Genomic DNA, 230,686 nt, shown 5'->3' with positions numbered 1-230,686 from the left:
CAATGGCGACTTCGAAGGCATCGACATCGACATGGCCGCCTCACTGGCCAGGAGCCTGGGCGCCACGGTACAGACCGTGCCGACCAGCTGGCCGACGCTGATGGAAGACTTCACCTCCGGCAAGTGCGACATCGCCATGTCCGGTATCTCGGTCAAGCTGGACCGTCAGGCGCAGGCCTACTTCAGCCAGCCTTACCAGACCGGTGGCAAGACGCCCATCGTGCGCTGCGAGGATGTCGACAAGTACCAGACCGTCGCGCAGATCAATCAGCCCAGCGTGCGCATCACCGTCAACCCGGGCGGCACCAACGAGCGCTTCGCCAATGAATTCCTGAGCGATGCCGCTCGCGTCGCGCACGACGACAACCGCACCATCTTCAACAACATCATCGAAGACCGTGCCGATGTGATGGTCACCGACGCCATCGAGACGCAGCTGCAGGCCAGCCGTCATCCGGAGCTGTGCAGCGTGCACCCGGACTCGCCGTTCACCTTCTCCCAGAAGGGCTATCTGCTGCCGCTGGGTGACAACATCTGGAAGGCCTACGTCGATCAGTGGCTGACCCAGATGCAGGGTACCGGTGAGCAGGCCGCCATCTTCGACAAGTGGATCAACGGCTGAGACGACATTTCGCTCAGGCTCCGTCACACGCACTGCAACGAAGAGCGCTGTATTGAAGAGCGTCGTGTTGAAGAGCACTGCAACGAAGAGCACTGCAACGAAAAGCCCCCGCCGATTGGCGGGGGCTTTTCGTCAAAGGACAACTCAAAAAAGGCTAGCCATCGCTGCCCTTCTCGTAGCGATCCAGCGCTTCGGCGGCCAGGTGCCGCCCCAGCTTGATCAGGCCCGCGGCGCGGTGGAATTCATAGGCGCCACATACCGTCTTGGGAATCTCGACCAGGATATCCGGCGGATAGCCGGCGATCTTGTACTTGGCCAGCGTCGCCTGGGTGATATCGAAGGAGCGCATCATCATGTCCAGCTTGCCCCAGGCAAGCTCCGGCGCGTTTTCATCGACCCGTTCAGGCTCGACGTCGTTCGCAGGCGACGACTGCTTGCCTTGGGTCACGGCACCAGCCTCTGCCTGCGGCTCTGCCAACGCTTCCGTGCCCGGCACTGGCTCGGCATCGCTGCTCTTGAGTGCCTCGAACTTCAAGCGCGAGGCATCGCCCGGTGGCAGCGGGACACCGCCGACCGGACTGGCAAACGCCATGCCTTGCTGGTCCTCCAGCGCCTGCTCCTTCTCGGCAGAGAAGATGCGCTCGGCACCGCGACGCACTCCCCGCAGCCAGTCGCTGAAACCACCGCCGCGCGCTTCCAGGGCAGCTTCGCGCGCCTCTTCCTCGGCGGCATCGGCCGGTGGCAGCATCTGTTCCAACGTCTGGTTACGCGGCGAATGCGCCGTAGCATTGACCGCCAGCACCAGGTCAACGTGGGCGGCGACCAGCGGCGTGATCGGCAAGGGATTCATCAGGCCGCCATCCACCAGCACCTTGCGGTCGCGTTGCACCGGCGTGATCACCCCGGGCACCGCGATGGAGGCCCGGATCGCCTCGAGCAGATTGCCGCTCTGGAACCAGACCTCCTTCTGGGCGATCAGGTCGGTGGCGACGGTGGTGACCGGAATCGGCAGATCCTCGATACGCGTATCACCGATCAGGGCTTCCAGCTCTTCCATGATGCGGCGCGCGCGGATGGCGCCCATCGGGCTCCAGGTGACATCCACCAGCCGCAGCACGTCGAAATAATCCAGCTCACAGACCCAGTCACGATAGGCATCCAGCTTGCCGGCGGCATGGATGCCCCCGACCAGTGCGCCCATCGAGCAGCCCGAAATGGCGCGGATGTCGTAACCGCGCGCCAGCACTTCCTCGATGACGCCGATATGGGCATAGCCTCGAGCCCCGCCACTCCCCAGTGCCAGGGCGATGGTCTTGCGCTTGGCCATGGCATGTCTCCCGCTGCAGATGATGATAGATGAACGGATACGGCACAGGGTGCATCACTCATTGCGAGCTGACCCACTCGACGATGGCATCGGCGACCGCCGCCACATGCGGTGGCTCCAGATGCAGGTGGTGGCCACCCGGCAAGACGCGACGTTCCAGCCGCTTCACGGCATCACGCGCCTGCTGTGCTTCGTGCCTTATGGTCAGAATACCCCGCTCGCCCTCGATCAGCAGTACCGGCTGGGTCAACGCCGCCAATAACGCCAGCACCTGCTCCGGGGTGTAGCGCATCAATGAAGGCCGCAGCAAGCGACGGTCACTTCTCAGTCGCAGGCCACCGTCTTCCAGCACCTCGAGATTGCGCTCGACGATCGGCCGCGCCGTATCGGCATCAATGGGCGTGACACCTCCCGCAACCCGCGCCGCCACGGCGTCCTCGACATGACGATAATGGGCACGTCGCGTAGCGGCGCGTCTGGCCGGCTGCGCATGGCGTGCCAGCAATCCGCGGCGCAGCTGGTCGACCACCTCCGAGGCTGGCGTGGCAAGTGCGCCGATGCCATCGATCAGCACCAGGCGCGCGATATATTCCGGCAGCGCCGCAGCCACCTGCCCCGACACCGCTGCCCCCAGCGAGTGCGCCATCACCGTGACCGGCGCACGCGGCAGCCCCTCGTCATACAGGCCTTCCAGCGCCTCGATCACATCGTGGCAGTAATCCCACACCGCATAATCACCGTGCTCGCCCAGCGGACTCGAGCGCCCGTGACCGACCATGTCGATGGCGATGAGACGAATGCCGAGCCGCTCACACAACAACGGCGCCAGGCGGCTGAAGCTGGCGGCATTGTCGAGCCAGCCATGCAGCGCCAGCCACGTCGGTGCCTGCTCGGCGTGCTCGGCAGGCGCCCACTCCAGGGCCGCCAGCTCTCCGCCCGTACGACGTGGGAAGCGACGCTCACGCAACGTAACGTTGGCGCTCAGGGGAGCTGCAGCGATGTCCCGAACGGTGTGATCAATGCTCATGATTGCCTCTCGGCCAGCAGACCTGGCGGAAGTATATTCGGCGGCGCGAGGTCCGCGATGGCCGCCAGCAGCGCGGCGCGCGTCTCTTGTGGGTGTTCAAAGGGATACATATGTCCTCCCCGGACATGCTCCACCGTCAGCCCGGCGCGGCGCAGGCGTGCCTGACGCGCCGGCGTGAGCAGATCAGACTGGGCGCCGGCCAGAATCCTGACCGGCACCGCCAGTTTCGCCGGTGAGCCTGACAGGTGATCGCTGAGGTGACGGAAGATCTCGACCTCATGACGGGTATCGAAGCTCAACGACAGGCTGCCATCCGCGTGACGATGGGTGGCGTTGTCGATGTAGTCGTCCAGCGCCTCTGGCGTGAAGTTGGCGAACAGCGAGCGACGGCGCAGGTAATCCTGCATGGCCTGACGGGAATCCCAGCGTGCGCGACGCCCACGGGTACGGCCCGCCGGCGTGACACGATCAATGAAGCCGAAGCGTTTGGCGACCTTCATGCCCAGCGCATCGCGGCCCAGCATCAACGGCGGATCGAGCAGCACGAGGCAGTGGAAGCGCTCCGGCTGCTTGAGCGCCGCCATGTAATTGACGATGCCTCCCAGCGAATGGCCGACCCCGATCACCTTGCGCCCGGTGCCGCCCGCCGCGGGCAACGGCCCCAGCGCGGCATCCAGACACGCCAGCCACTCATCACGCAGCGAGATCAGATTGTTGCCGACCGGGTAGGCAGGGTCGTGCGCCAGTCGGTCCACCGGCAGCAGATTGAAGTGCTCGGCCAGCGGCGCCAGCAGGCTCTTGTAGCAGGCACCGGTAAAGCCATTGGCATGCGCGAAGGCCAGTACCGGACGCTCGGTGTCCGCATTCAAGCTGGCCGGGTCAGTGCCGTCCTGTTCGGACAAGGTCTTTTCGCACATGGAAGGTTCGGACAAGGCACGTTCGGACAAGTGCTGCCCGGGCCGGGGTTGCCGTGAGGTGGCATTCATCGCAAGGTCTCCTTACCACGGGCCGCCGTCCCTGACGCGCCCAGACAAACGGTTGTTTAAATATAGTCAACAGCATGCCAGCCCCGCCCCATGGGCGCTACTCCTCCCTTTGGCCCATGGAGCACCTCACTCCTCCTCCATGGCTGCCGGCACCAGCGCACCGACGGTTTTCGTGCTCGGCTCAGCGGCTTCCGCCTCAGGCAGCGCCAAGGCACGACTGACCGCCAGTGCCGCCTGAATCGCGACAGCCGTGAGCTCAATGGGTTCGTCTTGCAACGCCCTCGCGCCCAGTGCCAGCAGATGATCACGCAGCGCGCCATTGACCTGTATCTCGACGGCATTCAAGCGCGCGACCAGTTCAGGTGGCCACCCCTTGCCGGAGAGCGTCAGTCGCGCCCAGGGCTTGCTGCCGGCCGCGATGGCCAGCACCAGCTGGGTGCGATCACTGAGCTGCTCATGCTGACGGTAATAGAGCGAGGGGCGCGACCAGTTGAGGGTCAGCGTCACGGCGGGCTGCCAGCCGTCTGCCTGGGCTGCGCCGCTTTCAGGCGTGGAGGCGCGGGGGCGCAGGTCATTCTGCGTCAGTGGCGACAGCGCAGCGAGAATCTCATGGGCAGCGTCGCTGTCAGGTGCCAGGCCTCGCACCAGCGGCGCTTGCCGTGTTGACGCGCCTCGGACAGAAGACGAAAGCGTAGACGCCGCCAGCGAGATATCCAGGCGACTCAGCGGTTTGTACACCGCGGCGTCACTGCGCAGCTCGGTGACATCCAGCACCTCACTGGGCGCCATGCCGCCGCGCCAATCCGGCAACCCGATATCGCGCGTCAACTCCCAGACCGGCGCGCCATCCGCCCCATTCATGGTGGGGGAGCCTTTGACTTTCGCGTCCGAGGGCGATGGCACCCATCGCACGTAGCGCCCCGCCAACTCAGCACTGCCCGCGCTGTTCACCTGCGTTGCCGCCGCAGGTCTGGCGCCCAGTTGCAGACTCACCTGAGCGCCGTTGCCCTTCACGCTCAGCAGCGGCGACTGCGCGCTGAAGCCCAGCGCTTCAAGTGCCTTGTCCGTGGCCGGCTTGCGCGTGCGCAGTTGTGCTTCGCCCAGCTGACTCACCAGCGCCTCCACCTTGCTCTGGCGGGCAGGCCAGCCAGCCAATGAGGTGATCTGCCAGTCGCCTGCGGGCCCACGCGCCAGGCTCAACCAGTCCTGGCTGGCATCTGTGCCACGCCGAATGCCGATACGCTGCGCCGAGGCGGCCACCTGCGCCAGCAGCGGCAAGGGCTGCAAGACGCCTGACTGGCCCGCGGCGACTGTCGTCAGCGACTCGCTCAGCAGCGCATCACGTTGCCACTGGGCAGGGGCTGCTCCGCCCGTGGCGACGCCTGAGCGCAGCGATTCCAGCAGTGACGGCCCTGCGGTGAGCGCCGTCACCGCGGCCACGGAGACCAACGCCGTCAGTGCCCATCCCGCCCGATTGAAGCGCCCCATCAATCACCTCCCGACTGGGTAGTATCGCTCGGCGTCGCCTTGCCTGAAGCTGCCTTGCCTGAAGCTGCCTTGCCTGCGGCTGACTTGCTAGAGCCTGTCGGCACGTTTGTGACGGCGTCACTCGCAAAGCGGGCGCTGTGCTGTCCATTGCGCTGTGCATTGCGCTGTTCATTTCGTTCTGCGCTGCGCTTCCCGCTGGGTTGCCCGTGGCCCGACAGACGCCCTGTCGACTGATAGCCCGCGCGACGGCTGGCGCGATAGCGGCGCCAGCAGATCAGCTCGCCGAGCAGGCTCAACGCCACCGGCAAGGCCAGCAGCGTCCACAGGCGCAGCTCGCGGCGCAGGGCATCACGCTCGGCATTCGCCTCACGCTGCTGACGTGACAACGCGTCCTCGAAGTCATTCTGCATCGCCGCCAGGGCGTCGCTTTGCTGCGCGGCTTCGGCCTTGCCAGATACCGGCGTCGCGCCGAGCGCACTCAGACGCGTCTGCCAGTCATTGCGCAGCCGGGTCTCCTCGGCGGCCTGACGATCGGCCAGTTGATGCAGGCGCGTCAGCTCGCGCACCTGATGGGCACGCGCACGCAGGGCGACCAGCTCGGGGCTGCCTGCCAGCAGATCCACGGCATTTTCCAGCCAGCGCGCATTGGCATTGAGGGCCTGCTCGCTGCCATCCGCTGCCGTGCGTCGCCACAGACGGTCACTGGCCATATCGACATCGCTGACCACCAGCAACTGGCCACTCTTGGCGCCCGCTGCCGGCCATTGCGCCAGCACGGCCAGCCCACCGGCCGGCGGCGTTTCCCCTGCCAGTCCCGACAGCGGACGCGGGTCCATGCGGCTGGCGTGGACACGTGCCGCCGGAATCAGGCGCGCCTCATCACTGGCACGAATCAGCCACTGCAACGGCGCTTCCTGCGCTCCCGGGCCTTTCGATGATGCGTCTGCTACATCAGACAGCGGCGCCAACCAGCCCGCGCTGGACATCACCAATTGCTCGACATTGAGGTTGAGCGCGGCGTCCGACAGCTGCGCAGCGCTTAACCCGAGCAGTGTCGGGCTCAGCGCACGGGTGCCGTCCAGCAAGCCGATCGGCAAGGCCAGCTGTGCATCCGCCACCACCTCGCCCGCGCGTGATTCAAGCCCGGCGCGCGCCAGCAAGGCCTCGAGCGCCTCGGAAGCCGGCGCCGGCTGGTCGAGCATTTCGGGCAGCGGGTCCACCAGCATCAACACCCGGCCGCCACGCTCGAGATAGGCCGTGATGGCCTCCAGCGTCTTGACCGGCAACAGCCGCGGCGCAATCACCAGCAACGCATCCTGATCGGCGATCGGGCGCGCGGCATCATCACCGGCCGACAGCCAGTCGATGCGCAGGCGTGCATTGAGATGCTCCATCAGGCCCCAGCTGCCCAGCGCTCTGCCCTGCTCCAGACTGGGTTGGCCCATCACCGGCAAACGCGAGACGACACCCAGGCGCGGTGGCTCGGTGCGCGAGACTTCCTGGATCTGGCGTGTCACCTGCGCCTCCAGCCCGCCGATATCCGCCGCCTTGAGCAGCGGGATGGCGCGGCGTTCGGCATAGGGGCCATCCACCACCAGCCCGAACAGCATCTCTTCGCCGCCCGGCAATGACAGTGCGGTCAGGCCCTGCGCTTCGAGATCCGCGAAGTCGGCACTGTCCGGTGCAGGGTCGACACGCTTGAGGCGTATCTGCGGTTCACGCGCGAAGGCGGCCAGACGCGTCTCGATCCGTGTCGCCAGCTCACGCAGCTGCGGCAGATCGGCGGCGAAACGTTCGCTGTAGGCGAAGGTCAGCGTCACCGGTGCCTCGAGGCCACCGAGCACCGCGCGGCTGGCAGGGCTCAGGCTGTGCTGACGCGTGGCGGTCAGATCATGCGCGCGGGTGAGCGGGTTGTGGCCGTCGGCGCTCAGCAATGGCGGCAGGCGCACGCCGGCCAGCAATAGCGCGGTGACCGCAGCCGCCAGTGCCGCCGTGACCAGCCACTGTGGCGCCTGCTTGCGTGCATGGCGTTCCTGACTGAGGCCGCGCGCCTGCAGCACCAGCCCGGCCAGGGTCAGCAGCAGGAAGTAGCTGGCATCGAGCCAGGTCGGCCGGCCTTCACTGAAAGGCGTCAGATGCGCCGGCAAGCTGATCAGATCGAGCAACTGCACCCAGTGCGGTGCCAGATGCTGAGCCAGCTGGCTCGTCACCGCGGGTGTGCCCGGCAGCATCAGCGCCAGGCCCAGCACCAGCGCCCCGAGCCACGCCGACAGCGCAGAAGGCGCGCGCACCGCCAGCGCCTGACCGAGACTGGCCAGCGCCATCACCAGCAGCGCCATGCCCAGATAGCCGCTGAGCATCAGGCCGAGATCCGGCGTGCCGAGCCAATGGACCAACACCACCAGCGGCGCCGTCATCGCAAGCCCCAGCCATCCCAGCACGCTGGCACTGATCAGGCGTGCGCTGGCCAGCCGCCACGACCCCAGCCCGAGGCCGGACAGCCATTCGAGCAGGCCGTTGGCGCGCTCTTCCGGCCAGCCACGCAGGGCCAGCAGTGGCGTCCACAGCACCAGCAGCCAGGGCAACACCTGCCAAAGCGAGCCAAGATCGGCGCGATCACGTGCCAGCAGATCGCCCACCTCGAAGGCCCCCAGCGGCGCCAGCACCGCCATCACCACCAGCAGCGACCAGCTGGCGCCCTGTGTCAGTGCCTGATGCAGGTCACGGCGGACCAGCGCGAGAACGGCCCTCATGACGACACCTCCTGATCTGCGCGCGGTGCCTGCCTGCGCATCGGCAGCGGCGAGGGCTGCTCCGCCATGCGCGTCACCAGCTGGCGGAACGCGACCTCGATATCGCCCCGTTCATGGACACATTCATCGAGGCGGATTTCCATATAGCTGCACCAGCGTGCCAGCGCGGGGCGCGGGTCCTGATGGAGACGCCCGGCCAGGCGCAGCACGGCACCGGTCGAGATCACCAGCGGCGACTTGTCACGCGCCATGGCATCGCCGGGCTTGACGGGCGTGATGGCCGCCACGCCCGGCAGACGCGAGACACTGGCCAGTTCGCGCTCGCTCAAGGCCCGACTCAACGTCACTCGCCATACAGGCAGACTGGAACTCGCGCCATACCCCGCGCCGTAGCGCGAACGACTGCCCCCCAGGATGCCTTCGCTGACGGAGGTCGCGGCCAGCGCCTCCGGCGTGTCATCGAAGCCCAGCTGACCATTGGCCATGACCAGCACGCGATCACAGATGCGAGGCACTTCCTCCAGCAGGTGGGTGGAGACGATGATCAGACGCTCGCGACCCAGCTCACGAATGAAGGCGCGCACGCTGTCCTTCTGCAGCGGGTCCAGCCCATCGGTGGGCTCATCGAGCAGCAGAATGTCCGGATCATGGGTCAACGCCATCGCCAGCGCCACGCGACGCCGATAGCCTTTGGATAACACGGCGCACAATTGATTGGCGAAAGGCGTGATATCCAGGCGATCCATCAATGCCGAAAGGCGATCATTGCGTACCTTGCGCGACAACCCATGCAGACCCGCCACGCACTCGAGACTCTCGCGCACCGTCAGCTGCGGCCACAGGGGTGCGCCCTCCGGCAGATAGCCGATGCGACGCTTGAGGCGGTTGAGCTGGCGCTGACTGGCGCGACCATCGAAGGATTCGCCTTCCAGCTCCAGCTGGCCCTGGGTGGCGGCGAGCGTGCCCGCCAGCATGCGCAGGCTGGTGGTCTTGCCGGCGCCATTGGGCCCCAGCAGACCGATGACCTCACCACGCGAGGCCGTGAAGGTCAGCCCGGTGACGGCCTGTTGCTGACCGAATTGACGCCCGAGCCCGCGACTGACCAACAACGCCGGGGAAGCGGACGGATCGTCAGACGCGCGCTCGGGGGTTGCCGCAGATCGAGCTGCCGCAGAGCGAGTCGCGGCAGAGGATGACGCAGAGGTCGTGTATGGGTCCTGCAAGATACCCGCTCCTTGTACTTTTCTTGATAGGGGCAATGCGTAGCCGGGACTGATGGTTCCGGCAGGTGATCATGAGGCCGGAAGATGACCGTGGCACCGGCAGATAACCGTGACAGATGACAATGCAGCGCACAGGGTAAGCGGACAGCCAGCGCTCGCCAAGCAGGAGGACACGCACAGTCGCCACTCGCGCGGTTATGGCGGCTATTCCACCCTTTGCCGGCCCTCAAGGCCTATCGCGGCGCCGGTCTTCTCGACCACCATCCCCCCCCTGGTTGGCGGCATGCGGTCAACAGAACCTGACATTGGTGCTGTCACCAGAGCTGCACGACTATCCCTAAGTCTAAGGAAAGCCTGATATGCTGGACGGATGACAGTCACGCGCTGTTGGCAGAAGGTCTTGCTGGCCGGCCGTGTGGCTGCCAGAGCCTTCACTCGCTGAGCCAACATTTCACCTTGCTGGACAGGACCCCTCGATGCCCAAGCATGACAAGCAGTCCGCTACTTCCTCGCCGTCTTCCAGGCCGCGCCGCGATACCCGCCTGCGCAACGGGCTGTTCTGGGCCTTGCTGGCAGCGGCCTTGATCACGGGCTTCTGGCTAGCCTGAGCCAGGCCGCCGCGGCAGTTCACGACGGGGCTGATACGACAGCTCGCAACGGGCTGACACGACAGTTCACGATGGGCGATCGCGCGACGCTCGCCAGGCGCTGACCAAAAGCCTCACCAGACAGACCGCAACACTCACAGGACAAGGGCTGAAATGAGCGAGACTACTTCATGAACGACATGCTGGCGCTGTTCGTCGCGACCCTGAACGTCACCGTTCCGGTCTTCGCGATGGTATTTCTGGGCCTGGGCCTCAAACGCCTCGGCTGGATCGATGACACCTTCATCGGCACCGCCTCATCGCTGGTATTCAAGGGCACCATGCCGGCGCTGGTCTTCCTCTCCATCGTGCGCGCGGACCTGGATCACGCCCTGCGCCCGGGCATGCTGACCTACTTCGCGCTGGCGACACTGGGCACCTTCCTGCTGCTGTGGGGCTGGGCGATCCTGCGCGTACCGAGAAAGGAACGCGGCGAGGTGGTACAGGGCTCGTTTCGCGGCAACTGCGCCATCGTCGGGCTGGCACTGGCCGCCAATCTCTATGGCGATCTCGGCCTCTCGATGGGCGGCATCCTGATGGGCGTCGTCATCCTGTCCTACAACATGCTGTCGGTGGTGGTGCTGTCGAGCTATCTCGGCGATGGCCGCACCAGCTGGAGCGGCATCGCGCGTGGCATCATCACCAACCCGTTGATTCTCGGCGTGCTGGCCGCCCTGCCCTTCGCGGCATTCAGCTGGCAGCTGCCCGAGTGGCTGGAGACCTCCGGCGACTACTTCGCGCGCATGACGCTGCCGCTGGCATTGATCTGCATCGGCGGCACCCTGTCGATGCGCTCGCTGCGTGAAGGCCGCAAGCTGGCGCTGAGTGCCAGCCTGATGAAGATGATCAGCGTGCCGCTGCTGGCGATCACCGTCGCGGTGCTGCTGGGCTTCCGCGGTACCGAACTCGGGGTGCTGTTCCTGTTCTTCGCCTCACCGACGGCGGCGGCAAGCTTCGTGATGGTGCGGGCGATGGGCGGCAATGACCGCCTGGCCGCCAACATCATTGCCATCAGCACCCTGATGGCGGGCATCACCATCACGGCAGGCATCTTCGTGCTCAAGCTGAGCGGTCTGGTCTAGCAGCAGCACTCTGATCAGGCAGCAGTCTGGTTGCATGCCAAAGCGAAACGCCCCCGCCAGTGCAGACTGGCGGGGGCGTTTCGCTTTGGCTCAATGGTTGCGGCTCAATGGTTTTGGTTCATGACAGCCGCGCGTGACTTACGCCAGTTCCGCCGGGCTCACGAACTGGTGCAGATCCGCCAGACCGGCGGCCCAGACATCGGCGTCCAGCCAGGCGAGGCTTGCGGTGGCAAAGGCCAGCTGGGTGCTGCCGGGGCCATCGACCAGGGCGCTGGCCAGATTCGAGACCAGCGGATTGTGGCTGATGATCAGCCAGTCGCGCGGCTCGCGCCCTTCAGAAGTGGGCGGCACATGGGTCTGAAGCCAGTCGAGCACCGGCGTCAGCGGGTCGTCCGGGGTGATGATCTCGAGCGTGGTCTGCTGCTCTCCACTCAGCTCCAGCGCCGAGGAGATCTCCTGAGCGGTCTGCTGGGCGCGGGTGAACGGACTGACGACCAGCGTCAGGCGCGCACGACGCTCGGCAGGCAGTTGATGGGCCAACCAGCACCCGATGCGGCGCGCCTCTTCGCGACCATATTCGCTCAATTCGCGGCTGGGGTCCGGCGTGCCGGCCTGGGCCTCACCGTGACGCATGATCAGTACACTCATGACATTCTCCTGAAAAGATGACTGCCGCAGCGCAAGCGCCAAATCACTCGCTCTGTCGCTGCGGCCGATGACCAGGGACTCGCCAACCGGAGCGTTGCACGAGTCAGACAAGGGGATGGCGAAACACACTCCATCACCGCTACCTGCTATGAGTCCTCAGGAGCCGTCGGGTTCCAACTGCCGCGCCTGCTGCACCGACTCACGCGACAGCACGAATTCCACATCGCTGGATTGCTCACCGCCCATCAGCGCGCGGGCCATGTGATGCGGGTCGACATTCTCGAACAGCACCTTGGCCATGCCACTGACCAGCGGCATGTAGATGCCCAGTCGCTCGGATTCATCCTGTACCAATCGCACGGTGTTGACACCCTCGGCGACCTGGCCCAACACCTCGACCGCCTGGTCGAGGGTTCGCCCTTCCCCCAGTGCGTAGCCGACCCGATAGTTGCGCGACAACGGCGAGGAGCAGGTCACGATCAGATCACCTACGCCGGCAAGGCCTAGGAAGGTCATCGGATTGGCGCCCTTGGCCACGGCGAAGCGGCTCATCTCGGCCAGCGCGCGGGTCATCAGCATGGCACGGGTGTTCTCGCCCATGCCAAGGGCCGCGGCCATGCCGGCCGCGATGGCGTAGATGTTCTTCAGCGCCCCGCCCAGCTCGACGCCGTAGCGGTCATTGCTGGCGTAGACACGGAAATAGTCGCAGCCGAAGGCCGTCTGCACGCGAGCGCGGGTGTAGGCGTCGTCGGAGGCGATCACCGTGGCTGTCAGCTGCCGCTGGGCGATCTCGGCCGCCAGATTGGGGCCAGACAGCACGCCGATGTGCGTGAAGCCGGTTTCCTGCTCCAGCACCTCACTCATCAGGGTGAAGCCTTCGCTCTCGATGCCCTTGGTGGTGGCCACCAGTATCTGCCCTTCACGCAGGTGGGCGCGCGCCTGGCGGACCACCGTGCGGAAGGCCTTGGAAGGAATCGCCACGCACACCAGTTCGGCCTCAGCCAGCGCATCGGCCATGTCGGTGGTGGCACGCACCGAGGCATTGATCTCGAAGCCCGGCAGATAGCCAGAGTTGCGGTGCCGGGTGTTGACTTCCTCGGCCTGGCTGGCATCACGCATCCACTGGGTGACGCTGGCACCATTGTCGGCGGCAATCGAGGCGATCGCGGTCCCGAAGCTGCCGCCACCCAGCACGCAGACATTGAGTCCCACCGCCTGAGGGGTCGTTTCGCTTACCTCGCGATCACGAATGGCCCGACGAGGTGAAGGGGTAGTGGCAGACATGCAGACTCCTTGGATGACGATGTGCTCAGTGAATGGCAGGCATTGTACTCATAGTTTGTCAGAGAATGCTGAACAAGAGATGTCTGCGCAGGCTTCGTGGCCAACGTAGGGGGCTGCGCCTGGGTGACACACCTGAGTGGCGTACCTGCCAAGCGCGCCTCGCAAGCAATCGACTGGCATGCACCATCGACTTGCATGAACGATCGTTATGCATGAACTCTCGATACATACAAAAAACCGACAATCCCTGCCCCCTGAGGCGCAGAAATTGCCGGTCTGTTCAGCGCTGGCGGGATGGCGGCAGACTTGCCCCATCACGCCGAGGCATCAGATCACAGCGTCTTGAGGGCCGTGATCATGTCGCCGACCACCTTCTGACCATCGCCATACACCATGCGCGTGTGGTCAAGATAGAAGAGGTGATTCTCGACACCGGAGAAGCCGGAACCCTGACCGCGCTTGATCACCAGCACGTTGCGTGACTGATCGGCGTTGAGGATCGGCATGCCGTACAGCGGGCTTGAGGCGTCGTTCTTGGCGACCGGATTGACCACGTCATTGGCGCCGATGACCAGCGTGACGTCGGTGGTCTCGAAGTCGTTGTTGATCTCGTCCAGGTCCGCAATCATGTCGTAGGGCACGCCGGCTTCCGCCAGCAGCACATTCATGTGGCCCGGCATGCGACCGGCGACCGGGTGGATCGCGAAGCGCACTTCGACGCCACGCTCACCCAGCAGCTCGACCATCTCCCAGACCTTGTGCTGCGCCTGTGCCACCGCCATGCCGTAGCCCGGCACGATGATGACGCGCTCGGCGAAGGCCAGCTGCACGGCGGCGTCCATCGGATCGGAGGCCTTCATGCTGCCCTCGATCTCGCCCTGCTCGACACCGGAGGCGCCGCCGAACTGCTTGAACAGCACGTTGCGGAGCGGACGATTCATGGCCTTGGCCATCAGCTGGGTCAGCAGCGTACCGGCCGCCCCGACGACAGTACCGGCGATGATCATCGCGGCATTGCCGAGCACGAAGCCTTCCATTGCCACCGCAAGGCCGGTCAGCGCATTGAACAGCGAGATGATCACCGGCATGTCGGCGCCACCGATGGGCAGTGCCAGCATCGCGCCGAACAGCAACGCAAGCACGAAGAACACAAGCACCAGCGAGCCGGACGGTTCCACCGCCGCGATCACGACGCCCAGATAGACCGTCAGACCCAGCACGATCATGTTGATCAGCTGCTGACTCGGGAAGTTGAACGCCTTCTTGAGGCGCCCATCCAGCTTGGCCCAGGCCACGATGGAACCGGAGAAGGCCACCGCACCGATCATCGCCCCGAGCACGCCCAGCCACAGCGCCAGCGAGCCGTGCTGCTCGATCAATGCCGGGTTGTCGCTCATGCGCATCAGCTCGACCGCAGCGATCGCCGCTGCCGCACCGCCACCCATGCCGTTGTAGATGGCGATCATCTGCGGCATGTCGGTCATCTCGACCTTGTTGCCGGAGTACCAGGCGATACCGCCACCGATGACGATGGCCAGCAGCATCAGACCATAACGACCATCAATCTGCGGATGCAGGAAGGTGAGCAACGTTGCCACGACCATCGCGATACCGGCCCAATGGATGCCGCTGCGTGCCGTGGAAGGGTGTGACATGCGCTTGAGACCGAGGATGAAGACCACCGCCGCCGCGAAATACCCTGTTTCGACCAGCCAGTTCATCAGCGAGCCTCCTTGTCGTTGATGCCATTGGCAGCGTCTGTGCCCTTGCTGCGATCACTGGTCTTGAACATTTCCAGCATGCGCTCGGTGACCACATAACCGCCGACCGCGTTGCCGGCGCCCAGCAGCACGGCGATGAAGCCGATGAACTGCTGCATGCCGGTCTCGGCCTGACCGAGGGCGATCATCGCCCCGACCAGCACGATGCCGTGGATGAAGTTGGAACCGGACATCAGGGGCGTGTGCAGAATCACCGGCACACGCGAGATGACCTCGTAGCCGACGAAGGCCGCCAGCATCAGGATGTATACGGCAGAAAGTCCTTCGATCATGCGGCGTCCTCCGCGCGAGCGCGTACGTCATCGTGGGTGATGCGGCCGCCATCGGTCAGACGCATCGGGCCGAGCACCGCATCTTCGAAGTCCAGCGTCAGTTCGCCGTCCTTCATGAAGGGGGTCAGCAGGTTGAAGAGGTTCTTGGCGTACATCTCGCTGGCATTGACCGCCAGGCTCGAGGCCATGTCCAGCGGGCCGAGTATCGTGACGCCGGCGTGCTCGACACGCTTGCCTGGCTCGGTCAGTTCACAGTTGCCACCGCCTTCGGCGGCGAGATCGACCAGCACGGCGCCGGGCTTCATGCCCTCGACCATCTCACGGCTGATGATGCGCGGCGACGGACGCCCAGGAATCGCGGCGGTGGAGATCACCACATGCGCATCGCCCATGTGACGTGCCAGCGCATCGGCCTGCTGGGCGCGCTCGTCATCGGTCAGCTCGCGGGCGTAGCCGCCCTCGCCGGAGGCATCGACGCCGGTATCGATCATCTTGGCGCCCAGCGATTCGACCTGCTCACGCGCGGCAGCGCGAATGTCATAGGCCCACACCTGGGCGCCGAGACGCTTGGCAGTCGCGATGGCCTGCAGACCCGCGACGCCGGCACCGACCACCACGACACGCGCCGGACGCACGGTACCGGCAGCAGTCGTGAGCATCGGGAAGAACACCGAGGACTCGTTGGCCGCCAGCAGCGCGGCGTGATAGCCCGCGACACCCGCCTGCGAGGACAGGGCGTCCATGCTCTGGGCCCGCGAGATACGCGGCACGAATTCCATGCACAGGCTGGTCAGTCCCTGACTGGCAAGCTTGCTGATCAGCTGCGGATTCTGGTACGGCGTCATCAATGCCACCACCACCGCACCCTCACGGAACTCGCTGATCTGTGACTCGCTGGGCGTGCGCACGCACAGCACGAGATCCGCCGCGGCACGCGCCGCCGCGATATCGGCCTCGGCAACGACCGCCACCCCGGCCTGGGCGGTGTAGGCCGCATCGTCGAAGTGTGCATGACGTCCGGCACCGCTCTCCACGTGCACGATGGCGTCACTGGTGTCACTGACGCTGCTGTCCAGGTGACGCGCGAGCTTGCCGGCCGTCACCGGGTCCAGCGCGACGCGGCACTCCCCGCGCGCCAGTGTGCTGCTCACGCCCTCGTCGGGTGTCACCAGGTCCGGTGCACGCATCTCGCGCACGACTAGAATATTCAGCATCGCGCACCTCGTTTCACGTCCGTGTTCATGCCTGAGGCTGCCAGCCTTGAAAGGTTCATGGCGTCGTTCCTGTTGAGCGCTGATTCGCGCCATCCTGCCTGCCGGAGGCGCTTTCAGCGACGTTATTGCCTGTCACAGGTGAGACTTGCCTGAACCGCAAGCCGTGACTCACGCATGGCCAGAAGGCCTGACATCACCCGCGACACGATGAGTGTCCAGCATCAGTCTTTTCTTGTCGGTGCATCAGGGTCAAGCGCTGCAGTGCAAAAAAAGCAATAAAATCAAGCATAAAGCTATCGTTATGACAGCCATAACAGCCACCTTATGCTGACAGGCGCCTTGCGGCACTACCAAGTGACTGATTTGCAATGAGTTTACAAAAGGCACCTCACCAAGAATAGCTCAGCTTTGTGTTATGCATCGCATAATCTCGAGCTTATGGCTGCGACAGCGGCTGCCATGAAAAATGGGATACCGCCGCAGCAGCATCCCATTTTCGTGACGATGACTTGAGTGTCAGCGCGTGTTTCCTGCATTGCACCAAGCGGATGCTCGGCCGCGGCTTGCGCTGTCAGCGATGCAGTTCAGGCCCCCTTCAGGAGATCCGCTCAGGAAGAGCAACTCATGCAGATCGGCGCTGCATTTGCCGCCGGTGGCCGTGTCCAGTCATCGACGAGTTCGGCATCGACGCCCTGCGCCTGCCCCAGCTCCTGCGCCGCCTCCAGACTACCCTCCTCGGGGCGGAAGAAGGGTGCCGTCAGACGCTGACGCAAGGCCTTTAGCGTAGCGTCATCACCCTGCTCGACCCGTGCGATCACCTCCAGCAGCAGATGCGTGCGCGGCACATAGAGCGGATTGCAGCCGAGCATGGCCAGACGACGCTGGCGCTCATTCTCGGCAGAGAGCCCAATGACCATGACGCGCGCCTGATAGCGTTCGAGCCACGCCGAGGCTTCATCGCGCGCCTGGGCCGAATTGCCATGCGGCCCACGCTCGCCGGCCAGGCGCACGACCAGCGTTTCCGGCACGGGCTGCGTGACATCCCAATGACTGAGCAGACGGTAGGCATGGGTGTGGTCGACCTTACCGGCCGCCAGCAGCTCTCGCCACTGCTGCACCAGCGTCATGTCCTCATCGCGAGCATCCGGCAACCCGAGACGCGCGCGCATCAGGCGGGCATATTCACGCTGCAACTCGCCCTCATAGGCGCCCAGCGCAGCGGAGAGCGCTTCGACATCGATCAGCGGCGACAGCGCGATCCCCAGACGCTCCAGATTCCATAGCCCGATGCCCGGCTGCTGGGCGAAACCATAGCGCCCGGCCTGATCGGTATGATTCGGTACCAGATTCTCTTCATAGCCATCGAGGAAGGCGTAGGGCCCGTAATCGAAGGTCAGCCCCAGCAGCGACATGTTGTCGGTGTTCATTACCGCATGCACGAAGCCGTAGGCCTGCCAGGCCGCGATCAGTTTTGCGGTGCGAGTGATCACTATCTCGAACATGGCCAGCGCGGCGGCGATACGTGTCGCTTCATCCAGCGGCTCGCGCCCGATCTCGCCCATGTCGGAAGCCTCATCCGGCATCTCGGGCAGGCTCTCGGGGAAGTGCTCCCGCAGGGCGTGATCGATCAGCGTCTTGAGGTCTTCATGCCGGCCGGAGTGGGCCAGCCACTCGAAATGCCCGAAGCGCAGGTGGCTCTCGCAGACGCGCAACACGGTAGCGCCGGGCTCGACGGTCTCGCGCTGGACCCGCTCGCCATTCACCGCCAGCGCCAGCGCGCGGCTGGTAGGAATGCCCAGCGCCGCCATGTACTCGCTGGCCAGGTACTCGCGCACGCTGGAGCGCACCACCGCCTGACCATCACCGAAGCGCGAGTAAGGCGTACGACCGGCGCCCTTGAGATGCAGATCGAAGGTCTTGCCGTAATCAGCCTCAAGTTCGCCGAGCAGAATGCCTCGCCCGTCGCCGAGCTGCGGATTGTAGTGACCGAACTGATGGCCAGTGTATTTCTGGGCCAATGCGTCCATGCCCGGCAACAACTGCTCACCGGCCATCAAGAGTCGCAGCTGCTCGAGCGCCTCCTCGTTGGAGGCGTCGGAGGTCAAGGGCGCCTCCAGCCCCAGCAGACGGGCGCAGTCAGGACTCACATCGGCAAGGCGCGTGCCTTGTCGCGGCTCTGGCGTGACACGCGTGAAGAAGTGCTCAGGCAGGCGGGCATAACGGTTGTTGAAGCGCAGCGCCGCCAGGTCGTGCATGTGCGCGGCGGACGTAGGGGCAAACTCACTCATCAAGAGGCTCCGTCGGGCCGCCGGGGGTCGGCGACTCGCTGGGGGAAGAAGTGGACGCGGCGGCATCACTCGGGGTCAACAGGCTGCGCAGACCGCCGGAGGGTCGCCCGGGCGGCAGCTTGCTGGCCATTTCATACAGCTTGCGCGCCGTCGTATCGGTGCGTGCCTGACGCTTGAGCGCCTGCAGGGCATCGTCGGAGCCCCGGGCATGGCCCAGGTGCTGATCATGGCTGGCAGAGTCGACCGAGGCTTGCGCCTGATCGCGCGTGCCAGCCGAGGGCGACACTGCGGCAGACGTGCTCTCAAGCGATGTCTCATGGCGGCGCAGCAGCAGTCGCTTGCGCGGTGTCAGCGCCAACTCCGACAGACGTGCCTTGCCCCACCACGGGTGGGGTGCATGCACGCCATGCGTGGACTCGCTCAGCCAGGCCTGTGGCAGTGCCTCGAGCAGAGGGAAGCGCTCACTCTCATCCTGAGCCTGCCACCAGTGGCTCAGGCGCTCATTGAGTACCAGCAGCTGGCGTGCCCGCGTGGCGGCGGTGTAGCTGAGATTGGTGACCAGCACCTGATTGGGCAATTGCTGGCGCTCGCTTGGCAATGCCAGATCATCGGCCAGCACCACGCAATCAAATTCGAGACCCTTGGCGCGGAACACCGTCCCCAGCATGACCGTGGGCAGCTCGACCGACTGTCCCCGCGCGTGAGCACTGACGATGGCGGCCTGCAGGTCGCCATCGTGCTTGCGCAACTCCCCGATCCATTGGTCGAGTGGCGCCTGGGCATACCAGGAGGCCAACTCATGCAGACTGCGCGCCTGATGATCATCGAGACGCGCCAGAGCCCCCAGTACCTGCGCCGGAGTCTGACCGAGCCGCGTCAGGGAGGGGGGCAGCAGTCGCCAGCACTCACGCTGACTGGCCCTGTCGCCCTGCTCGGCCAGCTGATGTGCGCGCCAGAGTCGCCAGTGATCCAGCAGCCCCGCCAGAGGATAGCCTTCGATGCCATCCAGCCAGGCCACCGCGATGCCGCGCTGGTGCAGTGCCAGCGCCTCCCCCAACGCCGCCACCGGGCCGGCACTGATCACCGCGTGGCGCTTGCCGGAGTGCAGCAATGCCTCACGCACTGCGGGCAGCGCCAGACGGGTCGCCGGACCGAGGCCGCTCATGGCCTGTTCACGCGCGGTGGGTGAACAGGCCGCCAACCGCGTGCCCAGCGCCGCCAATGCCGGCCCGAAGCGCCAGGCGCCGGGTAGCGAGTAGACGGTGGCATCGGCCAGCAGCGGCGAATCCAGCGAACTCATGCCTTCCACCTGGCGCGACAGGCTCTGATGCGGGTCGCCGATCAGCAGCAGGTCACAGCGCTGGCGACGCAGCATGGCCAACAGCGCTGGCGTGGCGTCCTGCGCCTCATCCAGCATCACCAGGTCGGCCTCCAGCGACTGGCCATGCTGTGACCACAGCTTGAGCAAGGCATTGAACGACAGGCTCTGCTGATGATCGGCGGGGTCCAGCAGGCACTCCCATACCAGCCGCATGCTCTCGACCAGCTGGCGCAGTTCATTGGCGCTCAACCGTTGTGCCACGCCTTCGGGCAGGTGCTCAGGCATCGGCACCGCATCGCTTTCGGCAAAGAAGGTGTTGAGGCCCTGGGCGATCAGGCTGCGCGACTGGCTGGAAAGACTGCCCAGCCAGCTGAGACTCTGCGGCGCCAGACGACGTGTGATGTCGGGCTGCCGCTTGAGCTTGTCGCCGTACTCCTCCATCAAGGCCTGGCGCGCCAGCTGATGCAGCGACAGCGACTGGACATTGGCAGGCAGCTGACTGGCAGTCCGCCCCGCCACCGCCGGGTTGAGCGAGGTATAGATGAGGGTCTCGTCGGCGTAGGTACGCGCCAGCTCGACCATCAGTACGGTCTTGCCGCTGCCGGCGCAGGCACGCACCACCACGCAATCGCTGTGCTCGGCGCTGTTGGCCGGTGTGCGATCGCGCAGGCGCGAGGGAAAGGGATGGGCGAGAATTCGCCGTTGATCATTGCTCAGATGCATGGCGGCATGATCCCCTGTGGCAGCGCGGGGGGCAAGACCTTCGCTGCGCGATCATGACTAGGACAGGGCGCCATTGGCCGCGAGGCGCTCACGCACGGTACGTATCAGGCCACGATTCCAGCGCAACAGATCATGGAGCGTGGTGAAGTAGGCGCTGCCCCGCGTCGAGTAGGTACTCAGCGTGGGGATGAGGTCTTCGGCACGCACCGGCTGGCCCGCGTTGCGCAGACGCCCGCGCAACTCACGCAGCTCGGCATAGCTACGCTGGGAGTTGAGGTTGTCGAAATAGGCGGCGATACCGGCCTCCAGGCTCTCGAAACGCCGATATTCACGTCCCGGCGGCCCGATACCGCAGCCGCGCGAGAAGCAGCGCATGCCGAACAGGTTGTTGGCCTCACGGGCATGGCCCGACGTCCCCCAGCCCGACTCCTCGATGGCCTGCACCAGCACCATATCCAGCGGCAGGGTGTCGATACGCAGCAGCAGGCGCGTCCAGCTGACGCCGATGTCCTCGCGCGTGACATCACAGGGCAGATTGGCCTCATCACATAACCCGTTGAGGCGCTCCTGCTCACGCTCGCTGTAGTCACGCCCTCCGTCACCGGCGCGCTTGCGCATCGCCAGCAACCAGTCGCGCTGCTCGGTGATGCGCTGGTTCTCGGCCACCACCAGCGGAATCATCAGCTCGAAGAATGCGACCTTGCGCTGGTTGCCCGCGGGATAGGGTCGCAGGTCCGGCATCTGATGGGTCTTGTCGCGGGCCAGCAGCTCATCATCCAGCCGCGCCGCCTGCGCCATCGAACCCAGCCCCATCACCAGCAGCAAGGCGGCGCTGACCAGACGAACAGAGCTCGGATGGACAGAGCCCGGATGGACAGAGCCCGGACGAACAGGCCTCAGGCACCACGAACACCGCGGCCAGGCCCACGCCCACGCAGCCAGGCGTGGCTGGCCACGCACTCCGCCCGTCAGCCAATCCGCAGAGAAAGGTAGGTAAGTCATGTGCTGCGCTCATCAAGAGGGATGCAGTAGCAAGACGCGAGATACCATCAGCGTATCTCATGAGGCTGCATGAAACCCTAAAAACGCGTGGGCGAGAAGATGGCGCGGTCGGCCAAGCGAGGAAAGACACGGCAAGCCCTGTCGTCTGTCACCGACAGACCGCCAGACGGTGCCCGCCTTTTCGCGCTACTGACGCGGCGCGCTCTCTGAGCTCCCTGCGCTTCCTCCCCTTTTTCCTTTCCCCTTCCTCCCTTCCTGCCTTGCCGCCTTCCTGACCTGCACACCTTGCACCTCGCACTGGACGCTATCGCTGACGACACACCCAACGCAAAACGCCCCCGCAGCATAAGCTGCGAGGGCGTCGTTGCGGACATGCCTGATCAAGCCAGTGACTCGATCGTTCCGCCGTCTCAGGCGCTGAGCATGCTGTTCAGGCGGCGCACGTAAGCGGCCGGATCTTCCAGCGCACCGCCTTCGGCGATGATGGCCTGATCGAGCAGCACGTGCGCCAGGTCCGTGAAGTAATCGCCTTCACCGCCTTCCAGACGCGTGACCAGGGCGTGCTCCGGGTTCAGCTCGAGAATCGGCTTCACTTCTGGCAGCGGCTGACCAGCGGCTTCCATCATCTTGCGCATCTGGTAGCCCATCTCGTGCTCCGGCAGCACCACGCAGGCCGGGGAATCGGTCAGGCGGTGCGTGATGCGCACTTCCTGAACGTTCTCGGCCAGCGCTTCCTTGACGCGCTTGACCAGATCTTCCTTGGCCTTGGCAGTCTCTTCCTGGGCCTTCTTCTCTTCTTCGTTCTCGACATCGCCAAGATCGAGATCGCCCTTGGCGACATCCGCGAAGGACTTGCCATCGAATTCGGTGAGGTGGCTCATCAGCCACTCATCGATGCGGTCGGTCAGCAGCAGGACTTCGATGCCCTTCTTGCGGAAGATCTCGAGGTGCGGGCTGGACTTGGCGGCATTGAAGCTGTCGGCGACCAGGTAGTAGATCTTGCTCTGGCCTTCCTTCATGCGCTCGACGTACTGGGCCAGTGACTGGTCCTGGGTCGCGCTATCGGTCTCGGTAGTGGAGAAGCGCAGCAGCTCGGCGATCTTCTCGCGGTTGGCGAAGTCTTCCGCCGGGCCTTCCTTGAGCACGGAGCCGAACTGATTCCAGAAGGTCTGGTACTGCTCGGGGTCCTTGGCCAGCTTCTTGAGCATGTCCAGGCCACGCTTGGTCAGCGCGGACTTGAGCTTGTCGACCTGCGGGTCCTGCTGCAGCAGTTCACGCGAGACGTTCAGCGACAGGTCGTTGGTGTCCAGCACACCCTTGATGAAGCGCAGGTACAGCGGCAGGAACTGCTCGGCGTCGTCCATGATGAAGACGCGCTGCACGTAGAGCTTCAGGCCACGCGCGGCATCACGCTGGTAGAGATCGTACGGCGCACGGCCCGGCACGAACAGCAGGCTGGTGTACTCGAGCTTGCCCTCGACCTTGTTGTGACTCCAGCTGAGCGGGTCTGAGAAGTCATGCGAGACGTGCTTGTAGAAGTTCTTGTACTCCTCGTCACTGACCTCGGACTTGGAGCGCACCCACAGCGCAGTGGCGGAGTTGGCGGTTTCCCAGTGGACCTGCTCGTTGCCTTCCTCGTCCTTTTCGACGCGCTTCATGCGCACCGGCAGTTCGATGTGGTCGGAGTACTTGGTGACCAGGTTGCGCAGGCGATAATCGTCGGCGAACTCGACGGCATCTTCCTTGAGGTGCAGCACGATCTCGGTACCGCGCTCGGCACGCTCGATGTCGGCGACGCTGAACTCGCCCTCGCCACGGGACTTCCACTCGACGCCCTGATCAGCGTCCAGGTCGGCGCGACGGGTGCGCACGGTGATCTCGTCGGCGACGATGAAGCCGGAGTAGAAGCCGACCCCGAACTGACCGATCAGACGCGAATCCTTCTGCTGGTCACCCGACAGGTTCTTCATGAACTCGGCGGTACCGGAGCGTGCGATGGTACCCAGGTTGGCGACCACATCGTCACGGCTCATGCCGATGCCGTTGTCACGCAGGGTGATGGTCTTCGCCTCGGCATCGTGCTCGATCTCGATGCGCAGTTCGCTGTCGTTGCCGTAGAGGGCGTCGTTGTCCAGCGCCTGGTAGCGCAGCTTGTCGCAGGCATCCGCCGCGTTGGAGACCAGCTCGCGCAGGAAGATCTCGCGGTTGGAATACAGCGAGTGGATCATGAGGTGAAGCAGCTGCTTCACTTCTGTCTGGAAGCCATGCGTTTCGGTGTGAGTGGCGGTCGTCATCGAAAAGGACCTCTATGTCGTGGATGCCTGAAAAGAAGATTCGCGGTGGCCAGAGCGCCCCCGCAACAATGGAACCGGCTCGCCGACGCCTGCCTTTCTTGGGCGGCAGATCGAAGGAAGCACTCGTGGATCAGATATGGGGCAAGGGTGAGGGATTTCAAGGCACTAGCGACAGATGATTGCGCCATACGCGCCAAGCATGTGCCACAGAAACACCCAAGCGGCCCCCTGGGTAGCAATGAAAGGAGCCAACGGAGGGAGCCAACGAAGCGCTGGCATTCAGGAAGGCGCTCTCAGGTGTGACGTCTGCAGAGCAGATATCGCCTGTCCATCATGGGGAGGCTATTGACTCCAGCACGAAGTGCATGCGCGCGCTGGCGACCGGTTGCTTGCGGGATTTCTGCCAGGCGCTGACGCGCACATTGGTCATGCGCCGACCTTCACGCATCACTTCACAGTCGATGCGCGTCACCTGATCACCGCGCGCCGTGGCCAGATAATCGATGGAGAAATCGATCAACTTGGGCAGGCGCGCTTCACGCCCGCCGCGCCCATGCCGCCTGAGCACCTCAAGCGTGGCGGCGGTTTCCATCGCCGCGGCCAGCACGCCGCCATGCACCGCCGGCAGCATCGGGTTGCCGACATTGTCGGGCATCGCCGCCATGGAATAGCTCAACGCCTGCTCGGGATGCAGCTCGACATCACTGGCCGCGCCCGCCTGCTGCCCGTCAATGGCACACAAGCCAAGCCCGATCGCCTGCGCGTAGGGCAGACTCGCCAGCAGCGCCGCCAGATCGGCGTGAGTGCGCTGTCCTTCGACGAAACGCCGCGCACTGAGCAGGCCGCGCGGGTCCCGGGTATCGCGCGGAGCCTGCGGCTCCGCCCTCTCGCCTGCTGGCTGTGCAGCCTGTGATGGCTGCCCGTGCGGTCCCGACTCGTGCATGGAGGGGTTCGCGGGGGCTTGAGCGTTGGCCGCCGCCAGCAGCGCCTCGGCAAAGCCGCTGGGCGTATTGCGCTCGCCGAGCCTGACGAAGTTGCCGATCGCGCGACACAGGATCTTGCCCGGCTGCTGCCAGATCTGCGCCTCGGTAAACACCATCGATTCCGTGACCCGCAGCACGCGCGCCTCGCCGACCAATGCCAGACCCTCGACGCCGGGTCGGTAGTGATCGAGGCGCAGATCCAGCGTCGGGCAGACTTCCGGTGCCGACAATCCCGTGAGCACGGCGCTGCCACACAGCGTATCGGCGAACATGGTCAGCACACCGCCATGCACCAGCCTGCGATGCGGATCGCCGATCAAGGCCGGCTGCCACGGCAGCTGCATGCGGATGGCCGGCGCGGCGACCTCCTCGACCCTGACATTCAAGCGCGCCGTGTGCGGAATGAAACTCAAGAAACCGGTCAGCGCCCGCGCCCAGCTGGCGTCATCCAACACGCCACCCGCAGCCGGCACGTCAGCGGGATTGACGGCCAGCCCCAGCAGGCTCTGCGGCACTGCATGCATCACATCCACAGCGGCATCGCCATCAACGTGAGGGAGACCAGATAGCCGACGCCCCACAGCAGTGATCGCAGCAAGGCGATATTGGCCAGATAGCAGCCCCAATAGCCCAGACGCACCAGCACGAAGACCACCGCCAGCGTGGTCGCGATGGGCGCGCCCGGCGCGGTGATCACGCTGACCAGCACTCCGGCGGCAAACAGCGGAAAGGCTTCGATGGTGTTCTGGTGTGCGGCGAGCGCCCGGGCCCCGAAGCCGGTCAGCTCACGCTGCTGTGTACGCGGGTCATGGTTGTCATAGCGACCGGTTCGCTGTTGTGCCCAGGCGACCGGCATCTTGGTCAGCACCAGCATCAGTGCCGCAAACAGCAGACAGGCATAGATCAGCATGCAGAGTTTCCTTGAAAGGCGTTGTTCAGGGCTTCGCCACAGCGGCGCGCCTTACCTTGATAAAACGACGCACCACCTGGGATAAAACTGCGCACCGCCCTGTAATGAACGGCAGACCCGACACTGACGGCACCCCATTCAAACTGGTGTTTGTTAGCGTGTCACGAGCATGGCAGGGTCGCCGCGTCCCTGCCATGCGGCCAATGGCCAGTACCTATATCCAGGCTGGCAGATGAATGGCGTTTCCACGCTGGACGCCTTCAGGGAGCCGGCGGATCGGAGGGATCAGGTTCGGGAATCTCGCCACGCCACAGGCGATAGTCGACCAGCGCATCATCAAGCTTGCCGAGCAACCAGGTCACGATCACCAGATCATCGAGAAGCCCCAGCCCCACCAGCAGATCCGGGATCAGATCCAGCGGCGAGACCAGATAGATGAAGGCGCCGGCCGCCAACCCCAGCGCCTTCCACGGCACCGGGCGATAACGTCCGCTCACCACGTCGCGCAGCAAGGGCCCCATGGTGCGCAAGGCGGCGCCTGCCTTGCCCAGCACATGACGGCGGCCAAACAATCGCGTCAACCATAATGCCTTGCCCATAGTGGACTCCTCACGGGTAGCACAAATTTCGTTCACTGAGCTTGCCATCTTCGCGGCAGCACATCCGCGATGTCACTCTCGGATAATTCACCAACAGTATCAGATGGTGCTGTTATTCAGCGCCGACCACTGCCACGATAGCCACTATCGTTACTGAATCGGCAACCCCTGATAGCCAATATCGGGGCACTTGTTCAACATCGGGGCACTGAACCGCCACCACAAGGTCGCAGCCAGTCCACGCCCCTTTACCGACAGTCGCAGGAGTCCCAGGTGACACCAGGCAAGCAAATTCTTCGACCCCGTGGCAGCCGTCGCTTCGCGGCGCTGCGGCACCTCACCGGCCTAGGCCTGCTGTTGGGACTGAGCCTGCCCCTGCAGGCCGCCACCCCCAGTGACCAGAGCTTCCGCGCCGCCTTCGATGATGCACGCGCCAAGCGTTTTGACGAGATTCAGCAGGTCGCCGTCAATGGCCACGTGCTGGAGGGCTACATCGAGTATCACCAGCTCAAGGCCCGCCTGCCGTACGCCACCGCCGCGGAAGTGCTGTCCTTCATCGAGCGTCATGCGGACTCGCCGTTGGCCGAGTGGATGCGGGGCCAGGCGATCTCCGCCTACGGGCGTACCGGCCGTCATGATGCCCTGCTGGAAGTCAGCGACGGTGTCCCCGCAGGTGCGCAGCGCCAGTGCTATTACTACACGGCGCAGCTGAGCAATGATGTCGCGAGCGCATCGCAAGGCGGCCTCAAGCTCTGGCATGTGCCCGGCTCACAGGACTCGGCCTGTGACCCGCTGTTCTCGGCGTTGCGCGAGCGTGGCGTGATCGACGATCAAGCCATCTGGGAGCGCGCCATGCTCGCCTGGGCTGCCGGTCAGGGTGGCATGGTCAGCTACCTCGAGCGCCAGCTGCCCAGCAACTGGCAGCGGGCCATCGCGGCACGCGAGCAGCTTGAGGGCAACTTTGCCGCCATCACGCGCCTGCCGACCAATCTCGGCCACGGCGGTCATGCCTTCGCCGCCTTGAGCGTCGCCGCCATGCATGGTTTCGTGCGTGCCGACACCGAGGCCGCACTGGAAGCCTGGCGCAAGGTGAATCCGCACATGCCGATGAGTGATGAGCAGCGCCACACGGTCGAGCGCGACCTGGCCTGGTATTCACTGGTGCGCGACATCCCCAACAACCGCGGCTGGGTCGATCAGCGCCTGACCATCCTTGATGACGAGGAGCTGTTCGATCTGCGCATGCGCAACGCGGTGCGTGCTGGCGACTGGCCGCAGGTGCGTGAATGGGTGCTGAAGATGCCGGACCGCTTCCGCAATGAAGCCCGCTACCAGTATTGGCTGGGGCGTGCCGATGACAGTCTGGGTCGCCCGCAGGAAGCACGTGCCGCCTGGGCGCGCGCCGCGACCGAGCGCAACTTCTACGGCTTCCTGGCCGCCGACCGTATCGGCCAGGCCTACTCGCTCAATCGTGATGATCAGGACTTCTCCGACGCGGAGCTGGCCGAGGTCGCCGAGACGCCGGCCGTCAAGCGCGTCAGAGCACTGATGAACATCGACGAGATCGGTCTGGCTCGCTCCGAGTGGTTCAATGCCGTCACCCAGGCGGATGACGCCGGGGCTCGCCGTCTTGCAGCCTACGCGCTCCAGCAGCAGTGGTATGACCTGACCGTCTTCGCCACCATCCGTGGCCAGCTGTGGGATGGCCTTTCCTGGCGCTTCCCCCCGGCCTGGCAGCAGGACTTCCAGCGCTTCGGTGCCGATGCCGGCGTCGACCCGTGGATGCTGATGGCACTCGCGCGTCGCGAGAGCGCCTTCAACCCCACCGCCACCTCGCCGGTGGGGGCACGTGGCCTGATGCAGCTGATGCCGGGCACCGCCGCTCAGGTCAGTCGCGGCTTGGGACTGCCCACGCCCAGCAACGCGGCGCTGGGGGACCCGGTCACCAATATCCGCCTTGGCAGCACCTACATCCGCGAGATGCTGGACCGCTACTCCGGCAACCGCCTGGCCGCCGCCGCGGCCTACAACGCCGGGCCGGGACGCGTCGATCGTTGGCTCGCCGACACCCCGGGGGAATACGACCGCTTCGTCGAGCGTATCCCCTTCAAGGAGACCCGCGAATACGTCAAGGCCGTGCTGGCCTACCGCGTAATCTTCGAAAGCCTGGCCAAGGGCACCAGCGAGGGCGTCAAGGTGGTCAGCGACCGCGAAGTCAGCCAGCGTTACACCACCGCCCTGGTGGATCGCCGCTGAGCCGAACCGCAGCATCCCGCAACGAAAACGCCAGCCCCATGGGGCTGGCGTTTTTCATATTCATGGCATCAGGACTCATGACATCAGGACTTGTGGCGTCAGAACTCATCACGCCATCCAGCCATTCCTTCAGTCAGTCATCGCGACCTGGACGAATGGCAGACGAAGGTCCGGACTGGCTCTCGCCCTTGGCTTCTCCCGGTCGCGAGGTAGCCACACCATTGCCGAACGGCGGCTTCTGCTGAGGGGTGTAACGACCCAAGGCCTCGGCATAGCTCAGGGGGCGCCCTTCATCGCTTCCCTTGCCCTTGCCACGCCAGCCCTGACGCTTGCCGGCGGCGCCCCGAGGCCGTGATGCGTCGTCATGGGACTGAGATTCCGCATAGGCCTGAGATGTCGCATGGGAGCGGGCCCCGACATGGTGCTGCCCCCCCTCTTCGCCCTCTGCCTCGCTACTCGGGCTTGCCTGTGACACCACCGGCTCCGATGCCGCTCGAGCGGAATGGGCCAGAGGCTGGGAGCGCGTGACGCGCGGTGTACGCATCAATCGCACCATCAGCCAGACCGCCAGGGCCCAGCAGAGCGTACCCAGCACGCCATAGACGATCATCGCCCAGGCATTGCCGGGGCGGTGGCCTGCATTGATGATGATCACACGCGACAGATCGATGTCAGGCCAGCGCTCGGCCAGCAGTGAGCGCTCATCGCCCGGCAGGTCCGTCTCGGCATGCAAGACGGTGCCGAACAGGCCATCGGGGAATTCGATCAGCGGCGGCACGTTTTCCAGGCTCTGCACGGAGTCGGTTCGCACCAGCACGCCCATGCGCTCGATGCGCGGCCACTCTTCCGAGGGAATGCCATCAATGCCCCCGAAGGCGCGTGACAGACCGGCCAGCTCCAGCAGATAGGGATTCGTGTCAGAGATGACGGGATAGTAAAGCGTCTCGATCCGGCGCCCCCCGTCTGCATCGGCATCGAGGCGAAAGGTCTCGGTATGCTCGCGATAGACTGCCCAGTGATTGCGCAGCGAGACGAACTGATTGACCGGCAGATTGCCCTGCTCCACCGACTCGAGATTCAGCGTTTCGGGACGCGTGGTCACGCGGCCGACCCAGCGCCCCTCATCGACGGCGAACAGCCAGGCCGCTATCCCGGCGACCACCAGCACCACGGCACTCAACCCGCCCAGACGGCGACGAAAGGTATATGAAAGACTCATCCGATTGCGTTCCCTGCCAATGCCAGCCTTGATGGGCCGGTCTTCATGTCATGAATGCAGCACTTTACCGCTGCTGTCGTTGGCTCGGGCAGGCGTCAGCACCGGCCCGGGCATCATTGTCGTTCGAGCCGTGCTGCCAATCGATTGCTCTTGTCACAGTAGCGTTGCCGCAGACGCAAAATCTCCAGTGAATTCGAGGACAGGGCATCCAGCACGTAACGGTTGCAGGCCTGCTCGGCTTCTCGATGCGCCGCTTCGAGCGCCTTGCGCGCCTTGCGCTCTGCCGGTGTCATGCCCGCATAGGGGTCGCGCCGGGGCTTGAAGGTCGCTGCGGCCTTGCAATACATGGTGCGGGTGTCGATATGCGCCGCTCGTCCCCGACGCTGCAAGGCATGGCAGGTCTCGACGAACAGTCGGCTTGCCATGCGCGAGCACTCGCGCTGCTCGACGGCGGTACCGGTCTTTTCCAGATGTGCACAGACCGACTCATCATCGATGCGCCACAGCTGGTGGCGGAAGTCGATGGTGTAGCCGTAGTAAAGCACCCGTACCTGCTGTACGCGGGAATCGTAGACATCACTGACATCCCGAGCCTCAAGGTGCGTGACGACCTTGAGAAAGGCCGCCAGCGTCAATGTCACAGGGTCCATGTGTCATCAAGGATACGAACCGTCATCCCATGCGCTCCGTTGCAATGTCGGGAGTGGCCGCTCATCCCTAGCGACCTAGCGCCAGCCGCGCCCCCAGCAGCACCATGACGGATCCGGTGATGCCCTCCATCCAGCAGGCGACTCGCGGCCTTGCCAGCCAGCGCCCTGCACCGCCGACCATCAGCGCCACGCTGATCTGCCAGAGGTTGGCGATCACGAAGTGGACACCCGCCAGCCACAATGACTTGAGCACGGCCGGGTCGGTCGGCGCGATGAACTGCGGCAGAAAGGCCATGTAGAACACCACCGTCTTGGGGTTGAGCACATTGGACAGGAAGCCCTCTCGCAACGGCTGCCAGCACGATACCTGCTGACGTGTCACCGTGACGTCGACATTCAGCCCGCGTGCGCGCCGCGCACTCTTGAGACTCTTGATGCCCAACCAGATCAGATAGCCCGCTCCGATCAGCTTCAGGGCCGAGAACGCCCATGCCGACTGCAACAGGATCAGCGAGATGCCCGCCGACGACACCAGCGCGTGCACGAAAAGACCGGCACAGATCGCGAGACTGGTGAGCACGCCGTCACGCAGGCCGCCGCGCGAGGTATTGCGAATCACCAGCAGGGTGTCGACCCCGGGCGTGACCGTCAGCAAGGTGATGGCCACCACGAAGGACCAGAAGGCAGCATCGAACTGGATGAAATCAAACATGACGAACGTCCTTGCGACAGACCCGCTTCAGTAGCCGAATTCGTGCCCCCATGGCACTGAACAGGCGACCAGTCTAGGCGAGCACGGCCAGCCTGCAAAGCCATCCACACCAAGATGACAGCCCGGTTTGCCTCTGAGTGGTGCACTTCAGTCTTTTGTCTTACGGCGTTGCGACACAACGGCGCAGGCGCTCTCATGAGCCCGCAGCTGATGGCATGCAGAAGCCATCTCGCGTCATCAAGGATACGAGCCTGGACTCCTAAAATACGCTGCGTCGCTGTTGAGCGACCAACGCAGCCTTCAACCAACCAACCAGAACCCCGTGGCGATATCCAGCAGTAGCACCAGCAAGGCCAGCAGGATGACCAGGCCATCTTCCCCGATGAGCCCCAGCCCCAGCAGCAGCAAGGCTGCCGCCGGCAAGGCCGCGGCGAAGGGCACCAGCTCCAGCGGCACCATGGCCGTGGCCAGCAGGATGGTCAGCATCGCGATACCGCGATAGGCAACGCCGCGCGTCATGAAGCTCAGGCGTGGCTTGAGCAGACGATCGAGGCGTCGCGTCCAGGGCCTTGCCCGCTCGACGCCATGGGTCAGGCGTCGATGCTCGAAACTGAAGCGCGCCAGCCGACGTGGCAACCACGGCATCTTGCGCCCCAGCAACAGTTGACCCGCGATCAGCACGATGAACAGCGCGCAGGTCGTCGGCACGCCGGGGATCGCCCCGGTCGGCAGCAGTACCAGCAAGGCAGGCAATACCAGCAAGGGGCCGAAACCCCGGGAGTTGAAATGCTCCAGAATGTCGCCCAGCGAGATATCCCCTTCGATCTCGCGGTCCAGCTCTTCCAGCAACCCCGTGAGGTTGCCTTCATTGGCGTGCTTGCTCATGCGAGCTCCCTATCGGGAAGATGACGGAGGGTGTGAAAGTCTCGAGCCGTGGCGAGTCAGCTGGTGCCGCCCCGCCACAGTGAATCGTCAGCCGACCAGGCGATCGCCCAGCATGCCGATCATGAACCCCAGCGAGGCGCCCAATGGCGGCGACCAGTGATGCGCCACCCGCGACTGGGGCGCAATATCCTGGAAGACTAGGTAGAGAATGCCGCCGGCGGCGAAAGCCATCAGTCCGCCCAGCACGCCCGGCGCATCCGCAAGCCACAGATGGCCGGCCAATGCCGCCAGCGGGCCCAGCAGTGACAGCAGCACGAAGGCCCCAAGCCCCTGACGCGCCGTCAGCCCGGCCCCTTCCAGCTCACGATAGGCATTGAAGCCTTCCGGCAGGTTCTGGACCGCGATGAACAGTGCCAGCAACATCGCCGCGGCGGGAGAGGCAGAGGCCAATGCGCCCAGCGCGATCGCCTCGGGGATGAAGTCCATCAGCATCGCCAGCAACTGGCCCTTGGCGCCGCCCCCGCGTGCCAGCCAGCGGTCCAGTTGCATGAAGATCAGCGCGCCCAGCAGGAAAAGCCCCAATAGCGTCGCGATGGACAGCGCCTGCATGGCATGCGGTACCAGCACCAGCGACACGGCGGCCAACAGAATGCCGCCACCGAGCGCGGTGATCCCCGCCAGCCAGCTGCGCTTGACGTGACTCTCGTGACTGCGCTCCAGCTGGGCGATCACGCCACCCAGCGGCATGCACAACCCGGCAGCCCAGGCGAGCGCCACCATGGTCCATGGAATCGATGCCATCATGCCGTCGCCGAGGTCGCAGGACTCGGTCGCGCGCCCAGGACACGCATCAACAGGCTGGTGCCGACGCCCCAGGCGCCATTCAGAATCAGACCACCGACAACCATCAGCGGCGCGACCTCAATTCCCTTGAGGGGAAAGACGACCAGCATGGCCACGGCCGTCGGACCGACTGCACCGAAGATGAGGCTGATCAGCCAATGGCTGACGCCCGTCCTGCGGCGCACCAGTGCCCATAGCGGCAGCCCCCACAGCCCGCCCCAGAAGGCCAGCGAGAGCACTGACGGGACGCCCAGCGGCCCGGAAGGCGTCATGTTATAGGGCGCCTTGGGCAGAATATCGGCCAGATAGAAGAGACCGAAGAGGCCCTGATGGAAGATCAGGGTCGCCAGAAAGGCGGCGATGAAGGCTTTCAACCAGATCATGTTCACTTCCTTGTCGTCATGTTGATGGAAACATCCGAGCCCCGACACATTAGAACATGCGGAAACTCGACACTGCCTTTCCTGCTACGTCACTTCCGTCCCACTGGATGCAACGCAGGCGTGATTTCTAGCGCTGGGTGGCTGGCTTCTGCTCGGCATGGCGCAGCGATATCTGTTCGTTGAGTGTCCAGAAGTCATACAGCACCCCAATGAAGAACAGCCCGCCGGTGCACAGGTAGAGCAAGCCGGTCAGCCATTTGCCCATGTACATGCGATGGATGCCGAACACGCCCAGGAAGGTGAGCAGAATCCAGCTCAGCGAGTAATTGATCGAGCCTTCGCGAAAACGGAAGTCCGCCTCGCGGTCCATCGCCGGGATCAGGAACAGGTCGATCAACCAGCCGATGCCCAGCAAACCGAAGGTGAACAGCCAGATGGTGCCGGTGACCGGCTTGCCATAGTAGAAGCGGTGCGCGCCGAGGAAACCGAAGATCCACAGCAGATAGCCCATGGTCTTGGAATGCGTGTCCTGTACAACAGGCGATGTGGTCATCAGGTAAGCCTTAGCCGCGATGCGGCAGATCATGATTGCGAATACAGTCAATGCGGTCTTGACGTCGATGAATCAAGCCTTCTGCCACCAGAGGCCACGCCCGGAAACGACGACGCCATCCGCGCACTGGCACGGATGGCGTCGGAACAACTGTTGTCTATCCAGCAGCACCGGGAGCGCAGACAGCGCTAGATGACGCCCAGCTCGCGCAGACGTTCCTTGAGGTAGGAGTCCGCCGTGTGCTTGTCAGACAGTACCACTTCGGGACGCGGATGCAGGAACAGCGGCAGTGACAGACGTGACTGGCTGGAGCCCTCGCCGGTCGGGTTGATCACGCGGTGCGTGGTCGACGGGAAGTAGCCGCCGCTAGCCTCCTGGAGCATGTCGCCGACATTGATGACCAGCTGACCCGGATCACAGGGCACGTCCATCCACTCGCCATTGACGTCCATTACCTGCAGGCCCGGCTCGTTGGCCGCCGGCAGCACGGTCAGCAGGTTGATGTCTTCATGTGCCGCGGCACGGACGGCGCCCGGCTCTTCACTGCCGGTCATCGGCGGGTAGTGAAGCACACGCAGCAGTGTCTGACCGCTGTCCTTGATCATGTTGGAGAGCGGTTCACGGTAGAGCTCAGCCACTTCAGCAGGTGAATGGACCTCTACCCAGCTCAGAAGCTCTGCCGCGAAGGCTTCGGCCTGGCGATAATACTCCATGGCATTCTCGCGCAGGCTGTCCGGAATCTTGCCCCACGGGTAGATGTGGTAATACTCCTTGAGATCACGCGCCGTATGGCCCTTGGCGGTCTCGGAGACATCTACCGGGAAGAGTCCATCCTGGGTCTTGGGGTCGAAGCGCCAATCAAGCTTGTCGGCGCTCGCGAAGAATTCGGCCCATTCGGCGTAGATCTTCTCGACCAATTCATGAGAGATCGGGTGATTGCGGATGACACCGAAGCCCGTCGTACGCAGGGATTCGACAAATTTTTCGGCGGCATCGGCCGAGCGGTAATCTACGTTCTGGACCTTCATGGCATTTCCATCTATGTTGGCTCTGTGTGAGCATCCTACTTGAGCCGGAAGGAGTCGCCAATACGACAACTTTCTGTTCGAATGGAAGCAAGCACGTGCAGCCCAGGCTGCATGCGTAGGTCAAGCAGGAAAGGATGTCGTCGCAGGACGTAACGCGTCTCTCTGGTGGAATTCCCCCTAGCCGCACCAACGCAATCCGGTCTGATGGGCAGACCACCAACATCATCTCGTAAGCAAGGAAAGAATCATGGCAACTGGCACAGTCAAGTGGTTTAACGACACCAAAGGTTTCGGCTTCATTTCTCCGGACGACGGCGGCGACGACCTGTTCGCGCACTTCTCTGAAATTCAGGCAGAAGGCTTCAAGTCCCTGCAAGACGGTCAGAAGGTTTCCTTCGACGTCACCCAGGGCAAGAAAGGCCTTCAGGCCGCAAACATCAAGCCGGTCTGATCTTCTCGATCAGCTTGGTCAGGCCGCCCTCACCGGCGCCCTGATGATGGCAGCAAGACAGTCATGGAAAAGCCCGCCTTCTGGCGGGCTTTTTTGTGGCCATGCCTTGGCCTGACTCGCGCTTGACGAAGAATCACCGATAAAAGAACGCCGCGCCCCTCCCGGGTCGCGGCGTTCTTTTATCGGCGGCCATGTCAATCGCACTCAGCCAGTGACACGGCTTGCGACAGGCGTCACGCCAGCATGCGCTGGCCAGTGATTACTGCTGCGCTTCGTCGATGGACTCGTTGGCATCCTGCTGCGCCGCGTTGATCTTCTCGTTCGCTTCGGCAGCAGCGTTGTCGCCAGTCTGCTCAGCGGAGTCGGTCAGCTCGGCAGCCTGCTCCTTGGTGGATTCATAGGCGTTCTTGGCAGCATCGGCAGTGGCGTCAGCGGCATCGTTGACACCTTCCTTGGCAGACTCATAGGTCTCGGAAGCAGCGTTCTTGGTTGCTTCAAGGGCACTTTCGCTCTCGGCGGCAGCTTCATCGCCCATGGCATCGGCAGATTCTGCAGCGTCGTCAGCCATGTTGTCGGCCTTGTCAGCAGCGTCATCCATCTCTGCGGCCGCTTCATCAGCTGCCTGGTCCATCTCTGCGGCCGCTTCGTCAGCTGCCTGGTCCATCTCCTCGGCAGCGGCGTCAGTCGCTTGGTCGGCGCTCTGTTCAGCCTTTTCGGCGCTCTGTTCGGCAGAAGTCTCGGCGTTCTGGGCAGCTTGGTCAGTATCGCCGTTATCGCAACCAGCGATGGCCAGAGACAGGCCAGCGGCCAGTGCGGGAATCATCCATTGCTTGAGTTTCATCGTCTTCTCCATGATAGGTGGGGAGTTGCCAGCCCCTGTTTCCTGCAAGTGGCATTGCAACAAAGGTCGTGTAGTCATGCAAGCGAAAGCGTTGCTTGGCGCCTGATATTCAAGACATGGTGCCAGACCGACAGCTTTTCAAGCATTTCGCTCTTTTCACAGCAGAATAGTGTTAACGAACACCATTTTACATCAGCTACCACCAACAACCGCGCCGTGATCACTCGCCGATGTCTTCGTTCCAGACGTCCGGCTGCTCGCGAATGAAGGTCGCCATCAATTCGCGGCAGCGCGCGTTGTCGACGACATCGACCTTGACTCCCAGACCACGCAGGTGGTCTTCCGCGCCCATGAAGGTGTGGTTTTCACCGACCACGACATGCGGGATACCGTAGAGCTGGATGGCACCACTGCACATCGGGCACGGTGACAGCGTGGTGTAGAGCACGGCTTCACGATAGACGCTGGCCGGCAGGCGACCGGCGTTCTCCAATGCATCCATTTCGCCATGCAATACCGTGCTGCCCTTCTGCTGGCGCTGATTGTGGCCACGACCGATGATCTTGCCATCATGGACCAGTACCGAGCCGATCGGCACGCCGCCTGCCGCATAACCCTTTTCCGCCTCTTCAATGGCGGCCTGCAGGAAGCGCTCATGATCGGTAGTCATTGCTGTCATCGTCTTGCTCCAGATGCGGTGAATATTCAGTGGAGCGGCAGCCTACTGCCACTCACTGCTCGGCACAATACACTCAGCCCAGGCCCGCTTCGCCTGTCATCATCTGACGGGCGCGTCTCAGCCCTTCATTGCTGGCGTTGGTGGGCTCGCCGACTTCAGTGGCAAGCTCGCGGAAACTGCCCATGGCACCCAGCAAGGCAGAAGCCTCATAGGGGATGAAGACGCGATCACCTTCCCTCGCCATGTCCGGCAGGACCTGCAGATATTTCTGGCCCAGCATGTAGCCGACCACCAGCTGCGGGTCTTGCGCACCGATGGCATCGCGCAGCTGATAGATGGCCTGACGCTCACCTTCGGCGCGCAGAATCGCGGCCTGCTTGTCACCCTCGGCGCGCAGCACCGAAGACTGCTTCTCGCCCTCGGCGGTCGCGATGGCGGCTTCGCGCTGGCCATTGGCCTCGGTCACCGTGGCGCGACGCTTGCGCTCGGCCGCCATCTGCAGCCGCATCGCATCCTCGACTTCCTCGGGCATGCTGATGTCCTGGATCTCGACGCGCGTCACCTTGACGCCCCACTTGTCACCGACCTCATCCATGGTGATCTGCAAGGCGTCGTTGACCTCCTTGCGACTCTCGAAGAGCTTGTCGAGCTCCATGCGACCGATCTCGGAGCGCAGGCTGGTCTTGGCCAGGACTTCGACAGCCTGGGTAAAGTTCTCGACTTCATAGACGGCGCGCTTGGGATCGACGATCTGGAAGTAGAGTGCCCCGTTGACGGTCACGGTGACGTTGTCCGTCGTCACCACGCTCTGGCCGGGGAAGTCCATTACCGTCTCACGGCGATCGATGCGCGTCTCTTCCACCACCAACGGCAGGTTGTCACCCTTGACCTCACGATAACGACGAATGGTGATGGAGCGCGGTTTGTCGATGAATGGAATCACCAGATTCACGCCGGATTCCAGTGTGCGACTGTAGCTGCCGAGGCGTTCGATGACGACGGCTTCCGACTGCTGGACAATCATCAATCCCTTGGCCAGCAGGATTACCACCAGCGCCAGTATGAAAAGAATGATGATGAGTCCCGGACTGATAATCATATTGCTCAACTCCCTTGAACTGGGCCGTATCCGCAAGCCCTTGTAAGATATCCGATCACGCTTGACCCGCTGCCACCACGACCGCGCCGTCGAGCCGCGATCTCATGGCGTCTTTGTGCAGTTTCCTTCGAGATAGACTACTTCGAGACAGACTACTTCGAGACCGATTCCTTCGAGACAGGTTCGACACAGACGGTGATGCCTTCGACGCTGACGATCCTGACCGTGTCCCCCGCTGCCGGCGGTGTCTCCCCCTCCCAGCGTAGCGGATACTCATTGCCTGACACGCGTACGGCAGGTTTGCCACCGTTGCCGATGATCACCTTGGCCAGCTGCCCAGTCTCCGCGCCGCTGCCCAGGGTGCCGTAGGGCGTCTTGGGCAACAGATAGGGATGGATCTTGCGCACGAACAGCGGCACCAGCACCAGAGCCGTGATCGCGACGCTGATCAACTGGATGTTTAGCCCCGCCCCCAGCCCTGCCGCCAGAGCGCCCCCGAGGGCACTGACACCCAGTGCCAGCAACACGAACTGCGCCCCCAGCAACTCAAGCCCCGCCAGAGCCAACGCGAGGATGACCCAGATATGCCACGCCGCCAAACCGACCATGCAATCACTCCCTGAGGTCCTGACTCCCGCCTTGCGCGGCCGAGAGATTGGAAGAACACGCTGCCACCAACGCAACGAGCGCAGCCTGAGTAAACCTCAGACTGCGCTCGTGTACCAGCCAGCTCTCATGGCTCAGCCAGCTCTCATGGCTCAGCCAGCGCTCAATGGCTCAACTGCGGGCTCATGAGTGTGTCAGCAGGGCGGCGTCCTGCGGGGCGACCAGACGCAGAGCGCCGGGAATCAGCTGGAATTCGCTGTTCTCGATCAGATAGCTCTCGCCATCGAGATTCACCGGTAGCGACCCACCACGATAGTGCAGCGAATCAGTACGCACATACCGCACGAAATGGCCGTTGTCAGGGAGCGACTCCAGCTCCTCGATCACCTCACCCACACGCGCGATGGGGAAGTCGCGAATCACCAGCACATCGAAGCAGCCATCATCGAGCAGCGCCCGAGGCGCCAGCTCCTGACCGCCGCCCGCCTGACGACCATTGCCGATCGCCAGCACGAACAACGCCAGCTCCTCCTCCACCCCGTTGAGGGTCACGCTGCCACGATAGGGACGGAAGTCCCATGCCTTGAGCACGCCCATCAGTGAATAGGCCCCGCCACCGAACAGCTTCTTGAGGCCCCCGGGCGTCGAACGCGTCACCTCGGCACCGAAGCCCGCCGAGGCCATGTTGAGGAAGTAGGCATCATCCAGCTGCACCACATCCACAGCCCGTGCTTCCCCTTCACAGGCCAGCGCCAGCGATTCCGTCACCGGCTCGGGGATGCCGAGCGAGGTCGCCAGATCATTGGCGGTGCCCAACGGCAGGATCGCGACTTCCGGGCGCCTCGCGAGTGGATGCTGCATCAATGCATTGGTGATCAGGTTGAGGGTGCCGTCACCGCCGCCAACGACCAGCCGCGTGACGCCTTCATCGACTGCCTCGCTCACCAGCCTCGCGACGTCATTTCCCTCGAAGGTCAACCGCACTTCAAGCCCTGCCATACGCTCACGCTGAGCGAAGATGGCCTCACGCAGCTCCGGCTGCTGAGCCTTGTCCCCGTTGAGTATCACGCGCACACGCGCCGCTGATTCCATGGTGCCTCCTTGGCGACATGCGGATCGAGCGACAAGCATACTCTGGTCGGGGGCCTTCAATGAACCATCTCGGCCCTGTGACCCGCCGCGATTGTCAGCCAGCAAGTCCTTCATGCCCATCAGCCGCACCGGCCAGTCCTGACGACTAGACGCCCGGCTGACGTCGCGCGCCCAACAGCAACAACGGCAGCACCATCACCACGCTGATGAGCAGCAGGCCCTGCTGAGGGGCGAGCGGCGTATTGAGCAGCGCCGTTGCCACTACTGCCGAACCGCCGAGCTGGATGCTGCCGAGCAGCGCCGCCGCAGTGCCGGCACGCTCAGCGAAGGCCTCCAGCGCCAGGCTTGATGCCGCCCCGAGTGCCAGAGAGAAGCCGACCGACAGCACTGCCACCGGCACCATGAAGGCAGCGGCAGACAGTGGCAGCCAGGCGAAGGCTGCGCCCTGCATCAGGCCGGAGAGCAGGATGATCGCCAGCCCCAGACGCACGGTGGGCTGACGGCCGAGGCGCGTGATCACGCGCGGTGCGAAGAAGAAGGTGATGATATTGATCACGGCATTGCCGCCGAACAGGGCACTGAAGACCAGCTCGGAGTGACCGAGGCGCTCGACCAGCAGTTCGGAGGACGACGACACATACAGCAGGATGGCGCTCATCGCGGCCATCGCGACCAGTGCCTGATACAGGAAGCGCCAGCTGGTCATCACGGGGCGATAGCGCGCCCAGTTGTACAGCGGACGCTCCACGACCGTCGTGGCAGGACGCGTCTCGCCAAAGCTCTTCCACGCCATCAGGCCGACGCATAGCGCGAAGGCGGCCATGAACAGGAAGTTGGAGCGCCAGCCGAACTGCACCGCCAGCAGGCCGCCCAGCACCGGCGCCAGCGCCGGAATGATGCACAGCGCACCATTGAGATAGCTGTACATTCTGGCGCCCTGCTCCGGCGTGTAGCAATCACGCACGGCCGCGAAGGCCACCGTCACCGTGGCGCATGCCCCCAGCCCCTGCAGGATACGCCCGAGATACAGCATGCTGATGTCCTGGGCCAGCACGGCGACCATCGCGCCGACGAGATAGACCGTCGCGCCACCCAAGAGCGCCGGACGCCGTCCGTAGAGGTCCGTCAACGGGCCGACCAGAATCTGCCCGACCCCCACAGCGCCCAGAAACAGCGTCACTGTCATCTGCATCACATCGGTGGGCTGAGCGAATTCACGCGCCATCGCCGGCAATGAGGGCAGATAGATATCGATCGCCAGCGGCGAGAACATCACGCAGCCGACCAGCAACAACAGCAATAGTCGTGCGTTGGGCATGGGCCTTGCGGCAGCAGAGGAGGACACGGACATGGATAATCTCGAGAGTCAGAAGCCAAGGGCGGCCCGACAGAGGGGCCATCAAGAATCCGCAGAGCCTAGCGCCTGCGACTTATGAAGAAAAATGATATTATTTCAGGCCTGATATTCCACTGGAGAAACTCATGAGCGCGACAGCTCCGCAGACACCCGCAAGGCCGGTTGCCGCCCAGTCTTCAGCCGCGTCTTCGCTGTCTGCGTCTTCGGGCTCAGCACCAGCGGCCACGCCCTTCAACACGCGCATCGACCTCAATCTGCTACAGGTGCTGCAGGTATTGCTGGAAGAGTGCAGCGTGACGCGCGCGGCGGGCCGTCTGCACCTCTCGCAGTCTGCCGTCAGCAAGAGTCTGGCACGCCTGCGCGTGATGTTTGATGACGCCCTTTTCATTCGCGAACGCCATGGTCTGCGCCCCACGGCGCGTGCTCTGTCCTTGCGTGGTGAGCTGGCCGAGCTGCTCTCGCGTCTCGAGAATCTGAGCGCCCCTGCCACCTTCACCCCCGCCACCAGCCAGCGACGCTTTCAGCTGGCGGTGCTGGAAAGCGCCTGGGCGACCCTGATGCCATCCTGCACGAGGGCACTGACCGATGCGCTGCCGCATGGCAGCCTCGAGATCAGCCGCTGGCAGGCCGATTGCCTGAGCCTGATGGAAAAGGGCCAGCTGGATATCGGGCTTGCCGGACACGATCATAGTGCCGAGACCCCGGGCGAGCCGCCAGCCCTCCCCGCTGGCTTCCAATCACGCCTGCTGTGGCGCGACGACCATGTGATTCTGGTGCGACGTGATCATCCGCTCACGCGGCGCCAGACACCGATGACGCTGAACGAATTCGCGGCATTGAGTCATGTGCAGGCCACCTGCGAGGGGCGCTCACGCTGGTCGCTGGATGAGCGCCTGGAACAGCACGGCGCACCACGCCGCATCAGCGTGCTGGTGCCGGATTTCCGCGATGCCCTGAGCATCGTCGCGCACAGTGAGCTGGTATTCTGTGCACCCAGAAGCTTTGCCCAGGCCAGCAGCGAGCTGCATGGGCTGGCGATCCTTGAGCTACCGATGCGACTGCCCGCGCTCAGCTACCGCTTGATCTGGCATGCCAGCCACGCGCAGGACCCCGGGCACCGCTGGTTGCGACAGTCCCTGCTGACGCACATCCGCAACGCGCATGGGGAAGACGCCGAGGCCGCTGAGCTCTAGAATGGCCCCATTGTGAATTCGCCACCCGCCCTGCGGCACTGGCGTCGATACCCGCACGTCCCATGAGGTTCTGCCATGCGCTCCATCATCCGCCTGTTCTTCCGCACCCTGCGTCTGGTGCTGGCTCCCTTCATGCTGCTCAGCGAGAAGCTGACCCGCGGCAGCGCGCTCGAGCGCAGCCCCGCCCAGCAGGCCGAGGTGGACGCCGAGACGGCCAAGCTGGCGCTGTATCAATTCTCGACCTGCCCGTTCTGCATCAAGGTGCGCAAGCGCATGCATCAGCTGAACCTGAATGTCGAGCAGCGCGACACCCAGCACAATGCCACTCACCGCCAGGCCCTCGAACAGGGTGGCGGCCGCGTCAAGGTGCCGTGCCTGCTGATCACTCATGACGATGGTCGCGAAGAGTGGATATACGAATCCGACACCATCAATGCCTACCTGCAGGAGCGCTTCGGTAGCGCGGCCTGACAATACACAGGCTGATACGACACAGACCGCAAGAGGCCGCTCTCATGAGCGGCCTCTTGCGGTCTGGTGGGCGCGATCACGCGCTTGGGAGCCCCTCGTTTCGCCTCTCATCAGGCCAGCGCCTGCGAGACGGGTGCCCGCTTGCGACGAGTCGCCTGGCGCATCTGATCCAGCGCCCATACCATCGCCAGCGTCAGCGCGACGGCCCCCAGGGTATGCGCCAGCGCCAGATCCAGCGGCAACCACCACAGCACATTGGCGATTCCCAGGCCTGCCTGCACCAGCCAACACCCCAGCGCCCAGCGCCAGGGGTTGTCGTACGCTGTCGTCCGTCCCGGCAAGTGGCGGCGCTGGCGCCAATACAGCGCCAACAGCACCGCCCCCAGTAGCACGGCCCCGCCACGGTGCGCCATATGGATGGCAGTGCGCGCCTCACCATGTAGCTGCCCATGCAGATAGCTGGGGCCGACATCCTGGGTCAGGTGGAAGCCCTCTCCCCAGTCCATCGCCGGCCAGGCGGCACCATTGCAGGACGGGAAACCTTCACAGGCAAGCCCAGCATAATTGCTCGAGGTCCAGCCTCCCAGGGCCAGCTGCCCCAGCAGCAGAGCCGCAGCCAGAGTAGCCAGCCAGGGCTGACGCCGGATGTGCCTTGCATCAGCGTCCGCATTCTGTTGCTCAGCCGTCACCTTGAGGTGCGCCGCCCGCCGTCTAAGTGATAGCCACAGCAACAGCAATAGGCTCAACACGCTCAGGCCGCCCAGCAGATGCAGCGTCACCACCTGCGGCCACAGCTTCAACGTCACGGTAAAGGCCCCGAACGCGCCCTGAACCAACAACATGCCCAACAACAGCCAGCAGCCGGCCATCGGAAAACGAGTGCTTGCCTGCGTGCCCCAGTGATCAGCAGCCTTTGCCTGACCACTGCCACCCTCGAGGACCTGCGTCTGACGCACCTCGCGACGGCGAATCCGCCAGCCCAGCGCGAGCAATGCGATCGCCGCAAGCCCGAGCAGGCTCGCCGCATAGCGATGGATCATCTCCGCCCACGCCTTGTAGCCTTCGAGCGGATGATGCGGGCTGTGCAGACTCGCGGTCCGGGCATCCGGCACGACCAGAGCGCCATAACAACCCGGCCAATCGGGACACCCCAGTCCGGCGTCCACCAGCCGCGTCCAGGCTCCCAACCCGATCACCAGGATTACCAGGCCCAGCATGCTGGCGACCAGATGCTGACTGCTGCGCCACAGGCGTGCCGTTACCCATCGGCTCGCCGCCTGCCGGACGGCAGGGCCATGCACCAGATCAGATGTCAGCTCAGGCGTCCTCATCAAGAAGGCCTGCGTGGCTGAGGCTTCATCCGCGGTGACATGACGCAGAAATGACGGACGGGGCAGCAACGCCGCCCCTCGTTGGCGAACCCGCGAGGCGGCGCAGGCCCGCGGTGGATGGCGCTTCTGTATGGCGAGGCGAGACATGGCATATCTCCCTGGTGAAGCGAAAGAAGATCACTCCCGGCCTGGCTAGGCCCGACCTGGCGAGGTCTGGCTTAGCGAGGCCCGGCCTAGCGAGGCGCGACCGGATTACGCTTGAGCAGCCGGCGCACATCCTTCATCACGGCCTGCGGGGTGATCTCGGGCCCGTAGGCGACCACGACCTGCCCGTGAGGGTCGATCAGGCGCAACTGGTGCGGCGCAGAAGTGGCATCGTTTGGCGACGGCCAGTGCCCGAGCGCCCGTTGCTCGCCCGGCACCTGGGGATGCACAAAGGCCTTTTCAGCCACCACCAGACGGCCCAGGCGCGGCGCCTCCTTGCCAAGTGCGCGATGCAGGCGCCACCAGCGCTCGGCCTGCGCCGCGGCCAGCTGCGGCTGGTTCGGCTCCGGCCAGCTGAGCCAGAAACGCTGCTCATCCGCGCCTCGGGCGGCCAGCGGCGGCATGCCGGGGGCCTCCTTCGCGCCAACAGCGCTGTCAGTCGCGTTTTCAGTGACGTTGTCAGTGGCGTTTTCTGTCACGAGGTAGTCGAGCGACCAGTCCGTAAGCGGCTTGACCTTTGGCAGCAAGGCACCGTTTGCCACCCGCCCCTCGGGGATCCCGACCTGTGCGCTCAGCATGGCCCACGCCAAGGGCAGCGGGGCGGACAACAGCCCCAGCAAGGCCACGAGTTTCAGACGCTGTCGCATCACGTGTGTCATCGCTCTCCTCCTGACGACGGCTTCCCTGCTTGCCCGGGTGTGCGGACAACAGACTCAAGACACAAGCACCGGGCGCTAGGCCTGGCGCTGACGTAGCGCGGAGTGGCGTTGACGGCGCGCACCCAGAATCATGACCACCGCCGCCCCCAGGCTGAGCCCCAGCCACTGCAGCGCATAGGCGTAATGGCGCTCCGGCGTCATGTTGCTCGGCTGCCACCAGGGCAGGAATCGCCCCTCCCCGCTCGTCTGGTGCAGGACACCCGCAAAGGCCGGTGTGCCCAGCGCCTGCCAGGCGCTCAGATCGACCTGCTGCAGACGCTGCCCCTCGCGGTTGGGGCCGAACAGTGGGCCACCGCTGGTGCCCTGACCGTTCAACCACTGCCAGCGACCACTGATCACCCCGGAGCCTGTCGGGGTCGTGAACTCCGGGTCGCTACGCGGGGCCGGCGATGCCACGAAGCCACGCTCCACCAGCCACCAGCGGCCATCCAGCGTTCGGAAGGGCGTGAGCACCGCCACGCCATGGCGCTTGTCCAGCGTGCGGTTGTCCAGCAGCAGGCTGTGTTCCGCGAGCCACTCGCCGCGCAGCTCGATCAGGCTGGCACTGGCGGGCGGTGCCGTCGGCATCACCAGCTCCGGCGCGCTGGCGGTATCCTCCAGATGCTGGGCACGCGCCTGGCCACGCATCACCTGCCAGCTGCACAGGCACAGGCCGAGCACGATCAGGCATCCCCAGAACAGCCACCAGCCGCGTCCGACCTGGTGCTCCTGCGTCGCCGCCGTTGCAGACGCCTGCGCCGCTGTGGATGACACCTGCGCCGCTGGCGCTGACTTGCGCTTGTCTGCCGGATGAGCTCGACTGTCACAAGCGAGTGGCGCGCCCTGCTCGCCCGCCACTGTCTGCGCCCGGGGAGGTGACATGCTGCTCAAATCGCTGATCGCACTGGTCTTTATCGGCATGCTGGCAAGCCTGGTCGCCGGCGCCGGTTTTCTGCTGCGCGATGGCAGCCGCAGTCGACGCCTGCTGACCTCTCTCAAATGGCGGGTTGGCCTGGCAGTGTGTCTGGTGATTCTGCTGGTCATTGGCTTCTCCACCGGAATGCTGGACTGACATCACGCCGCGTGCTGTCAGAACACATAGACGAACAGGAACAGACCGATCCACACCGCATCGACGAAGTGCCAGTACCAGGCAGCCGCTTCGAAGGCGAAGTGACGTTCACTCGAGAAGTGGCCGCGTATCACGCGCACCAGCATCACGATCAGAATCAGGGTGCCGATGGTGACGTGCAGACCATGAAAACCGGTCAGCAGGAAGAAGGTACCGCCATAGACCCCCGCCTGCAGCGTCAGCCCCAGGTGGTGCCAGGCCTCGTAGTATTCGATGCCCTGCAGGGTCAGAAAGCACAGCCCCAGTACCACGGTGCCCGCCAGCCAGTTGCGCGCGGTGCGCCGAAACTCCATCTTCAGCGCTTCATGCGCCACCGTCAGCGTGACGCTGGAACTGACCAGCAACAGCGTGTTGGCCAGCGGCAGCTGCCAGGGCGACAGCAGTTCTCTGGGCCCGGCGATGCTGGCATCCGGCGGCGTCATCAGGGGCCAGCTGGCAGTGAAGTCCGGCCACAGCAGCGCCGTCACTCCCTTGGCGCCCTCACCATCGAGCCAAGGCAGCGCGAAGGTTCGCAGATAGAACAGCGCCCCGAAGAAGGCCGCGAAGAACATCAATTCCGAGAAGATGAACCAGGCCATGCCCCAGCGGAACGAGCGGTCCATCTGATCATCGTAGAGGCCGCCCATCGACTCGCGCACCACATCCCGGAACCAGCCCGCCATCACCAGCACCACGGCCAGCAGACCGATGCCTGACAACCAGGCGGCGCTGCCGTACACCATCCAGATTCCGGTGCCGATCATCATGCCGCCCACCGCCAGCACGCCGAAGATGGGCCAGGCACTATGGGCCGGGACGTAATAGCTGCCACTGCTCATGTTTCACCTCCTGCAGAATGCTCTGCACCATCGTCCCCCGCGGATGACGGCGTCGTGACCGGATAGAGCGTGTAGGCCAGGGTCAGATCACGAATGCCCTCCGGGAGGTCAGGGTCGACCTGAAAGACCAGCGGCAGCTCGCGCCGCTCGCCTGCTGCCAGCGTCTGCTCCTGGAAGCAGAAGCACATGATCTTGCGCAAATGCAGTGAGCCCTCGGCAGGGCTGACACTGGGAACCGCGCGGCCACGCACCGGATGATCGGCGTGATTGGTGAACACGAAGCGCGCGCTGTACTGGCCACCGGGATGGATGCGGAACTGTTCATCCAGCGCCTCGAGTGTCCACGGCAGACCCTGCCCCTGCTGGGTGATGAAGCGCACCGACACCCAGCGTCTCTCGTCGATCTCCATCGCCACTGCGGCCCTGGCCTGACTGGCGGCCTTGCCATTGAGGCCGGTGAGATTGCAGAAGACGTCATAGAGCGGCACCAGCGCGAAGGCGAAGCCCAGCATCGCGACCAGCGCCAGCAGCGTGCGCCGCACGGTACGTGCCACTGCCTGTTGCTGTGCTGCGTGATCGCGTGAGGGCATGTCACTCTCCTGGCCGCTGTCCATCGCTCAGCGGATGATCTGGCCATCGCGGGTCTGCGGAGGAATCTCGAAGGTATGCAGCGGCGCCGGGCTCGGCACGCTCCATTCCAGGTCCACCGCGCCCTCCCAGGCACACGCCGGCGCCCTGACGCCGCCGCGCGCGCACTTGACGATCACGACCAGGAACAGCAGCTGCGAGATACCGAACAGGAAGGCGCCGATGCTGGACAGCATGTTGAAGTCGGCGAATTGCAGCGCGTAATCCGGAATGCGGCGCGGCATACCGGCCAGCCCCGAGAAGTGCATCGGGAAGAAGGTCAGGTTGACGCCGATGACCGAGAGCCAGAAATGCCACTTGGAGAGCCCCTCGTGGGGATAGAAGCCGGTCCACTTGGGCAGCCAGTAGTAGGCTCCGGCGAGAATCGCGAACAGCGCGCCGGGCACCAGCACATAGTGGAAATGCGCCACCACGAAGTAGGTGTCGTGGTACTGGAAATCCGCCGGGGCGATGGCCAGCATCAGGCCCGAGAAGCCGCCGATGGTGAACTGGACGATGAAGGCGATCGCAAACAGCATCGGGGGCTCGAAGCTTAAGGAGCCGCGGAACATGGTGGCGATCCAGTTGAAGACCTTCACGCCGGTAGGCACCGCGATCAGCATCGTCGTGTACATGAAGAACAGCTCCGCCACCAATGGCAGGCCGACGGCGAACATGTGATGCGCCCAGACCAGGAAGGACATGATCGCGATGGAGCCGGTGGCGTAGACCATCGAGGCGTAACCGAACAGCCGCTTGCGCGAGAAGGTCGGCACGATGGCGGACACGATGCCGAAGGCCGGCAGGATCATGATGTAGACCTCGGGATGCCCGAAGAACCAGAACAGATGCTGGAACAGCACCGGGTCGCCGCCACCGGCGGCATTGAAGTAGCTGGTGCCGAAGTTGATGTCGAACAGCATCATGGTGATGGCGCCCGCCAGCACCGGCATCACCGCGATCAGCAGGAAGGCGGTGATCAGCCAGGTCCAGACGAACAGCGGCATGTCCATCAGGCGCATGCCCGGGGCACGCAGATTGAGGATGGTGGCGATGATGTTGATGGCGCCGAGAATCGAGCTGATGCCGGCGATGTGCAGCGAGAAGATGAAGAAGCTGGTCGAAGGCGGCGCATAGGTGGTGGACAGCGGCGCGTAGAAGGTCCAGCCGAAGTTGGGGCCACCGCCCTCCATCAGCAGGGTGGAGAGCAGCAACAGGAAGGCGACCGGCAACAGCCAGAAGCTGAAGTTGTTGAGGCGCGGCAGCGCCATGTCGGGCGCGCCGATCTGCAGCGGAATCATCCAGTTGGCCAGCCCGGTGAAGGCCGGCATGATGGCGCCGAACACCATGATCAACCCATGCATGGTGGTCATCTGGTTGAAGAACTCCGGCTGCACCATCTGCAGGCCGGGCTGGAACAGCTCGGTGCGGATCACCAGCGCCATGATGCCGCCGATGAACAGCATGCTCAGCGAGAAGATCAGATAGAGGGTGCCGATATCCTTGTGATTGGTGGTCAGCAGCCAGCGCAGCATGCCGCGCGGCGCGCTGCCGTGGCCCTCGCCCACATGAGCGCCGCCTGCGGTGGCCCCCTCGCTCTCGCTGGCCTGAAGTACTGCCTTGCGTGGCTGTTCACTGGCCATGACACACCTCCTGAATGCGTCGCTTGCACGCTATTGAGACAGCTGTTCCTTGATGACGGCTGGCTGCACCAGCTCGCCGGTATCGTTGCCCCAGGCGTTGCGCTCATAGGTGATGACAGCCGCCAGCTCGACCGGGCTCAGCACATCGGCGAAGGCCGCCATGGGCGTGCCCGCCTTGCCGTTGACCACGATATCGATGTGCGCCTGCATGTCCTGGGTGACGATGGCACTGCCTACCAGCGAGGGGAACGCCGGCGGCATGCCCTGGCCGTCCGGCTGATGACAGGAGGCGCAGATGGTGGCGTAGGTCTTCTCGCCCTTCTCCATCAGCTCCTCGAGACTCCAGTCACGACCGGCATCGTTGAGCGCGGCCTCGGCTTCGGCCTTGCGCGCGATCAGCCACTCATCGAACTCGTCCTCCGGCAACGCCTCTACGACCACCGGCATGAAGCCATGGTCCTTGCCGCACAGCTCGGTGCACTGGCCACGATAGGTGCCGGGGGTCTCGATACGCGTCCAGGCCTCATTGATGAAGCCGGGGATGGCGTCTTTCTTGACGCCGAAGTCCGGCACCCACCAGGAGTGGATGACATCGGCAGAGGTGGTCAGGAAGCGCACCTTGCGATTGATGGGCAACACCAGCGGGTTGTCGACTTCCAGCAGGTAATGCTCGCCCTTGGCGGCGGTATTGTTGATCTGCTCGCGTGGGGTCGCGAGGCTTGAGGTGAAGGCGACATCCTCGCCCAGATACTCGTACTGCCAGCGCCACTGATGGCCGGTGATCTTCACGTCCAGCGCCGACTCGGAGGCGTCGTACATGTCCTTGAGCGTGGCGGTGGCAGGCACCGCCATCACCACCAGGATCAACAGCGGAATGGCGGTCCACAGAATCTCGATGCGGGTATTTTCATGAAAGCTTGCCGATACCGCGCCACGTGACTTGCGGTGCTTGATCATCGCGTAGCCCATCACGCCGAACACCGCGATGCCGATGACCACACAGATCCAGAAGATGATCATGTGCAGCGAGTGGATCTCGCGGCTGACCGCGGTGACCCCGACCGGCATGTTGTACTCGACTGCCAGCACCGAAGGGGAAAGGCCTGTCAGTGACAAGGTCGTCAGTGACAGGGTCGTCACTGTACGCCGCAAGCGCAGATGCATTGGCCTGGTGACACGGGAAAGGCATTCCGCGATCCATGACATCGGCGCCTCCTTATCATTGTTATCGAGAGCCTCACCCAGATGACGGCGCTGAGCGGCTCCCCGTGCTCCGACTTGCTTCGAGTATAGAAGAGCTTGGCGGAACACAAGGTCGCGTGGATCAACCCACTGATACTCCTTGGTCGCAAGGCAGAGCAAGGCAAAAACGGCTACCCCGCGCGTGATACCGCCTGAGCACAAGGCAATGGAGCGCTTCTGCGTTCAGTCCACGCAGGAAGTTGGCGATTCAGCAATGTCCTGCCGGTTTGCTGGCGACATGTCGGCGCGCGTCGGGGCGACCAATGGCGAAGTTATATGCGCATTTATCGATGTTAGCGTCACGCCGATCTGCACCAGCGTGTTGAGAGCCCTCCGGCACGTGACCAGACACCTGACATACGCCAGCACGCCCTACTCGATCCATCACTACGCCACTCGGAATCTGCCATGAACGCCATCTGGCTTGCCCTGTTCGGTTGCGTTGCCTTCGCCATCGGCTATCGCTTCTATTCCCGCTTTCTGGCCGATCGCATCTTCCGCCTCGACCCGAATTTTGTGACGCCGGCCCATGCGCTGCGCGATGACACCGACTACCTGCCAACCAATCGCTGGGTACTGTGGGGGCACCATTTCACCTCTGTCGCTGGTGCGGCGCCCATCGTCGGGCCGGCCATCGCGGTCTACTGGGGCTGGCTGCCGGCGGTGCTGTGGGTCGTGCTGGGCAGTCTGTTCGCGGCAGGCGTGCATGATTTCGGCACCTTGACGCTGTCGGCGCGACATCGCGGCCAGTCCGTCGGCACCCTGGCGGACAAGCTGATCGGCAAGCGCGCCAAATTGCTGTTCCTGTTCATCATCCTGATCTTGGTCCTGATGCTGAACGCGGTGTTCGCCTGGGTGATCGCCAACCTGTTCATCAACTTCCCGGCCAGCGTGATGTCGGTGCTGATCCAGATTCCGCTGGCGGTATGGATCGGCCATCGCGTCTATCGTCGCGGCGGCAAGATGCTGATTCCCTCACTGCTCGCGCTGATGGTGATGTATGCCGCCGCGCTGCTGGCGGGTCAGTTCGAGTTCCTGCAGATCGACCTGGCGGGTGCCTTCACCACCATGGCCGGTGGCGAGGATGGCACTCTGCTGTTTGGCCTCTCCCCCATCGCCAGCGCCTTCCTGGTGTGGATCATCGCACTCATGGCCTATGTCTATGTCGCCTCGGTGCTGCCGGTCTGGAAGCTGCTGCAGCCACGCGACACCATCAACTCGCACCAGTTGGTGGTCGGGCTGGTACTGTTGTATCTGGGGCTGGCCGTGGGTGGCCCGCAGCTGACGGCGCCGGCCTTCAACGCCGAGGCCGAGATGTCCTTCTACCCGCTGCTGTTCATCACCATCGCCTGCGGCGCCATCTCGGGTTTCCACGGGCTGGTCGCCTCCGGCACCACCTCCAAGCAGCTGTCCCATGAACCGGATGCGCGCCTGATCGGTTACTCCGGCGCGCTGGGCGAAGGCATGCTGGCGCTGATTTCCATCATCGCGGTGGCGACCCTGTTCGCCACCCAGGCCGATTTCAGCGCGACCTATTCAAGCTTCGCTGCCGCCGGTGCCAACGGCCTCTCCAGCTTCGTGCAGGGCTCCGGTCAGTTGATCTCGCATCTCGGCCTGCCCGCCAATGTCGGCAGTACGCTGGTCGCGGTTATCGTGGTCAGCTTCGCGGCCACGACACTGGACTCCGCCGTACGGCTGATGCGCTACATCATCGCGGAACTGGGCAGCGAATACGGCATGCCGGCACTCAGCCACAAGCATGTCGCCACCAGCATCGCCGTCATCGCCAGTGCCGCGCTGGTCATCCTGCCGCAGGGGCCCAAGGGCTTCGGCTCCGGCGGTTACCTGCTGTGGCCACTGTTCGGCACCAGCAACCAGCTGCTGGCGGGCATCTCGCTGATGCTGGTGTCGGTGTGGCTCAAGCGTCAGGGCCGCCCTGTCATCTATACCCTGGCCCCGATGGTCTTCCTGATGATCATGACGCTGTGGGCGATGGTGCAACAGGTGGTGCTGGATTGGTCGGGCATGGGCAGCAACGACCCACAATGGCTGTTGTTCACCTTCGGCAGCCTTATCATGGTGTTTGCGCTGTGGATTCTGCTCGAGGCCAGCCGCAGCCTGACGTCTCCCGCCCGGGTGAGCGCTCATGAGAGCTGATGACGATACCCTGTTGGCGTCATCACCACGCCTGCCGAGTCTGACAAGGCGCCTGCTGACAGGCGCCATTCAGCTGCGGGATGGCTGGGAGGCCATGCTGCGCGTCAACCAGCAGCGCGATCTGGCGCAGCTTGCCCGTGAGGAGGAAGACATCTTCATGATGATGAGCTTCGCGGAGCTGATGGGCATCCCCAATCCGGCGCCGGCCGTCTCGCTGGAGATGCTGCCACTGATGCTGGAACGCATGCATGACTGGCACTTGCGTCAGGGGCTTGAGCATTCACCGCTGGAGGGCATCAAGTGCTGTTGAGCAGGCTCTGGAAACGCGTGGCATCCCGCACGGCGAAAGATACGGCTGTCTGGGCAGGCACTCAGCCGTCAGCGGCTCGCGAGACTTACGAGACTCACACTCCTCAGCCTGGCCGAGCGCCGGGGCAAGCCGGGAAATCGGAGCCCCCCGAGATCTGGTTCTTCGGTGGCAAGGGCGGTGTCGGCAAGACCAGCTGCGCGGCCGCGCAGGCGCTGGCACTGGCGGAGAAAGGCGAAGCGACCCTACTGATATCGACGGACCCCGCGCACAATCTCGGCGATCTGTTCGGTGCTGTCGGTGGCAAGCCCTGCAACATCGCGCTGCGACTCGACGTGATGGAACTGGACCCCGAGCGGGAATGCGAGCGCTACCTGGAGGCGGTCCGCCAGCGGACCGCCCCCCTGGTGAGTGGCGAGCGCAGTGCCACGGTGATGCGCCAGCTCGAACTGTCACGCCACGCTCCCGGCACCAGTGAAGCGGCACTCTTCGATGCGCTGGTCGGGATCATCCTTGCTCCGCCTACCCCACTGACACCGGACAGCTCATCGTATCGACACATCCTGTTCGATACGGCTCCCAGCGGGCATACCATTCGCCTGCTCAGCCTGCCCGAAGTACTGGGCGGCTGGCTGGAGGGCATGCTGGGTCAGCGCAGGCGTGCCGTCGCCGAACGCAGCCTGTGGCTGGACAGTCAGCAGGCGTCAGAGACGCCAGGCGAAGAAGCGCCGGAAGACCCGATCAGCGAGGCGCTGGAGCAACGCCGTACGCGCTACGCAGCATTGCGTGAGCGCTTGAGCGATACCCGCCGGGCGCGCGTGATTCTGGTCAGCACGCCAGAGAAGCTGCCGTGTCTGGAGACAACTCGAACACGAGAGGCGCTGGAAGCTCATGGCCTGGCCGTCGGCGGCTTGATCATCAATCAGTGCCTGCCGGAACCCGCCGCGCAAGAGGCTGGCAAGACTCTCTCAGCGACCCACGAGCCGCAGGCTGACTGGGTCGCGACCTGGCGAGAACAGCAGCAACGCTGGGCCGCCAGACTGGAGGAGGCCTTCGCTGATCGCCCCTGCCTGCGCCTGCTGCGCCAACCACAGCTGCCGGAGGACCGCGCAAGCCTTGCCCCATTGGTGGTGCAATTCACGGCGTTCCGCCCCTGGTCACCCGTCCCTGCCGCGCCCTCTTGCGGTTGCGCTGCTCGCGCCAGATGACTCGAGAGGCTGCCCTACGCTTCATCCCATAGTGCTTCAGATCCTCAGCGCTTCCGCTCTTTCACCCTCCCGCTCTCCGGGCCTCAAGCTGATCCGCTGATCCGCTGATCCGCCCTGTGCTGGCAACATGCGTTTGCGCACAGGGCCGGGGAGTTCATCATTCAGACACTTCGATCTGATAACTTATTCAGAATTTGCGCATATTGATGCACCATCACTGTCCTAGCCCCACCTGACTTGCGCACGCCCCCTGTGTGAGGCGAGACATGTGCACGCCTGCGGGCATGGCAAGCGAATTGCATCGTCTTGCATCCCCCTCCATGACGTTCAGAATGCAGCTCACATGGCAACAAACTGTTGCAACAGGGTGCGCAATAACTGCACAAAACAACCATACAGTCGCCTCGCCATTCCGATAGAATAGCGGGCTAAATATCTTCCTCTTCATGACATCGTTGCTTTGACGCGCCGCACCTGCGGTGAGTCACAATGTGGCGATAATGGTGCACTTCAGCCCCTGAATTTCGTAAAGGACGCTCCATGGCCCCGACTTCCCCCAGTCAATCCCGCTTGCAGAGACACCCATTGGCTTTCAATGCCCGACGCCTCGGCCTGCTTCCGGCAAGCCTGCTGCTGGTCGGTGCCCTGCTGGCCGGCTGTAGCGGCGACAAGGAGGAGGCTGGCCAAGGCCCCGCCGCAGGCGCCAGCCAGGCCGCTCAGGTCGATGTCGTCACCGTCACTGCCCAGGATGTACCACTCACCACCGAACTTCCGGGCCGCACGCGTGCCTATCAGATCGCGGAAGTGCGTCCGCAGGTCGGCGGCATCATCGAATCGCGCGACTTCACCGAAGGCAGTGACGTCGAGGAAGGTCAGGTGCTCTATCACATCGATTCGCGCACCTATCGCGCCGATGTCGAGAGCGCCAAGGCGAGCCTGGCGCGTGCCGAGGCCAGCCTCAACACCTCGAGCCTCAAGGCCAAGCGCTTCAAGAACCTCGTCGCGCGCAAGATGGTCAGCCAGCAGGATTACGACGATGCCGTGGCCACCGTCGGCGAAGACCGTGCCGATGTCGCCTCGGCCAAGGCCGCGGTATCCAGCGCGCAGATCAACCTGGATTACACCAAGGTCACCTCACCGATCAGTGGTCGTATCGGCAAGTCCAACGTCACCAAGGGCGCGCTGGTCACGGCCAGCCAGGAAACCAGCCTGGCCACCGTCCAGCAGCTGGACCCCATCTATGTCGATCTGACCCAGTCCGCCACCGAAGTGCTGCGTCTCAAGCGTGAGCTGGGCGAGAATCGCGATGCCGCCACCGCTCCGGTCCAGACGGAAGTCGAGCTGGTGATGGAAGACGGCAGCGTCTACGGCGCCAAGGGCAAGCTGCAGTTCGCGGATGTCACTGTCGACCAGGGGACCGGCATGGTCACGCTGCGCGCACTGTTCCCCAACGAAGATGAGCTGCTGCTGCCGGGCATGTTCGTGCGTGCCCGCCTGACCGAAGCTGTCGCCAAGGATGCCATCCTGATTCCGCAGAAGGCCGTGAGCCGTGACAGCACGGGCCAGGCCAGCGTGATGACAGTCAATGCCGAGAACAAGGTCGAGGCCAAGCAGGTCGTGATCGGTCAGGCCATCGACAATCAGTGGCTGGTGACCAGCGGCCTCGACAGCAATGACAAGGTCATCGTCAGCGGTCTGCAGAAGATCAAGCCGGGTGCCACGGTCGAGATCGCCTCGGATGAGACAGGCACTGACCAGAACGCCGCACCTCAGTCGCGGACTGCTGCCAGCAGCGACTCCTCGGAAAGTGAACAGACCAGGACCGGCGATAGCCAGTAAGCCTGCCCCCGCTTTTCGCGCCACTGTCGCCAGCCAGACGAGAGACGCTTCTCGTGTGACTGGCGACCGTCCCGAACGACGTTCCAGGAGCCTCAAACGTCATGGCCAGATTTTTCATCGATCGCCCTATCTTTGCCTGGGTGCTCGCCATCATCGTGATGCTGGGGGGGATCTTCAGTATCCTCAAGCTACCGATCGAGCAGTACCCCTCGCTGGCCCCTACCAGCATCACCATTCAGGCCACCTACTCCGGTGCCTCTGCCCAGACGGTGGAAGACACGGTGACCCAGGTCATCGAGCAGCAGATGAACGGCATCGACAATCTGCTGTACATGAGCTCGACCTCGGACTCCCAGGGCAACGCCAGCATCGAGCTGAGCTTTGACACCGGCACCGACCCCGACATCGCTCAGGTTCAGGTACAGAACAAGCTGCAGCTGGCCACTCCGCGTCTGCCGCAATCCGTACAGAACCAGGGTGTCTCGGTCACCAAGTCCTCCGGCAGCTTCCTGATGGTCGCGGCCTTCGTCTCTGACGACGGCAGCATGACCAAGCAGCAATTGACCGACTATGTCGCCTCCGACATCCAGGATGAGGTCTCGCGTGTCCAGGGCGTCGGCGAAACACAGCTGTTCGGCGCGCCGGGGGCCATGCGAGTCTGGCTCGACCCGCAAAAGCTCAACAACTTCAAGCTGACCACCAGCGACGTCACCACGGCCATCAGCACGCAGAACAACCAGATTGCCTCGGGCCAGCTGGGCAATCTGCCGGCGGAAGAAGGCCAGCAGCTCAACGCCACCATCGTGGCGCAGACCCTGTTTGAAACCCCGGAGCAGTTCGGCAACATCCTGCTCAAGACCCAGGAAGATGGCTCTCAGGTCTATCTGCGTGACGTCGGCCGCGTCGAGAAAGGCGCCGAGACCTACAGCACCGTCAGCCGCTACAACGGCAAGCCTGCTGCAGGCCTGGGGATCAAGCTGGCCTCGGGCGCCAACGCGCTGGACACCGTCCAGGCCGTCAAGGACCGCCTCGATGAACTGTCCGCCTACTTCCCGCCGGGCATGAGCTTCAAGGTCCCGTACGACACCTCGCCCTTCGTCAAGATTTCCATCGAAGAAGTGGTGATGACACTACTGGAAGCCGTGGCACTGGTCTTCCTGGTGATGCTGCTGTTCCTGCAGAACTTCCGAGCCACCCTGATTCCGACCATCGCGGTACCGGTCGTGCTGCTGGGCACCTTCGGGGTGCTGGAAGTGCTGGGCTTCTCCATCAATACCTTGACGATGTTCGCCATGGTGCTCGCCATCGGGCTATTGGTCGACGATGCGATCGTGGTGGTGGAAAACGTTGAACGCGTCATGCACGAAGAGAAGCTCTCGCCACTGGAAGCGACTCGCAAGTCGATGGGCCAGATCACCGGCGCACTGGTGGGTATCGGCCTGGTGCTGTCATCCGTGTTCATTCCGATGGCCTTCTTCCCCGGCACCACCGGTGCGATCTTCCGTCAGTTCTCGGTGACCATCGTCTCGGCGATGACGCTGTCCGTACTGGTGGCATTGATCCTGACGCCGGCCCTGTGCGCTACCCTGCTCAAGCCGACCAAGGAGAAGACCACCGGCTTCTTCGGCCTCTTCAACCGGGTCTTCGATCGCTCCAACGCGCGTTACCAGAAAGGCGTTGGCGGCATGCTCAAGCGCACCGGTCGCTCGATGCTGGTCTATGCATTGATCGTCGTCGGCTGTGGCGTGGTATTCACGCGCATCTCGACCGGCTTCCTGCCGGATGAGGATCAGGGCTATCTGTTCAACCAGGTCATCCTGCCGGTGGGCTCTACTCAGGAGCAGACGCTCGAGACGCTGGAAAAGGTCGAGCATCACTTCCTGGTCGATCAGGAAGATGCGGTTCAGGAAATGTTCGACGTCGCCGGCTTCAGCTTCGCCGGTCGCGGTCAGAACATGGGCCTGGCTTTCATCAACCTGAAGCCGTGGGATGAGCGCGAGCGCGATTCCTTCAGCGTGGTCAGTGAAGCACAGAGCTACTTCAGCACCTTGAAGGAAGCCCTGGTCTTCGCCATCAACCCGCCGCCGATCATGGAGCTGGGCAACGCCAGCGGCTTCGACATGATGCTGGTCGACCGTGGCGGCATCGGCCACAAGGCATTGACCGACGCGCGCAATCAGCTGCTGGGCATGGCGGGCCAGAATCCGGCCGTGACCGGCCTGCGCCCCAATGGCCTGGAAGACAGCCCGCAGTTCACGCTCAACATCGACGAACTCAAGGCGACGGCGATGGGTGTCTCGCTGTCAGAGGTCTACTCGACGCTTTCCACGGCGTGGGGCTCGACCTACGTCAATGACTTCCTCGACAACGGCCGCACCAAGAAGGTCTATGTGCAGGCGGAAGCCAGTGCCCGCATGCAGCCGGAAGACCTCAAGAAGTGGTACGTACGCAACACCTCCGGCGAGATGGTGCCGCTGAGCGCCTTCATCAACGGCGAGTGGACCTACGGGTCGCCGCAGCTGGAACGCTACAACGGCGTCTCCTCGATGGAACTGCTGGGGCAGGCGGCACCGGGTTATTCCACCGGTGAGGCCATGCAGGCCATGGAAGAGATGGTCAGCCAGCTCAACAATGGCGTCGCGCTGGAATGGACCGGCATCTCGCTGCAGGAATCCCAGAGTGGCGGCATGGCACCGTATCTGTATGCCATCTCGCTGGTCTTCGTCTTCCTGTGTCTGGCCGCGCTGTATGAGAGCTGGAGCATTCCGTTCTCCGTCATGCTGGTGGTACCGCTGGGGGTACTGGGTGCCCTGCTCGCCACCTGGATGCGCGGACTCGACAATGACGTCTACTTCCAGGTCGGCCTGGTGACGACCATCGGGCTTTCGGCCAAGAACGCGATCCTGATCGTCGAATTCGCCAAGGACCTTGAAGTGCAGGGTCGCTCGCTGATCGATGCCACCATGGAAGCGGTGCGCATGCGTCTACGCCCGATCCTGATGACCTCGCTGGCCTTCACCCTGGGTGCCGTACCACTGGCCATCTCGACGGGTGCGGGTGCCGCCAGCCGTCACGCCATCGGCAACGGCGTGATCGGCGGGATGATCTCGGCCACGGTGCTGGCGATCTTCCTGGTGCCGGTCTGCTATGTGGTCGTGCGCCGCCTCTTCGGTGAGCCGAAGGACCTCAAGCGAGCCCACGAAGCGGCCCGCCAGGAGGATGACCTTGTCTGATCCCTGATCACGACAGAAGCCTCATTGCTGTCACATTGCGTGACGGCCCTGCACGCCGCCCTCTCCGGGCGGCGTGCCTGTTTATGGCCTGGCAAGAAAGGCGCGCTCACGCGGCAAGCATTGAGTGCCATCAGCCTTTTGCGGCATCATGCTACTCTCGAACACTGTTTGCCTGTGCAGGCCTGGTGCTTTCACAGCTCCTATATCTTCGCAGATCCGCGTGTGCATGAGGCCAGACCAGCTGACGGCGCATTCCCGAGAGCGCTTCCCCAAGAGCGCAGCCGCAGGCGTGTTCGAGCCGCGGCTGACAAAGCCTCTACGCATGGCCCGAACACGCACGGCACAGCTATACACCACCCGATCCCGCTGGAGCGACATGCCTCGTCCCCTTGCTGCCCTGCGCCGCTACACCCGGCGTACCTTTGAAACCCGTGATCCGCCACAGGTGTTCGCGCCTGTCACATCAGGCGTATCACGGCGGCGAATGCGTGCCTGCGAGTGCTGCGACCTCGTCGTGGCATTGCCGGCGCTCAAGGCCGGCGAGCGCGCCCGCTGCCCGCGTTGCGATCATCTGTTCGCCCAGCGCCACGCCCATGCCGTGCAACGCACACTGGCACTGGCGATGGCGTGCCTGGTGATGCTGGTGCTGACGCTGCCCTTCGAGTTCATCGCCTTTGCCACCAGTGGCATCTCGGCAAGTCTAAGCCTGATCGATACACCAGCCGCCCTGACGGCCGAGTCCTATCCTTCTCTGGCCGTGCTGCTGATCCTGACCATCGTGATGTTGCCGGCGCTCTACCTGCTTGGCGTCATCTACACCCATGCGGCCATCGGGCTGAAACTGCCCTTGCCGGGCATTCGCGGCATTGCGCGCACCCTGAGCCACCTGCGCCCGTGGATGATGGCAGATGTGTTTCTGGTCGGCGTGATGGTGAGCCTGGTCAAGATCGCCGGCATGGCCGATATCAGCTTCGGGCCCTCCTTCTGGGCATTCTGCGCCTTCGCCCTGCTGATGACCAAGACGCTGGCCAGCATCGATGGGGACCGCATGTGGTTCGCGCTGGCGGGCGAGCCAGCCGTCCCCAGCGGCACGCTGCCGGGAATCGGTGCCGCCTTGCAGGGACTGGCCAGTTGCCATAGCTGCGGTCTGATCAACGCCTGCGGCGAACGGGAGTCGCACACCCACTGTCGCCGCTGTGGCGACCCTGTCCATCAGCGCAAGACGCAGAGCCTTCAGCGCACCTGGGCGTGGCTGATCGCGGCGGCGATTCTGTACATCCCCGCCAATGTCTTCCCGATCATGACCACGGTCAGCCTCGGGGAAAACGACCCACAGACGATCGCCGGTGGCATCGTGGTGCTCTGGTCACATGGCGACTGGCCCATCGCGATGGTCATCTTCATCGCCAGCATCCTGGTGCCGGCCTCGAAGATGATCGCCATCGCCTGGTTGTGCATCAGCGCCCAGCGCCCCGAGGTGCAACATGCGCGAGCGCGGGTGACCCTGTACCGCATCACCGAATATATCGGGCGCTGGTCGATGGTCGATGTCTTCGTGGTGGCGCTGCTGGCCGCGTTGATCCAGCTGGGTGCGCTGATGTCGGTGCACCCCGGGCCTGCGGCATTGTCCTTTGCCTGCGTGGTGGTGCTGACGATGCTGTCGGCGTTGAGCTTCGACCCGCGCCTTGTCTGGGACACCGAGACGGAGAAGAAAATGATGGCGAACACGCTGTTCGGTGATCTGCCGCTGACACCGCTGACGGGCTCCGCGTCTCTTGCCTCATCCTCGCAGGCCACGCCTCCGTTCACGACGCCATTCACGACCCCGAATGCCTCCCGCAATCCCCCTTCTGCTGCCGACTCACAGGATGACTTATGAGTGATGATTCTCGCGCACGTCGTGAAAGTCGACGCCGCCTTTCTCCGATCTGGATAGTCCCGATCGTGGCTCTTCTGATCGGCGCCTGGATGGTGTGGCACAACTACGCCAGCCGTGGCCCGCTGATCACGATCGAAATGGAGACGGCGGAAGGCATCGAAGCGGGCAAGACACTGATCAAGACCCGCAACGTCGAAGTCGGCAAGGTCGAATCCGTGCGCCTGTCGGACAACCTCGACAAGACCATCGTCACCGCGCGCATGTCCAAGGACAGCGAGCGCATGCTCAATGCCGACTCGCGGCTCTGGGTCGTGAAACCGCGCATCGGTCGCGAGGGGATCAGTGGCCTCAACACCGTGCTGTCAGGTGCCTATATCCAGCTCCAGCCTGGTGACAGTCGTGATGAGGAGGACTACTTCGTGGCGCTGGAGCAACCGCCGGTGACGACGCAGGACGCCAAGGGGCTGCGTATCGACCTCACCAGCAACGATGGCAGCGTGCTCTCGGACGGCGACCCCGTCACCTACGAAGGCTTCGTGGTCGGGCGCGTGGAATCCAGCGAGTTCCGCCCCAGCGAGAAGGAGATGCACTACACCCTCTACATCGACTCGCCTTACAACGAGCTGGTGACCTCCACCACGCGCTTCTGGTCCACCAGCGGGGTCAGCCTGCGCCTGGATTCCCAGGGCTTGCAGGTCGATGTCGGGTCACTGGAAAGCGTACTGAGCGGTGGCGTCGCCTTCGGCATTCCCGAAGACCTGCCGCGTGGCCGCCCTGTGGTGGAGAACACGTCCTTCACGCTGTATTCCGACCAGGAAGAGGCCCGTGAAGGCAGCTTCCATCAGGCCATCGACTACGTGATCATGGTCGACGATACCGTGCGTGGCCTGTCGCGCGGCGCGCCGGTGGAATACCGCGGCGTACGCCTCGGCACCGTGGTCAGCGTGCCCTATCGCCTGACCCACCAGCGCGTGCGGACGCTGTCGAGCTTCGAGATTCCGGTGCTGATTCGCATCGAACCCGAACGCCTTGAGGGGCAAGTGGATGATGAAGGCGTGGTGCAGTGGAAGAAGCGCCTCGAGCGCCTCTTCAAGCGGGGCATGCGCGCGACGCTGAAATCCGGCAACCTGCTGACCGGCGCGCTGTTCGTCGATCTCGACTTCTATGACAGTCCGCCGCCCTACAAGGCCGATACCTTCGATGATATCGAGGTCATGCCGAGTGTCTCCGGCGGTCTAGCTCAGATGGAAGCCAAGCTCAATGCGCTGCTCGACAAGCTCAATGGCCTGGACATCGAGCCGGTTCTGGGCAATCTCAACAAGACCCTGTCGGCCTCAGAGAGCCTGGTGAAGCGTCTCGACAAGACCGCCGGCCATGTCGATGCCCTGTTGGGTTCCGACGAGGTGCAGAAGCTGCCGAGCGATATCAGCACCAGCATCGACAACCTCAATCGCACCCTGGATGGCCTGACGCCGGATTCTTCCGCCTACCGCAAGCTGGAAGGCGATCTCGAACGACTGGACCGTGTGCTCAAGAAGGCAGAACCGCTGCTCGATACGCTGGAGAAGAATCCCTCCAGCCTGATCTTCGACAAGCCGACCACTCGCGATCCGATTCCAAGGGCCCAATGATGACGACAGCCATGAGTCTCTCGACCCGAACGGCAGCCATGCCACAAGCCTGCAGCGCGTCTGCCTCGCCGCGCACTTCAATGTCGCACAAGGGCCGCTTCGGCGGCCTGGTGGCAGGTCTGTTGATGCTCGGCACACTGGCGGGTTGCACGACCGCCGCCACTGGTGGCGCTTACCTGCTGCCACAAACGACCCAAGCGAGTGCCGCCCAGCGCAGTGTTGCCGCAGATGCCCCCCTGCTGGAAGTGATGCCGGTGCAACTGGCCAGCTACCTGGAAGGCGGCAGTCTGGTCTATCAGACAGACGACATCACGCTGGTACAGGCCAGCCAGAACCTGTGGGCCGATGATCTGCAGGACATGCTGACCCGCCAGCTGCTGACGCAGCTCAAGGCCAGCCCCGCCCAGCCGCTGAGCCAGTACCGTATCGCGGATACCAGCCTGAGCGGCCTCAAGGGCGCACGCCTGAGCGTAAGCCTGGATCGCTTCATCGGCCGCCATGATGGCCAGTCCGTCATCACCGGTCGCTGGCGCCTGCGCGGCGTGGATGGCAGCGTACTGGAGGAAGGCGACATCCAGACGCTGACTCCCCTGACGGATGACGGCTATCCAGCGCTGGTCAATAGTCTGGGCGAAGGCTGGCGTGTGACCGGCGAGCAGTTGGCGCGTGAGATCGCCAAGGCACTGCCCGCCACGGCGGATGCCAGCTGACGACCCGACGGTCTAAGAGAAAAGAGCACGGTAAGATACCCAGAAAGCTGGATGTCCAAAAAGAAGCCCCCCGGCGGATTCCGTCGGGGGGCTTCGTGTCTGGGGGCTATCTGGCCTCAGCCTTGCTGGGGCAGCACCAGCTCACCATCACGGATCTCGAAGCGCTTCACGTCCGGCTTGTCCTCGAGACGCACGGTGCGGGTCTCGTCCCCCATGTCGACCTTGACGTCGTAGCCGACCACCTTGTCTGACGCGTCCTGCACCGTTTCGCAGCGCTGCTCGGTCGTGGTGTAGGTATCGCCCTTCTTCATCTGGCTCTGTATCTGGTTGCCGGCATAACCGCCGCCCACGGCACCCGCGGCTGTCAACACCTTCTTGCCATTGCCACCGCCAAACTGATTGCCCACCACACCGCCGACGATCGCGCCGACGGCCGTGCCGACGACATTATGGGTGTCCTTGCTGGGCGCCTGATGCGTCACGGTCTCGTTGTGACAGACCTCGCGCGGAGTGCTCACGGTTTCCGTCACGGCATCCACCGCCACGATATCGGCATATTCAGGGCCTGAGTTGCTGGCCGTATAGCTGCCGATCGCCACTCCACCGCCAATGCCCAGTGCAGCAACGATCGCGCCAATCAGGATGGACTTGTTCATGCGTGTTCTCCTCACCGAATAGTGTTGCAGCCTGGCTCGTCGGCCAGTCAGCCATGCCCCTGGATGACACCTGGGGGGCTTGCCGCTGCGTTCGGAGAGTAATCTAACACTGTTCGATAAACTCGGTAATGTGGCAACTTCACCACCCGGTCGTCGCCATTTCGCAACATCGGACGTGGAAAATCCGGTTTTTACGCTAGATCATGCCTTATATTAGCAATTTCTTGACAAGTAGGCATGCGGCGAGAAAACCCCGCTCACCGCCTTGGCGCTGACTCGGACTATACGAGTCGGACAGAACGAACAGGGCTATGTGAGGGGGACGGAACGAACAGGGCCCAGACCGCAAGTCACTCAGTCCCGCTGATTGGCCGTGATGGACACGGCTTCATCGTTGCAGAACTGCACACGGACATCTTCCCACCAATTCAGCAGACGGCAGGACGTGTCATCGGCGATCGTCTCGCTGATATCACTGGGCTTGCCCAGCAACGAGATGGCCTGAGCCTCGCTCATGCCCTGCACCAGATAGCCATCATCCAGCGCTGAACGGATGCGGTACTGACGCTGACTCTCCTCACGTGCAGCCAGGGCACGCTCCTTCTCACGCGCCAGGCGCTGTGCGGCCGGGTCTTCGCCTGAAGTCTCTTCTACCACGTCAGCGGCGGGCACCACCGTCAGCGAATCATCCAGCGTGACGGGGGCATCGCCCTGCTGACAAGGCTGCTGCTGCCAGGTGGGCACCCCCGCCTGCATACAACGAAAGATGCTGTTGCTGGCCTTGGCGGCAGGCGGCAGAGAGGGCGTCGCCGGGTCGGCAATCACTTGCGCCCGGGGCGCCTGACCGTCACTCGAAGACGCTGCAGCATTCGACGACTCCTCCGCCTGAACCGCCGCAAGCGGCATACCGCTTATCAACGCCGTCACCAGCAGTCCCCGCAAGAGCCGGCGCGACACCCGGCGTGAAACGCTGCCACAGGAATCCATCATCAACTTGTTTCTCCGCTTGGTGAGAGCGTGGATCACTCACGGATATCACGCCCAATGAGGTGAAATGGCAAAGCCATCAGCCTTGCGTCAGCGCTTCCACTGATAGACCTCATCGGCGGCCTGCACATCGTCATGGTGACTGTCATCAGGACGGCTGGAGGTCGAGTCCGCTTCGCCTGCCCCATCGCCCGGAGTGTCCAGTGGCGGCATGTCAGGCATGGCCAGCCTGTCGAGGTTGTGGCCGTGGTCGGGGCGGTAGTCATGATCAGACGACTCGACCTGATCGAGACTGGCTGCGCCGTGATCGGACGCATCCCAGGCGGTGACCACCCGATCGCGCCCTTCGCGCTTGGCGCGGTACATGGCCTGATCGGCACGCTGCAGCAGATCCGGCAACAGTGATTCCGCGCAAGCGGCCGGTCCGCCCTGGGCCACCCCGATACTGATGGTGACCCGCAGCAGCTGGCCGTTGCTCAGCGTGAAGGCACGACTGTTGATCGAGAGCAGCAAGCGTTCGGCTGCGTGCTCGAGCCCTTCTCTGTCCTCCGTCGGACACAGGGCCACGAACTCCTCTCCCCCCTGGCGGCACAACTGATCACTGCCGCGCAGGTGGTGACGCAGCCGTTGCGTCAGCTCTATCAGCACCTCATCACCAATCGCATGCCCTTGGGTATCATTGATGGCCTTGAAGTGATCGACATCGATCATCAGCACTCCCAGACCACCACGACTCAGCAGACGCGGCCCCTCTTCCAGCAAGGCAAAACGAGACAGCGCCCCCGTCAACTGGTCGTGGCGCAAGTCACGGCGGTAGCGCTTCTCGCGCTGCTCAGCTTCCCACCCGATCTGCACGGCCACCACCGCGATGAAGGTGACGGAAATCACCAGATTGACGATGCTGGCCAACGACATGAACTCGTAAGAGACGATATAGACCGGGCTGGTGAGGTATTGGGCACCGATATAGAACAGCAGCAGGACACCACTGAACAATAGCCGTTGAATGCGTGACAGGGACGCGATACAGATGAAGAAGATGGCGACGATATGGAAATACTCGAAGCCTCCCTCGGCGCCGAACTGGTATTCCCACCATGCCGCCTTGGCTGACATCGGCACCACCAGCAACAGCAACGCGGAATTCATGTACCCCTTGCGGTGGAACATGATGGCCAAGACATTGAGCAGGACGCCGATGACATTGATCACCACCGGCTGCGGATAAGGCTGCAGGCCCAGCAGAGCGAAATAGCCCAGCTGGCAGCCGAGCGCACTGATATAGATCCACATGAACAACTGATAAAGCACGAGGTGCCGCTCAGCCAGCCCCGCTGGAGCTGGCCATCGCCACTTCATGTTTACCGTGCGCAATACACCCTGCCGACTTCCCGGTTTGCGACGGCGATCTGCTTTCGCCATGATTCCTTCCTCATTTACGGCACTTCCCGTGTGCCTCCGCTACGCGCTACCTGATGATTTTACCTGCCTATTCTATCTCACGCTGCTGTATGAAACGTGACGGTCACATTCATTGCGCACCCCTCAAGGCATGCAGCGCAGTCAGGCATGTGATCCACGTGTACCAGACGACGTCGCCTGCGAGACTGGCAATCCCATCACGGCGGCGTGGCTCACGTAGCAGGAGCCTGAGCGTGAAGCATCAGCAATCTCGAGGATCAGCAGTCGAAGATTCTCACAATGTGGGCCTTGTGGGTGACTTGCAGAGTAGTTCAGAGAGGATTTAAGCCCTAGATTCAGTCGTGATGATGACCGGACTGGAAAAAGTCCGTGACCAGTGAATGGTACTCTTGAGCATGGCAATGCTGACATCTCGCCGCCAGCCTGCATGACCCGGACCACCTGGCACTCGGGCCCTCCTCGACGTCTGAGACAAGAACCGGGCAGACAATCGCCCGCCTTCGTGACACCATCAGCGCCTGGACATGGCAGTAGCCGTCACCCACTTTTCCCCGCCGTTTTTAGAGAAGAGAGACTGTAATGGACGCGACCACTCTGACACGCGACTTCCACCTGTGGCAGCGTTTCTCCAAGCAAGACCGCCTGGAACGTGAACATCGTGCTGCCCGCCGCAAGATCGCCGAAGCTGGCACCATGGCGACGCGCATGATCAAGGCCTATGAAAGCATGGCCGCCAAGGGCGTTTCCGAGAATGCATGTTATCGCACCATCTACAAGCAACGCGATGCACAGGGTGAGATCATGGTGCGCGAAGGCTGGCTCAAGGTGCGTCGCGTGGTCGCCGAAGGCGGCACCACGCGTCTTCGCGGCACGCTGATGACGACGTTCAGCCTGATGGATGGCGAGCAGGAGCCCGCCGATGCCAGCGTCGAGAAACTCACGCTCGAGGTGTATGACGAAATCGTCGCCGGCACCAAGATGAAGCTGGCCTGCAAGGTGGACCGTTGCGACACCGATGGCCAGACGGACTTCATCACCTTCCTGGATGCCGTACGCGGCGACCTCAAGCAGTGGGTGTAATGCGCCCGGGCGTGTCGCCAGCCCCCTGATGAAGGGATAACTCCCTGAATCGGCTCAATGATGTCCACTCGCCTCGTGCAGTGGGCATCATTGCTGTCAGCGGCAAGGAAACTGCTGGCTCATGCCAGTGCCGGCCTGCCGGGGCCTTTGTTTCCGAAATGGAATCCATCCATTTCCTATCTCGCACAGATAGCATCGAAGATTGACCTGATAGATCAAGATCCGCGTCACTGTTGCGGCAGTAGCAACCTGAGGTTACCCATCGTGCATGAAACTCCTGGCCTTCACCTGACTCACAGTACCCAGAACATGCTCGTCATCTGGTTACAGGAGTCAGTCCATGAATGCCATTGCACCGTCGGCTTACCACACCCTCGACGTCGAAACGCTCTCTCATGTCACCTCCGCTCGTCTGCCCTTGCAGCCGATCGGCGACATCACCATGGATAGCCCAGCCAGTGAGCTGGTGACGGACTTTGCCATCACCGCCGGTCGCAGCATTCAGGGCAGCGCCTCCATCGGCCAGGCACTGGCGACCATGAAGCAGGCGGGGGTACGCCTGCTGCTGGTCCACGATCATGATGGCACCTTCACCGGCGTGGTGACTTCGCGTGAGCTGCAGGGTGGCCGAGTCGTGATGCGCGCCATGACCCGCTTCAATGTCCAGCGCGACGAAGTCACTACCGACATGGTGCAGATACCTCGCGCGGAGCTGCAGGGCATTCCTCTCGCCGTGCTCAAGCGCGCCCGCGTCGGGGACCTGGTCGAGACACTGCGTCAGAGCGGCGAATCCCACCTGCTGGTGACCGAGCAGGGCGACGATGGCAAGCCCAGCGTGCGCGGTCTGGTCGCCGCCTCCCGCGTCGGCAAGGCCCTGGGGCTCGATCTGGAACACCCGCCGGAAGCACGCAATTTCGCTGATATCTGCCGGGCTGTGCTGGGCAAGTACGAGTGACTCGACAAGAGTAGGTAGCGTCCTCAGTCATCTGGCTGATAGAGGCGTCATCAAGCCGCGCCTTGACAAGATGGTTTATCCCCAGACTGGTGCTTGATTCGGGAAAAATACTCACAAACGGCGTATGATGTGACTATCAGCGCGAGATATCACTTGGCAGGCAGCAGGGAAGCGCCTGTCGGTCAGAGAGATGACTCGGGCTCTGACGGATATACTCAGCCAACGGATGGTGTAGACGAGGATTTCAGCCATGCCATTACGCTCACTGCGTGATCATCTTTTCAAGCAGCGCCACGTCGAGGTCCTCGTCATCAAACAGATTGATGGCGAGCTCGTACATGTGTGTGGTGCCGGCATCGTGGAAGGCAACGGCAGCGTCAGTCACAAGCGGCGTGAGCTGCAGCGCGACAACCATGCCTTCCCGGTTCGCATGCATGATGGCAATCAGGTACTTCAGCCGGACGACTTCAATCGTCTGGTGCTGCTGGAGGAAGTGACTCTGCACCCCCTTGGCTGCCAGCCGAAGGAAGCCATCTCGCTGGAGGTGGCCGGCCATCGCTATCGTGTCGCGCATACCCCCATGCGCTGCTGGCATTTCCGCGGCCACCTCGTGCTTGAGCGCACGCCCCAGGGCATGCTGCTGAGCACCGAGGACATGACCCTGATTCGCGCCAAGGCGAGTCGCCAGCCAGTCTCCAATACGGCACGCGCCAATGCCGAGCGCCGGCAGAAGACGCCCGCATGGCGCAATGTCGCCCCCCGCGGTCACGACGTGCATGCCGATGCCGCCACAACGCGTCAACGCGCGGCAGCACGCAGGGGCGATAGCGCGACACGCGAGCTGGAGCTGGAGCCCAAGTACTGAGAACCAAAGTACTGAGAACCAATGCACTGACAAGCGCCGCGTCGAAACCAGAACATTGAGCCAAGACAGATGCATCTAGAAAGATGCATCGAGGTAGAACGCTCGGCAATTGCCGGGCGTTCTGCTGTCCAGGGCCCGGCTCGAGGAAAACCTACTGGAGGAAGACCTGCTGGAGGAACACCGGTTCGAGGCAAGTCGGCTCGCGGCAAGACAGCTTGAGCATATGCCGGTATTCTCACAGACTTGTCCTCTCGTTCAGGTTTCCTCATGCGCCGAATGCCAGCATCCCTTTTCCTGCTCATCCTGATTCTGGTCGCCCTGAACCTGCGTCCGGCGCTGTCATCCCTGGCCCCCCTGCTGGATCGCATCACCCAGGACCTGGGCCTGAGCACGCTGGCAGCGGGCCTTCTCACCACCCTGCCCGTCGTCTGCCTGGGGCTGTTCGCCCCACTGGCACCGCGCCTGGCCCGCCGCCTGGGAGTAGAGCGCACCCTCAGCCTTGCCCTGGTCACTCTCGGCATCGCCCTGTGGATGCGAGCCAGTGACATGGCACTGCTGCTGTATCTCGGCACCCTGTTATGTGGCGGCAGCATCGGCGTCGCCGGCACCCTGCTGCCTGCCATCGTCAAGCGTGAGCATCCTGAGCGAGCCGACCTGTTCACCGGCGTGTACACCATGGCGCTATGCCTTGGTGCTGCGCTGGCCGCAGGACTCAGCGTGCCACTGGCCAATCTTCTCGACAGCTGGCAAGCCTCATTGGCCTGCTGGGCACTGCTTGTGGTGATCGCGCTTCCCGCCTGGCGCCTGAGCATGCCCCATCCGTGGCCAGAGAAGATGACCCGCCATCAGCAGGCCACCCCTCGCCTGTGGCACCTGCCGTTGGCCCGTCAGGTCACCTTCTTCATGGGCTGCCAGTCCTCCCTGGCCTATATCGTCTTTGGCTGGTTACCTTTCCTGCTCCAGCAACGCGGTCTGAGCGATATCGAATCCGGCTGGCTGATGGCCGCCTCGGTGATGGCACAGGTGCTTACCGCCCTGCTGGCCCCCGTGATCGGCCGCATGGGGCGCGACCAGCGCCCCGCCATCCTGCTGCTGCTGTCCTGTACCGCCATCGGCCTGCTGGGACTGATGATCGGGCCGCTGTCACTGCGCTGGCTGTTCGCCGTGCTGCTCGGTTTCGGCCAGGGGGGCAGCTTCTCGATGGCATTGACGCTGCTGGTGCTGCGCACCTCCGATGCACGCCTGGCGGGTGCCCTCTCCGGCATGGCACAAGGCACCGGCTACATGCTGGCGGCCCTCGGGCCACTCGCCGTCGGCATCCTGCTGGAAATCACGGCCGATCTGCGCGTGATCGCGTCGCTGTTCGCGCTGATCCTGCTGAGCGCCGCCATGCTTGGCTTCCAGGTCGGCAGATGCCGCCGTATCTGCCTGCGCGTGGATGGCAGCACTGCAGTGGTCGACGGCTGACATCTTCTCCTCATGGAGTGAAGCAAGCCCCACGAAGGCATCAATATTATCTGTCATGCATATCTGAATGATAGATTTTCTCGATACTACTTGTCGTTGAAATTTATATATTCCGAATGTCTCATTTGGATTCCTCTGGTGTCGCTCTACCCTTTGAGCTCTCTTTGTAAAGCAACGAACATTGCGCCCCGCCATGTTCGAACTGCTCGGCAATGGTCAACCGGCCAGGCAATGTTCGACCCGCTTCGCAACGAGCCCCGCATAACAACAAGCTCACACCCAGAGGCACAGGCTCATGTCCTTCGAAAGGATCCGATTGTCCTCCCCCTGCTCGGGAGACACCTCATGCTGTCATTGATCGGCGTTGCCATCATCGTCATCGGCCTGGCACTGCGCCTCAATGCGCTGCTGGTGGTGCTGGTGGCAGGCTTCTCCTCCGGCCTGGTGGCCGGCATGTCACCGACTGAAATTCTTGCCGCGCTCGGTCAGGCCTTTACCGACAACCGCGCCGTCTCGCTGTTCATCATCACCCTGCCGGTGATCGGGCTGCTCGAGCGCAATGGCCTGCGCGATCAGGCCGAGCATCTGGTCCAGAAACTGCGGGCCGCCAGCGCCGGGCGCATCTCCTTCAGCTACCTGGTGCTGCGCAAGGCGACCAACGCCTTCGGCCTGCAGCTCGGTGGCCACCCGGCGATGATCCGACCGCTGGTCGCCCCGATGTCAGTCGGCGCCGCCGAACGTGATCTCCTCGAAGAGGCTCTGAGCTCGCCACGCTTCAAGGCCCTGAGCCAGCGCATACGCGTTCTGAATGCCGTCAGCGAGAACTTCGGCAACTTCTTCAGTCAGCTGATCTTCGTGGCTTCCGGCGGGTTGTTGCTGATCAAGAGCGTGCTCGACAAGAGCGGCGCCAGCGTCAGCCTGGCCGACATGGCGCTGTATGCCATTCCTACCGCGCTGGTGTCGCTGGTGGTGGTCTTCGTGCTCTGCCGCCGGCTGGACGCGCGCATTCGCCGTGAACATCAACTGCTGCGCGAGGAATACCCTCAGCCCTCCGGCCAGGCCAACGCGACACCGGGCAAGGATACCTTCACCACTTCTGCGACGGAGAGCCACTCATGAACGGTATCGACGCTCTCTACCTGATTACCGGCTTCGCCATCATGGCCTTTGCCGTCCTGACGCTCACCGATCGTGATCATCCGCGCCGACTCGGCACCAGTGCCTTCTGGATGATCTTCGGCATCAGCCTGGCATTTGGCCAGTGGCTACCCGATGTCGTGGTCGGTATTGCCATGCTGGCGCTGGCTCTGCTGGCCGCCACCGGCCAGCTCGGGTTCGGCAACTACGGCCAGTTGAGCGATGAGGCGCGTCAGGCACGCCGCAAGCGTCTCGGGTCACGCCTGTTCATCCCCGCGCTGGTGATTCCGGTCGGTACCTTCCTTTACACCCTCACGACAGGCCAGAGTGCGCTGGTCGGCCTGGGCGTCGCGACGGTACTGGCCTTTGCTGTGGCATTGCTGCTGCTGCGCGAGAGCCCGGCGACCGGCATGCAGGAAGGTCGCCGTCTGGCAGATGCCATCGGCTGGGCCGCCATCCTGCCGCAATTCCTGGCCGCCCTTGGCCTGCTGTTCGATCAGGCCGGCGTCGGCCAGACCATCGCCGGGCTGGTCTCGAGCGTGGTGCCGGACACCAGCCTGATCGCCTGCGTGATTGCCTACTGCGTCGGCATGGCCGTGTTCACCATGCTGATGGGCAACGGCTTCGCGGCCTTTGCGGTCATCACCTCCGGCATCGGCTATCCGCTGGTCATCGCGCTGCATGGCGGCAATCCGGCCATCGTCGGCGTGCTGGGCATGCTGTCCGGCTACTGCGGCACGCTGATGACGCCCATGGCCGCCAACTTCAACATCGTGCCGGCCGCCCTGCTGGAACTGGATAACCGCTACCACATCATTCGCGCACAGATACTGCCTGCGCTGGTCATGCTGGCCGCCAACATCAGCCTGATGCTGCTGCTGGCCTTCTGATCTCCCACTCTTACCCGCGCATCGATCACCGCCAGCAGCGACCCGCGGAGATCGATGCCAGCCAAGGAATTTCATCATGCGTCGTCTGCTACTCTGCGGCTTCGAGCCCTTCGGCACGGATAGCGTCAATCCTGCCCTCAAGATCATCGAGCAACTGGATGGCCAGACACTGGCCATGCACGACCAGCCCGATGAGCGCTTCGAGATCATCACCTGCCGGGTGCCGGTGACACGCTACGCCGCGATTGACAGCGTCATCGAGGCCATCGACCAGCACGCCCCTGACACCGTGATCATGCTCGGCCAGGCCAGTGGTCGCTGCGCCATCACCCCGGAGCGGGTCGCCATCAACCTGGATGACTATCGCATCAAGGACAACGGCGGCCACCAACCGGTGGATGAGCCCATCGAAGCTGGCGGACCGGATGGCTGCTTCACCACCCTGCCGATCAAGGCGATGGTCAACGACCTCCAGGCAGCGGGTCTTCCCGCCAGCGTCTCCTACACGGCAGGCACCTTCGTCTGCAACCATCTGTTCTATGGGGTGCAGCGTCATCTGGCGGATAGCCCCGTCCGCTCCGGCTTCGTGCATATCCCGGCGCTGCCCGAGCAGAGTGTCGATGGCCGCCTGCCGACCATGAGTCTTGAAAGCATGCTCGAAGGCGTACGGGTGATGTGCATCAGCGCCATGTCCCATCAGGAGGATGCGCGCATCGGCGGTGGCAATATCAGCTGAGCCCCCCCCGCACATCGCGGCTGAACGCCCGACTTCGACAGCTCCCCTGCAAGCCGGCATGCGTTACAATGCCGGCTTTCCCATTTCTGGCAGGTGGATACGATGACTCCCGAGACGCACATCCTGGTGCTGTATACCGGCGGCACGCTGGGCATGGTGGAAAGTGAGCAAGGACTGGTACCTGCCGGTGACTTCGATGCACGCCTGCGCGCAGCATTGGAACAACTGCCCCCCAGCCGTCGTGGCCGCCTGCCCGCCTTCACCCTGCGCGAGTTTCCGCAGCTGATCGACTCCTCTTCCGCGACACCGGCGGACTGGCACACCATCGCCAGCCAGATCGCGGATGCCTACGACAGCTTCGATGGCTTCGTCGTGCTGCAGGGCACCGACACTCTGGCCTGGACGGCCTCCAGCCTCGCCTTCCAGCTCAAGGGCACCGCGCGTCCGGTGATCGTCAGTGGTGCACAGTTGCCGCTGGAAGCCGAGCACAGTGACGCGCTGGGCAATGTCGAGCTGGCGCTCACCGCCGCCGCCCAGCCGACCCTCAATGAAGTCGTGGTCGCCTTCGGCGGACAGTTGCTGCGTGGCGTGTGCACCCGCAAGTGGTACACCCAGGACCACCGCGGCTTCACCACGCCCAATGCGCCACTGCTGGGCGAATGGGTCGATGACCGTGTCGTGCTCTACCCCGGCCGCCTGATGGATGACCAAGGCCCCGCCTTCGAGCTGCCCGACTATGCCCGCCTCGGCAAGGACAGCATCATTCGCCTGCCGCTCTACCCCGGCATCAGCGCCGAGAGCGTGCGTGTGCAGTTGATGCGCCCGGAGGCCAAGGGCGCCGTGCTGGAGCTGTGGGGCAGCGGCAATCTGCCGGAAGACAGCGAGCTGTTGGAGGTATTGGCCGATGCACGCGGCGAAGGCAAGTTGCTGGCCGGTATCAGTCAATGTCCGCATGGGCCGGTCACTATCGGTCACTATGCGGCCGGTGCAGGACTGGCCACCGTCGGCGTGCTGTCAGGCGACGACATGACGCTGGAAGCGGCCTTCACCAAACTGCTGCATCTGGTGGCGCTCGATCAGGATGAGGACTGGCAGCGCGAACGCTTCCTGATGCCCCTGGTGGGCGAACGCGCCAGCGGCCTGCTGTGAGTCATGGCAGCCCCGCATGTCGCTGTACTCATGTCACTGACGGCTGAGCTCTGATCACTGATCAGCGCGCAAACCAGCACTCAGCGTTGGCCGAAAGATAACAGAAAGCCCCGTCAGGCATGCCTGACGGGGCTTTCTAGTTTTAGCGATAGGCTCTGGCTAACCCTTCACACCAAGGCGCCAATCGACAGAGCCAGCCGGATCAACCGGTGTTGCGCAGACCGGCGGAGATACCGGCCATGGTCACCATCAGCGCGCGTGACAGCTCGGCAGAGATGGCACCATCGGCGTCACGGTTACGCTGCAGCAGCTCGGCCTGCAGACCATGCAATGGGTCGATATAGGGGTTGCGCACATCGATGGCCTGACGGATCAACGGCATATGCTCAAGCAGAGCCTGCTGATCACGGATCTCCAGCACCACCTTCTCCAGGCGCTCGAGACGATCACGCAATGATTGTCCCAGCTCTTTCAGGGCTGGCTCATCGACCAGTCGCTGCTCGTAGTAGGCCGCCGTCGAGAGATCGGCCTTGGAGAGCAGCATTTCCAGCATGTCGACGTAGGTGGAGAAGAACGGCCAGTCATTCATCATCTCGCGCAGCACTTCCAGGCCGCCCTCTTCCTGCATGCGCGTGGCGAAGGCCTCGCCACTGCCCAGCCAGGCGGGCAGCATCAGACGAATCTGGGTCCAGGCGAAGATCCACGGGATCGCACGCAGCGTCTCGACGCCACCATCCTGACGACGCTTGGCGGGGCGCGAACCCAGCGGCAGGCGTGCCAGTGCGGTTTCCGGCGTTACCGAGCGGAAGTACGGCACGAAGTTCGGGTCTTCACGCACCACGCCCACATAGGCCTTGTGCGCGATACCGGCCAGGCGATCCATCTCGTCGCGCCATTGCTGCTTGGGCGCCGGCGGCGGCAGCATGCTGGCTTCCAGCACCGCGCAGACATAGATCTCCATCGAGCGACTGGCGATGTCCGGCAGGCCGAACTTGAAGCGAATCATCTCACCCTGCTCGGTGACGCGCAGCGAGCCGGTCACCGAGCCCGGCGGCTGGGACAGGATCGCCGCATGCGCCGGGCCGCCGCCACGACCGACCGTACCACCGCGGCCGTGGAACAGGGTCAGTTCGACACCGTGGCGCTTGGTGACTTCCACCAGCGTTTCCTGGGCGCGGTACTGTGCCCAGGCGGCCGCCAGCTGACCGGCGTCCTTGGCGGAGTCGGAGTAACCGATCATCACTTCCTGACGGTCACCGGCCTGCTCGCGATAGATCGGCATGCCCAGCAGCGTGTCGATGACCGGACCGGAGCGGTCCAGATCATCCAGCGTCTCGAACAGCGGCGCGATCGGCAGGCGCACATCACCGCCGATCTCCTTCATCAACAGTGCCACCGCCAGCACATCGGAGGCCTGGCCGGCCATCGAGATGATGTAGGTGCCCAGCGCCTCGCGATGCTCGCGCGCGATGACCTTGAAGGTGTCCAGCACCTCGCGCGTGTCGGTGGAACATTCCCAATGGCGCGGGATCAGCGGGCGACGGCCAGCCAACTCCTTGGTGAGGAAGTCACAGCGCTGCTGCTCGTCCCATTCGAAATAGCTGCCCAGCCCCAGCGTCTGGCTCAGTTCATCGAAGACCTGCGCGTGACGCGTGCTTTCCTGGCGGATATCGAGCTTGGTCAGGGTGACACCGAAACAGGCCACGCGACGCAGGGTGTCGAGCAGTGCACCATTGGCGATGGTGTCCAGCCCCACGTCGCACAGTGAGCGGTAGCAGGCCAGCAGCGGCGTATACAGCTGCTCACGAGTCTCGATGATGTCGACACCTTCGTGGCGCTTGCCGTCCAGGCCCGCCTTGGCCCAGTCACGGGTGCTTTCCATGCGCAGGATCAGGCGGCGCAGGATCTCGCGATAGGGCTCAGCCACATCGCCGGCCTCGGCACGCAGAGCGGCCGTGCACTTCCACATCGACAGCTCCGACTTGAGCTGTTCGAGATCGCGCAGATAGAGGTCCGCTGCCATCCAGCGGCCCAGCAGCAGCACGGTCCGCGTCACGCTGGCGGTGACATTGGGGTTGCCGTCGCGGTCCCCCCCCATCCAGGAGGCGAAGCAGATCGGCGCGGCGTCCAGCGGCAGACGCTCACCGGCGGCGTCCAGCGTCATCTCGTCAAGCTGACGGTGGAAGTCCGGTACCGCTTGCCACAGCGAGTTCTCGATGGTGGCAAAGCCCCACTTGGCCTCATCCACCGGCGTAGGACGCTCGTGGCGAATCTCATCGGTGTGCCAGGCCTGACTGATCAGCTCGGTCAGGCGTGCACGCGCGAGGGTCGCCTGTTCCGGGCGATCACAGGCGCCTTCCATCTGGGTCAGACAGCCCTCGATGGCATCGTATTTCTGGATCAGGGTGCGGCGGATGACTTCCGTCGGGTGCGCCGTCAGCACCAGCTCGACACGCATCGCCGAGAGCTCCTCGACGATCTTCTGCGCGCTGAAGCCCCGCTCGCGAATGCGCGTGATCAGCTCGCCGAGGTCCGGCTGGCTGCCGGGACGATAATCCTCGACGCGCTTGAAGCGGCCACGGTAGTGCTGCTCGGCGATGTTGGAAAGATTCAGAAACTGGTTGAACGCTCGGGTGACGGGCAGCAGATCACCATCCGGCAGATCACGCAGATAGTCGATCAGCTCATGACGGGCGGCCTGATCGCCCTGCTGGCCCTGTTTGGCCAGGGCGCGGATGCGCTCGATGCGTGCGACGAAGTCATCGCCGAGGTCGGCCGCGATGGTCTGGCCGAGGTTGTCACCGAGAATACGCACGTTATCGCGCAACGATTCATGCAAGTCGTGACTCATGAAACCCTCCTTGGGAGTGACGGTGCTGCCGCGGTCATCTTCCCCTGTCGCCAGGGGCACACAGTCAGATAGCTGACATCAGATTCCCTCATTGCGCAAAGACACCTGATGACAACCGGCTGAGGGAAGGCACCGGCCTGGCGCTGGTGAAGACACTGGCGCAAAACGGAAAGACCCGCGGCGCAGCAGACCGGAAAGCAGGACAAGACTCGCGTCCTGATCGCTTCCCCTCAGCATACGACCGCGGGCCTCGGCTCCACAATCCGACTATCGCGTAAACTTACTACATTTTTCCAAATGCCCTTTGCCAAATACGCTGCGACGACGCTCCCTCACCGAACCAGCGGCGTCACCGGGCGCGCGGCTGACAGCGCCCCCTCGCCCTGTCGCGCCTGCTCAGCCGCACGCTCTCGGCGCTTGGCCTCACCCCAATGCGCATCCATCTCGGCGAGCGACGCCTCACCCAGTGTGCGCCCTTGCCCGGCGATCGCGGCTTCCACATGGCGGAAGCGTGATTCGAAGCGCGCATTGGTAGCGCGCAGCATCTGCTCCGGGTCCGCCTTGAGGGTACGCGCGAGATTGACCACCGCGAACAGCAGGTCCCCGACCTCCTCTCGCGCATGGGCCGTATCACCCTCGGCCAGCGCTTCCTCGACTTCGCCGAGCTCCTCACGGATCTTGGCCAGCACGCCACTCGTGTCCGGCCAGTCAAAGCCTGAACGCGCGGCCTTCTTCGAGAGCTTGGCCGCCCGCGTCAGCGCCGGCAGGCCAAGTGGCACGCCATCCAGCACGCTGTCGCCGGCAGTCTGGCTGGCAGGCGCTTCAGCGGACTCCTGCTGCTTGAGCGACTCCCACTGGGCATTGAGCGAGCCTTCATCGACCTCATGAGTGGCGATGCCCTCACGGCGCGACGCGAGGGTGCCACCCGGGAAGACATGAGGATGGCGGTGCAGCATCTTCTCGGTCAGCACATGGATCACGTCGTGGAAATCGAAGCGTTGCTGCTCACTGGCGATCTGGGCGTAGAAGACGCCCTGAAACAGCAGGTCACCCAGTTCAGCCGGCAGCTCCTCGAGCACGCTGGCATCGGCCGCGGCGCGCTCGATGACATCGGCGACCTCATAGGCCTCCTCCAGGGTGTGCGGCACCAGACTCGCGTAATCCTGGCGGCTGTCCCACGGGCAGCCGTACTGCGGGTCACGCAGCACGGCCATCAGGGTCAGCAGGTCATCGAGGGTGTAGCGCGTATCGGCGTGCCTGCCTGCAGCGACATCGACACTGGCATCAAATCGGCGACTCATGCCTTGTCGCCCCCGACCCGCAGCCGCTTGACGTCGATGATGTTGGGCAGCTGCTGGATTCGGGCGAATACGCGCCCCAGCACGTCGAGATTCTCGACTTCCAGCGTGATCTTGAGCGTGGCGATGTTGTCGAGCTGATCGGTGCGCGTGTTCACCGACAGCACATTGACCTTGTCACCGCTCAGCACGTTGGTGACATCACGCAGCAGGCCGGAGCGGTCCCAGGCCTGGATCTCGATATCCACCGGATACTGATTGCGCGAACGCTGGCCCCAGTCGACATCGACGATGCGACGCGGCTCATCCGAGCGCAGCTGGATCAGGTTCGGGCAGTCCTGACGGTGCACGGTCACGCCGCGCCCCTGGGTGATGAAACCGGCGATCTGATCGCCCGGTACCGGGTGACAGCAGTTGGCCATGGTGGTCTTCAGATTGCCGACCCCCAGTACCATGACGGCGTCAGGCTTTTCCTTGCCCTGCGGCTTGCGCTGGCGCAGCAGACGCTCGAGTTGCTCCTGATCATCCGTATCGCCGAACAGCTGCTGGGCCTGATGCAGTACCTGGCCGACGCGCAGATCGCCTGCGCCGATGGCGGCATACATGTCATCACGCGTCGGGTAATTGACGGCGTTGGCCAGCTTGTCACGGTCGAGATTCTCCAGCGCCAGCCGCGAGAATTCCTTCTCGAGCAGCGCCTTGCCCTCATCGACGTTCTGGTCACGTGCCTGCAGCTTGAACCAGGTCTGGATCTTGGCGCGGGCACGCGAGGTGCGCACATAGCCCAGATTCGGGTTGAGCCAGTCACGGCTCGGGCCGCCCTTGGTGGCCGTCAGGATCTCGACCTGCTGGCCGGTCTTGAGCTTGTAGGTCAGCGGCACGATGCGACCGTCGACCTTGGCCCCCCGACAGCGATGGCCGACCTCGGTATGCACGCGGTAGGCGAAGTCGATCGGCGTGGCGATCTTGGGCAGGTCGATGACATGCCCCTCGGGTGTGAAGACGTAGATGCGGTCCGGCGCGACGTCGGAGCTAAGCCCCTGACGGATCGCCTCCTGGCCGCCGTTCTCGCCGACTTCGTCCTGCCATTCGAGCACCTGACGCAACCAGGCGATCTTGTCTTCGTAACTGCGACTCTTGTGACCGACATCGTGGCCCTTGTAACGCCAGTGGGCGCATACGCCCAGCTCCGCCTCCTCGTGCATGTCGAAGGTACGGATCTGGATCTCGATGACCTTGTTGCTCGGCCCCACCACCGCAGTGTGCAGCGACTGGTAGCCATTCTTCTTGGGGTTGGCGATATAGTCGTCAAACTCATGCGGCACGTGGTGCCAGCGCGAGTGGACGATCCCCAGCGCCGTGTAGCAATCGCTGACGGTGCCGACCAGAATCCGCACCGCGCGCACGTCATACACCTGGGAGAAGGCGATGCGCTTGATCTTCATCTTCCGCCAGATGGAGTAGATGTGCTTGGCGCGGCCCGCGACATCGAAGTGCTTGATGCCCTGCTCGCTCATCAGAGTGCGCAACTCGACCAGCAGATCGGCGATGTAGTGCTCACGCTCCAGGCGCTTCTCGGACAGCTGCCTGGCGATGGTCTTGTATTCATCCTCCTCGCGGTAGCGGAAGGACAGGTCCTCCAGCTCCCACTTGAGCTGACCGATGCCCAGACGGTGCGCCAGCGGCCCGTAGATGTCGAAGACTTCGCTGGCCACGCGCATGCGCTTCTCGCGCGGAGCATCCTTGACGTGACGCAGGGCAACGGTACGTTCGGCGATCTTGATCAGCGCGATGCGCACGTCATCGATCATCGACACCAGCATCTTGCGCAGGTTGTCCTGCTGGTCATGCTGCGCCATGCCATGACTCGGCGCCTGCAGCTGACTGATGGCGGCCATGTTGAGCACGCCATCGATCAGGCGGGCCACTTCCTTGCCGAAATGCTTCTCGATGGCCTCAAGCCCCAGATGCCCTTCACGTACCGCGCGATAGAGCACGGCCGCGACCAGCGCCGGTTGGTCAAGCTTGAGTTCCGACAGGATGTCGGCCATCTCGAGACTGAAACGGAAACTGCGCAGCGGCTCGCGCCACGGCTTGTCACCGCGGGCGTCCGCCTCGCGTGCCACCTTGAGCGCCAATTCACAGGCCTGCACCATGACCTCGGCATTCACCGACGGGACTTCCTCGCGCAGTCGCGCGACCCACACCGGGATGTCCACACCACCGCTATCGGTCAGCGGCTGATCTTCGCGCACCTTGACCATGACCCTATGTCCTTGAATATCTTGCTATCTTGATGACAGTGCCCGAGGGCACCGCCTCAGTCTTCCGCCCGTTCCAGCAGCAACATCGATTCCAGATGTGCCGTGTGAACGAACATGTCCGCCATCAGGGCACGCGTGACGCGATAACCGGCGTCCTGCAACAGCCGTGCATCACGCATCAGCGTGGTCGGGTCACAGGCGATGTACAGCACACGCTGCGGCACTCGGCTGACCCTCCCAGCATGCAGATCACGTGCCAGCTCCTCACAGAGAGGCTGAGCGCCATCACGCGGCGGGTCTAGTACCAGAAGGTCGATACCCTCGAGTGATGGCAGGGCCTTGCTCAGGTCCGCTCGACGTGCGCTCACCTGAGCCAGTCCGTTGGCTTCAGCATTGACCCTCAGCTGATCGACCATGCCCTGACTGCCCTCGATGCCTGTCACCTCACTGGCGCCGGCCGCGGCAGCCGCCAGGGTCAGGTTGCCGACACCGGCGTAGAGATCCATCACCTTGAGACCACTGACATCGCCCAGCCATTCGAAGGCGGTGTCGATCAGACGCTGATTGAGCGCCGCGTTGACCTGTACGAAGTCGCCCGGCGAGAAGGCAAGGCGCAGCGTCGTTGCGCCGACACTCAGTGAATACAAGGCATTCGGCGTACCCGACAGCCACTCCAGCACCACCGGATCACGCCCGACCCGCCAACCGACCACCAGGCCGTGCTGCTCGGCGAAGGCCTGCCAGCGCTCGGCATCACGCGGCACCGCCTTGAGCTGGCGCACCACCACGATAACCTGCCCTTCGGCAGCGGTCAGCTCCAGATGGCCCAGACGCTTGGGCGCCTCGAGGCTTTCGATCAGCTCACGCAGCGGCGCGAGCAGGCGGTCCAGCTCCGGTACCAGCACGCTGCAGGAGGTGATGTCGACCAGCTGGTTGCTGCCGCGCCCCCGGAAGCCGAACTGCAATTCGCCGGCATCGGTCACGCGAACGCCGATACGCGCGCGGCGGCGATAACGGCTCTCATCGTTGCCCAGCGGCTGAATCTCGGGCAGCGTCACGCCATTGCGTGTCGCATGTTCGCCCAGCACCTGCACCTTATGGGTGCGTTGGGCATCCAGCGCCATATGCTGCAGGTCACAGCCACCACAGCTGCCGAAATAGGCGCAGGGCGGCGTCACGCGACTGTCAGCCGCGTTGTCACGTGCACGCACATGCGCCTCATTGAAGCGCTTGTGCGTGCGGTGGATGGCCAGCGTCACACGCTCGCCGGGCAGGGCCTGATCGATGAACTGGGTCTTGCCGCTCTCGTCATGGGCAATGCCGCGCCCGTCATGGGCGAGGCGGTCGACCGTCAGCCACTGGCTGTCGGCGTCGCTGGCATTGCGAGTGCCACGACTGGCCACTTCCTTCTCGCGACGGGTCGGCTTGCGCGCCGGTCGCTTCTGTCCGAGCAGCGCCATCAGGAACACTCCCCTGCGACGGCTTCATTGTGGGGCGTGCCCTGCTGAGTCATGTCGTCGTCCTGGGTATAGAGGCCTGTCGAGAGATAGCGGTCTCCCCGGTCACAGACGATGAACACGATGACCGCATTCTCGACCTGCTCGGCAAGCTTGAGCGCGCCTGCCAGCGCACCACCGGAGGAGACACCGGCCAGAATGCCTTCTTCCCGTGCCAGACGACGCATGCAGACTTCGGCTTCGTGCTGACCGATATCCAGCGTGCGGTCGATGCGTGAGGCATCGAAGATCCGCGGCAGATATTCGGCAGGCCAGCGGCGGATACCCGCGATGTTGGCGCCTTCGGCAGGCTGCAGGCCGACGATCTCGATGGCCGGATTCTGCTCCTTCAGATAGCGCGAGGTGCCCATGATGGTGCCGGTGGTACCCATCGAGGACACGAAGTGCGTGATGCGTCCGTGGGTCTGCTGCCAGAGTTCCGGCCCGGTGGTGCGGTAATGCGACAGCGGATTGTCCTGGTTGGCGAACTGATCCAGCGCCTTGCCCTCGCCACGCGCGATCATCCCCTCGGCCAGGTCCCGCGCATGCTCCATGCCATCGGCTTCGATCAGCGTGGCCCCGTAGGCACCCATCGCCTGCTTGCGCTCGCTGGAGGCACTGGCCGGCATCACCAGCACCATGCGGTAGCCCTTGATGGCCGCCGTCATGGCCAGCGCGATGCCGGTATTGCCGGAGGTCGCTTCGATCAGGGTATCGCCGGGCGCGATCTCGCCGCGCGCTTCCGCCTCCTCGAACATGGAAAGCGCCGGACGATCCTTGACCGAGCCGGCGGGGTTGTGACCCTCCAGCTTGGCCAGCAGCACATTGTTGCGGCCCGCGGTGATGCGCGTCAGGCGCACCAGCGGCGTGTTGCCGACGACATCTGCAAGACTGGGATAATCGGACGCGCCAGGGATGGCGTCACCGGGGGTTTCGCTGAGATGAGACATGAGAGGCAGACTCCAGAGACGCCGCGCCCGGACAGCCGAATGACAGCGGTCAGGCGCTGGCATCGGGACCAAGGACGAACGGGGGGCCGCGTCGGGGTGTAGATGATGCGCGCAGTATATCGCTCCCGCCCAGCCCTGTCAGGGCGCTCGCCATCGCTTCGCTCATGAGCGCGAGGTATGCTTGCCGCTGATGCTCGTTCGCCCTTTGACGATGGATTGCCATGCTGCTTCGTACCCGATTCCAGCTTGCCCTCTTGCTGCTGCCCCTCGCCACCAGCCTGATGTTCAGCCTGTATGCGGTGGACCGCGAGATCAGCGGTGAGCGCCTGGCCATGATGGAGCGCCTGCAGGCCAGCATGCAGGCCATCATGCCGGGCATGGCCAACGCCGCCCTCGCCGCTGACGACCAGCGTCTGCATGAGCAGGCCCAGATGCTGATCGACCAGCGCGACGTGCGCGCCCTGACGCTGCGCACCGCCAACGGCGGCGCCCTGTTGCATCTCGGCCCCAGCCAGCGCCCGGAAACCAGCGCGATGGTCGAGAGTCAGACCTACCCCTCGGACCCGGACTCGCTGGTGATGGTGATGCCGGTCATCGACCCGTGGCGCGAGACACAACGCGGCGAGCAGATGTCGTGGCTGGTGCTGGAGGCCTCCGACACCCGCCTGGTGCTGCATCGCTACCAGCTGCTTGTCGGCTACGGGCTGGCCAATCTGGTCTTCGGACTGGCGCTGCTGCTGCTGGCCTTCCATGGCTCGCGCCGCATGCTGCAGCCGCTGCATGAGCTGGGCGAGGCCATGACCTGTCTGGCGCGCGGCGAGACTCACCGCCAGCTGCCGGTGGCAGGCAATGACGACCTCAGCGAGCTGGCCGAGAACTACAATCGCAGCGTCGAGCAGCTCAAGCGTGCCCGCGAGGACATGCAGGACCAGATCGAACAGACCACCCAGGACCTGCACGAATCAATGGAAACCGTCGAGATCAAGAACATCGAGCTCGACATGGCGCGCCGCAAGGCGTTGGAAGCCAACCGCATCAAGTCGGAATTCCTGGCCAACATGAGCCATGAGATCCGCACGCCGCTCAACGGCATCATCGGCTTCAGCAACCTGCTGGGGCGCAGTGATCTGGACAACCGCCAGCGCGACTGGCTGGGCCACATGCAGAATGCCTCCTCGAGCCTGATGTCATTGATCAATGACATTCTCGACTTCTCCAAGATCGAAGCCGGCAAGCTTGAGCTCGAGAAGGTACAGATGGACATCGAGCCGCTGATCGAGGAAGTGCTCGCCATGCACGCCCCGGAGGCCCATCGCAAGCATCTGCATCTGCTCGGGCTTGTCTATGACGACGTGCCGCAGCGCTTCGAGGGCGACCCGCTGCGCATCAAGCAGGTCGTGACGAATCTGGTCGCCAATGCCGTCAAGTTCACCGAGCGCGGCGAAGTCATCGTGCGCGTGATGGTGGACGACCTGTCCGGCAGCAACACCCGCCTCAAGATCGCGGTGGCAGACACCGGCATCGGCATGGATAGCGCCCAGCGCAATCGTCTGTTCCAGGCCTTCTCGCAGGGAGATCCTTCACGGGCACGCCAGTTCGGCGGCACAGGCCTCGGGCTGATGATCTCCAAGCGACTGGTCGAGCAGATGGGCGGCGAGATCCAGGTCGACAGCCTGCCCGGCCACGGCTCCACCTTCCTGTTCAGCGTCCCCGTAGCGGTCAGCAGCATCGAGGAGCGCCCGCGCGAAGTCGTGTTCGATCATCAACGCATCTGTCTGATCGAGCCACACTCGGCCACCCGTCGCGCCCTGAGTTACCTGCTGACCCGCTGGTCACTGACGCTGGTCGGCATCGAAGAGCAGCCGGACCTGGTGGTAGTCGCGCTGGAGAGCCGTGATCTCAAGCGGCTGGATGAATGGAGCGCGCGTCTCAAGCATCTGCCGTGTCGCGTGCTGGGCCTGTTGAATGCCCCTTTGCCCGCCGATGCCGAGAACCTGCAGCAGTACGGTATCGATGAGGTGGTCAGCAAGCCGGTCACACGCCTGCAGATGCGCCACAAGCTGGCCAATCTGCTGCATTCACCTCACCGCGACCCGACTCAGGCGCCGCGCAGCGACACCTTCACCTCCTTCGAGCCGACCACACGCGAGCAGAACTCAAGCACGGCGCAAGCCGCCAAGCCGACCGCCACGCCTGCCAAGACGCCACCGGCCGGCTCGGGGCCTGAGCTCACCGCACAGCCTGCGAGTCAGGGAACGTCCGCACAGCCTCGCAAGTGCGTGATGGTGGTCGATGACAACCCCTCCAACCGACTGTTGGCCGAGGAGCTGTTGACCGACATGGGGCTGGACACCCTGGCGGCCCAGAGTGGCGAAGAGGCGCTGGCCCTGGCTCAGGAGCAGGTCGTGGATGCCGTCCTGATGGATATCCAGATGCCGGGCATGAACGGACTGGAAGCCACCAAGGCACTGCGTCATCAACAGCGCGAGGGCAACCGTCACCTGCCGGTGATCGCCCTCACCGCCCATGCATTGGCACACGAGCGGCGAGAGCTGCTGGCGGAAGGCATGGATGACTACCTGATCAAGCCCATCGACGAGGGCCTGCTGGCCAACCTGCTCAGTCGTCATCTGGGCATTTCGCTGAACCCGCCACCGCAGGCAGCGCGCACGTCCAGCCAATCGCATAGCCCTGCCCGTAGCCAAACGCGCAGCCCTGCTCGCAGTCCGGCGACATCTGCCTTGCCGCCGGGAGTGAAAGACGCTGCCAGCCAGGCCGAGTCCTCGCCGCCGGCAGCGCCGCTGCCCCACTCTGCCGCAAAGCACCAGCTCAGCCTGGAACAGGACGCCGACCTGCCGGTGGTCGACATGGCACTGGGCGTGGAGATGGCCGGTGGCCGCGAGGCCCTGGCACTGGAGATGCTGGGGCTGTTGATCGAGAGTCTGCCGGAGAGCGAGGCCAGGATCCGTCGCGCCTGGCAGGCGCGTGACAACGAGGCGATGATCGATGGCATGCATTATCTCAACGGCGCCTGCCGCTACTGTGGCGTGCCGCGTCTGGCACTGCTGGTGGAAGCGCTGGAGACCCGCATCCGCGTCAGCGGCCTGTCGCGGCTGGAAGAGGATGTCGAGGCCCTGTTCGCGGCCATCGACAGCCTGATCCAGTGGTCACACAGCGATGAAGCCAAGGCCCTGCTCGCCGCGCCGCTTGAGCCGGCTAGCCCCGCGGGTGAGACGCCTGAGACGCCGACAGCGTCTTCTGTCGAGACCTCCCCCTCGTCCTCCTCCGCGCCCTCGAATGCACCCGCTGAGCCATCCGCCACAGGCTCGTCATCGGTAAACAATCCACAGACAAGCAAGCCACAGACAAGCGAGCCCCAGCCCAAAAACCAGCGCTGAAAAACCAGTCCTGCACAGACGACAACGCCACCCGCTGCCGCAAGGCAGGGGTGGCGTTGTCGTTGCGAGCGCCGTATTCAGAATAGGCGATTCAGCGCGAGAGCAATGAGGCTAACGCTCCAAGACCACGAAGGCGATGGCATGATCACGCTCATCACTGATCGACAGGTGCAGATGGCGGATACCCGCCCGCGCGGTCAGGGCTTCCGCCTCGTCAGACAGCTTGAGCGAGGGCTTGCCCAGGGCGTCGTTGACCACCTGAATCTGGGTGAAGCGCATGCCCTGGCGCAGGCCGGTGCCCAGCGCCTTGACGAAGGCTTCCTTGGCCGCGAAACGCTTGGCCAGAAAGGCCGCCGGATGAGAGTGATCGGCAAAGCGCGCCAGCTCCTCTTCCCCCAGCAATCGGCGTGCAAAACGCTCGCCATGGCGTGCCATGCCTGCCTCGAAGCGCTCGATACGCGCGATGTCCGTGCCTATGCCGACGATCATCCGCAGCAGCCTGAGCCCTGCACATGCTCATGGTCATCACCGTGTTCGTGGTCATGGTCATGATCGTGCGCATCCAGCGCGGCCATCAGGCCCGCTTCCTGGCCTGCGATACACAGACGCTTCATCTCGATGACGGCCTCCTTCAGACCGACGAACATGGCGCGCGCGATGATCGCGTGACCGATGTTCAGCTCATTGAGCCCCGAGATACCCGCGATCGCCTCGACGTTGTGATAGTTGAGGCCGTGCCCGGCATTGACCACCAGCCCCAGCTCGTTGGCCAGCTCCGCGGCGGCCGCGATACGCTCGAACTCGACACGCGCCGTCTCGCCCATGGCATCGGCATAGGCACCGGTATGCAGCTCGATGACCGGCGCACCGGCCTCGAAGGCGGCACGGATCTGCTCAGGCTCCGGGTCGATGAACAGCGAGACTTCACAGCCCGCCGCTGCCAGACGCTCGCAAGCGGCGGTGATGCGCGCCAGATCACCGGCGACATCCAGCCCGCCTTCAGTGGTCAGCTCTTCGCGCTTTTCCGGCACCAGACACACATTGGCCGGCTGGACTTCCTCGGCCAGCGCCAGCATCTCTTCGCTGACGGCCATCTCGAGGTTCATGCGCGTGTTGAGCACCTCGGCCAGAATGCGCACGTCGCGCTCCTGGATGTGGCGACGATCTTCACGCAGGTGCACGGTGATGCCGTCGGCACCCGCCTCTTCCGCGACCAGCGCGGCCTGGACCGGGTCCGGATAGCGGGTACCACGCGCCTGACGCAGTGTGGCGATGTGGTCGATGTTGACCCCGAGCAGGATGCGCAGCGGATGCATGATCAGCTCCTAACGATGAACAAGAGAACAGGCATGGCGACGAAGGCCATGCCGAAGACATGTCGCGCAATACTATCATGCGTCACCCCGCAGCCGGACAGTGCCGGCACGCCTGATGGCATCAGTCGGACTCGCGACTCTGACGCCGCCTGGCCGTCAGCTGCATCATCAACTCGCGCGAACGCAGCGGACGATCCCCCAGCAGCGGCGCCAGCGCACGCCGCGCCAGCCACAGGCTCTCGCGGGCGAGTCCTGCGTGGCCCCAGTCTTCGCTGGCCAGCAACTTCAGGGCCCGCCCTTCGATGCCCGCGGCGCCTGGCGGCTGCGCCTGAAAGCGTCGTTCACTGACCACATAGTCATAGCGCACGTCCGGCATCAAGGGGCTGCCATCCAGGGCGCGAAACTGTGGCAGTTGCTCCAGCGCTTCCAGCAGGCTGTATTCCAGTCGCCTGAGCGCGGGCGCGCGCCTGGCGGGCAGAGCCACCTCGTCCAACGTCAACGAGTAGAGCGCGAACAGCTCCGGCACCGGCATTTCCACCGGCAGGGTGCGGGTCAAAAGCTCATTGGCGTAGAACCCGCACAGCAGCCCCTCGCCCGCCAGCAGGCTGGCGCTGCCGCCGGTCTCCATCAGGTTGAGGGTCTTGAGATCACTCTCGCCACGCCAGGTGACATGCAGAGGAGTGAACGGTTGAAGGCGCGCCCGCGCCTTGCTACCCGGACGCTGAACGCCGCGCGCCACCGCGCGCACCCGTCCGTGTTCGAGGGTCAGCAATTCGATGATGGCACTGGTTTCACGGTAAGGCTTGCGATGCAGCAGGAAGGCCGGTTGCGGCGTCATCAGGCAGGCTCACGTCAGACGGTGGCTTGGCAAAAAAAGCTGGCAGAAGGACTGACAGAGAGGCTGGCAAGAAACGAGACCGCCTGGACAGGGCCAGGCGGTGCGCGGCAGAGACCGCGAGGACATCGGATCAGCGGCGAGCGGCACACGGCAGTCGCGAACCTTCTGGATCGCCACCACCCGTACCGCTCGCGCGGCATCGTCAGTCCTTGTCGTGGGTGTAACCCAGACTCTTCAGGGCACGCTCGTCATCCGACCAGCCACGCTTGACCTTGACCCACAGGTTCAGCATGACCTTGGCGTCGAAGGCACGCTCCATCTCGAGGCGCGCTTCACGCCCGATGTTCTTGATGCGCTCACCGTTCTCGCCGATCAGGATCTTCTTCTGGCCCTGACGCTCGACCATCATCAGCGCGCTGATGTGCAGGGTGCCGCGCTGATCGGTCTTGAATTCCTCGATCTCGACGGTCATCTGGTAGGGCAGTTCGTCGCCCAGCTGACGCATCACCTTCTCGCGCACCAGCTCGGAGGCCAGGAAGCGAGAGCTCTTGTTGGTGATCTGGTCGTCCGCGAACATGTGCTCGCCCTGCGGCAGACGCTTCATCACGTTCTCGAGCAGCAGATCGATGTTGGTGCCGTTCTTGGCCGACATCGGAATGATGGCCGCGAAGTCGCGACGTTCCTGCAGGCTCTGCAGCCAGGGCGCGAGGGTGGTCTTGTCCTTGAGCCAATCGATCTTGTTGACCACCAGGATCACCGGCGCCTTCACGTGGGCCAGCTTCTCGAGCACGATCTGGTCTTCTTCCATCCAGCGGGTGCGGTCGACGATGAAGACGACGGCATCGACGTCACGCAGCGCCTGGGTGGCGGCCTGGTTCATGAAGCGATTGATCGCCTTGTTGCGATCGCGCTGCATGATGTGGATTCCCGGGGTGTCGACGAAGACACACTGGGTGCCCTCTTCGGTGTGGATACCCATCACCTGGTGACGCGTGGTCTGCGGGCGACGCGAGGTGATCGAGACCTTCTGGCCCAGGATGTGGTTCATCAGCGTCGACTTGCCGACATTCGGGCGACCGACGATGGCGACGAAGCCACAGCGGGTGTCCGGCAGCGGCTGATCGCTGACACCGGCGGCCGCCAGCATGCCCTCGAGCGCATCCGGCGTGCCGGCGCCGTTATCAGTGGAGTGATCAGGGGCGTCGCCGCTCGGGGTGACGTTGTCTTCTGGGGTATGGCTCATGAGCGGCCTCCGCGGGCAGGTTCGAGCAGTTGCAGCGCGAACTCGGCCGCCTGCTGTTCAGCATGACGACGGCTGGAGCCGACGCCTGTGGTCTTGGTGTCGATCATCTCGACGTGGCAATCGACGCTGAAGGTCTGCGAATGCGCTTCGCCTTCGACGCTGGTCACCTCATAACGCGGCAGTGCCGCCTGACGCGATTGCAGGAATTCCTGCAGACGCGTCTTGGGGTCTTTCTGGGTGTCCTGAAGATTCAGCGCTTCAAGACGGGTGGCGTACCAGCGCAGTACGTGTTCACGCGCCACCTGCATGCCGGCGTCCAGGTAGATGGCACCGATCACGGCTTCCACGGCATCGGCCAGAATGGACTCGCGACGGTGACCGCCGCTTTTCATCTCGCCGGAGCCAAGACGCAGGTTCTCGCCGAGATTGAATTCACGCGCCAGCTCCGCGAGGGTCTGACCCTTGACCAGGCGCGCACGCAGGCGTGACAGCTGGCCTTCGCGGGCCTGGGGGAAGCGCAGGAACAGCGCTTCGGCGATCACGAAGTTGACGATGGAATCGCCAAGGAATTCGAGACGCTCATTGTTCTGGCCACCATAGCTTCGATGGGTCAGAGCCAGTTCCAGCAGGCTCGCATCCTCGAAGGTGTGGCCGATACGCTTTACAAAGGCATTCAGCGGGCTACTCACAGGTCTCCCTACTCTCTTTTTGTCGCTGACGCCCGCGGGCGTCCTGTCGAATGGTGCATCAGTCATGCTGGCTGATGCCTGTCGTCTTCGACATGTCTCGCGATGCCCGAAGCCTACGCGGCTTGAGGAGTTGCCGATTGCCACCATCCCAATCCGATATTCGTCAGCCGCGCTGCCCGCGGGCTTGTGGCCGCGGGTCCGACATGATGAACAGCAGGTTGACATGGCAGGCACGACGCATCGTCCCATGTCGAAAATCCGCACTGATGAGGCCGGCGGACCAATGCGGCCCTGCCAGACACGACCGGGCCGCCTCTCGGCGGCCCGGTCAATGCACTGATCAATGAATCAGGCGTACCGAGGAAAAGTCAGGGAACCCTTCTTTCCAGTGCATCCACACCGCCACCGCCTTGCCGACGATGTTCTCTTCCGGCACGAAGCCCCAGTAGCGGCTGTCGTTGGAGTGATCACGATTGTCACCCATCACGAAGTACATGCCTTCCGGCACCCGGACCTCACGCATCTGCGGACCGGGGTCCTGAGGATTATTGTAGATTTGATGCGCGTGTTTCCCCAGTGTCTCATCCAGCAGGTCTTCACCGGACTGTTCACTGGAGTTGCGCGCATTCAATGTCTTGTCGATGGCCTCACCATTCACGTAGAGCTGCTTGCCCTCATAGCGAATAGTATCGCCCGGCAGGCCGACGACGCGCTTGATGAAGTTGGTGGACGGATCTTCCGGGAAACGGAACACCATCACATCGCCACGCTCCGGCTCGCCGACTTCCAGCACCTTGGTGTCGACCACCGGCAGGCGCAGGCCATAGTCATACTTGTTGACCAGGATGAAGTCGCCGATCTTGAGCGTCGGCAGCATCGAGCCGGACGGGATCTGGAACGGCTCGAACGCGAAGGAGCGCACCACCAGCACCAGCAGCAGCACCGGAAAGAAGGACTTGGCATAGTCCACCGGCCACGGGTCACGAGCCAGCTTCTCACGCGTGCCAGCGTCCAGTTCTCCTTCGACGGAGGCCTCGGCCTTGGCCACACGCGCCTTGCGCGCACTGCGCAGGGCAACCAGGTCTATCAACCACACCACGCCGGCTACCGCTACGGCAATCACCAATACTAGCGAGAAATCCATCGTTGTCCCTGTCTGCCCTGGATCTTGGTGGCAAGCCGCCAGACGGCGGCCTGCCTCAGTCGTTCATCTTGAGCACGGCAAGGAAGGCGTCCTGGGGGATTTCCACCCGGCCGACCTGCTTCATGCGCTTCTTGCCCGCTTTCTGCTTCTCGAGCAGCTTCTTCTTGCGGCTAACGTCGCCGCCGTAACATTTGGCTGTCACGTTCTTGCGCAGCGCCTTGACGGTGGAGCGTGCCACGACCTGCCCACCGACGGCAGCCTGGATCGCCACATCGAACATCTGACGCGGAATCAGCTCTTTCATCTTCTCGACCAGCAGACGGCCGCGACCATGGGCGTGATCACGGTGGATGATCGCCGCCAGTGCATCGACGCGATCGCCGTTGATCAACACGTCCAGACGCACCAGCTTGGCCGCCTCGAAGCGCTCGAAACTGTAATCCAGTGACGCATAGCCCTTGGAAATGGACTTGAGGCGATCGAAGAAGTCCATCACCACTTCTGCCATCGGCAGTTCATAGATCAGCTGGATCTGGCTACCCAGGAACTGCATGTCGAGCTGAACGCCACGACGATTGACGCACTCGGTGATGACGTTGCCGACGTATTCCTGTGGCACGAGGATGGTAGCGCGGCAGATCGGCTCGCGCAGCTCATCGACGTTGGCCATGTCCGGAAGCTTGGAAGGGTTGGACACCGGCAGCACATCGCCGTTGTCCATCAGCACCTCATAGATCACCGTCGGCGCGGTGGTCAGCAGGTCGAGATTGTACTCGCGCTCCAGACGTTCCTGGATGATCTCCATGTGCAGGGTACCGAGGAAACCGACACGGAAACCGAAGCCCAGCGCGTCGGAGTTCTCCGGCTCGTAGTCCAGCGAGGCATCGTTGAGCGCCAGCTTCTGCAGCGCGTCACGGAAGTCCTCGTAGTCATCGGAGCTGATCGGGAACATGCCGGCATAGACCTGCGGCTTGACCTTCTGGAAGCCCGGCAGGCGCTCGACCTTGTCAGCCGTCTTGGTGTGCACGATGGTATCCCCCACCGGCGCGCCCAAGATGTCCTTGATACCGGCGACGATGAAGCCGACCTCGCCGGCGCGCAGCACGCCGGTCTCCTTGCGCTTGGGCGTGAAGATACCGATCGCGCCGGTCTCCCAGTCACGGCCAGTGGACTTCAGACGGATCTTCTCACCCTTCTTCAGGGTGCCATCGAAGATACGTACCAGCGAGACGACGCCGAGGTAGTTGTCGAACCAGGAATCGATGATCAGCGCCTGCAGCGGCGCTTCCGGATCTCCCTTGGGGGGCGGAATGTCACGCACCAGACGCTCGAGCAGCGCCTCCATGCCCATGCCGGACTTGGCGGACACCTGACAGGCATCCGTCGCGTCCAGACCGATGATCTCCTCGATCTCCTGGGAGACCTTCTCCGGGTCCGCCTGCGGCAGATCCATCTTGTTGAGGACCGGCAGCACCTCGAGGCCCTGCTCGATGGCGGTGTAGCAGTTGGCCACCGACTGGGCTTCGACACCCTGGCCGGCATCGACCACCAGCAACGCCCCTTCACAGGCATACAGCGAGCGCGAGACTTCATAGGAGAAGTCGACGTGCCCCGGTGTATCGATGAAGTTCAGCTGATAGGTGTTGCCATCGTCAGCGTGGTAGTCGAGGGTCACCGACTGCGCCTTGATGGTGATGCCGCGCTCACGCTCGATGTCCATCGAGTCAAGCACCTGCTCCTTGAGCTCACGGTCGCTCAAGCCTTCGCACAGCTGGATGATGCGGTCAGCCAGCGTGGACTTGCCGTGGTCGATGTGGGCGATGATTGAGAAGTTGCGGATATGCTTCAAGGACGGCGGCGTTACGCGTTCGGTCATGGATCACTGCTCTGTATTTGTGCCCGTCTCCGTGAAAATCACACGGCCAACACGGGAGACGACGGAAATCGAATTGCACGCATTGTACAGTCCGACCACAAGCGATGATAGAAGGCGTTGCCTTTTGCGCCCGTCCGAGTCCTATCACAGCTCGCCTGAACTCGGGTGAACGCAGGACCGCCCGGTAGCAGACGGGGCGCACAGTCGCCCGTACGCCCCGTCTGCTACCGGAGTGACCGCCTACATGCCGGTGGCGGTCACCTTCTGTTGCCTGCGCGCTCGTCAATCCAGTCCTCGTCACTATTCCCAGACGCTGGCTGGATCACTTGTCGCTGTCGGCACGCATGCGCAGTGCGATGTACAACGGGCGACCATTGCGCACCAGGCGCAGCGAGACCGGACGGTTGGTCGGGAGCTTGGCGACCACATCGCGCAACGCCTGCACGCTGGTCAACGGCTGCTGGTTGAGCTCGACCAGCACATCGCCAGCGCTGATGCCTGCCTCGGCAGCCACGCCCTGCGGGTCGACTTCCATCACGCGCACCCCGTGATCGAGATTGAGCTCGTTCAAGCTGGCCTTGTCGAGCTCTGTCACCGCAACACCCAGCCCCTGCTTGTCATCACTGGCCTTGCCGGCATGCGCCTGCTCACTGCCCGGCCAATGGCCGACCTTGGCAGTCAACGTCTGACTCTTGCCATCGCGCAGGATCGAGAGCTTGAGCGAATCGCCCGGCGAGCTGGCACCGACCATGCGTGGCAGGTAAGCCGAGCTCTCGACCGCCTTGCCATCGACATCGGTGATGATGTCACCACTCTTGAGGCCAGCGGCGGCGGCAGGGCCATCCGGATCAAGATCGGCGATCAGCGCACCACGCGCACGGTCCAGCCCGAAGGATTCGGCCAGATCCTTGGAAACCGGCTGAATGACGACGCCCAGCCAGCCGCGGTCCACGCGCCCATCGGTCTTGAGCTTGTCGGCGACATCCATCGCGACATTGATCGGGATCGCGAAGCTCACGCCCATGAAGCCGCCGGAGCGGGTATAGATCTGGGAATTGATGCCCACCACATCGCCATCGAGATCGAACAGCGGCCCACCGGAGTTGCCCGGGTTGATCGCCACATCCGTCTGGATGAACGGCACATAGGCGTCCGACGGCAGGGTGCGATCGATGGCGCTGACGATGCCGGCGGTGACGGAATGGTCGAAGCCGAACGGTGAGCCGATCGCGGCCACCCATTCACCGACTTCCAGCGCATCGCTGTCGCCCATCGGCAAGGTCGGCAGGTCTTCCGCCTTGACCTTGAGCAGCGCGATATCGGTCTTCTTGTCCTCACCGACCACCTGCGCCTTCAGTTCGCGACGGTCATTGAGGCGCACCATCACCTCATCGGCACCGTCGATGACATGGGCATTGGTCATGATGTAGCCATCATCGGAGATGATGAAGCCAGACCCGAGACTGGAGCGCTTCTCGATACCCCCGCGGCCCGGTCCGGGCAGCTGATCACCGAAGAAGCGCTTGAAGAATTCGGGCATCTCTTCGCCATTGGGCCCTCGGAACACCGGCCCCGAGCTGCGCTGGATCTCGGTGGTGGTCGCGATATTGACCACCGCGGGCGCCGAGTCCTTGACCAGCTGGGTGAAGTCGGGCAATTCACGAGCCTGGACCAGCTGGGAGCCCATCAGGGCAGCCATGGCCAGAGCAGGTACCATCAGGCGGGAAAGGGATTTCATCAGTGCGGCTCCTGGTACGTCCTGTCATCACTTGTTATCAGGCGTGCAATCACGCAACTACTGACGATGGCAGCGTCACATCGCTGGCGGCGTCCTTCTCATTGACGTCGAAGCGTCGTTGAAGTTCAGCGATTGGTGCCGCGCTGGACGCAACCATGCGTCGCCAACATCCGACAGGTGCCGATGCCAGCCCGATGCAGGCTGACGACGCCACCTGCCGACTACGCAAGTCATTCCCCTATCTACCGGGAGAGTCGACTACCGCTATCACTTGAACACGTCATCACTTGAGCACGACGACTACAGCGCCTTGATCGCCATCGCATCCATGCCGAGACGACGCATCAAGCGCGGTCGATAGAGCGCCTGGCGCTCAGGGCGCGCGGCATGCCAGCGCACGGCCATCAGGCCCGCCGCCAACGAGAGCGCGAAGCCCAACGGCACCGCCAGGGTGCCGGCGCCCGCCAGCTGCTCGGCCACGATCCCCCCCAGCATGCCGCTGACCAGCGGCAGGCCATACAGCAGGCCCGCACTGCGCAGAAACGCCGACTCATCGATGCCGATCACCACCCGCTCGCCCACCATCGGCAAGTCTTCGCCTGCCGGCACATGGATCAGCACGCGATGCGGCTTGCGACGGGAAAACTGGCTCAACAGGCCGCTGCCACAGCTACTGCGTGCATTGCAGGCACCACAGGTGGAGCGACGCTGGGTCTCGACCCAGACGCCTTCCTTGCCATGCCCCGTGACCTGCCCCTCTTCCTGCATCATCTTGCTGACTCCTGCAAAAACTCGCCGCGCACTGGCGACACATACGCGTAGAATAGCGTCATTCACGGCGGCGCTTCACGCGCCTCAGGCCCGACAAGCGCCCACGATACCATCAACAGGAACCCACATGAGCGACGCCCCCCCATCCACTTCCCGCCTGGACCCGCTGCACGGCGTCACCCTCAAGGCACTGCTAACCTGGCTGGTGGACCACTACGGCTTCGAGACCCTGGGCGAGCTGATTCCCATCAACTGCTTCCTCAGCGACCCGAGCATCAACTCGAGCCTCAAGTTCCTGCGCCGCACGCCCTGGGCACGCGCCAAGGTCGAGGCGCTCTACATCCAGACGGCAGATCGCTATCTGCATGACTGAGGCCGAGCGTGGTCACACCGGCGAGTGACGGCGCTGGCCGGACGCGACCAGCTCATGTGGGCGCAACTAGGATATACAGACAAGAAAAGAGGGACAGCCATTGGCTGCCCCTCTTTTCTTGTCCATCCCTGCTGCTTTCCTCTGGCTTGGCAATGACGCCAGCGCAAGCCAGTCATCCAGAAAATGTTACTGGGCAACATCCTGCAGGCTGATCCACTCACTGCGCTCCGGCACCGGGCCACGCGAGGAATGCTGGCTCAGGTAGGCCTCGAGCAGACGACGCTGGGCGAGATCCGCCGCGGCGACATTGCTGGACGACATGCCGGAGTCGTAGCTGCCATTCTGCGGCGCCATGAACATCGGGCGCGAGCTGGAGGGCGTCACGCCGACCTGCATCAAGCCGCTGTTGGTGCCGGGCTGTACCCACTGAGACGCCTCGGCATTCACCGACGGCTGGCTGACCTGACGTACGGTACCGCCCTGGATGGCTGAACCGCCCTGATTGGCGGAAGAACCACTGGCAAGCTCTGCACCGCTGTTCACGCCGCCGGGCACCCCATTGTCACCGCCATTGAAGACCTGCACGCCGGTGATCACCATCACCGCCACGCCTGCCGCGATGGCCGCGGAACCGGCAAAGGAGAACAGGCTGCGACGCTCGGCCACGGGCGGTGCGCTCGCAGGAGCCTCGCGAGAGATCAGCTCTACCTCAGCGCTGACCGCCGACGCGATATCCAGAGTGAAGGTGCTTTCCCGCTCACGATGCATGGCACTGCGCGCAAGGTGATAGCGGCGCCAGGTGTCTGCAGCCTCAGGAGACTCATCGAGCCCCTTGAGGACACGACGCAGATCCAGCTCGTCACCCTCCGCATCCATCAGCGCGGACAGCGACTCCTTCACGGATTCGGTGGTCTTCAGATTCATGCGTAAATACCCTCACACTCGTCAGATTGAACGACGACTTCAATCTGCTCTCCTGGCAACAAATGGCGTCATTCACCATGGCGGCTGATGGCCCGAGCAGACCAACGGCAAACAGCGTTACTGCGCCGTGGAAGAGGGGCTTTCGTGCCCTGCCCCTCGCCACTCGCCTTCCAGCGCTCATGTACGCAGTCGCTGAGCTACATGACTACTGAACAATAAGAACACGCGCTGCACGGATTGTTCCGCCATTCATTCAGAAAACATTCACTTTAGATGCAAGATTTCGCCAAGCCACTGAGTTGATTGGATTTAATCAACAAGATTTTTGTGGCTCTTCTCTCACAGGGGCGACGCAGAACAGCGACGTCACTCGACGGCAGACACCGCCGAGGCGGGACTGACCAGCCCCTGAATCGCCTTGTCGACCGCTTCACGTGCCCGGAAGATACGCGAACGTACCGTGCCCACCGGGCACTGCATCACTTCGGCGATATCCTCATAGGACAGACCATCGAATTCGCGCAGCGTGATGGCGGTGCGCAGATCTTCGGGCAGCTTCTCGATGGCCTCGAATACGACCCTCTCCAGCTCATCACGCGCCATGGCAGCTTCCGGCGTCTCGATGTCCGACAGGCGACCGGATTGATCAACCACCTCGGCATCGCCGACATCCATATCGGTGCCGGGCGGACGACGGCCACGCGAGACCAGATGATTCTTGGCCGTATTGATGGCGATCCGGTACATCCAGGTGTAGAAGGCACTCTCGGCCCGGAAGTTGGGCAACGCACGATAGGCCTTGATGAAGGCTTCCTGGGCGACATCCTGAACTTCTGAATGATCGTGTACGTAACGGCTGATCAGGCCGAGAATCTTGTGCTGATATTTCCTGACCAGCAGATCAAAGGCGCGGTTATCCCCTTTCTGGGCGCGCTCGACCAACTGCTGGTCCGTTTCATTGACGCTCATTCACTCGCTCCCTCCGCGGGAGTGGAGGCACCGCTTGCGGACTCCACATCAGGAATCCCCGGGGCATCAGCACCTGACAGGAATTGCGACTCGCGCATGCGTTATCCGGCCCCTTTGATATTCGTTGTGATGGATGCGATGCCTGGCGCGGGGCGAAAAAGCGCCCGGCGGCCCGCTGACGCGACCAAAATCAACGCACAGTGTTCCTGTTTATCATTTGTACGGCAAGACGCCATGCCGTCAAAGACTCAGGTTTTGCGTGTTCACTCCCGTCATGACAGCGTTTGGCGACGCTGACACGTCAAAGCGTAACGATTTCTTTACGATTTACGCTCATCTTGATTCACACGAGCCTCAAGTCAGCGCCAGTCAACTTGACAGTTGATTAAATTTGACCCAAGGACGCTGACAAGCCGGCATGCAGCAGATACCATGGGCGTCATTCAGTACGCACAACACGGATGGCGGGCGCAAAGACGCCCGTCTGACTCTGCCAGCCGCCATGCAGACCGCACACCGCTCAGGACACTGTCATGTCAGAACAACACGTCAACAACCTCAACGTCCTGTCCCAGGACGTGCTGATCACCCCCGAAGCGCTCAAGCAGGACATCCCGCTGACCGCCAAGGCCGAAGAGACCGTCATCGAAGGCCGTCGCACCATTCAGCGCATTCTGGACGGTGAAGACCCGCGCCTGCTGGTCGTGGTCGGCCCCTGCTCCATCCATGACCTGGACGCCGCCCGTGATTACGCGCGCCGCCTGAAGGTGCTGGCCGAAGAAGTGAAGGACAGCCTCTATATCGTGATGCGCGTCTACTTCGAGAAGCCGCGTACCACCGTCGGCTGGAAAGGCCTGATCAACGACCCGCACCTCAATGACACCTTCGAGATCGAGGAAGGCCTGCACATCGCGCGCGGCCTGCTGGTCGAGCTGGCCGAGATGGGCCTGCCGCTGGCCACCGAAGCCCTCGACCCGATCTCTCCGCAGTACCTGCAGGACTGCATCAGCTGGTCCGCCATCGGCGCCCGCACCACCGAATCCCAGACCCACCGCGAGATGGCCTCTGGCCTGTCGTGCCCGGTCGGCTTCAAGAACGGCACCGATGGCTCGCTGGATGTCGCCGTCAATGCCCTGCAGTCCGTGTCCCACGGCCATAACTTCTTGGGCATCAACCAGGCCGGCCAGGTCGCGATCATCCGCACCCGTGGCAACGCCTACGGCCACGTCGTGCTGCGTGGCGGCAACGGCAAGCCGAACTACGACAGCGTCAGCGTCGCGCTGGCCGAGCAGGAACTGGCCAAGGCCGGCGTCACCGCCAACCTGATGGTCGACTGCTCCCACGCCAACTCCAACAAGGACCCGGGCCTGCAGCCGCTGGTGCTGGAGAACGTCACCCAGCAGATCCTCGAGGGCAATCGCTCCATCATGGGCCTGATGGTCGAGTCGCACATCAACTGGGGCGCGCAGAAGATCAATGCCGACCGCAGCAAGATGGAATACGGCGTCTCCATCACCGATGCCTGCATCGACTGGGCGACCACCGAAGACACCTTCAAGACCATGGACGCCAAGCTCAAGGACGCACTGCGCGCTCGCCTCCAGCAGCCTGCCGAAGCCTGAGCCAGAAGCCTGAGCCAGAAACCTGAGGCCACTGACTTCAGACCGGCAGCATTGGGTGTCTAGTCCTGAAAAAGCCCCGCCGATTGGCGGGGCTTTTTCATGGCTACTGCCTGGGCAGCTGACGAATCAGCTCTGAGCGTTCAGCCCTGATCCATCAGTTCTGGCCCATCAATTCTGGCGCACGCCATCGATCTCGCGCACGAAGGGCGGCAGCGCCTCGATCAACTGCTGACCGTAACGCTTGGTGAGGATGCGTCGATCCAGAATCGTGATACGCCCTTCATCGGCTTCCTTGCGGATCAGGCGCCCGCAGGCCTGCACCAGCTTGATGGAGACATCCGGCACCGCGATACGCATGAACGGGTTGCCGCCCCGCGACTCGATCCACTCCGCCAGCGTCGCACCGACCGGGTCATCCGGCACCGCGAACGGCAGCCGCGTGATCACCACGTGGGTCAGATACTTGCCGGGCAGGTCAATACCCTCGGCGAAGCTCGCCAACCCGAAGATGATGCTGCCGCGCCCGCCATCCACCGCCTTGCGGTGCTGACTGAGCAGCTCGTGCTTGGGCAGACGACTCTGCGCCAGTACCCGCTTGCGGGTCTCGCCGTCCAGCGCCTTGTTGACCGCCGCCAGCTGCTTGCGCGAACTGAACAGCACCAGCACCGCCTCGCGTACATCCAGCGCATTGACGAAGTTGACGATCGCCTGCTCGTGCGGGCCGGGCGGCGACGGCTCCACCGCCTCACGCGGAATGGCCAGTACCGCCTTGCCATAATCGAACGGGCTGGGCAGACGCTGATAGCGATAGCGATTGGCCAGGCCTGCGCGCTCCTGCAGGCGCTCGAAACGATTGAGCGCCGTCAGGGTCGCCGACGTCAGCACCGCGCCGAAACAGGCGCCCCACAGATGGCGTGCCAGCGTTTCCGCGGCCGACACCGGGCTTGCCGAGACGGTCATCTCCGGCTCGCCATTGAAGCGCTCGAAGGTCAGCCAGCGCGCATGCGGCGGCCCATCGGCAGGATCACTCAGGCCGATGGCCTCCCACAGCGCATGGGCTTCCAGCGCACGTCCGTGCAGCAGGGCCACCAGCGGCAGCCAGTCCTCGGCATTCTCCTTGGGCAAGCCGGTGGCCTTCTCCGGGTCCAGGCTCTCACGCAGGATGTCGACGATCTGCTCCAGCGCCCGCGACAGCTCCGCGAAGCCCTTGAGCAGGTTGTGGCCCAGCTCCTTGAGCGCCTCCGGTGCCTGACCGCGCTCGAAGCGATGATTGGTGACGTCCTCGCCGGCCCCATTGGGCAGATCCGCCAGCTGATGCCCCAGCCCGAACACCTCGCCCAGACGCGGTTCGATATCCGCCAGCAACTCGGGCATGCGTGCCAGCAGGCGGCCGATGGTCGGCTGACTGCCCAGCGCCGCATTCAGCTCGGTGAGCGACTTCTTGAGGTTGCCCAGCCAGCGCAGCGTCTGATTGATCGGCGTGCGATGATGGAAATGATCCAGCGCCTTGTCGGGCAGATGGTGTGCTTCGTCGAAGACGTAGATGCAGTCGCTGGGCGATGGCAATACCAGGCCGCCGCCCAGCGAGAGGTCCGCCAGCACCAGGTCATGGTTGGCGACGATGATGTCGGCCTGCTCCAGCTGACGACGCGCACGGAAGAAGGCACACGCCGAGAAGTGGCTGCAGCGGCGGTTGGTACACTGACGATGGTCAGTGGTCAGACGCGCCCAGTCGCGGTCCTCGACCTGCAACGGCCAGCTGTCGCGGTCCCCCGCCCACTCGCCGCTGGCATAGTCCTCGGCCATCTTGCCGGCCAGCTCCACGAAGCCGCCGCCATCACTGGCAATCATGTCGCGCTCGAACAGCGCCATGGTCGGGTTGTCCTCGACACCTTCCAGCGCCTGATCCAGCTTCTGCACGCACAGATAACGGCGACGGCCCTTGGCCAGCGCATAGTCGAAGTTCAGCCCCGAATGCTTCTTGAGCGCCGGCAGGTCTTGATGCATGACCTGTTCCTGCAGCGCGATGGTCGCGGTCGAGACCACCAGCCGCTTGCCGCGCGCCTTGGCCACCGGCAGCGCGGAGAGCAGATAGGCCAGCGTCTTGCCGGTACCGGTACCGGCCTCCAGCACGCAGACATGCTCGTTGCCGAGGCGATAGCCTTCCGGATTCTGCTCGATGTTGCCCAGGGTGCGCGCGATCTCGGCGATCATCAGCCGCTGCCCATAGCGCGGCGTCAGCTCAAGACCCTCGAGCAACTTGCGATAGGCGCCCTGAATCTCGCCCTTGAGGCTATCTTCCAGCATTGCGTGTCTCTCTCCTCAACTGGCCATCCCCCCCCCTGCCCCACGACAGCCGGTCACGGTCAACAACAACTGGCGACTGGCCGCTTGCCAGAAGATCACTTGCCGTCAGCTCGCTTCTCGTCAACCCGGTGGGTCATGGAGCGCAAGACGGCGAACAGCCTGAGCTGCCCGCCGTCTTTGCGTGCTACTGCCATCTACCTCGACTGCCGTGCGCGACCGGCCACCTTCTCGCGACCGGCCAGGTGCAAGCAGGTGTTACAGCAGGCCCTGAGGCGGCTGCTGACGCGGAAGCGTTTCCTGCAGGTAGTCCTCGATCTCCGGCAGTGAGAAGACATCTTCCTCACCGACGAAGCTGATCAAGGTCACTTCGCTGAAGCTTGCACGGTGAACGTAGTCTTCCGGCACTTCCGGCAGCGTGAAGTTGATCGCATGGGTCGCGTCTTCGAGTGCGAAGCCACGCCCGGCGACATCGCTGACCACCAGCACCTTGAGCTTGCCGTTGCGGAAGGCCTCATGGGCTTCCAGGCGCTCGGTCTGGGTCTCGGCGCCGGACATCACCGCCGATTCGATACCGGCCTCCTTGAGCGCGGCGTTGATCTTGCGCACCAGCCCACGACTGTTGCCGAAGACCACGGAGCGCTCCATCTCACCCTGATTCACCAGATTGATCAACAGACGCAGCTTGTCATCATCGCTCACGGTGTAGGTCTGCACGGCGTCGTTGTCCGCCGCGATGGCAGCCGTCGCTTCGTGCTCGACCGCGACCTGAGTCGCCTCATGCGTCCACTGCTCGGCCAGCCCCAGCACATCGGAAGACAACTCGGCGGAGAACAGCAGCGTCTGGCGCTCTTCGGGACGTGGCGTGGCGCGGATGATGCGCTTGACGTCAGGAATGAAGCCCATCGACAGCATGCGGTCCGCTTCGTCGACCACCAGCACCTCGGTCTCGGAGAGATCGACATCGCGCTTGGTGTGGAAATCGAGCAGTCGGCCTGGCGTTGCAACCAGCAGGTCGACCTTGCGCTCGAGGCGTTCACGCTGCTTCTGGTAGTCCATGCCACCCACCACGCAGGCCACCGAGATGCGCGCGAATTCGGAGAACGCCTTGGCGTCCTTCTCTATCTGCAGCGCAAGCTCACGGGTCGGCGCGATGATGACGGCACGCGGTGCACCCGGCTTCTGGCCTTCCGGCGCCTTCTCTTCCAGGAAGTAGGCCAGGGTGGCGATCAGGAAGGCGGCGGTCTTGCCGCTGCCAGTCTGGGCACGGCCGACCACGTCACCCCCTAGCAGTGCCTTCTCGAAGGTCTGGGCCTGGATCGGGGTGCAGTATTCAAAACCGGCCTTCTGGATGGCACGCATCAGCGGCAGCGGCAGATCGAAATCATGGAAGCGCCACTGACCGGCGACCGGCGCGACCGGAAACTGATCGAGGTTCCACTTGGACTGGGAGCGACGCGGCTTGCGACGACGACGCTTGGGCTTTCTCGGCTTCTGGTTCGGGTCCTGCGGCTCTTGCTGAGTCTGCTCAGCGGCTGGCTGGGTCTGATCCGTCTCGCTCATGTAATCCGTTCTTTTCAAGGGTTCATATGCGACAGGCGCGGGTCGTTCTCGGAATCTCGCCGTGACAGGCCACACCCGGCTGGTTCGTCATGCCCAGTCGTCTCACCTGGTTCGCCTGACTCGCGCCTGATGCGCGGTAGTCTCGGGCTGCATGCGCCTTTACCGGATTGGGAGCCATTCCCTGCACTTCTGCGGCAACCCCCCTGGGTGTGCGTCTTCGAGGCCACGCAGGCCTCGGGTGCAGAAGGGCACGAATGCTCTCGCCTGTTCTTGACGGATTCACGCATCCAGCACTCCCCTGCCCGAATGTTCGGCAAGGGACTGGAGCGGACGTCTGCCATGAGGGTCTGCTCACGTTGCACCGGTCATGTCATCGCCGGGCTCACGCAACGGACAGGCTCATGGGTCGCCACAAGGACGGCCGATACTGCGTGTCGGTCGAAAGGGCTTCTTCATCGGGCAGGCATCGGGTTGCCGGGCAACCTTGGCCACGCCACGCGACAGTTCGCCGTCGCCCGTCTGTCTTACTGTGTGGGCCGGGGCAGCGTACCTGCCAGAGTCATTCAGGTAACACTCATATATTGCATGTTGCATGTCGCTGGCACGGGCAATGGCAGCAAGACTGGCGCATCCGGCAAGCCGTTGTCTCTGACATGCGTGAGGGGAAGCGCGCCCCGAGGGGCAGGCGACCCGCCATCGTGCATGAGGCACAAGGCGCCGGTTCAAGCGGCCAGCCACGATAACGCCGACATATTGTACCAGCCCGCCGGCGTCTTCGCGCCCCTGCATCATGACGCACTCGATACGAGACAACCTCGTGTGCACGACACGCGATGCTTCTCACCACGACGCCCCTCATGGCACCCGCCCCACGCAGGCTGGTAGAATGACCGTCAACTGATGCGGTTGCCCGCGTGCCGCGGCCTTGCCGTGCGACTCAAGGCTGGCGACTGCCGACACCGAACAGGAAAGCCCGAAGATGACACGTAGAAAGAAGAGCCGTTCCATCGCCGACAAGGTGCAGATTCGTACCGGCCGCCGCAAGGACTTCAAGAAGTGGCGCGCCGAGAACCCGGACCAGGTGCATTCCGGCCCGCGTTACGTGGCCAAGAAGAAGGACCAGCGCAAGTCCCAGGCTGCCGCCAAGCTGGAGCGCATGAACGCCGCGCCGCTGTTGCCGCTGCACCCTGAGACACCGGTAAAGGAAGACAGCTCCTCCAAGGATGATGGTGGAGGCCAAGCGTGATGCGCCTGATTTCCTTCAACATCAACGGCATCCGTGCCCGCCCGCATCAGCTGGAAGCGCTGATAGAAGCGCACCAGCCGGAAGTCATTGGCCTGCAGGAAACCAAGGTGCAGGACAGTGAATTTCCCCACGCGCACATCGAGGCGCTGGGCTATCACGTGGTGTGGCACGGCCAGAAGGGCCACTACGGCGTCGCGATGCTGACACGTCAGGTGCCGAAGAAGGTGCACTACGGCATGCCGGATGACGGCGAGGATGCCCAGAAGCGCATGATCGGCGTCGAGATCGACGGCCCGAACGGCGAGCCGCTGATCGTCTACAACGGCTACTTCCCCCAGGGCGAGAATATCGAGCACCCGGTGAAGTTCCCCTACAAGACGCGCTTCTATCAACAGCTGTTCCGCCTGCTGGAAGAAGACCACCAGCCCGAGCAGCATGTGGTGGTGATGGGCGACTACAACATCTCGGCCACCGACCGCGACATCGGCATCGGCGAGCCCAACCGCAAGCGCTGGCTGCGCGAAGGCAAGACCAGTTTCCAGCCCATCGAGCGCGAGTGGATGGAGCGCCTCTACGCCTGGGGGCTGACCGACAGCTTCCGCCACGTGCACCCGGAAGTCGACGACCAGTTCAGCTGGTTCGACTACCGCTCACGCGGCTTCGAGCGTGAGCCCAGGCGCGGCCTGCGCATCGACCTGATCATGACCAGCCCCGGCCTGACCCCGCTGATCAAGGATTCCGGTATCGACTACGCGCTGCGCGGCATGGAAAAGCCGTCAGATCACGCCCCAGTGTGGACCGATATCGGCTGATACGCTGAGCGACACCAGCGCGAACGCGATCGCCAGACACGCAAACGCCGCCTTTCCCGTCTCAGGACGATCAGGAAAGGCGGCGTTTTCGTTGCAGTGATGCTCAGACAGCGCTGGATCGCCAGCGCCTCACGTCATCAGCGTTGCGCGACGGACTTCAGCCAGGCATCGGCTCCTTCGGCGCCACGCGCCTGAGCCTTCTTGAAGGCTTCACGCGCAGGGTCGAACTGCTCCAGCTGACTGGCGACCACGCCGGAGAGCAGCCAATGACGCGCCGAGTCATCGCCACGCTCACCGGCCGCGGCCAGCGCCTGCTGGGCCGTTTCCCAGCGGCCCCAATCATAGGCAAGCTCGGCATACTGCCGGGCATCCTCGAGTGACTGACTCTGCTGCGAGACGGCTGCCCATGCCTTGAGCGCATGCTCGACATCGCGCGCCGCCGTCCAGGCCTGCGCCAGCTGGCGACGCAGCGCCGGGGTATCGTCAAGCAGCGGCTGCCCCTCGGGTGTCGCGGATTTCGAGAGCCCCGCCTCGATCAGCTCCGCCGCCCGCGCCGGCGCACCGGCCGCAAGCTGGAGGTCGATCCGCTGCTGGTAGGCGTCGCTGCCGCTGACGATCCCCGCCGCCCACGCCGCTTCCCAGGTACTGGCGGCGCGGGTGTTCTGGTTGAGGCGCTGATAGAGCGCCACGGCACGCTGCCAGTCCTGTGGGTCACGTGACTCGCCCAGTCCCTGCTCGACCAGCGCCACCGCCGCGCCATGGCGGCCGGTCTGCTGATAGACACTGACGGCCAGCTTCAGGCGATCACCGCTCGGCGCACTCGCCTTGCTGGCACGCTCAAGCCAGTCCTCGGCGCGCGCCCAGTCACCTCGATTGGCTTCAAGACTGACTGCGAGCCACAGGTCCTCGGCACTTGCCGAGCCGCCGTGCAGATATTCCGCCAGGCGAGCGATACCGCTATCGCGCTCCCCGGCGCGCAGGCGCAGCATCGCTTCACGACGCAGCCACTCGCGAGCCTGGGAGGCATTGACGCCCGGCAGGCGACGCGCCTCGGCATACAGACGCGCCGCCTGGGCCTGATCGCCCTGGCGCGCTCGCGCACTGGCCGCCAATGACAGATACAGCGCACGCACCTCGCCGCGCTGGCGCTTGGCCTCACGTTCGGCGCGCTCGCCAACCGCGTCATAATCGCCTTCATCCAGCCGTGACTGCAGCGTGCGCAACTGCCCCGCCACTTCGGCGGAAACGCGGGTCGCCGCATGGGCCGCACTGATGCCACCGACTTCCATCATCAGCATCAGGCAGGTCGAGACCAGCGTCACGCGGGTGAGTCGGCGCCCGCCGCGTGCCAGCAGCTGGCGCGCCCGCGCCATCAGGCCTCGCGATCGCTCAGCACTGTCGGCGTCCTGCGGCGGTGTGGATTTCGCTACCATGAGTCTTTCCTCTTGCGTTCATCCGCTGCCATGACTCGGCGCATTGCCGATAAGTCCACGGCATCAGAGATGACGACATATGACACACATCAGACACCCGATGAAAGCCCGCGCCATGGGGTCATGGGTTGCCTCAACGCAACTGGAACTCGAGCCGCTGGCGCGCCTGGCGCGCATTGCCCGCGGCCGGGAATTCCCAGCGCGCGATCGCCTTCATCGCCGCCCTGTCAAACACGCCCGACGGCTCGGCACGCACCACCCGCAGCGAGCCGCCATCGACATTGCCGTCCGGGCGAATCACGAACGCCACCTCGACGAAGCCCTCGATGCCGCGGCGACGCGCACGACTCGGATATTCGGGAGCAGTGCGCACGGTGGGTCGCGGTGAACCACCCTGTGCCGCCGGGGCTGCCTTGGGCTTTGATGGCTTCGCCGCGGCCTGTGATGACGTGTCAGACGCCGACTGCGCCGATGAAGAGGCCTCGGCCTGCCTGGCGACCGCCTTGGGTTCTGGCTTGGCCTTGGGTGCTGGCTTGGGCGTCGGTTTCGGCTTGGGGGTCGGTTTGGGCGGACGCTCGACTTCCAGCGGCGGCAGGCTGTCATCCATGGTCAGCTCTGGCGTCGGCGGCAATGGCGTCTTGACCTCGGGAATCGCCACCGGGCTTGTCGCCTTGGGTGCCGGCATCGGCGCTGCCTTGGGTGGCGGTGGTGGCTCGGCCGGCGGCGTGGGCAGACTTTCACTCGCCGCCGGTGCAGGCTCCGGTGCCTCTTCAGGCGCCTGAACGGTGGAGACCGATAGCGGCTCCGGTGGCGGCGTGTCGTTCACCGGCGGCGCGACCAGCAGCGCCAGCGCATAGAACAGCACCAGCGCCAGCAAGGCGCCGCCGACAAGCCCGACGAGTCGATTGGCATACAGGCGTCGCGTCATGTCATTCGCCCTTCGAGGCGGCGACCGCGATGTCCTGCACACCCGCGTTGCGCAGCGCATCCATCGTCTCGACCAGTAGGCCGGTCTGTGAGCGACTATCAGCCTGGATCACCACCGGCTGACCATCGGCAAGATCGGCCACGGCGTCGCCGACACGATGGGCATCCACCGGCTTGCCGTCGACCCACACCGCGCCCTCGGCGGTGATGGCGACCATGACCGCCGCGTCAGGGCGCGCCGTGGCGTTGGAGGCTTCCGGACGCTGGATCTCGACCCCGGACTCCTTGACGAAGCTGGTGGTGACGATGAAGAAGATCAACATGATGAAGACGACATCCAGCATCGGCGTCAGATTGATCTCGCCGCTGTCTTCCGCGGCCTCCATGCGACGTCTACGCATGTGGTGTCTCGCTTGTATCAGAGGAGTAATCAAAGCCGTTCGCAGCGGACATGCCGGAACGTGCATCGTCGACGGCGCGCGCCAGACGGTCGTGCAGGCGCTGGTCTTCACGACGCACCACGCGCTCGAAGCGCGTGACGAACATCAGGCCCACCACCGCGACCGCCATGCCGGCCAGCGTCGGCAGCGTGGCGCGAGCCACACCGTCGGCCATGGCACGCGCCTGGCCGGTGCCGGCGATCGCCAACGAATCAAAGACATGGATCATGCCGGTCACGGTGCCCAACAGGCCGGCCAGCGGGCAGATCAGCACCAGCAGCTTTAGCCACGGCAGCGGCGCGCGCAGACGTGACAGCAGCTCACGGGTCAGCACTTCGCGATGGGTGAGCGCCGACCAGCTGTGGTGCTCGCTGCGCGCCACCCAGTCGTGGATCAACTGCTGACGCGCCGGACGATGCACGAGCCGCCAGTAGAGGCCGCGCTCCAGCGCCAGCCCGAACAGCACCATGGCGATCAGGCAGATCACCACGATCAGCGGGCCACCGCTTTCCACCAGCCGCATCACTGGCGCGAAGCCACCGCTCAGCAGGGAAGAGGCAGCCAACGAATCAGGCATGCTCGGTATCCCGCTGACGCGCCGCCGCGCTGGCAGCCTTGCTCGGAGCGCGCTTCTCGAGGTGGTCGGCCAGACGGGCGCTGGCGCGGCCCTCGAGGCGGCCCATCAGGCCCTTGGACAGGCTGGAAAGCCCTGTCTGGGCAAACAGCAGCGGCACAGCGGTCACCAGACCCAGCACGGTGGTCACCAGCGCCTGGGAGATACCGCCGGCCATCAATTTGGGGTCGCCGGTACCGAAGACGGTGATCGACTGGAAGGTGCCGATCATGCCGGTCACGGTACCCAGCAGACCCAGCAGCGGCGCGATGGCAGCCAGCAGCTTGACCAGCGCCTGCCCACGCTCGAGCCTGGGCTGCTCGGCCAGCAACGCCTCGTCGAGACGGGCTTCGAGCGCTTCCGGCTCGTGATCATGGCGCATGCCTTCAAAGCGATGCAGCACACGGCCCAGCGGGTTGTCGTCACTGAGCTGGCTCAGGTCGGCCTCCTGACGCTTGACCGCCCGACGGGTCAGCGACAGACGCACCAGCTGGATCAACGCGATGATAAGGCCCAGCACACCAAGACCGACGATGACATAACCGACGGCGCCGCCTTGCTTGAGGCGCTCACCGAGACGCGGCGCCCGCGCCAGTGCCTGGGTGACATCGCCACCGGTGGGGTCGAAGCTCAGGCGATCACTGTCGCCGGCATCGAAGGCCGCCAGCTGCTTGCGAATGCGCATCGGCGTGGTACCCGCAAGGCCGAGGGTGTCCAGCGCCGAGGGGCCATCCACGGCCTTGTCTTCCGACAGCGGCGCCAGCAGGTGACGACCACTGAAGGCCATCTGCTCGCCGACGCGCACGATCTCACGCGGCTTGATGCTGCCATCAGGCCCGGCCAGCGGTGCCTGGAAGCGCAGTGCGCGACCGCTTTCGGTGGCGATGCTGCGGATGTCCGCGGTCAGGGCGGCGAGTCGCTCGCGGCCCGGCACCTCGTCGCGCGGTCCCAGGTCCGGCAGACGCGCCTGGCCGCCGACCAGCAGCCAGTTGCCCGCCAGTGCTTCACGCGTCTCACGTGCATGCTTGCGCGCCACCTCGAACACCTGGCCGAGATCGCCCTGCTGGGCCTGGCGCTCTTCGTCCAGACCGCTGAGAGTCGCCTGTTGCTCCTGCGCTTCGGCCTCGAGGGTCGCGCGCGTCTCGCGCAGGCTGTCACGCCGCGCCTCGGCCTCGCTGACCGCCGCTTGCAGCGCCTCGCGATCCGACAACAGGGTATCAAGACGCGCCTGATCGCGGCCTTCGGCCTGACTGGCGGCCTGTTCGAACTGCTCGACGCTCAATGACTGCTCGGCACTGCCGGTCGCCGCCAGCACGGCGGGAGATGACAACGTCAGCAGCCCCAGGGTGGCGGCCGTCAGCAGCAGGCGTGACAGAGACGCACGTGGCGCTTGTGAATTCGTCGCCATCAGCTGGACTCCTGCGCGGTACGGGTAGTGGTAGTGCGTGTGCTGGTGACTGCCGCGGCAACCTGATCGGCGCTCTTGAGCGCGGACTGCGACAGGCGCCCCTTCGGGGCCAACTCGACGTCCTCGACCGGCACCGACAGCGGCAGGGTCACCAGTGACGGTGCCTGCTGGTCACGCGCCATGCTGATGCCCTTGCGCAGCGCCTCCAGGCCGCTGTCATCCAGCACCTGCCAGCTGCCATTTCTGGCCTGCCAGGCGCCACCATGCTGACCGTCCAGCGTCAGGTAATAGAGACCGACGCGGCCGACACGCAGATACTGCACCTCGGTGTCTTCCCCGCCGACAAGCCCTGCGCGCCAGGTATCGAAGCCCTGACCGTAACTCAGCTCCTGCTGCCAGGCGTTGAGCAGCTGATCGAGGCGCTCATCATTGCTCAGGCTGGCATTGGAGAGGTTGTCACGCAGACGCTGGACGCGCGCGAGACGCTCGTCCTTGAGAAACGGCAGATCCTGCTCGATGAAGTCCTCAAGCTCCTCGACCTGCTGACGCAGCAGACCCGGCAGCGACTCGCGCGTGGCCTCGAGATTCTCCAGCGCCCTACGCTGGCGCTCGATTCGCGCCGCGCGGTCAGCATTCAGCGGCGTCAGTTCCGCGGTGTAGCTTTCCAGACGCGCGGCTTCCTGACGCGCTTCGCGCAGGCGCACCAGCAGCGCACGCGTCTCGTCATCGGCGGCGTCGATGCGCGCCTGCAGCTCACGCTGGGTTTCCTGATGAGTGGCGGCACTGTCACGCAGTGTCTCGGCATGCGCCGGCAATGCGGTAGCTGTCAGCGGTGCAAGCAGCACCAGCGCCGGGAGCAGGCCGCCAAGGGCTCGCACGCACGGGAAGGGGAAAGAAGTCGAACGCCGCACGGACATCTCCTGAAGAACTAGGCTTGGTTGCATCCTCGGTCGCCTGCCAGGCCGATAGTGGCTTCCGAGTGGAAATGCAAATCACTGGCATGGACGGTATTACAAACAAGAACAATTATCAATTGATCTTGACTCGCTCTACTCCCTCAGCAGGCCCTGATACCTGCAATGCCGCGTTGCACTTCTCTCTTCAAGCGCACATTCCTGACCTGCCCCGACCCTTGCCCGCAGACACAAAAAAACGCGACCCGCCGAAGCGGGTCGCGTTGGTTGGCCAGGGCACCTTGCGGTGTCTCGGGCTCAGCCTTGCGGGGCGTGGCTCAGAGCTTGCCTTCCAGCTCCGGCAGCACCTCGAACAGATCGCCGACCAGGCCGTAATCCGCGACCTGGAAGATCGGCGCTTCATCGTCCTTGTTGATCGCGACGATGACCTTGGAGTCCTTCATCCCCGCCAGGTGCTGGATCGCCCCGGAGATGCCGACGGCGATGTAGAGATCCGGCGCGACGATCTTGCCGGTCTGGCCGACCTGCATGTCGTTGGGCACGAAGCCGGCATCGACGGCAGCGCGAGAGGCACCGATGGCGGCGCCCAGCTTGTCGGCGATACCGTTGAGCAGCGCGAAGTTCTCACCGTTGCCCATGCCGCGGCCACCGGAGATCACCACCTTGGCGGAGCCAAGCTCAGGGCGCTCGCTTTCGGCCAGGGTTTCCTCGACGAAGCTCGAGACGCCTGCCTCCTCGACCACATCCACGGCCTCGATGGCCGCCTGTCCGTCGAGCGCGACCGGATCGAAGCCGGTGGCACGCACGGTGATGACCTTGAGCACATCGTCGCTCTTGACGGTGGCGATGGCGTTGCCAGCGTAGATCGGGCGCTGGAAGGTATCGGCGCTCTCGACGGCGATGATCTCGGAGATCTGCGCCACGTCCTTCAGTGCCGCGACACGCGGCATGAAGTTCTTGGCGGTGGTGGAGGCGCTGGACAGTACGTGGCTGTAGTCATCAGCCAGCGCCACGACCAGTGCCGACAGATTCTCGGCCAGCTGATGGGCGTAGACGGCATTGTCGGCGACACGGACACGCGCGATACCGGCAAGCCTGGCGGCCTGCTCGGCGACGGCGCCTACGCCCTCACCGGCGACCAGCACGTCGATATCGCCACCGATGGCGGTTGCAGCTGCCACGACACTCGCGGTGCTGCTGGTCAGCTGGCCATCATGATGATCGGCAATGACGAGAATGCTCATGAGATCACCTTTGCTTCATTCTTGAGTTTGTCCACCAGCTCATCGACGGAGCCGACCTTGATGCCGCCCTGACGCTCGGCCGGCGGCGTGACCTTGACCAGCGACACCTTGGAGGCCGTGGAGACACCCAGCTCTTCCGGCGTCTTGACGTCCAGCGGCTTCTTCTTGGCCTTCATGATGTCCGGCAGCTTGGCGTAGCGCGGCTCGTTGAGGCGCAGGTCAGTGGTGACCACCGCCGGCAGGTTCAGCTTGACGGTCTGCAGACCACCATCGATCTCGCGGGTGACGTTGACGCTCTCGCCATCGACCACCACCTCGGAGGCGAAGGTGCCCTGCCCCATGCCGGTGAGTGCCGCCAGCATCTGGCCGGTCTGGTTGTTGTCGGCATCGATGGACTGCTTGCCGAGAATCACCAGCCCGGGCTGTTCCTCCTCGACCACCTTGGCCAGCAGCTTGGCCACGGCCAGCGAGTCGACGGCATCATCGGTCATCACCTGCACGGCGCGATCGGCGCCCAGCGCCAGCGCGGTACGCAGCTGCTCCTGGGCGGCCTTCGGGCCGATGGTGACGGCCACGACTTCGGTCGCCACGCCCTTTTCCTTCAGGCGCACCGCTTCTTCCACGGCGATCTCGCAGAAGGGGTTCATGGCCATCTTGACGTTGGTCAGATCGACGTCAGACTGGTCAGCCTTGACGCGAATCTTGACGTTGTAATCGATGACGCGTTTCACCGCGACGAGTACTTTCATGGTGTCCTCGCTGATTTCTCATGGAGTACCAGTGACCGTGAGGCCGCCAGCACTCGATTCATGCAAGCGTTTGATAGGTGAATATCTTTCACAGATGACCGTGGTGACAAGTGTCTTGCCACGATATCCGCTGGCACCCGAAGGATGAAGTCAGCCAGACCGGCGTGGTTTTCACTGTCCGGGAGCCGCCATTCTCATGCGGGCATCTTGCGCAGAATTGGCTGCCGGGGTCAAACCTGACAATCACTCTCAACACGCCCGGGCGTGAAACCCATCGGGCGATTCCCTGCAACGCCCCCGGTGGCTATTACGTCAGACCCAAGCATAATAAACAAACGGTCGTTTTAAATGCTACTGTTGCGGCATGCTATGCGGCTGCTTCGCGCCAGCGCCTCGTGTCGAGCGGCCAAACGTCCGTGCAGGACATGGCGCGCCAGCGTGAGTCGCCCCCTATTTTCACTCCGGCGAGCCGTGCCCTGACGCACGCCACGTCGGAGGTTCACTGCCCAGCGAACGGCCATGGTCGTTCGTGACACGCCCGCCCCGCCGGATCCGCGGGGCCCTGACGGCGCAAAGATTGAGGAGACGGGTCATGGAACGCGAATTCATGGATTTCGACGTGGTCATCGTCGGTGCCGGCCCTTCCGGCCTGGCGGCGGCCTGCCGACTGATGCAGCAGGCCAACGCGGCCGAGAAGGAGCTGACGGTCTGCGTGGTCGAGAAAGGCTCTGAAGTCGGCGCACACATCCTGTCCGGCGCCGTGCTCGAACCGCGCGCACTGACCGAGCTGTTCCCCGACTGGGCCGAGCGCGGCGCCCCGCTCAAGACGGCCGTCACCCGTGACGAGGTCGTGCTGCTCAAGGATGACCAGAAAGCGCAGGTCATCCCCAATGCACTGGTCCCCAGGACCATGCACAACGACGGCAACTACATCATCAGCGCCGGCAACCTGACGCGCTGGCTGGGCGAGCAGGCCGAGGAGCTGGGCGTCGAGATCTTCCCGGGCTTCGCCGCCCAGGAAGTGCTGCATGGTGAGGATGGCACGGTGCGCGGCATCGTGGTCGGTGACATGGGCGTGGCTGCCGATGGCAGCGAAAAGGATGGCCACATGCCGGGCATGGAGCTGCGCGGCAAGTACACCCTGTTCGCCGAGGGCTGCCGTGGCCACCTGGGCAAGCAGCTGATCTCGCGCTTCTCGCTCGATAGCGAAGCGGATGCCCAGCATTACGGCATCGGCCTGAAGGAGCTGTGGGATGTGCCCGCCGAACAGCATCAGCCGGGGCTGGTGGTGCATGGCAGCGGCTGGCCGCTCAAGGGCAACGCCGAAGGCGGCTTCTTCCTCTATCACACCGATGACCAGCAGGTGGTGGTGGGCCTGATCGTCGATCTCGCCTACGACAATCCGTACCTGTCGCCCTTCGATGAATTCCAGCGCATGAAGCAGCACCCGACCCTGGCCCGCCATCTCGAGGGCGGCAAGCGGGTCTCCTACGGGGCGCGCGCCATCGCCAAGGGCGGCCTCAACTGCCTGCCGAAGATGAGCTTCCCGGGTGGTCTGCTGATCGGCTGTGACGCCGGTACCCTCAACTTCGCCAAGATCAAGGGTCTGCATACCGCGATGAAGTCCGGCATGCTGGCGGCGGAAAGCGTGTTCGACGCCATCAAGGGGGGAGACGAAGGCGGTGAAGACCTGGTCGACTTCGGCAAGCGCTTCAAGGACAGCTGGGCCTATGAGGAGCTGGATGCCTCGCGCAGCTTCGGCCCGGCCATGCACAAGTACGGCACCTTCCTCGGTGGCGCCTACAACTTCCTCGACCAGCTGACGGGTGGCCGCCTGCCGACCCTGCATGACACCACGCCGGACTACGCACGCATGCGCCCGGCGGCTGAGTGCACGAAGATCGAGTACCCCAAGCCGGACGGCAAGCTGTCCTTCGACAAGCTGTCCTCGGTGTTCCTCTCCAACACCAATCACGAGGAAGACCAGCCGTGTCACCTGCGCCTGTCCGACCCGGAACTGCCGGTGCGTGACAACCTGCCGCGCTACGCCGAGCCCGCCCAGCGCTACTGCCCGGCCGGGGTTTACGAGATCATCGAGGAGGCCGGAGAGCCGCAGTTCCAGATCAACTTCCAGAACTGCGTGCACTGCAAGACCTGTGACATCAAGGACCCGGCGCAGAACATCACCTGGGTCGCGCCGGAAGGCGGCGGTGGCCCCAACTACCCCAACATGTAAGCCTCTGCTGCCCACCAGCTGACAACGCCGCCGCGGCCCTGCCGTGGCGGCGTTGTCGTGTCTGGCCCTCAATATCTCCCAGCGCCGCGGGCGCGAACGCCTTTCACTCCTTAAGCGCTTCTTGTGTTATTCCAAAACATTCTCAAAGCGATTGTTGATATAACAGCTTCCCGGTAGCACATTAGCCTCCCTCGAATTCAGACTCATGCCATCGCTTCGGAGCCATCATGTCCGTCACACGCCAGATACTGCTCGCCCTGGGGCTGGGCATTCTCAGCGGCCTTGCCCTGAACGCCGGGGCAGGCGCTCTGCCCGAGGGCAGCGTTGCCTGGCTCGACAGCCACCTGCTGACACCGGTGGGCCAGATCTTCCTGCGCCTGCTGCAATTCGTGGTGGTTCCGATGGTGTTCGGCGCCCTGATCATGAGCCTGACCAACCGCGAAGGCGGCGCCGATGTCGGTCGCCATGCCGGGCGCCTGCTGGGCAGCTATGTGATCACCAGCGCCGTGGCGCTGACGCTGGGCATGCTGGTTGCGCATTGGCTGACGCCGGGCAGCGGCGCCGAGAGTCTGGTGGATTCGGCGCCTGAAGGCCGCAACGCTGACAGCATCGCCCGGTGGCTGGTGGGCCTGGTGCCCAACAACCCCTTCACCGCGCTGGGTGGCGGCGGCCTGCTGCAGGTCATCTTCGCGGCCGCCCTGATCGGGCTGGCAATGCGCGCCCTGCCAGAGGAAAGCGCGCCGCTGCATCGCGTGATCGAGAGCGGTTACACCGTCAGCCTCAAGGTACTGTCCTTCGTGCTCAAGCTGGCGCCGGTGGGGGTCTTCGCACTGATCACCTCGGTGATCGCCACCCAGGGGCTGGACCTGCTGATGCGCCTGGGCATGTACGTGATCGGCCTGATCATCGCGCTTACGCTGATGGCGCTGCTCTATCTGGTGCTGCTGGCCGTCACCGGTGCCCGCCCGTTGGCCTTCGTGCGCCACTTCGGCCAGAGCCTGGGCTTCGCCTTCGGTACCGCAAGCTCCGGCGCGACCCTGCCGCTGGCGCTGGGCAATGCCCGTGATTACGGCATGAATGAATCCCTGGCCAGCTTCGCGCTGCCCTTCGGGACTGCCCTCAAGCGCGATGGTGCCGCCGTGCTGCAGGGCTTCAATGCGCTGTTCGTGGCGCAGCTGTTCGGCATCGATGTCACCACCTCGCTGGTGATCACCGTGTTCACCACCGGCCTGCTGGTCAGCTTCTCGACGGCTGGCGTGCCGGGTGCGGGTCTGGTCGCGATGACCACCGTGCTGGGTGCGGCAGGTCTGCCGCTGGAAGGCGTGGCCGTGGTCGCCGGGGTGGACCGCTTCACCGATGGCCTGCGCACCGCCCTCAACGTGATGGGCAACTGCGCCAACGCCGCCCTGCTGGAGCGCTTCGATTCACGCAAGCCCACCGCCGAGCCCAAGACGCAAGCGTAAGCACGCACGCACGCACGCACGCACGCACGCGAAGAGTCAGACAAAGCGCCCCACGAACGACAACGCCCGCCAGAGAAACCTCTGGCGGGCGTTGTCATGTCTGAGCAGCCCTCATCGCGCTGGCGCTTGCGACTACTTCTCGCTGGCCTCACCGGTGGCAACCGGACGTGCGGGATCACTGGTCCAGTCACTCCAGGAGCCGGCATACAGGCGCGGCAGCGGCAGCCCCGCAATCGCGAAGGCCAGGATGTTCTGACAGGCACTGATGCCGGAACCACAGTAGGCGATCACCCCACTCTCTGCCGGCAACAGGCTGCGCAATTCACGCACCAGGCTCATGCGGTCCTTGAAGCGACCATTGGCCTCGAGATTGCTGGGGGTCGGTCGGCAGAATGCGCCGGGAATGTGGCCTGCCACCGGATCGACCGGCTCCTGCTCACCGCGAAAACGCGCCTCGCCTCGAGCGTCCAGCAAGCTGTCATCCGTGGCGGCCACCTCCTGGGCGCTGACCAGCAGGCTGTCATCAAAGCTCGGCTGCCAGTCGCTCGGTGTGGGGGCCACCGGTTGGGCAGGCGCACGTTTGAGCTCGCCCATGGCCTGATTCCAGGCCTGGATGCCGCCATCCAGCACCCGCACGTCCGGATGCCCTGCCCAGGTCAGCATCCACCACAGCCGCGCCGCCGCCATCTGCCCGCCCATGTCGTCATAGACCACCACCTGTTGCTCGGGCGTGATGCCGAGGCGGCGGAACAGCTCGGCCGTCGCCTGATGTGACGGCAGCGGATGCCGCCCGCCCACGCCGTCCTCGCGCACAGCGGCCGACAGATCGCGGTCCATATCGACATGGATGGCACCCGGCAGATGGCCTTCACGCCACAGACGCTCGCCGGCTTCCCCATCGTCGAGACGCGCACGGCAATCCAGCACCACGGGGGACTTGAGGCCCGCCATCGCCAGCTGGGTCACCAGCTGGCTGGCATCGATCAGGGGCGCCTGGCGCTGGTCCGGCACCAGCAGCGATGAGGCGGAGACGGAGGCTGCCGCCAATGCGGCAGGATCAGGATACTGAGCCATGGGAACTCCTTTTCGGGCAGACGAAGATACGCTGCAGGCATGATGGTGCTCGGCGCAAGGCTTGGCAATCGCGCGGCCTTGTCGCCCGAGTCTCAAGTCCATTGTCACAAGGGTCACAAGGCTGTCAGCGGGGCACGCGTGGCGATCAGGCGGCGCTTGTTGCCATCGTCGAAGCGCACCTCGATCAGCGGATTGGCCTCATTGCCGGAGACCTCTTCGATCACCCCCTCCCCGAAGCTCTCGTGACGCAAGCGCTGACCGACTTCCCAATCACCGACGCGTCGCAGCACCGCCGGCTCGCCGCGTGGAGAGCGATTGCTCTGACGAGCGCCGCGAGCATGGGTGCCGCCCGAGCTGGACTGGCCTTGCGCAGTCGACTTGCTGGTCGACCTGCCCGGGGACCTGGCGACCTTCTTCGGCAGCGCTTCCAGCGTCGGCGGCGTGATGCCGTGACGTGCCAGAGGCAGCCGCGCCAGATAGGCCTCGCCAAGCGCCGGCGCCGCCACACGCAGGCGCTCGTCGCTTCCGGTCGCTGACTCGCGGGCGGCCTCATCACCACCCTCGGCCTGCTGACGGGCGAGCCTGGCGCGCTTGCCGGCACCGTGAATCCAGTCGCCGAGGCGGGTGCAGTCCTCCACACACAGCTCCGCCAGGAAGCGGCTTGGCGTATGCGTGCCACCGTCGCGCCACAGGTACAGCTGCTCGCGGGCACGCGTCACGCCGACGTAGCACAGCCGACGCTCCTCCTCGAGGCGCTCCGGCGACAGCGGGTTGTCGCGCGAGTAGGCCGGGAAGTCTTCCTCGTTCATGCCCCACAGCCCCACCAGCGGCCACTCCAGCCCCTTGGCCCCGTGCACCGTGGTGATCAGCACGCCGTCGGCGGCGTCCTCGACCGGGTTGCGCAAAAGATTGATGAAGGCATCGGGGTCATTGGCAAGCTCCCCTGCCTGCTCGATCAGCACATCCAGCAGGCGCACATCCTCCTCGCCCTTGTCACGCCGGGCCGCGGCGCGGCGCAGCACCTTGTCGGCCTCCAGCTCATCGACCACATGACGCAGCAGCCGCGCGGGCGCCCAGTCACCCAGCGAAGGCAGATCACACAACAGCTTCCAGCGCTTGTGCAGGTTGCGGCGTTGCAGCGGCTTGAGCCCCTCGAGAATAGGGTCTTCCTTGCGTGGCCAGCGCTGGCTATCGGCCAGTTGCTGGCACAGGCGCTCGAGGCGCTCGCGCGCGACGAAGGCGGTGGGCTGGGTGAACAGCAGCAGCAGGTGCGCCGGGTCGCGCAGACGCGTGGCATCACGTGCCAGCTCCAGATAACCCGCCAGCGCCTGCACCAGCGGCAGACGGAACACGAAGCGATCCCCCTGCCCCAGCCGGAAGGGAATGCCGGCCTTGAGCAGCTGCAACTGCACCGGCACCGACAGCGCCCAACTGCGCACCAGCACGGCGGCCTCGGCGCCACTGCGCCCTGACTCTCGCCAGGCCGTGAGCGCCGCGACCAAACTGGCGGCGCCCTGACCTTCGAACAAGCGCGTCGCCGGCGTACCGGGCGCAGCCAGGCACAGCTGGTCCGGGCGGCGCGCATTGGCGGCGATGGCGTGATTGGCCGCCAGCGCCAGACGATGACCGTGACGGAAGGTGTAGCTGAGCGGGAAATCCAGCGGCGCGGCAAAGCTCTCGGCAAAGCGCGTCAGCATGTAGTCAGGCCGCGCGCCACGCCACTCGTAGATGCACTGGTTGGCATCCCCCACGGCCATGACTTCTGCCATGGCGCCGGAGGCTGCGGGCGACGCTTCGCCGGGCGAGGAAGCTTCGTCGGGCGACGCCTCGCCGGACGACGACTTGCTGGACGGTACACCCGCCAGCAGCGCCAGCATGCGCTGCTGCGCCTCATTGATGTCCTGATACTCATCGATGATCACGTGCTGCAGGTGCCCCTGGATGCGCGCGCGGGTCTCGGGCTCCCTCTCCAGCTGACGCAGCGGACGGTAGAGCAGGTCGGCATAGGTCATCTGGCCGTACTGCTCGAGCAGCTGTTCAAGCTGGGTAAAGGACTCGACAAAGTGGCCGGTGTGCTCGCCGAGGTTCATGCGCTCGTACAGCAGCGTCGGCTCGCACATCTCGGCCTTGACCAGATCACAGAACTGGGCGAGCGCTTCGAGGCGCTCGCCTTCCAGCGCTGCCTCACGATCGGCGCGATCGGCATCGCCCAGCGCACGCTGGGCGGCCTGCTTGAGCAGACGCTCCAGCGCCCAGTCCTGCTGGATGAGCTCGCGCGGCTCGAGGCTGCCCCAGCGTACCAGAGTGGTGGTCAGGCGATGGCCGATGGAGTGGAAGGTGCGGATATCGGGCAGCCGTGTGCCCGGCGGGGCCGACTGCGCCAGCTTGGCGACGAAGTCCTCGCGCGCCGAGCGGTTGAACATCAGCACCAGAATCCGCTGCGCCGGAATGCCTTCCGCCAGCAGGCTCAGCACCCGCGCCACCAGCGTCGTGGTCTTGCCGGAGCCCGCCACCGCCGCCACCCGCGCATGCCTCCCACGATGCGCCACCACGGCGCGCTGCTGATCCGTCAGCCGTTGCGTCAGCTGATCGACGGCCAGCGCCAGTGGCGATGCTGCAACGTCTGGCCCGGAGGTTGCGGTGCTGTCGGGCTCGATGGGAGGAAGTGGTGACGACATGAAGACCTGCAATGGCTGACGGCGAGAGAAAAGGGACGAAGCAGAACGTGAGGGGCATACGGAAGAGAGAGCAGAAGGCGGCAGGCTCAAACAAGTTCAGACAAGCTCAGACAGGTTCAGGCCTCGACCTCATCGGCCGCCAGCTGTCCCAGAATCTGGAAGCGCCCGCCGCTCATGAAGCCGAGTGTCAGGCTGCCGTCTTCCTGCTCGTGCGTCTCGGCGCTCTCGAGCAGCCGATAGTAGAGATTGCGGTGCAGGCGCGCGGCAAGGCCGAAGCGCACCGGCACTTCCGGCAACCACAGGCCGTCCGGCGTCTCGCTCAACGTCAGGCAGGCCTCCCCTTCCAGTCGTACGACATCGCCCTGATCGGTGACCAGTTGCCAGACGTCCGGCTGAGGCTCTGTCTGTCCAAGCTCAGTCTGTCCAAGCCCAGTCTGTCCAAGCCCAGTCTGTCCAAGCTCAGTCTGCACAGAATCACTCTCGGCGCGGGAGCAGTCCACCGCCAGGAAGGGGCGGTCCTCGACCTGGATGGTGACCTTCTCCGCCGGCGTGACCAGGCAGTAGCTGCCATCGGGCTCGCGGCGCAGGACACGTGACAGCATGTGCACCAGTCGCGCACGGCCGATGGGCGTGCCCTCGTGCATCCAGCGCCCATCGGCGCAGATGACGAGGTCCATCTCGCCACAATGCGCCGGGTGCCATTGATCCACCGGCGGCAATGCCTTGCCGCTGGTGGCCTTGTCGCCCAGCTGGGTGAGGATGGCGGCTGGATTCATGACATTCCCTCCCTGGTGGTCAGATCATGCGGGATACCACGCTCAATCGATGAGCATACCGCTGCTGGCCAGCGCTTCGCGAACGTTGTCCGGCGCTTCCGGCGCAGCGGCACGGAACAGGCGATAGAAGTTGGCGGTGGTCTGCATCGCCAGCTCATCGACGGTGATGCCGCGCTCGGCGGCGATGCATTCGGCGACCTCGACCACATTGCCCGGCACATTGGAGGTACCACGGTACGGTACCGGCGCCAGATAGGGGCTGTCGGTCTCGATCAGCAGGCGGTCCAGCGGGATGGCGCGCGCCAGCTCGCGGACGTGTTCGGCGTTGCGGAAGGTGACGATACCGGAGATGGAGACCATGAAGCCGTGACCCACCGCGATGCGCGCCATGTCGAGATCTTCGGTGAAGCAGTGCAGCACGCCACCGACAGCGGGGTCCGTGTGCTGCTTGATCAGCGCCAGGGTGTCTTCCCGCGCCTCACGGGTGTGGATGATCACCGGCAGCTCGAGCTCACGCGCGGCGATCAGATGGCGCGTGAAGCGCTCGTACTGCAGCTCGCGGCTGACGCTCTCGTAGTGATAGTCGAGGCCGGTCTCGCCGATGGCCACCGCGCCGAAGCGCTCGGCGCACTTCTTGATGTCCTCGACCGTGGGTTCCGGGTCGACCTGATGCAGCGGATGCACACCGGCGGAAATCACCACATCCTCATGCTGCTGGGCGATGGCCGAGATCTCGGGCACATCGTCGAGCGTGACGGCAATGGCGAGAAACTGGTGCACGTGACGGGCGCGCGCGGCGTCCAGCACAGCCTCGAGGCTGCCGCCGTGCTCTTCCAGTTTCAGACGATCAAGGTGGCAATGCGAATCGACAAACATCCGGGAACTCTCACTACTGATGGCCACGCGAAGCGCGGCGAAAAACGTGCTCGACCGGCGGGCGCCCATGGCACTGCCGGTCGAGATGATGAAGCGACGCTGCGCTCGCGCTACAGCGTATAGGTCGCGTGCCCCTTGCCGAGCATGCCGGCCAGGTGGTTCTCGATATGATCGCGCACCTGGCGGTCCTCTTCACTGAAGTGGATGCCGATCCCGGCAGTGCGCCGGCCACTGACGCCCTGCGGGGAGATCCATACCACGCGCCCGGTGACCGGAATGCGCTCGGATTCCTCAGGCAGGGTCAGCAGCAGATAGACCTCCTGGCCCATGGTGTAGCGCTCGGTGGTCGGCACGAAGATGCCGCCGCGCACGAGGGTCGACATGTAGGCGGCCAGCAGGGTCTTCTGATCACGAATGGTCAGCGAGAGCGCCTTCTGGCCTTGCTGTGGAGCGGTATTCATCCTTCACCTCCGGCCGGTTTCCCGGCACATGCAGTCCCGTGACGAGCGTCAACGCCCACATGAGGGCTCACGCTGCGAATCAATGCGTATTCTTCGGCCATTGCCTGCTGTCATCTGACGCAAGGCGAGCAAGCGGCCTGTCGGCTTCAGTCTAGCCTGCCCGCCTTGCCTCACGCAGCCTCGTGGTTTTCCACGCGGGCCTTTGCTCAGCCCCTTCCTCAGCTCTTCGCTCCGACCTTCACTCGGGCCTTCACACCAGAAGCTCAGACCTTCATTCGGGCCTTTACGCCAGAAAAAGCCAGCTGCGCATTCAGGAGCGCAGCAAGGCGGCCCAACGCACCAGCCAGGCCTCCAGCACCAGCTGAGGGTTGGGGTTGCCGCCCGCAGCCAGCAGGCGGCGCTGCTCGCGCGCGAAATCCAGCAGCTTGAACCAGTCCTGGGTGCGCCCATTCTTGACCGCCTGTCTCAGCAGCGGCTCGAGACTTGGGTCACGCAGGCCGCCGGCATTGCCGGACAGGCCCATACGAATCAGGTCTTCCAGCCAGGCAATACCGTACCACAGCACCTGCGCCAGCGGTTGGCGCTCCAGTCGCCACGCCTCTGCCACCGGTTCGCCACCACGTACCAACGCATCGAACAGTTCGCGCAAGGCCTGACGCAGCTGACGCTGCTCCGCCTCGCCAAGACGCACCGCCAGCTGCGGCAGACCGCCTGCCATGCGCAGCAGGGCCTGAGCATCCTCGCCCAGCTGCTGCGTGAGCCATGGCAGGCTCTCTTCGACCGGCGGTATCACCAGCGGCCATTGCTGACAGCGCGAGCGGATGGTCGGCAGCACCCGTGATGGCATGTCGCTGAGCAGAATGAACAGCGTATTGGCGCCGGGTTCCTCGAGGCTCTTGAGCAGGGCGTTGGCCGAGGCGATGTTCATCGACTCCGCCGGTTGCAGACGAATGACGCGGTAGCCACCCTGCTGGGCCGTCTGGGAGACGAAGCGGTTGACCTCACGGATCGGGTCGATGCGGATCATCTTGCCGAAATCCTGCGGCGCGACCGCCATCAGATCAGGGTGATGCCCGGCCGCCAGCATATGGCAGCCATGACATTCACCGCAGGCCGCTGCGCCGGGCTTGCCCTGGGCGGTACGACACAGCACGCGAGCGATCATCGCATCGGCCAGCTCATGCTTGCCAAGCCCCGACGGCCCGCTGAGCATCACCGCATGCGGCAGGCGACCGTTGTCATGCACCGCGGTGAAGTGTTGCCACAGCGAGTGCTGCCACGGTAGCGGCGAGAAGCTCGAAAGCGTGACACCATTGCTGACGTCTGAAGCACTCATGGCTGCACATCCTTGGGAGTGTCCGCCTGCCAGGCCGCCACGCGAGCCGCCAGCACCGCCGCGATATCGGCCTGCACGGCTTCAAGCGACTGACCGGCATCGATGGTGGCAAAGCGCTCGGGGTCGGCGTCACGACGCATGTGATAGCCGACACGCACCGCCTCGAAGAACTGCTCGGCTTCCTGCTCGATGCGGTCGGCGCCTTCGCCGGTCTCGGCGCGGCGAGCGGCCAGACGGCCACGTGCCGCCTCGACCGGCATGTCCAGCAGCAGGGTCAGGTCCGGCTGCAAGCCTTTCTGCACCAGGGATTCCAACGTCGAGATATCCGCCAGCGGCAGGTTGCGGCCACCGCCCTGGTAGGCAAAGGTCGCGTCGGTGAAACGATCACACACCACCCAGGCTCCGCGCGCCAACGCCGGGCGAATGGTCGCGGCCAGATGCTGGGCACGCGCGGCGAACATCAACAGCAGTTCGGCATCATCACTCAGCGACTCGGCCGGTACCGGGTCCAGCAGCAACTGGCGAATGGCTTCCGCTCGCTCGCTGCCACCCGGCTCACGCGTGCGCACGACCTCGAGGCCATGCGCCTCTAGCTCGGCGACCACGAAGGCGACATTGGTGCTCTTGCCGACGCCTTCACCGCCTTCCAAGGTGATGAAGCGACCTGCAGGCGAAGCCTGGGTGGCCGCCGCGCTGGCGGCGCGGCGAGAAGACGTCGTGCTTGATGCGCTCGGACGTGAAGACATGATGTTTCCTGATTCAGACAGCAGATGACTCGCGACGACAGCCCCGTGCAGCGCATGGCAGACCTGTTCGCCACACGGGTTTCAGCTCATTCGCCACGCATTACCGATTGAGAATATAACGGCGCACGGCATTGTTGTGCTCGCGCAGCGTGCGCGAGAAATGATGCTTGCCCTCACCCTTGGCGACGAAGTAGTAGGTATCGCCCTCCTTGGGATGCACCGCCGCTTCCAGCGCGGCGCGCCCGGGCATCGCGATCGGCGTCGGCGGCAGGCCGGTGATCACGTAGGTATTCCAGGGCGTCGGCTTGCGCAGGTCGGCGCGCGACAGCGAGCCGTCATAGTCCTTGCCCAGGCCATAGATGACGGTCGGGTCGGTCTGCAGGCGCATGCCGCGCTCCATGCGACGCTTGAAGACGCCGGCGATCTCGTCGCGCTCTTCCGGCGCGCCGGTCTCGCGCTCGATCAGTGACGCCATGATCAGCGCCTCGTAGGCGCTAGTGATCGGCAGGTCGTCGTCTCGCCCGGCCCAGACTTCCTCCAGCGTCCTGTTCATGCGGGCATAGGCCTGCTTGTAGAGCGAGAGGTCGCTGACGCCCTTGTGATAGCGGTAGGTGTCCGGGAAGAAGCGCCCTTCCGGCTTCTCGCCCTCTGCACCGACAGCCGCCATCAGCTCTTCATCACTCATGTCGCGAGTCGTGTGCTCAAGCTTGGGCGAGGCATCCATGGCTGTGCGCATCTGGGCGAAGGTCCAACCCTCCGGCACGGTCAAGGTATAGCTGACCACATCGTCACTGGACAGCAGCGCCACCAGCTCACGACCGTTCAAGCCCGGCGTGAGACGGAATTCACCGGCGCGCAGACCATTGACGGCCTCAGGCTCGAGGCGCGACCATACCTTGTACGGCCAGCTCGCTTCGATGATGCCCTGTGACTCGAGCTCGCCCACGACCCTGGTCAGACTGGCGCCCTTGGGCACCTCGAACAGCTGTTCCTTCTCGATCGCCAACGGTGACAGCAACTGCGCCTGCCAATAACGAAAGCCCACCAAACCCGCAGCCACGGCCAGCACTACCAGCATCAGGAGGATCTTGAACACTCGCATAATCAGGTTTCCAGTCTTCATGGCGAAGGCGACGACCGCACAGGCATGCCTGCTGACGCTCGTCGTCTTCCGTCAGTTCGCGGGCTCGCCCAGTAAGCGCGCGACAGTGTGATTCAACTCGTCCAGCGCCGGATGCGCCGCATCCTTCCACTCAGCCAGAATCGCGCCATCGGGCTTGAGCAAGGTGCGCAGCGGCCAGACGCCCTGCACGGAATTCATGACGACGACCTGCTCGGCCCATGCGAGTGACTCAAGCCCCTCACGGACTCGCACGAAAGTCATCTCGGCCTCAAGCGCCGCCAGCAGCGTGCCCTCGACACCGGCACGATCAAGACACGGCGTGAACCAGCGCCCGTCATGACACCAGGCCAGATTCATGCTGGTGGCTTCAACCAGCTCGCCCTGCGCATTGAGCAACAGGCCTTCGCTGATGGCCGTGTCACTCCACTCGCGGCGCGCCAGCACGTTCTCGAGCCGGTTGAGGTGCTTGAGCCCGGCCAGTGCCGGTTGCTCGGCCACACGCAGCTCGCAGACCCGCGCCGTGATACCACGCCGCGCCTGCTGATTGACCGCAAAAGGCGTCGCGCGTGCCCGCAAGCGTGCCTCCGGTGACTCAGGTGCTCTGTAGCCCCGCCCACCGGAGCCGCCGGTGACAATCAGCTTGAGCACTTCCAGCCCCTCGCCCTGACAGACCGCCAGACAGCTCGCCAGCTCAGCTGACGAAGGCGCCGCAATTCCCAGACGCTGACAACCGCGCGTCAGGCGCGCCTCATGCCAGGACCACAGCTGCGGTTGGCCATCACGCACCAGAATCGTCTCGAACACGCCCTCGCCATAGGCGAGGCCGCGGTCATCACTGGGCAGATCGGCAGCTAGCGCCGCAAGGGAGTGCTTGTCGTCAGCGCTTTTTTCATCAGAGGCCCGGTCATCTGAGCTCTCGTTGCCAGAGGCATCAGTCGTCATCGATACAGCCCTCCAGAGAACGGTTGCGGACACGACACGCAAGGCAGAGGTGACGCCCCACAGACAAACGCGCCCCCGGATGGGAGCGCGTCTGAGGAGAGAGAACACGAAAGCGTGTGATCAGTCCTTGAGCTTGCCGAACACCAGCGAGCCGTTGGTGCCACCGAAACCGAACGAGTTGGACAGGGTGTACTCGATCTTCATGTCACGTGCGACGTTCGGCACGTAATCGAGATTGCAGCCCTCGGCCGGGTTGTCCAGGTTGATGGTCGGCGGCGCGATCTGGTCACGCATCGCCAGCACGCAGAACACGGCCTCGACCGCACCGGCAGCACCCAGCAGGTGACCGATCATCGACTTGGTGGAGCTGACCGCCACATCACGTGCCGCATCACCCAGTACCGATTCGACGGCGAGACTTTCTGCCTTGTCGCCGGCATTGGTGGAGGTGCCATGGGCATTGATGTAGTCGATCTGGCTCGGCTCGAGCTTGGCGTCACGGATGGCGTTGCGCATCGACGCGGCCGCACCACGGCCGTCTTCGGGCGGCGCCGTCATGTGGTGAGCGTCATCGGACATGCCGAACCCGAGCACCTCGGCGTAGATGGTCGCACCACGTGCCTTGGCATGCTCGTACTCTTCCAGCACGACGACACCGGCGCCGTCGGACAGCACGAAGCCATCGCGGTCGCGGTCCCACGGACGGCTGGCCGCCTGCGGATCATCGTTGCGGGTCGACAGCGCACGCGCCGCGGAGAAGCCCCCCAGGCCCAGCGGCGTGGTCGCCATCTCGGCACCACCGGCCACCATCACGTCGGCATCACCATAGGCGATGGTGCGTGCGCTGTAACCGATGTTGTGCGTCCCGGTGGTACAGGCGGTGGTGATCGCGATGTTCGGACCACGATAACCGAACTGGATCGCCAGATTGCCGGAGATCATGTTGATGATGGAGCCCGGCACGAAGAACGGCGAGATGCGACGCGCACCGCCCTTCTCCAGCGCCTTGTGGTTGTGCTCGATCATCGGCAGGCCGCCGATACCGGAACCGATGGCGACACCGATACGCTCGGCGTTGTCTTCGGTGCATTCAATGCCGGAGTCGGTGATGGCCTGGTGGGCCGCCGCGATACCGTATTGGATGAAGAGGTCCATCTTGCGGGCCTCTTTCGGGTTCAGGTACTGACTCACATCGAAGTCCTTGATGGAGCCACCGAAACGGGTATTGAAACCGCTGACATCGAAATGCTCGATGGCCGCGATGCCACTCTTGCCCGCCTTGATGTTGCTCCAGCTTTCCTCGACGGTATTCCCGACCGGGGTCACCAGGCCAAGACCTGTTACCACTACCCTTCTGCGAGGCATCGTGTCTCCTCCAAAACTATCGAATTGGCACGCCAGGGCCATGGACGCCCGGACGGTAATTGAGCGCATTATACAGAAACCTGGCCATGCGTGGGCAGTCGGTTTTCAAGCGCTTTTCTGGCCACTTTCACGAAGGAATTCCGACACTTGCCACAAGGGGGCATTTGTCACGAAGCCCACCGCCTACCACCATGCAATTCACGCTCTTTCGGCGCGGTATTGCGCAGCATACCCCTGAACGACAAGAGCCGCACTGAGGAACAGTGCGGCTCTTGAACGTACAGACAATTGCATCACGACCATGAGCAACAGGTTGCTCCGTGATCGCTTCAACACACCTTACTGGTGGTTGACGATGTAATCGATAGCTTCCTGCACGGTGGTGATCTTCTCTGCTTCTTCGTCAGGAATTTCAGTATCGAATTCCTCTTCCAGAGCCATCACCAGCTCGACGGTGTCCAGGGAATCGGCGCCCAGGTCTTCAGTGAAAGAGGAAGAGTTCTGGATTTCTTCTTCTTTGGCGTTCAGGCGCTCAGCCACAACCTTCTTGACGCGTTCTTCAATGGTGCTCATTTAACAATCACTCCTAGTGGTACGGAATCCGCAGCTCGAAAAAGCTGGGCGTAGTTTATAGGCCACCCCAAAAGGACGCAACCACGTCCCTGCGTGGGGTTCAGCGCATGTTCATGCCACCGTTCACCTGCAACGTCTCACCGGTAATGTAGCCTGCTGCATCACTGGTCAGGAAGCCGACTGCCGCAGCAATCTCTTCCGGCTGGCCAAGGCGCGCCAGCGGGATGTTGCCGAGCAACGCTTCGTGCTGCGCCTCCGGCAATGCTTCAGTCATGTCAGTGGCAATGAAGCCCGGCGCCACTGAGTTGACGGTAATATTGCGTGACGCAACTTCGCGCGCCAGCGAGCGGGCAAAGCCTTCCATGCCTGCCTTGGCGGCAGCATAGTTGACCTGACCGAGATTGCCCATGGTCGCGACCACGGACGAGATGTTGACGATGCGGCCGAAGCGCGCCTTGGTCATGCCGCGCAGGCAGCTCTTGCTGACACGGAAGACCGACTTGAGATTGGTGTCGAGCACCGCGTCCCAATCGTCTTCCTTCAAACGCATCAACAGGTTGTCACGCGTGATGCCGGCATTGTTGACCAGAATGGTCGGGGCGCCGAAGCGCTCGCCGATTTCCTTGATCACGGCGTCGACGCTGTCCTGATCGGTGACGTTGAGCAGCATGCCCGCGCCTTCGATACCGTGCGCCTCGAGGTCAGCGCCAATGGCCGCTGCTCCTTTCTCGCTGGTGGCGGTACCGATCACGATACGGCCCTGACGGCCGAGTTCACGGGAGATGGCTTGGCCGATGCCACGACTGGCACCGGTCACCAGTGCGATTCTGCGTTCGCTCGTCATCTTGAGTCCTGAGTTGGCTGATCCAAGTCACATGGCCGGCCTGATGGGCCAGCCACGAGCTTACTGATTCTGTTCGGCAGCGGTCTCGCGGGCAAGTTCCAGCGCCGCTTCCAGGCTATCCGGATCATTCACGGCCAGGCCACGTGCCTGACGCTGAATGCGCTTGCCAAGGCCGGTCAACACCTTGCCCGGGCCGCATTCGATGAAGCTGCGCGCGCCACTGTCGAACATGGCATTGACGCAGTCGGTCCAGCGCACCGGCTGATAGAGCTGCTCGATCAGACGCTGACGCAGTGTCTCGACATCGTCATGCGCCTTGGCATCGACGTTCTGGATGACGGTATAGCGCGGCGCACGGAAATCGATGGCATTCATCGCCTCTGCCAGCTTGTCGGCCGCCGGACGCATCAGATCACAATGCGATGGCACTGACACCGGCAGCGGCATGGCGCGCTTGGCCCCCGCTTCCTGACATGCCGCGATGGCACGCTCGACGGCAGCAGTACCACCGGCGATGACGACCTGTCCCGGCGCATTGTAGTTGACTGCCGCGACCACTTCACCCTGCGCTGCGCTGGCACAGGCGGCTTCGACCTGGGCATTCTCGAGACCGAGAATGGCCGCCATCGCGCCCTGGCCCTGCGGCACGGCAGTCTGCATGGCTTCGCCGCGCAGATTGACCAGCTTGACGCCCTCGGCGAAGCCGATCACGCCAGCGCAGACCATGGCGCTGTATTCACCCAGGGAGTGACCTGCCATGCGCGCCGGGCGCGGGCCTTCCAGCTCCTGCCAGACGCGCCAGATGGCGACACTGGCGGTCAGAAGCGCCGGCTGGGTCAGCTCGGTACGATTGAGCTCCTCCGCCGGGCCTTCCTGTGTCAGGTGCCAGAGATCGCGCCCCAGCGCGTCAGAGGCTTCCTCGAAGGTGGTGCGGACCACGCTATAGCGCTCCGCCAGCTCCCGCAGCATGCCGACCTGCTGGGAGCCCTGTCCCGGGAAGATGAGGGCCAGGGAATCTGTCATTGCTGTCACCATTTCCATCTGTTCAGGTGGGACTGACACGGGTCAAGAAACCCGATTTCCACTGGCTCGCAAGCGAGACGATCACTGCCGTGTCTCACGCTTCTGCCAGGGGAAAGCCTGCTTCCTGTCATTTACATCATGCTGCTGTCCTGCGGAGGGCTTCCTGTGCGGGCTGCCTGCCCCTGATTCCCGTCCGCCTTCACCGCCCGGCCGCGAAGCGCTGGCATTGTCGCACCGTGTGCGCCGAAGCTCGACCCCAACAGGAACAAATCAGACCAATTTACTCATTCAGCGTGAGTATGTGCCTTCCAGGGCCTGCGCCAGGCGGGAGGGCAACTGCTCGCGAGCCTCGCTGGCCGCGCGCGTGACGGCAAAGGCAAAGCCTTCCGCCGCCGCGCCGCCGTGGCTTTTCACCACCACGTTCGCCAGGCCCAGCAGGCTGGCGCCGTTGTAGCGCACCGGGTCAAGCTCACGCGAGAGTCGTGTCAGCGCCGGACGCGCCAGCCAAGCCATCAGGCGCGTGCGCCAGCTGGCCGCCAGGGTCGCCCCCAGCTGTGCCGACAGCATCTGCGCAAGTCCTTCACTGCTCTTGAGCACGACATTGCCGACGAAGCCGTCACAGACCACTACATCCACCTCGCCGGAGAAGAGGTCGCCGCCCTCGACAAAGCCAAGGTAGTCGAAATCCGACTCACTGCCAGCCAGCAGGGCGTGCGCTTCCTGCACCTGCGCAGTCCCCTTGACCGACTCGACTCCCACGTTGAGCAGCCCCACTCGTGGACACTCGACCGCGTCGATGAGGCGACTGCGCATCGCCCCCATGCGGGCGAACGTCAGCAGGTGGTGCGGTGCGACATCGACGTTGGCGCCGAGATCCAGCAGGCTGCAGGCGCGTGGGCCACGCGTGGGCACCGCGGCACAGATGGCAGGTCGCTCCACCCCTTCCACTCTTCCCACTTCACGCATGCCCAGAGCCATCAGGGCGCCGGTATTGCCGGCACTGACACAGGCATCCGCCTGGCCCTTCGCCACCAGGCCCAGGGCCTGAGACATGCTGCTGGGCTCGCGGCTGCGCAAGACGCGGGACGGGCGAGCATCAGACGCGACAATACCGTCGACAGCGAGTGTCTGAAGGCGATCACGAACACGGGAGAGTGAAGCAGGGAGGGAGTCTAACTCGGCATCCAGTAGATGCTGCGGGCCGACCAGGATGGCGCTGAGTTGCGAGTCTCGCAACAGCGCACTGGCCGTGCCCCGTAACGTAGCGCGGGGACCGAAGTCCCCGCCCATCGTATCGATGGCGATACGCACGGCGTTACGCCGCGCGCTGCATCAATGCCTTATGCATCAACGACTTTGCGGCCACGGTAGAAACCGTCGGCAGAGACGTGGTGACGCAGGTGAACTGTACCGGTTTCCTTGTCCTGGGACAGGGTCGGTGCAGTCAGGGCATCGTGGCTACGACGCATGCCACGCTTGGAACGAGTTTTGCGGTTCTGCTGAACTGCCATGGGGATTACTCCAATCTTGTCGACAAATTGAGTTCAGTGCTTGTCCTTCAGGGTGCGAAGCACACTGAATGGATTCACAGCGGGTGCGTCCGAGGCCTCGGGTTCCACACCGCTGGCCAGCTGGTCGCGAGAGACGGCACAATCGGCCTCCTCGTGGTAGACCACCTGCGGCAGGACCAGGAGCACTTCATCCTCGATCACTGTCAGGAGATCCAGCTGTTCGTTTTCCACCACTACCGGCTCGTACTCACCGGGCAGCTGCGCCGCCAGCGCATCACTGGTCACCAGACCCAGCAGAAACTCGCTGGAAAGCGGCTCCGGCTCGGTGGGTCCCAGACAACGTTGGCATAGCAGACTTGCCTCGAAGGCGATGGAGCCTTCGATGAAGCTGCGACGTTGAGTGTCGATATCAAAGGTCATGGAGACGCTGACATCTCCTTCCTGAGCACCGATGGCCTCAACAACACGGGGCATGTTCGCCAGTGGAATCACGCCTTCAAGGCGTTTACCCGCTGACGCCAGCCGGTAGGGCTCGACCTTGGTCGGCAGTCTTGTGGTCAACATAGGCGCGCCATAATAGGGATTCCCCCTCCCGGTGTCAAAATGCATGAGCAACTTGTTGCTTTTGCCAGCCCCCTCACCATCACGCTTTCACGTCGATATGCGGCAACTGACACTGGGCTACACGTCCAGCGCGCGATTGTACGCGCCTGACGCTTCAATGCCGAGAGGATTTACGGCATCCTGCCACCCTTGTTTTTCAAATACTTGCCGCGCGCCGCCCAGCCAATGCTCGCAACGCGCCCCGACGGGAGAGCCATGATGACTCCACTGGTCCTGGCGTCCAGCTCACGCTGGCGTCGTGAACTGCTTGAACGCCTCGGGCTGCCCTTCACCTGGACAGCCCCCAGCATCGATGAGACGCCGCGCCACGGAGAAAGTGCCGAGACACTGGTCCATCGCCTGGCACTCGGCAAGGCCGACGCCGTGGCGGATGCCTACTCCCATCACCTGATCATCGGCAGCGACCAGGTCGCCGTCTTCGAAGGCGAGATACTGGGCAAGCCGGCGGGCCTGTCAGCCGCACGCGCCCAGCTGGCGCGCTTTTCCGGACGTCGCGTGCGCTTCGTGACCGGCCTGGCGCTGATCGACACGCACTCCGCGCGTCACTGGGTCTGTCATGAAGACTACGAAGTCGTCTTCCGCTCCCTGACCAGCGCCGAGATCGAGCGCTACGTCGAGCGCGAACGTCCCCTCGACAGCGCCGGCAGCTTCCGCATGGAAGGCCTGGGCATCACGCTCTTCGAGCGTCTCGAGGGGCGTGACCCCAACAGCCTGATCGGACTGCCGCTGATTCGCCTGTGCGAACTGCTGCGTGAAGCCGGCGTCAACCCTCTGCTGGATGCGCCGCGCCCCTGAGAGACACCGCAGCCCCGACCGACGAGGGCTGCGGCCCTGGCTCGCCTACCAGGGCAGGCGGTAACTGACCGGCGATACCGTCGTCTCGAGCCCCATCGCACTGGCCATCACACCGGCGAAGCGCCGCGTGAAGCGCTCGAAGGGGTCCTGACGCGGCGTGTAATCGTGCAATTCCGCCTCTGGCGTCAGCTCAGTCGCCAGCTCTTCCAGCGTACCGGTACGATCGACCAGCCCCAGCCCCCGGGCCTGCTCGCCGGTCCAGATCAGCCCCGAGAACAGTTCGGGGTCATCCTTGAGGCGCTCACCACGCCCGGCCTTGACCGCTGCGATGAACTGCTGATGCGTCGTGGCCAGCACGCTCTGCCAGAAGGCACGCTGGTCCGGCGAGATTTCCGAGAACGGATCAAGAAACGCCTTGTTGTCTCCCGCCGTGAACACGCGACGCTCGATATCCAGCTTCTCCATCGGCCCCTTGAGCCCGAAGCTTGAGGAAATCACGCCGATCGAGCCCACCAGGCTCGAGGGTGCCGCGATGATCTCGCCGGCGCCGGCCGCCATGTAATAGGCACCACTGGCGCCGAGGTCTTCAATCACCGCGATCACCGGCTTGTCGCCCCGCTCACGCAACCGCATCAGCTCGTCATAGACGCGCTGGGACTGCACCGGACTGCCACCGGGCGAGTTGATGTCGAGCACCACGGCCACGGAGGCCGGTGACTCCCAGGCCGCACGCAGCCCCTTGATGATGCGCTCGGCATTGGCTTCGCCATCCGCTTCGATCACGCCCTTCACGCGCACCACGCCCAGATGCTGCTCGCCGGGCAGCGCCGCTGGCTGGCTGCCGAGCGTGAACAGAGTCACCGAGGTCGCGATCGAGGCGATGAACAGCAAGGCGAACAGGAAGCGGAAGAACAGCTTCCAGCGCCGCGAACGACGCTGCTCGGTGACTACGCCCTGCACCCAGCGGTCCATCATCTCGAGCTGCGCGGTGCGCTCGCGCGCCTGCCAGTCCACCTCTCGCTCGGGGGCGGCAGCCGCGCTCTGTCCACTCATGCCCTGCCCGCTCAAGCCCGCTTCGCTCTCGTCCTTGCCACCCGCGCCTTCACGCCAGGGATCATGCGGCCTGTCACTCATCGATTGCTGCTCCTGTGCTGGGCGATCGCGACCATTACCTGGCCACGTACAGCCAATCCATCAATTCGTCGAAATGCGAGACGATGCGCTGCGGCGCACAGGCCTCAAGACGCGGCACACTGTGTACGCCGTAGTCGACACCGACACTGTGCATGCCAAGGGCACGCGCCATTTCCAGATCATATTCGGTATCGCCGACCATCAGCGCCTCATGCGCCTCAACGTTCAGCTCGGCCAGCAATTCCTCGAGCATGCGGGGATGCGGCTTGGACAGCGTCAGGTCCGCGGTGCGCGAGGCATGGAACCAGTCACCACAGTCATGGGCCGTGAACATGCGGTCCAGCCCGCGGCGGCTCTTGCCCGTCGCGACGGCCAGTAGCTGCTCGGGATGGCGACGCAGACGCTGGATGCCGGCCTCGACACCGGGGAAGAAATCCAGCGGCGTGGTATCGACCGCCACGAAATGCGCCTTGTAAGCCGCCACCAGCGCCTCGCACTGCTCGGCCGTCGCTCCCGGGAACAGGCGTTCCATGGCTTCGGGAAGCCCGAGACCGATGATGTCGCGCGCGGCATGGGCAGACAGCTCACCCATGCCCGTCGCCAATGAGGCCGCCTGCAGGCAGTCGACGATACGCGCCTCGGAATCCATCAGGGTGCCATCCCAATCGAAGATGACCAGGCGATAGCGCGGTTGCAGCAGTCCTGCCGTGAGATCAGTCATGACGAGCTCCCAGCTCTCTGGCAGTGGCAAGAACGCGCTTCATCCGCTTGTCCAGTGGTGCGCGCACGGTGACGGTTCGCCCGTCGATCGGGTCAGGAAAGCTGAGCTGGGCGGCATGCAGGAACAGACGTTCCAGCCCGACCTTCTTCGCCAGGGCATTGCCGCGCTCGGTGCCGTACTTGGTATCACCGAGCAGCGGATGCCCGGCATGCACCGAGTGCACGCGGATCTGGTGGGTACGCCCGGTGATCGGCTCGGCCTCGACCAGCGTCATGCTCGGATAGGCTTCACGCACCGCGTAACGGGTGCTGGCCGTCTTGCCGGACTCATCGACGCGCACCCGACGCTCACCATTGCCGCCGTCATAGCGCTCCAGCGGCGCATTGACGTAATCGCGACGTGAATCCCAGCGCCCCTCGACCAGCGCCAGATACAGCTTGGTCATCTTGTGGGCCTTGAGGTCGGCATTGAGCTGCAACAGCGCAGCCCGCGACTTGGCCAGCAGAATGCAGCCGGAGGTATCACGGTCCAGGCGGTGCACCAGCTCCAGGAACGGCAGGTCGGCGCGAATCTGGCGCATGGCCTCGATAAGGCCGATCTTGACGCCACTGCCGCCGTGCACGGCAAGCCCCGAGGGCTTGTTGATGACCATGAAGTCATCCGTCTCGTGCACGATGCAGCCCGCCAGCACCTCGCGCAGGTTGTCACTGACTTCCTGCACGGCGGCTTCCGGCGAGAGGCGCAGCGGTGGTACCCGCACCAGGTCTCCCGCCTGCAGGCGGTAATCGACCTTGATGCGCTTCTTGTTCACGCGCACTTCACCCTTGCGCACGATGCGATAGATCAACGCCTTGGGTGCGCCCTTGAGGCGGGTTCGCAGAAAGTTGTCGATGCGCTGCCCGGCCAATTCCGGGGCAACCTCGATCCACTGGACTGATTGGCCTTCGGCCATGTCGCACTCCTTTCCGGCCCCGCCTTCGCGCGGCCTGCTCATCTTGTTGCCGTGCGCCTGGGCGCACTCAGACCGGCCATTCTACGGTGTCATGCGACCAATGGGGAATCATCGTGCCACATACCGCTCTCATCCGCGGCTCGCCGGGCCTCGTATCTCGGGCGATGTAGCGAAGCGTTTGATCTGGCAGCTGAATTGCTGGTACATACCTTTACTGGTATATTCGAGCGCAGTGAGATGGGCCTTCTCTATATGCCCGATCATCGTCTCCGCAGCCCTGTCACAGCGGCCGGAAAAACGGCGCACCCGGCACTTCAACAAGGTGCTTCACGCCGGCGGAGAGGGTCAGATGGCCCGCAATGAAGCAACGCGCACCGACATCAGCACCGTGCAGGTCACGCAAGCACCCTGTTGTCATCTACCCTGTCGGTAGCGTGCTGTCCCGCGCATCGCACCTGTCAATCACAGGCAGCGAAGGCAGCCCCAAGGACAGTCATTCGCGGCCAATGGCCGGACCAACAGCTGACGCAAAACATCGATGTCGCTCAGGTCTCACAGGACCTGATGACGATATCAGCGGGCGCGGAACGCATGACGCCGCGCGCCGCAGCGCAATCGCCCTTCGAGCCTTCGTTGCAGACTCCACGAGATGATGTCGCGAGAGCCCGAAAGCCGCCTGCGCAGGCAAGACAGCAAGATGCCCAGTCATTCATGGGCCAACGACACAAGACCGCTCGGGCATGAAGCCCGGGTAATCATTCGATATCCGTGCCGAAGGCCGGCGTCGATGAATCGGCAAATGCCAGGTGTTAGGGAAGAGACCGCAGGGCCGGAGGAGTACAAATCCCCGCAACACGTCCTGCCTCTTCCAAGTACTCAACATGATCATGCCGCATGTGGCCCGTCACGGACTTGCCTGCATGCGAAAAACGCATTCCACGACATGCGCTGAGCACAACACGAAGCGGAAAACGGTTCCTCGTCGCCGACGCACAATGCGGCTGCCCTTCGGCACGCCCAGTCTAGCGAGACGACATGAAACGGATGCTCATCAACGCGACCCAGCCGGAAGAGCTGCGCGTCGCACTGGTCGACGGACAACGCCTTTACGATCTCGACATCGAGTCCGGCGCCCGCGAACAGAAGAAAGCCAATATCTACCGCGGCAAGATCACCCGCATCGAGCCCAGCCTCGAAGCCTGCTTCGTCGACTTCGGCGCCGAACGCCACGGTTTCCTGCCGCTCAAGGAAATCTCCCGCGAGTACTTCTCCAAGGACCCCGGCCAGGGCCGCCCCAACATTCGTGAAGTGCTCAAGGAAGGCCAGGAAGTCATCGTCCAGGTCGACAAGGAAGAACGTGGCAACAAGGGCGCCGCCCTGACCACCTTCATCAGTCTGGCCGGCCGCTTCCTCGTGCTGATGCCCAACAACCCGCGTGCCGGTGGTATCTCCCGCCGCATCGAGGGCGAAGAGCGCGCTCAGCTGAAGGAAGCGATGAACAGCCTGACCCTGCCGGACAAGATGGGCGTCATCGTGCGCACCGCCGGCATCGGCAAGAGCGCCGAAGAACTGCAGTGGGACCTCGACTACCTGGCCCAGGTGTGGGACGCGGTGACCAAGGCCGCCTCCAGTCGCCCTGCCCCCTTCCTGATCTACCGTGAATCCAACGTCATCATCCGTGCCATGCGCGATTACCTGCGCAATGACATCGGTGAGGTGCTGATCGACTCTCCGGAAGTCCAGGAGGAAGCGCTGTCTTTCGTGCGTCAGGTCATGCCGAGCTATCAGCAGAAGATCAAGCTCTACGAAGACGACGTGCCGCTGTTCTCGCGCTTCCAGATCGAATCCCAGATCGAGACCGCCTACCAGCGTGAAGTGAAGCTGCCCTCCGGTGGCGCCATCGTCATCGACCACACCGAAGCCCTCGTTTCCATCGACATCAACTCCGCTCGCGCCACCCGCGGCAGTGATATCGAGGAAACCGCGCTGCAGACCAACCTGGAGGCCTCCGACGAGATCGCCCGCCAGCTGCGTCTGCGCGATATCGGCGGCCTGGTGGTGATCGATTTCATCGACATGACGCCGGCACGAAACCAGCGTGAAGTCGAGAATCGTGTGCGCGACGCACTCAAGATCGACCGCGCTCGTGTCCAGATCGGTCGCATCTCACGTTTCGGCCTGATGGAAATGTCGCGCCAGCGTCTGCGTCCGTCACTGGGCGAGACCAGCGGCGTGGTCTGCCCGCGCTGTGACGGCCAGGGCACCATCCGTGACGTGCGCTCCATGGCGCTCTCCATCATGCGCCTGATCGAAGAAGAGGCCATGAAGGAGCGCAGCTCGCAGATCCGCGCCATCCTGCCGGTGCCGGTCGCGACCTACCTGCTCAACGAGAAGCGCGCCACGCTGTTCGACATCGAACGTCGTCAGGGCGTGAATGTCGTGCTGCTGCCGAACCCGGAGCTCGACACGCCGCACTACGAAGTCGTGCGTCTGCGTGATGACCACGTCGATGAAGACGGTGCCGACAAGTCCAGCTTCGAGCTGTCCGTCGAGACCGAAGTCGGCAAGGAACCGGATCCGAACTTCGACAAGCCGCCAGCACGCACTGAAGCCGCCGTCAAGAGCGTGTCCCACACAACGCCTGCCCCGGTTGCCGCACCGGAAGCGCCTGCCGCAGTGGCCGAGACTGCTGACAGCAGCAATGACAGCGATAGCCGCAACGGCAACGGCAAGAACAACGGCAATCGTCGTCGCAACGGCAACGGCAGCAGCAACGGCAGCAACCGCCAGGAGTCTCGTAACGACACTCGCAGCGAAGGCCGCAACGACAGCCGTCAGAGCTCGCGCAATGACAACCGTCAGGGCAACCGTTCGAGCCAGGGCAATGACACCCGCGCTCAGGCCAGCAAGCAGGAAGTCGTGGCGCAATCTTCAGCCCAGACTCCCGCCAGGACTGCCGCTCCGGCCACCGGTGGCGGCCTGCTGTCGCGCCTGGCCCGAGGCTTCAGCCGCCTGCTGGGCAATGACAGCGACACCGCCGTGCCGGCCAAGTCCAGCGAAGCCCGCAAGGCACTGGAAAAGGCCCGCGAGCGTCGCGAGACCGTCAGTGAAGCCAGCGCTCCGGCAGCGGCTCGCAACGATTCCCGCAATGGCCGTAACGCTGAACGTAGCGATGATCGCAAAAATGATCGTAACAACGACCGCAGCAATGACGGCCGTGGCAACGAGCGTGATGACAACCGCAAGGACTCCCGTCGTCGCAATAACAACGCGTCACGCAACAACGACGCTGACAGCAGCAGCCAGAGCGATGGCCGCAACAACAAGCGCCGCCAGCGCAACGACCGTAACAACCGCCGCAAGTCCAACGAGTCGCGTCAGGATAGCCAGCAGGAAATCGTCACCAACGACAGCAAGCCGCAGGCCGAGCCGGAACAGACGTCGCAGGCTGACAACAGCCCGAAAGCCGAAGCCAGGAGCAGCGACAGCCAGAACGCCAAGGCCGACAACGCCAGCAAGCGCGATTCCGGCAAGCGCAGCGACAAGCCGGCACGTGGTGAAAAGCCGGCCAAGACCGACAAGGCCGAACAGGTCGACAGCAAGCAGGCACGCGAGTCCATCAAGGCAGCCGAACAGGCCGAGCAAGAGGAACAGCAGGTCAGCAGTGAAGGCCAGCAGACACGCAACAACCCGCGTGTGCGCAGCCGCCAGCACGCTCTGAACCCGCAGGCGGTCGAAGAGCAGAAATCGCTCAAGTCCATGACGCTGGCAGGCCCGCAGGCAGCCGCCACTCCGGTAGCCGCTACGGTACCGGCCATTGCCGAGGAAGGTGCCGAAGTCGTCAACGCCACTACCGCTGCTCCGCAGGGCGAAGCCAATGCACCGCAAGGCAAGGAAAGCGCTCCGCAGGCTGACACCAGTGCTCCGCAGGGTAAAGACAGCACCGCGACACAGGACGCACCGACCACCGCCGAGCAGTCTGCCAGCGAAGACCTCACGGCAGTCGCCGCAGCGGAAGTCAGCGAGCCGAGCAACGAGACGCTGAAAGAGACGGTAGCCCCTGAGTCAGCGGCATCCGACGCGCAAGCGTCTGAGCCTGAGCCAGCGGAAGTGGTCGAGCCGGTCGCCGAAGCGCCGATCGAAGCACCTGTCGAAGAGGCGTCCGAAGCGCCTGCCACTGGCGCTCACCAGGCGCAGAAGACTGAGCAGCACGCCGCCCAGCGCACTGAGCAACACGCCGTCCAGCAGCCAAGCGTGCACCAGCCGCAGGCCAGCGCAGCTGACGACGCCGTCGACACGCCGGCCGTCACCGCTGCAGAAGTCGCACCAGAAGCCGCAGCCGATGAGCAGTCGCTGAAGGAAAGCGTGACCAGCGAAGCCGCTATGCCTGAAGCACCAGCCGTCGCCGAACAAAGCGTTCAGGCACCGGCCGCCGAAGCACAAGCTGCCGAGCAGACCGCAGCTCAGGCACCTGTTGCTGAAGCAGAGGAAGCGGTCGCCGCTGAAGCCGACACTGCCAGCCAGCCTGCGCAGCCTGTGGTGGAAGAACCTGCCGTGGAAGCAGCCGCCGCTGAACAGCCTATACAGGAGGCCGCGCGCGAAGAGGCTCCTCAGCAGACTGAGACCAGCGAGGCGAAGGTGACGCAAAACGCTGACGTGGCCAGCCCTGAGATTGAGCCTGCCGTCAGCACTGAGCGCACCGCAGATACTGTCGCTGATGCTACTGAAGGCTCTCAATCAGCTGAAGGCTCTGCAAACGCTGAGGGCTCTCTATCAGCTGACGGCTCTGCAAACGCTGACGGCTCTACTGATGCTGCTGAAGGTGCCGAAAGCGCTGTCAACGTCAGCGCCAGCGTCGAGAACGCCCCGGCCGAGGCAACGTTCGCGACTGCTGAGCGTCACGACAATGTCGCCGTGGCGCAAGCCGTGAGCGACGACACCTCCACGGTGGAAGTCGCTGACAGCGAGCAGAAGCAGGCACCGAGCGAGCAAGGTGAGACGACAGCGGCAGAAGGCGTGCAGCAGGACAGCACGCAGCCAGCCACCGAGACCCGCCGTCGCCGTGGCGAACGCGCCTACAACGATCCGCGCGAAGTGCGTCGTCGTGAGCGTGAAGCTGCCGAGCGTGCTGCTGCACAACAGGCCAGCGCAGAGACTCAGGACACGACCGCTCAGGATGACAGCAACACGTCACACTGAGACCTGAGGCTGGCGCCCTGCCCCTGCCGTCACTCTGCTGCCCCTTTCAGCCACAAGCGCTGAAGGGGGCGCCAGAAAGGCAGCAAGACAGGGTCTAGTACTGAAAACAAGAACGCCCCGCAGGCTTGCCTGCGGGGCGTTCTTGTTTTCGGCGTATAGCGCAGTGTACACGATGCTGGGCCTCAGTCCTCGGGCATCACCCTTCAGGCATCATCCCCAGCTCGCGCGGCTCCTGCTCGAGCCAGACACCGAAGCGGGTGTGGACGGCCTCGCGCACCTCCTGCGCCAGTGCCAGCAGCTCCGTGACGGCCCCCTCGCCGAAGTGCACCAGCACCAGCGCCTGCTGAGCATGCACGCCGACATGGCCTCTGCGCGCGCCCTTGAGACCACATTGATCGATCAGCCAGCCTGCTGCCAGCTTGATGCTGCCATCGGCCTGCGGGTAATGCGGCAAGCTCGGGAAGCGAGACAACAACACCTGGGCCTCAGACTGGGGAAGCTGCGGATTCTTGAAGAAACTGCCGGCATTGCCCAGTTGCGCGGGGTCGGGCAACTTCTCACTGCGCGTGGCAATCACCGCCCGGGCGACCTGCAACGGCGTCACCTCCTCCCCTTGTGGCAGCGCCGCACTGACGCGCTGGGCGAGGTCGCCATAACCGAGCCGGGGCGCCGCCTGGCGCGATACCTTCAACTCCAGACGCGTGATCAGCACGCGATGCTCAAGCGCGCGCTTGAAGATGCTGTCGCGATAACCGAACTCGCATTCCTCACGATTCATCCAGCGGCAACTGCCATCTTCCAGCGACATGACTTCCAGGCGCAGCAAGTGGTCTGCCAGCTCGACGCCATAGGCGCCGATATTCTGGATAGGCGCCGCACCGCAGCAACCGGGAATCAGCGCCAGATTTTCATAGCCCCACCAGCCGGCGGCGGCCAGCTCCATCACCAGGGCATGCCAGCGCTTGCCGGCCTCGACGGAGACCGTGGCCGTCAGGCCATCTTCTGCCGGCGTGATGGTGACCCCGTCAAAGGCCGGACGCATGACATGGGCATCCAGCCACGGCAGCAATACCAGATTGCTGCCGCCGCCGATCACCACCAGACGCTCTCCAGCCTGCCGGGAGGCCAGCACCTGTGCCCTGGCCGCCTCGACGGTGTGTGGCTCGCTCAGGGCGCGGGCGCGCGCCGAGAAGCCCAGCGTATTGCAGCCATCCAGCGCCACACCCTCACGTTGCGAGGTGTCGCCAGCGTTCTGATCACTGGATACCTGAGTCATGAGCGCGCCCGCGCCGTGGTCGCCGCAGGCAGTGCCGCAATGAGTGCCTCACAGGCCACATCGATCAGATCCAGCACACGCTCGAAGGCATCGGAGCCCCCGGTGTAGGGGTCCGGCACCTCACGACTGCCCGCTGCCAGCGCGGGCAGCGGGGTCGGTAGCAGATCCAGCAGGCGACCGATCAGCGCCTGATCACCACTGTTGCTGCGCGCAGCCAAGGCACGGGTATCGGCAAGATTGGCGTCGTCCATCACCAGAATCAGATCGAAGTCGTGAAAGTCCTGCTCGCACAACTGACGAGCACGCAGCGTGCTGATGTCGTGTCCGCGCTTGGCCGCATGCGCGATGGCCCGCGAGTCAGGCTGACCGCCGACATGCCAGTCACTGGTGCCGCAACTGTCCACCGTGACGACCTGATCCAGGCCATGGCGCGTCAACGCCGCACGCAACACGCCTTCGGCACTCGGTGAGCGGCAGATATTGCCCAGGCACACCATCAGGATGCGCTCCAATGGCGCCTGACGCTGGGCCAGTTGCTCAAGAAGCTCGCTCATCAGGCCTCTCCGCTCTCGCTGTCTGCCGCTGCTTGCGCCAGCCAGTCACGCACGCGCTCGAGATCCTCCGGCGTATCGACACCGGCCGGATGCGCCGTGCAGGCAATGGCCACCTGGATGGCATGGCCATGATGCAGCGCACGCAGCTGCTCGAGCTGTTCGAGCTGCTCCAGCGGGGCCGGCAGCCAGTCGACGTAATCGGTCAGGAAGCTGGCACGATAGGCGTAGAGGCCGATATGGCGCAGCCAGGAATCGGTGGCCAGCATGTCCGGTGGCGTGGTGAAGTGCTCGCGGTCCCATGGGATAGGCGCACGCGAGAAGTACAGGGCACGCCCACGCAGGTCACGCACCACCTTGACCACATTGGGATTGAACAGGCTGTCGACGCTGGCGATCGACTCCGCCAGCGTGGCGATCGAGGCACCCGCGTCTTCCTCGAGACGTACCGCCACCTGATCGATCAGCGCCGCCGGCAGCAACGGCTCATCGCCCTGGACGTTGACCACCAGGGTCTCGGGGGCCAGCGCCAGCAGCGTGACCACCTCGGCAAGGCGGTCCGTCCCGCTGGGATGATCGGCACGCGTCATCACCACCTCGGCCCCGAAGCCTTCACAGGCCTCACGGATGCGCTCGTCATCGGTGGCGATCACGACCCGGCTGGCCTGACTGGCGCAGGCATTGCGCCAGACGTGCTCGATCATCGGCTGGCCATGAATGTCCGCCAGGGGCTTGCCCGGCAGGCGTGAGGAGTTGAAGCGCGCCGGAATCACGACCACAAAGCCGGACTCGCCCTCTGAACGGCTGTCGTCTGCCTGCCCCTGCTGCAGAAGGTCACTCATCAGCCGCGGCTCCCCTTGAGCTTCTCATCGGCATCCATCTGGCGCGCTTCTTCTTCCAGCATGACGGGAATGCCGTCGCGTACCGGATAGGCGAGGCCATCGTAGAAGCACTTGAGCTCGGCATTCGCCGCATCATAGGTCAGCTTGGCCTGACACAGCGGGCAAACCAGTAGCGCGAGCAGTTCCTTGTCCATCGAGACATCTCCGGAATAACAGCAGAAAAGAAAGAAAATTCAGCGATCAAGCACTCAGAGCGCCTCAAGGCGTTTGGCGAGCCAGTCCACCAGCGCCTGGTCCGGACGCGCCTCGACATCCAGCGCCCAGCAGCGCTCATTGGCGAAGCTGCGACACTTGACGGCGTCCTTGGCGGTCATCACCACGGGCAGATTGTCGGAAAAACGCAGATCCGTCGGCGTGAAACGATGGTGGTCCGCCAGCGGGCGCGGCAGATGCTCGACACCGAGATTGGTCAGGGTGCGGAAGAAGCGCTGCGGATTGCCGATACCGGCCAACGCATGCACCTGACCGCTGAACGGCAGCTGGTGGGCAGGATAGCGCACGTCGTCGATCAGGTGGCGCCAATGGACCGGCGTCAGCTTCATGCAATGCGATTCCACCGGCAGACGCGAGCAGTCGATGACCCCGTTGGAGATCACCGCATCGACACTGGCGAGACGCGATAATGGCTCACGCAGCGGCCCGGCGGGCAGGCAGCGCTGATTGCCGAAGGCACGCTCACCGTCCACGACCACCAGCTCGATATCGCGCCCCAGCGCATGGTGCTGAAGGCCATCATCGGAGAGCAGGATGTCGCAGCCCGCGGCAATCAGGCGCCGCGCCGCGCTCGGGCGATCCGGGTCGACCGCCACCGGCAGGCCGGTCTGCTGGGCCAGCATCACCGGCTCATCGCCAGCATGCTGAGGGTCGGTATCGGCCTGCACGTAGAGGGGATAGCGCGGCGAATGCCCGCCGTAGCCGCGCGAGATGATGCCCGGGCGCCAGCCCTGCTCGCTCAACCAGCGCCCCAGCCAGGCGACCAGCGGCGACTTGCCGGTGCCACCGACGGTGATGTTGCCGATCACGATCACCGGCACCGGCGCCTTCCAGACCTCACGCTTGCCGGTGAGATAGGCGTTGCGCTTGCGCGCCACCACATTCCTGTAGACATGTTCCAGCGGGCGCAACAGGTGCAGCCAGCCGGCGCCGCGATACCAGGCGTCTACCAGTCGTTCACTCATGCGTCCGCCGTCTCCCGGAACTGGATGCGATGCAGCGCGGCATAAGCACCTTCCTGAGCAATCAATGATTCGTGGGTGCCGTCTTCGATGATCTCTCCATCATCCATCACCAGGATGCGGTCCGCCTTCTCGATGGTGGACAGACGGTGAGCGATCACGAAGGTCGTCCGGCCCTGACACACTTCTTCCAGCGCGCGCTGGATATAGCGTTCGGATTCGGTATCCAGCGCCGAGGTGGCCTCATCCAGCACCAGAATCGGTGAGTCCTTGTAGATGGCACGTGCGATGGCGATACGCTGACGCTGACCACCGGAGAGCATCACGCCATTGTCGCCGACGATGGTGTCGTAGCCTTCACTCATGCGCTCGATGAATTCGTGGGCATAGGCCGCACGCGCCGCCTCTTCCACCCGCGCCTTGTCGACCTCATCGGTGCCATAGGCGATGTTGGCGGTCAGGTCGGCATTGAACAGGGTGACGTTCTGCGAGACCAGCGCGATCTGCTGACGCATCGGACGCAGCTTGTAGTCCTCGATGGCGACATCGTCGATCAGGAGGCGGCCGGTGGTCGGCGCATAGAAGCGCGGCAACAGGCTCATCAATGTCGACTTGCCCGACCCCGAGCGCCCGACGATGGCGACCATCTGTCCCGGCTTCACCTCCAGATCGATGCCCTTGAGCACCTCCGGCTGATGATCTGCATAGCGGAAGTGGACATTGTCGAAGCGTACACGGCCCTCGAGACGCCCCTCGGGCACCAGGGTGCCGTTGTCCGGCTCTGCCGGCGTATCCAGCAGACCGAACAGTTCTTCCGAGGCCGCCATGCCCTTCTGGATCTCGCCGTTGACTTCGGTCAACTGGCGAACCGGCTTGGCCATCATCGAAGCGGCGGTGATGAAGCCGACGAACTCGCCGGCGCTCATGCCGGCCATCAGTTCCGGCGCCATCGCCAGCCATACCAGCGTGGCAAGCGCCACGGCGATCAACAGCTGGATGACCGGCGTGGCGGTGGCCTTGGTCAGCGCTTCTTTCATCTTCTGCTCGCGGTTGTAATCACTGACCGCCGCGAAGCGTGCCTTCTCGTAATCCTCGGCACCGTGGGTACGCACGACACGATGACCGGACAGCGCCTCGGAGGCCACGTGGGTCACCTCGCCCATCGAGCCTTGGATACGCTTGGAGAGCTTGCGAAAGCGCTTGCTGGCATAGCTGACCACCCAGCCGATCAGCGGCGTGACCGCGATGAACACCAGTGTCAGCTTCCAGTTGGTCCAGAACAGATAACCCAGCAGGCCGAGCACGAAGAAGCCTTCGCGCATGATGATGGTCAGCGCCTTGGTGGCCGCGCCGGTGATCTGCTCGACATGATAGGTGACGCGAGTGATGAGATGGCCGGTGGAGTTCTCGTCGAAATAGCGCCCCGGCAGGTGCAGCATGTGGTTGAACACCGTGGTACGCAGGGTGTGCACCACGTTGCGTGCCACATCACTCATGCAGTAGGTGCCCAGGAAGGTGCCGACACCGCGCACGGCGAACATGCCGATCACGAACAGCGGCAGGAACAACCTGAACTGGGCATCAGGATTCTGGATGCCGTCGATCAGACGCTTCATCATCTCGGCCAGCGCCGTACTCGAGGCACCGTAGATGATATAGCCGACGATAGCGGCCAGAAACATCTTCCAGTACGGGCGAACATAGCCGAGCAAGCGGCGGTAATGAATCCAGGTGGAGTCGCGACTCACGGGGTCTCCATAGACTTGGGCGGCGCCCTCATGGGGCATCCGGTGATGATGATTCCGTCCCGATACGCGTACTGATGCGCACACGGGTGATACCCACTTCAGCGGCGGCGTCCAGCGCCGTGACCACCTTGGCGTGGGGCGTGCGGCCATCGGCTTCGAGGATCAACCCGAAGCGATCTGCCTGGTCCTTGTACTGCGCAAGTTGCGCTCCCAGTTCATCCTCGCCGAGGCTTGCCTCGCCGAGCGTAAAATCGCCTGCCGCCCCGATGCTCAGGATCAAGGGCGCCTGCTCTACCGTGCTGGCCTGACTGGACTGCGGCAGGATGAGGTCCAGCGCTCGACGGCTATCGAAGGTGGTCGAGACCATGAAGAAGATCAGCAGCAGGAACACCACGTCGATCAGCGGGGTGAGATTGACCTCCACTGACTCACGCTGGCGACGCGGAAACCTCATGACGGCCTCCCGGCACCTGCCCCCTTGCCATCATCGCCACCATAGGGGTCATCGGCGTCACGACGCATGTAGGCCGGCAGGTCTTCCGGCAGTCGCTCATGGGGCTCCGGCACCTGGCCGGGGCGCTGGCCCGGGCGACGGTCGATGCCGTCATGGCTCTCGGCCAGCCCGAGCTCGCCCTGGTGGTGCGAGATATACTCCACCACCTGCCCTGCCTGCTCCTCCATGTTGACGGTGATGTCCTCGACACAGCGCTGGAAATAGCGATGGAACATCAGTGCCGGAATCGCCACCGTCAAACCGGACGCCGTCGTCACCAGCGCCTGGGATATCCCGCCGGCCAGCTCCTGGGCTCGCTCGGCGCTACCTGCATCGACGATCACGGCAAAGACGTCGATCATGCCGACCACCGTGCCCAAGAGCCCCAAAAGCGGCGTGATGGCGGCGATGGTGCCCAGCGGACTCAGGAAGCGCTCCATGTCATGGATGACGGCCACGGCCGACTCCTGCATGCGCGCGCGGACCTGCTCATTGCCCAGGCGCGCATTGCGCAGCCCCGCCGCCAGCACGTTGCCCAGCGGCGAATGACTCTCCAGCCAATAGACATTGACCTGCCCCTGGCTGATCAGTTCACACACTTGCTGTCCCAGCCCCTTCGGCGCGATGCGTCGACGACGCAGCGTCCACAGGCGCTCGAGGATGATGGCCAGTGCCACGACGGAACATCCGAGGATGGGGAGCATCAAGACTCCCCCTGCGTACAAGGCTTCCAGCATGTGACCTCTCCCTTGGTCTCGATGCCTCTTCGGGCACCATTGTTGTCGTGTCAGATGTCACGCGCCATCCCTGTCGCGCAGGCCGTTTGAAACCGCCATGCATCTGATCATTCAGCGGATTTTACCCCAAGGCACCTCACTCCGATACCGCCAGCCCTGCGCGCTGGTTGCAGCCGCTCCCCCTGCGGCGACCACTCCCAGTACAAGGCGCCATCCAGCCCGACATGCCAGAGGCACTCGACATGACGCGCCAGACGCTCCACCACGTCCGGATGCGGGTGGCCATGCGGATTGTAGCGACCGGCGCTGACAATCGCGTGACGTGCCGCCAGGCTTTCAAGCCAGGCATCACCACTGCTGGTGCGGCTGCCGTGATGTGCGACCACCAGCAACGGCAAGCCGCGCCCGGCCAGGCGCTGGCGCAGCGTCTCCTGCAACTCGCGCTCCTGCTGCTGGCCGATATCGCCGGTCAGCAACGCCAGTGGGCGCGCGCCATGTGCTATCAAGACCACGCAGGAGTGCGCGTTGTCACGTCGAGTCGTCAACCCTGCTGGCGGCCACAGCATCTCGAGACGTACGGGGCGGCCCTGCAGCTGACCGAGGGTGATGCTGCGCCCGGCGACACACTCCCGCATCGCCACCTCATCGAGCCAGCTTACCTGACGCTCCAGTCGCGCCCGCTGCCCGGCCGGCACCCACAGGGCGGCGATCTCCTCGGCAGACAAGGCCTGCAGACCGCCGGCGTGATCGCCATCCCCGTGACTCATGATCACGCCGATGGGTTCTCCCGCCACGAATGGCGCCCCCGGCAAGCGGGCGCCGGTATTGCGCGACGCCGCCCCCAGGTCATAACGCCAGTACTTCGGCATCTGCCGTGACCCACCTGTCGACTCGCTTGCGCTCGGCGCCAGATGACTGCGCAGCGACAGTGCCAGCCCCTGCCCGACATCGTGTACCGTCAGACTGAGCGCGGGCGCCCGGGGCGAGACCGAAGCGGCTTCTGTCGCGCGCGTGACGGTGGCCAACGCAGGCGGTGACCACGGCGAGGCCAGCGCCGCCAGCGTCAGCCCCCAGCAGAGCGCCACGCTGCCACACAGGCGTTTCAGACGGCCATCCAGGCCCGGCACACCCTCCGCCAGCCAGGCACCCAGCAGGGCCATGACCGCGAGCGTCTGAATCAAGGCCGAGGGAGTAGTGTCTGTCTGGCCCGCCGCCATAGGCACCTGTGGCCAGCGCCCTTGCGTCGATGCCAGCGAGGACAATACCTCCATCGTCTGCGCCATGCCCTGCGCCAGCAGCTGCCATAGACGACTGCTGAATACACCGTCGGCGAGCATCGCCGCGAGCCATGACGGGACAAGTCCCGTGAACAGCAACAGCTGCTCGAGCCCCGCAAGCCCCCAGCCCAGCATGCCAATCGGCACGATCAATAGCGTCACCAGGGGCGCCATCACCAGATTCATCGGCAGCGAAAGCCAGGACAACTGGCCGCGTGAAAGCAACAGGGCCGCCCCCATGACCAGCGTCAGCAGCCACTGGCTGCGCAACGTGGCCAGACACCAGCCGCGCAATCCCAGCGGACGCGAGCGGCCCTGCCAGGCCAGCAGCAACACCGCCACGGCGATGAATGACAACCAGGTGCCCGGGCGCCATAGCGCCAGCGGGTCCAGACCCAGCACCAGAATCAGCGCCAGCATCCAGACCTGCCAGACACCCAGGCCGCTGCGACCACTGGCCATCCAGAGCCCGACCGTCACCATCAAGGCGGCACGCAGGGCCGGAGGCGCCAGGCCTGCCAGCAAGGCGAAACTCCAGGCCGCCAGACAGGCAAGCCACCAGGGCGCGACGCTGAATCGCCACCCGCCCGGGCGCCAGAGGCGCAGCACGCCGAAACTCAGCCCCAGCACCAGGCTGGCCATCAGGCCGACATGCAGCCCCGACACCACCACCAGATGCGTCAGTCCCGTGGCGTTCAGCGTGTCCCAGTCGTCATGGGTCAGCGCCGAGACCTTGCCCAGCGTCAATGCCGCCAGCCATCGACAGGGCGAGTCCGGCCAGTCGACCAGCGCCCCGCCTTCGCCGCAGCGCTGCCACAGAGCCTGCTCGGCATGAAGGCGCAGTGCTGCCAGCCCGCCTGGCGGCGCCAGGCGCTGCGCAAGGGACAGTTGGCGCACGTAACCCGTCGCAACGATACCTTCACGCCATAGCCAGGCGACACGGTCAAACTCCGCTGGGCTCGCTGAGCGCCCGAAGGCAGGGTTGCTGGCACCATGAGGCGGCACCAGACGCACGACCATGCGCCAACGCTCACCGGCCTGCCAGGGAGTCGCCAGCGCCTCGCGTGTCGCGACATTGCGGGGCAGCTTGCGTGGCCAGTAACGTCGAAGCTGGACCCGCTGATCCACCAGCCGCTGACAGGCTGCCTGACGCCCGGCATCAGCGGCGGGCTCCCCCGTCGGCTGGAAGAGACCACAGCGCGAGACACGCAACACCAGGCGCACCGAGTCATCAGGCGTCGGCAGTGCGCGATTGACCTGTTCGACCTGGCCTTCCAGCCACAGCTCCTGCCGTGTAAGCGCCTCAGCCATCACCAGCGGCTGCTGATGAAGGCCAATCACCAGTCCGAACCCCAGCGCTGCCGACAGTCGCAGTCTCAAGACTCCGAGCCGAGAGCGGCGTGACTCGGCACCGGGAGCTGGATGCGGAAAAGCACGAGTGAGCGTGGCTGCCAAGGCCCCGGCTACCATCAGCCAGCAGAGCAGCAAGGCGAGCAACAGCAGGTTGTCGCTCAGCGTCATGAAGGCGGCCCAGCCGTGCGCCCCGCCCTCTTGCGCGCCGAACCCTGCCGATGAGCGTGATTGCCAATCCGCGCCCCACTCACCCTGACATGACAGCCAGATCCCCGCCACCAGTCCCGCCAGCTGCTGGGCCAGCGAGGCCGGTGACAGCCACAATCGAGCGGGATGGGACGATTTATTCACGGTGGCGCCTGACATGTTTCTGGCCTCTTGCAAGGTCACCCATGGCTCAGCCCGTCAGGCATGGCGCGGGCTTTGCTGCGCTCAGTGTCGAATCGAGACACGAGGGTTGCAGATCACGAACCGGATAACTGCGCAGTCAGCATGGCAGTCCTGCAGCCATGTATGGATAATGGCCGGCGTTGAATGCCAAATGGCCAAGTCATGCCTCGTCGTCTACTCAAGCGGCTCCTGCCGGAACCGGATGCGCTCAAGCGCAAGAAGTCGCTGCGCTTCATGCATCACCTGATCGCCGATCCCGCACTGTGGGCGTTGTCGCGACGCACCGTGGCCAATGCCTGCATGGTGGGGCTGTTCTGTGCGCTGCTGCCGATTCCCTTCCAGATGGTGGTGGCCGCCTTCGGCGCCTGGGCACTGCGCTGCAATCTCGCGCTGTCGGTGGGGCTGGTATGGGTGACCAACCCGCTGACCATGCCGGTGGTCTACTACGCCACCTACCGCGTGGGCGCCTGGATGCTCGACACGCCCGCACGCGTGATGCCGGAGCAGGTCTCCGCGGCCTGGTTCGCCAACCAGCTGGAAGACATCCTGCCCGCCCTGGCGCTGGGCTCGCTGGTCAGCGCCGTCGTCCTCGCACTGCTGGCCAACATGCTGGTCCGCCTCTTGTGGCGCTATCAGGTAGTCCGCAACTGGCGCAGCCGCCGCAAGGCGCGCCTGGCCGCCAGGCGTTGCAACAAGGAGCAGTCGTCACGCCAGAACGCTGCGCAGGACACGGATAAGCTCTGAACGCTGCCGACAGACACGCATGAAAAACGCCCCGCCATCGAGAGATGGCGGGGCGTTTGGCTTTCTGGCTAGCGTGAATCAGGCAGCGGCTCGATTCAGCCCTCGTGCAGCTTGCCGCCGTCCAGGCGCAGCACACGGTGCTGGTGCGCGGCCAGACCGTTGTCGTGGGTCACGATGATGAAGGCCGCCTGCGCTTCACGCGCGATGTCATCCATCAGCTCGAGAATGCGCGCCGCCGTGGTCTGATCCAGGTTGCCGGTCGGCTCATCCATCAGCACCAGACTCGGATCCGTCACCAGCGCACGCGCGATGGCGACGCGCTGGCGCTCCCCCCCGGACAGCTCGCCCGGCTTGTGATCGGCGCGCGGCGCCATGCCGACCCGCTCCAGCAGCTTGCGCGCCTTGACGGCAGCGTCGGAACGCTTGTGGCCACGGATGATCAACGGCATCGCCACGTTCTCTTCGGCACTGAATTCCGCCAGCAGATGGTGGAACTGATACACGAAGCCGATGTGCTGATTGCGGAAGCTGCCCAGCGCCGACTCGCTGAGTTCGGACAGGCGCTGGCCGGCCACCTTCACGATACCCTGGGTGGGATGGTCCAGTCCACCGAGCAGATTGAGCAGCGTGGTCTTGCCGGAGCCGGAGCTGCCGACCACGGCGACTCGCTCACCGGCATGCACGCGCAGCTCCAGCTCGTCGAGGACCTGCACCTCTCGCGGGCCCTCATCGTAACTGCGGCTCAGGCGCTCACAGATCAGCATCGGCTTGCCGTGGGCCTGACCCGGCGCGTGAGTGTCAGAAGCCGGCGTCGGCATGGCGGTGTCTCCAGCAGCGGAACGGATGGATGCATCAGACGGTGTCGACGGATTACTCATAGCGCAGCACCTCCGCCGGCTGGATGCGCGAGGCGCGCCAGGCCGGATACAGCGTCGACAGGAAGCTCAGCACCAGCGCGGAGCCGATGATGATGCCCATGTCGCTCATCTCGAGGCGCGATGGCAGATAGCTGATGAAGTAGACGTTGGGGTCCAGGAACTGGATACCGAAGGTCGACTGCACCCAGGCGATGATGTCGGAGACGCTCAGCGCCAGCGCCACCCCGGCGATGGCGCCGATGATGATGCCCAACACGCCGATGGTCAGCCCCTGCACGATGAAGATGCCCATGATGGAACCGGGCCTGGCCCCGAGGGTACGCAGGATGGCGATGTCGGCGTGCTTGTCCGTCACCATCATCACCAGTGTCGAGACGATGTTGAAGGCCGCGACGGCGACGATCACCATCAGCAGCAGGCCGATCATGTTCTTCTCCATCTGGATGGCGGCGAACAGGTTGCCGTGGGTACGCTTCCAGTCCATGCCGCGATACTGCGGCCCCAGCTGGCTGACGATGTCACGCGTGACCTGATCGGCGCTGAACAGGTCATCGAGCTTCAGGCGCACCCCCTGGACGTCACCCTCATTGAAGCGTGCCAGCTTGGCCATGTCCGAGATATCGGTGTAGGCAAGGCTGGCATCGACGTCCGCACCGACCTTGAAGATACCGGTCACCGTGAAGCGCTTGAGACGCGGGAAGATGCCTCCCGGCGTGATGGAGGCCTCGGGCACCAAGAGCGTGACGCGGTCCCCCACGCCGACGCCCAGATTGCGCGCCAGCAGCTCGCCCATCACGATGCCCCAGCTGCCGGGCGTGAGATCCGCCAGGCTGCCCTGCACCATGTGCTCGCTGATGATAGAGACCTGGTCCTCCGCGGACGGATCGATACCGGTGACCAACGCGCCCTTGTTGCGGCCGTTGGTGGTGAACATGCCCTGCTGCTCGATATAGGGTGCCGCACCGACGACATGCGGCTTCTCGCGCAGCTTGCCGGCCAGCGTCTCCCAGTCGGTGACGCTTTCACGCGCCTCGACGCGCACATGCGGCACCATGCCCAGCACGCGGGTGCGCAGCTCGTGGTCGAAGCCGTTCATCACCGACAGCACCAGAATCAGCACGGCGACACCCAGCGACAGCCCCAGCATCGAGGTCAAGGAAATGAAGGAAATGAAATGGTTACGGCGCTTGGCGCGGGTATAGCGCAGGCCGATCAGAAAGGGTAGGCGATCCAGCAGCATCGAAGTCGATTCCTTGGGTCAGGGTCGCGGGCCATGATACGCATTCCGCAGGCTCGGCGCATGGAGCCATATTCGAACGCAGTTTGCCAGCCTTCGTTTGTGGCCAACATGAACCGCCAGCATGGCAAGACATGTGTAAGTCAGGCACCACAGGGCTAGCGTCGGCGCATGGCTCTGCTATCATCGCGCGCCGAGTCCGCGGCATTGCGGCTTGCGCCTTTATCGTTACCTCTTCATCAGGGAGATGCCCATGGCCACCCGTCTGCTCGCCGAATGGCACCCGCAGGACGCCATCCAGCTCAGCTGGCCCAGCCCGCACAGTGACTGGAGCGAGATGCTCGAGAGCATCGAAGCCACCTGCGAGGCCATGGTGATCGCCATCAGCCGCTATCAGCACGTACTGATCAGCGTCAGCGATGACGCCACCCGCGAGCGCCTTGCCGCACGCTTCGCCGGTTTCGGCGTGCCCGCCGAGCGCCTGCATCTTTTCGTGGCGCCGCTGGATGACACCTGGACGCGCGACCATGGCCCCATCACCATCGAACGTGATGGCCAGCCGGTGCTGCTCGACTACACCTTCACCGGCTGGGGCGGCAAGTTCGAGGCCGCCCGCGACAATGCCCTGACCCGCGCCCTCGCCGCGCAGGGGGCTTACGCAAGCCCGGTGGAAAGTCGCGACTTCATTCTGGAAGGCGGCGGCATCGAGAGCGACGGTCAGGGCACCCTGCTGACCACCGAGGCCTGCCTGCTCAACGACAACCGCAATGCCGGCCTGAGCCGCGCCCAGGTCGAGGCGCAACTCAAGGCCGATTTCGGGGTCAAACGCGTGCTGTGGCTCGCCAATGGCCATCTGGAAGGCGATGACACCGACAGCCATGTCGACACCCTGGCGCGCTTCTGCGACCCGCGCACCATCGCCTATGTCCGCTGCGATGATCGCGACGACCCGCATTACCCGGCGCTCAAGGCGATGGAAGCCGAGCTTGAAGCACTGCGCGATGCCAACGGCGACCCGTACTTCCTGGTGCCGCTGCCCTGGCCGGATGCCTGCTTCGATCCGGACGACAGCCATCGTCTGCCGGCGACCTACGCCAACTTCCTGATCATCAACGGGGCCGTGCTGGTGCCGACCTACGCCGATCGTCACGACATGATCGCCCTCAAGGCCCTCGCCAGCGTCTTCCCCAAGCGTGACATCATTCCGGTCGATTGCCGCGCCGTGATTCGCCAGCATGGCAGCCTGCACTGCATGACCATGCAACTGCCCAAGGGCACGCTGGCCACCTCGAACACCTCTCAAGGAGCACTGTGATGACTGCTTCCCGCCGTACACTCAAGGTCGGTGTCGTCCAGCAACAGGGCTGGCCCGACAAGGACACAAGCCTGGCGGCCAGCGAAGCCGCCATTCGTCGCCTTGCCGCCGATGGCGCTGAGCTGGTGACGCTGCAGGAGCTGCATGCCAGCCACTACTTCTGCCAGACCGAAGACACCGAGATCTTCGATCTCGCCGAGCCCCTCGACGGCCCGACCACCCAGCGTCTTGCCGGGCTGGCCGCCGAACTCGGCCTGGTGATCGTCGGCTCCATCTTCGAGCGCCGCGCGGCGGGCGTGTATCACAACACCGCCGTGGTGCTCGACAAGGCCGCTGGCCTGGTCGGCACCTTCCGCAAGATGCACATTCCGGATGACCCCGGCTTCTACGAGAAGTTCTACTTCACGCCGGGCGATGCGCCCAGCGCACAGGCCCCGCGCCGCGGCTTCGAGCCCATCGACACCTCGGTCGGCCGTCTGGGCGTGCAGGTCTGCTGGGACCAGTGGTATCCCGAAGGCGCACGCCTGATGGCGCTGGCCGGTGCCGAGATGCTGCTCTACCCCACCGCCATCGGCTGGGACCCGCGCGACGATGAAGCCGAACAGACACGCCAGAAGGATGCCTGGACCCTGATCCAGCGCAGCCACGGCGTCGCCAATGGCGTGCCGGTGATCGTCGCCAACCGCGTCGGTCATGAAGTGGACCCGACGCCCGCCAGCGAAGGCATCCAGTTCTGGGGCGGCAGCTTCATCTGCGGCCCCCAGGGCGAGCTGCTGGCGCATGGCGGCACCGAGCCCGAGGAGCTGCTGGTCGAGCTGGACCTGGCGCGCGGCGAAGACGTGCGCCGCATCTGGCCTTACCTGCGCGATCGTCGCATCGATGCCTATGGTGATCTCACCGAGCGCTATCGCGACCGCTGAGCCCATCGGGCTTTGCCGGCCTGACAACAACGCGCTGTCGAGATCATACAGACCCGCAGAGACAGGAGGGCGCCCAGCGAGGCGCCCTCTTCTGTTTCGATCTGTCGGCGTAGCCGGCCTCTTCCGCCACGCCACCCCGGGTGATTCAGTCTCTCGGAGACCTCTTCTGGTCCCCGCATGCCGCCGTGGCCTGACTTGCCATCCCGGTCACGCTAGGCTAAACAAGATAACGCGATAAAAAATCACGTCTCCCTTGCTGCAATCAGGACGCAGAGCATGCCCGAATACCAGTTGATGGCCAGAATAGAAGCGGCCTTCGATACGCAGATCAGCGCCGCCGATCAGGTCATCACCGCGGTCAGAGAAGAGAATTCGACACTCTGGCGACTGGATGGCGTCAGTGCCGATAGCGAATGGCTCAGCCAGGCGTTGCAGGACGTATGGTATCAGGATGGCCAGGACGGCCGAGTCACCCGCCCTTACCTGGGCGTGGTCGCCGCAGGCCCGACGGTGATCGAGCGCGTCGCGGCACTCAACGCGGCCAAGGAGCAACTGGCGGAGCTCTTCGCCGAGCTGCGCGAGAAATATCCCGACCAACTGGCCGAACTGAAGGCGATACTGCCCTTCCGCCACCCGGGACTGAATCAGCACCTGAGGGGCGATGGCCTGGCGCGACTGCATCTCAAGCAGTGCTGGCGGCGGGTGCCGGTGGCAGAAGCGCCGGTGGCGCGGGTGCGCTTCGCCTGGTACAGCTCCGGACGCTCGATCCAGCGCGTCAGCGTGGCGGAGTGTGAAGCCTTGCTGCTGAAACTGGATACCGAGGCCGAGCACGTACGCCTGCAGCTCAAGCTGCTGGCTGGCCTGCCATCGGATGAAATTCTGGCCCGCATCCAGCCCCAGGCACCGCTGATGCGAGCCAACCTGTTCTATCGTGAGCCGGTGATGCGCGAAGACGGCGAGCTACGTACGCGCCGCGCGCTGAACGTCTCTCTGCCGCTGTTCCTGCCGCATGATGACCTGCGTCTGCCTGCGCTCAATCAGCCAAGCCCGACGCCGCCCACCGAGCGCACACGCGCCCGCCGCGGTGACGTGCGCATCGAGGACACGCCCTTCCTCAAGAGTCTGCGCGTGCATCGCTATCGCTGATCCCTGGAGCAAGAGAGCCGGAGAGCCGGAGAGACAGCCAAGCCATGAAGACGCCCGCTAGAGGTCCAGCGCCGATTCGGGCATCCGCTTGAGGTGCATGCGGCGCGCCAGGCGAATCACCGGCTTGAGCGTCAGCTGCAGCGAGCCGATCACGAACAGCCAGATGCCCAGCGTCATCCATTCTTCCCAGAAGAAACACACGCTGCCGATCGTGAACAGCAGGCCCAGCACCAGCTCATTGATGATGCTGGCCAGCTCATAACGGCGATGGATGATCAACTCCTCATGGCCAAGCCGCAGCGTCAGGTCCGAGGGCGGATCATCCTGCAGTGTCTCGCGTGACTGCGTGCCCGACTGCCGAGTGTCGTGTTGCCGTGAATCATCCTGCATGCGTCATTTCCTCAAGGCTCATCAACAAGGTTTCTCAATTGGGAGCCCGACAACCACAAGGCCCCGACATCAATGATGTCGGGGCCTTGTGGTATGCCTTCAAGTCAGCGGGCGCGAGGCCCGCGCTGCTCAGAACAGACGGTTGAGTCCGTTCATGGCCGCGACCCGGTAGGCTTCCGCCATGGTCGGGTAGTTGAAGGTGGTGTTGACGAAGTACTTGAGCGTATTCGCCTCCCCCTTCTGCTGCATGATGGCCTGACCGATGTGCACGATCTCGGAGGCCTGGTCACCGAAGCAGTGGATGCCGAGAATTTCCAACGTATCGCGATGGAACAGGATCTTGAGCATGCCGACGGTATCGCCGGTGATCTGGGCGCGGGCGGTGTCCTTGAAGAACGCCTGCCCCACTTCGTAGGGGATGCGCGCCTCGGTCAGTTCGGACTCGCCACGCCCCACCGAGCTGATCTCGGGGATGGTGTAGATGCCGGTCGGCACCTCATTGACGAACTTGAACTCTTCCCCCAGCAGGTTGGCCGACGCGAAGCGGCCCTGATCGTAGGCGGCAGATGCCAGGCTCGGCCAGCCGATCACATCGCCCACCGCATAGACGTGGTCCAGCTCGGTGCGGTACTGATCATCGACGGTCAGCTGACCGCGGCCGTTGGCCTGCAGCCCGACATTCTCGAGACCGAGGCTGTCGGTGTTGCCGGTACGACCGTTGGCCCACAGGAAGGCGTCTGCACGCAGCTTCTTGCCGGACTTGAGGTGTACGACCACGCCGGACTCGTCGCCCTCGATGCGATCGTATTCCTCGTTGTGACGCACCAGCACGCCGTTGTTGCGCAGGTGATAGGACAACGCGTCGGAAATCTCGTTATCCAGGAAGGACAGCAGACGATCACGCGTATCGATCAGGTCGACCTTGACGCCAAGGCCGGAGAAGATCGAGGCGTATTCGGAGCCGATGACACCGGCGCCATAGATGATCAGCGTGCGCGGTGTGTGCGACAGGCCCAGGATGGTATCGGAGCAGTAGATGCGCGGGTGGCGGAAGTTGACGTCCGCCGGGCGGTAAGGACGTGAGCCGGTGGCGATCACGACCTTCTCCGCATGCAGCTCCTCGACCCCTTCATGGGCATCGCGCACCACGACGGTGTGCTCGTCCTTGAAGCGGGCGGTACCGAAGAAAACATCGATGCGATTGCGGGCGTAGAAGCGCGTACGCATCTCGACCTGCTGCTCGATGGTGCGGCGTGAACGCTCCAGTACCTTGGGGAAGGAGAACCAGCGCGGCTCGCCGATATCGCGGAACATGCGATTGGTGTTGAACTCGATGATCTGCTTGACCGCGTGGCGCAGCGCCTTGGAAGGGATAGTGCCCTTGTGGGTACAGTTGCCGCCCACGGAAGACTGAGCCTCGATCACGGCGACACGCTTGCCATGCTTGGCCGCGTTGACTGCCGCGCTTTCCCCTGCCGGGCCGGTACCGATCACGACGACATCGTAGTTATAGACTGCCATGAGACTCGCTTTGCTCCTTGATTGTTCGTAGACCGGCCCTGACACGTACGGTCTCACCTCGCGGTGACACTGCCATGTCAGGGCCGGTAGCAGGCCTTGCGGCCGGCGGGCTCTGAGCCATCAGAGCAGAAATCAGCGACGTGCGGCGTCGTAGGCCAGATCGCTGACCGGCTTGCCGCCACTCTCTGCCATCAGACGCTGGCGATCCTGCTCCTTCTCGCATTCCTCGTCCTTGCCGCCACAGATGTCACAGCCATCCTTGAGGCCGAGGTTGTTGAGACCACCGCAGGAGCCGGCGATCGGCTTGCGGCCCATCAGGACACCGACAGCCATCACGCCAATCAGCAGCAACATCGCGGCGAATACCAGTAACCAGATCGTCATGTCATTCCTCCCGGGGCATGGCCCCATTGTGAACCTCTCGAGCGGGTCAGCACAGAGCAGCTTGCACCCTGTCGATCCTGTGGATCGTTCAGGACAGCACCCAGAAGATGCCATGCAATCCGAGCGACCGACCCTGTCGGAGGCGTGTCTCGCCAGATGGCAGATGAGAAAGCCCGACCGGCTGCCTCTCGGCAGACCGGCTCTCGGTACCAGAGTCAGGCACCGGCTTCGTCTGCGGGCTTCGTGTCGCCTGTCGCCGGCGCGTCCTTCAGGTAGGGCGCGAATGCCGGACTCCAGGACTGTTTGAAGCCATCATCCGTTTTGACAATGAAATAGGCGGCAATGTTCTCGCGATCTGCGATCGTCATTGCCTTCTCGGCCCCCAGCACGTTGAGTGCCGTGGCCCAGGCGTCCGCACTCGCGCAATCCGGCGTGATCACGGTGACCGAGGCCAGACTGTGCTGGATCGGTCGCCCGGTACGTGGATCGATCGTGTGCGAGTAACGTACGCCGTCCTGCTCGAAATAGTTGCGGTAATCACCGGAGGTGGCAACCGCAGCGTTGCCGGGATCGATGATCCGCTGCACCGAGCGCTCGAAGGACTTCGGCGCTTCGATGGCGATTCGCCACGGCTTGTGGCCGGGTTTCTCACCCTTGACGCGGATCTCGCCCCCGACTTCGACCAGATAGTTCTCGATGCCATTGGCCTCGAGCACATCGGCGACCCGATCCACTCCATAGCCCTTGGCGATACCCGACAGGTCGGCATACACCGGCTTGCGCTTGATCACCGTATTGCCATCGAGCTCCAGCGCCAGATGATCGACCTTCTCGAGCGCCTGCGCGATCTGTTCATCGCTCGGTGCCTTGTCAAGACGCTCATCCGGACCGAAGCCCCACAGATTGACGGCCGGGCCGACGGTGATATCGAAGGCCCCGTCGGAGCGCTTGCCGATATCCTGCGACTCGGCCAGCACCTGCGCCAGGCCATCCGATAGCGTGACCGGCGTATCCAGCGGCGCCTGATTCAGCTTCGAGAGCTCCGAGGCGTCCTTGTAGGTCGACATCTGCCAGTCGACCTTGTCGAGCGCCTCGAGGCTCGCCTGCTTGAGCGATGCCACCTCATCGGCGTCCAGGTCCGCCGCCACCGTGACATGGAACCCGGTGCCGAAAATGGGGCCGGCGAAGCGATGCAACTCAGGGTTGCTGGAATTTTCACAGCCTGCAACCAGCAGGGCCAGCCCCATGAGGGCCGGCCCTGCCAGTCGTCTTGCGACGCGTGACATCATCGATCAACCACCGAAGTCATCGAGCAGGATGTTCTCCGGCTCTACACCCATGTCGGTGAGCATCTTGACGACGGCGGCGTTCATCATGGGCGGCCCGCACATGTAGTACTCGCAATCCTCAGGCGCCGGATGGTCCTTGAGGTAGTTTTCGTACAGGACGTTGTGGATGAAGCCTGTCGGGCCTTCCCAGTTGTCCTCAGGCTGCGGATCGGACAGCGCCAGGTGCCATTCGAAGTTCTCGTTCTCTTCGGCCAGCTTGTCGTATTCCTCGTTGTAGAACGACTCGCGCATGGAGCGCGCACCGTACCAGAACGACATCTTGCGCTTGGAATTCAGACGCTTGAGCTGATCGAAGATATGGCTACGCATCGGCGCCATGCCGGCACCACCACCGATGAAGACCATCTCGGCGTCGGTGTCCTTGGCGAAGAACTCACCGAACGGCCCCATCACGGTCACCTTGTCACCCGGCTTCAGCGAGAAGACGTAGGTGGACATCAGACCCGGCGGATGCTGGGAATTCGGCGGCGGAGTGGCGATACGGATGTTGAACTTCAGGATGCCGTACTCTTCCGGATAGTTCGCCATGGAGTAAGCGCGGATGACCGGCTCTTCGTTCTTGTGCTGAACGTTGAACAGACCGAACTTCTCCCAGTCACCACGATACTCTTCTTCGATGTCGAAGTCGGAGAACTTGATGTCGTAGGCCGGCGCTTCCAGCTGCACGTAACCACCGGCGCGGAAGTTGACTTCCTCGCCTTCCGGCAGCTGCAGATTCAGCTCCTTGATGAAGGTCGCGACGTTCGGGTTGGCGGTGACGGTGGTCTCCCACTTCTTCACGCCGAAGATCTCTTCCGGCACTTCGATCTTCATGTCCTGCTTGACCGGGACCTGGCACGACAGGCGCCAGCCTTCCTTCTTCTCACCCATGGTGAAGTGGGACTCTTCAGTCGGCAGGATGGAACCGCCGCCTTCCGAGATCCGGCACTTGCACTGAGCACAGGATCCACCACCACCACAGGCGGAGGACAGGAAGATGCCATTGGCGGCCAGGGTCTGCAGCAACTTGCCGCCGGCCTGGGTCGTCAGGGTGTTGGCGGGGTCGTTGTTGATCTCGATCTGGACGTCACCACTCGAGACCAGCTTGCTGCGTGCCGCGAGAATCACGAGCACCAGGCCGATAACGACCACGGTGAACATGACGACGCCGAGCACGATGATGGAGGTATCTACCATTTCGATTTCCTTATGCTCGGTTGCGTTACAGCTGGACGCCGGAGAAGGACATGAAGCCCAGTGACATCAGGCCAACGGTGATGAAGGTGATGCCCAGGCCCTGCAGGCCAGCCGGCACGTCAGAGTACTTGAGCTTCTCGCGAATACCGGCCAGTGCAGCGATGGCCAGTGCCCAACCGAAGCCGGCACCCACGCCATAGATGACGGACTCACCGAAGGTGTAGTCACGCTGTACCATGAACAGGGCCGCACCGAGGATTGCGCAGTTGACCGTGATCAACGGCAGGAACACGCCCAGCGCGTTGTAGAGCGCCGGCACGAACTTGTCGAGGAACATCTCGAGGATCTGGACGATCGCCGCGATGACACCGATGTAGGACAGGTAGCCCAGGAAGGACAGGTCGATGCTCTCCGCCCCTTCCAGACCCGTCCAGGTCAGCGCGCCTTCACGCAGCAGGTAGTTCAGGATCAGGTTGTTGACCGGAACGGTCACCGCCAGCACGACGATGACGGCCACGCCCAGACCGATCGCGGACTGGATCTTCTTGGACACCGCCAGGAAGGTACACATGCCCAAGAAGAAGGCCAGTGCCATGTTCTCGACGAACACGGCCTTGATGAACAGGCTCAGATAGTGTTCGAACATGTTACACAGCCTCCTTGATCTTGGTGTTGGCGGTAATCTTGTACTCCGCCTTCTCGACCTGCTCCGGGTAGATGCTGCGCAGCACCCAGATGAACAGACCGATGACGAAGAACGCGGACGGCGGCAGCAGCATCAGGCCGTTCGGGATGTACCAGCCACCGTCGTTGACGGTCTGCAGGATGGTCACGCCGAACAGGGAGCCGGAACCGAACAGCTCACGCACGAAGCCGACCACCAGCAGGATCACGGTGTAGCCGAGACCGTTGCCGATACCGTCGATGAAGCTCATCGTCGGGCCATTCTGCATGGCGTAGGCTTCAGCGCGACCCATCACGATGCAGTTGGTGATGATCAGGCCGACGAAGACCGACAGCTGCTTGGACGTCTCGAAGGCGAAGGCCTTCAGCGACTGGTCGACCACGATGACCAGCGAGGCAATGATCGTCATCTGCACGATGATACGGATGGACGACGGGATGTGATTGCGGATCAACGAGATGAACATGCTGGAGAACGCTGTCACCAGGCACACCGCGATACCCATGATCAGGGCGGTGTTCATCGAGTTGGTCACCGCCAGCGCGGAGCAGATACCAAGGATCTGCAGCGCGATGGGATTGTTCTTGAAGATCGGCGTCGTCAGGACACCTTTAGGAGTTTCGGCTGCCATCATTACGCTCCTTTGACGTCACGGAACTGGGTCAGGTACTTGGCGAAGCCATTCTCACCCATCCAGAACTGCAACAGGTTGGTCACGCCGTTGCTGGTCAGGGTAGCCCCTGACAACGCATCGACCTGGTACTTGGCATCCGGAGAAGACGGATTCACGCCGCCCTTCTTCAGGTGCACTTCCGGGTCCATGCTGCCTTCGGGATAGATCTTCTTGCCATCCCACTGGGCCTTCCACTTCGGATTGTCGACTTCGCCGCCAAGCCCCGGAGTTTCGCCCTGCTGGTAGAAGGAGAGACCGACCACGGTGTTGCCGTCACCCTTCAGTGCCAGATAGCCGTACATCATTGACCACAGGCCGTTGCCGCGCACCGGAACGATGATCTCGTCCGGCTGCTCGACATCGCCGACCAGATAGACCACGGAGTACTGCTCACGACGCTTGATGCCCGGCAGGTCTTCGTCACCGGACAGGGTGCGTGAGGTGGCCGGGTCCTTGGACATCTTGGCCTGGTCGTACTTCTCCGGGTCGATGTCGTCGACGTATTCACCGGTATCCAGGTCCACCACCTTGGCGGTGACCTTGTCACGGAACTGCTGACCGATGTCCTCACCCGGTTGCAGCAGCTCGGCGACCGCGAGGATGTTGCTCTTGCGGTCCAGCTCGGCATTGGTCATCTGCATCGGGCGCAGCACGACCGCAGCGGTGGAAACCACCACCGAGCAGACGATGCACAGCCCGAGCGCGACGCCGAGGGTTTTCTTGATGGAGTTGTTGCTGGCCATGTCAGACGGTCTCCTCGTTCGCGATGCCGGCAGTCTCGCGCTTGACGCGGCGCTTGATGTTGGCCTGCACGACGAAGTGGTCGATCAGCGGAGCGAACAGGTTGGCGAACAGGATCGCCAGCATGATGCCCTCCGGGAAGGCCGGGTTGGCGACACGGATCAGCACGGTCATCACGCCGATCAGTGCACCGAATACCAGCTTGCCCTTGTTGGTCATGGACGCGGAAACCGGGTCGGTGGCCATGAAGACCATACCGAAGGCGAAGCCGCCGATGACCATGTGCCAGTACCACGGCATCTCGAACATGGCATTGGTGTCGCTGCCGATGGCATTGAACAGCGCCGAGGTCGCGATCATGCCCAGCAGGACGCCCAGCATGATTCGCCACGAGGCGATGCGCGTCCACAGCAGCACTGCAGCACCGAGGAAGATCGCCAGTGTGGAGACCTCACCCACCGAGCCCGGAATGAAGCCGAGGAAGGCGTCGGTCCAGCTCATCTGCTGCATCAGGGCACCCATGCCGTCCTGAGCGGCAGTGGAGAGCGCGGTCGCACCGGTGAAGCCGTCTGCCGGTACCCATACCGCGTCGCCGGAAATGCTGGCCGGGTAGGCGAAGTACAGGAAGGCACGACCGGACAGTGCCGGGTTGAGGAAGTTCTTGCCGGTACCACCGAAGACTTCCTTGCCGATCACCACACCGAAGGTGATACCGAGCGCGACCTGCCACAGCGGAATAGTCGCCGGCAGTGTCAGGGCGAACAGCACCGAGGTGACGAAGAAGCCTTCGTTGACCTCGTGGCCGCGACGCATCGCGAACAGCACTTCCCAGAACCCGCCGACCGCGAAGGTCACCAGATAGATGGGCAGGAAGTAGGTGGCGCCCAGGATGAAGTTGGCCCACACGCTGCCGGCATCGTGGCTGCCCGCCAGCAGCATGACGATGGCTTCACGCCAGCCGCCCAGCGCGCTGTACCCGCCAGCGATGGCCTCGTTGGCCTGCAGACCGGCGTTGTACATGCCGAAGAACATGGCCGGGAAGGTACACATCCAGACCGTGATCATGATGCGCTTCAGGTCGATGCCATCGCGCACGTGGGTGGTGCTGCGCGTGACGCTCGCAGGCGCATAGAAAATGGTGTCCACGGCTTCGTAGAGCGCGTAGAACTTCTCGTACTTGCCACCTTTGTGGAAGTGCGGCTCCAGGTTATCCAGAGTCTGTCGAATGCCCATCATCAGACCTCTTTCTCGATCGTGGTGAGGTTGTCACGCAGGATGGGACCGTACTCGTACTTGCCCGGGCACACGTAGGTGCACAGCGCGAGGTCCTCTTCATCAAGCTCCAGGCAGCCAAGCTGCATGCCGGTCTCGATATCACCCACGATCAGCGAACGCAGCAGCTGCGTCGGCAGAATGTCCAGCGGCATGACCGCCTCGTACGCGCCCACCGGCACCATGGCACGCTCGGAGCCGTTGGTGGAGGTGTTCGGGCGGTAATCGGTCAGACCGGTCAGCTTCGACAGGTAGATACCCAGCACCGAGTGACGCTTGGCGCCCATCGACAGCCAGCCCATGAAGGCACGCTTGTTGCCTTCCTCGAGCAGGCTCACCTGATTGTGGTAGCGGCTGACGAAACGCAGCGCCCCTTCGCAGGTCAGGCCGGAGAACACCGAACCGGAGATGACACGCGTGTCTTCCGGCTGTTCGACTTCGCCCTTGAGCAGCTCTTCGGTGCTGGCGCCCAGACGGGTGCGCAGCAGACGCGGCTTGGTGGCACGCGGGCCACCGACGGCGATGACGCGTGTGGTGTCCAGGCGACCTTCCGCCAGCAGCGTACCGATGGCGACCACATCCTGATAACCGACATGCCAGACCTGACGTTGCAGGCTGACCGGTGCGAGGTGGTGGATGTGCGTGCCCGGCAGGCCTGCCGGGTGCGGGCCCTTGAAGGACTCGCTGACCACACCGGAAACGTCGCCACCCGGAATATCAGCACCCGGTGCCTGGCACAGGAACACCTTGCCTTGGGTCAGACGCGTCAGTGCGACGAGGCCCTGACGGAAAGCGGCTTCCTGGCCCTTGAGCACCACGGCCGGATCCGCGGACAGCGGATGGGTATCGATGGCGGTGACGAAGATGGCTGCCGGCTTGGCATCCAGTGCCGGCACGCGCGAGAACGGGCGGGTACGCAGCGCCGTCCACAGGCCGGACTCGACCAGCTGGTCGACCACGACCTGACGTTCGAGACCTGCAATGGCGGCGTCGCCATGTGCAGTGAATTCCACAGCTTCGCCCTGCGCGTCGATCTCGATGACCACGGACAGAAGCTTGCGCTTCTCGCCACGATTGATCTCGACCACAGTGCCGGCAGCAGGCGCGGTGTAACGGACGCCCGGGGTCTTCTTGTCGGTGAACAGGAGTTGCCCCTGCTTCACCTTGTCCCCTTCGCGGACTTCCATCGTCGGCTTCATGCCGACGTAGTCAACACCCAGGATCGCTACGCGACGAACGGGCTGCGCATCCTCGATACGCTGCTCCGGCGCCCCGGCGATGGGGAGATCCAGGCCACGTTTGACTTCGATCATAGACTCGCCCAATTGTCGGATCTGATGTTGTTCAGGAAAGATCACCCATCGTAGATACGCCTCGAGGCCGATAATTGACCAGGCAACCTCGCGCTTTTCGCGTATCAGGCAATGTGAATGCTTTTCTTATCAGACGGTTGGAGGTGTAGCCCAGAGATTGGACCGGCCCAAAAAAATCCGGCTCATTATAAAGATGCGAGGCCGGAAAGACCATACGACACTAAAGTGGAGCACACGCCAAAAGCGCCAACGCCCCCGCCATCAGTGAGGGCGGGGGCGTTGTAACAGCAGGTATTTATTTCAATTTTCCGTCAGTCACGCCACAGACGCGGCGCATTGACTCAGCGCGTCGGAAAGTAGCTGAAACGCACGTTGGACATGTGCTGCAGAATACGCACCACCTGACAGCTGTAACCGAACTCGTTGTCGTACCACACGTACACGACGGCCTGCTTGTCGGTGACGATGGTCGCCTGGCCGTCGACGATGCCTGAATGGCGGTTGCCGACGAAGTCCGACGACACCACTTCACAGGAATCGACGTAGTCGATCTGCTTCTGCAGCGAGGAATGCAGCGAGGCGGTGCGCAGGAAGCCGTTCATGCGCTCGGCGTCGCTTGCGGTGTTCAGCGTCAGGTTGAGGATCGCCATCGAGACATTGGGCGTCGGCACGCGGATCGCGTTGCCGGTCAACTTGCCGGAAAGTTCCGGCAGCGCCTTGGCGACGGCCTTGGCGGCACCGGTCTCGGTCAACACCATGTTGAGCGCCGCGGCTCGGCCACGACGATCACCACTGTGGAAGTTGTCGATCAGGTTCTGGTCGTTGGTGTAGGAGTGCACCGTCTCGACGTGGCCCTGGCTGACGCCGTACTCGTCGTGCAGCACCTTCAGCACCGGCACGATGGCGTTGGTGGTACAGGAAGCCGCGGAGATGATGCGGTCATCATCGCTGATGTCGGTATGGTTGACGCCGTAGACGATGTTCTTCAGATCGCCCTTGCCCGGTGCCGTCAGCAGCACCTTGGCCACGCCCTTGCACTCCAGGTGCTGCCCCAGGCCAGCTTCATCGCGCCACTTGCCGGTGTTGTCGACCACGATGGCGTTGTCGATGCCGTGCGCGGTGTAATCGATCTCGGTGGGCGAATTGGCGTAGATGATCTTGATGTAGTTGCCGTTGACGATCAGCGCCGAGTTTTCCTCATCGACGGTGATGCTGCCCTCGAAAGGACCGTGCACCGAGTCGCGACGCAGCAGGCTGGCCCGCTTTTCCAGATCATCCTTGCTGCCACGCACCACGATGGCACGCAGACGCAGCAGGTTACCGCCGCCGGCCTTCTCGATCATGATGCGCGCCAACAGACGACCGATGCGCCCGAAGCCATACAGGACGACATCCTTCGGATCGCCGCCCATGCCGCCCTCGACATAGCCACCGACGATGTCGGCCAGCTCACGCTTGAGGAAGGCGGTGATGTCCGTCTCGTCAGAGCGCTTGAAGGCGACGGCCAGCTTGCCGATATCGACGTGGGCCGGGCCCAGGTTGAGCTCGATCATCGCGCGCACCAGCGGGAAGGTGTCTTCCACTGACAGCTCGACGCCTTCGGCCTTGCGGACCCAACGGTGGTTCTTGAGGATGCGCACCATCGAACGATTGATCAGCGAACGCCCGTAGATGGAGGGCACGACATTGAAGCGGCGGTAGAGATCTCCCAGTAGCGGGATCATCTGCTCCGCGAGGGCTTCATTGTCCTGCCACTGCTTGAAACAGGCTTCGAGATTCTCTTGGCTCACGGGTGCATCCTCTCACGTGCGGGCAAATAATGATGGTCGTCACCGATCGTCTGGCGACGCCGGACAAGGCCAGCTGAGTATGCGTAACGCGGCTATGCACCACAATGAAAGGATGGTCGCACGCAGGGTAGTAGTGCTACAGAATCAACGATTTGACTACAAAAGCCCTCCCCCATCCCGCGCTCGGCCATCGGTGTCAACGGTGCTGAAAAGAGGATCACTTGCCCCCATGTAGCGACTGACTTGCTATGATCAAGCGCGACTCCTTTCATGGCGAGGAATGACGCTTCAGCGCCTTGCGCTGCGACAGCTTGCGGTGAAGCTCGCCTGCAAGCCGAGGCATCGCGCCTGCCTTGTCGCTCTCTTGAGCGTGTCGTGCACTCATGTGCGCGCCGTGTGCTCACCGGTGTGCCATGCACTCGAGAGACTACCTTGCGTCCATGAGTCGCTCAGCGTCATCTGCCTGCGTGGGCCGCTCACCGTGAGCGACTGACCCAGCACCTTATTCACTCGGGCCCTGCCCGTGACGTCATCCCGTGCCGTGAACGCCACAAGGCGTTGCGCCCAAGCCCAGGACACAAGACACCAGAGCCCATGTTCGAGACCCCGCTGACGCCCCCGTTGCCGCGCTCGCGCCGCGAAACCACCTTCTGGATGCTCAATGACCCCAGCGCCGCGGCGCTGGCGCTGGCGCGCCTGGCCGATGCCGATGAAGCGCCGCTGATGGTCATCACACCGGACACTGCCAGCGCCCAGCGCCTGGAAGCCGACCTGCGCTTCTATACGCGCCACCCCGAGCGCCTGCTGCCCTTCCCCGATTGGGAAACGCTGCCCTACGACAGCTTCTCGCCACATCAGGACATCGTCTCGGAGCGGCTGCGTACCCTGCGCACCCTGCAGACCAGCCGCCGCGCCATCGTGCCGGTGCCGGTCAACACCCTGATGCAGCGCCTCGCGCCGGTGGATTACATCGCAGGCCAGGTCTTCAGTCTCGCCAAGGGCGACATCCTCAATCGCGAAGACTTCCGCTCACGCCTGTCGCGGGCCGGTTATCGCGCAGTGGAGACGGTCTATGAGCCAGGCGAATATGCATTGCGCGGCGCGCTGATCGACCTGTTTCCCATGGGCAGCGAGCAACCACTGCGCATCGATCTGTTCGATGACGAGATCGACACCCTGCGGGCCTTCGACCCTGACACCCAGCGCAGTGGCGACAAGGTCGAGGCGATCGAGATTCTGCCCGCGCATGAATACCCGCTGACGCGTGGCGCCATTGCCTGCTTCCGCGAGGGCTTCGAGACGCTGTTCGATGTCGACCCGCGCCAGTGCATTCTCTACAACGACGCCATCAAGGGCATCCCCTCGCCGGGACTCGAGCAGTATCTGCCACTGTTCTTCGACGAGACCGCGACGCTGTTCGATCACATGGGCGATGAACTGCGCATCGCCATGCTGCCCGGTGTACGCGAGGCGGCCGAGAGCCACTGGGACGCCATCACCACCCGCTACGCCAATCTGGGCGTCGATCCGACACGCCCGCTGCTGCCTCCGCACCGCGCCTTCGTGCCGGTCAATGAGCTGCTGGGCCAGATCAAGCAGCACGAACGCATCGAGCTGGTACGCGAGCCCAATGCCCACGCCATCGAATTCGGCCACCAGACACTGCCAAGCCTGGCCATCGATGCGCGCAGCGCCGACCCGACTCAGGCCCTGGCCAGCTTCCTGAAACAACGCCTGAACGGCAGACATGCCCAGCGCGTACTGTTCGTCGCCGAGACCCAGGGTCGCCGCGAAGTCGTCGAGGAGCAGCTCACCCCGCTGCTGCGTGGCTTCGGGCTGCGTAGCCTGGATGACTTCGCAAGTTTCGAGCACTTCGTGGACAGTCCAGCCGCCGTCGGCCTGACCGTCGGTGGCCTGACGAATGGCACCTGGGTGGCCAGTGCGCAGACAGAAGATGCCCTGTCCAGCGATGATACCGACAGCCACAAGGGGCTGGTGGTCATCACCGAGACCGAGCTCTACGGCGAAGTGGTACGGCAGAGCCGCCGCCAGGCGCGCGCCACCGATGACAACGAGCTGGCCGTGCGCCACCTCTCGGAGCTGCGTGAAGGCGCACCGGTGGTTCACCACACCCATGGCGTCGGCCGCTATCTGGGACTGGAGACCATCAACGCCGGTGGTCAGGAGGCCGAGTTCCTCGCGCTCGAATACGCCGATGGCGCCAAGCTCTACGTGCCGGTGGACAGCCTGCATCTGATCTCGCGCTATTCCGGCGCCAGTGACGAGCTGGCGCCGCTGCACAAGCTGGGCTCCGAGCAGTGGGAGAAGGCCAAGCGCAAGGCGGCCGAGAAGATTCGCGATACCGCCGCCGAGCTGCTGGACGTCTATGCACGCCGCGAGGCGCGTGTCGGCCATGCCTGCGACTTCCCCGCCGAGGACTACGCACGCTTCGCGGCCAGCTTCCCCTTTGAGGAAACCCCGGACCAAGCGCAGACCATCGGCGCGGTGATCCAGGACATGTGCGCACCCCAGCCGATGGACCGCGTGGTATGTGGCGATGTCGGCTTCGGCAAGACCGAGGTCGCGATGCGTGCCGCCTTCCTGGCCGTCAACTCCGGCCGTCAGGTAGTGGTGCTGGTGCCCACCACTCTGCTCGCCCAGCAGCACTACGACAACTTCCGCGATCGCTTCGCCGACACCGCGGTGGAGATCTCCCTGCTGTCGCGCTTCACCAGCGGCAAGGGCCAGGAAACCTCTCTCGAGCGCATCAAGAGCGGCCAGACCGATATCGTGATCGGCACCCACAAGCTGCTTTCCAAGTCGCTGGAACTGCCCAACATGGGGCTGCTGATCATCGATGAGGAGCACCGCTTCGGCGTCTCCCAGAAGGAACGCCTCAAGAGCCTGCGCGCCGAGGTCGACATCCTGACCCTGACCGCCACGCCGATACCACGCACGCTGAACATGGCGATGAGCGGCATTCGCGACCTGTCCATCATCGCCACACCACCGGCGCGCCGCCTGTCGGTGAAGACCTTCGTCCAGCAGCGCAACGACGGTGTGGTAAAGGAAGCCATCCTGCGTGAGCTGTTGCGCGGCGGGCAGGTCTACGTGCTGCACAATGAGGTCAAGACCATCGAGGAGAGCGCCGCCCGCATCGCGGAGCTGGTGCCTGAGGCCAATGTCGGCGTCGCCCACGGCCAGCTGCCGGAGCGCAGCCTGGAGCGGCGCATGTCGGACTTCTATCACAAACGCTTCAACGTGCTGGTGTGCTCGACCATCATCGAGACCGGCATCGACATTCCGAGCGCCAACACCATCATCATCGAGCGCGCCGACAAGTTCGGCCTGGCCCAGCTGCACCAGCTGCGCGGCCGAGTCGGACGCTCGCATCACCAGGCCTATGCCTACCTGCTGACCCCGCATCCCAAGGCGATGACTCGCGATGCGGTCAAGCGTCTGGAGGCGATCAGCGAATCCCAGGACCTCGGTGCCGGCTTCACGCTGGCCTCCCATGACATGGAGATCCGCGGCGCGGGTGAGCTGTTGGGTGACGAGCAGTCCGGGCAGATGGAAACCATCGGCTACTCGCTGTACATGGAGATGCTGGATCGCGCCGTGAAGGCCATCAAGGCGGGCAAGACGCCCAATATCGAGTCGCCGCTGGATGAAGGCGTCGAGGTCAGCCTGAACCTGCCGGCACTGATTCCGGCCGATTATCTGCACGACGTCCAGCAGCGCCTGATGATGTACAAGCGCATCAGCAATGCCGAGAACGCAAGCGACCTGCGCGAGCTGCAGGTCGAGATGATCGACCGCTTCGGCCTGCTACCGGAACCGGTCAAGACCCTGTTCCGCCAGACCCAGCTGCGCCAGCGCGCCCAGGCGCTGGGCATCATCAAGCTGGAGGCCGGCGCCGGGCGTGGTCGCATCATCTTCGGCGCCCAGACGCCGGTCGATCCGCTGACACTGGTCAACCTGATCCAGCGCCAGTCAGACGTCTACAAGCTGGAAGGCGCCGACACGCTGCGCTTCGCCACCGACATGGATGACGCCGAGAAGCGCTTCAGCTTCTGCGAGACCTTGCTGGACCTGCTCAATGCCAAGACCAAGGCGGCCTGACGCGCCCTGCGCTGTCAGGCGCCTGGGCATGCACGTGAGCGTGAGCTAGAGCTTGAACGAAAAATGAAAACGGCCTGCATCGCGAATGCAGGCCGTTATTTCGTGCAAGCATACCCACTACCTGCTCTAAACCCTCTTCACTCCCCTACCTGAACCACCGCATCCCCCACGCTCCTCCTGAGGTCAAATAGCTCAGGCATGGCGCGCTAACAGCGCTGCCAGCAAGCACTGCACCCTCGGCATGCCGGCCACGATCACGGATTCCGTGCCCGCACGGGTCGGCTCCTCTTCGCCGACACCCGCGGCATGGCTGATCACCAGACACAGGCTGGCGTATTCCATCTCGAGTTCGCGTGCCAGCACGGCCTCGGGCATGCCCGTCATACCGACCAGGGTATTGCCATCGCGGGCCATCAGGCGGATCTCGGCGGCCGTTTCCAGCCGCGGCCCCTGCACCACGCCCAGCACCCCGCCAGCCGTGAGAGGCAGGCCCGCATCGGCCGCCGCCGCATGCAGCTCCTCACGCCAGCCCCGGTGGTACGGCCAGGCGAACGACACATGCTGGAACGGCTTGAAACGCCCATCGAAGAACGACCCCTCACGGCCGGTGGTGTAATCGATCAACTGGTCCGGCACCACCAGCGTGCCCGGGGCCAGCGTCGGGTCGATGCCGGACACACAGTTGACCCCCACCACGTGGGTCGCACCCGCCTGCTTGAGCGCCCATAGATTGGCGCGATAGTTGATGCGGTGCGGCGGCACCTTGTGTGGTTGACCATGACGCGCCAGAAACAGCAGCGATTGCCCATTCAGACGCCCTTCCACGACGCCACAGGATGCCGCCCCGAGAGGCGTTTCCTGCCCGCCGCGCTTTAGCACTTCCATGTCTGACCAACTACCGAACCCCGTGCCACCGATCACCGCCAGCATCGCCCGCCTCCTTGCCACCCATGTGCAGGAATCTCCCGGGACCGGACACTCCGATCCTCAGCGAACGCTACTCCGAGCCGACCGACAACGACAAGCACAATCGTCATGCTCTGCACCAGGAGAACAGAAAAGGCCCCGGAAACGACACCACCCGCCGCGGTTGCCCGGGCGGGTGGTGAAGAGTGCCAGCGGTGGCGATGGCTAGTGCAAGTGATGGCGATGACAGCAGGCGATGGCGACTGCCACCCGGTGACTCATGTCACAGACACTTGGCTTACAGCCCCTGGGTTACAGCCCCTTGGGCGCATAGATGCCCGGTGCGTTACGCCAGTAGCCCTTGTAGTCCATGCCGAAGCCGAACAGGAAGCGGTCTTCGACGTCGAGGCCACAGAAGTCGGCCTTGAAGCCCGGGTAGGCCTTGCGGTCATGCTTCTTGTCGACCAGCACACAGCTGGACACGCTGCGCGCACCGGCTTCACGGCAATACTCCAGGATCGCGGCCAGGGTGCCGCCTTCATCGAGAATGTCATCGACGATCACCACGTCGCGACCGGCCATCGGCAGCTCCGGGTTGACGCGCCAGAACAGCTCGCCGCCGCGCATCGCGCCACGGTAGCGAGTGGCGTGCAGATAATCGACTTCCAGCGGGAAGTCGAGGCGGGTCAACAGCTGGCCGGCGGTGATCAGCCCGCCGTTCATCACGCAATAGAAGATCGGCATGCGATCGCCGAGGCGTTCCGTCAGCTCAACGGCCATGCGGTCGAGTGCCACTTCAAGGTCAGCTTGCGGGATCAGGCAATCGGCATTGTCCATCACCTCACGCATTTCGTCATGCAGGGCGGTGAGGGTCTCAGGCGTCGGAGTCAGCATCGGGAGTTTCCTGGGTGTCACTGGCCTCATCTCCACGCCGGACGGGCGCAGAGGAGGATGTAGCAGCGGCGGTTGAATCAGAACGGCGGCGGGACCCGCGCGTCTGCGTGTCTGATGACGCCGCGGCATGCTCTGCCTCGGCGTCGTGTTCATGGTTGTGCCCTTCGAAGGACAGCACATCGGCAAAATGCAGACGCTGGCCAGGCAGCGCCACCTGGGCATCATGCTCACGGATGATGTCGTGCATCTTGAGCAGGACATCCTGCTTGATCGCGTGGTACTTCACCCAGTCGGTGGTGCGCGTGAAGACATAGACGAAGAAATTCAGCGAGTGCTCACCGTAGGTGGTAAAGTTCACGATCTGGGTGCGCGTCTGGTCGATCTCGTCATGGCCTTCCAGCATCTCGCGTACCGCGGCAACGATGGGGCCGATCTGGGCGGCATCCTCATAGCGCAGCCCCACGGTCTCGAAGATGCGGCGATTGTACATGCGTGACGGATTCTCCACCGAGATGCTGGTGAAGATGGCGTTCGGCACGTAGAGGGGCCGCATGTCGAAGGTGCGGATGCGCGTCAGGCGCCAACCGATATCCTCGACGGTGCCCTCGATCTCGCGGTCCGGTGATCGGATCCAGTCGCCGACCTTGAACGGCCGGTCGAGATGGATCATCAGGGCGCCGAAGAAGTTGGCCAGCAGATCCCGCGCCGCAAAGCCGACCGCGATACCGCCGACACCGCCGAAGGCCAGCACCCCGGACAGCGAGACGCCGAGATTCTGCAGGATGGCCAGCCCCACCAGCACGACCACGACCGCACGCAGCAGCTTGCTGATCGCCGAGGCCGTGGTGGCATCCATCGCGTTGACGTTGGTGCCGGGCGGCGGCATGGTGCGCAGCGCCTCGAAGCGCTTGACCATGCGGATCAACGCCCAGGCCAGCGCCAGCAGGGTCACGATCTGGCGCGCCGTGCCCAGGTACTTCTCGGCCTCGCCGAGGCTGAACTGGCCGGCGATGATGCCGAGCGCCAGCAACCCCCCCATGCTGTAGAGCCAGAATGACAAGGGATGACGCAGGCCATGCACCAGGGCGTCATCCCAAAGGTTGCGGCTCTTCTCGGCATGCGCCGCCAGGCGGGTGAGCACCACTCGCTCGATGAGGTGCAGCAACAGCACCGCCAGCAGCAGCAGAGCGAGATTGATGCCCCACAGTGGCAGGCCAAAGGTCTGCTCGACCCATTGCCGCAGCGGCTCGACCCATTGATTGATCATCTCTTCGGCAGGCGCTGCCAGTTTGTCGGCAGCAGCCTCGGTGGCGGATTGCTCAGCCATGGGAATTCCTTGCCAGTCTTCGACTCGAAAAAGGCACCGCGTGCCTGATTATTGCGCGTTACCGGACTCAGAGGCCGACCGTGCGTCAGACGCCTCGGTGCTGCCTAGCGTGCCCGAAGGCATGGCGACCTGCTGTGATGCCTGACTGGCCGCCATCGATTCGAGCCGCGCGTGGGTGCGCCGCCAGCGTGACAGCCCCACCAGACCATCCAGCGTCGGGCGAGCCCGTGCATAGCGCAGTCGCGCCTGGCGCTTGCCTCGGTGGCGCTGCTCATCATCATCGAGACTGTCGAGCACTTCGCGCGCGGCGGCAGGGTCATTGCAGACCAGCGCCATGTCGCAGCCAGCGTCCAGCGCCAGGCGCGCACGCTCTGCCGGGCTGCCTTCCGCGACGGCCGCCGCCATGCCGAGATCATCGGAGAAGATGGCGCCCTTGAAGCCGAACTCTTCGCGCAGCAGGCCCAACCAGCTGGGCGAGAAGCCCGCGGGACGTGCATCGAAATCCGGATAGATCACATGCGCCGGCATCACGCCGCCCAGGCGCTCGGCGAGGGCCGCGAAGGGCTTGAGATCATGCTCGCGCAGCTCGCGGAACGGACGCGGGTCGACCACGCGTTCCAGGTGGGTATCTGCCGAGATGCCACCATGCCCCGGGTAGTGCTTGCCGACGGCGGACATGCCCGCCTCCTGCAGCCCGTCGATGAAGGCGCCGCCCACCGCGATGACGTCTTCCGGCGTGGCGCCGAAGCTGCGATCGCCAATGATGGTCGAGCCAGCCACATCGATATCCAGTACCGGCGCAAAGGTGATATCACAGCCGATGGCTGCCATTTCCATGCCCAGCAGCCAGCCGGCATCGCGTGCCAGACCCAGGCCTGCGGCCTGGGCGTCTTCGCCGCAGCCATCACAGTCACGCCCGAGACAGCATTGCGCCAGGCTGCGCATCGACGGCAGGCGTGTCACGCCCTCGCGCAGGCGCTGGACGCGCCCGCCTTCCTGATCGATGGCGATCAGCAGGTGGGGATTGACGCTGCGAATCTCGCGGCTCAGCTCCAGTACCTGCTCGGGAGAGGCACAGTTGCGCGCAAACAGGATGACGCCCCCGACGGCAGGGCGTGCCAGCAGTTCACGTTCGTCGCGGGCGAGGGTCAGCCCCGCAACATCGACCATTACGGAGCCCAGTGGCTGTGTCATGTCATCCTTCCTGTCCATGGCCTGCGGCAGTGATATCCCGTGAAGAGAGGATTCACGACCGCCGGGACTTCATGTCTTTTACGGGGCTCGGCAGCCTGGAAGAAACACGATGAATCAGGCTGCCAGCGCGAGGAAAGGCGCAATTCTAGCCGACTGAACCCCTATCGAACAGTCGCGGCCAGCTGCGCCCCGGCAAGGGGCTGTCACCCAGGTTCCGGCGGCAGCTCATGGAGGGTATCAGACTCGTACACCAACGCCTTCAGGGATGCAGCAGCACCGGAGTGCCTGGCACAGCCTCGGCAAAGAGTCGCAGCAGGTCATCATCGCGCAAGCGAATGCAGCCGTGGGACGCCGCTATCCCCATGGGCTCCGTGCTGGGCGTGCCATGAAAATAGATGTAGCGGCGCAGGCTATCGACCCGCTCACCGCGGGCATTGCGACCGCGATTGATGCCCGGCTCGCGGCCACTGAGCCATAGAATGCGCGTCAGGATCCAGTCACGCTCTGGATGCTCCTCGGCAAGCTCGGGGGTGAATACCTCGCCCGTGAAGCGCCGTCCGCGATAGACGGCGCCACGCGGATTGCCCGCCCCGATGGCGGCACAAATCACATGCCAGCCGGTTGGCGTGCAACCGCTGCCATCGAGCTCGCCGATACCGTTGAGGCCGCTGGAGATCGCGCAGGCGTGCACCAGCGCGTCAGGGGCAGCCGCGCAGGGCGGCGCATCACGACTGCCACTCGGCGCGTCATTGCGTATCTCAAGGCTCTGGCGCGAGAGATCCACCGCTACCCAGCAGGCCATCAGCTGGCCGCCTGGGTGACCGCCTCACCATCCCCGAGCGAGGCCGGCAACGGCGCTGCCATCGCCGCGACCACCACCGGACGCATGTGCTGGATCAGCTCACGCACCGTGGTGTGATGGCCATACTCGGCCTCCTCGATATCCCGCAGTGCATCCAGGCCCGAGAAGGTGAAGATCACGCTACCGAGCATGAAGTGCAGGCGCCAGAAGCGCTCGTTGTCCGGCAGATCAGGGGTCGCAAGCTTCAGAAGCTCGGCGAAGCGGCTGAAGACCGTGCCGTAATGCTCGCGGATATAGCGCCGCATATGGCCCTGACCCTGAGTGTAGGCAAGCCCGAGCAGGCGCATGAAGGTGCGCAGGCTGTTGCGCTCGGCCGGCACCTCCAGCACGGTACGCGCCATCACCTCCAGCAGGACCTCAAGCGGCACCTGACGCCCGGCGTATTGCTGCTCGACACTGTCGAGCGCCGCGTGGAAACGCTCGCTGAATGGATCGAGATAGCGCGCGAAGACCGCCTGGATCAGCGATTTCTTGGACCCGAAGTGGTAGTTCACCGCCGCCAGATTGACCTTGGCCTTGCTGGTGATGTTGCGCAATGAGGTCTCGGCGAAACCACGCTCGGCGAACAGCACCTCGGCAGTATCGAGGATGCGGGTAACGGTATCGGTCTGGGCCATGGGCGGAACCCTTGTCAGGTAGAAGAGGACTGGAGTCGTAGGTCACGACGCAAGCGCCGCGCGGCGACTCTCTCATGAGGTGGTGCAGGTTCACCGGAAAGCCACGTACGATATCGGCTCGTTTGACCACGGCACACGTGAGCACGACACATCCGAACACTGCCATCGGCGAACATTCGTTTGAAACACTTTGATTCTAGCGCGCCATGTCACGACTGACAATTCTCTCGCGTTTCAAACGCCAAAGGTTTAGTCGAGCCTGATATTCCTTCAATGCAGACCGTTCCGATTCAAGGACTCGTCGTGCTCGGTGACAGACCACCCCGCAGGGCCACACCGGATTGCCCTCTCGACAGCTTGCCTTGGATATCGACAAGCCAAGTCGGCAGACAGCGATATCTCGACGACTACCTGCCCTTTGAGGCCTCCACACAAGCCACGATGCCTTGCATGACTGCCATGACTGGATACAATGACAGTTGTATGGATGCACACCCCGTGCCGTCAGCTCAAGATGCCGCCCAGGCCAAAGGCAATGCCATGACCCAGCCGCTTACTCCGCGCCAGCAGGATGTCTTCGACTTCATCATCAAGACCATCAAGTCCTCTGGCTACCCGCCGACGCGGGCCGAAATCGCCCAGGCGCTGGGCTTCCGCTCGCCGAATGCCGCCGAGGAGCATCTGCGTGCCCTCAAGCGCAAGGGCGCCATCGAGATGGTGCCGGGCACCTCACGCGGCATTCGCGTGCCGTCGCTGGCTGACGTCGACGAGAGCGCCAACGATGGTCTGCCGGTGATCGGGGAAGTGGCCGCCGGCAGCCCGATTCTTGCCAGCGAGCATATCGACCGTCACTGCCCGCTGCCGAGCGACTACTTCTCGCCGGCTGCCGACTACCTGCTGCGTGTGCGCGGCGTGTCGATGAAGGATGTGGGAATTCTGGAAGGCGACCTGCTGGCCGTGCATCGCACCACCAGCGTGCGTGACGGGCAGATCGTGGTGGCACGCCTGGGAGATGAAGTCACCGTCAAGCGCTTCCGCCGTGACGGGCACTATGTGTGGCTGGAAGCCGAAAACGAGGACTTCTCACCGATCAAGGTCGACCTGCGCACGGACAGCCTGGAGATCGAGGGCCTCGGGGTAGGTGTCATCCGCGATGGTGGCCTGCACTGAGGTCTTGACCAGCTGCGCTTTAAGCAACAGAAAAGCCGCACGCATTGCACAAAAAAACCCGCCTCGAGGCGGGTTTTTTGTGCGCGAAGCGCGAGCGATGCATCAGTGCACGATGCCTTCTGACTGCTCATCCTCGTCTTCTTCGCCATCCCAGAGGCGAGTCCGGGTGATGGCGTGGTCGATCATCTCACGCGCGACCTCGAAACGATTGTCACGCAGCAGATCAGCGGCCTCGTCTGAAATGCGAATGCTGAGCAGCGGCTCACCTTCGCTTTCCGCGGCGCGCAGAATCACTTCACCATCTTCCATTTGCACAATTTCAAGTACGGCGGGATCGGACACGTCATTCCTCCTGCACGGCACCTCGTGAGATACCGGCGTCGTTGTAATCGTCAGCGCGACGGCTGGCAAGCCCGGCACCGCGTTGCCATCAGCGACGCAGAAAAAAGTACGACCACAGCCAGAGCCATGGTCGTACCGGAGAGTGCAGGGCTTGCCACAATGCGATCAGTCTAGCACCCGTGAAGGCGAAACGTCACCCGATCGCCATGCGCCAGTCATCACCAACGTGCAGCGCCATATCAGCGCCTTGACCTACCACTCGACGCTCGACTCGCGCAGCTGCGGCAGCAGCGCCTTGAATGCCGTGATGGCGGCGCTGAGACGCTCGGCCAGCGAGTCGCTCGAGGCTGCCGCGATGATCAGACCATCACCCCGCGAACGCGATTCCTCGCGGCGAGCGACGCCACCCTCTTCATGCAGACGGGTCACATCCGCGATCAGCTCAGACAACCAGCTGTCAGGACGTTCCAGCAGGCTGCGCAGCTGCTCGACCTCGGCAATGGGCGTCGGTGGTGTGGCCAGGCGCTCGCGCCAGCTCCCCTGCGGCCAGCGCGCCGTCACGGCACACTCTTCCAGCAATGAGGCCAGCGCCAGCTCCAGCAGGGCGAGCGCGCCCTCTTCACCGGCCATGCGACGCGCCACGGCATGCTCATCGTCGCCAGAGACCGCTGACTGGGCCAGCAGCAACTCGGCCTGATACAGCAGCTGATTGGTACGGGCACGCTGGCTCATCAGCTCTTGGCTCCCTTGCGCTTGTCCTCGACGACCCAGCGGCCGTTGTCGTAGGTCGCCTTCCAGCCGGTCGCCTTGCCATCTTCATCGGTCATGACGTACTGAGCCTTGACCTTGCGCGAGAAGCGAATCTGTGCAGGACGTCCATCCGGGTCCTGATCCGGGGCCTCGAGAATGAAGTGATACTTCTCCGGCAACTCGTCGGCGTGCGCCTTGAGCTCCTTGACCAGCGGCGGGCGCGTCTCGCGATTCTTGGGGAACTGGCTGGCCGCCAGGAACAGGCCACTGGCGCCGTCGCGCAGCACGTAGTGGTCCTCGACCTTGACGCAGGCAAGTTCCGGCATCGGAATCGGGTCCATCTTCGGCGGCGCCACTTCACCGGACTTGAGCAGCTTGCGGGTATTCTTGCAATTCTCGTTGGTGCAGCCGAAGTACTTGCCGAAACGCCCGGTCTTGAGCTGCATGTCGGAACCGCACTTGTCGCACTCGATCACCGGGCCATCGTAGCCCTTGATGCGGAACTGACCTTCCTCGACCTCGTGACCGACACAGTCCGGGCTATTGCCGCAGACGTGCAGCTTGCGCTGCTCATCGATCAGGTAGCTGTCCATCGCGGTGGCACAGATCGGGCAGCGACGCTTGGCGCGCAGCGCATCCGTCTCGGCATCTTCACCGGCATCGGCCGCCACGGCCTCATCGCCCGGCAGCAGATCGATGGTGGTCTTGCAGCGCTCCTTGGGCGGCAGGTTGTAGCCGGAACAGCCCAGGAACACCCCGGTCGAGGCGGTACGGATCTGCATCTCACGCCCGCAGGTCGGGCAGGCGATGTCCGTCGGCACCGGCTGGTTCGGACGCATGCCCTCTTCGGACTGGGCGTGGTCCAGCTCGGCCTTGAACTCGGCGTAGAAGGTGTCCAGCAGCTCGCGCCAGTTGCGCCCGCCGTTGGCCACCTCATCGAGGTAGTCTTCCATGCGCGCCGTGAAGCCGAAGTCCATCAAATCCTTGAAGGACTCGCTGAGGCGATCGGTGACGATGTCGCCCAGTTTCTCGGCATAGAAGCGGCGGTTTTCCAGCGCCACGTAGCCACGGTCCTGGATGGTGGAGATGATGGCGGCATAGGTGGACGGACGACCGATACCACGCTTTTCCAGCTCCTTGACCAGGCTGGCCTCGGTGTAACGCGCCGTGGGCTTGGTGAAGTGTTGCAGCGGCTGCAGCTCGACCAGGTCCAGCTTCTCGCCGATGGCAAGATCCGGCAGCGACTGGTCCTCTTCCTTCTTGCCCATCGGCTTCATGACACGCGTGTAGCCGTCGAACTTGAGCACACGGCCCTTGGCGCGCAGCTCATAGCCATCCACTTCGATGGTCAGCGTGGACGACAGGTATTCGGCCGGCAGCATCTGACAGGCCACGAACTGGCGCCAGATCAGCTCATACAGACGCTCGGCGTCACGCTCCATGCCGACGAGATCCGTCGCACGGCGCGACACTTCGGAAGGACGAATCGCTTCGTGCGCTTCCTGGGCGCCTTCCTTGCTGGAGTAGACGTTGGCCGCTTCAGGAAGGTAGTTGCTGCCGTATTCTTCGCTGATGAAGTCGCGCGCCGTGGCCACCGCGTCCGCCGACAGATTGGTCGAGTCAGTACGCATGTAGGTGATGTAACCCGCCTCGTAGAGACGCTGGGCCATCATCATGGTCTTCTTGACCGAGAAGCCGAGACGACCACTGGCCGCCTGCTGCAGGGTGGAGGTGATGAATGGCGCGTTCGGCTTGGAGCGCGTCGGCTTGTCTTCACGATTGGTGATCGCGAGTCTGGCGGTGCGCAGCGCCGCGATGCGATCCATCGTCTCCTTCTCGCTGGTCGGACGGAAGGCCTTGCCATCCTGACGTGCCAGCTCGAAACGGATCGCCTCACCACTGGCGGCGGCCAGCTCAGCGTGGACATCCCAGAACTCTTCGGGGATGAAGGCGCGGATCTCGCGCTCGCGCTCGACGATCAGACGCACGGCGACCGACTGCACACGACCGGCGGACAGACCACGGGCGACCTTGGCCCACAGCAGCGGCGAGACCATGAAGCCCACGACGCGATCCAGATAGCGGCGCGCCTGCTGGGCATGCACGCGGTCCATCTTCAGCTCACCCGGCTCATCGAAGGCTGCCGTGATCGCCTTCTTGGTGATCTCGTTGAACACCACGCGCTTGTAACGCGAATCGTCGCCACCGATGGTCTCGCGCAGGTGCCAGGCAATCGCCTCACCTTCGCGGTCAAGATCCGTCGCGAGATAGATGGTGTCGGCCTTCTCGGCCAGACGCGTCAGCTCGGAAACGACCTTCTCCTTGCCGGGCAGGATCTCATAATGCGCCTCCCAGCCATTCTCCGGGTCGACCCCCATGCGGCGGATCAACTGGGTCTTGGCCTTCTGTGCCTTGTGAGCCGCCTTGGCCTCGGGCGACATCTTGCGAGTCTCCGCCGCCTGACGGGCACGTTCCTTGGGGTCGGTGGCCTGCTTGCCGCTACCGCTGGTCGGCAGGTCGCGGATGTGCCCGACACTCGACTTCACCACGAAGTCGTTGCCGAGATACTTGTTGATGGTCTTGGCCTTGGCAGGCGACTCGACGATCACCAGTGACTTGCCCATGGTTGCTCGCATCTCCTGGCCGGCGCTGATTGCGCCGGCGAATGACTCGTCGCGCTGGGTTTTGTCCCAGCCGAAAAATGCGCCTACCCTACCCCAGCATTTCAGCGCTGACCAGCAATGTTGAGACTGACGCCTCGACGGGACGGCTCGACAGGGTGCCTCTGCGACAGCCTCGAGACATGCCCTGCCACCCGCCACGTCAGCATGCGGCTTGCGCCGAATGACATCGACAGCCGTCAGGCATGTGGTCGCGGGCAATCCGGCCTCCGAGCCGGGTTTGAGCATAGGTCACCAGCACATGACCGCGGTCAACGGGTCCGGTACAGGGGCCTGCGCTGGGCCGATGAGCGGAAATTTCGCTCAGCAGGGTATTGCCACTATATAGGTAGCACTGGAATGGCTGTCAGTGAAAGCCAGCCAGCGGACATTGGCGTGACGGGGCGGTCACCACGACGCTGCCGCAGAGCCTGCGACGCCTGGCTGTCAGGCGTCGAAATGGCGGGCCGCCCCGCATGACGTAGCGCGACAGACCCTCAGGCCCCAGCCCGTGTCCGCGTACCCACGGCAACGTATTCGCAACAATCTCTCGGCAGACTTCACGCCCCCCTTGCAGTCCCGATCGTGATCACGAGAATGGACAACGACAGCCGACGATACTCGACAGGCTCCCTTTCAGCCTTCAATGTAGTAAAATGACAACAACCTGGTTTGCGTTTTCAGCCAGTCCATCACGCCAGTGTTCAAGGAGTATGCTTTCATGCCGCACGCGTTCAACGGCCCGATCCGCCGCACCAAGATTGTCGCCACTCTCGGCCCTGCCAGTGACAAGCCGGGTGTGCTCGACGCGATGATTCGTGCCGGAGTCGATGTGGTACGCCTCAACTTCTCCCACGGTAGCCCCGAAGATCACCGCATGCGCGCCGAGGCCGTACGCCAGGCCGCCGCCGCCCAGGGCCGCAGCGTCGCCGTGCTGGGCGACCTGCAGGGTCCGAAAATCCGCATCGCGCGCTTCAAGGATACCGCCGTCAAGCTGAGCGAAGGCCAGTCGTTCATCCTCGATATCGGCCTGGGCCGAGATGAAGGCACCGCCGAGCGCGTCGGCTGTGACTACCAGGAACTGGCCGATGACGTTGCCACGGGCGACGTGCTACTGCTCGACGATGGCCGTGTGGTGCTCGAGGTCAATGAGCTCAAGGGCAACGAGATCCACACCACCGTCAAGGTCGGCGGCAAGCTGTCCAACAACAAGGGCATCAACAAGCAAGGCGGTGGCCTGTCTGCCGAAGCCCTGACCGACAAGGACAAGGCTGATCTGAAGACCGCCATCGATATCGGTGTCGACTATCTGGCCGTGTCCTTCCCGCGCAGCGGCGCCGACATGCAGCTGGCACGTGAACTGCTGGGCGAGGAAGGCCGTGACATCGGCCTGATCGCCAAGGTCGAGCGCGCCGAAGCCGTCGCCGACGACGCCGTGCTGGATGGCATCATCCTCGCCAGTGAAGGCGTGATGGTGGCGCGTGGCGATCTGGGCGTCGAGATTGGCGATGCTCAGCTGATCGGTGTGCAGAAGCGCATGATCCGCCGCGCGCGCAGCCTCAACCGCGTGGTCATCACGGCCACCCAGATGATGGAATCCATGATCAGCGCGCCGCTGCCGACCCGCGCAGAAGTCTTCGACGTCGCCAATGCCGTGCTCGACGGCACCGACGCCGTGATGCTGTCGGCCGAGACCGCCGCTGGCGACTTCCCGGTCGAGACCATCGAGACCATGGATCGCGTCTGCCTGGGTGCCGAACGTGAGCGTGCCGCGCAGGAATCCCAGCACCGCATCCACGAAGGCTTCAGCAAGACCGACGAGACCATCGCGCTGTCCGCGATGTATGCCGCCAACCACCTGACCGGTGTCGTGGCCATCGTGTGCATGACGGAATCCGGCTATACCCCGCTGATCGCCTCGCGCATCCGCTCCGGCCTGCCAATCGTCGGCCTGGCACAGGATCAGAAGACCCAGCGTCGCATGGCGCTCTACCGTGGCGTGGTGTCACTGCCCTTCGATTCCAGCGAATTGCCGGCGGCGGAAATCAACCGCCGCGCCATCGCGGAACTGGAAGCTCGCGGCATCGCGACTCGCGGTGACCTGGTGATCCTGACCCGTGGCGACCAGATGAACGCACATGGCGGCACCAACACCATGAAGATCGTCACTGTCGGCAGCACCATCGACTGATCGGCCTCGCTGGCCTCCCGCCCCAGGCCTTTCGGGGCGGGAGGACAGCGACATTGCCCCATCCTCAGGAGGCCAGGGAATGAGCGAACAACGACCCAAGCGCCAGGCACGGCGCACCCTGCCAGCACGCAAGCGCATTGCGCTGGTGGCGCACGATGGCAAGAAGGATGAAATACTGGCGTGGGCCAATCGCTGGCGCGATGAGCTGTCCCGTCACCAGCTGCTGGGCACGGGCACGACTGCCCGCCGCATCAGCAAGGAGCTGGGCCTCGAGGTCGAGGGCCTGCTGAGCGGCCCGCTGGGCGGTGATCAGCAGATCGGCGCGCGTATCGCCGAAGGCAATCTGGACCTGCTGGTCTTCCTGTGGGACCCCTTCGCGCCGATGCCGCACGATCCTGACGTCAAGGCGCTGCTGCGCCTGGCGGCATTGTGGAACGTGCCGGTCGCCAGCAATGCGGCCAGCGCGGACTTCCTCTTCCACTCGAAGTTGATCTCCGAGGAAGTCGAAGTGGCCGTGCCGGACGCTAATGACTGGGTCAGCACCCGCGCCTGAATGACGCTGGCTGTCGCCCCATGAAAACGCCGCCTGCTCGCAAGAGAGGCGGCGTTTTCATGGCCAGATGTTGTAATCAAACTACCTTTTGCGCAGACGGGCGGTATTGCCTGCGCGACATGTGGCGAAATTTCGCCTTCCTGGCGTCGCCCTCCTCTCTCTTCAATATCTCTCTATTCGCCTACCCTTCTATTCGTCTATTCCTCTGTGCGGCGACACTTTTCGAGAGATGCGGCTCAACCCATGACAGCAGCCCACGACATCTGCTCAAGAGGTCAGCTCAAGCTGACTGGCGATGACCGCACCGCGCGACGCCATGCAGTAAAGCCCGATGTGATGACTGTCTGCCTGGGGATGCGTCGCCGTATCGGGAAGCCCCAGCTGTTCAACCACTTGGGCCGGTAGGTCGTAGGTGGCACAGCCGGGCTCCAGCACCATGATGTCACGCACCTTGCCCAGCAGGCCGTGATTGCGCGCCGACAGCAACGTCAATACCAGGTCCATCACGCAGATATCGGTGCAGATGCCTACCACGACCAGGGTTTCCAGCCCTTCGTCGCTCACCCAATCCTGCAGCGCATTGACCTGGGTATGGGGATCAATCGCGCCGACATAGCCATTGATGCAGTCCTTGCGCACCAGCGTGGCCTGCGGCTCCTCCTCCAGCCAGGCAAGTTCCGCCACCAGCTCACCCTCGCCGCTGCCCTGCTCACAATGGGCGGGATAAGGCGGCTCCGGCTTGCCCGGCGCGTGGGAATCGATGAAGGCCAGCATGGGGCGTCTGCGCTCACTGAAGGTCCGCGCCAGCGTATCACTGAGTGCGATCATCCTGCTGACCTGAGCATTGGTCGCCTGAGGCGCCAGAGCGCCTCCTGCGACCTGACAGAAGCCATTGATCTCATCGACGATGATCAGCCCGGCCGTCGACAGCGAGACCGGCACCACGGCCGGCCGCACCGGCAGGCGGGCATCAAGTTCACCGGGGGTGATCCACTCGGCGGGAGTGGCAGGAATGCGTTGCACCACGCAGGACGCCGCGACATCGGATGAAGCCACGGCGCCCTGCGTCTCTGATATAGAGGATGCTGAGGATACGGAGGGAGCGGATGAGCGCTGGTCGGAAGACACCATGCAAAGGCCTCTGATGACGAATGGCCTTCAGCATAACGGAACTCAGGACCGAGCGGCGACCCTCACCCGGTAGGCTCGCTGGCCCCGGACAGCATGGCGTTGCCCTGCCCTTCATCCACCGTGGTCTCACAGGAAAAGCACTGGCCGCGCACCCGTGCGTGATCACGCCTCAGTACCGCGAATTGCGCGACTCGCCCGGGATCATCCTCGATGCGCTGCGCGAGGCACACAAGCCCCGGGCGGCGCGCCAGTGATGGCGGCGCGATGGCCAGCGTATCGCTGCGACCTTCTGCCATGTCCAGTGCATCCGCCATGTGCAGACACTCCACCCGCTCGACCTCCGGCAGGTTCTGCTGCAGCCAGGCATCGCACTCTTCAAACAGGGCCTCACGCGCCACGATACGCCTCACTGCTGACGGTGAAGCCCCGGGCGGCCCCAGCAGACTGAGACTGATGGCACGGAAGACGCGCCGCTCGACGCAGATGCCCGTCCAGAATGCCAGCGCCTGATGCGTGGTGCGCACCGGACGCTGATGCCCACGCGACCAGGGCACCACGGCGGTATCGATCTCGCCTTCCGCCAGCGCCCTGATGACTTCGTCGATGCCTGCGTAAGCCTTGAGCTGGGCGTCGTTGGCATAGAGCTTGAGCGCGCACTCGCGCGAGTACCCCCCAAGGTGCCCGGGATAGCCCACGCGCAAACCATCGGGAGCCGGGATCACGCCCTGCGGCGAGATATCGCCGTGGACTTCGCTAGCTGTCACCTTCATACCAGCCCCTCATGCCAATGTCTGAACAAACCTCATCCTGACAACAGCATAGCCGCAAACATGGGCGGTGTTAGGCAAAACCCACCTCAGCGACCTCAGGCAAAGCCGCCATTGGCACCGATGACTTGGCCACTCACCCAGCCGGCATCTTCACTGGCAAGCCAGGCCACCACGGCTGCGACATCCTGCGGATCCGCAATGCGCCCCAGCGCCGCCATGCCCTTGAGGCGCTCGATGGTCTCTTCACTCTTGCCATGACGAAACAGGCCGGTGTCCGTCGGGCCCGGCGCCACGGCATTGACCGTGATGCCTCGCTCGCCGACTTCCTTCGCCAGCACCCGCGTCAGCTGGTCCACTGCGGCCTTGGAAGCCGCATAGGGGCCATAGGTCGCGAACATCTGCCGCGTCACCGAGGTGGACATGTTGATCACGCGCCCGCCATCACGCAGATGCCGCGCCGCCTCACGCATCAGATTGAAGGAACCGGTCAGATTGGCCTGCATCAGGTTGGCGAAGTCGTCATCCGTGAAATCGGCGATGGGCTTGTAGATGCTCATGCCGGCATTGTTGACCAGGATGTCCACCCCGCCGTACACGCGCTGGGCTTCGGTGAACAATTGTGCCGCGTCGTTGCTGACACCGACATCGGCCTGAACGGCGACCGCCTTGCCGCCCCGCGACTCGATATCCGTCACGACCTGCAAGGCACCATCACTGTCGCTGCGATAGTTGACGATGACGTGAGCGCCGTCCGCCGCCAGGCGCTGCGCGATCCCGGCGCCGATCCCGCGTGAAGCCCCACTGACTACCGCCACCTTGCCGCTCAACCGCTGTGCATTCTCCGACATGGCTATCTCCTCTTTCATCATGGGCAATCGACCTCAAGGGCCATCAATAATGAGCGCCTTGCGAGTGTCAGTCAGACACTATCATTGCAGCAAGCGAGTGCCGCCGATACCCCTGCAACGCGGGGTGTCGGATGAACGAAAAACCGCCACCCCGGGCATGCCGGTGGTGGCGGTTGTTTACAGCGGCCGCCTGTCTCAGGCTTCGCCGTTGGCCTGACGCTCGAAGGTATCGGCGCGCAGGATCTCGATCCAGTAGCCATCAGGGTCCTTCACGAAGGCCAGCCCCTTCATCTTGCCATCGTCGGGACGCTTGACGAACTCGACGCCCAGCGACTCGAAACGCTCGGCAGCCGCGTAGACATCCGGCACGCTGACCCCGATATGGCCGAAGCCCTGCGGCTGGGCGTTGCCGTCATGGTAGGCAAAGTCCGGGTCATTCTCGGTGCCCCAGTTATGGGTCAGCTCCAGCATCGCCTCACGCCCGAAGGTGTAGGTGGTGCGCTTCAGATCATCACTGGGCACTTCACTGGCCTGGTCGTCATCCAGATAGGCGAGAAAATAGAGGCTGAACTGCATTTCCGGGAAGTCGAGCTTGCGCACCAGACGCATGCCCAGCACGCGGGTGTAGAAATCCAGGCTGCGCTCGGGGTCCTTGATGCGCAACATGGTCTGGTTGAAGACGTAGCCACGGGTGGCCGGGTCGATCTGCTCACTCAGGCCGGGGACCTGCTCGAAATGTGTTGTCATGTTGGTCCTTGCAAAGGAAAGGACGGCAGAGCCTCGAAGGTGCCCGGCCGCCCTTGGTGATCGTATAGCTGTCAGATGGTGACGGCGGCCAGATATTGCAACCTCGCCGCCGCTGGCATCACGCGATCTCGATCAGCACTTCCCCCGGCGTGACACGATCGCCACGCGCGACATGAATGGCCTTGACGGTACCGTCGACACGCGCGGCGATCTCGGTCTCCATCTTCATCGCCTCACTGATCAGCACCGACTGGCCCGCGGTGACGCTGTCACCGACCGCGACCAGCACCTCGACGATGTTGCCCGGCATCGCGGTGGTGACATGGCCCGGCGCCGAGGCGCTGGCACGTCCGCCGCTCTGGCCGCCCGCCACGTAATCGTCCTTGGCCTCGAACACCACCTCTTCCGGCATGCCGTCCAGGGTCAGATAGACGTGACGCTTGCTGCCTTTGGCGCCGCCGACGCCGGTGATCTGCACCGCGTAGGACTCGCCGTGCACGTCGATGACGAATTCGGTCGGCACGCCAGAGGTCACCGGGCGCTCCGCCTCGCCCTGGGGGATGATTTCCGGTGTGAGCGTGCCGGCGCGGCGCTCGTTGAGGAAGTCACGTCCCAGCTCCGGGAACATGGCGAAGGTCAGCACGTCCTCGGGGGACACGGCCAGCTCGCCCAGCTCCTCGGTGAGACGCGTCATCTCCGGGGAGAGCAGGTCGGCCGGGCGCCCGACTTCCACCGGCGCATTACCGATGGCACGCGAGCGGACCTCTTCGTTGACCGGTGCCGGCGCCTGACCATAGCCGCCCTGCAGATAACGCTTCACCTCGTTGGTGATGCTCTTGTAGCGCTCGCCGGTCAGCACGTTGAGTACCGCCTGGGTGCCGACGATCTGCGAGGTCGGGGTAACCAGCGGCGGATAGCCGAGATCGGCACGCACACGCGGGATCTCATCGAAGACCTCGCGGATGCGCTCCAGGGCGTTCTGCTCCTTCAGCTGGCTGGCCAGGTTGGACATCATGCCGCCGGGGATCTGACTGATCTGGACCGAGACATCCTCGCGGGTGAATTCGCTCTCGAAGGCTGAGTACTTGCTGCGCACCTCGTGGAAGTAATCACCGATCTCACGCAGCGACTCCAGCTCAAGGCCGGTATCCCATTGGGTGCCGCGCAGCGAGGCCACGAAGGATTCGGTGGCCGGATGGCTGGTGCCGCCGGCGAAGGCCGAGATGCAGGTGTCGATGTGACGACAGCCCGCCTCGACAGCCTTGATCTGGCACTGCGGCGCCAGGCCCGCCGTGGCGTGACTGTGCAGGTGGATCGGCACCTCGACCGCCTCGACCAGCGCGCTGACCAGATCATAGGTGGCGTACGGCGTCAGCAGGCCGGCCATGTCCTTGATGGCGATGGAGTCGGCCCCCATCGCGACCAGCTTGCGCGCCTGCTCGACGTACATTTCCAGCGTATGCACCGGGCTCACGGTGTAGCAGATGGTGCCCTGGGCGTGCTTGCCGGCTTTCTTGACCGCGCGCATGGCGGTTTCCATGTTGCGCAGGTCATTCAAGGCATCGAAGACTCGGAAGATATCGATGCCACCTGCCGCGGCGCGCTCGACGAAGGCCTCCACCACATCATCGGCGTAGTGACGATAGCCGAGCAGGTTCTGGCCGCGAAGCAGCATCTGCAGCGGGGTATTGGGCATGGCTTCCTTGAGCGCCTTCAGACGCGCCCAGGGGTCTTCCTTCAAAAAACGCACACAGGCATCGAAGGTCGCACCGCCCCACACTTCGAGACTGTAGAAGCCGGCCTGATCGAGACGCGCGGCGATCGGCAGCATGTCCTCGGTGCGCATGCGGGTCGCGATCAACGACTGGTGGCCGTCGCGCAGCACGACTTCGGTGACCTTGACGCGATCAAAGTGATCGATGGCGCTGGTGTTGGGAGTTGCAGCTGTCATGTCTGGGGTCCTTCTAATTGTTGGCTACGTGAACCGGGTGAAGATCAGGGAAGATTCACGGCATCAGGAGCATCAGGTGTGCATCAGAGTCCGGCGTGGGCCGCGATGGCCGCCGCGATCGCCAGCGCCGTCTGTTCCGGCAGGCGCTTGACCGAGTACTGGGTCAATTCCGGGTGGGCGGCCACGAAGCCGGTATCGAAGTGTGCGTTGCGGAAATCAGGGTGCTTGAGGATTTCCTGATAGTAAGGCGCCGTGGTCTTGACGCCCTGCAGACGCATGTCATTGAGGGCACGTGAGCCACGATTGATGACCTCTTCCCAGGTCAGCCCCCACACGATGAGCTTCAGACACATGGAATCGAAATACGGCGGGATGGTGTAGCCGGTATAGATCGCGGTATCGGTACGCACGCCAGGCCCGCCCGGCGCGTAGTAGCGAGTGATGCGCCCGAAACTTGGCAGGAAGTCGTTCTTGGGGTCCTCGGCATTGATGCGGAACTGGATCGCATAGCCGTGATGGCGAATGTCTTCCTGACGGAAGGCCAGCTTGTGGCCCCAGGCGATGCGGATCTGCTCGCGCACGATGTCCACGCCGGTGATGGCCTCGCTGATGGTGTGCTCCACCTGCACGCGAGTGTTCATCTCCATGAAGTAGATCTCGTTGCCCTTGACCAGAAACTCCACGGTACCGGCGTTGCGATAGCCGACGGCGCGGGCGGCACGTACTGCCATCTCGCCGACGTAGGAGCGCTGCTCCGGTGTCAGCTGCGGACTGGGGGCGATCTCGATCAGCTTCTGGTTGCGACGCTGGATGGAGCAGTCACGCTCGAACAGATGAATCACGTTGTCGTGATTGTCAGCGAGGATCTGCACCTCGATATGCAGCGGGTCGACCACGCAGCGCTCGAGGAACACATCGGCACTGCCGAAGGCCTTGGTGGCTTCCGAGATCACGCGCCCCCAGGCCTGCTCGAGCTGATGAGCATCATCACAACGCCGGATACCGCGCCCCCCACCGCCTGAGGTAGCCTTGAGCATGACGGGGTAGCCGACCTGCTCGGCGACACTCAGCGCCTCCTCGACATCGGCCAGATTGCCGGCCGAGCCCGGTGTCACCGGCACGCCGGCCGCCTTCATGGCATCGCGGGCCTGTGTCTTGTCGCCCATGCGGGCGATGACACTGCTGGCCGGCCCTACGAAGGCGATTCCCGCCGCTTCACAGATGGCCGCGAATTCGGCGTTCTCCGACAGGAATCCATAGCCCGGATGGATGGCGTCACAGCCGGTCTCGCGCGCGAGATCGACCAGGCGGCGGGCATCCAGATAGCCGGCCAGCGGGTCTTCGCCGATGAAATGCGCTTCATCGGCGCGTTTGACGTGCAAGGAGAAACGGTCAGGTTCGGTGTAGACAGCGACTGAGCGGATGTCCATCTCGGCACAGGCGCGTACAATGCGCACTGCGATTTCCCCTCGGTTGGCAATCAGCAACTTGCGAAACATGGTGACTCTCCCGGACGTGACGCGTGATCTTGTTGTGGTGCTCTGGTCGTGCGCTTGTCATTGACCGCCAGACGCGACAACGGCGCTGACAGACACGAGGTAGCATGCGTTCCACGCTACCCAGCGAGAGACCAATAGAAAAGTTGATATTTTTTTGCCAATCTATAAGTAAAACCTTATGACTGGGTGTGTCATGTCGCGTCCAAACTTGTTGAATCGCTTAACTTTCAGACAGTTACAGGTGTTCCAAGCGGTTCATCGCCAGCAGTCCTACTCCCGTGCGGCCGAGCAACTTGGCCTGACGCAACCCGCCGTCAGTGCCCAGATTCGTCAATTGGAGCAGGCACTCGAGCAATCGCTGTTCAAATATGCCGGCAAGACGCTGCATATCCTGCCGGCGGCTGACGCCCTGGCAAACTCGGTGCAGTCGATCTTCGGCGAGGTCTCGAGCCTGCAGATGGAGCTGTCGGAGATCGCCGGCACCATCCGCGGCGAGCTCAACCTGGCGGCCGTGTCCACCGCACAGTACGTGGTGCCGCATATTCTGGCGCGCTTTCGGGCGCGGTATCCGGAAGTGTCGGTGCGCCTGCGCGTCTGCAATCGCGGTCAAGCGCTCGAGCGCCTCGCCGAGCGGCGCGATGATCTCGTGATCATGGGCATGGTGCCGGATGACGCCAATCTGGCCTTCATGCCGATTCTCGACAACGAGCTGATCCCCGTCGTCTGGCCCGGTCATCCGCTGCTGGAGGTCAAGGGCATCACCCTGGAAGACCTCGCGCAGTACTACATGCTGATGCGTGAACCCGGTTCGGGCACGCGCACCGCCTTCGAGGAGTTCGCCGCACGCGAGCGTGTCTCGCTGCGTCATACGCTGGAGTTGGGCTCCAATGAGGCCATCAAGCAAGGCGTGATGGCGCACCTGGGCGTGGCGATCCTGCCGCGACTGTCGGTTCAGCTCGAGCTGGCCTCAGGCCTGCTGGCCTCCCCCTCGCTGCCGGGCTTCCCGCTCAGGCGCAGCTGGTGCACCGTCTATCCCAAGGACCGCTACCCCACGCCGGTCACCGAGCTGTTCCTGCGCTTCGTGCGCGAGCTGCTGCCGGAGCTCAATGCTCACTTCAGCGCGCCGATGGAGCCCATCCCCGGGCACAGCGTGGCCTGCCTGCCGCTGGCAACCGAGCAATGAACATAGCGTCCTGATGGCGCAGGCCACATGAAAAAACCGCCATGGAGACAAGCTCCATGGCGGTTTTTTCGTTCAGACAACTGACGGCATGTCAGCAGTGCGACTTACTTCACTTCCACACCGTGCGCCTGCTTGTCGGCGTGGTAGGAAGAGCGCACCAGCGGGCCGGAGGCGACATGCGAGAAGCCCATCTCGCGCGCCTTCTGGCCGAGCCAATCGAAGGTGTCCGGGTGCACCCAGCGGTCGATGGGCAGGTGGTTGCGCGACGGCTGCATGTACTGACCCAGGGTCAGCATGTCGACACCGTGGTTGCGCAGGTCCTGCATGACTTCGAGCACCTGCTCGTCAGTCTCGCCGACCCCCAGCATCAGACCGGACTTGGTCTTCACTTCCGGACGACGCTCCTTGTAGCCCTTGAGCAGATCAAGTGACCACTGGTAGTCGGCGCCCGGACGCACGCGACGGTAAAGGCTCGGCACGGTTTCCAGGTTGTGGTTGAAGACGTCCGGCGGCGTCTGCTCGAGCACATCCAGCGCGACCTGCATGCGACCACGGAAGTCAGGCACCAGCACTTCGATCTCGGTGCCGTCGCACTTCTCGCGGATCTCGCGGATACACTCGGCGATGTGGTTGGAGCCACCATCGCGCAGGTCATCACGGTCGACGGAGGTCACGACGACGTAATTCAGGCGCATCTCGGCGATGGCTTCGGCCAGCTCGCGCGGCTCGTCGGCGTTCAATGCGTTGGGACGACCGTGCGCCACATCACAGAACGGGCAACGACGGGTGCAGATATCCCCCATGATCATGAAGGTGGCGGTACCGCCGCTGAAGCACTCACCCAGGTTCGGGCAGGAGGCTTCCTCACAGACCGTATGCAGACCGTGCTTGCGCAGCGTCTGCTTGATGCGGGTGACTTCCGGCGAGGCCGGCATGCGCACACGCAGCCAGTCCGGCTTCTTGGGCAAGGTCTCGGTGGGAATCACCTTGACCGGAATGCGGGCAACCTTCTCGGCGCCGCGCAGCTTCACGCCACGCTCCTTACGGGCAGGAGCAGCGGAGGGAGCGGGCTTCGTGGTAGCGATGGTCTCGGTCATCAGTTCTGTCCTGCTGTTCGAGAAATGTCAGCCAGTGCCGCGGGCAGGCCGCTCACCGGAGTCAGGGTCACATCGCCCAGGCTTGCGCCCAGACAACGCACCAGGCGGTCACGCTCGCTGGCGAGATCCACCGGTGCGCGAACGAGATCGCGCAGCTGGGTCATCGCCATGCCGGCATAGCCGCAGGGATTGATGCGCCCGAAGGGCGCGAGGTCCATGTCCAGATTGATCGCCACGCCGTGGAAGCTGCAACCACGCCGGATGCGCAGCCCCAGCGAGGCGATCTTGGCCTCTTCCATCGAACGACGCGGGTCATCACCACGCTGCGCCGCCTTCTTCACATAGACGCCTGGCGCGTCCGGACGCGGATAGGCCTCGATGCCATGCTCGGCCATCGCTGCCACTACCGTTTCTTCCAGCGCCGTCACCAGCTGGCGAACGCCGATGCCGCCTCGCTTGACGTTGAGCAGCGGGTAGAGCACCAGCTGGCCGGGCCCATGATAGGTCACCTGGCCGCCACGGTCGGTCTGCACCACCGGAATGTCGCCCGGCATCAACAGATGCTCCGGCTTGCCCGCCTGGCCCTGGGTAAAGACCGGCGGGTGCTCCACCACCCACAGCTCGTCCGGCGCATCGGCCGCACGCGTATCGGTGAAGTGGCGCATGGCCGACCACACCTCATCATAGGCCTTGAGGCCGAGGTGGTAGACGTGAATCGTGTTCATGCATGCGCTCCTGTCATCAAGGCGCAAGACAAGGAAATCCAGCGTTTCATGCCTGGATCACAGCACCATGTGGATGCGACCGGTGGCCTTGAGGTCACGGTGCAGCGCATCCAGCTGATCGGTACCGGTGGCACGGATCACCACTCGGATGCTGCGGTAGTTGCCGTTCTTGCTGTCCTGCCAGGTGATGGCCGTCGCATCGAAGCCCGGCGCATGCACTTCCAGGATATTGCAGACCACCTCGACGAGATCTTCTGCGGCGGTGCCGACGATCTTGAGGGAGAAATCACACGGGAATTCAATCTTCGGGGGCGTCTGCCCACCAGCTGCTGGCGTCTTGGCCATGGGGATAGCCCTTCAGGTAACTCTATTTCCGACCATTCTACTCAACAAAGGGCGATCCGTCAGCCGGATCGCCCTTTGTTGAGTACACGACCGCGATATTCAGGGGCGCGCGCCTGGCACCGCCAGCACGCGCGCCCCACTGCCATCACTGAATCATGCCTTCGGCCGCGTCACGTCACACAGCCAAGAACTGACTCAGTTGAACAGGCCGTGGAAGAACAGCATCAGGGCATCCCACAGACGCTTGAACAGGCCGCCCTGCTCCACCGGTTCCAGTGCGACCAGCGATTCTTCGGCCAGCACCTTGTCGTCCAGCTTGATCTGCAGGGTACCGTACTGCTCGCCGGCCTGGACCGGAGCCTTGATGGTGTCCTTGAGATCAAGACGCGCGGTCAGCTTGTCAGCCTGGCCACTCGGTACGGTCAGGAAGACGTCCTGAGCCATGCCCAGACGCACCTGGTCCTTCTCGCCACCCCAGACACGCGCCTGATTGAGCACCGCGCCCTTGTCATAGAGCTTCTTGCTCTCGAAGTAGCGGAAGCCATAGGTCAGAAGCTTCTGGGATTCCTGCGCACGCGCCTCTTCGGACTTGGTGCCCATCACGACACTGATCAGGCGAGTATCTTCCTTCCTGGCGGATGCCACCAGGCAGTAGCCGGCTTCTTCGGTGTGGCCGGTCTTCAGGCCATCGACATCCTTGTCACGCCACAGCAGCTTGTTGCGGTTCGGCTGCTTGATACCATTCCAGGTGAAGTACTTCTGGGAGTAGATCTCGTAGTGATCCGGGTAGTCCTTGATGATGCGGCGCGCCAGAATCGCCAGGTCGTGGGCCGTGGAGTAATGCTCCGCGTGCGGAAGGCCAGTGGCGTTCATGTAGTGGGTGTTCTTCATGCCCAGACGCTTGGCGTGCTGGTTCATCAGGTCGGCGAAGGAACCTTCGCTGCCGCCGATGCGCTCGGCCAGCGCGACGCTGGCGTCGTTGCCGGACTGGATGATGACACCGTGAAGCAGGTCATCGACGGTAACGCTGGTGCCTTCGCGGATGAACATGCGCGAGCCGCCCGTCTTCCAGGCATTGACGCTGATGCGGACCTTCTCGTCCGGGCTCAGCTTGCCGTCGTCCATCTCGCTCTCGACCAGGTAGGCCGTCATCATCTTGGTCAGGCTGGCCGGCGGCAGGCGCTTGTCGGCGTTGTGCTCGACCAGGATGCGCCCGGAATTGGCGTCCATCAGGATCCAGGAAGACGCCGCCAGCTGCGGCGCCGCCGGAATCAGGGTATCCGTCTCGATGGCATGGGCCGGGGTGGCGGCAACGCCTGCGAACAGCGCAATGCCGCTGGCCGCCATCAGCGCGGAGAATCGACGCCGAAGAGGAAGAAGTCGGGCTTTCAGGGACATGTTGGAATCTCTTTGACACTCATGCATAAGCCGAGGCTTGCGCCTCGGCCATGTTGCGCCTCTTCACGAAGCGCATGATGGATGAAAACGGGCCTGCGGCCCTTATCGCTCTGCCGTGACGCTGAAGGCCCCGGCATAGCCAGCATCGGCCAGCGCCGACTTGAGCGATTCAATACGGACACTGTCTTCCAGCGGACCGACCTGAACCTTATAGAGGTCGCCGCTACCCAGCACGCGAGTCGGTCGCCCCAGACGGGAGCTGACACTGGCACGAATGCTGTCGGCCTTGCTCAGATCACTGACCGCCGCGACCTGCAGGAAGGTGGCTTCCCCGCTCGCCACTGAGGGCGTGCTGCTCGGCGCAGCAGAGGCTACCACGGGCTTGGCGGCAACGCTCGCGCCGGAAGCGCTCGAGGCCACGGAACCGCCGGTTGCCTCCATCGCGTCAAGTCCGGCAATGCCCTGTTCGCGGCGTACCGCCTGGCTGCGCGCCAGCAGACGCTCGGACTCTGCCGTGCCCTGGGTCGGGCTCGGGCCCGGCTTCCAGGTCGTGGCATCGAGGGTCTCGACACGCACGTGCCCAGTGCCATGACCCAGCATGTCCAGGCGCCACGCCGCGCTGTAGGACAGATCGATCAGACGATCTTCATGGAAGGGGCCACGGTCGTTGACCTTGACGATGACCTGCTTGCCGTTGTCCAGATTGGTGACACGCGCATAGGTCGGCAATGGCAGCGACTTGTGAGCCGCCGTCATGGTGTACATGTCATAGATCTCGCCACTGGCGGTGGCGTAGCCATGAAACTTCTTGCCATACCAGGAAGCAGTGCCCTCGGCCACGTAACCGCGCGGGTCATCCATCACGCGATAGGTCTTGCCCCATACCTCATACTCGCTGCGATTGCCGCTGCGGGTATAGGGTTCGACACGTGGTACCTCATCGGGCACCGCCGAGACATCCGGCGCATCATCGGGGTAGGCATCGCTGTCCAACTCGTAGCGGCTGTTCTTGCCCGCCTTCTTGCCGGTGCTCGCCGAGGCACCATCACTGACCTGGGTGCCGCCCCCACTGCTGGCACAGCCAGCCAGCAGGGCAAGCGCGAGGGTCAGCGGTAGCGCGCGTGACCAGCTCATCCCGCACCTCCGTCCTCGAGACGACGCTTGATCGCACGGGAGAGCTCATCCACGGCCATCGCGTACATGTGACTGTGGTTGTAGCGCGTGATGACGTAGAAGTTGTCGTAGCCGACGGCGTAGCGGTAGCCCTGTCTCAGATCCAGCGCCAAAGGGATCACCTGGGTATTGCCGGCCACGTCGTCTGCCACCTGGACGCCGGCCGCCTCGAGCGCGGAAACGCTCATGTACGGCTTTTTCGTCTTGTTGAAGGTGACGGAGGACGGTGGCGTCCCGGGGCCGTCCGCGGCGCTGACCACCGGCGCACCGGCCTTCCAGCCATGACGCGCGAAGTAGTTGCCGACGCTGCCGATGGCATCGATCGGGTTATGCCACAGATCACGCACGCCATCGCCATCGAAATCGACCGCATAGGCCTGATAGCTGGTCGGGATGAACTGCGGATAGCCCATCGCACCGGCGTAGGAGCCCTTGATGGAGAGCGGGTCGATGCCCTGCTCTATCGTCAGCTGCAGGAAGGCTGCCAGCTCGCCACGGAAGAACTTGCCGCGACGCGGGTGATCGAAGGCCAGCGTGGACAGTGAATCGATCACGCGGTGAGTCCCGGTGTGCTTGCCGAAGAAGGTCTCGACACCGATGATGGCGGCGATGACTTCCGGCGGCACACCATACTCGGCCTGGGCACGATCGAAGGTCTCACGATGCTCGGCGATGAACTTCACACCGGCTTCGATGCGCGATTGCTTCATGAAGATGGCGCGGTACTGGTCCCAGCGCAGATGACCTTCCGCCGGACGCGACATGGCATCCAGCACTTTCTGGCTGTAATCGGCCTGATTCATCAGCTCGGTCACACGATCGCGATCCAGCCCCTTGGCCACCAGCTCGTCGACCAGCCTGGCCGTTTCCGGGTGAGTCGCCGGGGCGAAGCCATCAGGCGCCGCCTTGGCCACGCCTGACATTCCCAGCAGCGGTGCCACCATCACCAGGGCTGCGCCCCAGTGCTTGAGACGTCGCCCACACGCATTGATCACCGTCATCGACTCTCTCCTTGCCTGTCTGCGAGCTTGGGCTCGCGAATGTCCTTGCCACTCGGCAACTGGCCGTCACGTCATCGCGACAATAGGCGCCGGTGGGTATGAATGCTCATGAGAATACCGAAGCCTGCCAGCAAGGTCACGCTGGAGGTCCCACCATAACTGACCAGCGGCAACGGGACGCCAACGACCGGCAAGATACCCGATACCATGCCGATGTTGACGAAGACGTAGACGAAGAACGTCAGGATGATCGCGCCCCCCGTCAGCCGTGCAAAACTGTCCTGGCCATTGTTGGACATCACCAGCCCGCGCAGCACGATCAGCACATAGAGCCCCAGGAAGAAACTCATGCCGATCAGCCCGAACTCCTCCCCGATGACCGCGACGATGAAGTCGGTATGGCGCTCCGGCAGAAACTCGAGCTGGGACTGGGTCCCCAGGGTATAGCCCTTGCCGAAGATGCCGCCCGAGCCGATGGCCGTCTTGGACTGGATGATGTTCCAGCCCGCGCCAAGCGGGTCAGACTCCGGATTGAGGAATGTCAGCACACGGCGGCGTTGATAGTCGTGCATCACCATCCACAGAAGCGGCAATGCCGAGGCGATCAAGGCACCGAAGAAGGCGATCAGCTTCCAGGAAAGCCCCGCCAGCAGGATCACGAATACCCCCGCCGCAGCAACCAGCAACGAGGTGCCGAGGTCCGGCTGGCGCGCGATCAGCAGCACCGGCGCGACGATGATCACGGCGCAGATGACCAGATCTCGCCAGCGTGGAGGCAACGGGCGCTGCCCGAGCCAGCAGGCCACCATCATCGGCATCGCCAGCTTCATCAGCTCAGAGGGCTGAAAACGCACCACCCCTGGGATGACCAGCCAGCGCTGGGCGCCCATGCCGACATCCCCCAGCACCTCCACCGCCACCAGCATCAGGAAGCCAGCGCCATAGGCGACCGGCGCCCAACGGTAAAGCGTCGCGGGTGACAACTGGGCGAGCCCGATCATGATCACCAGCGCCAGCGCCTGGCGTGAGGCCTGGCGCAGCGTGAAATCGATATCCTGACCGCTGGCGCTATAGAGCACGATCAGCCCGCAGCCGAGCACGGCCAACAGCAGCAGCAGCAGCCAGGGGTCGAGGTGGATACGCTCCCATAGACTGGTGCGGCGGCGATGACTGAGATCCCCACCTACACCACGCATCGAGCGCTGATAATCAGTCGGCATCGTTCTCTCCTTGCTCACCCTCGCCCGCCGGTGCCTCCGGCGGTGCCATAGCGGCAGCCAGCGTGAGCGCCGCCTCACGCGCTTCGGGGTCAATGCGCGGCAACAGCCAGTAATCGGTGACGGCGCGTGCCATCGGACCCGCCACGGAGCTGCCGCCCTGGCCGTTCTCGATCACCACGGAGACGGCTATCTCCGGGTGCTCGACCGGCGCAAAGGCGGCGAACAGGGCGTGGTCACGCAGACGCTCCGCGAGCTCCTTGCCGTTGTATTTCTGGTCCTGCCCGAGGGTGAAGACCTGGGCGGTACCGGACTTGCCGGCCATGCGGTACTTGAGACCGGGCCCGACATACTTGCGCGCCGTGCCTTCTCGCCCGCTGACCACGTCCTCGAGCGCGGCGATGACATCGTCCCACCACGCCGGATTGTCCAGCACCACATCCGGTTTTTCCTCGCTTCTGGGCAGCAATACCGTCTCGTCGCCGATGCGCTTGGCCAGGTGAGGCGTCACGTGCCTGCCGCGATTGGCCAGCACGGCCTCCGCCGAGGCGAGCTGCAACGGTGTGGCAAGCCAGTAGCCCTGACCGATACCGATGGAGATGGTCTCGCCGGGGTACCAGGGCTTGTCGTAGCGATTGCGCTTCCATTCCTTGGACGGCATCAGACCGGGCAGCGCGCCCTGCACGTCCAGCGCCGTCTGCTCACCGAAACCGAACTTGTGCATGTACTCGCTGATGCGGTCGATCCCCAGGCGATAGGCAACGTTGTAGAAGAAGGTGTCATTGGAGACCGCGATGCCACGCCGCATGTTGACGCGCCCATGCCCCCAGCGCAGCCAGTTGCGGTACTTGTGGCTGTCATTGGGCAGCTGGAAATAGCCGGGATCGTAGAAGGAAGTGCTGGTGGTGATGACATCGTTCTCCAGCCCCGCTAGCGACATGAAAGGCTTCACGGTCGAGGCCGGCGGGTACTGGCCGCGAATGGCACGGTTGAACAGCGGCAGGTCGATATCATTCTGCAGCGCGCGATAACTCTTGACGCTGATGCCGGTGACGAACTCATTGGAGTTGAAGCCCGGCACGGAGGCCATCGCCAGGATGTCACCCGTCTCGGGCTCGATGGCCACGATGGCACCACGCCGCCCCTTGAGCAGCCGATAGGCGAGATCCTGCAGGCCGCGGTCGATGGTCAGCGTCAGGTCCTTGCCCGGCACCGGGTCGATCCGCGACAGCTCACGCAGCACGCGACCCCGCGCATTGGTTTCCACCTTGCGCAGGCCGGCCTGGCCGTGCAGCTCCTCTTCATAGAAGCGCTCGATACCGGTCTTGCCGATGAAGTGGGTGCCCGAATAGTTGCCCTTGTCGAGAGTCTTGAGCTCGGCCTGATTGATGCGCCCCACGTACCCCAGGGTATGCGACAGCGGCTTGGCGTCCGGGTAGTAGCGCAGCAGCTGCGCCTCGACCTCGACGCCGGGCAGGCGATAGCGATTGACGGCCAGACGCGCTATCTGCTCCTGGCTCAATTCACTCATCAACAGGGCAGGCTGATAGGGACGTTGACGCTGACGCGAGCGTTCCTTGAAGTCTTCGACCTCATCGGGCGGCAGATCGAGAATCTCGACCAGGCGTTCAAGCGTCGTCTCGAGATCACCGGCGCGTTCGCGCACGATGGTGAGATTGTAGTTGGGGCGGTTTTCGGCGAGCAGCTGACCATTGCGGTCATAGATCAAGCCACGCGTAGGCGGCAAGGGCTCGACACGCACGCGGTTCTTGTCCGAGCGCGTCGTATAGATGTCGTGTTCCACGACCTGCAGGAAGAGCAGCCGCGCCAGCAGACATCCGGCCAGCACCAGCACGAGGCCGGCAGCCACGATGCTGCGAAGGCGAAAGATCCGCACTTCCTGTTGAGGATTCTTTATCGTCGCCCGGCGTTGGCGCATGGCGGGTCTCGCAACCAGTGTCGTGTCGCAAGCGGCAGGCGCTTACCGGTGATAGGGGTGCCCGACCAGCAATGTCCAGGCGCGGTAAAGCTGTTCCGCCAGCACGATGCGCACCAGAGGGTGCGGCAGCGTCAGTGCCGAGAGCGACCAGCGCTGATCGGCACGTGCCAGCAGACGTGGGTCGAGCCCATCCGGGCCACCGATGAGGATGGCCACGTCTCGCCCTCCCAGCCGCCAATCATCGGCATGCTGGGCAAGCTGCTCGGTGCTCCAAGCCTTACCTAGGACATCAAGGGCGACAACATGTTCATTTCCCTTGAGTTTTTCAAGCATCCGATCGCCTTCACTGGCCATGGCACGGGCGATGTCCGCATTCTTGCCGCGATTGCCGGGCGCCAGTTCGATGAACTCAAGCGAAAAATCCCGCGGCATGCGCTTGAGATATTCCCGGCTACCCTTCTCCACCCAGTCCGGCATCTTCTGCCCGACCGCCAAAACTCGGATCTTCATGTCCTGTCCCGTGCTGTGTCAGAACGACCGGCGAACCCGCAGTCCTTCCATCGGATACTCCCTGCCCGCGACATCGCGACCGGCAAGGACGTAACGCGCGGTTGGCGTGTCCCGACGAGCAACCCGTCGGGTCAGGCTGGCAGGATCAGTGGCTCTGCTCGTACTCTTCACGCGTTTCGCGGGGCAGATCGCTCCACAGACGCTCGAGGTCGTACAGGGCACGGGTTTCGGCCAGCATGACGTGGACGACGACATCGCCCAGATCCAGCAGCACCCAGTCGGAGCCGTTGTCGCCTTCACAGCCCAACGGCTTGACGCCGGCTTCTTTCACGGTGACCTGCACGTTGTTGGCCAGCGCGGAGATATGGCGGCTGGACGTACCGGTCGCGATCACCATCACATCGGTGACGCTGGTCAGCTTGGAGACATTGATCTCGCTGATTTCCTGGGCCTTGAGTTCTTCAAGGGCGTCGACAACCAGGTTTTTAAGAGCTTCGGTCTGCATGATTCCTCGGGAGTTTGTTCGGCAGGGGGCGCATTCTACCCGTTGGCGATGCGCGCGCCTATGGGCATCGTCATTTACTCGCCAAAGGGGCGCCACGCACGGCGATGCGGGATCGCGGCAGTGACGCCCCTCTCATGATGCCACGCTCGCACGCGACAGGACGTTCAGAGCCACAACGCTCAGCTCGATGATGGGCTCAGCTCGATGACGGACAGTAGAGGCCATGCGCCTCGATATGACGGATCACCGCTTCCGGCAGCAGGTAGCGCACGCTGTCACCCAGCGCGAGACGCTCGCGCACGAAGGTGGCGCTGATGGCCATGCGTGTCGGCAGCGACAGGCGCAACAGGTGGCCACCCGGGCGCGCCATCAAGGCCGCCACCGAGTCGACCTCGCGCCCCTGGATCAACGCTTCGAGCGCCCGGGGCAGCGGTGCATCATGGTCCGGCCGCTCGATCACCACCACATGGGCGTCATCGAACAGACGATCGGCGGCATGCCACTCCCCGAGCTTGAGGAAGGCGTCATGGCCGATGGCCATCACCAGCCGCGCCTGCGGGCCGTATTCGGCGCGTAGACTGGCCAGGGTGTCGGCACTGTAGGAAGGCCCATCGCGCAGCAGCTCACGCCCATCGGCCTTGAGGCCTGGCTCTGCCTCTATCGCGGCTTCCAGCATCGCCAGCCGCTGGTCACTGCTGACGCCGGGCGCGGCGCGATGCGGCGGCTGATGCGAAGGCACCAGCAGCACATGGTCCAGCCCCAACGCTTCGCGCAGCTCGATGGCACTGCGCAGATGGCCGTGATGGATGGGATCGAAGGTACCACCGAGCATGGCGACACGCGGTACCGGGCCGAGGCAGCCCTCGAAGCCCGGCTCCGCTGATGCATCAGTCCTTGAGCGCGAGTCATGTGACGACTCGGTGCCGTGATGCACGGCCTCACGCTCCTGCGCGAGACCATCAGCGTTCAAGGGACGCTGGGTGTCCTCCAGCGCCTCGGGCGACAGGGCCTTCTCGTTCGTCAAGGTCTGCTCGGGCGTGACCTGATCATCGGCGGGTGAGACCTGACCCTTCACTGGCGAATCTGCCCATCACCGAACACGATGTACTTGCGGGTCGTCAGGCCCTCAAGCCCGACCGGGCCACGCGCATGCAGCTTGTCGGTGGAGATGCCGATCTCGGCACCCAGGCCATATTCGAAGCCATCGGCGAAGCGGGTGGAGGCGTTGACCATCACCGAGCTGGAATCGACCTCCGCCATGAAGCGGCGCGCCAGCGCATAGTTCTCGGTGATGATGGCCTCGGTGTGCCCGGAGCTGTGACGCTCGATATGCGCCATCGCCTCATCGACGCCATCCACGACGCGAACCGCCAGAATCGGCGCGAGATATTCGGTATCCCAGTCTTCTGCATTGGCAGCCACGGCCTGCGGCAGCACTTCGCAAGTACGCTCGCAACCGCGAATCTCGACCTCATGTGCCGCCAGACGCTCGGCGATACGCGGCAGGACCTCGGCGGCAACCGGCGCATCGACCAGCAGGGTCTCCATGGTGTTGCAGGTGCCATAGCGATGGGTCTTGGCGTTCTCGGCGATCCGGACCGCCATCGCCAGGTCTGCCGTGGCATCGATATAGACGTGGCAGATGCCATCGAGGTGCTTGATGACTGGCACGCGTGCATCACGCGAGATACGCGAGATGAGGCTCTTGCCACCGCGCGGGATGATCACATCGACGAATTCCGGCATCGCGATCAGCTCGCCGACCGCGGCGCGGTCCGTGGTGGCGACGACCTGCACTGCCGTGGCCGGCAGCTCGGAGAGCACCAACGCCTCGCTGATGATCTCGCTCAACGCACGGTTGCTGGACGCGGCCTCGGAGCCACCGCGCAGAATGCAGGCATTGCCGGACTTCAGGCACAGGCTGGCTGCCTCGATGGTCACATTGGGGCGTGACTCGAAGATGATGCCGATAACGCCCAGCGGCACGCGCATGTGACCGACCTGAATGCCGCTCGGACGCGAGCGCAGGCCATCGACCTCGCCGACCGGGTCCGGCAGCGCCGCGACCTGCTCGAGCCCTTCGATCATGCCGTCGATACGCGCAGGCGTCAGCGCAAGACGATCGACCATCGCCTCCGAGAGCCCATTGGCGCGTGCACGCGTCAGGTCCTCGGCATTGGCCTCTGCCAGTGCCTCGCGACGCTCATCGATCAGACGCGCCATGGTCTGCAGAGCACGATTCTTGATGCCGCTGTCGACGCGACGCATCACGACGCTTGCCGCGCGCGCTGCGTGCCCCAGACGATTCATGTACGCCACGACGTCCGTGGTGTCGTGCTTGCCCTGCTCACTCATGTGCCTAATCTCGCTGGTTGTCAGTGTCCACGCACTCATTCCATCATCGCCCGGGCCCCGCGAGGGCATTCCCCTGAGAAGCCCTGACATAAAGACCTGATGTGAAAGCCTGAGAGGCGTAGACACTTTTGTCACTCGCCGTTTGGGGTATGCTGCCATTATTGCAGACGACGTTGCATGATCGGAGCACCGTCGCATCCTGCAAACGTGCAGGCAATGCCCACGTCATAGACCGTTCGGCCAGGGAATTCGGCCGATTTCGCGCCATCCACGGCAAAGGTGCCAATATAAGTCACCATGGAGATCAAGTTCAAAGTCCGTCTCAGTCAGTTCGTCTGTCTGCTCGGCTCTGTATTGCTGCTGCTGGAAGCGGCACGACAGATCAGTATCGGCCTGACGCTCACTGCCCTGTTGCTGGCGGTGGGCGGCACGATGTTGCTGGTGGTCTCTCTCGCCCACGAGCTGTTCACCCTGCGCTGGTTCCGTACGCTGGTGATGCTCAGCGTCGCGCTGATCATGAGTGCACTGGTGCTGCTGGCCCCGCAACAGCACCTGATGTGGCTGTGGGGCTTTGCCGTCCTGCTGCTTTATCCGCGCCCACGCTGGCTGGCACCGGCCTGCGCACTGATCGGGCTGGTCACCACCTGGCTGGCGCTCAGCCAGCTGGGCAGCGACTGGCTGAGCCTGGGCATCGGTATCACCGCGACCCTGATGGCGCTCGGTGCCATCGGTGGGCGACGCCAGCAGCAGGTCTGGATGCAGCTGGAGCGTCGTGGTCGTCGTGATTCCAGCCGCGCGATCTGGTCACAGTACCAGCTGATGCGAGACCTGCCGCGGGAAATTGCCCGTGCCGATCGCGAGGAAATCCATATCGAATTGATCCTGCTCGCACCGGTCAAGACCGGCCGCCTGGCCAACCGTCGCCTGATGAATACCCTCGACAGCGCCGCATTGCCGCATGAAACCCGCTACCAGCTCGATGATGGGGCACTGGCCGTCTTGCTGGTCACCCGCGGCGAGCGCATGGCCAGTCTGCGCCGTCGCCAGTTGATCGAGCATCTCGCGATGCCGGTCCGCGCCCGTGTACAGCCTCTCAACGACAGTGATCTCGGCGCGCTGGACCTCAAGCGCCTCAGTGCCCACTTGAGCGATGAACCGCAGCCGATCACCCTGCTGCCGCCTCTGCCTCGCAAGCCTGCCGATGCTGATGCTTTTTCAGACGAAGCCCGGTCAGACGATGGACGAGACACCCTGAAACAGGCCAGCGCGGCAGACAAGGTCGCCGTAGCACCATCGCGGGGGAATGATCACTGATGTCTCCTTTACACAGTCTGGCGCATAGCGAGCGTCGGGAACTCGCCAATCGCAAGACACTGATCATGCTGCTGGCCGCCGCGGTGATCGCCACCTACGCCCTGTGGCGCTACCTGGTGGGCGATTTCGAGCATATCCTGACGCCGGTGCTGGCCACCATGCTGATGGCGATTGCCGCCGGCCTCAATCACCTCGATGATGAGCAGCCGCTGCCTTCCTATCTGACGCTGATCGCCAGCTATCTGATGCTGGCACTCGAGGCGCCGGGCACCTATCCGGGCATGTCACTGTGGCTGGGGCTACCCAGCGTGCTGACATTGCTGCTATTGCCCCTGGCGCCGGCAATGTTGCTCAATCTGGTGCTGGCACCACTGTGGCTATGGCTATTGGGCCAGCAGGAAGACAACTTCGGCGAGATACTGCGCTACCTGTGTCTGCTGCTGGTGGCCAGCCAGCCGTTCGTCATCAACAGCCTGCAGGCGGGTGTCATGAGCCTGACCGCCAGCGAGGAAACCGAGTGCAATGCCTTCAATGCCCGCACCGGCCAGCAGCGACTGATCAGTGAGGCGGCACGTGCGCGGGCGCTGGACCAACCGCTCAGCATTCTGGTCGTCTATCTGCCGCAACTGGACATGCTCGGCGAGCAGTTCGGCGAAGACAGGCGCGTCGAATGCCTGGCGATGGCCTGCGACGTGATGCAGGAGGTCTCGCGCCAGGGCGACCTGCTGTGCCGCAGCGACAAGTCCTCCTTCTGGCTGATGCTGCCCAATACCGGCGAGGCGGGAGCACTGATCATGCGCGAGCGCCTGACCGCGGCGCTGGCAGCGGCCACACAGCCGGAAACCGGCTCCATTATTGCCCGCGCGCGCCTGGTGACGTACAAGGCCGATGACACCACCCAGAAACTCGAGCAACGCCTGCTGGCCAGCCAGCTTGCCCTGATGGATCTCAATGAATGAGCGACACCCTTGCGTCACTGCTGCATTGGCTGAACCCCAGTGTGATGATCGATATCCTGATGACCACGCTGAGCGATCACCCGGCAGCCCTTGTCGCCGTCATCGGCCTGGTCTCACTGCTTGAATCTCTCGCCATCATCGGCCTGCTGGTGCCGGGCGTGGTCATTCTCACCGCTGGCGCCTCACTGGCCGGCCACCTCGAACTCTCGCTGCCGATATTGCTGGCTGTCGGTGCGCTGGGCGCCATCATCGGCGATGGCGTGAGCTTCTGGCTGGGCATCCGCTATCGCGATCAACTGCCCGGCCGCTGGCCCTTCTCGCGCCATCCCGAGTGGATCGAGCATGGTCAGCAGTTCTTTCATCGACACGGCAGCTGGTCGATCGCCTTCGGGCGCTTCGTCGGCCCGGTGCGCCCGATCATCCCGCTGGTCGCCGGCATGCTCGACATGCCGCCGGCGCGCTTCTTCCTGGTCAATGGCCTCTCGGCACTGGCCTGGGCACCGGCCTACCTGCTGCCGGGCTATCTGCTGGGCCAGACCTGGCAGTCACTGTTCACCTTGCCGGAAGGGGCCGATGGTCTGCTGGTCGGCCTGGCCAGCGGACTGATCGCCTGTGCCTTCGCCTTCTCCTTCCTGCGCCGCCAGCTGGGCCGTGAGGGCCGCCTCTATCATTGGCTGGCGCGTCGCATGCGTCGCAGCCCCTCCGGGCGGCGTCTGTGGTGGCAGCTGCGCCATCCCGACCCCGAGGGCGAATTTCCGCTCGCTTCGATGGCACTGCTGATCTTCGCGGTGATCAGCGTGCCCGCCATGAGTCTGGCGGTGCTGGCCCATCCCGAGCCGTGGTGGATCGACCGCGTGGCAGCCTCACTGGCCGCTAGCCTCTCCTCACTGTTGCCCCAGGACTGGCTGCGCGAGGCAAGCCTCGGGCTGTCTCGCCTCGCAGATGGCACCGGTCTGGCAGCGCTCGTGGCTCCGTGGCTGGTATGGCTGCTGCTCAAGGGTCGCCACGCGGTATGGTTGCATCTGACGGCGGCCTGGCTGGGCATCGCCAGCGCCAATACCGTGCTCAAGCACCTGATCCAGCGCCCGCGTCCGGACACCCCCGCCTTCCTGGAAGGGTCGATGTCATTCCCAAGCGCCCACGCCGCCGGCAGCGTGGCAGTATTCGGATTGGCCGCCGCCTTCATCGCCGAGCGCCAGCCCTCCTCGCGACGCCGCTGGATCTACTGGGCAGCCATCGCCGCCTGTACGCTGGTCGGCCTGTCGCGCATCACGCTTGGCGTCCATTACCTCAGCGATGTGCTGGGCGGCGCCTGCCTGGGTCTGCTGGTCTGTGCGCTGGTGCGCATCAGCTACCCCGCCTTCGTGCGCCAGACCTCGGCACCCCTCGACTCGCCGGCCCCGCTGCTGTGGTTGAGCATGGCGAGCCTGTTGCTGTTGGCGGCACGCTTCGTCTGGCTGCCGCTCTAGGCTGTCGCGATCAGACTGCTGCCACTCAGGCCGTCGCGATACCGTTGCCGTGATAACGATGTAAACCGATGAGCTGCCTGCGATGGCGGCTTTATCACTACCCCCTGATGACGAGGAACCACATGCCCGGCCCTGCTGCCCCTCCCGCCAACCAGCCCCAGGCGCTGATGTCGATTCATCTCGGCATCGCGCTGCTCGGCGGTACGGCGCTGTTCTCGAAAGGCGTGCCTCTCTCGGCGCTCGACATCACCACCTGGCGCAGCCTGCTGGCAGGATTGTTCCTGTTGTGGCTGGCGCGTCTCAAGTGGCATGTCTCGCTGCGCCTGAGCGGACGCGACTGGCTCTTGCTGGGCATCGCCGCCGCGTTGATGGCCGCACACTGGGTGAGCTACTTTCATTCGATGCAGGTGTCTTCCGTAGCCACCGGCATGCTGGCGCTGTTCACCTATCCCATCTTCATCGTGCTGCTGGAGCCCTGGGTGGAAGGCACACGCCTGAAAGCGAAGGACCTGGCGGCAGCGGGGCTGGTCTGTATCGGCGTCTGGCTGCTCGTTCCCGGCGGCGACAGCAGCGCGCAGGGCGACAGCCTGGCGGGAGTGTCATGGGGCGTGTTCTCGGGCCTGTTGTTCGCGGCACGCAATCTACTGGTGCGCTACCGTCTCAGCCATCTCAATCCGGTACTGTCGATGAGCCTGCAGGCGCTGGGGGTCGTGGTGCTGACACTGCCGTTCGTCTCCAGTGAGATCATGGATGCCAGCCCCTCGACGGGGATCGCCATGCTGGTGCTGGCCATCGTCTTCACGGCTGCGCCGCATGCGCTGATGACCTTCGCCCTCGGTGGACTCAAGGCCAAGACCGTCGGCATGATCGGCTGCCTGCAACCCGTCTACGGCGTATTGCTTGCGTGGTTGATTCTTGGCGAGGTGCCCACCTGGCTGACACTGGTCGGCGGCAGCTTCATCGTGGCGGCGGCAGCACTTGAGACCCTGCGTCGCAGCTGAATCAGCGTCGCAGCTGAACCGAAGTCACAGCTGACTCGAAGTGACTGCTGAATCAACGGCGCCCCTGGACACACCAAGGCCCGCCATTGGCGGGCCTTGGTGTGTTCACAAGATGAAATTCTTCGCTCGGTCATGCCGACATCAACCGGTCGCGAGCCAGACTCCCACGCCGATCATCAGCGTGCCCGCCACGCGGTTCATCAGGCGCACACGCGAGCCACGCCCCAGCCAACGCGCCAGGCTGCTGCCACCGCCGGCATAGAGCAGCAGGCAGGTGAATTCCAGCGTCAGGATGATGCCGACCAGCGCGATCAGCTGCGGCGCCAGCGGCAGGCTGGCATCCAGAAACGGCGGCAACAGCGCAATGAAGAACGCCCATCCCTTGGGATTGGCGATCGCGGTGACGAAGCCCTGTGCCGCCAGCGCGCGGCGCGAGGCGCGCGGTGCCTCCGCACCCTCCCCAGCTACCCCCAGGGCCAGGCGGCCACGCGAGCGCCACATCTGGATCCCCAGCCAGGCCAGGTAAGCACCACCCGCCAGCTTGAAGGCCGAGAACACCATCGGATAGCGCAGCATGATGGTCGCGACGCCGATCACCGCCGACACCGCCACCAACCCGACACCCAGCAGCTCGCCCATCATCATCCACAGCGTGCGCTTGACGCCCTGGGTCATTCCCAGGGTCATCGCCAGCGTCATGCACATGCCCGGCGTCAGCGAGACCAGAAAGAACGTCGGCACGAACACCGACAACAATGACCAATTCAGCATTCCCTGCTCTCCTTGCTCAGTCTGATGCAGTGCCAGAGGGATGCCTCTGACAAGCTCTCACTCGGACGGATCGACTGACCGCCCTTCAATCGCCGCTGACATGCCCCTCGCCCCAGCGCGGTATCAGCGCATGCGAGATCCCCAGCTGGTTGAGAATGCGTGCGACGATGAAATCGATCATGTCATCGAGGGTCTGCGGGCGATGATAGAAGCCGGGTGCGGCGGGCAGGATGACAGCGCCCATGCGCGTCAGACTCAGCATGTGTTCGAGATGGATGGCCGAGAACGGCGTCTCGCGCGGCACCAGAATCAGCGTGCGGCGTTCCTTGAGGGCCACGTCGGCCGCGCGTTCGATCAGGTTGTTGCTGGCCCCGGTCGCGATCGCGGACAGTGAGCCCGTGGAACACGGGCACACCACCATGGCGCTCGGCGCGCCGGAACCGGAGGCCACCGGGGCCATCCAGTCCTCGCGCCCGAAGCAGCGAATCTGGCCGGGCCTGGCGGCGTAGCGCTGCGTGAGCACCTCGGTGAGACGCGCCGGACGCGCCGGCAGCCCCTCATCGGTCTCGGTGGCGATCACCATGTGCGCCGCCTTGGAGACCATCACCATCACTTCATGACCGGCCGCGACCAGGCACTCGATCAGGCGCAGGCCGTACTGGGCGCCGGAGGCCCCGGTCAGCGCGACGGTGACCGCCGACTTGAACTCGCCCTCCGGGGCTGTCGCTTGCGCTTTCATGCTTCACCTTCGCGTGCTGCCAGCGCCGCAAGAAGGCGCTCGTGGATACCGCCGAAGCCGCCATTGGACATCACGACCACCCAGTCGCCGGCACGGGATTGATTGGCGATCTTCGCGATCAGGGCGTCGAGGTCCTGCTCGACCTCCGCCTCCACGCCGAGCGCACGGCACTCGCTGACCGTCTCCTCCAACGACCAGCCAAGGCTGGGGCCCGCGAACCAGCTGACGCGGTCGGCCGCGGTCACTGAAGCCGGCAGACGCGCCTTCATGGTGCCGAGCTTCATGGTGTTGGAGCGCGGTTCGATCACCGCCCACAGGCGACCGCCCTGCCCTTCGGCCGCAACGCCGGGCGCCAGGCCCTCGAGCGTGGTGGCGATGGCGGTCGGATGGTGCGCAAAGTCATCGATGACCTTGACGCCTGCCACCTCACCGCGCAGCTCCTGCCGACGCCTGGGCGGCGCGAAACGCGCGAGCGCCTCCAGTGTCACCGCAAGACTCACGCCGCATTCGACGGCCGCGGCCACGGCGGCGCAGGCATTGGCCACGTTGTGGCGTCCGCGCATCGCCCACTGGCACTCGACGAAGCGGTCCGCCTCGCCTGCGTCACCAGACGGCGGTGCCAGCGCGAAGTGGCTGCCGTCGGCACTGATCAGGCGATAGCGCCAGTCGCCACCGGCATTCTCGATACCGCTCTCAGCGCCGAAGCGCGTCACCGGCGTCCAGCAGCCTTGATCCAGCACGCGCTCCAGTGCCTGGGCACCGGCGACGGCGTCCGCCGCGACCACCAGCTTGCCGCCAGCCGGCACGGTGCGCACCAGGTGGTGGAACTGGCGCTCGATGGCGGCGAGATCCGGGAAGATGTCGGCGTGATCGAACTCGAGATTGTTGAGCACGGCAATGCGCGGCCGGTAATGCACGAACTTGGAACGCTTGTCGAAGAAGGCCGTGTCGTATTCATCGGCCTCGACCACAAAGGGCGCTTGAGGATCGCCGATACGCGCGGAATCGCCCAACTGTGGCGGCACGCCACCGATCAGATAGCCCGGTGCGAGGCCCGCACATTCGAGAATCCAGGCGGTCATGGTCGCGGTGGTGGTCTTGCCGTGGGTGCCGGCGATGGCGATCACCGGGCGGCCGGTCAGCACCTCGTCACACAGCCATTGCGGGCCGGAGGTATAGGCCAGCCCGCGCTCGAGCAGCGCCTCGACTTCGGGGTTGCCGCGCGAGACGGCATTGCCGACCACCGTGAGGTCAGGCGCGGGGACGAGATTGTCGGCCGCATAGCCTTCCATCAGGGTGATACCGGCCTCGGCCAGCTGTGTGCTCATGGGCGGATAGACGTTGGCATCGCTCCCCGTGACGCGATGACCGCGCGCGCGCGCCAGAAGCGCCAGAGAGCCCATGAAGGTACCGCAAATACCGATGACGTGAAGGTGCATCTGTTTCTCCAATCCGGAAGCCCGAGCAGCCTAGCATGCCCGTCAGGCGGCGAGTAGCACGCGACCTGTCAGGGATGGACGACACCCCCGGTGGCATTCGGGCGTCGTGCAGGGGTCATGTCTTTCGGATATGATGCGGCGGGTAAGCGCCAGCCCGTTCAAGACCATGACAAGGAAGCAGAGACGAGAAGCCCATGCCCCAGCACAATGCCTTCTACGCCCAGTCCGGTGGCGTTACCGCCGTCATCAACGCCAGTGCCTGTGGCGTCATTGAAGCCGCTCGTGAAAACGGCGACCAGATCGGCAAGCTGTATGCCGGTCACAACGGCATCATCGGTGCCCTGACCGAAGACCTGATCGACGTCAGCCAGGAAAGCGACGAGAACATCGCCGCGCTGCGCCACACGCCGGGCGGTGCCTTCGGCTCCTGCCGCTACAAGCTCAAGAGCATCGAGGACCACCGTACCCAGTACGAGCGTCTGATCGAGGTGTTCAAGGCCCACGACATCCGTTACTTCTTCTACAACGGTGGCGGCGACAGCGCCGATACCTGCCTGAAGGTCTCCCAGCTGGCCGAGACCATGGGCTATCCGATCCAGGCCATCCACGTGCCGAAGACCGTGGACAACGACCTGCCGATCACCGACAACTCGCCGGGCTTCGGCAGCGTGGCCAAGTACATCGCCACCTCCACCCGCGAGGCCGGCCTCGACATCGCCTCCATGTGCGCCACCTCCACCAAGGTGTTCATTCTGGAAGTCATGGGCCGTCACGCCGGCTGGATCGCCGCTGCCGGCGCCCTGGCCGGTGAAGATGCCACCCAGCCGCCGCACATCGTCGTCTTCCCGGAAGTCGCCTTCCACCGCAAGGAATTCATGGCGCGCGTCGATGCCTGCGTCAAGGAACACGGCTATTGCGTGGTGGTGGTCTCCGAAGGTGCGCGTTACGAAGATGGCACCTTCCTGGCCGATGCCGGCAACACCGACGCCTTCGGCCACCGCCAGCTGGGCGGCGTCGCGCCGACACTGGCCGGCATGGTCAAGCAGGACCTGGGCTACAAGTACCACTGGGCGGTGGCCGATTACCTGCAGCGCGCAGCGCGTCACATCGCCTCGAAGACCGACGTCGAGCAGGCCTACGCCACGGGTCGTGCCGCCGTCGAGATGGCCCTGGCCGGCAAGAACGCCGTGATGCCGGCGATCCGTCGCCTCGGCGATGGCGCTGACTACGCCTGGGATATCATCGAGGCGCCGCTGGAGAAGATCGCCAACCATGAGAAGTTCATGCCGCTGGAGTTCATCAGCGAAGATGGCTTCTACATCACCGACGCCTGCCGCGAATATCTGTCGCCGCTGATCCAGGGCGAGGACTTCCCGCCGTTCATCAATGGCCTGCCGGCGGTCGCCAGGCTCACGCTGGCCAAGGTCGAGAAGAAGCTGACACCGTTCACGGTCTGATCGCCTGGCGTTGACGCGTCTGAGCGATCCGTCGCTGACAGTGAAGCGAGTGTAAAAAAGCCCCGCACAGGCGACTGTGCGGGGCTTTTTGATGACTGTCAGTTGTCATGCGGGGGAACGGGGGAACACCTCCTCCAGCCGGTACACCGCATGCGCCTGCTGCTGACGCTGGCTGACCTCGACCATACGCGCCGCTACCTGAGCGCCACGGATCGGCCGGTAGCGCTGCAAGCCCGGCAAGCGGGTAAGCGCCGGCAACAGATGGCGCGCCAGCGTCTCGCCCAGACGGAACTCGCTGCGCTCCCCCACCAGCAATGACGGCTGGAAGACACTGATACGCGCAAAGGGCAGCGCCTTGATGGCCACTTCCAGCTCGCCCTTCATCCTGAGATAGCCATTGCGGCTCGCGTGATTGGCGCCGCTGGAGGAGACCAGCAGGTAGTGCGCCACTCCCTGGGCGGCCGCCAGCCGAGCGGCACTCAGTTGATGATCGATGTCGACACGCCGCTGCGCCTCGAGCGACCCCGCCTGCTTGAGCGTGGTGCCCAGGCACGAGAACAGCAGATCCGCCTGGAAACAGTGGGCCCAGTCTTCCAGTCGCGCGAAGTCGACCACATGGTTCTCGACCTTGTCAGAGTCGCAAGGCGCCGGCCGGCGCGTCAGCGTGACGACTCTGGCGATGGCCTCGCACGCGATGAGTTCAGTCACCACCTCGTGCCCGACCACGCCGGTCGCCCCTATCACGATCGCGGTCTGGCCCATGCACCTATTCCTCCCGCCATGGCCTTGCCCCCCATCGGACTCCGCGCTCACTTGAGCAACCAGGACAGCACCAGCAGCAACAACAGGATGCCGGCGACGCCCTGCCAGAAATTGGCCGGTTCACGTATCGCCTCCGAGGGCGTCAGCGCCTTGCCGGGGTCCTGCTGCGGCAGCCGCAGCGCGTAGAGCAGCTCAGACAGACGGCGATAGCGCAGGGTGCGTTGCGGATCCAGGGCGCGCCTGAGGGCATCGTCCAGTATCTGTGGCACCTGGGGATTGCGCATGCGGGCTGGCTGATATTCCAGCAGTTCGAGGTCGGTATGGGTGCGCAGCTGCTCCATCGACTGGGCGTAGGGCTGCATGCCGGTCAGCAACCAGTAGATCACCGAAGCCAGGCCGTATTGATCGCTGCGCCGACTGACATCGGCGCCAAGGGCATATTCCGGCGCGCTGTGCTCGGTCAGGCCGACCTGGCGCGCCAGCGGACCGGCGCTCTCATGGCCATCCCCCTCACGCAGATGGCAGGCGCCGAAATCGACCAGCACCACCTTACCATGCCGGTCGATCATCACGTTGTCGGGGTGAATCAGCTGGTGCAGCACCTCACGACGATTGAGGGCATGCACGGCCTTGCCAAGCTGACGCGCGATGTCGAGACGCTGCTCGAGATTGGCCTGTGGATGCATGCGTGCCCATTCGGTCAATGTCTGCGCCTCAAGGTGCTCGAGCAGGTAGTAGAGGTGATCACGCGGGCGTGACGGCTCCACCACCTTGACCACGAAGGGCGAGCTGACGCGGTCCACCACCCACTGCTGGAGCAGGAAGTGCTCGAGATAGGCGTTCTTGAGCGACAGTTCCGGGCTGGGCGCCTTCATCACCATCACGCGCCGGCTCTTGAGGTCACGCACCTTGTAGACGCGTACCCGCGCGCTGCGCGACATGACTTCCAGCACTTCCAGACCATCGATGCGGTCGCCCGGCTCCAGCTCACGCGGCACCGGAAGGTCGCCATAGACACGCCCCGGCGTATCGTCAGAGGCAGTCGCCAGGCGGTCAATGCGCACCAGCTGGAAGCAGAACTGGTCAGCCGTGTAGCCACGCTCATCGGCGCGGTCCGCCGCGGCATGGGCCAGGCGCTCACTGGCGGCGTCGAGATCCGAGACGTCATCGCGGATCAGTGACACGAAATCGGAAGGCAGCAGAGTGCCGCGCACCGCCTGGGTGGTGAACAGGAAGATATCACCCTGCTTGAGCGGCAGCTCGATATAGTCGATGTCGAGGCTGACATCCATGCCCAGCGCCCGCGACGGATAACGATAGCCGCCGAGATCGGTGACATGATCACGCGAGATCTGCTCGAATTCGCCGCCACGCAGCCGGAAGACCACCGTGTCACCGGCATGGAACAGATGCGCCGACTGGCCCCGGAAGACGACTGCGGAAATCGAGGTCACGTAACTGCCGCCCCGCACGAAGCGACTCTGGCTGTAACACCAGCTGTTCAATGCCCGCAGCACGCGGGTCGCGGAATACTTGACGCTCCAGTTGTCAGGCGTGGCGAAGTAGTCGGCCAGAAAGCCACGCACGGCAAGGTCGCCGGCCTGCTTGGCAATCGCGTTCTTGCTGGTGGTGTCGGCGATCAGCGCGCAGCCACCCTTGGCCGCCAGCGGGCCGCGCTCCAGCGGTATCTCCAGCGACATCGAGCTGCGATGACGCTTGCGGTCGGGAGCCACGAAGGCCTGACCGTAACTGAGTGAAAGCTCTGCATCCGCCAAGGCGGTCTCCTTGCGTCTCGATCCTGCCGTTACGTTTCATGCATGCGGTGGTGACGCAGCGTCAGCCCGACGCTGATACGTGCAATCGCCGTTGCGCCGCGCTGGGCGGCCCCAAGTGTTACCCGAGTCAGCCTGCAGTGCCACCACTCGTTGATGCAACGCAAGGCGATCGAGCGTGGCATAATGGCAAAACGGTCTGCCAGTTCGTATAATTCAGCGGAATTTTGACCCGCAGGCCTTCAACCCGCAAACCCAAGGACTCGACAATGAGTTTCGACAAGATCCCCGCTGGCAAGGAATTGCCGAACGACGTCTACGTAGCGATCGAGATTCCGGCCAATCACGCGCCGATCAAGTACGAGATCGACAAGGACATCGATGCGCTCATGGTGGATCGTTTCATGGCCACCCCGATGTTCTACCCGGCCAACTACGGCTACATCCCGAATACCCTGGCCGACGATGGCGATGCCCTCGACGCGCTGGTCGTGACCCCGTATCCGGTCGCACCGGGCAGCGTCATTCGTGCGCGTCCGGTCGGCGTGCTCAACATGAGCGACGAAGCCGGTGAAGACGCCAAGCTGGTCTGCGTCCCGCACCAGAAGCTGACCTCCCTGTACGACGACGTCCAGGAAGTCACTGATCTGCCGGAACTGCTGCGTCAGCAGATCGCGCACTTCTTCGAGAACTACAAGGATCTCGAGAAAGGCAAGTGGGTCAAGATCGATTCCTGGGACGGTGCTGATGCCGCCCGTGCCGCGATCGAGAAGGCAGCCGCTGCCTACCAGAAGGACTGAGTCCTTTCGAAGTGATGCGCGATTCAGGCATCACGATGCGAAAAAGCCCCCGTCATTGACGGGGGCTTTTTTCGTTTCCGGCTCACGCCCGGCACCGGTGAGGAGAACCGTCAGCCGGCATCGGACGTCACGGGATCAGCCCTTCTCGAGCAGGCTGCGCAGGTCACTGATCGCGGAGTTGGCACGCGCGACGTAGTTGGCCATCACCAGCGAATGGTTGGCGAAGAAGCCGAAGCCGGAGCCATTGAGGATGATCGGACTGCCGATGTCGGTCTGGGTCGCTTCCAGCTCACGGATGATCTGGTCGATGGAGGTCAGCGCGTTCTTGTCTTCCAGCACGCCCTGGAAGTCATGGCGCACTGCCTTGAGCAGATGGATCAGCGCCCAGGAGGTGCCGCGTGCCTGATAGAAGACATCGTCGATCTCGAGCCACGGCGTCTTGATCTCTTCTTCCGCCTGGGTACTCTTGGCCGAGGTGGCGCTCTTGTCGCCGGCCAGGCTCAGGTTGAGCTGCGACTTGCCGACACTGGCCGACAGGCGCTGGGACAGGGAACCGAGGCGATTCTCGACATCCGACAGCCAGGCCACCAGGTTGTCGGCACGCGCGTAGAACTGGCCGTTGTTCTGGGTGTCATCGCTCAGACGCTTGAGGTAGTCGCCCAGCTCACGGTTGGCGTCAGCATATTCGTGCTCGGCTTCCGGCAGCATCCAGGCATTGGCATCGATGAACAGCAGGGATTCGGCCTTGCCCAGCGCCTTGTCATCGCTGGACTGGGACTGCGAGCGGCTGAATTCCTTGCGCAGCTCACGCGTCATGTCACGCACCTGCACCAGCACGCCATATTCCCAGTTGGGCATGTTGTCGAGCATCAGGCCCGGCGGCGCCACATCATTCTTGAGATAACCGCCCGGCTTGTGCAGCAGGGTGCCGTTGAGTGTCATCAGGGTGGCGACGGTCGCGGTGCCTGTCGGCAGGGTCTCGAAAGCCGGTGCCGGCTCTTCGCCCTCGACCTTGGCCACCGGTGCGGCCAAGCCATGCACGCGAGCCAGTTCGGTGCGCGTGGCCTGATCGATGTTGAACTCGTCCGGTTCACTGCTCCAGTAGATCCCAAGGCCAACGCAGACCAGCAGGTAAATGACGAACAGCCCGATCAGTGGTTTCCAGATCCAGCCATACTGAGGCGTTTCCAGCACATCGCGATTGGCGCCGCGCTTGCTGCCTTTACCGAATAGGGCCATGCGTTCTTCCTTGTATGAAGCCTTGTAGAAAAAGCCGTGTGAGAGACGAGTCAGACCTGCCTGAACGGATGTGAGCCGCGCCGATGCATCCAGCGCCGGTACTCATGACGTACGTCCTATCCTATCATGCGCCCCTGCACGTGCCAGTCGCACTCGGTGAAGTGCCGGTTCTGTGGCAAGGTGCGATGCGCTCCGGATTGCGGGCCGGGCCACGGGCCTGGTCGTGGACCGAGCCGCGTTACGGGGCGAGGATCGGACTGCCGCCCGCACAGGCGGCTTCATTACTCGATCCCGGTGCGCTTTCACATGCCCTCACACGAACGGGGATGTCTGCTACATGGTGGCACATTCATCCGCGTGCAAGTCGTGCGCGGCGATGATGGGCTTGCTCACGATCCGGCGCTCACCCCCGAGCAGGATGATGGCGGCGCGACACTGCGGTGCCTTGAGGCCTGCAGGATGTTTTTTCGGCACTGTATAAGGATGCTTTCGTGCTTCGTTCGTTCTTGAAAGTCAGCATGGCGCTGCCAACGGGCCGCGCACGCCCCTCCTCGTTCTCACGCCTGTTGGGCCCTGCGTTGCTGGCAACCCTGCTGGCAATCGCTCTGGTTGTCGCGCAGGCCATGACGGCACTGCCCGCCAATGCCGGTCTGTTCGGCCCGGACTCAAGTTCAAACGCCGGCAGCGGCTCCAGCAGTGCGGCGTCCAGCCTGTTCGGCGGCGGAAATCAGGGCGATTTCCTGCCGGTCAGTGAAGCCTTCCAGCCGCGCAGCTGGCGCGAGGGCGACACGCTGTATGTCGGCTTCACCAGCGCGGAAGGCTATTACCTCTATCGTCACCAATTCAGCTTCTCGACCACCAGCAACCAGGTCGTGCTGGGCGACGCCGACCTGCCGCCGGGCGAGCTGAAGAACGACCCCTACATGGGCGAGGTGCATGTCTTCCATGATGCGCTGGTCATTCGCATTCCGCTGACCAGCGCCTCCTCGAGCAAGGCAGTGCGTGACGACACACCGGCCAGCGGCCCGGTCCCACTCTCCATCACCTTCCAGGGCTGCGCCGATGCCGGGCTCTGCTATCCGCCGGAGACCGTCACTCTACAGGCCGGTGAGCAGAGTGCCCCTGCCCCCTTCGCGCAGTTGATGCCGACCGCCGGCCAGTCGAGCGAGACTACGGCGTCGACAGCAAGCCGCACCACTAAAGCCCCGATCAGCGGCACCGATGCCGGCTTCAGCACACTGTTCGCGGATGCCAGTCTGCTGACGGCTCTGGGGCTGTTCTTCCTCGCCGGACTCGGCCTGACCTTCACACCCTGCGTGCTGCCGATGATTCCGATCCTGAGCTCGATCATCGTCGGCCAGCGCCCCAGCCGTCCGCGCGCCTTGCTGCTGTCCACGAGCTATGCCCTCGGCATGGCCCTGACCTACGCCGCGGCCGGCACCTTGATGGGCCTGTTCGGCGCAGGGCTCAACCTGCAGGCGCATCTACAGGCGCCGGCCGTACTGATTCCCTTCGCTGCCTTGTTCGTGCTGTTCGCGCTGGCCATGTTCGGCGCCTTCACTCTGCGACTGCCAAGCGGCATGCACTCACGACTCGACACACTGCAAGGGCGCCTGATGAACGCCGGCCCCGGCGGACTAGCGCTTGCGGGCGCGTTATCGGTACTCGTGGTATCGCCCTGCGTCTCGGCACCTCTGGCCGGTGCGCTGGTCTATCTTTCCGCCAGTGGCGATGCCATGACCGGCGGGCTGGCACTCTTCGCTTTGGGGCTGGGCATGGGCGTGCCGATGATTCTGGTCGGCACCTTCGGCGCCAGCCTGCTGCCCAGGGCCGGCGGCTGGATGGAGGGCATCAAGCAGGCCTTCGGTATCCTGCTGCTGGGGGTGGCGCTATGGCTGGTAGAGCGCTTGCTGCCGGCCTCGCTGGCAGTACTGGGATGGGCCATTCTGGCCATCGGCACGGGCGTGGCGCTGGGGGCGCTCAGCGCACAGAGCCGAGGCTGGGCGCGTGCCCGTCAGGCCTTGGGGCTGGTCGCGCTGGGCTGGGGCATGGTCAGCCTGCTGGGTGTGGCAGGCGGCGCAAGCGACCCGCTGCGCCCGCTGGCCCCCTTCACTGGCGGCACATCACCCGGGCAGGCCGCCGAGACATCACTGGACTTCATCACCGTCAGCGACATGAGCGAGCTCGAGCGAGAACTGGCACTGGCCGCCAGCCGCGGCCAGCCGGTCTTCGTCGACTACTACGCCGACTGGTGCATCTCGTGCAAGGTGATGGAGCGCGAGGTCTTCCCCAGGGTCGCCAGCCAGTTGCGCCAGTTCCACCTGATTCGCGCCGACGTCACCAGTCCCGGGGCCGCGACCCAGGCGCTGCTCAAGCAATTCGGCCTGTTCGGCCCCCCCAGCCTGCTGTTCTTCGCCGATGAACGCGAACTCAAGGAGGCGCGTATCCAGGGGGAAGTCGATGCCAGCCAGCTCGGCCAGCACCTGACATCAGTACTGGATCAGCTGCGCGGCCCGTCACGGCGCGCCAACTGAAAAGCGTGTTTGCCACACGCCCGTCGCAGCGCAGCTGCTGCCGAGATGCATGTGAGGGCGAAGAATGCGGCAAAATCTTCGGTTCAGTGCCAAACTGGACAGCGTTCGAGAATTTCGGCAGAATCCGCGTCACTACGGCAACAGCCTACGCTCAATAGGTAAACGTCGTGGATAGTGACGGTATCTTTGCATTTTCTTCATGGGTTAACAGCTCAATGAGCCTGGTGCTCGAGCACGGCTGACACAAGGGACTTTCATGGCGCGCATCCTGGTACTCAACGGCCCCAATCTCAATCTGCTGGGGACCCGTGAACCCGAGGTGTATGGCACCACCACGCTGGAGGATATCCACCAGCGTCTGGTCCAGCGCGCCAGCGCGGCCGGCCATCAGCTGGACTGGCTGCAGTCCAACGCCGAGCATGTGCTGATCGAGCGTATCCACCTTGCCCGTGAAGATGGCACCGCCATCATCCTGATCAATCCGGCGGCCTTTACCCATACCAGCGTTGCGCTGCGCGATGCGCTACTCGGCGTCGCACTTCCGTTCATCGAGTTGCACCTTTCCAACACCCATGCCCGCGAGCCGTTCCGCCACCATTCGTATCTTTCCGATGTGGCGCGCGGCGTGATCATGGGCTTTGGCGCTCGAAGCTATGACATGGCGCTTGACGCCGCCCTGGACGATCTCGCGCAGTAGGGGCTCGCCCAGAGCGGTGTTCACGCACCGCCATCAGGCGCCATCACCGCCTGATACCAGGATTCACCGGCCATCGCCATGGTCGGGACAGCCGTCGGGGCTGTCGCCCGTAGCCGCCGCTATCACGGCTGCACACCCCCATTTCCAGCCACATTTACATCGGGATTAATTTCATGGATATCCGCAAGGTCAAGAAGCTGATCGAGCTGCTCGAAGAGTCCAACATCAGCGAAATCGAGATCCAGGAAGGCGAAGAGTCCGTTCGCATCAGCCGCCATCCGCAGGGCTTCGCCCAGCAGCCGATGATGCAGGCCCCGATGATGATGCAGCAGCAGCCGATGCAGCAGTCCGCTCCGGCAGCCGCTGGCGCCGCTGAAGCACCGGCCGCTCCGGCAGCACCGGCTGCAACGCAGGGTCACACCATCAACTCTCCGATGGTCGGCTCCTTCTACCGTTCTCCGGCGCCAGGCTCCAAGGCCTTCATCGAAGTCGGCCAGAGCGTCAAGAAAGGTGATACCGTCTGCATCGTCGAGGCCATGAAGATGATGAACCAGATCGAAGCCGACAAGGATGGCGTCGTCGAAGCCATTCTGATCGAAGACGGCGAGCCGGTTGAATTCGACCAGCCCATGATCGTCATTTCCTGATCCCAACGGACACGTCACCATGCTCGACAAGGTACTGATTGCCAACCGCGGCGAGATCGCCCTTCGCATCCTTCGCGCCTGCAAGGAACTGGGCATCAAGACGGTAGCGGTGCACTCCAAGGCCGACCGCGACCTGATGCACGTCCGCCTGGCGGATGAAGCTGTGTGTATCGGCCCGGCCTCCTCTGCCAAATCCTATCTTCACATCCCGGCACTGATCGCAGCTGCCGAGGTGACAGATGCCGACGCCATCCACCCGGGCTACGGCTTCCTGTCGGAAAATGCCAACTTCGCCGAACAGGTCGAACGTTCCGGCTTCGCCTTCATCGGTCCGCGCGCTGACACCATCCGCATGATGGGTGACAAGGTCGCGGCCATCGAGGCGATGAAGCTGGCCGGCGTTCCGACCGTGCCGGGTTCCGACGGCCCCGTGCCGGAAGACGAAGACGAGATGTACGCCATCGCCGAGCGGATCGGCTATCCGGTGATCATCAAGGCTGCCGCTGGCGGCGGTGGTCGCGGCATGCGCGTGGTGCACTCCAAGGCCAGCCTGCTGTCCTCGGTGAGCATCACTCAGGGTGAAGCAGCCGCGGCCTTCGGCGACGGCACGGTGTACATGGAGAAATTCCTCCAGAACCCGCGTCACGTCGAAGTCCAGGTACTGGCCGATGGCCAGGGCAACGCCATCCATCTGTATGACCGCGACTGTTCCCTGCAGCGTCGTCACCAGAAGGTGCTGGAAGAAGCACCGGCGCCGCAGCTGGACGAAGAAGCGCGTGCCAAGGTACTCAAGGCGTGCACCGATGCCTGCATCGAGATCGGCTACCGTGGCGCCGGCACCTTCGAGTTCCTGTACGAGAACGGCGGCTTCTACTTCATCGAGATGAACACTCGTGTTCAGGTCGAGCACCCGGTGACCGAGATGGTCACTGGCATCGATATCGTCAAGGAGCAGCTGCGCATCGCCTCCGGCCTGCCGCTGTCCGTGAAGCAGGAAGATATCGAGCTGCGCGGTCACGCCTTCGAGTGCCGTATCAATGCCGAGGATTCGCGCACCTTCATGCCGTCTCCGGGCAAGGTCGAGCTCTATCACGCACCGGGCGGTCTGGGCGTGCGCATGGACTCGCACCTGTATTCCGGCTACACCGTTCCGCCGCATTACGACTCCCTGATCGGCAAGCTGATCACCTGGGGCGAGAGCCGCGAGATCGCACTGACGCGCATGCGCAATGCTCTCGATGAGCTGCTGGTGGAAGGTATCAAGACCAACACTGACCTGCAGAAGGATCTGGTGCGTGATGCCGGCTTCCAGGAAGGTGGCGTCAACATCCATTATCTGGAGAAGAAGCTGGGCCTGTAAGACGCTCCGCTTGAGATCGGTAACGCGTGTTGCCGATGGACGCACGACAGAAGGGTGGCCTCGGCTGCCCTTCTGTCGTCTGTGCCCTCCTCCCCTTTCTTATCGCCCATCGACAGGAGTCATCATGTCCTGGCTGCAACTCAAGGCGCGTATCGCCCCCGACCACGCCGAGATTCTCGAGCATCTGCTGATGGAAGAAGGCGCCTGCGCCATCACGCTGCAGGATGCTGAAGACCAACCGCTGTTCGAACCGGACCTCGGCAGCACACCGCTGTGGAGCGAGACAGTCCTCACCGGCCTGTGGGATGGCACCGAAGGCATCGAGGCCATGCGCGAGCGGGTCAAGGCCGGCTGGGCGGCGCTGATTCCCGACGAGCCCTGCCCGGAAATCGAGGTCGAGATCCTCGAGGACCGTGACTGGGCCCGTGAATGGATGGATGGCTTCGAGCCGCTCAAGATGGGCCAGCGCCTGTGGATCGTGCCCAGCTGGCACGATGCGCCGGAGCAGGACGCCGTCAACCTGATGCTCGACCCGGGCCTGGCCTTCGGCACCGGCACCCATCCGACCACCGCCCTGTGCCTGGAATGGCTCGATGGGCTGGCCGTCGATGGCAAGCTCGCCCAGCATAGCGTGCTCGACTTCGGTTGCGGCTCCGGCATTCTCGCCATCGCCGCGCTCAAGCTTGGCGCGGTGGATGCGCTGGGTACCGATATCGATCCGCAGGCACTGCAGGCCTCGCGTGAGAACGCCCAGCGCAATGAGGTCAGTGACCAGTTGACCCTGTGCTACCCGGACCGCCTGCCGGACGCAGGCTATCAGATCGTGGTCGCCAACATCCTGGCCGGCCCGCTGGTCGAACTGGCTCCGCAGATCGCTGCCAGTGTCGCCCCGGGCGGCCTGCTGGCGCTCTCCGGCATTCTCGCGCCCCAGGCGGGAGAGGTGCTCGACGCCTATCGTGAGGCTGGCCTGATCATGGAAGAACCCACCGAGCGCGATGGCTGGGTACGCCTCAATGGTCAGCGTCCGCTGATGGGCTGAACCTCGCCATAAGACACGCCATGAGCCACACCATGAGCGCCGCAGCCGCGCAGGGAGAACGCATCCAGGACGCATCGTGGATGAAATAGCCCTTCAAACCCTGCGGCGCTCTAGGTATCATGACGCCCCCGCGAATTCCTGACACGTCAGCGGCTCGCGCGCCTGACACCACTCGCATGACACGAGACCCATGACCGATACCCCGCTTCTCGCCGACCTGCCCCGCATCGGCGTACATCAGCTTCCCAATCGCGTGATTCTGGCCCCGATGGCCGGTGTCACCGATCGCCCGTTCCGACAGCAATGTCGTGAGCTGGGCGCCGGGCTGGTGGTATCGGAGATGGTGACCAGTGACAAGCGGCTGTGGAATACCGTCAAGTCACGCACGCGCATGAACCATGCCGGCGAACCCGGACCGCGTGCCGTGCAGATCGCCGGCGGTGATGCCGCCATGCTGGCCGAGGCCGCGGCGCTCAACGCCGAGATGGGCGCCGAGATCATCGACATCAACATGGGCTGCCCGGCCAAGAAGGTCTGCAACAAGGCCGCCGGCTCTGCCCTGATGCGCGACGAGAAGCTCGTCGGCGAGATTCTCGATGCCGTGGTGCGCGCCGTGGACGTGCCAGTCACGCTCAAGATGCGCACCGGCTGGTGCGAAGAGACACGCAACGCCATCACCATCGCGCGCATGGCCGAGAGTGCCGGCATCCAGGCGTTGTCCGTGCATGGTCGCACTCGCCAGCAGAAATATACCGGTGAAGCCGAATACGACACCATCGCCGCCGTGAAGGCCGCGGTGTCGATTCCGGTCTTCGCCAATGGCGATATCGACAGCGGCGAGAAGGCGCGACATGTGCTTGACTATACGGGCGCCGACGCCGTGATGATCGGCCGTGCCGCCCAGGGAAACCCCTGGATCTTCCGCGAGATCAATCACTATCTGGCCACCGGCCAGGTAGCCTGTGGCCCGAGCGATGCGGAGCGCGCCCTCGTGATGCGCGCCCACCTCGAGGCCCTGTACGAATTCTACGGTGACTACATGGGAACGCGCATCGCGCGCAAGCATGTGGGCTGGTACCTGGCAACACGGGAGGATGGCAGTGAGCTCAAGCGCCACTTCAATCCCCTCGAGGAGCCGGAAGAACAGCGCCAGTTCCTGACCCGCCTGTTCGGCGAACCGGAAAGCATCGCCCGCACCGAGACGCAAGGAAGTCACGCAGCATGACCAGCAGGCACCCTCTTTCACCCGACGACGCAAGCCAGGCCACCCTGATGACGCCCGTGCGGCACCATCAGACCCTGCGCGAGGCGGTCGAGCACTCCATGGCGCGCTACTTCGCCCACCTGGATGGCGAGCAGGTCACCGACCTGCATGCCATGGTGATGGCCGAGGTCGAGGCGCCGCTGCTGGAGGCGGTGATGGCCCACGCACAGGGCAACCAGACCCGCGCCGCCGACATGCTGGGCCTCAACCGAGGCACACTGCGCAAGAAGCTCAAGCAATTTGATCTGATCTGACCCCGCCGGGGCACCTTTACAGGTGCCCCGGCGTCTTTTTGTTGATCCACGAGTGGAGCATCATGCAAGCCAAGCCCCAAGCCATCCGTCGCGCCCTCCTGAGTGTTTCCGACAAGACTGGAATCGTCGAATTCGCTCGTGCCCTGGACGCCCGCGGCGTCGCCCTGCTGTCCACTGGCGGTACCTTCCGCCTGCTCAAGGACAACGGCCTTGCCGTGACGGAAGTGTCCGAGCACACCGGTTTCCCGGAAATGATGGATGGCCGGGTCAAGACCCTGCACCCGAAGATCCACGGCGGCATCCTCGGTCGTCGCGGCCAGGATGATGCGGTGATGGCCGAGCACGGCATCGATCCCATCGACATGGTCATCGTCAATCTGTATCCGTTCGCCGCTACCGTGGCCAACCCGGATTGCTCGCTGGAAGACGCCATCGAGAACATCGATATCGGCGGCCCGACCATGGTACGCTCCTGCGCCAAGAACCACGCCCACACCACCATCGTCGTCAACGCCTCGGATTATGACCGCGTGATCGCCGAGATGGATGCCAATGACAACGCCGTCAGCGATGGCGCGCGCTTCGACCTCGCCGTGGCCGCCTTCGAGCACACCGCGGCCTACGATGGCGCCATCGCCAACTGGCTGGGCCAGCGCGTCGAAGGCGGCAGCGAAGGTCTGCCGCGTCAGTACAACGTCAGCCTGAGCAAGAAGCAGGACATGCGTTACGGCGAGAACCCGCACCAGAAGGCGGCCTTCTACGTCGAGGACGGTGCCACCGAGGCCAGCGTCGCCACGGCCGTGCAGGTGCAGGGCAAGGCGTTGTCCTACAACAACGTCGCCGATACCGATGCCGCCTTCGAGTGCGTCAAGGCCTTCGACGAGACCGCCTGTGTCATCGTCAAGCACGCCAACCCGTGTGGCGTCGCCATCGGCGAGTCTGCCCTGGCCGCCTACGAGCGCGCCTATCAGACCGACCCGACCAGCGCCTTCGGTGGCATCATCGCCTTCAACGTGCCGCTGGATGCCGAGACCGCGCAGGCGATCGTCTCGCGTCAGTTCGTCGAGGTGATCATCGCCCCGGGCATCAGT

Annotated in this window: 196 protein-coding genes and 2 pseudogenes (2 of these 198 cut by a window edge); 56 read left to right on the top strand and 142 right to left on the bottom strand. The window is 63.9% G+C overall.

Going from position 1 to position 230,686, the window contains the following annotated elements; genetic code table 11:
• On the top strand, positions 1–622 hold the 3' portion of the coding sequence (locus tag QQF40_RS01765) for a transporter substrate-binding domain-containing protein (RefSeq protein ID WP_285460216.1). The gene continues 221 nt to the left of window position 1, outside the view; 622 of the gene's 843 nt are visible here — the last part of the coding sequence; the start codon falls outside the window, past its left edge; the stop codon is at positions 620–622.
• 154 nt (positions 623–776) lie between these two features.
• Here the strand turns inward: QQF40_RS01765 and QQF40_RS01760 are convergent, their stop codons facing one another.
• The 6 genes from QQF40_RS01760 to QQF40_RS01735 form a co-directional block, all read right to left on the bottom strand.
• Positions 777–1,949 (bottom strand): patatin-like phospholipase family protein, encoded by a 1,173-nt coding sequence (locus QQF40_RS01760; protein ID WP_175088115.1) that lies wholly within the window; start codon positions 1,947–1,949, stop codon positions 777–779.
• Between the two features lie 58 nt (positions 1,950–2,007).
• Positions 2,008–2,976, bottom strand: a complete 969-nt coding sequence (locus QQF40_RS01755) for an alpha/beta fold hydrolase (RefSeq protein ID WP_175088116.1) — start codon at positions 2,974–2,976, stop codon at positions 2,008–2,010.
• Positions 2,973–3,908 (bottom strand): alpha/beta fold hydrolase, encoded by a 936-nt coding sequence (locus tag QQF40_RS01750; protein ID WP_285460215.1) that lies wholly within the window; start codon positions 3,906–3,908, stop codon positions 2,973–2,975. Before QQF40_RS01750 ends, QQF40_RS01755 begins: the two co-directional genes overlap by 4 nt.
• Positions 3,909–4,088: 180 nt before the next feature.
• Positions 4,089–5,450 carry a DUF4340 domain-containing protein gene (locus QQF40_RS01745; protein WP_285460214.1) on the bottom strand — a complete coding sequence of 454 codons (1,362 nt, stop codon included), beginning with the start codon at positions 5,448–5,450 and terminating at the stop codon, positions 4,089–4,091.
• Positions 5,450–8,203, bottom strand: a complete 2,754-nt coding sequence (locus tag QQF40_RS01740) for a GldG family protein (protein WP_175088119.1) — start codon at positions 8,201–8,203, stop codon at positions 5,450–5,452. The genes QQF40_RS01745 and QQF40_RS01740 overlap by 1 nt, the downstream gene beginning before the upstream one ends.
• On the bottom strand, positions 8,200–9,426 hold the full coding sequence (locus tag QQF40_RS01735; RefSeq protein ID WP_175088120.1) for an ABC transporter ATP-binding protein: 1,227 nt from the start codon (positions 9,424–9,426) through the stop codon (positions 8,200–8,202). Before QQF40_RS01735 ends, QQF40_RS01740 begins: the two co-directional genes overlap by 4 nt.
• A 476-nt stretch (positions 9,427–9,902) precedes the next feature.
• On the opposite strand from QQF40_RS01735, the gene QQF40_RS01730 reads away from it, so the two are divergent.
• Positions 9,903–10,034: a hypothetical protein gene (locus QQF40_RS01730; protein WP_263643036.1), complete on the top strand. Its 132-nt coding sequence runs from the start codon at positions 9,903–9,905 to the stop codon at positions 10,032–10,034.
• Positions 10,035–10,204: 170 nt separating this feature from the next.
• Positions 10,205–11,155, top strand: coding sequence for an AEC family transporter (locus tag QQF40_RS01725; protein WP_175088121.1), 951 nt, complete (start codon positions 10,205–10,207; stop codon positions 11,153–11,155).
• Between the two features lie 138 nt (positions 11,156–11,293).
• Here the strand turns inward: QQF40_RS01725 and sixA are convergent, their stop codons facing one another.
• The 12 genes from sixA to QQF40_RS01665 all read right to left on the bottom strand — a co-directional run bounded on the left by sixA (position 11,294) and on the right by QQF40_RS01665 (position 26,474).
• The gene (gene sixA, locus QQF40_RS01720; RefSeq protein WP_175088122.1) at positions 11,294–11,803 is read right to left on the bottom strand and encodes a phosphohistidine phosphatase SixA; all 510 of its coding nucleotides are present in this window, start codon (positions 11,801–11,803) and stop codon (positions 11,294–11,296) included.
• A 156-nt stretch (positions 11,804–11,959) separates the two neighbouring features.
• Complete coding sequence (locus QQF40_RS01715; protein WP_084589572.1) at positions 11,960–13,087, bottom strand: NAD(P)H-dependent glycerol-3-phosphate dehydrogenase; 1,128 nt, start codon at positions 13,085–13,087, stop codon at positions 11,960–11,962.
• 332 nt (positions 13,088–13,419) lie between these two features.
• Positions 13,420–14,808 carry an NAD(P)(+) transhydrogenase (Re/Si-specific) subunit beta gene (locus tag QQF40_RS01710; protein WP_175088123.1) on the bottom strand — a complete coding sequence of 463 codons (1,389 nt, stop codon included), beginning with the start codon at positions 14,806–14,808 and terminating at the stop codon, positions 13,420–13,422.
• Positions 14,808–15,140, bottom strand: a complete 333-nt coding sequence (locus QQF40_RS01705) for an NAD(P) transhydrogenase subunit alpha part 2 (RefSeq protein ID WP_043335532.1) — start codon at positions 15,138–15,140, stop codon at positions 14,808–14,810. Before QQF40_RS01705 ends, QQF40_RS01710 begins: the two co-directional genes overlap by 1 nt.
• The gene (locus QQF40_RS01700; protein WP_217485766.1) at positions 15,137–16,354 is read right to left on the bottom strand and encodes an NAD(P) transhydrogenase subunit alpha; all 1,218 of its coding nucleotides are present in this window, start codon (positions 16,352–16,354) and stop codon (positions 15,137–15,139) included. Before QQF40_RS01700 ends, QQF40_RS01705 begins: the two co-directional genes overlap by 4 nt.
• A gap of 608 nt (positions 16,355–16,962) precedes the next feature.
• Positions 16,963–18,642, bottom strand: a complete 1,680-nt coding sequence (locus tag QQF40_RS01695; protein WP_175088124.1) for a protein adenylyltransferase SelO — start codon at positions 18,640–18,642, stop codon at positions 16,963–16,965.
• Positions 18,635–20,686: an AAA family ATPase gene (locus QQF40_RS01690; RefSeq protein ID WP_285460212.1), complete on the bottom strand. Its 2,052-nt coding sequence runs from the start codon at positions 20,684–20,686 to the stop codon at positions 18,635–18,637. The genes QQF40_RS01695 and QQF40_RS01690 overlap by 8 nt, the downstream gene beginning before the upstream one ends.
• A gap of 57 nt (positions 20,687–20,743) precedes the next feature.
• Positions 20,744–21,688 (bottom strand): glucosaminidase domain-containing protein, encoded by a 945-nt coding sequence (locus tag QQF40_RS01685; protein ID WP_175088126.1) that lies wholly within the window; start codon positions 21,686–21,688, stop codon positions 20,744–20,746.
• Between the two features lie 410 nt (positions 21,689–22,098).
• Positions 22,099–23,982 carry a molecular chaperone HtpG gene (gene htpG / locus QQF40_RS01680; protein ID WP_175088127.1) on the bottom strand — a complete coding sequence of 628 codons (1,884 nt, stop codon included), beginning with the start codon at positions 23,980–23,982 and terminating at the stop codon, positions 22,099–22,101.
• Positions 23,983–24,313: 331 nt separating this feature from the next.
• Entirely contained in the window at positions 24,314–25,489 is a 1,176-nt protein-coding gene (locus QQF40_RS01675) for a PaaI family thioesterase (protein WP_254626957.1), read from the bottom strand.
• The gene (locus QQF40_RS01670) at positions 25,489–25,875 is read right to left on the bottom strand and encodes an MAPEG family protein (RefSeq protein ID WP_175088128.1); all 387 of its coding nucleotides are present in this window, start codon (positions 25,873–25,875) and stop codon (positions 25,489–25,491) included. The genes QQF40_RS01675 and QQF40_RS01670 overlap by 1 nt, the downstream gene beginning before the upstream one ends.
• 260 nt (positions 25,876–26,135) lie before the next feature.
• A complete protein-coding gene (locus QQF40_RS01665; protein WP_175088129.1) occupies positions 26,136–26,474 on the bottom strand; it encodes a YkvA family protein in 339 nt (112 codons plus the stop codon).
• Positions 26,475–26,747: 273 nt separating this feature from the next.
• On the opposite strand from QQF40_RS01665, the gene QQF40_RS01660 reads away from it, so the two are divergent.
• Positions 26,748–28,730, top strand: a complete 1,983-nt coding sequence (locus tag QQF40_RS01660) for a transglycosylase SLT domain-containing protein (protein ID WP_282627812.1) — start codon at positions 26,748–26,750, stop codon at positions 28,728–28,730.
• A gap of 133 nt (positions 28,731–28,863) precedes the next feature.
• On the opposite strand, the gene QQF40_RS01655 is transcribed toward QQF40_RS01660, so the two are convergent.
• The 8 genes from QQF40_RS01655 to QQF40_RS01620 form a co-directional block, all read right to left on the bottom strand.
• Positions 28,864–29,949: a hypothetical protein gene (locus QQF40_RS01655; protein ID WP_175088130.1), complete on the bottom strand. Its 1,086-nt coding sequence runs from the start codon at positions 29,947–29,949 to the stop codon at positions 28,864–28,866.
• 113 nt (positions 29,950–30,062) lie between these two features.
• On the bottom strand, positions 30,063–30,599 hold the full coding sequence (locus QQF40_RS01650; RefSeq protein ID WP_175088131.1) for a hypothetical protein: 537 nt from the start codon (positions 30,597–30,599) through the stop codon (positions 30,063–30,065).
• A gap of 67 nt (positions 30,600–30,666) precedes the next feature.
• The gene (locus tag QQF40_RS01645) at positions 30,667–31,311 is read right to left on the bottom strand and encodes a LysE family translocator (RefSeq protein WP_175088132.1); all 645 of its coding nucleotides are present in this window, start codon (positions 31,309–31,311) and stop codon (positions 30,667–30,669) included.
• 300 nt (positions 31,312–31,611) lie between these two features.
• Positions 31,612–32,196 (bottom strand): exopolysaccharide biosynthesis protein, encoded by a 585-nt coding sequence (locus tag QQF40_RS01640; protein WP_175088133.1) that lies wholly within the window; start codon positions 32,194–32,196, stop codon positions 31,612–31,614.
• Positions 32,197–32,283: 87 nt separating this feature from the next.
• Positions 32,284–32,997, bottom strand: coding sequence for a ZIP family metal transporter (locus QQF40_RS01635; protein ID WP_217485767.1), 714 nt, complete (start codon positions 32,995–32,997; stop codon positions 32,284–32,286).
• Complete coding sequence (locus QQF40_RS01630; protein WP_175088135.1) at positions 32,997–33,422, bottom strand: hypothetical protein; 426 nt, start codon at positions 33,420–33,422, stop codon at positions 32,997–32,999. The genes QQF40_RS01635 and QQF40_RS01630 overlap by 1 nt, the downstream gene beginning before the upstream one ends.
• A gap of 127 nt (positions 33,423–33,549) precedes the next feature.
• Entirely contained in the window at positions 33,550–33,975 is a 426-nt protein-coding gene (locus QQF40_RS01625) for an NINE protein (RefSeq protein WP_175088136.1), read from the bottom strand.
• Between the two features lie 188 nt (positions 33,976–34,163).
• Entirely contained in the window at positions 34,164–35,003 is an 840-nt protein-coding gene (locus QQF40_RS01620) for an isopenicillin N synthase family dioxygenase (protein ID WP_175088137.1), read from the bottom strand.
• A gap of 247 nt (positions 35,004–35,250) precedes the next feature.
• Here QQF40_RS01620 and QQF40_RS01615 point away from each other — a divergent pair, with 247 nt between their 5' ends.
• Positions 35,251–35,454: a cold-shock protein gene (locus QQF40_RS01615; RefSeq protein ID WP_043335501.1), complete on the top strand. Its 204-nt coding sequence runs from the start codon at positions 35,251–35,253 to the stop codon at positions 35,452–35,454.
• Positions 35,455–35,713: 259 nt separating this feature from the next.
• Here the strand turns inward: QQF40_RS01615 and QQF40_RS01610 are convergent, their stop codons facing one another.
• From QQF40_RS01610 to QQF40_RS01585, 6 genes are all read right to left on the bottom strand, one after another.
• Entirely contained in the window at positions 35,714–36,295 is a 582-nt protein-coding gene (locus QQF40_RS01610; RefSeq protein ID WP_175088138.1) for a hypothetical protein, read from the bottom strand.
• A gap of 220 nt (positions 36,296–36,515) precedes the next feature.
• Positions 36,516–36,974: a nucleoside deaminase gene (locus QQF40_RS01605; protein ID WP_438940905.1), complete on the bottom strand. Its 459-nt coding sequence runs from the start codon at positions 36,972–36,974 to the stop codon at positions 36,516–36,518.
• Positions 36,975–37,047: 73 nt separating this feature from the next.
• Positions 37,048–38,073, bottom strand: coding sequence for an SPFH domain-containing protein (locus QQF40_RS01600; protein ID WP_175088139.1), 1,026 nt, complete (start codon positions 38,071–38,073; stop codon positions 37,048–37,050).
• A gap of 152 nt (positions 38,074–38,225) precedes the next feature.
• A complete protein-coding gene (locus QQF40_RS01595) occupies positions 38,226–38,681 on the bottom strand; it encodes an NfeD family protein (RefSeq protein ID WP_175088140.1) in 456 nt (151 codons plus the stop codon).
• A gap of 181 nt (positions 38,682–38,862) precedes the next feature.
• Positions 38,863–39,771 carry a lipid kinase YegS gene (gene yegS / locus QQF40_RS01590; protein ID WP_175088141.1) on the bottom strand — a complete coding sequence of 303 codons (909 nt, stop codon included), beginning with the start codon at positions 39,769–39,771 and terminating at the stop codon, positions 38,863–38,865.
• 145 nt (positions 39,772–39,916) lie between these two features.
• The gene (locus QQF40_RS01585; protein WP_254626935.1) at positions 39,917–41,122 is read right to left on the bottom strand and encodes a multidrug effflux MFS transporter; all 1,206 of its coding nucleotides are present in this window, start codon (positions 41,120–41,122) and stop codon (positions 39,917–39,919) included.
• Positions 41,123–41,253: 131 nt separating this feature from the next.
• Here QQF40_RS01585 and QQF40_RS01580 point away from each other — a divergent pair, with 131 nt between their 5' ends.
• Both QQF40_RS01580 and QQF40_RS01575 read left to right on the top strand, forming a co-directional pair.
• Positions 41,254–42,321, top strand: coding sequence for a LysR family transcriptional regulator (locus QQF40_RS01580; protein ID WP_285460211.1), 1,068 nt, complete (start codon positions 41,254–41,256; stop codon positions 42,319–42,321).
• A gap of 75 nt (positions 42,322–42,396) precedes the next feature.
• Positions 42,397–42,792 (top strand): glutaredoxin family protein, encoded by a 396-nt coding sequence (locus QQF40_RS01575; RefSeq protein WP_175088144.1) that lies wholly within the window; start codon positions 42,397–42,399, stop codon positions 42,790–42,792.
• Between the two features lie 110 nt (positions 42,793–42,902).
• On the opposite strand, the gene QQF40_RS01570 is transcribed toward QQF40_RS01575, so the two are convergent.
• The 3 genes from QQF40_RS01570 to QQF40_RS01560 form a co-directional block, all read right to left on the bottom strand.
• Positions 42,903–44,009: a COX15/CtaA family protein gene (locus QQF40_RS01570; RefSeq protein ID WP_254626959.1), complete on the bottom strand. Its 1,107-nt coding sequence runs from the start codon at positions 44,007–44,009 to the stop codon at positions 42,903–42,905.
• Between the two features lie 347 nt (positions 44,010–44,356).
• Positions 44,357–44,986: a redox-active disulfide-containing membrane protein gene (locus QQF40_RS01565; protein ID WP_285460210.1), complete on the bottom strand. Its 630-nt coding sequence runs from the start codon at positions 44,984–44,986 to the stop codon at positions 44,357–44,359.
• A gap of 75 nt (positions 44,987–45,061) precedes the next feature.
• A complete protein-coding gene (locus tag QQF40_RS01560; RefSeq protein ID WP_175088146.1) occupies positions 45,062–45,907 on the bottom strand; it encodes an SURF1 family protein in 846 nt (281 codons plus the stop codon).
• Here QQF40_RS01560 and QQF40_RS01555 point away from each other — a divergent pair.
• Positions 45,906–46,097, top strand: a complete 192-nt coding sequence (locus QQF40_RS01555) for a DUF2909 domain-containing protein (protein WP_043337068.1) — start codon at positions 45,906–45,908, stop codon at positions 46,095–46,097. The two genes, QQF40_RS01560 and QQF40_RS01555, sit on opposite strands and share 2 nt — an antisense overlap.
• Before the next feature lie 17 nt (positions 46,098–46,114).
• Here the strand turns inward: QQF40_RS01555 and QQF40_RS01550 are convergent, their stop codons facing one another.
• Genes QQF40_RS01550 through coxB form a run of 4 tightly spaced genes read right to left on the bottom strand, consistent with a single transcriptional unit; the run spans position 46,115 to position 50,451 of the window.
• Positions 46,115–46,975, bottom strand: coding sequence for a cytochrome c oxidase subunit 3 (locus QQF40_RS01550; RefSeq protein ID WP_175088147.1), 861 nt, complete (start codon positions 46,973–46,975; stop codon positions 46,115–46,117).
• On the bottom strand, positions 46,972–47,565 hold the full coding sequence (locus QQF40_RS01545; RefSeq protein WP_285460209.1) for a cytochrome c oxidase assembly protein: 594 nt from the start codon (positions 47,563–47,565) through the stop codon (positions 46,972–46,974). The genes QQF40_RS01550 and QQF40_RS01545 overlap by 4 nt, the downstream gene beginning before the upstream one ends.
• A 27-nt stretch (positions 47,566–47,592) precedes the next feature.
• Positions 47,593–49,245, bottom strand: a complete 1,653-nt coding sequence (ctaD, locus tag QQF40_RS01540) for a cytochrome c oxidase subunit I (RefSeq protein ID WP_175088149.1) — start codon at positions 49,243–49,245, stop codon at positions 47,593–47,595.
• Positions 49,246–49,275: 30 nt separating this feature from the next.
• Entirely contained in the window at positions 49,276–50,451 is a 1,176-nt protein-coding gene (gene coxB / locus QQF40_RS01535) for a cytochrome c oxidase subunit II (protein ID WP_254626936.1), read from the bottom strand.
• A 444-nt stretch (positions 50,452–50,895) separates the two neighbouring features.
• On the opposite strand from coxB, the gene QQF40_RS01530 reads away from it, so the two are divergent.
• The 8 genes from QQF40_RS01530 (at position 50,896) to QQF40_RS01495 (ending at position 63,451) form a co-directional block, all read left to right on the top strand.
• Entirely contained in the window at positions 50,896–52,644 is a 1,749-nt protein-coding gene (locus tag QQF40_RS01530) for a carbon starvation CstA family protein (RefSeq protein ID WP_175088150.1), read from the top strand.
• Positions 52,634–52,954: a cory-CC-star protein gene (locus tag QQF40_RS01525; RefSeq protein WP_217485768.1), complete on the top strand. Its 321-nt coding sequence runs from the start codon at positions 52,634–52,636 to the stop codon at positions 52,952–52,954. Before QQF40_RS01530 ends, QQF40_RS01525 begins: the two co-directional genes overlap by 11 nt.
• Positions 52,955–52,971: 17 nt before the next feature.
• Positions 52,972–54,159 carry an ArsA family ATPase gene (locus QQF40_RS01520; protein ID WP_175088151.1) on the top strand — a complete coding sequence of 396 codons (1,188 nt, stop codon included), beginning with the start codon at positions 52,972–52,974 and terminating at the stop codon, positions 54,157–54,159.
• Positions 54,160–54,699: 540 nt separating this feature from the next.
• Entirely contained in the window at positions 54,700–55,998 is a 1,299-nt protein-coding gene (locus tag QQF40_RS01515; protein WP_175088152.1) for an efflux RND transporter periplasmic adaptor subunit, read from the top strand.
• Positions 55,999–56,099: 101 nt separating this feature from the next.
• Entirely contained in the window at positions 56,100–59,231 is a 3,132-nt protein-coding gene (locus QQF40_RS01510) for an efflux RND transporter permease subunit (RefSeq protein WP_175088153.1), read from the top strand.
• 376 nt (positions 59,232–59,607) lie between these two features.
• Positions 59,608–61,110: a paraquat-inducible protein A gene (locus QQF40_RS01505; RefSeq protein ID WP_285460208.1), complete on the top strand. Its 1,503-nt coding sequence runs from the start codon at positions 59,608–59,610 to the stop codon at positions 61,108–61,110.
• A complete protein-coding gene (gene pqiB, locus QQF40_RS01500; protein WP_175088155.1) occupies positions 61,107–62,741 on the top strand; it encodes an intermembrane transport protein PqiB in 1,635 nt (544 codons plus the stop codon). The genes QQF40_RS01505 and pqiB overlap by 4 nt, the downstream gene beginning before the upstream one ends.
• A gap of 38 nt (positions 62,742–62,779) precedes the next feature.
• On the top strand, positions 62,780–63,451 hold the full coding sequence (locus QQF40_RS01495; RefSeq protein WP_285460207.1) for a PqiC family protein: 672 nt from the start codon (positions 62,780–62,782) through the stop codon (positions 63,449–63,451).
• 116 nt (positions 63,452–63,567) lie between these two features.
• Here the strand turns inward: QQF40_RS01495 and QQF40_RS01490 are convergent, their stop codons facing one another.
• The 3 genes from QQF40_RS01490 to QQF40_RS01480 form a co-directional block, all read right to left on the bottom strand.
• A complete protein-coding gene (locus QQF40_RS01490; protein WP_175088157.1) occupies positions 63,568–64,107 on the bottom strand; it encodes a glycine zipper 2TM domain-containing protein in 540 nt (179 codons plus the stop codon).
• A gap of 354 nt (positions 64,108–64,461) precedes the next feature.
• Positions 64,462–64,932, bottom strand: coding sequence for a hypothetical protein (locus QQF40_RS01485; protein ID WP_175088158.1), 471 nt, complete (start codon positions 64,930–64,932; stop codon positions 64,462–64,464).
• A 252-nt stretch (positions 64,933–65,184) separates the two neighbouring features.
• On the bottom strand, positions 65,185–66,387 hold the full coding sequence (locus tag QQF40_RS01480) for a GGDEF domain-containing protein (protein ID WP_285460206.1): 1,203 nt from the start codon (positions 66,385–66,387) through the stop codon (positions 65,185–65,187).
• Between the two features lie 708 nt (positions 66,388–67,095).
• Between QQF40_RS01480 and QQF40_RS01475 the strand changes: the two genes are divergently transcribed.
• The 8 genes and pseudogenes from QQF40_RS01475 to QQF40_RS01440 all read left to right on the top strand — a co-directional run.
• Entirely contained in the window at positions 67,096–67,596 is a 501-nt protein-coding gene (locus QQF40_RS01475; protein ID WP_175088160.1) for a hypothetical protein, read from the top strand.
• Positions 67,597–67,936: 340 nt separating this feature from the next.
• Positions 67,937–68,551 carry a CBS domain-containing protein gene (locus QQF40_RS01470; RefSeq protein ID WP_175088161.1) on the top strand — a complete coding sequence of 205 codons (615 nt, stop codon included), beginning with the start codon at positions 67,937–67,939 and terminating at the stop codon, positions 68,549–68,551.
• Positions 68,552–68,801: 250 nt separating this feature from the next.
• Positions 68,802–69,416 carry a hypothetical protein gene (locus tag QQF40_RS01465; protein WP_175088162.1) on the top strand — a complete coding sequence of 205 codons (615 nt, stop codon included), beginning with the start codon at positions 68,802–68,804 and terminating at the stop codon, positions 69,414–69,416.
• A 276-nt stretch (positions 69,417–69,692) separates the two neighbouring features.
• Entirely contained in the window at positions 69,693–70,883 is a 1,191-nt protein-coding gene (locus QQF40_RS01460) for an MFS transporter (RefSeq protein ID WP_285460205.1), read from the top strand.
• 345 nt (positions 70,884–71,228) lie between these two features.
• On the top strand, positions 71,229–72,002 hold the full coding sequence (locus tag QQF40_RS01455; RefSeq protein ID WP_285460204.1) for a DUF969 domain-containing protein: 774 nt from the start codon (positions 71,229–71,231) through the stop codon (positions 72,000–72,002).
• Positions 71,999–72,910: a DUF979 domain-containing protein gene (locus QQF40_RS01450; RefSeq protein WP_285460203.1), complete on the top strand. Its 912-nt coding sequence runs from the start codon at positions 71,999–72,001 to the stop codon at positions 72,908–72,910. The genes QQF40_RS01455 and QQF40_RS01450 overlap by 4 nt, the downstream gene beginning before the upstream one ends.
• Before the next feature lie 76 nt (positions 72,911–72,986).
• A complete protein-coding gene (gene pcp, locus QQF40_RS01445; protein WP_285460202.1) occupies positions 72,987–73,646 on the top strand; it encodes a pyroglutamyl-peptidase I in 660 nt (219 codons plus the stop codon).
• A 102-nt stretch (positions 73,647–73,748) separates the two neighbouring features.
• Positions 73,749–74,687 (top strand): annotated as a pseudogene (locus tag QQF40_RS01440) (asparaginase); the annotation flags it as partial.
• A gap of 310 nt (positions 74,688–74,997) precedes the next feature.
• Here the strand turns inward: QQF40_RS01440 and ppc are convergent.
• The 5 genes from ppc to cysM all read right to left on the bottom strand — a co-directional run bounded on the left by ppc (position 74,998) and on the right by cysM (position 83,654).
• The gene (gene ppc, locus QQF40_RS01435) at positions 74,998–77,646 is read right to left on the bottom strand and encodes a phosphoenolpyruvate carboxylase (RefSeq protein WP_175088167.1); all 2,649 of its coding nucleotides are present in this window, start codon (positions 77,644–77,646) and stop codon (positions 74,998–75,000) included.
• A gap of 332 nt (positions 77,647–77,978) precedes the next feature.
• A complete protein-coding gene (gene mazG, locus QQF40_RS01430; protein ID WP_285460200.1) occupies positions 77,979–78,947 on the bottom strand; it encodes a nucleoside triphosphate pyrophosphohydrolase in 969 nt (322 codons plus the stop codon).
• Positions 78,944–81,208 carry a GTP diphosphokinase gene (gene relA / locus QQF40_RS01425; protein ID WP_285460199.1) on the bottom strand — a complete coding sequence of 755 codons (2,265 nt, stop codon included), beginning with the start codon at positions 81,206–81,208 and terminating at the stop codon, positions 78,944–78,946. Before relA ends, mazG begins: the two co-directional genes overlap by 4 nt.
• A 56-nt stretch (positions 81,209–81,264) precedes the next feature.
• Positions 81,265–82,668 carry a 23S rRNA (uracil(1939)-C(5))-methyltransferase RlmD gene (gene rlmD, locus QQF40_RS01420; RefSeq protein ID WP_285460198.1) on the bottom strand — a complete coding sequence of 468 codons (1,404 nt, stop codon included), beginning with the start codon at positions 82,666–82,668 and terminating at the stop codon, positions 81,265–81,267.
• Positions 82,668–83,654, bottom strand: coding sequence for a cysteine synthase CysM (gene cysM / locus QQF40_RS01415; RefSeq protein WP_285460197.1), 987 nt, complete (start codon positions 83,652–83,654; stop codon positions 82,668–82,670). Before cysM ends, rlmD begins: the two co-directional genes overlap by 1 nt.
• A 221-nt stretch (positions 83,655–83,875) precedes the next feature.
• Here cysM and QQF40_RS01410 point away from each other — a divergent pair, with 221 nt between their 5' ends.
• Positions 83,876–87,052, top strand: coding sequence for a response regulator (locus tag QQF40_RS01410; RefSeq protein ID WP_285460196.1), 3,177 nt, complete (start codon positions 83,876–83,878; stop codon positions 87,050–87,052).
• 111 nt (positions 87,053–87,163) lie between these two features.
• Here QQF40_RS01410 and acpS read toward each other — a convergent pair whose 3' ends face one another.
• The 9 genes from acpS to QQF40_RS01365 form a co-directional block, all read right to left on the bottom strand.
• Positions 87,164–87,541 carry a holo-ACP synthase gene (acpS, locus tag QQF40_RS01405; RefSeq protein WP_285460195.1) on the bottom strand — a complete coding sequence of 126 codons (378 nt, stop codon included), beginning with the start codon at positions 87,539–87,541 and terminating at the stop codon, positions 87,164–87,166.
• On the bottom strand, positions 87,538–88,368 hold the full coding sequence (pdxJ, locus tag QQF40_RS01400) for a pyridoxine 5'-phosphate synthase (protein WP_175088173.1): 831 nt from the start codon (positions 88,366–88,368) through the stop codon (positions 87,538–87,540). The genes acpS and pdxJ overlap by 4 nt, the downstream gene beginning before the upstream one ends.
• 121 nt (positions 88,369–88,489) lie before the next feature.
• Positions 88,490–89,206 (bottom strand): DNA repair protein RecO, encoded by a 717-nt coding sequence (gene recO / locus QQF40_RS01395; RefSeq protein ID WP_285460194.1) that lies wholly within the window; start codon positions 89,204–89,206, stop codon positions 88,490–88,492.
• 202 nt (positions 89,207–89,408) lie between these two features.
• Positions 89,409–90,353: a GTPase Era gene (gene era / locus QQF40_RS01390; protein ID WP_052384345.1), complete on the bottom strand. Its 945-nt coding sequence runs from the start codon at positions 90,351–90,353 to the stop codon at positions 89,409–89,411.
• Positions 90,354–90,445: 92 nt separating this feature from the next.
• Positions 90,446–91,138: a ribonuclease III gene (gene rnc / locus QQF40_RS01385; RefSeq protein ID WP_043331866.1), complete on the bottom strand. Its 693-nt coding sequence runs from the start codon at positions 91,136–91,138 to the stop codon at positions 90,446–90,448.
• 340 nt (positions 91,139–91,478) lie between these two features.
• Positions 91,479–92,282: a signal peptidase I gene (gene lepB / locus QQF40_RS01380; RefSeq protein ID WP_175088175.1), complete on the bottom strand. Its 804-nt coding sequence runs from the start codon at positions 92,280–92,282 to the stop codon at positions 91,479–91,481.
• Between the two features lie 55 nt (positions 92,283–92,337).
• On the bottom strand, positions 92,338–94,158 hold the full coding sequence (lepA, locus tag QQF40_RS01375; RefSeq protein ID WP_175088176.1) for a translation elongation factor 4: 1,821 nt from the start codon (positions 94,156–94,158) through the stop codon (positions 92,338–92,340).
• Between the two features lie 322 nt (positions 94,159–94,480).
• Positions 94,481–95,896 (bottom strand): DegQ family serine endoprotease, encoded by a 1,416-nt coding sequence (locus tag QQF40_RS01370; protein ID WP_175088177.1) that lies wholly within the window; start codon positions 95,894–95,896, stop codon positions 94,481–94,483.
• Positions 95,897–96,196: 300 nt separating this feature from the next.
• On the bottom strand, positions 96,197–96,667 hold the full coding sequence (locus tag QQF40_RS01365) for a SoxR reducing system RseC family protein (protein ID WP_052384327.1): 471 nt from the start codon (positions 96,665–96,667) through the stop codon (positions 96,197–96,199).
• A gap of 127 nt (positions 96,668–96,794) precedes the next feature.
• Between QQF40_RS01365 and QQF40_RS01360 the strand changes: the two genes are divergently transcribed.
• Entirely contained in the window at positions 96,795–97,040 is a 246-nt protein-coding gene (locus tag QQF40_RS01360) for a VF530 family protein (RefSeq protein WP_043331871.1), read from the top strand.
• 186 nt (positions 97,041–97,226) lie between these two features.
• On the opposite strand, the gene QQF40_RS01355 is transcribed toward QQF40_RS01360, so the two are convergent.
• A complete protein-coding gene (locus QQF40_RS01355; protein WP_175088178.1) occupies positions 97,227–97,964 on the bottom strand; it encodes a sigma-E factor negative regulatory protein in 738 nt (245 codons plus the stop codon).
• Between the two features lie 366 nt (positions 97,965–98,330).
• Positions 98,331–98,933 (bottom strand): RNA polymerase sigma factor RpoE, encoded by a 603-nt coding sequence (rpoE, locus tag QQF40_RS01350; protein ID WP_285460193.1) that lies wholly within the window; start codon positions 98,931–98,933, stop codon positions 98,331–98,333.
• 533 nt (positions 98,934–99,466) lie between these two features.
• Between rpoE and QQF40_RS01345 the strand changes: the two genes are divergently transcribed.
• On the top strand, positions 99,467–100,555 hold the full coding sequence (locus tag QQF40_RS01345) for a 3-deoxy-7-phosphoheptulonate synthase (RefSeq protein ID WP_285460192.1): 1,089 nt from the start codon (positions 99,467–99,469) through the stop codon (positions 100,553–100,555).
• Between the two features lie 168 nt (positions 100,556–100,723).
• Here QQF40_RS01345 and dinG read toward each other — a convergent pair whose 3' ends face one another.
• Positions 100,724–102,862: an ATP-dependent DNA helicase DinG gene (gene dinG / locus QQF40_RS01340; RefSeq protein ID WP_285460191.1), complete on the bottom strand. Its 2,139-nt coding sequence runs from the start codon at positions 102,860–102,862 to the stop codon at positions 100,724–100,726.
• Positions 102,863–103,117: 255 nt separating this feature from the next.
• Positions 103,118–104,422, bottom strand: a complete 1,305-nt coding sequence (locus tag QQF40_RS01335) for a DEAD/DEAH box helicase (RefSeq protein ID WP_175088182.1) — start codon at positions 104,420–104,422, stop codon at positions 103,118–103,120.
• A 979-nt stretch (positions 104,423–105,401) separates the two neighbouring features.
• On the opposite strand from QQF40_RS01335, the gene QQF40_RS01330 reads away from it, so the two are divergent.
• Together QQF40_RS01330 and xthA are read left to right on the top strand one after the other, a co-directional pair.
• Positions 105,402–105,668, top strand: a complete 267-nt coding sequence (locus tag QQF40_RS01330; protein ID WP_285460190.1) for a hypothetical protein — start codon at positions 105,402–105,404, stop codon at positions 105,666–105,668.
• Positions 105,668–106,480: an exodeoxyribonuclease III gene (xthA, locus tag QQF40_RS01325; protein WP_175088184.1), complete on the top strand. Its 813-nt coding sequence runs from the start codon at positions 105,668–105,670 to the stop codon at positions 106,478–106,480. Before QQF40_RS01330 ends, xthA begins: the two co-directional genes overlap by 1 nt.
• 137 nt (positions 106,481–106,617) lie before the next feature.
• Here the strand turns inward: xthA and QQF40_RS01320 are convergent, their stop codons facing one another.
• The 8 genes from QQF40_RS01320 to QQF40_RS01285 all read right to left on the bottom strand — a co-directional run bounded on the left by QQF40_RS01320 (position 106,618) and on the right by QQF40_RS01285 (position 114,208).
• Positions 106,618–107,913 (bottom strand): hypothetical protein, encoded by a 1,296-nt coding sequence (locus QQF40_RS01320; RefSeq protein ID WP_175088185.1) that lies wholly within the window; start codon positions 107,911–107,913, stop codon positions 106,618–106,620.
• Positions 107,914–108,046: 133 nt separating this feature from the next.
• Entirely contained in the window at positions 108,047–108,841 is a 795-nt protein-coding gene (locus tag QQF40_RS01315; protein WP_175088186.1) for an energy transducer TonB, read from the bottom strand.
• 1 nt (position 108,842) lies between these two features.
• Positions 108,843–109,241, bottom strand: coding sequence for an ExbD/TolR family protein (locus QQF40_RS01310; protein WP_043331884.1), 399 nt, complete (start codon positions 109,239–109,241; stop codon positions 108,843–108,845).
• Complete coding sequence (locus QQF40_RS01305) at positions 109,234–109,857, bottom strand: MotA/TolQ/ExbB proton channel family protein (protein ID WP_285460189.1); 624 nt, start codon at positions 109,855–109,857, stop codon at positions 109,234–109,236. Before QQF40_RS01305 ends, QQF40_RS01310 begins: the two co-directional genes overlap by 8 nt.
• A complete protein-coding gene (locus QQF40_RS01300) occupies positions 109,850–111,301 on the bottom strand; it encodes a MotA/TolQ/ExbB proton channel family protein (RefSeq protein ID WP_285460188.1) in 1,452 nt (483 codons plus the stop codon). The genes QQF40_RS01305 and QQF40_RS01300 overlap by 8 nt, the downstream gene beginning before the upstream one ends.
• Entirely contained in the window at positions 111,301–112,212 is a 912-nt protein-coding gene (locus QQF40_RS01295) for a DUF3450 domain-containing protein (protein ID WP_285460187.1), read from the bottom strand. The genes QQF40_RS01300 and QQF40_RS01295 overlap by 1 nt, the downstream gene beginning before the upstream one ends.
• Positions 112,213–112,532: 320 nt before the next feature.
• A complete protein-coding gene (locus QQF40_RS01290; RefSeq protein ID WP_285460186.1) occupies positions 112,533–113,459 on the bottom strand; it encodes an electron transfer flavoprotein subunit alpha/FixB family protein in 927 nt (308 codons plus the stop codon).
• Positions 113,456–114,208 (bottom strand): electron transfer flavoprotein subunit beta/FixA family protein, encoded by a 753-nt coding sequence (locus QQF40_RS01285; protein ID WP_107335326.1) that lies wholly within the window; start codon positions 114,206–114,208, stop codon positions 113,456–113,458. Before QQF40_RS01285 ends, QQF40_RS01290 begins: the two co-directional genes overlap by 4 nt.
• A gap of 592 nt (positions 114,209–114,800) precedes the next feature.
• Here QQF40_RS01285 and QQF40_RS01280 point away from each other — a divergent pair.
• Together QQF40_RS01280 and QQF40_RS01275 are read left to right on the top strand one after the other, a co-directional pair.
• On the top strand, positions 114,801–116,444 hold the full coding sequence (locus QQF40_RS01280) for an electron transfer flavoprotein-ubiquinone oxidoreductase (RefSeq protein WP_285460185.1): 1,644 nt from the start codon (positions 114,801–114,803) through the stop codon (positions 116,442–116,444).
• Positions 116,445–116,671: 227 nt separating this feature from the next.
• Entirely contained in the window at positions 116,672–117,907 is a 1,236-nt protein-coding gene (locus QQF40_RS01275) for a dicarboxylate/amino acid:cation symporter (RefSeq protein WP_285460184.1), read from the top strand.
• 132 nt (positions 117,908–118,039) lie between these two features.
• Here the strand turns inward: QQF40_RS01275 and QQF40_RS01270 are convergent, their stop codons facing one another.
• The 16 genes from QQF40_RS01270 to QQF40_RS01195 form a co-directional block, all read right to left on the bottom strand.
• The gene (locus tag QQF40_RS01270; protein ID WP_254626938.1) at positions 118,040–118,981 is read right to left on the bottom strand and encodes a sulfurtransferase; all 942 of its coding nucleotides are present in this window, start codon (positions 118,979–118,981) and stop codon (positions 118,040–118,042) included.
• A 113-nt stretch (positions 118,982–119,094) separates the two neighbouring features.
• A complete protein-coding gene (locus QQF40_RS01265) occupies positions 119,095–121,659 on the bottom strand; it encodes an ATP-dependent helicase (protein ID WP_285460183.1) in 2,565 nt (854 codons plus the stop codon).
• A 116-nt stretch (positions 121,660–121,775) separates the two neighbouring features.
• Complete coding sequence (locus tag QQF40_RS01260) at positions 121,776–122,435, bottom strand: DUF1285 domain-containing protein (RefSeq protein ID WP_285460182.1); 660 nt, start codon at positions 122,433–122,435, stop codon at positions 121,776–121,778.
• 42 nt (positions 122,436–122,477) lie between these two features.
• A complete protein-coding gene (locus tag QQF40_RS01255; protein ID WP_043331890.1) occupies positions 122,478–123,311 on the bottom strand; it encodes a TatD family hydrolase in 834 nt (277 codons plus the stop codon).
• A 110-nt stretch (positions 123,312–123,421) separates the two neighbouring features.
• Positions 123,422–123,772, bottom strand: a complete 351-nt coding sequence (locus QQF40_RS01250; RefSeq protein WP_175088194.1) for a PilZ domain-containing protein — start codon at positions 123,770–123,772, stop codon at positions 123,422–123,424.
• 310 nt (positions 123,773–124,082) lie between these two features.
• The gene (locus QQF40_RS01245; protein WP_285460181.1) at positions 124,083–125,108 is read right to left on the bottom strand and encodes a DNA polymerase III subunit delta'; all 1,026 of its coding nucleotides are present in this window, start codon (positions 125,106–125,108) and stop codon (positions 124,083–124,085) included.
• Positions 125,105–125,854: a dTMP kinase gene (gene tmk / locus QQF40_RS01240; RefSeq protein ID WP_175088196.1), complete on the bottom strand. Its 750-nt coding sequence runs from the start codon at positions 125,852–125,854 to the stop codon at positions 125,105–125,107. Before tmk ends, QQF40_RS01245 begins: the two co-directional genes overlap by 4 nt.
• A gap of 100 nt (positions 125,855–125,954) precedes the next feature.
• Positions 125,955–126,956 carry an endolytic transglycosylase MltG gene (gene mltG / locus QQF40_RS01235; RefSeq protein WP_285460180.1) on the bottom strand — a complete coding sequence of 334 codons (1,002 nt, stop codon included), beginning with the start codon at positions 126,954–126,956 and terminating at the stop codon, positions 125,955–125,957.
• 72 nt (positions 126,957–127,028) lie between these two features.
• Positions 127,029–127,919 carry an aminodeoxychorismate lyase gene (gene pabC, locus QQF40_RS01230; RefSeq protein ID WP_285460179.1) on the bottom strand — a complete coding sequence of 297 codons (891 nt, stop codon included), beginning with the start codon at positions 127,917–127,919 and terminating at the stop codon, positions 127,029–127,031.
• 120 nt (positions 127,920–128,039) lie between these two features.
• A complete protein-coding gene (gene fabF, locus QQF40_RS01225) occupies positions 128,040–129,284 on the bottom strand; it encodes a beta-ketoacyl-ACP synthase II (protein ID WP_175088199.1) in 1,245 nt (414 codons plus the stop codon).
• A 339-nt stretch (positions 129,285–129,623) separates the two neighbouring features.
• On the bottom strand, positions 129,624–129,857 hold the full coding sequence (gene acpP, locus QQF40_RS01220; RefSeq protein ID WP_024950601.1) for an acyl carrier protein: 234 nt from the start codon (positions 129,855–129,857) through the stop codon (positions 129,624–129,626).
• Positions 129,858–129,957: 100 nt separating this feature from the next.
• Complete coding sequence (gene fabG / locus QQF40_RS01215) at positions 129,958–130,701, bottom strand: 3-oxoacyl-ACP reductase FabG (protein ID WP_175088200.1); 744 nt, start codon at positions 130,699–130,701, stop codon at positions 129,958–129,960.
• A gap of 60 nt (positions 130,702–130,761) precedes the next feature.
• Positions 130,762–131,724 (bottom strand): ACP S-malonyltransferase, encoded by a 963-nt coding sequence (gene fabD, locus QQF40_RS01210; protein ID WP_043331894.1) that lies wholly within the window; start codon positions 131,722–131,724, stop codon positions 130,762–130,764.
• A gap of 288 nt (positions 131,725–132,012) precedes the next feature.
• The gene (plsX, locus tag QQF40_RS01205) at positions 132,013–133,035 is read right to left on the bottom strand and encodes a phosphate acyltransferase PlsX (RefSeq protein ID WP_285460178.1); all 1,023 of its coding nucleotides are present in this window, start codon (positions 133,033–133,035) and stop codon (positions 132,013–132,015) included.
• A gap of 29 nt (positions 133,036–133,064) precedes the next feature.
• The gene (gene rpmF, locus QQF40_RS01200; RefSeq protein ID WP_065392644.1) at positions 133,065–133,235 is read right to left on the bottom strand and encodes a 50S ribosomal protein L32; all 171 of its coding nucleotides are present in this window, start codon (positions 133,233–133,235) and stop codon (positions 133,065–133,067) included.
• A 33-nt stretch (positions 133,236–133,268) separates the two neighbouring features.
• On the bottom strand, positions 133,269–133,799 hold the full coding sequence (locus tag QQF40_RS01195) for a YceD family protein (RefSeq protein WP_107335333.1): 531 nt from the start codon (positions 133,797–133,799) through the stop codon (positions 133,269–133,271).
• 258 nt (positions 133,800–134,057) lie between these two features.
• Here QQF40_RS01195 and QQF40_RS01190 point away from each other — a divergent pair, with 258 nt between their 5' ends.
• Complete coding sequence (locus QQF40_RS01190) at positions 134,058–134,654, top strand: Maf family protein (RefSeq protein WP_285460177.1); 597 nt, start codon at positions 134,058–134,060, stop codon at positions 134,652–134,654.
• 45 nt (positions 134,655–134,699) lie between these two features.
• On the opposite strand, the gene QQF40_RS01185 is transcribed toward QQF40_RS01190, so the two are convergent.
• The 3 genes from QQF40_RS01185 to rluC are packed head-to-tail and all read right to left on the bottom strand — an operon-like array spanning position 134,700 to position 137,461.
• Complete coding sequence (locus QQF40_RS01185) at positions 134,700–135,788, bottom strand: S49 family peptidase (protein ID WP_285460176.1); 1,089 nt, start codon at positions 135,786–135,788, stop codon at positions 134,700–134,702.
• 34 nt (positions 135,789–135,822) lie between these two features.
• The gene (locus QQF40_RS01180; RefSeq protein ID WP_285460175.1) at positions 135,823–136,509 is read right to left on the bottom strand and encodes an HAD-IA family hydrolase; all 687 of its coding nucleotides are present in this window, start codon (positions 136,507–136,509) and stop codon (positions 135,823–135,825) included.
• On the bottom strand, positions 136,502–137,461 hold the full coding sequence (rluC, locus tag QQF40_RS01175) for a 23S rRNA pseudouridine(955/2504/2580) synthase RluC (RefSeq protein WP_285460174.1): 960 nt from the start codon (positions 137,459–137,461) through the stop codon (positions 136,502–136,504). Before rluC ends, QQF40_RS01180 begins: the two co-directional genes overlap by 8 nt.
• A gap of 1,035 nt (positions 137,462–138,496) precedes the next feature.
• On the opposite strand from rluC, the pseudogene rne reads away from it, so the two are divergent.
• Positions 138,497–140,137 (top strand): annotated as a pseudogene (gene rne / locus QQF40_RS17135) (ribonuclease E); the annotation flags it as partial.
• A 2,719-nt stretch (positions 140,138–142,856) separates the two neighbouring features.
• Here the strand turns inward: rne and murB are convergent.
• The 9 genes from murB to QQF40_RS01125 form a co-directional block, all read right to left on the bottom strand.
• On the bottom strand, positions 142,857–143,936 hold the full coding sequence (gene murB / locus QQF40_RS01165) for a UDP-N-acetylmuramate dehydrogenase (RefSeq protein WP_285460172.1): 1,080 nt from the start codon (positions 143,934–143,936) through the stop codon (positions 142,857–142,859).
• On the bottom strand, positions 143,933–144,490 hold the full coding sequence (locus tag QQF40_RS01160) for a low molecular weight protein-tyrosine-phosphatase (RefSeq protein WP_285460171.1): 558 nt from the start codon (positions 144,488–144,490) through the stop codon (positions 143,933–143,935). Before QQF40_RS01160 ends, murB begins: the two co-directional genes overlap by 4 nt.
• On the bottom strand, positions 144,490–145,329 hold the full coding sequence (gene kdsB / locus QQF40_RS01155; RefSeq protein ID WP_285460170.1) for a 3-deoxy-manno-octulosonate cytidylyltransferase: 840 nt from the start codon (positions 145,327–145,329) through the stop codon (positions 144,490–144,492). Before kdsB ends, QQF40_RS01160 begins: the two co-directional genes overlap by 1 nt.
• Positions 145,329–145,523, bottom strand: coding sequence for a Trm112 family protein (locus QQF40_RS01150; RefSeq protein WP_043331901.1), 195 nt, complete (start codon positions 145,521–145,523; stop codon positions 145,329–145,331). The genes kdsB and QQF40_RS01150 overlap by 1 nt, the downstream gene beginning before the upstream one ends.
• Positions 145,524–145,577: 54 nt before the next feature.
• Entirely contained in the window at positions 145,578–146,567 is a 990-nt protein-coding gene (gene lpxK, locus QQF40_RS01145; RefSeq protein ID WP_175088210.1) for a tetraacyldisaccharide 4'-kinase, read from the bottom strand.
• Positions 146,564–148,312 carry a lipid A export permease/ATP-binding protein MsbA gene (msbA, locus tag QQF40_RS01140; protein ID WP_282627807.1) on the bottom strand — a complete coding sequence of 583 codons (1,749 nt, stop codon included), beginning with the start codon at positions 148,310–148,312 and terminating at the stop codon, positions 146,564–146,566. The genes lpxK and msbA overlap by 4 nt, the downstream gene beginning before the upstream one ends.
• Before the next feature lie 28 nt (positions 148,313–148,340).
• Positions 148,341–148,766, bottom strand: a complete 426-nt coding sequence (locus QQF40_RS01135; RefSeq protein ID WP_175088212.1) for an ExbD/TolR family protein — start codon at positions 148,764–148,766, stop codon at positions 148,341–148,343.
• Positions 148,763–149,542, bottom strand: coding sequence for a MotA/TolQ/ExbB proton channel family protein (locus QQF40_RS01130; RefSeq protein WP_082388116.1), 780 nt, complete (start codon positions 149,540–149,542; stop codon positions 148,763–148,765). Before QQF40_RS01130 ends, QQF40_RS01135 begins: the two co-directional genes overlap by 4 nt.
• Before the next feature lie 107 nt (positions 149,543–149,649).
• Entirely contained in the window at positions 149,650–152,523 is a 2,874-nt protein-coding gene (locus QQF40_RS01125) for a ComEC/Rec2 family competence protein (protein ID WP_285460169.1), read from the bottom strand.
• 201 nt (positions 152,524–152,724) lie between these two features.
• Between QQF40_RS01125 and QQF40_RS01120 the strand changes: the two genes are divergently transcribed.
• Positions 152,725–153,306 (top strand): DUF2062 domain-containing protein, encoded by a 582-nt coding sequence (locus tag QQF40_RS01120; RefSeq protein WP_175088214.1) that lies wholly within the window; start codon positions 152,725–152,727, stop codon positions 153,304–153,306.
• A gap of 95 nt (positions 153,307–153,401) precedes the next feature.
• On the opposite strand, the gene QQF40_RS01115 is transcribed toward QQF40_RS01120, so the two are convergent.
• Positions 153,402–154,124 carry an ABC transporter ATP-binding protein gene (locus QQF40_RS01115; RefSeq protein WP_217485770.1) on the bottom strand — a complete coding sequence of 241 codons (723 nt, stop codon included), beginning with the start codon at positions 154,122–154,124 and terminating at the stop codon, positions 153,402–153,404.
• Between the two features lie 52 nt (positions 154,125–154,176).
• Entirely contained in the window at positions 154,177–155,421 is a 1,245-nt protein-coding gene (locus QQF40_RS01110; RefSeq protein WP_285460409.1) for a lipoprotein-releasing ABC transporter permease subunit, read from the bottom strand.
• A 253-nt stretch (positions 155,422–155,674) separates the two neighbouring features.
• On the opposite strand from QQF40_RS01110, the gene QQF40_RS01105 reads away from it, so the two are divergent.
• From QQF40_RS01105 to QQF40_RS01095, 3 genes are all read left to right on the top strand, one after another.
• Entirely contained in the window at positions 155,675–156,736 is a 1,062-nt protein-coding gene (locus QQF40_RS01105) for an agmatine deiminase family protein (protein ID WP_285460168.1), read from the top strand.
• Positions 156,736–157,656 carry a carbon-nitrogen hydrolase gene (locus QQF40_RS01100; protein WP_285460167.1) on the top strand — a complete coding sequence of 307 codons (921 nt, stop codon included), beginning with the start codon at positions 156,736–156,738 and terminating at the stop codon, positions 157,654–157,656. Before QQF40_RS01105 ends, QQF40_RS01100 begins: the two co-directional genes overlap by 1 nt.
• A 276-nt stretch (positions 157,657–157,932) precedes the next feature.
• The gene (locus QQF40_RS01095) at positions 157,933–158,802 is read left to right on the top strand and encodes a DNA replication terminus site-binding protein (protein ID WP_175088218.1); all 870 of its coding nucleotides are present in this window, start codon (positions 157,933–157,935) and stop codon (positions 158,800–158,802) included.
• A 57-nt stretch (positions 158,803–158,859) separates the two neighbouring features.
• Here the strand turns inward: QQF40_RS01095 and QQF40_RS01090 are convergent, their stop codons facing one another.
• The 11 genes from QQF40_RS01090 to QQF40_RS01040 form a co-directional block, all read right to left on the bottom strand.
• The gene (locus QQF40_RS01090) at positions 158,860–159,192 is read right to left on the bottom strand and encodes a YrhK family protein (protein WP_285460166.1); all 333 of its coding nucleotides are present in this window, start codon (positions 159,190–159,192) and stop codon (positions 158,860–158,862) included.
• Between the two features lie 129 nt (positions 159,193–159,321).
• Positions 159,322–160,713 (bottom strand): Si-specific NAD(P)(+) transhydrogenase, encoded by a 1,392-nt coding sequence (sthA, locus tag QQF40_RS01085; RefSeq protein WP_043331912.1) that lies wholly within the window; start codon positions 160,711–160,713, stop codon positions 159,322–159,324.
• A gap of 132 nt (positions 160,714–160,845) precedes the next feature.
• Positions 160,846–161,097, bottom strand: coding sequence for a (Na+)-NQR maturation NqrM (gene nqrM / locus QQF40_RS01080; protein ID WP_285460165.1), 252 nt, complete (start codon positions 161,095–161,097; stop codon positions 160,846–160,848).
• Positions 161,098–161,312: 215 nt separating this feature from the next.
• Positions 161,313–162,386 carry an FAD:protein FMN transferase gene (locus QQF40_RS01075; protein WP_254626939.1) on the bottom strand — a complete coding sequence of 358 codons (1,074 nt, stop codon included), beginning with the start codon at positions 162,384–162,386 and terminating at the stop codon, positions 161,313–161,315.
• A gap of 3 nt (positions 162,387–162,389) precedes the next feature.
• Positions 162,390–163,622, bottom strand: coding sequence for an NADH:ubiquinone reductase (Na(+)-transporting) subunit F (nqrF, locus tag QQF40_RS01070; protein ID WP_043331915.1), 1,233 nt, complete (start codon positions 163,620–163,622; stop codon positions 162,390–162,392).
• Between the two features lie 25 nt (positions 163,623–163,647).
• Positions 163,648–164,268 carry an NADH:ubiquinone reductase (Na(+)-transporting) subunit E gene (gene nqrE / locus QQF40_RS01065; protein WP_043331916.1) on the bottom strand — a complete coding sequence of 207 codons (621 nt, stop codon included), beginning with the start codon at positions 164,266–164,268 and terminating at the stop codon, positions 163,648–163,650.
• A 1-nt stretch (position 164,269) separates the two neighbouring features.
• Positions 164,270–164,938 carry an NADH:ubiquinone reductase (Na(+)-transporting) subunit D gene (locus QQF40_RS01060; protein ID WP_043331917.1) on the bottom strand — a complete coding sequence of 223 codons (669 nt, stop codon included), beginning with the start codon at positions 164,936–164,938 and terminating at the stop codon, positions 164,270–164,272.
• 2 nt (positions 164,939–164,940) lie between these two features.
• Entirely contained in the window at positions 164,941–165,723 is a 783-nt protein-coding gene (locus QQF40_RS01055; RefSeq protein WP_175088221.1) for a Na(+)-translocating NADH-quinone reductase subunit C, read from the bottom strand.
• Position 165,724: 1 nt separating this feature from the next.
• Positions 165,725–166,957 carry an NADH:ubiquinone reductase (Na(+)-transporting) subunit B gene (locus tag QQF40_RS01050; RefSeq protein ID WP_043331920.1) on the bottom strand — a complete coding sequence of 411 codons (1,233 nt, stop codon included), beginning with the start codon at positions 166,955–166,957 and terminating at the stop codon, positions 165,725–165,727.
• Complete coding sequence (locus QQF40_RS01045; protein WP_285460164.1) at positions 166,957–168,306, bottom strand: Na(+)-translocating NADH-quinone reductase subunit A; 1,350 nt, start codon at positions 168,304–168,306, stop codon at positions 166,957–166,959. The genes QQF40_RS01050 and QQF40_RS01045 overlap by 1 nt, the downstream gene beginning before the upstream one ends.
• A gap of 341 nt (positions 168,307–168,647) precedes the next feature.
• Positions 168,648–170,096, bottom strand: coding sequence for a glyceraldehyde-3-phosphate dehydrogenase (locus QQF40_RS01040; RefSeq protein WP_225347679.1), 1,449 nt, complete (start codon positions 170,094–170,096; stop codon positions 168,648–168,650).
• A 594-nt stretch (positions 170,097–170,690) separates the two neighbouring features.
• Between QQF40_RS01040 and mfd the strand changes: the two genes are divergently transcribed.
• On the top strand, positions 170,691–174,218 hold the full coding sequence (gene mfd, locus QQF40_RS01035) for a transcription-repair coupling factor (RefSeq protein WP_285460163.1): 3,528 nt from the start codon (positions 170,691–170,693) through the stop codon (positions 174,216–174,218).
• A 192-nt stretch (positions 174,219–174,410) separates the two neighbouring features.
• On the opposite strand, the gene QQF40_RS01030 is transcribed toward mfd, so the two are convergent.
• The 6 genes from QQF40_RS01030 to QQF40_RS01005 form a co-directional block, all read right to left on the bottom strand.
• On the bottom strand, positions 174,411–175,148 hold the full coding sequence (locus tag QQF40_RS01030) for an S-methyl-5'-thioinosine phosphorylase (protein ID WP_285460162.1): 738 nt from the start codon (positions 175,146–175,148) through the stop codon (positions 174,411–174,413).
• Between the two features lie 288 nt (positions 175,149–175,436).
• Positions 175,437–176,018 carry a hypoxanthine-guanine phosphoribosyltransferase gene (locus QQF40_RS01025; protein WP_043331927.1) on the bottom strand — a complete coding sequence of 194 codons (582 nt, stop codon included), beginning with the start codon at positions 176,016–176,018 and terminating at the stop codon, positions 175,437–175,439.
• Positions 175,999–177,345: a mechanosensitive ion channel family protein gene (locus tag QQF40_RS01020; RefSeq protein WP_285460161.1), complete on the bottom strand. Its 1,347-nt coding sequence runs from the start codon at positions 177,343–177,345 to the stop codon at positions 175,999–176,001. The genes QQF40_RS01025 and QQF40_RS01020 overlap by 20 nt, the downstream gene beginning before the upstream one ends.
• Before the next feature lie 48 nt (positions 177,346–177,393).
• Positions 177,394–178,539: a beta-N-acetylhexosaminidase gene (nagZ, locus tag QQF40_RS01015; protein ID WP_175088225.1), complete on the bottom strand. Its 1,146-nt coding sequence runs from the start codon at positions 178,537–178,539 to the stop codon at positions 177,394–177,396.
• A 259-nt stretch (positions 178,540–178,798) separates the two neighbouring features.
• Positions 178,799–179,341: a L,D-transpeptidase gene (locus QQF40_RS01010; protein ID WP_285460160.1), complete on the bottom strand. Its 543-nt coding sequence runs from the start codon at positions 179,339–179,341 to the stop codon at positions 178,799–178,801.
• On the bottom strand, positions 179,341–180,018 hold the full coding sequence (locus QQF40_RS01005) for a TetR/AcrR family transcriptional regulator (protein WP_043331928.1): 678 nt from the start codon (positions 180,016–180,018) through the stop codon (positions 179,341–179,343). The genes QQF40_RS01010 and QQF40_RS01005 overlap by 1 nt, the downstream gene beginning before the upstream one ends.
• A gap of 540 nt (positions 180,019–180,558) precedes the next feature.
• On the opposite strand from QQF40_RS01005, the gene lexA reads away from it, so the two are divergent.
• Positions 180,559–181,188: a transcriptional repressor LexA gene (gene lexA, locus QQF40_RS01000; protein ID WP_175088227.1), complete on the top strand. Its 630-nt coding sequence runs from the start codon at positions 180,559–180,561 to the stop codon at positions 181,186–181,188.
• 102 nt (positions 181,189–181,290) lie between these two features.
• On the opposite strand, the gene QQF40_RS00995 is transcribed toward lexA, so the two are convergent.
• The 3 genes from QQF40_RS00995 to topA form a co-directional block, all read right to left on the bottom strand.
• A complete protein-coding gene (locus tag QQF40_RS00995) occupies positions 181,291–181,530 on the bottom strand; it encodes a hypothetical protein (protein WP_052384340.1) in 240 nt (79 codons plus the stop codon).
• 252 nt (positions 181,531–181,782) lie between these two features.
• Positions 181,783–182,262 (bottom strand): DUF6586 family protein, encoded by a 480-nt coding sequence (locus tag QQF40_RS00990; protein WP_175088228.1) that lies wholly within the window; start codon positions 182,260–182,262, stop codon positions 181,783–181,785.
• A complete protein-coding gene (gene topA, locus QQF40_RS00985) occupies positions 182,262–184,904 on the bottom strand; it encodes a type I DNA topoisomerase (protein WP_285460159.1) in 2,643 nt (880 codons plus the stop codon). The genes QQF40_RS00990 and topA overlap by 1 nt, the downstream gene beginning before the upstream one ends.
• Positions 184,905–185,661: 757 nt before the next feature.
• On the opposite strand from topA, the gene pyk reads away from it, so the two are divergent.
• Together pyk and QQF40_RS00975 are read left to right on the top strand one after the other, a co-directional pair.
• Positions 185,662–187,131: a pyruvate kinase gene (pyk, locus tag QQF40_RS00980; protein ID WP_285460158.1), complete on the top strand. Its 1,470-nt coding sequence runs from the start codon at positions 185,662–185,664 to the stop codon at positions 187,129–187,131.
• 79 nt (positions 187,132–187,210) lie between these two features.
• Entirely contained in the window at positions 187,211–187,684 is a 474-nt protein-coding gene (locus QQF40_RS00975; RefSeq protein ID WP_175088231.1) for a methylglyoxal synthase, read from the top strand.
• Between the two features lie 267 nt (positions 187,685–187,951).
• On the opposite strand, the gene QQF40_RS00970 is transcribed toward QQF40_RS00975, so the two are convergent.
• The 6 genes from QQF40_RS00970 to QQF40_RS00945 all read right to left on the bottom strand — a co-directional run bounded on the left by QQF40_RS00970 (position 187,952) and on the right by QQF40_RS00945 (position 194,630).
• Entirely contained in the window at positions 187,952–188,740 is a 789-nt protein-coding gene (locus QQF40_RS00970) for an isochorismatase family protein (protein WP_285460157.1), read from the bottom strand.
• Between the two features lie 137 nt (positions 188,741–188,877).
• The gene (locus tag QQF40_RS00965) at positions 188,878–189,585 is read right to left on the bottom strand and encodes a prephenate dehydratase domain-containing protein (RefSeq protein WP_175088233.1); all 708 of its coding nucleotides are present in this window, start codon (positions 189,583–189,585) and stop codon (positions 188,878–188,880) included.
• A gap of 95 nt (positions 189,586–189,680) precedes the next feature.
• Positions 189,681–190,433, bottom strand: a complete 753-nt coding sequence (locus tag QQF40_RS00960; protein ID WP_175088234.1) for an SDR family oxidoreductase — start codon at positions 190,431–190,433, stop codon at positions 189,681–189,683.
• Positions 190,434–190,628: 195 nt separating this feature from the next.
• Complete coding sequence (gene gloA / locus QQF40_RS00955; protein ID WP_175088235.1) at positions 190,629–191,180, bottom strand: lactoylglutathione lyase; 552 nt, start codon at positions 191,178–191,180, stop codon at positions 190,629–190,631.
• A gap of 118 nt (positions 191,181–191,298) precedes the next feature.
• Positions 191,299–193,131, bottom strand: a complete 1,833-nt coding sequence (gene oadA, locus QQF40_RS00950; protein ID WP_285460156.1) for a sodium-extruding oxaloacetate decarboxylase subunit alpha — start codon at positions 193,129–193,131, stop codon at positions 191,299–191,301.
• An 83-nt stretch (positions 193,132–193,214) separates the two neighbouring features.
• Positions 193,215–194,630, bottom strand: coding sequence for an acetyl-CoA carboxylase biotin carboxylase subunit (locus tag QQF40_RS00945; protein ID WP_043331944.1), 1,416 nt, complete (start codon positions 194,628–194,630; stop codon positions 193,215–193,217).
• A 193-nt stretch (positions 194,631–194,823) separates the two neighbouring features.
• Here QQF40_RS00945 and QQF40_RS00940 point away from each other — a divergent pair, with 193 nt between their 5' ends.
• Positions 194,824–195,813 carry a LysR family transcriptional regulator gene (locus QQF40_RS00940; protein ID WP_043331946.1) on the top strand — a complete coding sequence of 330 codons (990 nt, stop codon included), beginning with the start codon at positions 194,824–194,826 and terminating at the stop codon, positions 195,811–195,813.
• 104 nt (positions 195,814–195,917) lie between these two features.
• Here QQF40_RS00940 and lipA read toward each other — a convergent pair whose 3' ends face one another.
• The 12 genes from lipA to QQF40_RS00880 form a co-directional block, all read right to left on the bottom strand.
• Positions 195,918–196,910, bottom strand: a complete 993-nt coding sequence (gene lipA / locus QQF40_RS00935; protein WP_052384342.1) for a lipoyl synthase — start codon at positions 196,908–196,910, stop codon at positions 195,918–195,920.
• Positions 196,910–197,635 carry a lipoyl(octanoyl) transferase LipB gene (gene lipB, locus QQF40_RS00930; RefSeq protein WP_175088237.1) on the bottom strand — a complete coding sequence of 242 codons (726 nt, stop codon included), beginning with the start codon at positions 197,633–197,635 and terminating at the stop codon, positions 196,910–196,912. The genes lipA and lipB overlap by 1 nt, the downstream gene beginning before the upstream one ends.
• Before the next feature lie 57 nt (positions 197,636–197,692).
• Entirely contained in the window at positions 197,693–197,980 is a 288-nt protein-coding gene (locus QQF40_RS00925; RefSeq protein WP_043331948.1) for an HP0495 family protein, read from the bottom strand.
• 195 nt (positions 197,981–198,175) lie between these two features.
• Entirely contained in the window at positions 198,176–199,378 is a 1,203-nt protein-coding gene (locus QQF40_RS00920) for a D-alanyl-D-alanine carboxypeptidase family protein (RefSeq protein WP_285460155.1), read from the bottom strand.
• A 102-nt stretch (positions 199,379–199,480) separates the two neighbouring features.
• Positions 199,481–200,512, bottom strand: coding sequence for a septal ring lytic transglycosylase RlpA family protein (locus QQF40_RS00915; RefSeq protein ID WP_285460154.1), 1,032 nt, complete (start codon positions 200,510–200,512; stop codon positions 199,481–199,483).
• Positions 200,509–201,552, bottom strand: a complete 1,044-nt coding sequence (gene mltB, locus QQF40_RS00910) for a lytic murein transglycosylase B (protein WP_285460153.1) — start codon at positions 201,550–201,552, stop codon at positions 200,509–200,511. Before mltB ends, QQF40_RS00915 begins: the two co-directional genes overlap by 4 nt.
• Positions 201,553–201,623: 71 nt before the next feature.
• Positions 201,624–202,772 carry a rod shape-determining protein RodA gene (gene rodA, locus QQF40_RS00905; protein WP_175088240.1) on the bottom strand — a complete coding sequence of 383 codons (1,149 nt, stop codon included), beginning with the start codon at positions 202,770–202,772 and terminating at the stop codon, positions 201,624–201,626.
• Positions 202,762–204,708, bottom strand: a complete 1,947-nt coding sequence (gene mrdA, locus QQF40_RS00900; RefSeq protein ID WP_285460152.1) for a penicillin-binding protein 2 — start codon at positions 204,706–204,708, stop codon at positions 202,762–202,764. Before mrdA ends, rodA begins: the two co-directional genes overlap by 11 nt.
• Positions 204,709–204,750: 42 nt before the next feature.
• On the bottom strand, positions 204,751–205,218 hold the full coding sequence (gene rlmH, locus QQF40_RS00895; protein WP_043331959.1) for a 23S rRNA (pseudouridine(1915)-N(3))-methyltransferase RlmH: 468 nt from the start codon (positions 205,216–205,218) through the stop codon (positions 204,751–204,753).
• Between the two features lie 145 nt (positions 205,219–205,363).
• The gene (gene rsfS, locus QQF40_RS00890) at positions 205,364–205,723 is read right to left on the bottom strand and encodes a ribosome silencing factor (protein WP_043331961.1); all 360 of its coding nucleotides are present in this window, start codon (positions 205,721–205,723) and stop codon (positions 205,364–205,366) included.
• 196 nt (positions 205,724–205,919) lie between these two features.
• Complete coding sequence (nadD, locus tag QQF40_RS00885) at positions 205,920–206,555, bottom strand: nicotinate-nucleotide adenylyltransferase (RefSeq protein ID WP_175088380.1); 636 nt, start codon at positions 206,553–206,555, stop codon at positions 205,920–205,922.
• Positions 206,556–206,794: 239 nt separating this feature from the next.
• A complete protein-coding gene (locus QQF40_RS00880; protein WP_175088243.1) occupies positions 206,795–208,078 on the bottom strand; it encodes a glutamate-5-semialdehyde dehydrogenase in 1,284 nt (427 codons plus the stop codon).
• 297 nt (positions 208,079–208,375) lie between these two features.
• Between QQF40_RS00880 and QQF40_RS00875 the strand changes: the two genes are divergently transcribed.
• The 4 genes from QQF40_RS00875 to QQF40_RS00860 all read left to right on the top strand — a co-directional run bounded on the left by QQF40_RS00875 (position 208,376) and on the right by QQF40_RS00860 (position 212,821).
• A complete protein-coding gene (locus tag QQF40_RS00875; protein ID WP_285460151.1) occupies positions 208,376–209,392 on the top strand; it encodes a hypothetical protein in 1,017 nt (338 codons plus the stop codon).
• A complete protein-coding gene (locus QQF40_RS00870) occupies positions 209,392–210,351 on the top strand; it encodes a diguanylate cyclase domain-containing protein (RefSeq protein WP_285460150.1) in 960 nt (319 codons plus the stop codon). Before QQF40_RS00875 ends, QQF40_RS00870 begins: the two co-directional genes overlap by 1 nt.
• Complete coding sequence (locus tag QQF40_RS00865) at positions 210,348–211,820, top strand: bifunctional DedA family/phosphatase PAP2 family protein (protein WP_254626942.1); 1,473 nt, start codon at positions 210,348–210,350, stop codon at positions 211,818–211,820. The genes QQF40_RS00870 and QQF40_RS00865 overlap by 4 nt, the downstream gene beginning before the upstream one ends.
• Before the next feature lie 122 nt (positions 211,821–211,942).
• Positions 211,943–212,821: a DMT family transporter gene (locus QQF40_RS00860; RefSeq protein ID WP_175088246.1), complete on the top strand. Its 879-nt coding sequence runs from the start codon at positions 211,943–211,945 to the stop codon at positions 212,819–212,821.
• A 141-nt stretch (positions 212,822–212,962) separates the two neighbouring features.
• On the opposite strand, the gene QQF40_RS00855 is transcribed toward QQF40_RS00860, so the two are convergent.
• The 3 genes from QQF40_RS00855 to mpl form a co-directional block, all read right to left on the bottom strand.
• Positions 212,963–213,592: a LysE family translocator gene (locus tag QQF40_RS00855; RefSeq protein WP_175088247.1), complete on the bottom strand. Its 630-nt coding sequence runs from the start codon at positions 213,590–213,592 to the stop codon at positions 212,963–212,965.
• Between the two features lie 85 nt (positions 213,593–213,677).
• On the bottom strand, positions 213,678–214,331 hold the full coding sequence (locus QQF40_RS00850; protein ID WP_285460149.1) for a flavin prenyltransferase UbiX: 654 nt from the start codon (positions 214,329–214,331) through the stop codon (positions 213,678–213,680).
• Positions 214,328–215,770, bottom strand: a complete 1,443-nt coding sequence (gene mpl, locus QQF40_RS00845; protein WP_175088249.1) for a UDP-N-acetylmuramate:L-alanyl-gamma-D-glutamyl-meso-diaminopimelate ligase — start codon at positions 215,768–215,770, stop codon at positions 214,328–214,330. Before mpl ends, QQF40_RS00850 begins: the two co-directional genes overlap by 4 nt.
• 194 nt (positions 215,771–215,964) lie before the next feature.
• Here mpl and QQF40_RS00840 point away from each other — a divergent pair, with 194 nt between their 5' ends.
• Positions 215,965–217,227 carry a 6-phosphofructokinase gene (locus tag QQF40_RS00840; RefSeq protein ID WP_175088250.1) on the top strand — a complete coding sequence of 421 codons (1,263 nt, stop codon included), beginning with the start codon at positions 215,965–215,967 and terminating at the stop codon, positions 217,225–217,227.
• Between the two features lie 105 nt (positions 217,228–217,332).
• On the opposite strand, the gene QQF40_RS00835 is transcribed toward QQF40_RS00840, so the two are convergent.
• Complete coding sequence (locus tag QQF40_RS00835) at positions 217,333–217,989, bottom strand: NAD(P)H-binding protein (RefSeq protein WP_285460148.1); 657 nt, start codon at positions 217,987–217,989, stop codon at positions 217,333–217,335.
• Between the two features lie 47 nt (positions 217,990–218,036).
• Positions 218,037–219,764, bottom strand: coding sequence for a bifunctional protein-serine/threonine kinase/phosphatase (locus tag QQF40_RS00830; RefSeq protein ID WP_175088252.1), 1,728 nt, complete (start codon positions 219,762–219,764; stop codon positions 218,037–218,039).
• Positions 219,765–220,030: 266 nt separating this feature from the next.
• Between QQF40_RS00830 and ppa the strand changes: the two genes are divergently transcribed.
• Positions 220,031–220,561: an inorganic diphosphatase gene (gene ppa / locus QQF40_RS00825; RefSeq protein WP_043331979.1), complete on the top strand. Its 531-nt coding sequence runs from the start codon at positions 220,031–220,033 to the stop codon at positions 220,559–220,561.
• 135 nt (positions 220,562–220,696) lie between these two features.
• Here ppa and QQF40_RS00820 read toward each other — a convergent pair whose 3' ends face one another.
• Positions 220,697–221,800, bottom strand: a complete 1,104-nt coding sequence (locus QQF40_RS00820; RefSeq protein WP_285460147.1) for a DUF2333 family protein — start codon at positions 221,798–221,800, stop codon at positions 220,697–220,699.
• Positions 221,801–222,318: 518 nt separating this feature from the next.
• Here QQF40_RS00820 and dsbD point away from each other — a divergent pair.
• The 8 genes from dsbD to purH form a co-directional block, all read left to right on the top strand.
• A complete protein-coding gene (gene dsbD, locus QQF40_RS00815; protein WP_285460146.1) occupies positions 222,319–224,334 on the top strand; it encodes a protein-disulfide reductase DsbD in 2,016 nt (671 codons plus the stop codon).
• 256 nt (positions 224,335–224,590) lie between these two features.
• Positions 224,591–225,031: a type II 3-dehydroquinate dehydratase gene (gene aroQ / locus QQF40_RS00810; protein WP_043331983.1), complete on the top strand. Its 441-nt coding sequence runs from the start codon at positions 224,591–224,593 to the stop codon at positions 225,029–225,031.
• A 173-nt stretch (positions 225,032–225,204) separates the two neighbouring features.
• Positions 225,205–225,678, top strand: a complete 474-nt coding sequence (accB, locus tag QQF40_RS00805; RefSeq protein ID WP_285460145.1) for an acetyl-CoA carboxylase biotin carboxyl carrier protein — start codon at positions 225,205–225,207, stop codon at positions 225,676–225,678.
• A 19-nt stretch (positions 225,679–225,697) separates the two neighbouring features.
• Positions 225,698–227,038 (top strand): acetyl-CoA carboxylase biotin carboxylase subunit, encoded by a 1,341-nt coding sequence (gene accC / locus QQF40_RS00800; protein WP_175088255.1) that lies wholly within the window; start codon positions 225,698–225,700, stop codon positions 227,036–227,038.
• Positions 227,039–227,162: 124 nt separating this feature from the next.
• Positions 227,163–228,077 carry a 50S ribosomal protein L11 methyltransferase gene (gene prmA, locus QQF40_RS00795; protein ID WP_175088256.1) on the top strand — a complete coding sequence of 305 codons (915 nt, stop codon included), beginning with the start codon at positions 227,163–227,165 and terminating at the stop codon, positions 228,075–228,077.
• Positions 228,078–228,267: 190 nt separating this feature from the next.
• Positions 228,268–229,302 carry a tRNA dihydrouridine synthase DusB gene (gene dusB, locus QQF40_RS00790; RefSeq protein WP_175088257.1) on the top strand — a complete coding sequence of 345 codons (1,035 nt, stop codon included), beginning with the start codon at positions 228,268–228,270 and terminating at the stop codon, positions 229,300–229,302.
• Positions 229,299–229,595: a DNA-binding transcriptional regulator Fis gene (gene fis, locus QQF40_RS00785; protein WP_043331993.1), complete on the top strand. Its 297-nt coding sequence runs from the start codon at positions 229,299–229,301 to the stop codon at positions 229,593–229,595. The genes dusB and fis overlap by 4 nt, the downstream gene beginning before the upstream one ends.
• A 62-nt stretch (positions 229,596–229,657) precedes the next feature.
• A protein-coding gene (gene purH / locus QQF40_RS00780) for a bifunctional phosphoribosylaminoimidazolecarboxamide formyltransferase/IMP cyclohydrolase (protein WP_175088258.1) crosses the window boundary here: on the top strand, positions 229,658–230,686 show its 5' portion. It continues 549 nt past the right edge of the window; 1,029 of the gene's 1,578 nt are visible here — the first part of the coding sequence; it begins with the start codon at positions 229,658–229,660; its stop codon lies off the right edge, out of view.

It is taken from the genome of Cobetia sp. LC6, from assembly GCF_030264805.1.
GTDB lineage: Bacteria > Pseudomonadota > Gammaproteobacteria > Pseudomonadales > Halomonadaceae > Cobetia.
Note: the sequence above shows the minus strand (reverse complement) of the source record. Positions and strands in the feature narration are given on the sequence as shown.

Excerpts from the sequence above, each read along its gene's own strand:
- QQF40_RS01305 (WP_285460189.1), bottom strand. The coding sequence starts at position 109,857 with ATGCCTGATTCGTTGGCTGCCTCTTCCCTGCTGAGCGGTGGCTTCGCG.
- acpP (WP_024950601.1), bottom strand. The coding sequence starts at position 129,857 with ATGAGCACCATTGAAGAACGCGTCAAGAAGGTTGTGGCTGAGCGCCTG.
- QQF40_RS01470 (WP_175088161.1), top strand. The coding sequence starts at position 67,937 with ATGAATGCCATTGCACCGTCGGCTTACCACACCCTCGACGTCGAAACG.
- QQF40_RS01280 (WP_285460185.1), top strand. The coding sequence starts at position 114,801 with ATGGAACGCGAATTCATGGATTTCGACGTGGTCATCGTCGGTGCCGGC.
- QQF40_RS00835 (WP_285460148.1), bottom strand. The coding sequence starts at position 217,989 with ATGGGCCAGACCGCGATCGTGATAGGGGCGACCGGCGTGGTCGGGCAC.
- QQF40_RS01645 (WP_175088132.1), bottom strand. The coding sequence starts at position 31,311 with ATGTTTGATTTCATCCAGTTCGATGCTGCCTTCTGGTCCTTCGTGGTG.
- QQF40_RS01105 (WP_285460168.1), top strand. The coding sequence starts at position 155,675 with ATGGCCACCCGTCTGCTCGCCGAATGGCACCCGCAGGACGCCATCCAG.
- lepA (WP_175088176.1), bottom strand. The coding sequence starts at position 94,158 with ATGACCGAACGCGTAACGCCGCCGTCCTTGAAGCATATCCGCAACTTC.
- accB (WP_285460145.1), top strand. The coding sequence starts at position 225,205 with ATGGATATCCGCAAGGTCAAGAAGCTGATCGAGCTGCTCGAAGAGTCC.
- era (WP_052384345.1), bottom strand. The coding sequence starts at position 90,353 with ATGCTGGCGGCCGCCGGTGTCAGCGATCAGCCGCTGCCGGACACCCGC.
- recO (WP_285460194.1), bottom strand. The coding sequence starts at position 89,206 with ATGACGCCGCAACCGGCCTTCCTGCTGCATCGCAAGCCTTACCGTGAA.
- QQF40_RS01695 (WP_175088124.1), bottom strand. The coding sequence starts at position 18,642 with ATGAGTGAGTTTGCCCCTACGTCCGCCGCGCACATGCACGACCTGGCG.
- mrdA (WP_285460152.1), bottom strand. The coding sequence starts at position 204,708 with ATGCGCCAACGCCGGGCGACGATAAAGAATCCTCAACAGGAAGTGCGG.
- QQF40_RS01570 (WP_254626959.1), bottom strand. The coding sequence starts at position 44,009 with ATGCTGGGCCTGGTAATCCTGGTGATCGGGTTGGGAGCCTGGACGCGG.
- QQF40_RS01575 (WP_175088144.1), top strand. The coding sequence starts at position 42,397 with ATGCGCTCCATCATCCGCCTGTTCTTCCGCACCCTGCGTCTGGTGCTG.
- QQF40_RS01370 (WP_175088177.1), bottom strand. The coding sequence starts at position 95,896 with ATGAAATCCCTTTCCCGCCTGATGGTACCTGCTCTGGCCATGGCTGCC.
- QQF40_RS01360 (WP_043331871.1), top strand. The coding sequence starts at position 96,795 with ATGAGCGACGCCCCCCCATCCACTTCCCGCCTGGACCCGCTGCACGGC.
- QQF40_RS01135 (WP_175088212.1), bottom strand. The coding sequence starts at position 148,766 with ATGAGGTTTCCGCGTCGCCAGCGTGAGTCAGTGGAGGTCAATCTCACC.
- sthA (WP_043331912.1), bottom strand. The coding sequence starts at position 160,713 with ATGGCAGTCTATAACTACGATGTCGTCGTGATCGGTACCGGCCCGGCA.
- QQF40_RS00855 (WP_175088247.1), bottom strand. The coding sequence starts at position 213,592 with ATGCTGAATTGGTCATTGTTGTCGGTGTTCGTGCCGACGTTCTTTCTG.
- QQF40_RS00820 (WP_285460147.1), bottom strand. The coding sequence starts at position 221,800 with ATGGCCCTATTCGGTAAAGGCAGCAAGCGCGGCGCCAATCGCGATGTG.
- QQF40_RS01560 (WP_175088146.1), bottom strand. The coding sequence starts at position 45,907 with ATGTCACCTCCCCGGGCGCAGACAGTGGCGGGCGAGCAGGGCGCGCCA.
- fabD (WP_043331894.1), bottom strand. The coding sequence starts at position 131,724 with ATGACAGATTCCCTGGCCCTCATCTTCCCGGGACAGGGCTCCCAGCAG.
- QQF40_RS01605 (WP_438940905.1), bottom strand. The coding sequence starts at position 36,974 with ATGACAGCAATGACTACCGATCATGAGCGCTTCCTGCAGGCCGCCATT.
- QQF40_RS01635 (WP_217485767.1), bottom strand. The coding sequence starts at position 32,997 with ATGGCATCGATTCCATGGACCATGGTGGCGCTCGCCTGGGCTGCCGGG.
- QQF40_RS01100 (WP_285460167.1), top strand. The coding sequence starts at position 156,736 with ATGACTGCTTCCCGCCGTACACTCAAGGTCGGTGTCGTCCAGCAACAG.
- QQF40_RS00880 (WP_175088243.1), bottom strand. The coding sequence starts at position 208,078 with ATGAGTGAGCAGGGCAAGCACGACACCACGGACGTCGTGGCGTACATG.
- QQF40_RS01450 (WP_285460203.1), top strand. The coding sequence starts at position 71,999 with ATGAACGGTATCGACGCTCTCTACCTGATTACCGGCTTCGCCATCATG.
- QQF40_RS01460 (WP_285460205.1), top strand. The coding sequence starts at position 69,693 with ATGCCAGCATCCCTTTTCCTGCTCATCCTGATTCTGGTCGCCCTGAAC.
- QQF40_RS01670 (WP_175088128.1), bottom strand. The coding sequence starts at position 25,875 with ATGCTGATCTATGCCTGTCTGCTGTTTGCGGCACTGATGCTGGTGCTG.
- QQF40_RS01650 (WP_175088131.1), bottom strand. The coding sequence starts at position 30,599 with ATGGACCCTGTGACATTGACGCTGGCGGCCTTTCTCAAGGTCGTCACG.
- QQF40_RS01550 (WP_175088147.1), bottom strand. The coding sequence starts at position 46,975 with ATGAGCAGTGGCAGCTATTACGTCCCGGCCCATAGTGCCTGGCCCATC.
- QQF40_RS01615 (WP_043335501.1), top strand. The coding sequence starts at position 35,251 with ATGGCAACTGGCACAGTCAAGTGGTTTAACGACACCAAAGGTTTCGGC.
- QQF40_RS00945 (WP_043331944.1), bottom strand. The coding sequence starts at position 194,630 with ATGTTTCGCAAGTTGCTGATTGCCAACCGAGGGGAAATCGCAGTGCGC.
- QQF40_RS01740 (WP_175088119.1), bottom strand. The coding sequence starts at position 8,203 with ATGAGGGCCGTTCTCGCGCTGGTCCGCCGTGACCTGCATCAGGCACTG.
- QQF40_RS01300 (WP_285460188.1), bottom strand. The coding sequence starts at position 111,301 with ATGGCGACGAATTCACAAGCGCCACGTGCGTCTCTGTCACGCCTGCTG.
- QQF40_RS01095 (WP_175088218.1), top strand. The coding sequence starts at position 157,933 with ATGCCCGAATACCAGTTGATGGCCAGAATAGAAGCGGCCTTCGATACG.
- QQF40_RS01275 (WP_285460184.1), top strand. The coding sequence starts at position 116,672 with ATGTCCGTCACACGCCAGATACTGCTCGCCCTGGGGCTGGGCATTCTC.
- QQF40_RS01585 (WP_254626935.1), bottom strand. The coding sequence starts at position 41,122 with ATGTCCGTGTCCTCCTCTGCTGCCGCAAGGCCCATGCCCAACGCACGA.
- QQF40_RS00990 (WP_175088228.1), bottom strand. The coding sequence starts at position 182,262 with ATGAGCCAGCGTGCCCGTACCAATCAGCTGCTGTATCAGGCCGAGTTG.
- rlmD (WP_285460198.1), bottom strand. The coding sequence starts at position 82,668 with ATGGCGCTGCTCGGACAGAAGCGACCGGCGCGCAAGCCGACCCGTCGC.
- prmA (WP_175088256.1), top strand. The coding sequence starts at position 227,163 with ATGTCCTGGCTGCAACTCAAGGCGCGTATCGCCCCCGACCACGCCGAG.
- QQF40_RS01730 (WP_263643036.1), top strand. The coding sequence starts at position 9,903 with ATGCCCAAGCATGACAAGCAGTCCGCTACTTCCTCGCCGTCTTCCAGG.
- nqrE (WP_043331916.1), bottom strand. The coding sequence starts at position 164,268 with ATGTTCGAACACTATCTGAGCCTGTTCATCAAGGCCGTGTTCGTCGAG.
- QQF40_RS01250 (WP_175088194.1), bottom strand. The coding sequence starts at position 123,772 with ATGAATACCGCTCCACAGCAAGGCCAGAAGGCGCTCTCGCTGACCATT.
- QQF40_RS01005 (WP_043331928.1), bottom strand. The coding sequence starts at position 180,018 with ATGGCCCAGACCGATACCGTTACCCGCATCCTCGATACTGCCGAGGTG.
- mfd (WP_285460163.1), top strand. The coding sequence starts at position 170,691 with ATGTTCGAGACCCCGCTGACGCCCCCGTTGCCGCGCTCGCGCCGCGAA.
- QQF40_RS01545 (WP_285460209.1), bottom strand. The coding sequence starts at position 47,565 with ATGCCCTCACGCGATCACGCAGCACAGCAACAGGCAGTGGCACGTACC.
- QQF40_RS01455 (WP_285460204.1), top strand. The coding sequence starts at position 71,229 with ATGCTGTCATTGATCGGCGTTGCCATCATCGTCATCGGCCTGGCACTG.
- QQF40_RS01090 (WP_285460166.1), bottom strand. The coding sequence starts at position 159,192 with ATGCAGGATGATTCACGGCAACACGACACTCGGCAGTCGGGCACGCAG.
- rlmH (WP_043331959.1), bottom strand. The coding sequence starts at position 205,218 with ATGAAGATCCGAGTTTTGGCGGTCGGGCAGAAGATGCCGGACTGGGTG.
- QQF40_RS01745 (WP_285460214.1), bottom strand. The coding sequence starts at position 5,450 with ATGGGGCGCTTCAATCGGGCGGGATGGGCACTGACGGCGTTGGTCTCC.
- QQF40_RS01335 (WP_175088182.1), bottom strand. The coding sequence starts at position 104,422 with ATGAGCGAGACGGATCAGACCCAGCCAGCCGCTGAGCAGACTCAGCAA.
- QQF40_RS01725 (WP_175088121.1), top strand. The coding sequence starts at position 10,205 with ATGAACGACATGCTGGCGCTGTTCGTCGCGACCCTGAACGTCACCGTT.
- QQF40_RS01060 (WP_043331917.1), bottom strand. The coding sequence starts at position 164,938 with ATGGCAGCCGAAACTCCTAAAGGTGTCCTGACGACGCCGATCTTCAAG.
- QQF40_RS00965 (WP_175088233.1), bottom strand. The coding sequence starts at position 189,585 with ATGAAGGTGACAGCTAGCGAAGTCCACGGCGATATCTCGCCGCAGGGC.
- QQF40_RS01150 (WP_043331901.1), bottom strand. The coding sequence starts at position 145,523 with ATGGACAAGGAACTGCTCGCGCTACTGGTTTGCCCGCTGTGTCAGGCC.
- rsfS (WP_043331961.1), bottom strand. The coding sequence starts at position 205,723 with ATGCAGACCGAAGCTCTTAAAAACCTGGTTGTCGACGCCCTTGAAGAA.
- QQF40_RS01685 (WP_175088126.1), bottom strand. The coding sequence starts at position 21,688 with ATGACTTACCTACCTTTCTCTGCGGATTGGCTGACGGGCGGAGTGCGT.
- QQF40_RS01515 (WP_175088152.1), top strand. The coding sequence starts at position 54,700 with ATGGCCCCGACTTCCCCCAGTCAATCCCGCTTGCAGAGACACCCATTG.
- QQF40_RS01555 (WP_043337068.1), top strand. The coding sequence starts at position 45,906 with ATGCTGCTCAAATCGCTGATCGCACTGGTCTTTATCGGCATGCTGGCA.
- rodA (WP_175088240.1), bottom strand. The coding sequence starts at position 202,772 with ATGCCGACTGATTATCAGCGCTCGATGCGTGGTGTAGGTGGGGATCTC.
- QQF40_RS01255 (WP_043331890.1), bottom strand. The coding sequence starts at position 123,311 with ATGTTTGTCGATTCGCATTGCCACCTTGATCGTCTGAAACTGGAAGAG.
- mltB (WP_285460153.1), bottom strand. The coding sequence starts at position 201,552 with ATGACGGTGATCAATGCGTGTGGGCGACGTCTCAAGCACTGGGGCGCA.
- pcp (WP_285460202.1), top strand. The coding sequence starts at position 72,987 with ATGCGTCGTCTGCTACTCTGCGGCTTCGAGCCCTTCGGCACGGATAGC.
- QQF40_RS01330 (WP_285460190.1), top strand. The coding sequence starts at position 105,402 with ATGACACGTAGAAAGAAGAGCCGTTCCATCGCCGACAAGGTGCAGATT.
- QQF40_RS01620 (WP_175088137.1), bottom strand. The coding sequence starts at position 35,003 with ATGAAGGTCCAGAACGTAGATTACCGCTCGGCCGATGCCGCCGAAAAA.
- lpxK (WP_175088210.1), bottom strand. The coding sequence starts at position 146,567 with ATGAGTGAACGACTGGTAGACGCCTGGTATCGCGGCGCCGGCTGGCTG.
- yegS (WP_175088141.1), bottom strand. The coding sequence starts at position 39,771 with ATGGAATCAGCGGCGCGTGTGCGCGTGATACTCAACGGGGACAAGGCT.
- nqrF (WP_043331915.1), bottom strand. The coding sequence starts at position 163,622 with ATGGTAGATACCTCCATCATCGTGCTCGGCGTCGTCATGTTCACCGTG.
- QQF40_RS01700 (WP_217485766.1), bottom strand. The coding sequence starts at position 16,354 with ATGCTGAATATTCTAGTCGTGCGCGAGATGCGTGCACCGGACCTGGTG.
- QQF40_RS01465 (WP_175088162.1), top strand. The coding sequence starts at position 68,802 with ATGCCATTACGCTCACTGCGTGATCATCTTTTCAAGCAGCGCCACGTC.
- mltG (WP_285460180.1), bottom strand. The coding sequence starts at position 126,956 with ATGCGAGTGTTCAAGATCCTCCTGATGCTGGTAGTGCTGGCCGTGGCT.
- QQF40_RS01045 (WP_285460164.1), bottom strand. The coding sequence starts at position 168,306 with ATGATCGAAGTCAAACGTGGCCTGGATCTCCCCATCGCCGGGGCGCCG.
- QQF40_RS01245 (WP_285460181.1), bottom strand. The coding sequence starts at position 125,108 with ATGAGTGCTTCAGACGTCAGCAATGGTGTCACGCTTTCGAGCTTCTCG.
- QQF40_RS01525 (WP_217485768.1), top strand. The coding sequence starts at position 52,634 with ATGAGAGCTGATGACGATACCCTGTTGGCGTCATCACCACGCCTGCCG.
- QQF40_RS01640 (WP_175088133.1), bottom strand. The coding sequence starts at position 32,196 with ATGAGCAAGCACGCCAATGAAGGCAACCTCACGGGGTTGCTGGAAGAG.
- pqiB (WP_175088155.1), top strand. The coding sequence starts at position 61,107 with ATGAGTGATGATTCTCGCGCACGTCGTGAAAGTCGACGCCGCCTTTCT.
- QQF40_RS01610 (WP_175088138.1), bottom strand. The coding sequence starts at position 36,295 with ATGAAACTCAAGCAATGGATGATTCCCGCACTGGCCGCTGGCCTGTCT.
- QQF40_RS01120 (WP_175088214.1), top strand. The coding sequence starts at position 152,725 with ATGCCTCGTCGTCTACTCAAGCGGCTCCTGCCGGAACCGGATGCGCTC.
- QQF40_RS01625 (WP_175088136.1), bottom strand. The coding sequence starts at position 33,975 with ATGACCACATCGCCTGTTGTACAGGACACGCATTCCAAGACCATGGGC.
- QQF40_RS01310 (WP_043331884.1), bottom strand. The coding sequence starts at position 109,241 with ATGCGTAGACGTCGCATGGAGGCCGCGGAAGACAGCGGCGAGATCAAT.
- QQF40_RS01160 (WP_285460171.1), bottom strand. The coding sequence starts at position 144,490 with ATGAGCGAGCTTCTTGAGCAACTGGCCCAGCGTCAGGCGCCATTGGAG.
- QQF40_RS01710 (WP_175088123.1), bottom strand. The coding sequence starts at position 14,808 with ATGAACTGGCTGGTCGAAACAGGGTATTTCGCGGCGGCGGTGGTCTTC.
- QQF40_RS00860 (WP_175088246.1), top strand. The coding sequence starts at position 211,943 with ATGCCCGGCCCTGCTGCCCCTCCCGCCAACCAGCCCCAGGCGCTGATG.
- QQF40_RS01580 (WP_285460211.1), top strand. The coding sequence starts at position 41,254 with ATGAGCGCGACAGCTCCGCAGACACCCGCAAGGCCGGTTGCCGCCCAG.
- nqrM (WP_285460165.1), bottom strand. The coding sequence starts at position 161,097 with ATGACGATCTGGTTACTGGTATTCGCCGCGATGTTGCTGCTGATTGGC.
- QQF40_RS01130 (WP_082388116.1), bottom strand. The coding sequence starts at position 149,542 with ATGCTGGAAGCCTTGTACGCAGGGGGAGTCTTGATGCTCCCCATCCTC.
- pabC (WP_285460179.1), bottom strand. The coding sequence starts at position 127,919 with ATGACGACTGATGCCTCTGGCAACGAGAGCTCAGATGACCGGGCCTCT.
- QQF40_RS01505 (WP_285460208.1), top strand. The coding sequence starts at position 59,608 with ATGCCTCGTCCCCTTGCTGCCCTGCGCCGCTACACCCGGCGTACCTTT.
- QQF40_RS01285 (WP_107335326.1), bottom strand. The coding sequence starts at position 114,208 with ATGAAAGTACTCGTCGCGGTGAAACGCGTCATCGATTACAACGTCAAG.
- QQF40_RS01755 (WP_175088116.1), bottom strand. The coding sequence starts at position 2,976 with ATGAGCATTGATCACACCGTTCGGGACATCGCTGCAGCTCCCCTGAGC.
- QQF40_RS00870 (WP_285460150.1), top strand. The coding sequence starts at position 209,392 with ATGTCTCCTTTACACAGTCTGGCGCATAGCGAGCGTCGGGAACTCGCC.
- xthA (WP_175088184.1), top strand. The coding sequence starts at position 105,668 with ATGCGCCTGATTTCCTTCAACATCAACGGCATCCGTGCCCGCCCGCAT.
- fabF (WP_175088199.1), bottom strand. The coding sequence starts at position 129,284 with ATGCCTCGCAGAAGGGTAGTGGTAACAGGTCTTGGCCTGGTGACCCCG.
- lepB (WP_175088175.1), bottom strand. The coding sequence starts at position 92,282 with ATGGATTTCTCGCTAGTATTGGTGATTGCCGTAGCGGTAGCCGGCGTG.
- acpS (WP_285460195.1), bottom strand. The coding sequence starts at position 87,541 with ATGATCGTCGGCATAGGCACGGACATCGCGCGTATCGAGCGCTTCGAG.
- QQF40_RS01025 (WP_043331927.1), bottom strand. The coding sequence starts at position 176,018 with ATGCTGACTCCGACGCCTGAGACCCTCACCGCCCTGCATGACGAAATG.
- QQF40_RS01185 (WP_285460176.1), bottom strand. The coding sequence starts at position 135,788 with ATGAGTGACAGGCCGCATGATCCCTGGCGTGAAGGCGCGGGTGGCAAG.
- dusB (WP_175088257.1), top strand. The coding sequence starts at position 228,268 with ATGACCGATACCCCGCTTCTCGCCGACCTGCCCCGCATCGGCGTACAT.
- QQF40_RS01655 (WP_175088130.1), bottom strand. The coding sequence starts at position 29,949 with ATGAGTCTTTCATATACCTTTCGTCGCCGTCTGGGCGGGTTGAGTGCC.
- QQF40_RS01475 (WP_175088160.1), top strand. The coding sequence starts at position 67,096 with ATGGACGCGACCACTCTGACACGCGACTTCCACCTGTGGCAGCGTTTC.
- QQF40_RS01270 (WP_254626938.1), bottom strand. The coding sequence starts at position 118,981 with ATGGCTCAGTATCCTGATCCTGCCGCATTGGCGGCAGCCTCCGTCTCC.
- QQF40_RS01760 (WP_175088115.1), bottom strand. The coding sequence starts at position 1,949 with ATGGCCAAGCGCAAGACCATCGCCCTGGCACTGGGGAGTGGCGGGGCT.
- QQF40_RS00960 (WP_175088234.1), bottom strand. The coding sequence starts at position 190,433 with ATGTCGGAGAATGCACAGCGGTTGAGCGGCAAGGTGGCGGTAGTCAGT.
- ctaD (WP_175088149.1), bottom strand. The coding sequence starts at position 49,245 with ATGGCCAGTGAACAGCCACGCAAGGCAGTACTTCAGGCCAGCGAGAGC.
- QQF40_RS01355 (WP_175088178.1), bottom strand. The coding sequence starts at position 97,964 with ATGAATCTGAAGACCACCGAATCCGTGAAGGAGTCGCTGTCCGCGCTG.
- QQF40_RS01665 (WP_175088129.1), bottom strand. The coding sequence starts at position 26,474 with ATGGGCAAGGCATTATGGTTGACGCGATTGTTTGGCCGCCGTCATGTG.
- QQF40_RS01705 (WP_043335532.1), bottom strand. The coding sequence starts at position 15,140 with ATGATCGAAGGACTTTCTGCCGTATACATCCTGATGCTGGCGGCCTTC.
- rluC (WP_285460174.1), bottom strand. The coding sequence starts at position 137,461 with ATGGCCGAAGGCCAATCAGTCCAGTGGATCGAGGTTGCCCCGGAATTG.
- relA (WP_285460199.1), bottom strand. The coding sequence starts at position 81,208 with ATGGTCAAGGTGCGCGAAGATCAGCCGCTGACCGATAGCGGTGGTGTG.
- cysM (WP_285460197.1), bottom strand. The coding sequence starts at position 83,654 with ATGTCTCATCTCAGCGAAACCCCCGGTGACGCCATCCCTGGCGCGTCC.
- nagZ (WP_175088225.1), bottom strand. The coding sequence starts at position 178,539 with ATGACACAGCCACTGGGCTCCGTAATGGTCGATGTTGCGGGGCTGACC.
- sixA (WP_175088122.1), bottom strand. The coding sequence starts at position 11,803 with ATGAGTGTACTGATCATGCGTCACGGTGAGGCCCAGGCCGGCACGCCG.
- QQF40_RS01010 (WP_285460160.1), bottom strand. The coding sequence starts at position 179,341 with ATGGCCTGCTGGGTAGCGGTGGATCTCTCGCGCCAGAGCCTTGAGATA.
- QQF40_RS01530 (WP_175088150.1), top strand. The coding sequence starts at position 50,896 with ATGAACGCCATCTGGCTTGCCCTGTTCGGTTGCGTTGCCTTCGCCATC.
- pyk (WP_285460158.1), top strand. The coding sequence starts at position 185,662 with ATGCCGCACGCGTTCAACGGCCCGATCCGCCGCACCAAGATTGTCGCC.
- QQF40_RS01030 (WP_285460162.1), bottom strand. The coding sequence starts at position 175,148 with ATGCTGGCGGTGATCGGTGGCACGGGGTTCGGTAGTTGGTCAGACATG.
- QQF40_RS01180 (WP_285460175.1), bottom strand. The coding sequence starts at position 136,509 with ATGACTGATCTCACGGCAGGACTGCTGCAACCGCGCTATCGCCTGGTC.
- QQF40_RS01510 (WP_175088153.1), top strand. The coding sequence starts at position 56,100 with ATGGCCAGATTTTTCATCGATCGCCCTATCTTTGCCTGGGTGCTCGCC.
- QQF40_RS00925 (WP_043331948.1), bottom strand. The coding sequence starts at position 197,980 with ATGGCCAAGACGCCAGCAGCTGGTGGGCAGACGCCCCCGAAGATTGAA.
- mazG (WP_285460200.1), bottom strand. The coding sequence starts at position 78,947 with ATGAGTCGCCGATTTGATGCCAGTGTCGATGTCGCTGCAGGCAGGCAC.
- QQF40_RS00840 (WP_175088250.1), top strand. The coding sequence starts at position 215,965 with ATGCCCCAGCACAATGCCTTCTACGCCCAGTCCGGTGGCGTTACCGCC.
- QQF40_RS01410 (WP_285460196.1), top strand. The coding sequence starts at position 83,876 with ATGCTGCTTCGTACCCGATTCCAGCTTGCCCTCTTGCTGCTGCCCCTC.
- accC (WP_175088255.1), top strand. The coding sequence starts at position 225,698 with ATGCTCGACAAGGTACTGATTGCCAACCGCGGCGAGATCGCCCTTCGC.
- QQF40_RS00875 (WP_285460151.1), top strand. The coding sequence starts at position 208,376 with ATGGAGATCAAGTTCAAAGTCCGTCTCAGTCAGTTCGTCTGTCTGCTC.
- QQF40_RS01050 (WP_043331920.1), bottom strand. The coding sequence starts at position 166,957 with ATGATGGGCATTCGACAGACTCTGGATAACCTGGAGCCGCACTTCCAC.
- QQF40_RS01315 (WP_175088186.1), bottom strand. The coding sequence starts at position 108,841 with ATGACGCGACGCCTGTATGCCAATCGACTCGTCGGGCTTGTCGGCGGC.
- QQF40_RS01495 (WP_285460207.1), top strand. The coding sequence starts at position 62,780 with ATGCCACAAGCCTGCAGCGCGTCTGCCTCGCCGCGCACTTCAATGTCG.
- QQF40_RS01490 (WP_175088157.1), bottom strand. The coding sequence starts at position 64,107 with ATGAACAAGTCCATCCTGATTGGCGCGATCGTTGCTGCACTGGGCATT.
- QQF40_RS01320 (WP_175088185.1), bottom strand. The coding sequence starts at position 107,913 with ATGGTAGCGAAATCCACACCGCCGCAGGACGCCGACAGTGCTGAGCGA.
- QQF40_RS01595 (WP_175088140.1), bottom strand. The coding sequence starts at position 38,681 with ATGGTCGGTTTGGCGGCGTGGCATATCTGGGTCATCCTCGCGTTGGCT.
- fis (WP_043331993.1), top strand. The coding sequence starts at position 229,299 with ATGACCAGCAGGCACCCTCTTTCACCCGACGACGCAAGCCAGGCCACC.
- QQF40_RS01055 (WP_175088221.1), bottom strand. The coding sequence starts at position 165,723 with ATGGCCAGCAACAACTCCATCAAGAAAACCCTCGGCGTCGCGCTCGGG.
- nadD (WP_175088380.1), bottom strand. The coding sequence starts at position 206,555 with ATGCTCGGTGGTACCTTCGATCCCATCCATCACGGCCATCTGCGCAGT.
- QQF40_RS01260 (WP_285460182.1), bottom strand. The coding sequence starts at position 122,435 with ATGAATCCAGCCGCCATCCTCACCCAGCTGGGCGACAAGGCCACCAGC.
- coxB (WP_254626936.1), bottom strand. The coding sequence starts at position 50,451 with ATGTCATGGATCGCGGAATGCCTTTCCCGTGTCACCAGGCCAATGCAT.
- fabG (WP_175088200.1), bottom strand. The coding sequence starts at position 130,701 with ATGACGAGCGAACGCAGAATCGCACTGGTGACCGGTGCCAGTCGTGGC.
- QQF40_RS01115 (WP_217485770.1), bottom strand. The coding sequence starts at position 154,124 with ATGCCGACGCCGGCTTCTGACACTCACGCGCCGGGTCAGGCCCACGGC.
- dinG (WP_285460191.1), bottom strand. The coding sequence starts at position 102,862 with ATGCTGGAAGATAGCCTCAAGGGCGAGATTCAGGGCGCCTATCGCAAG.
- QQF40_RS01365 (WP_052384327.1), bottom strand. The coding sequence starts at position 96,667 with ATGATGCAGGAAGAGGGGCAGGTCACGGGGCATGGCAAGGAAGGCGTC.
- QQF40_RS01075 (WP_254626939.1), bottom strand. The coding sequence starts at position 162,386 with ATGATGTCACGCGTCGCAAGACGACTGGCAGGGCCGGCCCTCATGGGG.
- QQF40_RS01020 (WP_285460161.1), bottom strand. The coding sequence starts at position 177,345 with ATGGCTGAGCAATCCGCCACCGAGGCTGCTGCCGACAAACTGGCAGCG.
- QQF40_RS01290 (WP_285460186.1), bottom strand. The coding sequence starts at position 113,459 with ATGAGCATTCTCGTCATTGCCGATCATCATGATGGCCAGCTGACCAGC.
- ppc (WP_175088167.1), bottom strand. The coding sequence starts at position 77,646 with ATGAGTCACGACTTGCATGAATCGTTGCGCGATAACGTGCGTATTCTC.
- rpmF (WP_065392644.1), bottom strand. The coding sequence starts at position 133,235 with ATGGCAGTTCAGCAGAACCGCAAAACTCGTTCCAAGCGTGGCATGCGT.
- lipA (WP_052384342.1), bottom strand. The coding sequence starts at position 196,910 with ATGACCGAGACCATCGCTACCACGAAGCCCGCTCCCTCCGCTGCTCCT.
- gloA (WP_175088235.1), bottom strand. The coding sequence starts at position 191,180 with ATGACAACACATTTCGAGCAGGTCCCCGGCCTGAGTGAGCAGATCGAC.
- QQF40_RS00865 (WP_254626942.1), top strand. The coding sequence starts at position 210,348 with ATGAGCGACACCCTTGCGTCACTGCTGCATTGGCTGAACCCCAGTGTG.
- tmk (WP_175088196.1), bottom strand. The coding sequence starts at position 125,854 with ATGTCTTCACGTCCGAGCGCATCAAGCACGACGTCTTCTCGCCGCGCC.
- kdsB (WP_285460170.1), bottom strand. The coding sequence starts at position 145,329 with ATGAGTGACCTTCTGCAGCAGGGGCAGGCAGACGACAGCCGTTCAGAG.
- QQF40_RS01630 (WP_175088135.1), bottom strand. The coding sequence starts at position 33,422 with ATGATCTGGTTGAAAGCCTTCATCGCCGCCTTTCTGGCGACCCTGATC.
- lipB (WP_175088237.1), bottom strand. The coding sequence starts at position 197,635 with ATGAACACGATTCACGTCTACCACCTCGGCCTCAAGGCCTATGATGAG.
- mpl (WP_175088249.1), bottom strand. The coding sequence starts at position 215,770 with ATGCACCTTCACGTCATCGGTATTTGCGGTACCTTCATGGGCTCTCTG.
- QQF40_RS01190 (WP_285460177.1), top strand. The coding sequence starts at position 134,058 with ATGACTCCACTGGTCCTGGCGTCCAGCTCACGCTGGCGTCGTGAACTG.
- rpoE (WP_285460193.1), bottom strand. The coding sequence starts at position 98,933 with ATGAGCGTCAATGAAACGGACCAGCAGTTGGTCGAGCGCGCCCAGAAA.
- QQF40_RS01345 (WP_285460192.1), top strand. The coding sequence starts at position 99,467 with ATGTCAGAACAACACGTCAACAACCTCAACGTCCTGTCCCAGGACGTG.
- QQF40_RS01195 (WP_107335333.1), bottom strand. The coding sequence starts at position 133,799 with ATGTTGACCACAAGACTGCCGACCAAGGTCGAGCCCTACCGGCTGGCG.
- QQF40_RS01265 (WP_285460183.1), bottom strand. The coding sequence starts at position 121,659 with ATGTCGTCACCACTTCCTCCCATCGAGCCCGACAGCACCGCAACCTCC.
- QQF40_RS00920 (WP_285460155.1), bottom strand. The coding sequence starts at position 199,378 with ATGTCCCTGAAAGCCCGACTTCTTCCTCTTCGGCGTCGATTCTCCGCG.
- QQF40_RS01715 (WP_084589572.1), bottom strand. The coding sequence starts at position 13,087 with ATGTCTGCCACTACCCCTTCACCTCGTCGGGCCATTCGTGATCGCGAG.
- QQF40_RS01690 (WP_285460212.1), bottom strand. The coding sequence starts at position 20,686 with ATGCATCTGAGCAATGATCAACGGCGAATTCTCGCCCATCCCTTTCCC.
- QQF40_RS01600 (WP_175088139.1), bottom strand. The coding sequence starts at position 38,073 with ATGATTATCAGTCCGGGACTCATCATCATTCTTTTCATACTGGCGCTG.
- QQF40_RS01675 (WP_254626957.1), bottom strand. The coding sequence starts at position 25,489 with ATGCATGCAGTGCCGCAGAGCCTGCTGGGGCTGGCCGTCAATCCCGCT.
- lexA (WP_175088227.1), top strand. The coding sequence starts at position 180,559 with ATGACCCAGCCGCTTACTCCGCGCCAGCAGGATGTCTTCGACTTCATC.
- topA (WP_285460159.1), bottom strand. The coding sequence starts at position 184,904 with ATGGGCAAGTCACTGGTGATCGTCGAGTCGCCTGCCAAGGCCAAGACC.
- QQF40_RS00940 (WP_043331946.1), top strand. The coding sequence starts at position 194,824 with ATGTCGCGTCCAAACTTGTTGAATCGCTTAACTTTCAGACAGTTACAG.
- QQF40_RS00975 (WP_175088231.1), top strand. The coding sequence starts at position 187,211 with ATGAGCGAACAACGACCCAAGCGCCAGGCACGGCGCACCCTGCCAGCA.
- pdxJ (WP_175088173.1), bottom strand. The coding sequence starts at position 88,368 with ATGCATCCGCTGCGCATCCTGCTCGGGGTCAACATCGACCACATCGCC.
- QQF40_RS00915 (WP_285460154.1), bottom strand. The coding sequence starts at position 200,512 with ATGAGCTGGTCACGCGCGCTACCGCTGACCCTCGCGCTTGCCCTGCTG.
- dsbD (WP_285460146.1), top strand. The coding sequence starts at position 222,319 with ATGGCGCTGCCAACGGGCCGCGCACGCCCCTCCTCGTTCTCACGCCTG.
- QQF40_RS01565 (WP_285460210.1), bottom strand. The coding sequence starts at position 44,986 with ATGACACACGTGATGCGACAGCGTCTGAAACTCGTGGCCTTGCTGGGG.
- QQF40_RS00850 (WP_285460149.1), bottom strand. The coding sequence starts at position 214,331 with ATGAAAGCGCAAGCGACAGCCCCGGAGGGCGAGTTCAAGTCGGCGGTC.
- aroQ (WP_043331983.1), top strand. The coding sequence starts at position 224,591 with ATGGCGCGCATCCTGGTACTCAACGGCCCCAATCTCAATCTGCTGGGG.
- QQF40_RS01480 (WP_285460206.1), bottom strand. The coding sequence starts at position 66,387 with ATGTGGATCTATATCAGTGCGCTCGGCTGCCAGCTGGGCTATTTCGCT.
- murB (WP_285460172.1), bottom strand. The coding sequence starts at position 143,936 with ATGACTCAGGTATCCAGTGATCAGAACGCTGGCGACACCTCGCAACGT.
- oadA (WP_285460156.1), bottom strand. The coding sequence starts at position 193,131 with ATGACAGCTGCAACTCCCAACACCAGCGCCATCGATCACTTTGATCGC.
- ppa (WP_043331979.1), top strand. The coding sequence starts at position 220,031 with ATGAGTTTCGACAAGATCCCCGCTGGCAAGGAATTGCCGAACGACGTC.
- htpG (WP_175088127.1), bottom strand. The coding sequence starts at position 23,982 with ATGACGACCGCCACTCACACCGAAACGCATGGCTTCCAGACAGAAGTG.